Annotated in this window: 222 protein-coding genes, 1 tRNA gene, 2 pseudogenes and 2 riboswitches (1 of these 227 only partly in view); of the genes and pseudogenes, 165 read left to right on the top strand and 60 right to left on the bottom strand. The window is 37.1% G+C overall.

Annotation, left to right across the window (positions count from 1 at the left end; genetic code table 11):
• Positions 1-1,102: 1,102 nt before the first annotated feature.
• The 6 genes from A8L44_RS02970 to sdaAA all read left to right on the top strand — a co-directional run bounded on the left by A8L44_RS02970 (position 1,103) and on the right by sdaAA (position 5,972).
• Complete coding sequence (locus A8L44_RS02970; RefSeq protein ID WP_066101290.1) at positions 1,103-1,336, top strand: DUF3953 domain-containing protein; 234 nt, start codon at positions 1,103-1,105, stop codon at positions 1,334-1,336.
• Positions 1,337-1,604: 268 nt separating this feature from the next.
• Positions 1,605-2,132 carry a YceI family protein gene (locus A8L44_RS02965; protein ID WP_066101287.1) on the top strand — a complete coding sequence of 176 codons (528 nt, stop codon included), beginning with the start codon at positions 1,605-1,607 and terminating at the stop codon, positions 2,130-2,132.
• 135 nt (positions 2,133-2,267) lie between these two features.
• Positions 2,268-3,251 carry a ring-cleaving dioxygenase gene (locus A8L44_RS02960; RefSeq protein ID WP_066102346.1) on the top strand — a complete coding sequence of 328 codons (984 nt, stop codon included), beginning with the start codon at positions 2,268-2,270 and terminating at the stop codon, positions 3,249-3,251.
• Positions 3,252-3,558: 307 nt separating this feature from the next.
• The gene (locus tag A8L44_RS02955) at positions 3,559-4,230 is read left to right on the top strand and encodes a helix-turn-helix transcriptional regulator (RefSeq protein ID WP_066101283.1); all 672 of its coding nucleotides are present in this window, start codon (positions 3,559-3,561) and stop codon (positions 4,228-4,230) included.
• Between the two features lie 143 nt (positions 4,231-4,373).
• Positions 4,374-5,033, top strand: a complete 660-nt coding sequence (gene sdaAB, locus A8L44_RS02950) for an L-serine ammonia-lyase, iron-sulfur-dependent subunit beta (protein WP_066101280.1) — start codon at positions 4,374-4,376, stop codon at positions 5,031-5,033.
• 33 nt (positions 5,034-5,066) lie between these two features.
• Positions 5,067-5,972: an L-serine ammonia-lyase, iron-sulfur-dependent, subunit alpha gene (gene sdaAA / locus A8L44_RS02945; RefSeq protein ID WP_066101277.1), complete on the top strand. Its 906-nt coding sequence runs from the start codon at positions 5,067-5,069 to the stop codon at positions 5,970-5,972.
• Between the two features lie 93 nt (positions 5,973-6,065).
• Here sdaAA and A8L44_RS02940 read toward each other — a convergent pair whose 3' ends face one another.
• Positions 6,066-7,607, bottom strand: coding sequence for a multicopper oxidase family protein (locus A8L44_RS02940; RefSeq protein WP_066101276.1), 1,542 nt, complete (start codon positions 7,605-7,607; stop codon positions 6,066-6,068).
• Between the two features lie 53 nt (positions 7,608-7,660).
• Between A8L44_RS02940 and A8L44_RS02935 the strand changes: the two genes are divergently transcribed.
• The 3 genes from A8L44_RS02935 (at position 7,661) to A8L44_RS02925 (ending at position 10,680) form a co-directional block, all read left to right on the top strand.
• Positions 7,661-7,891, top strand: coding sequence for a hypothetical protein (locus tag A8L44_RS02935; RefSeq protein ID WP_139063792.1), 231 nt, complete (start codon positions 7,661-7,663; stop codon positions 7,889-7,891).
• 41 nt (positions 7,892-7,932) lie between these two features.
• Positions 7,933-8,472: a PadR family transcriptional regulator gene (locus A8L44_RS02930; protein ID WP_066101271.1), complete on the top strand. Its 540-nt coding sequence runs from the start codon at positions 7,933-7,935 to the stop codon at positions 8,470-8,472.
• Positions 8,473-9,030: 558 nt separating this feature from the next.
• Positions 9,031-10,680 (top strand): catalase, encoded by a 1,650-nt coding sequence (locus A8L44_RS02925; RefSeq protein ID WP_066101268.1) that lies wholly within the window; start codon positions 9,031-9,033, stop codon positions 10,678-10,680.
• A gap of 141 nt (positions 10,681-10,821) precedes the next feature.
• On the opposite strand, the gene A8L44_RS02920 is transcribed toward A8L44_RS02925, so the two are convergent.
• Entirely contained in the window at positions 10,822-11,397 is a 576-nt protein-coding gene (locus tag A8L44_RS02920; RefSeq protein ID WP_066101265.1) for a hypothetical protein, read from the bottom strand.
• 554 nt (positions 11,398-11,951) lie between these two features.
• Between A8L44_RS02920 and A8L44_RS02915 the strand changes: the two genes are divergently transcribed.
• Positions 11,952-12,467 carry a CueP family metal-binding protein gene (locus A8L44_RS02915; RefSeq protein ID WP_066101261.1) on the top strand — a complete coding sequence of 172 codons (516 nt, stop codon included), beginning with the start codon at positions 11,952-11,954 and terminating at the stop codon, positions 12,465-12,467.
• A 220-nt stretch (positions 12,468-12,687) separates the two neighbouring features.
• On the opposite strand, the gene A8L44_RS02910 is transcribed toward A8L44_RS02915, so the two are convergent.
• Positions 12,688-13,956 carry a hypothetical protein gene (locus tag A8L44_RS02910; protein ID WP_066101257.1) on the bottom strand — a complete coding sequence of 423 codons (1,269 nt, stop codon included), beginning with the start codon at positions 13,954-13,956 and terminating at the stop codon, positions 12,688-12,690.
• A gap of 240 nt (positions 13,957-14,196) precedes the next feature.
• Between A8L44_RS02910 and A8L44_RS02905 the strand changes: the two genes are divergently transcribed.
• From A8L44_RS02905 to A8L44_RS02885, 5 genes are read left to right on the top strand one after another with little or no spacing between them, the layout of a single operon-like run.
• Entirely contained in the window at positions 14,197-15,375 is a 1,179-nt protein-coding gene (locus tag A8L44_RS02905) for a M20 metallopeptidase family protein (RefSeq protein WP_066101254.1), read from the top strand.
• Positions 15,376-15,386: 11 nt separating this feature from the next.
• Positions 15,387-16,196, top strand: a complete 810-nt coding sequence (locus A8L44_RS02900; RefSeq protein WP_066101251.1) for a VOC family protein — start codon at positions 15,387-15,389, stop codon at positions 16,194-16,196.
• Positions 16,197-16,218: 22 nt separating this feature from the next.
• Positions 16,219-17,193 carry an aliphatic sulfonate ABC transporter substrate-binding protein gene (locus A8L44_RS02895; protein ID WP_066101248.1) on the top strand — a complete coding sequence of 325 codons (975 nt, stop codon included), beginning with the start codon at positions 16,219-16,221 and terminating at the stop codon, positions 17,191-17,193.
• Between the two features lie 15 nt (positions 17,194-17,208).
• Positions 17,209-17,976, top strand: a complete 768-nt coding sequence (locus A8L44_RS02890; protein WP_066101245.1) for an ABC transporter permease subunit — start codon at positions 17,209-17,211, stop codon at positions 17,974-17,976.
• Positions 17,977-17,993: 17 nt separating this feature from the next.
• Positions 17,994-18,764 (top strand): ATP-binding cassette domain-containing protein, encoded by a 771-nt coding sequence (locus tag A8L44_RS02885; RefSeq protein WP_254654681.1) that lies wholly within the window; start codon positions 17,994-17,996, stop codon positions 18,762-18,764.
• A 379-nt stretch (positions 18,765-19,143) separates the two neighbouring features.
• Here the strand turns inward: A8L44_RS02885 and A8L44_RS02880 are convergent, their stop codons facing one another.
• Entirely contained in the window at positions 19,144-19,722 is a 579-nt protein-coding gene (locus tag A8L44_RS02880) for a hypothetical protein (protein ID WP_066101239.1), read from the bottom strand.
• Between the two features lie 212 nt (positions 19,723-19,934).
• On the opposite strand from A8L44_RS02880, the gene A8L44_RS02875 reads away from it, so the two are divergent.
• Complete coding sequence (locus tag A8L44_RS02875) at positions 19,935-20,561, top strand: TetR/AcrR family transcriptional regulator (RefSeq protein ID WP_066101237.1); 627 nt, start codon at positions 19,935-19,937, stop codon at positions 20,559-20,561.
• A 189-nt stretch (positions 20,562-20,750) separates the two neighbouring features.
• Here the strand turns inward: A8L44_RS02875 and A8L44_RS02870 are convergent, their stop codons facing one another.
• Together A8L44_RS02870 and A8L44_RS02865 are read right to left on the bottom strand one after the other, a co-directional pair.
• On the bottom strand, positions 20,751-21,206 hold the full coding sequence (locus tag A8L44_RS02870) for a CoxG family protein (RefSeq protein ID WP_066101234.1): 456 nt from the start codon (positions 21,204-21,206) through the stop codon (positions 20,751-20,753).
• 87 nt (positions 21,207-21,293) lie between these two features.
• The gene (locus A8L44_RS02865; protein ID WP_175354222.1) at positions 21,294-22,922 is read right to left on the bottom strand and encodes an FAD-binding protein; all 1,629 of its coding nucleotides are present in this window, start codon (positions 22,920-22,922) and stop codon (positions 21,294-21,296) included.
• A gap of 793 nt (positions 22,923-23,715) precedes the next feature.
• On the opposite strand from A8L44_RS02865, the gene A8L44_RS02860 reads away from it, so the two are divergent.
• The 4 genes from A8L44_RS02860 to A8L44_RS02845 all read left to right on the top strand — a co-directional run bounded on the left by A8L44_RS02860 (position 23,716) and on the right by A8L44_RS02845 (position 26,478).
• Positions 23,716-24,150, top strand: coding sequence for a nucleoside 2-deoxyribosyltransferase (locus A8L44_RS02860; RefSeq protein ID WP_066101231.1), 435 nt, complete (start codon positions 23,716-23,718; stop codon positions 24,148-24,150).
• A 336-nt stretch (positions 24,151-24,486) separates the two neighbouring features.
• Positions 24,487-24,936: a PTS sugar transporter subunit IIA gene (locus tag A8L44_RS02855; RefSeq protein WP_066101228.1), complete on the top strand. Its 450-nt coding sequence runs from the start codon at positions 24,487-24,489 to the stop codon at positions 24,934-24,936.
• 11 nt (positions 24,937-24,947) lie between these two features.
• Positions 24,948-25,220 (top strand): PTS sugar transporter subunit IIB, encoded by a 273-nt coding sequence (locus tag A8L44_RS02850; protein ID WP_066101225.1) that lies wholly within the window; start codon positions 24,948-24,950, stop codon positions 25,218-25,220.
• Between the two features lies 1 nt (position 25,221).
• Positions 25,222-26,478, top strand: a complete 1,257-nt coding sequence (locus A8L44_RS02845) for a PTS ascorbate transporter subunit IIC (RefSeq protein WP_066101224.1) — start codon at positions 25,222-25,224, stop codon at positions 26,476-26,478.
• Positions 26,479-26,582: 104 nt separating this feature from the next.
• Here the strand turns inward: A8L44_RS02845 and A8L44_RS02840 are convergent, their stop codons facing one another.
• Positions 26,583-27,188, bottom strand: coding sequence for a hypothetical protein (locus A8L44_RS02840; RefSeq protein WP_066101221.1), 606 nt, complete (start codon positions 27,186-27,188; stop codon positions 26,583-26,585).
• Positions 27,189-27,483: 295 nt separating this feature from the next.
• Between A8L44_RS02840 and A8L44_RS19125 the strand changes: the two genes are divergently transcribed.
• Positions 27,484-27,771, top strand: coding sequence for a hypothetical protein (locus A8L44_RS19125; protein ID WP_254654680.1), 288 nt, complete (start codon positions 27,484-27,486; stop codon positions 27,769-27,771).
• A 310-nt stretch (positions 27,772-28,081) separates the two neighbouring features.
• Here A8L44_RS19125 and A8L44_RS02830 read toward each other — a convergent pair.
• Positions 28,082-28,154, bottom strand: a tRNA-Val gene (locus tag A8L44_RS02830).
• A 798-nt stretch (positions 28,155-28,952) separates the two neighbouring features.
• Between A8L44_RS02830 and A8L44_RS19540 the strand changes: the two are divergent.
• The 3 genes and pseudogenes from A8L44_RS19540 to A8L44_RS02815 all read left to right on the top strand — a co-directional run bounded on the left by A8L44_RS19540 (position 28,953) and on the right by A8L44_RS02815 (position 30,194).
• Positions 28,953-29,190, top strand: a pseudogene (locus tag A8L44_RS19540) (lasso peptide biosynthesis PqqD family chaperone).
• A 31-nt stretch (positions 29,191-29,221) separates the two neighbouring features.
• Positions 29,222-29,692 (top strand): lasso peptide biosynthesis B2 protein, encoded by a 471-nt coding sequence (locus A8L44_RS02820; protein ID WP_066101218.1) that lies wholly within the window; start codon positions 29,222-29,224, stop codon positions 29,690-29,692.
• Between the two features lie 163 nt (positions 29,693-29,855).
• Positions 29,856-30,194 (top strand): helix-turn-helix domain-containing protein, encoded by a 339-nt coding sequence (locus tag A8L44_RS02815; RefSeq protein ID WP_066101217.1) that lies wholly within the window; start codon positions 29,856-29,858, stop codon positions 30,192-30,194.
• Positions 30,195-30,563: 369 nt separating this feature from the next.
• Here the strand turns inward: A8L44_RS02815 and A8L44_RS02810 are convergent, their stop codons facing one another.
• On the bottom strand, positions 30,564-31,334 hold the full coding sequence (locus A8L44_RS02810) for a DUF4931 domain-containing protein (protein WP_066101215.1): 771 nt from the start codon (positions 31,332-31,334) through the stop codon (positions 30,564-30,566).
• Positions 31,335-31,524: 190 nt separating this feature from the next.
• Between A8L44_RS02810 and A8L44_RS02805 the strand changes: the two genes are divergently transcribed.
• The gene (locus tag A8L44_RS02805; protein ID WP_066101210.1) at positions 31,525-31,800 is read left to right on the top strand and encodes a DUF2187 family protein; all 276 of its coding nucleotides are present in this window, start codon (positions 31,525-31,527) and stop codon (positions 31,798-31,800) included.
• A gap of 106 nt (positions 31,801-31,906) precedes the next feature.
• Positions 31,907-32,242, top strand: a complete 336-nt coding sequence (locus A8L44_RS02800) for a hypothetical protein (RefSeq protein WP_066101207.1) — start codon at positions 31,907-31,909, stop codon at positions 32,240-32,242.
• A 241-nt stretch (positions 32,243-32,483) separates the two neighbouring features.
• Here the strand turns inward: A8L44_RS02800 and A8L44_RS02795 are convergent, their stop codons facing one another.
• Complete coding sequence (locus A8L44_RS02795; protein WP_066101201.1) at positions 32,484-33,740, bottom strand: MDR family MFS transporter; 1,257 nt, start codon at positions 33,738-33,740, stop codon at positions 32,484-32,486.
• Between the two features lie 170 nt (positions 33,741-33,910).
• On the opposite strand from A8L44_RS02795, the gene A8L44_RS02790 reads away from it, so the two are divergent.
• The 6 genes from A8L44_RS02790 (at position 33,911) to A8L44_RS02755 (ending at position 40,200) form a co-directional block, all read left to right on the top strand.
• Positions 33,911-34,813: an AEC family transporter gene (locus A8L44_RS02790; RefSeq protein WP_066101200.1), complete on the top strand. Its 903-nt coding sequence runs from the start codon at positions 33,911-33,913 to the stop codon at positions 34,811-34,813.
• Positions 34,814-35,330: 517 nt separating this feature from the next.
• On the top strand, positions 35,331-35,849 hold the full coding sequence (locus A8L44_RS02780; protein ID WP_066101192.1) for a sigma-70 family RNA polymerase sigma factor: 519 nt from the start codon (positions 35,331-35,333) through the stop codon (positions 35,847-35,849).
• Positions 35,842-37,116 (top strand): DUF4179 domain-containing protein, encoded by a 1,275-nt coding sequence (locus tag A8L44_RS02775; RefSeq protein ID WP_066101189.1) that lies wholly within the window; start codon positions 35,842-35,844, stop codon positions 37,114-37,116. The genes A8L44_RS02780 and A8L44_RS02775 overlap by 8 nt, the downstream gene beginning before the upstream one ends.
• 98 nt (positions 37,117-37,214) lie before the next feature.
• On the top strand, positions 37,215-37,721 hold the full coding sequence (locus A8L44_RS02770; protein ID WP_066101187.1) for a DUF1643 domain-containing protein: 507 nt from the start codon (positions 37,215-37,217) through the stop codon (positions 37,719-37,721).
• A gap of 476 nt (positions 37,722-38,197) precedes the next feature.
• A complete protein-coding gene (locus A8L44_RS02760) occupies positions 38,198-38,437 on the top strand; it encodes a hypothetical protein (RefSeq protein WP_066101181.1) in 240 nt (79 codons plus the stop codon).
• A gap of 452 nt (positions 38,438-38,889) precedes the next feature.
• Positions 38,890-40,200: a C40 family peptidase gene (locus A8L44_RS02755; RefSeq protein ID WP_225983667.1), complete on the top strand. Its 1,311-nt coding sequence runs from the start codon at positions 38,890-38,892 to the stop codon at positions 40,198-40,200.
• A gap of 249 nt (positions 40,201-40,449) precedes the next feature.
• Here the strand turns inward: A8L44_RS02755 and A8L44_RS02750 are convergent, their stop codons facing one another.
• The 4 genes from A8L44_RS02750 to A8L44_RS02735 form a co-directional block, all read right to left on the bottom strand.
• Positions 40,450-41,673, bottom strand: coding sequence for a NupC/NupG family nucleoside CNT transporter (locus A8L44_RS02750; RefSeq protein WP_066101177.1), 1,224 nt, complete (start codon positions 41,671-41,673; stop codon positions 40,450-40,452).
• Between the two features lie 310 nt (positions 41,674-41,983).
• Complete coding sequence (locus A8L44_RS02745; protein ID WP_254654689.1) at positions 41,984-42,439, bottom strand: DinB family protein; 456 nt, start codon at positions 42,437-42,439, stop codon at positions 41,984-41,986.
• Between the two features lie 168 nt (positions 42,440-42,607).
• Positions 42,608-47,326: an Ig-like domain-containing protein gene (locus A8L44_RS02740; protein ID WP_139063791.1), complete on the bottom strand. Its 4,719-nt coding sequence runs from the start codon at positions 47,324-47,326 to the stop codon at positions 42,608-42,610.
• A gap of 392 nt (positions 47,327-47,718) precedes the next feature.
• Entirely contained in the window at positions 47,719-48,132 is a 414-nt protein-coding gene (locus A8L44_RS02735) for a GNAT family N-acetyltransferase (RefSeq protein WP_066101168.1), read from the bottom strand.
• A gap of 493 nt (positions 48,133-48,625) precedes the next feature.
• Between A8L44_RS02735 and A8L44_RS02730 the strand changes: the two genes are divergently transcribed.
• From A8L44_RS02730 to A8L44_RS02710, 5 genes are all read left to right on the top strand, one after another.
• Positions 48,626-48,973: a lmo0954 family membrane protein gene (locus A8L44_RS02730; RefSeq protein WP_066101165.1), complete on the top strand. Its 348-nt coding sequence runs from the start codon at positions 48,626-48,628 to the stop codon at positions 48,971-48,973.
• Positions 48,974-48,989: 16 nt separating this feature from the next.
• Complete coding sequence (locus A8L44_RS02725; RefSeq protein WP_066101162.1) at positions 48,990-49,637, top strand: PspA/IM30 family protein; 648 nt, start codon at positions 48,990-48,992, stop codon at positions 49,635-49,637.
• 106 nt (positions 49,638-49,743) lie between these two features.
• Positions 49,744-50,481 carry a cell wall-active antibiotics response protein LiaF gene (gene liaF / locus A8L44_RS02720; RefSeq protein WP_066101160.1) on the top strand — a complete coding sequence of 246 codons (738 nt, stop codon included), beginning with the start codon at positions 49,744-49,746 and terminating at the stop codon, positions 50,479-50,481.
• A complete protein-coding gene (locus tag A8L44_RS02715; RefSeq protein WP_066101157.1) occupies positions 50,478-51,515 on the top strand; it encodes a sensor histidine kinase in 1,038 nt (345 codons plus the stop codon). The genes liaF and A8L44_RS02715 overlap by 4 nt, the downstream gene beginning before the upstream one ends.
• Positions 51,512-52,144, top strand: coding sequence for a response regulator transcription factor (locus A8L44_RS02710; RefSeq protein WP_066101156.1), 633 nt, complete (start codon positions 51,512-51,514; stop codon positions 52,142-52,144). Before A8L44_RS02715 ends, A8L44_RS02710 begins: the two co-directional genes overlap by 4 nt.
• A gap of 204 nt (positions 52,145-52,348) precedes the next feature.
• Here the strand turns inward: A8L44_RS02710 and A8L44_RS02705 are convergent, their stop codons facing one another.
• On the bottom strand, positions 52,349-52,651 hold the full coding sequence (locus A8L44_RS02705; protein WP_066101154.1) for a DUF3139 domain-containing protein: 303 nt from the start codon (positions 52,649-52,651) through the stop codon (positions 52,349-52,351).
• A gap of 374 nt (positions 52,652-53,025) precedes the next feature.
• On the opposite strand from A8L44_RS02705, the gene A8L44_RS02700 reads away from it, so the two are divergent.
• Positions 53,026-54,219, top strand: a complete 1,194-nt coding sequence (locus A8L44_RS02700; protein WP_066101151.1) for an MFS transporter — start codon at positions 53,026-53,028, stop codon at positions 54,217-54,219.
• 142 nt (positions 54,220-54,361) lie between these two features.
• Here A8L44_RS02700 and A8L44_RS02695 read toward each other — a convergent pair whose 3' ends face one another.
• Both A8L44_RS02695 and A8L44_RS02690 read right to left on the bottom strand, forming a co-directional pair.
• A complete protein-coding gene (locus A8L44_RS02695; RefSeq protein ID WP_066101148.1) occupies positions 54,362-54,994 on the bottom strand; it encodes a response regulator in 633 nt (210 codons plus the stop codon).
• 12 nt (positions 54,995-55,006) lie between these two features.
• On the bottom strand, positions 55,007-56,125 hold the full coding sequence (locus A8L44_RS02690) for a GAF domain-containing sensor histidine kinase (RefSeq protein ID WP_066101145.1): 1,119 nt from the start codon (positions 56,123-56,125) through the stop codon (positions 55,007-55,009).
• A 154-nt stretch (positions 56,126-56,279) separates the two neighbouring features.
• Here A8L44_RS02690 and A8L44_RS02685 point away from each other — a divergent pair, with 154 nt between their 5' ends.
• The 4 genes from A8L44_RS02685 (at position 56,280) to A8L44_RS02670 (ending at position 59,240) form a co-directional block, all read left to right on the top strand.
• A complete protein-coding gene (locus A8L44_RS02685; protein ID WP_066101142.1) occupies positions 56,280-57,002 on the top strand; it encodes an SDR family NAD(P)-dependent oxidoreductase in 723 nt (240 codons plus the stop codon).
• Entirely contained in the window at positions 57,002-58,036 is a 1,035-nt protein-coding gene (locus tag A8L44_RS02680; RefSeq protein ID WP_066101138.1) for an S-adenosylmethionine:tRNA ribosyltransferase-isomerase, read from the top strand. Before A8L44_RS02685 ends, A8L44_RS02680 begins: the two co-directional genes overlap by 1 nt.
• Positions 58,033-58,386, top strand: coding sequence for a VOC family protein (locus A8L44_RS02675; RefSeq protein WP_066101135.1), 354 nt, complete (start codon positions 58,033-58,035; stop codon positions 58,384-58,386). Before A8L44_RS02680 ends, A8L44_RS02675 begins: the two co-directional genes overlap by 4 nt.
• A 290-nt stretch (positions 58,387-58,676) precedes the next feature.
• The gene (locus A8L44_RS02670; RefSeq protein WP_066101132.1) at positions 58,677-59,240 is read left to right on the top strand and encodes an NAD(P)/FAD-dependent oxidoreductase; all 564 of its coding nucleotides are present in this window, start codon (positions 58,677-58,679) and stop codon (positions 59,238-59,240) included.
• Positions 59,241-59,440: 200 nt separating this feature from the next.
• Here the strand turns inward: A8L44_RS02670 and A8L44_RS02665 are convergent, their stop codons facing one another.
• The gene (locus A8L44_RS02665; RefSeq protein ID WP_066101129.1) at positions 59,441-59,776 is read right to left on the bottom strand and encodes a L,D-transpeptidase; all 336 of its coding nucleotides are present in this window, start codon (positions 59,774-59,776) and stop codon (positions 59,441-59,443) included.
• Positions 59,777-59,967: 191 nt separating this feature from the next.
• The gene (locus A8L44_RS02660; protein WP_066101123.1) at positions 59,968-60,696 is read right to left on the bottom strand and encodes an NAD-dependent protein deacylase; all 729 of its coding nucleotides are present in this window, start codon (positions 60,694-60,696) and stop codon (positions 59,968-59,970) included.
• A gap of 209 nt (positions 60,697-60,905) precedes the next feature.
• Between A8L44_RS02660 and A8L44_RS02655 the strand changes: the two genes are divergently transcribed.
• The 4 genes from A8L44_RS02655 (at position 60,906) to pnuC (ending at position 64,255) form a co-directional block, all read left to right on the top strand.
• Positions 60,906-61,442 (top strand): RNA 2'-phosphotransferase, encoded by a 537-nt coding sequence (locus A8L44_RS02655; RefSeq protein ID WP_066101118.1) that lies wholly within the window; start codon positions 60,906-60,908, stop codon positions 61,440-61,442.
• A gap of 170 nt (positions 61,443-61,612) precedes the next feature.
• Positions 61,613-62,143: a tetratricopeptide repeat protein gene (locus tag A8L44_RS02650; protein ID WP_066101114.1), complete on the top strand. Its 531-nt coding sequence runs from the start codon at positions 61,613-61,615 to the stop codon at positions 62,141-62,143.
• A gap of 317 nt (positions 62,144-62,460) precedes the next feature.
• The gene (locus A8L44_RS02645) at positions 62,461-63,582 is read left to right on the top strand and encodes an AAA family ATPase (RefSeq protein WP_066101111.1); all 1,122 of its coding nucleotides are present in this window, start codon (positions 62,461-62,463) and stop codon (positions 63,580-63,582) included.
• Positions 63,569-64,255, top strand: coding sequence for a nicotinamide riboside transporter PnuC (gene pnuC / locus A8L44_RS02640; RefSeq protein WP_066101108.1), 687 nt, complete (start codon positions 63,569-63,571; stop codon positions 64,253-64,255). Before A8L44_RS02645 ends, pnuC begins: the two co-directional genes overlap by 14 nt.
• A gap of 97 nt (positions 64,256-64,352) precedes the next feature.
• Here pnuC and A8L44_RS18840 read toward each other — a convergent pair whose 3' ends face one another.
• On the bottom strand, positions 64,353-64,529 hold the full coding sequence (locus A8L44_RS18840) for a hypothetical protein (RefSeq protein WP_175354221.1): 177 nt from the start codon (positions 64,527-64,529) through the stop codon (positions 64,353-64,355).
• A gap of 343 nt (positions 64,530-64,872) precedes the next feature.
• Between A8L44_RS18840 and A8L44_RS02635 the strand changes: the two genes are divergently transcribed.
• From A8L44_RS02635 to A8L44_RS02615, 5 genes are all read left to right on the top strand, one after another.
• Positions 64,873-66,234: an aspartate kinase gene (locus A8L44_RS02635; RefSeq protein ID WP_066101103.1), complete on the top strand. Its 1,362-nt coding sequence runs from the start codon at positions 64,873-64,875 to the stop codon at positions 66,232-66,234.
• Positions 66,235-66,352: 118 nt separating this feature from the next.
• Positions 66,353-67,135 (top strand): HAD family hydrolase, encoded by a 783-nt coding sequence (locus A8L44_RS02630; RefSeq protein WP_066101101.1) that lies wholly within the window; start codon positions 66,353-66,355, stop codon positions 67,133-67,135.
• Between the two features lie 322 nt (positions 67,136-67,457).
• Positions 67,458-69,146, top strand: coding sequence for a DUF6044 family protein (locus tag A8L44_RS02625; RefSeq protein WP_302621334.1), 1,689 nt, complete (start codon positions 67,458-67,460; stop codon positions 69,144-69,146).
• A gap of 14 nt (positions 69,147-69,160) precedes the next feature.
• Positions 69,161-70,159, top strand: a complete 999-nt coding sequence (locus A8L44_RS02620; protein ID WP_066101099.1) for a glycosyltransferase family 2 protein — start codon at positions 69,161-69,163, stop codon at positions 70,157-70,159.
• A 45-nt stretch (positions 70,160-70,204) separates the two neighbouring features.
• Positions 70,205-70,801 (top strand): DedA family protein, encoded by a 597-nt coding sequence (locus A8L44_RS02615; RefSeq protein ID WP_066101096.1) that lies wholly within the window; start codon positions 70,205-70,207, stop codon positions 70,799-70,801.
• 99 nt (positions 70,802-70,900) lie between these two features.
• Here A8L44_RS02615 and A8L44_RS02610 read toward each other — a convergent pair whose 3' ends face one another.
• The 5 genes from A8L44_RS02610 to A8L44_RS02595 are packed head-to-tail and all read right to left on the bottom strand — an operon-like array spanning position 70,901 to position 73,895.
• Positions 70,901-71,671, bottom strand: a complete 771-nt coding sequence (locus tag A8L44_RS02610; protein ID WP_066101095.1) for an ABC transporter permease — start codon at positions 71,669-71,671, stop codon at positions 70,901-70,903.
• Complete coding sequence (locus A8L44_RS02605) at positions 71,668-72,570, bottom strand: ABC transporter ATP-binding protein (RefSeq protein WP_066101092.1); 903 nt, start codon at positions 72,568-72,570, stop codon at positions 71,668-71,670. The genes A8L44_RS02610 and A8L44_RS02605 overlap by 4 nt, the downstream gene beginning before the upstream one ends.
• Positions 72,570-72,773 (bottom strand): PLDc N-terminal domain-containing protein, encoded by a 204-nt coding sequence (locus A8L44_RS02600; RefSeq protein ID WP_066101089.1) that lies wholly within the window; start codon positions 72,771-72,773, stop codon positions 72,570-72,572. The genes A8L44_RS02605 and A8L44_RS02600 overlap by 1 nt, the downstream gene beginning before the upstream one ends.
• On the bottom strand, positions 72,766-73,137 hold the full coding sequence (locus A8L44_RS19070; protein ID WP_217491067.1) for a hypothetical protein: 372 nt from the start codon (positions 73,135-73,137) through the stop codon (positions 72,766-72,768). The genes A8L44_RS02600 and A8L44_RS19070 overlap by 8 nt, the downstream gene beginning before the upstream one ends.
• Positions 73,134-73,895: a helix-turn-helix domain-containing protein gene (locus tag A8L44_RS02595; RefSeq protein WP_217491066.1), complete on the bottom strand. Its 762-nt coding sequence runs from the start codon at positions 73,893-73,895 to the stop codon at positions 73,134-73,136. The genes A8L44_RS19070 and A8L44_RS02595 overlap by 4 nt, the downstream gene beginning before the upstream one ends.
• A gap of 600 nt (positions 73,896-74,495) precedes the next feature.
• On the opposite strand from A8L44_RS02595, the gene A8L44_RS02590 reads away from it, so the two are divergent.
• The 11 genes from A8L44_RS02590 (at position 74,496) to A8L44_RS02540 (ending at position 88,686) form a co-directional block, all read left to right on the top strand.
• Positions 74,496-75,434: a S66 peptidase family protein gene (locus A8L44_RS02590; protein WP_066101086.1), complete on the top strand. Its 939-nt coding sequence runs from the start codon at positions 74,496-74,498 to the stop codon at positions 75,432-75,434.
• Positions 75,424-76,506: a dipeptide epimerase gene (locus A8L44_RS02585; RefSeq protein ID WP_066101083.1), complete on the top strand. Its 1,083-nt coding sequence runs from the start codon at positions 75,424-75,426 to the stop codon at positions 76,504-76,506. The genes A8L44_RS02590 and A8L44_RS02585 overlap by 11 nt, the downstream gene beginning before the upstream one ends.
• Positions 76,507-76,521: 15 nt before the next feature.
• Positions 76,522-77,439 carry a C40 family peptidase gene (locus A8L44_RS02580; protein ID WP_368072415.1) on the top strand — a complete coding sequence of 306 codons (918 nt, stop codon included), beginning with the start codon at positions 76,522-76,524 and terminating at the stop codon, positions 77,437-77,439.
• A gap of 460 nt (positions 77,440-77,899) precedes the next feature.
• Positions 77,900-78,508 carry an alpha/beta hydrolase gene (locus A8L44_RS02575; RefSeq protein ID WP_066101080.1) on the top strand — a complete coding sequence of 203 codons (609 nt, stop codon included), beginning with the start codon at positions 77,900-77,902 and terminating at the stop codon, positions 78,506-78,508.
• A 15-nt stretch (positions 78,509-78,523) separates the two neighbouring features.
• Positions 78,524-79,138 (top strand): flavin reductase family protein, encoded by a 615-nt coding sequence (locus A8L44_RS02570; protein WP_066101077.1) that lies wholly within the window; start codon positions 78,524-78,526, stop codon positions 79,136-79,138.
• Positions 79,139-79,421: 283 nt separating this feature from the next.
• A complete protein-coding gene (locus A8L44_RS02565) occupies positions 79,422-82,406 on the top strand; it encodes a YhgE/Pip domain-containing protein (RefSeq protein WP_066101074.1) in 2,985 nt (994 codons plus the stop codon).
• A 108-nt stretch (positions 82,407-82,514) separates the two neighbouring features.
• Entirely contained in the window at positions 82,515-83,066 is a 552-nt protein-coding gene (locus tag A8L44_RS02560; RefSeq protein WP_066102330.1) for a glycerol-3-phosphate responsive antiterminator, read from the top strand.
• A gap of 185 nt (positions 83,067-83,251) precedes the next feature.
• Positions 83,252-84,091 carry an MIP/aquaporin family protein gene (locus tag A8L44_RS02555; RefSeq protein ID WP_066101072.1) on the top strand — a complete coding sequence of 280 codons (840 nt, stop codon included), beginning with the start codon at positions 83,252-83,254 and terminating at the stop codon, positions 84,089-84,091.
• 60 nt (positions 84,092-84,151) lie between these two features.
• Positions 84,152-85,642 carry a glycerol kinase GlpK gene (glpK, locus tag A8L44_RS02550; protein ID WP_066101070.1) on the top strand — a complete coding sequence of 497 codons (1,491 nt, stop codon included), beginning with the start codon at positions 84,152-84,154 and terminating at the stop codon, positions 85,640-85,642.
• Between the two features lie 171 nt (positions 85,643-85,813).
• Positions 85,814-87,484 carry a glycerol-3-phosphate dehydrogenase/oxidase gene (locus tag A8L44_RS02545; protein WP_066101068.1) on the top strand — a complete coding sequence of 557 codons (1,671 nt, stop codon included), beginning with the start codon at positions 85,814-85,816 and terminating at the stop codon, positions 87,482-87,484.
• A 137-nt stretch (positions 87,485-87,621) separates the two neighbouring features.
• Entirely contained in the window at positions 87,622-88,686 is a 1,065-nt protein-coding gene (locus A8L44_RS02540) for a lactonase family protein (protein ID WP_066101065.1), read from the top strand.
• A 41-nt stretch (positions 88,687-88,727) separates the two neighbouring features.
• Here the strand turns inward: A8L44_RS02540 and A8L44_RS02535 are convergent, their stop codons facing one another.
• Positions 88,728-88,949, bottom strand: coding sequence for a hypothetical protein (locus A8L44_RS02535; protein ID WP_175354220.1), 222 nt, complete (start codon positions 88,947-88,949; stop codon positions 88,728-88,730).
• Positions 88,950-89,034: 85 nt separating this feature from the next.
• Positions 89,035-89,583: a TlpA family protein disulfide reductase gene (locus tag A8L44_RS02530; RefSeq protein WP_066101061.1), complete on the bottom strand. Its 549-nt coding sequence runs from the start codon at positions 89,581-89,583 to the stop codon at positions 89,035-89,037.
• 161 nt (positions 89,584-89,744) lie between these two features.
• Here A8L44_RS02530 and gntK point away from each other — a divergent pair, with 161 nt between their 5' ends.
• From gntK to cdr, 3 genes are all read left to right on the top strand, one after another.
• Positions 89,745-91,283 carry a gluconokinase gene (gene gntK, locus A8L44_RS02525; protein WP_066101059.1) on the top strand — a complete coding sequence of 513 codons (1,539 nt, stop codon included), beginning with the start codon at positions 89,745-89,747 and terminating at the stop codon, positions 91,281-91,283.
• 107 nt (positions 91,284-91,390) lie between these two features.
• A riboswitch (Lysine riboswitch) is annotated at positions 91,391-91,591 on the top strand.
• A gap of 132 nt (positions 91,592-91,723) precedes the next feature.
• Positions 91,724-93,163: an amino acid permease gene (locus A8L44_RS02520; RefSeq protein WP_077247948.1), complete on the top strand. Its 1,440-nt coding sequence runs from the start codon at positions 91,724-91,726 to the stop codon at positions 93,161-93,163.
• Between the two features lie 192 nt (positions 93,164-93,355).
• The gene (gene cdr, locus A8L44_RS02515; RefSeq protein WP_066101056.1) at positions 93,356-95,005 is read left to right on the top strand and encodes a CoA-disulfide reductase; all 1,650 of its coding nucleotides are present in this window, start codon (positions 93,356-93,358) and stop codon (positions 95,003-95,005) included.
• A 378-nt stretch (positions 95,006-95,383) separates the two neighbouring features.
• Here cdr and A8L44_RS02510 read toward each other — a convergent pair whose 3' ends face one another.
• Positions 95,384-96,652, bottom strand: coding sequence for an MFS transporter (locus tag A8L44_RS02510; protein WP_066101053.1), 1,269 nt, complete (start codon positions 96,650-96,652; stop codon positions 95,384-95,386).
• A 152-nt stretch (positions 96,653-96,804) separates the two neighbouring features.
• On the opposite strand from A8L44_RS02510, the gene A8L44_RS02505 reads away from it, so the two are divergent.
• From A8L44_RS02505 to A8L44_RS02485, 5 genes are all read left to right on the top strand, one after another.
• A complete protein-coding gene (locus A8L44_RS02505) occupies positions 96,805-98,010 on the top strand; it encodes a helix-turn-helix domain-containing protein (protein ID WP_066101050.1) in 1,206 nt (401 codons plus the stop codon).
• A 522-nt stretch (positions 98,011-98,532) separates the two neighbouring features.
• Positions 98,533-99,807: a right-handed parallel beta-helix repeat-containing protein gene (locus A8L44_RS02500; protein WP_066101047.1), complete on the top strand. Its 1,275-nt coding sequence runs from the start codon at positions 98,533-98,535 to the stop codon at positions 99,805-99,807.
• Positions 99,804-100,301 (top strand): nitrous oxide reductase accessory protein NosL, encoded by a 498-nt coding sequence (locus tag A8L44_RS02495; RefSeq protein ID WP_066101044.1) that lies wholly within the window; start codon positions 99,804-99,806, stop codon positions 100,299-100,301. Before A8L44_RS02500 ends, A8L44_RS02495 begins: the two co-directional genes overlap by 4 nt.
• 69 nt (positions 100,302-100,370) lie before the next feature.
• A complete protein-coding gene (locus A8L44_RS02490) occupies positions 100,371-101,183 on the top strand; it encodes an ABC transporter permease (RefSeq protein ID WP_066101040.1) in 813 nt (270 codons plus the stop codon).
• The gene (locus A8L44_RS02485; RefSeq protein ID WP_066101037.1) at positions 101,180-101,884 is read left to right on the top strand and encodes an ABC transporter ATP-binding protein; all 705 of its coding nucleotides are present in this window, start codon (positions 101,180-101,182) and stop codon (positions 101,882-101,884) included. Before A8L44_RS02490 ends, A8L44_RS02485 begins: the two co-directional genes overlap by 4 nt.
• Positions 101,885-101,994: 110 nt before the next feature.
• On the opposite strand, the gene A8L44_RS02480 is transcribed toward A8L44_RS02485, so the two are convergent.
• Positions 101,995-103,035 carry an AI-2E family transporter gene (locus tag A8L44_RS02480; protein WP_066101033.1) on the bottom strand — a complete coding sequence of 347 codons (1,041 nt, stop codon included), beginning with the start codon at positions 103,033-103,035 and terminating at the stop codon, positions 101,995-101,997.
• Between the two features lie 224 nt (positions 103,036-103,259).
• Here A8L44_RS02480 and A8L44_RS02475 point away from each other — a divergent pair, with 224 nt between their 5' ends.
• The 8 genes from A8L44_RS02475 (at position 103,260) to A8L44_RS02435 (ending at position 112,088) form a co-directional block, all read left to right on the top strand.
• A complete protein-coding gene (locus A8L44_RS02475; protein WP_066101027.1) occupies positions 103,260-104,048 on the top strand; it encodes an SDR family oxidoreductase in 789 nt (262 codons plus the stop codon).
• Positions 104,049-104,439: 391 nt separating this feature from the next.
• The gene (locus A8L44_RS02465; protein ID WP_066101018.1) at positions 104,440-105,381 is read left to right on the top strand and encodes an ATP-dependent DNA ligase; all 942 of its coding nucleotides are present in this window, start codon (positions 104,440-104,442) and stop codon (positions 105,379-105,381) included.
• Complete coding sequence (gene ligD / locus A8L44_RS02460) at positions 105,378-106,586, top strand: non-homologous end-joining DNA ligase (protein WP_066101015.1); 1,209 nt, start codon at positions 105,378-105,380, stop codon at positions 106,584-106,586. The genes A8L44_RS02465 and ligD overlap by 4 nt, the downstream gene beginning before the upstream one ends.
• A gap of 70 nt (positions 106,587-106,656) precedes the next feature.
• Entirely contained in the window at positions 106,657-107,484 is an 828-nt protein-coding gene (gene ku / locus A8L44_RS02455) for a non-homologous end joining protein Ku (RefSeq protein ID WP_066101014.1), read from the top strand.
• Between the two features lie 428 nt (positions 107,485-107,912).
• Positions 107,913-109,292: a murein hydrolase activator EnvC family protein gene (locus A8L44_RS19300; protein ID WP_066101013.1), complete on the top strand. Its 1,380-nt coding sequence runs from the start codon at positions 107,913-107,915 to the stop codon at positions 109,290-109,292.
• Between the two features lie 177 nt (positions 109,293-109,469).
• Positions 109,470-109,925, top strand: coding sequence for a hypothetical protein (locus tag A8L44_RS02445; protein ID WP_066101010.1), 456 nt, complete (start codon positions 109,470-109,472; stop codon positions 109,923-109,925).
• A 288-nt stretch (positions 109,926-110,213) separates the two neighbouring features.
• Entirely contained in the window at positions 110,214-110,549 is a 336-nt protein-coding gene (locus A8L44_RS02440) for a DUF485 domain-containing protein (RefSeq protein WP_066101009.1), read from the top strand.
• On the top strand, positions 110,550-112,088 hold the full coding sequence (locus tag A8L44_RS02435; RefSeq protein ID WP_066101005.1) for a solute symporter family protein: 1,539 nt from the start codon (positions 110,550-110,552) through the stop codon (positions 112,086-112,088). It abuts the gene before it with no gap.
• Positions 112,089-112,266: 178 nt separating this feature from the next.
• Here A8L44_RS02435 and A8L44_RS02430 read toward each other — a convergent pair whose 3' ends face one another.
• The 4 genes and pseudogenes from A8L44_RS02430 to A8L44_RS02415 all read right to left on the bottom strand — a co-directional run bounded on the left by A8L44_RS02430 (position 112,267) and on the right by A8L44_RS02415 (position 115,756).
• Positions 112,267-113,217, bottom strand: coding sequence for an NADP-dependent oxidoreductase (locus A8L44_RS02430; RefSeq protein ID WP_066101002.1), 951 nt, complete (start codon positions 113,215-113,217; stop codon positions 112,267-112,269).
• A gap of 225 nt (positions 113,218-113,442) precedes the next feature.
• Positions 113,443-113,648 (bottom strand): annotated as a pseudogene (locus A8L44_RS02425) (zinc ribbon domain-containing protein).
• A 92-nt stretch (positions 113,649-113,740) separates the two neighbouring features.
• On the bottom strand, positions 113,741-114,961 hold the full coding sequence (locus A8L44_RS02420) for an MFS transporter (protein ID WP_066100997.1): 1,221 nt from the start codon (positions 114,959-114,961) through the stop codon (positions 113,741-113,743).
• A gap of 153 nt (positions 114,962-115,114) precedes the next feature.
• A complete protein-coding gene (locus A8L44_RS02415) occupies positions 115,115-115,756 on the bottom strand; it encodes a Bax inhibitor-1/YccA family protein (RefSeq protein ID WP_066100995.1) in 642 nt (213 codons plus the stop codon).
• Positions 115,757-116,015: 259 nt separating this feature from the next.
• On the opposite strand from A8L44_RS02415, the gene A8L44_RS02410 reads away from it, so the two are divergent.
• On the top strand, positions 116,016-117,281 hold the full coding sequence (locus A8L44_RS02410; protein ID WP_066100993.1) for a metallophosphoesterase family protein: 1,266 nt from the start codon (positions 116,016-116,018) through the stop codon (positions 117,279-117,281).
• 3 nt (positions 117,282-117,284) lie between these two features.
• Positions 117,285-120,815, top strand: coding sequence for a YhaN family protein (locus tag A8L44_RS02405; protein ID WP_066100990.1), 3,531 nt, complete (start codon positions 117,285-117,287; stop codon positions 120,813-120,815).
• Between the two features lie 60 nt (positions 120,816-120,875).
• Here the strand turns inward: A8L44_RS02405 and A8L44_RS02400 are convergent, their stop codons facing one another.
• Complete coding sequence (locus tag A8L44_RS02400) at positions 120,876-121,712, bottom strand: formate/nitrite transporter family protein (protein ID WP_066100989.1); 837 nt, start codon at positions 121,710-121,712, stop codon at positions 120,876-120,878.
• Between the two features lie 602 nt (positions 121,713-122,314).
• Here A8L44_RS02400 and A8L44_RS02395 point away from each other — a divergent pair.
• From A8L44_RS02395 to A8L44_RS02370, 6 genes are all read left to right on the top strand, one after another.
• Positions 122,315-123,898, top strand: a complete 1,584-nt coding sequence (locus tag A8L44_RS02395; protein ID WP_066100986.1) for a peptide chain release factor 3 — start codon at positions 122,315-122,317, stop codon at positions 123,896-123,898.
• A gap of 129 nt (positions 123,899-124,027) precedes the next feature.
• Entirely contained in the window at positions 124,028-125,125 is a 1,098-nt protein-coding gene (locus A8L44_RS02390) for an SDR family oxidoreductase (protein ID WP_066100984.1), read from the top strand.
• A 17-nt stretch (positions 125,126-125,142) separates the two neighbouring features.
• The gene (locus A8L44_RS02385) at positions 125,143-126,687 is read left to right on the top strand and encodes an aldehyde dehydrogenase family protein (protein ID WP_225983668.1); all 1,545 of its coding nucleotides are present in this window, start codon (positions 125,143-125,145) and stop codon (positions 126,685-126,687) included.
• 69 nt (positions 126,688-126,756) lie between these two features.
• Positions 126,757-126,852: riboswitch (yybP-ykoY riboswitch) on the top strand.
• A gap of 81 nt (positions 126,853-126,933) precedes the next feature.
• Positions 126,934-127,710 carry a TerC family protein gene (locus tag A8L44_RS02380; RefSeq protein ID WP_066100981.1) on the top strand — a complete coding sequence of 259 codons (777 nt, stop codon included), beginning with the start codon at positions 126,934-126,936 and terminating at the stop codon, positions 127,708-127,710.
• A gap of 248 nt (positions 127,711-127,958) precedes the next feature.
• Complete coding sequence (sigI, locus tag A8L44_RS02375; RefSeq protein ID WP_225983669.1) at positions 127,959-128,714, top strand: RNA polymerase sigma factor SigI; 756 nt, start codon at positions 127,959-127,961, stop codon at positions 128,712-128,714.
• Complete coding sequence (locus A8L44_RS02370; RefSeq protein WP_066100975.1) at positions 128,711-129,961, top strand: anti-sigma factor domain-containing protein; 1,251 nt, start codon at positions 128,711-128,713, stop codon at positions 129,959-129,961. Before sigI ends, A8L44_RS02370 begins: the two co-directional genes overlap by 4 nt.
• A 70-nt stretch (positions 129,962-130,031) precedes the next feature.
• On the opposite strand, the gene A8L44_RS02365 is transcribed toward A8L44_RS02370, so the two are convergent.
• Positions 130,032-130,226 carry an alpha/beta-type small acid-soluble spore protein gene (locus tag A8L44_RS02365; protein WP_066100972.1) on the bottom strand — a complete coding sequence of 65 codons (195 nt, stop codon included), beginning with the start codon at positions 130,224-130,226 and terminating at the stop codon, positions 130,032-130,034.
• 186 nt (positions 130,227-130,412) lie between these two features.
• On the opposite strand from A8L44_RS02365, the gene A8L44_RS18835 reads away from it, so the two are divergent.
• The gene (locus tag A8L44_RS18835) at positions 130,413-130,568 is read left to right on the top strand and encodes a hypothetical protein (RefSeq protein ID WP_175354219.1); all 156 of its coding nucleotides are present in this window, start codon (positions 130,413-130,415) and stop codon (positions 130,566-130,568) included.
• Between the two features lie 36 nt (positions 130,569-130,604).
• On the opposite strand, the gene A8L44_RS02360 is transcribed toward A8L44_RS18835, so the two are convergent.
• Positions 130,605-132,359, bottom strand: coding sequence for a B12-binding domain-containing radical SAM protein (locus A8L44_RS02360; RefSeq protein WP_066100969.1), 1,755 nt, complete (start codon positions 132,357-132,359; stop codon positions 130,605-130,607).
• Between the two features lie 196 nt (positions 132,360-132,555).
• Positions 132,556-133,626, bottom strand: a complete 1,071-nt coding sequence (locus tag A8L44_RS02355; protein WP_066100963.1) for an acyltransferase family protein — start codon at positions 133,624-133,626, stop codon at positions 132,556-132,558.
• Between the two features lie 319 nt (positions 133,627-133,945).
• Between A8L44_RS02355 and A8L44_RS02350 the strand changes: the two genes are divergently transcribed.
• The 6 genes from A8L44_RS02350 to A8L44_RS02330 all read left to right on the top strand — a co-directional run bounded on the left by A8L44_RS02350 (position 133,946) and on the right by A8L44_RS02330 (position 142,417).
• Complete coding sequence (locus A8L44_RS02350; protein WP_066100961.1) at positions 133,946-134,959, top strand: 2-oxoacid:acceptor oxidoreductase family protein; 1,014 nt, start codon at positions 133,946-133,948, stop codon at positions 134,957-134,959.
• Entirely contained in the window at positions 134,959-137,259 is a 2,301-nt protein-coding gene (locus A8L44_RS02345; protein WP_066100958.1) for a thiamine pyrophosphate-dependent enzyme, read from the top strand. Before A8L44_RS02350 ends, A8L44_RS02345 begins: the two co-directional genes overlap by 1 nt.
• 179 nt (positions 137,260-137,438) lie before the next feature.
• A complete protein-coding gene (locus tag A8L44_RS02340) occupies positions 137,439-139,583 on the top strand; it encodes a PAS domain S-box protein (RefSeq protein WP_225983712.1) in 2,145 nt (714 codons plus the stop codon).
• A gap of 218 nt (positions 139,584-139,801) precedes the next feature.
• Positions 139,802-139,975, top strand: a complete 174-nt coding sequence (locus A8L44_RS18395; protein ID WP_077247946.1) for an aspartyl-phosphate phosphatase Spo0E family protein — start codon at positions 139,802-139,804, stop codon at positions 139,973-139,975.
• 748 nt (positions 139,976-140,723) lie between these two features.
• A complete protein-coding gene (locus tag A8L44_RS02335; RefSeq protein ID WP_066100952.1) occupies positions 140,724-141,161 on the top strand; it encodes a MarR family winged helix-turn-helix transcriptional regulator in 438 nt (145 codons plus the stop codon).
• Between the two features lie 230 nt (positions 141,162-141,391).
• Positions 141,392-142,417, top strand: coding sequence for a YkvI family membrane protein (locus tag A8L44_RS02330; protein ID WP_066100949.1), 1,026 nt, complete (start codon positions 141,392-141,394; stop codon positions 142,415-142,417).
• A 104-nt stretch (positions 142,418-142,521) separates the two neighbouring features.
• Here A8L44_RS02330 and map read toward each other — a convergent pair whose 3' ends face one another.
• Both map and A8L44_RS02320 read right to left on the bottom strand, forming a co-directional pair.
• Positions 142,522-143,265, bottom strand: a complete 744-nt coding sequence (gene map / locus A8L44_RS02325) for a type I methionyl aminopeptidase (RefSeq protein ID WP_066100948.1) — start codon at positions 143,263-143,265, stop codon at positions 142,522-142,524.
• A 166-nt stretch (positions 143,266-143,431) separates the two neighbouring features.
• Positions 143,432-143,611 (bottom strand): YkvS family protein, encoded by a 180-nt coding sequence (locus A8L44_RS02320; RefSeq protein ID WP_066100944.1) that lies wholly within the window; start codon positions 143,609-143,611, stop codon positions 143,432-143,434.
• A gap of 271 nt (positions 143,612-143,882) precedes the next feature.
• Between A8L44_RS02320 and A8L44_RS02315 the strand changes: the two genes are divergently transcribed.
• Positions 143,883-144,077, top strand: coding sequence for a hypothetical protein (locus A8L44_RS02315; RefSeq protein ID WP_066100941.1), 195 nt, complete (start codon positions 143,883-143,885; stop codon positions 144,075-144,077).
• A 64-nt stretch (positions 144,078-144,141) separates the two neighbouring features.
• Here the strand turns inward: A8L44_RS02315 and A8L44_RS02310 are convergent, their stop codons facing one another.
• Complete coding sequence (locus A8L44_RS02310; RefSeq protein ID WP_066100938.1) at positions 144,142-144,645, bottom strand: sigma-70 family RNA polymerase sigma factor; 504 nt, start codon at positions 144,643-144,645, stop codon at positions 144,142-144,144.
• A 216-nt stretch (positions 144,646-144,861) separates the two neighbouring features.
• Here A8L44_RS02310 and A8L44_RS02305 point away from each other — a divergent pair, with 216 nt between their 5' ends.
• From A8L44_RS02305 to A8L44_RS02290, 4 genes are all read left to right on the top strand, one after another.
• A complete protein-coding gene (locus tag A8L44_RS02305; protein ID WP_066100935.1) occupies positions 144,862-145,605 on the top strand; it encodes a glucose 1-dehydrogenase in 744 nt (247 codons plus the stop codon).
• A 475-nt stretch (positions 145,606-146,080) separates the two neighbouring features.
• Positions 146,081-146,347, top strand: coding sequence for a phosphocarrier protein HPr (locus tag A8L44_RS02300; RefSeq protein ID WP_066100932.1), 267 nt, complete (start codon positions 146,081-146,083; stop codon positions 146,345-146,347).
• Positions 146,347-148,068 carry a phosphoenolpyruvate--protein phosphotransferase gene (gene ptsP, locus A8L44_RS02295; protein WP_066100929.1) on the top strand — a complete coding sequence of 574 codons (1,722 nt, stop codon included), beginning with the start codon at positions 146,347-146,349 and terminating at the stop codon, positions 148,066-148,068. The genes A8L44_RS02300 and ptsP overlap by 1 nt, the downstream gene beginning before the upstream one ends.
• Before the next feature lie 162 nt (positions 148,069-148,230).
• Positions 148,231-149,109 (top strand): NAD(P)-dependent oxidoreductase, encoded by an 879-nt coding sequence (locus A8L44_RS02290; protein WP_373925465.1) that lies wholly within the window; start codon positions 148,231-148,233, stop codon positions 149,107-149,109.
• Positions 149,110-149,173: 64 nt separating this feature from the next.
• On the opposite strand, the gene A8L44_RS02285 is transcribed toward A8L44_RS02290, so the two are convergent.
• On the bottom strand, positions 149,174-150,328 hold the full coding sequence (locus tag A8L44_RS02285; protein ID WP_066100921.1) for an aminotransferase A: 1,155 nt from the start codon (positions 150,326-150,328) through the stop codon (positions 149,174-149,176).
• A gap of 167 nt (positions 150,329-150,495) precedes the next feature.
• Between A8L44_RS02285 and corA the strand changes: the two genes are divergently transcribed.
• Complete coding sequence (gene corA / locus A8L44_RS02280) at positions 150,496-151,452, top strand: magnesium/cobalt transporter CorA (protein ID WP_077247945.1); 957 nt, start codon at positions 150,496-150,498, stop codon at positions 151,450-151,452.
• Between the two features lie 76 nt (positions 151,453-151,528).
• Here corA and A8L44_RS18830 read toward each other — a convergent pair whose 3' ends face one another.
• The gene (locus A8L44_RS18830) at positions 151,529-151,699 is read right to left on the bottom strand and encodes a hypothetical protein (RefSeq protein ID WP_175354218.1); all 171 of its coding nucleotides are present in this window, start codon (positions 151,697-151,699) and stop codon (positions 151,529-151,531) included.
• A 228-nt stretch (positions 151,700-151,927) separates the two neighbouring features.
• Here A8L44_RS18830 and A8L44_RS02275 point away from each other — a divergent pair, with 228 nt between their 5' ends.
• On the top strand, positions 151,928-152,833 hold the full coding sequence (locus A8L44_RS02275) for a chemotaxis protein (protein WP_066100918.1): 906 nt from the start codon (positions 151,928-151,930) through the stop codon (positions 152,831-152,833).
• Positions 152,834-152,860: 27 nt separating this feature from the next.
• Here the strand turns inward: A8L44_RS02275 and A8L44_RS02270 are convergent, their stop codons facing one another.
• A complete protein-coding gene (locus A8L44_RS02270; protein ID WP_066100915.1) occupies positions 152,861-153,355 on the bottom strand; it encodes a YkyB family protein in 495 nt (164 codons plus the stop codon).
• A gap of 180 nt (positions 153,356-153,535) precedes the next feature.
• Between A8L44_RS02270 and A8L44_RS02265 the strand changes: the two genes are divergently transcribed.
• The 3 genes from A8L44_RS02265 to A8L44_RS18825 all read left to right on the top strand — a co-directional run bounded on the left by A8L44_RS02265 (position 153,536) and on the right by A8L44_RS18825 (position 154,524).
• Positions 153,536-153,916 (top strand): fluoride efflux transporter FluC, encoded by a 381-nt coding sequence (locus tag A8L44_RS02265; RefSeq protein ID WP_139063789.1) that lies wholly within the window; start codon positions 153,536-153,538, stop codon positions 153,914-153,916.
• Positions 153,913-154,275: a fluoride efflux transporter FluC gene (locus tag A8L44_RS02260; protein ID WP_077247944.1), complete on the top strand. Its 363-nt coding sequence runs from the start codon at positions 153,913-153,915 to the stop codon at positions 154,273-154,275. Before A8L44_RS02265 ends, A8L44_RS02260 begins: the two co-directional genes overlap by 4 nt.
• Before the next feature lie 93 nt (positions 154,276-154,368).
• Positions 154,369-154,524: a hypothetical protein gene (locus A8L44_RS18825; RefSeq protein ID WP_175354217.1), complete on the top strand. Its 156-nt coding sequence runs from the start codon at positions 154,369-154,371 to the stop codon at positions 154,522-154,524.
• A 64-nt stretch (positions 154,525-154,588) separates the two neighbouring features.
• Here A8L44_RS18825 and A8L44_RS02255 read toward each other — a convergent pair whose 3' ends face one another.
• Entirely contained in the window at positions 154,589-155,377 is a 789-nt protein-coding gene (locus A8L44_RS02255) for a metallophosphoesterase (protein WP_368072414.1), read from the bottom strand.
• 326 nt (positions 155,378-155,703) lie between these two features.
• On the opposite strand from A8L44_RS02255, the gene A8L44_RS02250 reads away from it, so the two are divergent.
• The 3 genes from A8L44_RS02250 (at position 155,704) to A8L44_RS02240 (ending at position 157,740) form a co-directional block, all read left to right on the top strand.
• On the top strand, positions 155,704-155,913 hold the full coding sequence (locus A8L44_RS02250) for a hypothetical protein (protein WP_066100906.1): 210 nt from the start codon (positions 155,704-155,706) through the stop codon (positions 155,911-155,913).
• Between the two features lie 195 nt (positions 155,914-156,108).
• Positions 156,109-156,873 carry a 2,4-dienoyl-CoA reductase gene (gene fadH / locus A8L44_RS02245; protein WP_066100902.1) on the top strand — a complete coding sequence of 255 codons (765 nt, stop codon included), beginning with the start codon at positions 156,109-156,111 and terminating at the stop codon, positions 156,871-156,873.
• A 228-nt stretch (positions 156,874-157,101) separates the two neighbouring features.
• Entirely contained in the window at positions 157,102-157,740 is a 639-nt protein-coding gene (locus A8L44_RS02240) for a DUF3993 domain-containing protein (RefSeq protein ID WP_066100899.1), read from the top strand.
• Positions 157,741-157,799: 59 nt separating this feature from the next.
• On the opposite strand, the gene A8L44_RS02235 is transcribed toward A8L44_RS02240, so the two are convergent.
• Complete coding sequence (locus A8L44_RS02235; protein ID WP_066100896.1) at positions 157,800-158,039, bottom strand: glutaredoxin family protein; 240 nt, start codon at positions 158,037-158,039, stop codon at positions 157,800-157,802.
• Positions 158,040-158,453: 414 nt separating this feature from the next.
• On the opposite strand from A8L44_RS02235, the gene A8L44_RS02230 reads away from it, so the two are divergent.
• The 6 genes from A8L44_RS02230 (at position 158,454) to A8L44_RS02205 (ending at position 164,074) form a co-directional block, all read left to right on the top strand.
• Positions 158,454-158,693, top strand: a complete 240-nt coding sequence (locus A8L44_RS02230; protein WP_066100892.1) for a YkuJ family protein — start codon at positions 158,454-158,456, stop codon at positions 158,691-158,693.
• A 208-nt stretch (positions 158,694-158,901) separates the two neighbouring features.
• The gene (gene cbpB, locus A8L44_RS02225; protein ID WP_066100889.1) at positions 158,902-159,348 is read left to right on the top strand and encodes a cyclic-di-AMP-binding protein CbpB; all 447 of its coding nucleotides are present in this window, start codon (positions 158,902-158,904) and stop codon (positions 159,346-159,348) included.
• Between the two features lie 259 nt (positions 159,349-159,607).
• Entirely contained in the window at positions 159,608-161,113 is a 1,506-nt protein-coding gene (locus tag A8L44_RS02220; protein WP_066100885.1) for an MDR family MFS transporter, read from the top strand.
• 107 nt (positions 161,114-161,220) lie between these two features.
• Positions 161,221-162,093: a LysR family transcriptional regulator gene (locus A8L44_RS02215; protein WP_066100883.1), complete on the top strand. Its 873-nt coding sequence runs from the start codon at positions 161,221-161,223 to the stop codon at positions 162,091-162,093.
• A gap of 79 nt (positions 162,094-162,172) precedes the next feature.
• Positions 162,173-162,883, top strand: a complete 711-nt coding sequence (gene dapD, locus A8L44_RS02210) for a 2,3,4,5-tetrahydropyridine-2,6-dicarboxylate N-acetyltransferase (RefSeq protein WP_066100880.1) — start codon at positions 162,173-162,175, stop codon at positions 162,881-162,883.
• A 72-nt stretch (positions 162,884-162,955) separates the two neighbouring features.
• The gene (locus A8L44_RS02205; protein WP_066100876.1) at positions 162,956-164,074 is read left to right on the top strand and encodes an N-acetyldiaminopimelate deacetylase; all 1,119 of its coding nucleotides are present in this window, start codon (positions 162,956-162,958) and stop codon (positions 164,072-164,074) included.
• A 42-nt stretch (positions 164,075-164,116) separates the two neighbouring features.
• On the opposite strand, the gene A8L44_RS02200 is transcribed toward A8L44_RS02205, so the two are convergent.
• Positions 164,117-164,935 (bottom strand): mechanosensitive ion channel family protein, encoded by an 819-nt coding sequence (locus A8L44_RS02200; RefSeq protein WP_066100873.1) that lies wholly within the window; start codon positions 164,933-164,935, stop codon positions 164,117-164,119.
• Between the two features lie 613 nt (positions 164,936-165,548).
• On the opposite strand from A8L44_RS02200, the gene A8L44_RS02195 reads away from it, so the two are divergent.
• A complete protein-coding gene (locus A8L44_RS02195) occupies positions 165,549-166,538 on the top strand; it encodes a cytochrome d ubiquinol oxidase subunit II (RefSeq protein ID WP_066100870.1) in 990 nt (329 codons plus the stop codon).
• 40 nt (positions 166,539-166,578) lie between these two features.
• Here A8L44_RS02195 and rnjA read toward each other — a convergent pair whose 3' ends face one another.
• On the bottom strand, positions 166,579-168,246 hold the full coding sequence (gene rnjA, locus A8L44_RS02190; protein WP_066100868.1) for a ribonuclease J1: 1,668 nt from the start codon (positions 168,244-168,246) through the stop codon (positions 166,579-166,581).
• Between the two features lie 3 nt (positions 168,247-168,249).
• Positions 168,250-168,462: a DNA-dependent RNA polymerase subunit epsilon gene (locus tag A8L44_RS02185; RefSeq protein WP_066100864.1), complete on the bottom strand. Its 213-nt coding sequence runs from the start codon at positions 168,460-168,462 to the stop codon at positions 168,250-168,252.
• 668 nt (positions 168,463-169,130) lie between these two features.
• Between A8L44_RS02185 and A8L44_RS02180 the strand changes: the two genes are divergently transcribed.
• The gene (locus tag A8L44_RS02180; RefSeq protein ID WP_066100860.1) at positions 169,131-169,901 is read left to right on the top strand and encodes a Cof-type HAD-IIB family hydrolase; all 771 of its coding nucleotides are present in this window, start codon (positions 169,131-169,133) and stop codon (positions 169,899-169,901) included.
• Between the two features lie 151 nt (positions 169,902-170,052).
• On the opposite strand, the gene def is transcribed toward A8L44_RS02180, so the two are convergent.
• A complete protein-coding gene (def, locus tag A8L44_RS02175; protein ID WP_066100859.1) occupies positions 170,053-170,607 on the bottom strand; it encodes a peptide deformylase in 555 nt (184 codons plus the stop codon).
• A 300-nt stretch (positions 170,608-170,907) separates the two neighbouring features.
• On the opposite strand from def, the gene A8L44_RS02170 reads away from it, so the two are divergent.
• From A8L44_RS02170 to A8L44_RS02145, 6 genes are all read left to right on the top strand, one after another.
• Positions 170,908-171,573: a YkyA family protein gene (locus tag A8L44_RS02170; RefSeq protein ID WP_066100857.1), complete on the top strand. Its 666-nt coding sequence runs from the start codon at positions 170,908-170,910 to the stop codon at positions 171,571-171,573.
• Positions 171,574-172,106: 533 nt separating this feature from the next.
• On the top strand, positions 172,107-173,222 hold the full coding sequence (pdhA, locus tag A8L44_RS02165; RefSeq protein ID WP_066100854.1) for a pyruvate dehydrogenase (acetyl-transferring) E1 component subunit alpha: 1,116 nt from the start codon (positions 172,107-172,109) through the stop codon (positions 173,220-173,222).
• Between the two features lie 3 nt (positions 173,223-173,225).
• Positions 173,226-174,203 (top strand): alpha-ketoacid dehydrogenase subunit beta, encoded by a 978-nt coding sequence (locus A8L44_RS02160; RefSeq protein ID WP_066100851.1) that lies wholly within the window; start codon positions 173,226-173,228, stop codon positions 174,201-174,203.
• An 85-nt stretch (positions 174,204-174,288) separates the two neighbouring features.
• A complete protein-coding gene (locus tag A8L44_RS02155; RefSeq protein ID WP_066100849.1) occupies positions 174,289-175,614 on the top strand; it encodes a dihydrolipoamide acetyltransferase family protein in 1,326 nt (441 codons plus the stop codon).
• A 3-nt stretch (positions 175,615-175,617) separates the two neighbouring features.
• The gene (gene lpdA / locus A8L44_RS02150; protein WP_066100846.1) at positions 175,618-177,027 is read left to right on the top strand and encodes a dihydrolipoyl dehydrogenase; all 1,410 of its coding nucleotides are present in this window, start codon (positions 175,618-175,620) and stop codon (positions 177,025-177,027) included.
• 100 nt (positions 177,028-177,127) lie between these two features.
• Positions 177,128-177,955 (top strand): polysaccharide deacetylase family protein, encoded by an 828-nt coding sequence (locus A8L44_RS02145; RefSeq protein ID WP_066100842.1) that lies wholly within the window; start codon positions 177,128-177,130, stop codon positions 177,953-177,955.
• 313 nt (positions 177,956-178,268) lie between these two features.
• Here A8L44_RS02145 and A8L44_RS02140 read toward each other — a convergent pair whose 3' ends face one another.
• Complete coding sequence (locus A8L44_RS02140; protein ID WP_066100840.1) at positions 178,269-178,700, bottom strand: DUF1885 family protein; 432 nt, start codon at positions 178,698-178,700, stop codon at positions 178,269-178,271.
• A gap of 372 nt (positions 178,701-179,072) precedes the next feature.
• Here A8L44_RS02140 and A8L44_RS18390 point away from each other — a divergent pair, with 372 nt between their 5' ends.
• From A8L44_RS18390 to A8L44_RS02130, 3 genes are all read left to right on the top strand, one after another.
• Positions 179,073-179,186, top strand: coding sequence for a GapA-binding peptide SR1P (locus A8L44_RS18390; RefSeq protein WP_077247942.1), 114 nt, complete (start codon positions 179,073-179,075; stop codon positions 179,184-179,186).
• A gap of 262 nt (positions 179,187-179,448) precedes the next feature.
• Positions 179,449-180,414, top strand: a complete 966-nt coding sequence (locus A8L44_RS02135) for an NAD(P)H-dependent flavin oxidoreductase (protein WP_066100837.1) — start codon at positions 179,449-179,451, stop codon at positions 180,412-180,414.
• A 12-nt stretch (positions 180,415-180,426) separates the two neighbouring features.
• Positions 180,427-180,702, top strand: coding sequence for a UPF0223 family protein (locus A8L44_RS02130; protein WP_066100834.1), 276 nt, complete (start codon positions 180,427-180,429; stop codon positions 180,700-180,702).
• A gap of 57 nt (positions 180,703-180,759) precedes the next feature.
• Here A8L44_RS02130 and A8L44_RS02125 read toward each other — a convergent pair whose 3' ends face one another.
• Positions 180,760-181,377, bottom strand: coding sequence for a YktB family protein (locus A8L44_RS02125; protein WP_066100830.1), 618 nt, complete (start codon positions 181,375-181,377; stop codon positions 180,760-180,762).
• A 180-nt stretch (positions 181,378-181,557) separates the two neighbouring features.
• On the opposite strand from A8L44_RS02125, the gene A8L44_RS02120 reads away from it, so the two are divergent.
• Entirely contained in the window at positions 181,558-181,755 is a 198-nt protein-coding gene (locus tag A8L44_RS02120; RefSeq protein ID WP_066100827.1) for a hypothetical protein, read from the top strand.
• Between the two features lie 152 nt (positions 181,756-181,907).
• Positions 181,908-182,699, top strand: coding sequence for an inositol monophosphatase family protein (locus tag A8L44_RS02115; protein WP_066100824.1), 792 nt, complete (start codon positions 181,908-181,910; stop codon positions 182,697-182,699).
• Between the two features lie 91 nt (positions 182,700-182,790).
• Here the strand turns inward: A8L44_RS02115 and A8L44_RS18820 are convergent, their stop codons facing one another.
• On the bottom strand, positions 182,791-182,967 hold the full coding sequence (locus tag A8L44_RS18820) for a DUF5325 family protein (protein WP_175354216.1): 177 nt from the start codon (positions 182,965-182,967) through the stop codon (positions 182,791-182,793).
• Positions 182,968-183,086: 119 nt separating this feature from the next.
• Between A8L44_RS18820 and typA the strand changes: the two genes are divergently transcribed.
• Genes typA through A8L44_RS02100 form a run of 3 tightly spaced genes read left to right on the top strand, consistent with a single transcriptional unit; the run spans position 183,087 to position 185,577 of the window.
• The gene (typA, locus tag A8L44_RS02110; protein ID WP_066100821.1) at positions 183,087-184,925 is read left to right on the top strand and encodes a translational GTPase TypA; all 1,839 of its coding nucleotides are present in this window, start codon (positions 183,087-183,089) and stop codon (positions 184,923-184,925) included.
• A gap of 32 nt (positions 184,926-184,957) precedes the next feature.
• Positions 184,958-185,278 carry a YlaH-like family protein gene (locus A8L44_RS02105; protein WP_066100818.1) on the top strand — a complete coding sequence of 107 codons (321 nt, stop codon included), beginning with the start codon at positions 184,958-184,960 and terminating at the stop codon, positions 185,276-185,278.
• A gap of 11 nt (positions 185,279-185,289) precedes the next feature.
• Positions 185,290-185,577 (top strand): hypothetical protein, encoded by a 288-nt coding sequence (locus tag A8L44_RS02100; RefSeq protein ID WP_066100815.1) that lies wholly within the window; start codon positions 185,290-185,292, stop codon positions 185,575-185,577.
• A gap of 98 nt (positions 185,578-185,675) precedes the next feature.
• On the opposite strand, the gene A8L44_RS02095 is transcribed toward A8L44_RS02100, so the two are convergent.
• Complete coding sequence (locus A8L44_RS02095) at positions 185,676-185,876, bottom strand: YlaI family protein (protein WP_066100812.1); 201 nt, start codon at positions 185,874-185,876, stop codon at positions 185,676-185,678.
• Positions 185,877-186,231: 355 nt separating this feature from the next.
• Between A8L44_RS02095 and A8L44_RS02090 the strand changes: the two genes are divergently transcribed.
• Positions 186,232-187,563 carry a PhoH family protein gene (locus tag A8L44_RS02090; protein WP_175354235.1) on the top strand — a complete coding sequence of 444 codons (1,332 nt, stop codon included), beginning with the start codon at positions 186,232-186,234 and terminating at the stop codon, positions 187,561-187,563.
• A 133-nt stretch (positions 187,564-187,696) separates the two neighbouring features.
• Here the strand turns inward: A8L44_RS02090 and A8L44_RS02085 are convergent, their stop codons facing one another.
• Positions 187,697-188,200, bottom strand: coding sequence for a hypothetical protein (locus A8L44_RS02085; RefSeq protein ID WP_066100805.1), 504 nt, complete (start codon positions 188,198-188,200; stop codon positions 187,697-187,699).
• 175 nt (positions 188,201-188,375) lie between these two features.
• Between A8L44_RS02085 and A8L44_RS02080 the strand changes: the two genes are divergently transcribed.
• From A8L44_RS02080 to pyc, 3 genes are all read left to right on the top strand, one after another.
• Positions 188,376-188,672, top strand: coding sequence for a YlaN family protein (locus tag A8L44_RS02080; protein WP_373925453.1), 297 nt, complete (start codon positions 188,376-188,378; stop codon positions 188,670-188,672).
• A gap of 112 nt (positions 188,673-188,784) precedes the next feature.
• Positions 188,785-189,972, top strand: a complete 1,188-nt coding sequence (locus A8L44_RS02075; RefSeq protein ID WP_066100800.1) for an FtsW/RodA/SpoVE family cell cycle protein — start codon at positions 188,785-188,787, stop codon at positions 189,970-189,972.
• 101 nt (positions 189,973-190,073) lie between these two features.
• A complete protein-coding gene (gene pyc / locus A8L44_RS02070; RefSeq protein ID WP_066100794.1) occupies positions 190,074-193,511 on the top strand; it encodes a pyruvate carboxylase in 3,438 nt (1,145 codons plus the stop codon).
• A gap of 115 nt (positions 193,512-193,626) precedes the next feature.
• Here pyc and A8L44_RS02065 read toward each other — a convergent pair whose 3' ends face one another.
• Positions 193,627-194,571 (bottom strand): COX15/CtaA family protein, encoded by a 945-nt coding sequence (locus A8L44_RS02065; protein ID WP_066100791.1) that lies wholly within the window; start codon positions 194,569-194,571, stop codon positions 193,627-193,629.
• 510 nt (positions 194,572-195,081) lie between these two features.
• On the opposite strand from A8L44_RS02065, the gene cyoE reads away from it, so the two are divergent.
• From cyoE to A8L44_RS02025, 8 genes are all read left to right on the top strand, one after another.
• The gene (gene cyoE, locus A8L44_RS02060) at positions 195,082-196,044 is read left to right on the top strand and encodes a heme o synthase (protein ID WP_175354215.1); all 963 of its coding nucleotides are present in this window, start codon (positions 195,082-195,084) and stop codon (positions 196,042-196,044) included.
• 90 nt (positions 196,045-196,134) lie between these two features.
• Complete coding sequence (gene coxB, locus A8L44_RS02055; RefSeq protein ID WP_066100788.1) at positions 196,135-197,202, top strand: cytochrome c oxidase subunit II; 1,068 nt, start codon at positions 196,135-196,137, stop codon at positions 197,200-197,202.
• Between the two features lie 33 nt (positions 197,203-197,235).
• Positions 197,236-199,116 carry a cytochrome c oxidase subunit I gene (gene ctaD / locus A8L44_RS02050; RefSeq protein ID WP_066100787.1) on the top strand — a complete coding sequence of 627 codons (1,881 nt, stop codon included), beginning with the start codon at positions 197,236-197,238 and terminating at the stop codon, positions 199,114-199,116.
• On the top strand, positions 199,116-199,748 hold the full coding sequence (locus A8L44_RS02045; protein ID WP_066100784.1) for a cytochrome (ubi)quinol oxidase subunit III: 633 nt from the start codon (positions 199,116-199,118) through the stop codon (positions 199,746-199,748). The genes ctaD and A8L44_RS02045 overlap by 1 nt, the downstream gene beginning before the upstream one ends.
• A gap of 6 nt (positions 199,749-199,754) precedes the next feature.
• On the top strand, positions 199,755-200,087 hold the full coding sequence (gene ctaF, locus A8L44_RS02040; protein ID WP_066100781.1) for a cytochrome c oxidase subunit IVB: 333 nt from the start codon (positions 199,755-199,757) through the stop codon (positions 200,085-200,087).
• Positions 200,088-200,209: 122 nt separating this feature from the next.
• Complete coding sequence (ctaG, locus tag A8L44_RS02035; RefSeq protein WP_066100778.1) at positions 200,210-201,091, top strand: cytochrome c oxidase assembly factor CtaG; 882 nt, start codon at positions 200,210-200,212, stop codon at positions 201,089-201,091.
• 108 nt (positions 201,092-201,199) lie between these two features.
• Positions 201,200-201,667: a DUF420 domain-containing protein gene (locus A8L44_RS02030; protein ID WP_066100775.1), complete on the top strand. Its 468-nt coding sequence runs from the start codon at positions 201,200-201,202 to the stop codon at positions 201,665-201,667.
• A gap of 160 nt (positions 201,668-201,827) precedes the next feature.
• Positions 201,828-202,325, top strand: a complete 498-nt coding sequence (locus A8L44_RS02025) for a hypothetical protein (RefSeq protein ID WP_066100772.1) — start codon at positions 201,828-201,830, stop codon at positions 202,323-202,325.
• 43 nt (positions 202,326-202,368) lie between these two features.
• Here A8L44_RS02025 and A8L44_RS02020 read toward each other — a convergent pair whose 3' ends face one another.
• Complete coding sequence (locus A8L44_RS02020) at positions 202,369-202,734, bottom strand: YugN family protein (RefSeq protein ID WP_066100769.1); 366 nt, start codon at positions 202,732-202,734, stop codon at positions 202,369-202,371.
• A 273-nt stretch (positions 202,735-203,007) separates the two neighbouring features.
• Here A8L44_RS02020 and A8L44_RS02015 point away from each other — a divergent pair, with 273 nt between their 5' ends.
• The 5 genes from A8L44_RS02015 (at position 203,008) to A8L44_RS01995 (ending at position 206,157) form a co-directional block, all read left to right on the top strand.
• Positions 203,008-204,072 (top strand): CAP domain-containing protein, encoded by a 1,065-nt coding sequence (locus A8L44_RS02015; protein ID WP_139063788.1) that lies wholly within the window; start codon positions 203,008-203,010, stop codon positions 204,070-204,072.
• Between the two features lie 177 nt (positions 204,073-204,249).
• Positions 204,250-204,651, top strand: a complete 402-nt coding sequence (gene ylbD / locus A8L44_RS02010; protein WP_066100766.1) for a spore coat protein YlbD — start codon at positions 204,250-204,252, stop codon at positions 204,649-204,651.
• Positions 204,652-204,669: 18 nt separating this feature from the next.
• Entirely contained in the window at positions 204,670-204,909 is a 240-nt protein-coding gene (locus A8L44_RS02005) for a YlbE-like family protein (RefSeq protein WP_066100764.1), read from the top strand.
• A 189-nt stretch (positions 204,910-205,098) separates the two neighbouring features.
• Positions 205,099-205,536: a YlbF family regulator gene (locus tag A8L44_RS02000; protein WP_066100761.1), complete on the top strand. Its 438-nt coding sequence runs from the start codon at positions 205,099-205,101 to the stop codon at positions 205,534-205,536.
• Positions 205,537-205,884: 348 nt separating this feature from the next.
• The gene (locus A8L44_RS01995) at positions 205,885-206,157 is read left to right on the top strand and encodes a YlbG family protein (protein ID WP_066100758.1); all 273 of its coding nucleotides are present in this window, start codon (positions 205,885-205,887) and stop codon (positions 206,155-206,157) included.
• Between the two features lie 33 nt (positions 206,158-206,190).
• Here A8L44_RS01995 and A8L44_RS01990 read toward each other — a convergent pair whose 3' ends face one another.
• On the bottom strand, positions 206,191-206,580 hold the full coding sequence (locus A8L44_RS01990; RefSeq protein ID WP_066100755.1) for a DUF7147 family protein: 390 nt from the start codon (positions 206,578-206,580) through the stop codon (positions 206,191-206,193).
• A 477-nt stretch (positions 206,581-207,057) separates the two neighbouring features.
• Between A8L44_RS01990 and rsmD the strand changes: the two genes are divergently transcribed.
• Complete coding sequence (rsmD, locus tag A8L44_RS01985; RefSeq protein WP_066100754.1) at positions 207,058-207,609, top strand: 16S rRNA (guanine(966)-N(2))-methyltransferase RsmD; 552 nt, start codon at positions 207,058-207,060, stop codon at positions 207,607-207,609.
• A 26-nt stretch (positions 207,610-207,635) separates the two neighbouring features.
• On the top strand, positions 207,636-208,118 hold the full coding sequence (gene coaD / locus A8L44_RS01980) for a pantetheine-phosphate adenylyltransferase (RefSeq protein WP_066100752.1): 483 nt from the start codon (positions 207,636-207,638) through the stop codon (positions 208,116-208,118).
• 63 nt (positions 208,119-208,181) lie between these two features.
• Here coaD and ylbJ read toward each other — a convergent pair whose 3' ends face one another.
• Positions 208,182-209,411, bottom strand: coding sequence for a sporulation integral membrane protein YlbJ (gene ylbJ / locus A8L44_RS01975; RefSeq protein WP_066100751.1), 1,230 nt, complete (start codon positions 209,409-209,411; stop codon positions 208,182-208,184).
• A gap of 200 nt (positions 209,412-209,611) precedes the next feature.
• Between ylbJ and A8L44_RS01970 the strand changes: the two genes are divergently transcribed.
• Together A8L44_RS01970 and A8L44_RS01965 are read left to right on the top strand one after the other, a co-directional pair.
• Positions 209,612-210,403, top strand: coding sequence for a patatin-like phospholipase family protein (locus A8L44_RS01970; protein WP_066100748.1), 792 nt, complete (start codon positions 209,612-209,614; stop codon positions 210,401-210,403).
• Positions 210,393-211,412, top strand: a complete 1,020-nt coding sequence (locus A8L44_RS01965) for a SepM family pheromone-processing serine protease (RefSeq protein ID WP_066100745.1) — start codon at positions 210,393-210,395, stop codon at positions 211,410-211,412. The genes A8L44_RS01970 and A8L44_RS01965 overlap by 11 nt, the downstream gene beginning before the upstream one ends.
• A 60-nt stretch (positions 211,413-211,472) precedes the next feature.
• Here the strand turns inward: A8L44_RS01965 and A8L44_RS01960 are convergent, their stop codons facing one another.
• A complete protein-coding gene (locus A8L44_RS01960) occupies positions 211,473-212,684 on the bottom strand; it encodes a nucleotidyltransferase (RefSeq protein WP_066100741.1) in 1,212 nt (403 codons plus the stop codon).
• Between the two features lie 242 nt (positions 212,685-212,926).
• Between A8L44_RS01960 and A8L44_RS01955 the strand changes: the two genes are divergently transcribed.
• The 4 genes from A8L44_RS01955 to A8L44_RS19295 all read left to right on the top strand — a co-directional run bounded on the left by A8L44_RS01955 (position 212,927) and on the right by A8L44_RS19295 (position 215,156).
• Positions 212,927-213,460 carry a YceD family protein gene (locus A8L44_RS01955; RefSeq protein ID WP_066100738.1) on the top strand — a complete coding sequence of 178 codons (534 nt, stop codon included), beginning with the start codon at positions 212,927-212,929 and terminating at the stop codon, positions 213,458-213,460.
• 52 nt (positions 213,461-213,512) lie between these two features.
• Positions 213,513-213,686, top strand: coding sequence for a 50S ribosomal protein L32 (rpmF, locus tag A8L44_RS01950; RefSeq protein WP_066100735.1), 174 nt, complete (start codon positions 213,513-213,515; stop codon positions 213,684-213,686).
• 59 nt (positions 213,687-213,745) lie between these two features.
• A complete protein-coding gene (locus A8L44_RS01945) occupies positions 213,746-214,504 on the top strand; it encodes an enoyl-CoA hydratase/isomerase family protein (protein ID WP_066100732.1) in 759 nt (252 codons plus the stop codon).
• 97 nt (positions 214,505-214,601) lie between these two features.
• Positions 214,602-215,156, top strand: coding sequence for an RsfA family transcriptional regulator (locus A8L44_RS19295; RefSeq protein ID WP_066100729.1), 555 nt, complete (start codon positions 214,602-214,604; stop codon positions 215,154-215,156).
• A gap of 94 nt (positions 215,157-215,250) precedes the next feature.
• On the opposite strand, the gene A8L44_RS01935 is transcribed toward A8L44_RS19295, so the two are convergent.
• A complete protein-coding gene (locus tag A8L44_RS01935; RefSeq protein WP_066100726.1) occupies positions 215,251-215,712 on the bottom strand; it encodes an N-acetyltransferase in 462 nt (153 codons plus the stop codon).
• Positions 215,713-216,129: 417 nt separating this feature from the next.
• Between A8L44_RS01935 and A8L44_RS01930 the strand changes: the two genes are divergently transcribed.
• From A8L44_RS01930 to spoVE, 12 genes are all read left to right on the top strand, one after another.
• A complete protein-coding gene (locus A8L44_RS01930; protein WP_066100723.1) occupies positions 216,130-217,029 on the top strand; it encodes a 2-dehydropantoate 2-reductase in 900 nt (299 codons plus the stop codon).
• Complete coding sequence (locus A8L44_RS01925; RefSeq protein ID WP_077247941.1) at positions 217,030-217,419, top strand: DUF3397 domain-containing protein; 390 nt, start codon at positions 217,030-217,032, stop codon at positions 217,417-217,419. It begins immediately after the preceding gene.
• Positions 217,420-217,499: 80 nt separating this feature from the next.
• Positions 217,500-219,125, top strand: coding sequence for a bacillithiol biosynthesis cysteine-adding enzyme BshC (gene bshC, locus A8L44_RS01920; RefSeq protein WP_175354214.1), 1,626 nt, complete (start codon positions 217,500-217,502; stop codon positions 219,123-219,125).
• 275 nt (positions 219,126-219,400) lie between these two features.
• Complete coding sequence (gene mraZ, locus A8L44_RS01915; protein WP_066102303.1) at positions 219,401-219,832, top strand: division/cell wall cluster transcriptional repressor MraZ; 432 nt, start codon at positions 219,401-219,403, stop codon at positions 219,830-219,832.
• Positions 219,833-219,863: 31 nt separating this feature from the next.
• Positions 219,864-220,796: a 16S rRNA (cytosine(1402)-N(4))-methyltransferase RsmH gene (gene rsmH / locus A8L44_RS01910; protein WP_066102300.1), complete on the top strand. Its 933-nt coding sequence runs from the start codon at positions 219,864-219,866 to the stop codon at positions 220,794-220,796.
• A gap of 38 nt (positions 220,797-220,834) precedes the next feature.
• Entirely contained in the window at positions 220,835-221,185 is a 351-nt protein-coding gene (ftsL, locus tag A8L44_RS01905; RefSeq protein ID WP_066100720.1) for a cell division protein FtsL, read from the top strand.
• Positions 221,185-223,389, top strand: a complete 2,205-nt coding sequence (locus A8L44_RS01900) for a penicillin-binding protein (protein WP_066100717.1) — start codon at positions 221,185-221,187, stop codon at positions 223,387-223,389. The genes ftsL and A8L44_RS01900 overlap by 1 nt, the downstream gene beginning before the upstream one ends.
• Positions 223,390-223,513: 124 nt before the next feature.
• Positions 223,514-225,442, top strand: coding sequence for a stage V sporulation protein D (locus A8L44_RS01895; protein ID WP_066100713.1), 1,929 nt, complete (start codon positions 223,514-223,516; stop codon positions 225,440-225,442).
• A 216-nt stretch (positions 225,443-225,658) separates the two neighbouring features.
• Positions 225,659-227,149: a UDP-N-acetylmuramoyl-L-alanyl-D-glutamate--2,6-diaminopimelate ligase gene (locus A8L44_RS01890; protein ID WP_066100709.1), complete on the top strand. Its 1,491-nt coding sequence runs from the start codon at positions 225,659-225,661 to the stop codon at positions 227,147-227,149.
• A gap of 4 nt (positions 227,150-227,153) precedes the next feature.
• Positions 227,154-228,128, top strand: coding sequence for a phospho-N-acetylmuramoyl-pentapeptide-transferase (gene mraY / locus A8L44_RS01885; RefSeq protein WP_066100706.1), 975 nt, complete (start codon positions 227,154-227,156; stop codon positions 228,126-228,128).
• Between the two features lies 1 nt (position 228,129).
• Positions 228,130-229,482 carry a UDP-N-acetylmuramoyl-L-alanine--D-glutamate ligase gene (gene murD, locus A8L44_RS01880; protein WP_066100703.1) on the top strand — a complete coding sequence of 451 codons (1,353 nt, stop codon included), beginning with the start codon at positions 228,130-228,132 and terminating at the stop codon, positions 229,480-229,482.
• Between the two features lie 140 nt (positions 229,483-229,622).
• On the top strand, positions 229,623-230,686 hold the 5' portion of the coding sequence (spoVE, locus tag A8L44_RS01875) for a stage V sporulation protein E (RefSeq protein WP_066102297.1). The gene runs 37 nt beyond the window's last position; only the first 1,064 of its 1,101 coding nucleotides appear in the window; the start codon lies at positions 229,623-229,625; the stop codon falls past the right edge of the window.

The raw sequence follows: 230,686 nt of genomic DNA, 5'->3' as shown, positions 1-230,686 counted from the left end.
CTCAGGGAGAAACGCATTTGTAGAGCAAAAATCCATCTTCATTGGAAGCCTAATCACTAAAGAAATAGAAGAATACAGAATCTTCCGAAAAAAGATTCGATAAAACCTTTGATTATAAAATTTTCTCAATTAAAATCAGACTCTTGTAAACATACATACTAAAACTACATTAGGGCGAATTTTCACTCACCTATATTTGCTAACTGTAAAGCAAGTCATTGTCTCTATGTTTTTTTAGTCATTGATTCGTTTTTAATCATTCCACTTGGGCATTAATTATTGATAATTTGAGATAAATCCAGTATTCGCAAGTAGAATCATACTTCTTTCAAATGGTGAGAGAACGAAACTTTGCTATTTTTATGCTTGTTTCGTAGGATCCAACACCTGTATATCCTTTTGGCGGGATAGTCCATTGCATTCGTAAATAATCAGCAATTTTGTATCCCTCCTGTCAGTACACCTCCACCATACTAACCAGTCAGTCTGTTTTTCACTATAACAAAATATTTCTTCTTGTGTAAGTAATTTGTTTTTTTTGTGACAATATTTTTATAATTGATCTTTTTATGTATTAGGAGTTTTATGCATGGGGGTAAAAATGAAACCTTGCTATATCAAGGATGAATCAGTATATAAATCTATTAAAAATGTATCCCCTTACATTTATAGCAGGGTAAACATGCACTAAATTGGGAAGTGGATTGTATTTTTTTAGTAATTCATATACCGAATTTTATTATTTCAAAATAATATAAGCGGTGGTTAGATTAACTGGTTATTAGTGATGGTTTCATACAGCGGGGTAGTTTATTCTATCTAAATTCAACTATTGATAAATATTCATTGATAGGTAGTTCCCGATTTATTATCCTCTGAATACCTATTTCACTACTGGCCACCAAGAAAATAGTAAATAAAATCATCCTGTGATACATAATTATTTAAGATGTGAAATATTTGAAAATGAAAAGGTTCTGCTTTCTGATTAAATAAAGTTTTACATCTTTAAGAACTGTATAGAATAAAAAAGGATTAACGGCATTAGGAGTCGAAAAGCTATAGTAATAGGTTGTTACTAGGATATAAGGAGTATGGAATCATGCTGAAAATTTTACGCTATGTTTTTTCAACGGTAGTTTTAATATTTGTATTATACGGATTTATTACAAGAAGCTTTGCGTACCAACCATTTATGATTTTTTTCTTAGGGTTAATGATGTTAATCATCGGATTAGAAGAATATCAAAAAGGACGAAAACTTTTTAGTTGGGTGAGTCTAGGTGGATTTTTGTTTGCCATGTATGTAGCAATTGAAGGTTTTATACTGAATTAACAATCTGCAGTAGGATCTTTTTGGCGCTTTCAGATTTATGATCAATATGTGATCACATCTTACATTTCAGATTACATTGTGAGTAATCATATTGTTTAGAGATTTGGCATAAACTGATCCATATCCACATTGGTAAAAAATCCTGAATAAATTGACAAGAAAATGTACTCGTGTTAAATTTATCCTTAATTAAAGAATTTTGAATTCGAGGTATATTGCATTTTACATAAAGTCTCGAATTCGAAATAAAAGTATTGGAGGAATAACAATGGCAAAATGGATAGTTGACCAGTCTCATTCAACAATTGGCTTTGCAGTGAAACATATGATGGTATCAAAGGTAAAAGGAAAATTTGATACGTATACAGCAGATATTGAAGCCGCGGATTTAACAGATTTGACAACAGCTCAAATTGCATTTCAATTTGATCCAGCAAGTATTAACACTTTTTCAGAAGATCGTGATACACACTTGAAATCTGCTGAATTTTTTGATGTGGAAGCATATCCTACAATCGAATTTAAATCTACAAGCATTACAAGATCTGGGGATGACTATAAAGTAACTGGTGATCTGACTATTAAGGATGTAACAAAGTCAGTTACATTCGATGTCGAATTTGGCGGAAAAGGCAAAAATCCTTGGGGAGTTGAAGTATACGGTTTTGAAGGGGACGCGAAGATTAACCGAGAAGATTTTGGTCTTACTTATAATGCAGCACTTGAAACGGGCGGCGTTTTAATTGGTAAAGATATTAAAATAGAAATAGAATTAGAGATTAACCCGGCAGCATAAGTTTAATCGTTCTTCTAAGGGGAAATAAAGAAGGATAATGTCTTCTAAAGAGGGTAATTTATGAGTGATTCCGCTCTTTTTTTATCCAATATCTCGAATTCGAGATAAATAGTTAACGGGGGTATAGATATGATATTGAATGAATTAAAAGGATTGCACCATGTGACTGCGATTACGAGCAGTGCAGAAAAAATTTATGAATTCTTTACAGGGGTTCTTGGTATACGCTTAGTGAAGAAAACCGTCAACCAGGATGATATTAAAACGTATCATTTATTTTTTTCAGATGATGTCGGCTCCCCGGGTACAGATATGACTTTCTTTGATTTCCCTAGTATTCCAAAGGGAATTCACGGGAACAATGAAATTTCGAAAACATCTTTCCGAGTTCCAAGTGACGCAGCTCTAGACTATTGGATTAAACGGTTTGATAAATACGAAGTTAAACATACAGGAATTCAAGAATGGTTCGGCAAAAAAACAGTGTCCTTTACTGATTTTGATGATCAGTCATATCAACTAATTTCTGATCAGAGTAATGAGGGAGTAGCTTCCGGAACGCCTTGGCAAAAGGGGCCTGTCCCATTGGAATATGCTATTACAGGATTGGGTCCAATATTTATTCGTACCTCTAATTTCGATTATTTAAAAAAACTTATGGAAGAGGTTTTGTTGTTTAGAGTGTTAGACAGCCATGAATCTTATCATTTGTTTGAAATGGGCGAAGGAGGCAATGGAGCACAGGTTATTGTAGAACACAATACAACTCTTCCACAGGCACAGCAAGGCTTTGGTACAGTTCACCATGTGGCATTTCGCGTGAATGACCGCTCAGAGCTGAAGGATTGGCAAAAACGTTTGCAGGCATTTAATATACCCAATTCAGGTTATGTAGAACGTTATTATTTTGGTTCACTCTATGCAAGATTGGCACCGCATATTTTATTTGAATTTGCAACGGACGGTCCTGGATTTATGGAGGATGAACCATACGAAACTCTTGGAGAAAAATTATCCTTGCCGCCATTTTTAGAAGAAAAACGAGAACAAATTGAAAGTATAGTTCGATCCATTAATACGGTTCGCAGTACCTTAACGTTTGAAAAAGAATACTTGTAAAGAGTAAGAACAACATAATCGGCAATTCATTATAAGCAACTAAGATGAGATTGAAAACTAAGATACTATTTCAGGGCTAATCGTAAATTTCGATTAGCCCTTTTATCTTTAATAGTGAATCTAGTTTTCTATATAAGGAAGATAGATTATTTGAAAATTGTTACAATATTTTTGTAACTATTACAATTTTATTTAAATTATACCAAATTCATGTTATGATATCTGAGTTAACAAATAAAGCCATTTTTGATTAAATTTTATTTATTTTAGAATGATTTGAAACCGTTTGCGTTTAGGGAGTGAGAGTATGGCGATAGATCCGAATGCACCGATTTTTAATATGGCGATACGCACAGCAGATATGATTGTTAAAATGTTTGGGCCGCGCTGTGAAGTGGCGGTACATGATTTTGCAGATTTAAAAAAATCTCTTGTCTATTTAGCCGGCAATGTTACAGGAAGAGAAATAGGTAGTCCATGTACGGATTTAGTATTAAACGAATTGACTAAACCTGTATCTGACATAGAGGATATTCCAAACTATAAAACCAGATTGATAAATGGAATCACAATGAAATCATCGACCATTTTTCTGCGGGATGTGGAAAATCATGTTATTGGGGCTATTTGCATTAATTATGATATTTCAATGATGATTCAATACGAGGCAGAAATTCAGGATTTCATTTCTTTTACTGAAACAGAAGAGAAGTCTGAAAACTTTTATTCGACCGTACAGGAAGTCATTCAAGATATGGTTGATCAAGTTTTATCCGGTTTTAAGAAACCGCCATCCATGTTGAGTCTAGAAGAGAAAATAGAATGTGTAAGATTATTACAGGAAAAAGGTGCTTTCCTAATTAAAGGTTCAACAGACTATTTAGCATCCGTTTTAGGAGTATCGAAGTTTACAATCTATAATTATTTGCAAAAAATACGCACACAAATAGATTACCAATTAGAATATCAGGTGAAATAAAGGAATCTATTACTTGTCGATTAAGGATTTTTGCACTATTTAGCTAAGCTTCTAATAGAATGAAAGCGATGGGGCTTTGGCTGGAAGTATCTGAAGAAAAGTAAGCTATCTAAAAAGCAGATTGAAAAAAGGAGAAAAACATAATGAAGTATCGATCAGCATTTGATATAATTGGTCCGGTTATGATTGGCCCATCCAGTTCACATACAGCAGGAGCTGCCAAAATAGGAAGAGCAGCCAGAACTATATTTAGCAAACAACCAAAGCGAGCAATCATTTCGTTATACGGTTCTTTTGCAAAAACCTATAAAGGTCATGGAACAGACTTAGCCTTAATTGCTGGTTTACTGGATTTTGATACCTTTGATGAGCGTATTCCAGATGCATATAAATTCGCTGAACAGGCAGGAATGGAAGTTCAATTTCTGGTTGAAGAGGCTGTAGTTGAACATCCTAATACGGTTAAAATAAATTTGTTTGATGATGGAGATAAAAAGTTAGAATTAGTCGGCATTTCCATTGGTGGTGGAACGATTGAGATAACTGAAATAAATTCGTTTAAATTAAAGCTGTCAGGTGGGCAGCCAGCTATATTGGTTATTCACAGGGATCAATTTGGGCTGATATCATCCGTTACAAGTGTATTAGCTAAAAATGAGATTAATATCAGCCATATGGAGGTTTCGCGTAAAGAACGGGGAGACATCGCAATTATGGTAATTGAAATGGATCAAAAGCTCGGAGAAGAAATCATAGAAGAGCTTAGTTCATTGCCAAACGTAAACCATGTAATCCGTATGTAAAATTAAATACTGACAGCAAGAGGAGGAAAGAATATGTTTCGAAATGTGGCCGAGCTTGTAGAGCTGGCACAATCCAATAATGTTAAAATTTCCGAAATTATGATTAGGCAGGAAATGGAAGTGTCCGAGCGATCAAGAGAAGATATTATTGCTCAAATGGATGAGAACCTCGCAGTTATGGAACGGGCGGTAGAGAGAGGTCTTAATGGTGTTAAATCTCATTCGGGATTAACCGGAGGAGATGCGGTGTTATTACAAAACTATATTAATTCAGGTAAATCTCTATCTGGTAAACTTTTATTAGATGCTGTCAGCAAAGCAGTGGCAACCAATGAAGTAAATGCAGCAATGGGAGTTATTTGTGCCACACCAACAGCAGGTTCAGCCGGCGTTGTTCCTGGTACATTATTTGCCGTTAAAGAACAGTTGAATCCGACTAGAATGGAAATGATTGAATTCTTATTTACGACAGCAGCGTTCGGTTTTGTAGTAGCAAATAATGCATCCATCTCTGGTGCAGCTGGGGGTTGCCAGGCAGAAGTTGGATCAGCTAGTGCCATGGCGGCAGCTGCCATAGTGGAGATGGCTGGTGGAACACCGCAGCAATCCGCAGAAGCTTTTGCAATTACTATGAAAAATATGCTTGGGCTTGTATGTGACCCAGTCGCCGGGCTTGTGGAAGTTCCGTGTGTTAAACGAAATGCGATGGGAGCTTCAAATGCAATAACAGCAGCTGACATGGCGTTGGCAGGGGTAACAAGCCGTATCCCATGTGATGAAGTAATCAGTGCGATGTATGAAATCGGAAAGTCCATGCCATCTGCATTACGGGAAACAGCAGAAGGCGGACTTGCAGCCACTCCAACAGGCCGCAGATTGGAAGAAGAAATCTTCGGAAAACCAAAAGCTAAATTAGTAGATTACTTGTTGGCAAAATAATAAGAAGCGTCTGTCCGCATCAAGTTAAGATGCAGGCAGGCGCTTTTTAAATGGTTGTGAGTGTGGTCCTGAAATTAAATGGGAAGGAATCCATTAATCTTCTTTATGTGGATCTATAATCATGTAAGGCCTCATCATGTCATAATCTTCATGTTCCAGAACGTGACAATGCCAAACATACGAGCCGCTATATGGAGAGAAGCGCATGATCAAGCGGGTAATCTCTCCAGGAGGGACAGCAACTGTGTCTTTCCAACCGTATTCATTTGGCTTTGGAGGCTGTGCAGGTCCAGTAAAGATAATGGTTCGATCCTCGTTATAACGATCCAAATCAAATGGCCGGCGATCGAGTATTTGGAATTGGATTAAATGGATATGAATTGGATGAGTAACGTTTGTAAGATTCATTAAGCTCCAAATCTCAGTCGTATCTAATCGTGGTTTTTCTGTCACTGGATCCATCCACATTTTATTATCGAGTAAAAGCAGAGTACGGCTGTATTGGTCGGTTGTACTTACTAATTTGAGGTTGCGAATGGCCGATATATTGTTGTGTTTTAAAGAGGGTACATAGGATAATCTGTTGGGAATATGGCTATTGTCCTGGCTGGAAAGTGGCTGATTTACCCTGAATTGAAGGATATCACCTGTTTGATCAGCTGGGTCTGTATTAGGTCCAAGATTATTTTTTAGCGTGATGGTTTTGCCTTCATATTGGCTAAAATCGACGATGACATCCATTCTTTCTGCAGGTTCAATTAGAATGCTGTCCATCATTACTGTTTTTGGCAATAAACCGCCATCAGATCCAATTTGATAAAAAGATTGTCCGGAATCAAGTTCCATTTGGTAACCGCGTGTATTCGAACCATTCAAAATACGAAAACGATATTTGCGTGGCTCCACTTCTAAAAACGGCCATACCTTCCCATTTACAAGAATAGTATCTCCAAGAAAGAACGGTCTGATGGAAGGGTTTGGTAAACCTTCTGCGGGATTATCCGGCTGGCTTGGATAAAATAAAGAGCCGTCATCGTTGAATGTCCGGTCCTGTATCAATAGGGGAATTTCAAAAGAACCGCTTGGCAGTTTCAGCGATTTTTCCTGTTCATCCCGAATAATATACATTCCGGCAAGACCAGCATATACATTCAGTCTGGTAATGCCCATGGCGTGATCATGATACCAGAGGGTAGCTCCACGCTGATTGTTTGGATATTCATATACTTTTCTTGTGAAAGCTTCGCCAACTTCCTTGAAATTATTTGTAAACCAGGCATCCGGGTATCCATCACTATCGGGACGGGTTTCGCTGCCATGTAAATGTGTAACTGTTCGAACCTCCGGCATATGTTCTAGATGATGGAATGTTTTATCGACAGGGAGAAAATGCTTGTCAGGAAGATTATTCTTCCATTTAACCTTTACAACCTCCCCCTGCTTGGCTTCTATAGTAGGCCCGGGATATTGGTTGTTATAACCCCATAAGCGAGTTGGCGGTAAATCTCGGTGTAGCTTTTGTTGAAACTCCTGCATTCTTACTTCATAATATGTTCCGCCTCGACCATTCTCCTTGGGATTCAGGGTTTTCATAATTTGGAGTGGATCCACGAACTTTTCCAGTTTTGGACTCATGTTGTCGGTCTCCTTTTTCACAATATACATTAGACTATGATGAACAGGATGGTTTGAAGTGGTCATTTGGACTAGTAAAGAGAGATAAATTAGTGAGAATAGCGGAGCGGCGATTGTTTAAAGAAAATGCATTGAAATTTTTAGCAATAAAAAAGGGAACAACAGACTGGCTGAAGTTCCCTGAATCTATTTATTTGAGTACCTTCCACAAATCAGTTCCAGTTGAGAATGATGAAGCAATAAATGAAACCGAAAATGAGAAGACTGCTGAAATGCCTGCTTAATTTTGCTAAAATAAAGATAATTATGCTGAAGGAGCTTAGAAATGGCTATCCAAATCTTTATATTAAGCAAACTAATGGAGGATAATAATTATCCTTATAAATTAAAAAAGCAGCTTTCAGAGCCAATTCCATTGGATCAATTAGGTGGATTAACAGAAAGCAAACTGTACTATCACTTTGAATCGTTGGCTAAACAGGGATTGGTTGAACAAGTTGAAGTTATAAAAGAGGAACATCGTCCAGATAAACAAGTTTTTGCGATTACGGATAAGGGACGTGAAGAGCTTCCTAAGAAAATATACAAACTGTTGGAAAATGCCGAGGATATCAGTGATATGGTAGTAGGTATTGCTAATATCAGGTATGTCGATCGTGATCGGGTTCTAACTATTCTTAACAAGAAATCAGAGCATATCCGTGCTCAATGGATGCATATTAAAGATTTTGAAAAAAAGGTTGAAGTAGACGAGGAAAACAAGAACCTTGTAGAGTTTATAGGGGAGTATGTGACTGCTAGAGTAGATCATACTATTTACTGGTTGGAAGAGTTAATCAAACAGATCAAACAGAGGAAAATATAAATTAACAGGAACTATATTTTTTTGAAAAATTACAAAAGATTTGGAGATTTTAAGGCACCACAAATGTTAGAGTCTACTAACAATTGTGGTGCCTTTTATATGCTGCCTAATAAAGTGTTGGCGATACCTATCTAGAAGGAGAGGTGTTCTATAAAAATGAAATATAGATTGGTCAGCTTCTCACCAATAAACTCCTATATTTTATTTCTACTAGAATTGGACACAAAGATTTTCTCATTTATAAAGGTACATATATTTATGGTTCTTTTATCTACTTCACAGAATTATCATTCACCATACAACATTAGATAACTGCTGTTATTTAAAATTCTGGTAGAAATATAGGATAAATTTCATGTATTTTTTTTGAAAAAAGAGGTTTAAAACTTAGAAATACCATATCATTTGCAATCTTTTTAACCTGTAATTTATAGTAATAATAGAAGTTGTTTATAATTATTATAGATTGAAATTAATTCCAAAGATGGTACTCCTTAATACTGTATATTCATCATACAGGGGTTATAAGGAGAGCTATTAAAAGAGGAGGTTTTCAGTATGGCAGAGAACAAAGATCATAATGGTTCAAAGAAAGAAGAAATGAAACGCGAGACTTTGACAACTCGTCAGGGCCATCCAGTAACGGATAACCAAAATATCCGCACAGTCGGAAATCGTGGACCTGCAACACTTGAGAACTATCACTTTATTGAAAAGATTTCCCACTTTGACCGTGAGGAAGTACCTGAGCGTGTCGTTCATGCTCGTGGTGCAGGAGCATTTGGATATTTCGAAACATATGGAAAAGTTGGCGATGAGCCAGTAGAAAAATATACTCGTGCAAAAGTATTTTCCGGTGCTGGAAAACGTACCCCATTAATGGTTCGTTTCTCTACAGTGGCAGGTGCAAAAGATTCATCTGAAACAGCACGTGATCCACGTGGATTTGCTGTTAAAATGTATACAGAAGACGGTAACTGGGATTTGGTTGGGAACAACCTTAAAATTTTCTTTATCCGTGATGCAATGAAATTCCCTGATATGATTCATGCATTTAAAGTGGATCCAGCTTCAAACGTGGCAGATCCTAGAAGGATGTTTGATTTTGTTTCCCGCACACCTGAAGCAACACATATGATTACATTCCTATTCTCTCCATGGGGTATTCCAGCAACATACCGCCACATGCAGGGATCTGGTGTAAATACGTATAAATGGGTAAATGATAAAGGCGAAGCAGTGTTGGTTAAATATCACTGGGAGCCAAAACAAGGAATTCGTAACTTGACACAAGAAGATGCAGATTCTATCCAGGCTAAAACAACTGCCCATGCAACACAGGATTTATATGAAGCGATTGAACGTGGAGAATACCCTGAATGGGAGTTATATGTACAAATTATGGAGGATGATTATCATCCTGAACTTGATTTTGATCCTCTTGATGATACTAAACTATGGCCAGAGGACAAATTCCCATGGTTGCCAGTTGGTAAAATGGTATTAGATCGTAATCCGGTCGATTATCATGCTGAAATTGAACAAGCTGCCTTCGGTACTGGAGTTCTTGTTGATGGTATGGATTTCTCAGACGATAAAATGCTGCAAGGACGTACATTCTCCTACTCTGATACACAACGTTATCGTGTAGGACCGAACTATCTTAAATTGCCAGTGAATGCACCAAAAGTGCCAGTTCGCACTAATCAGCATCGCGGCCAAATGGATGTTCGCGATCCAAAAGAATCCGGAGATAATCCGCATATTAACTATGAGCCATCTATGGTTGGCGGATTCCAGGAAGCAAGTAAAGAAGAACGTCCGCAACACCGTCCAACATACAATGCTGCAGTCATGAGTGAACCAATTGACCGTCCTAACAACTTTGGTCAAGCAGGTGAAACATATCGCAGCTTTGAGGATTGGGAACGTGATGAGTTAATTAACAACCTATCCAATGCTCTTGCAATTTGTGATAAACGTATTCAAGATGCCATGGTGGAATACTTCACTCAAGCAGATGAAGAATATGGACGCCGTGTAAGAGAAGGCATCGAAATGAAAATGAAAGAATTAGCAGAAATGAAGGAAGAATCTGCAGTACCAGGCCGTGAAGCAGGTAAATCCAGATTCGGTCAAGGTACGGCAGCAGCAATGGAAGCAACAAAAGATGCTGTGAAGAAAAGCCATGAGGCTGATCCATATTAATAGATGGACTAAAAGAAACTGCCAGTCAATTTGACTGGCAGTTTTTTAATGACGATTTGTTATTGAAGCAATAGAAGTAGTTAGAGATAAATGATAGAAAGAGAGGATTCCCTTTATTAAATCGCCTTCCCAATATGATAATTAGGAACTTTGGTTTTCAGAATCTTCATACATGATTTCGTTCATATCTTCAATCAATTGCTTCAAGTCTTCCTGATGTCTTAATGCAGCAAAACGCAAAGAAGATACAAATAGAGGATAAATATAAGTGAGGCTGATAAATTCCAGATAATCATAGAGGTTGCTGGCCTCTTCGGGATCTATAGCCACCCCTATTGAAATCATATAATCATAATCTTCTTCTGCAGCATAAGCGATTTCAAACATTTGGTGACCAGCATTATTATTAGCTTGTTCTGCTACTTTTTCCATTTCCTCCATTAAATAATCAATATTGACGCTTAAATAGAGGGCAGCTTGCGGAAGGAAATTATAATCAGCATAGAGTACTAAACAACCGTCTCCTTCACCTTCTTCCCAGATTGGATACAGGGTAGGTGATAATCCTGGAAAAGGAAAATCGGGTACTTCCTCAAAATGAAAATATGTTTGCTTAGCTCTTTTCCCATAGCTTACTAGATCTTCATAACTGATCTCTTTAGCCAGTTTTCCACTAACAGAATTTCCTTGCCCAGTTTTAATCATCGCTCTTTTCATTAGCCTTCCACTCCTTTGTAATTTGTTCGTTTATCCCTTTTTTCCAGCGTGCTAATCATAGAAAACATTGAACATGTGTTTGGCAACAAATTAAAACTACTGAGGTGTTTATCTCTAGCTCATCTTTAAAAAGCTAAAATCTAACCTAAATAAACGTCATTTCATGGGATAGGAAGGAATGACTTTTTTAGTGATGTAGTATTGTATTTTAAATTGATTGGCAAACTTATGTAAGATCCTCAAGGAGTACAGTCTAGCAGAGCAGGATTGCTAAGATTTGTATTCTCATTTGTTAATATATGTAATATTATGACAGCTGAGAAATCAAACATAAAGAGAATCTACGAAAATCAATCAATATTTTGGAAAATATTTAACTAAAATAGATAGCATTATAAAATTGTAAAAGAATTGTTGGTATACGCTGGCTTGCAAAACCTTGTGAGGGCTCTTTCATTTTTTAAATGACTATAAATGTTAACAATTACAGAAATATAAATCTATTAGTATGTTAAAATATTCCTGTATAGAATTAGTGTACAGGAGTTGAAAAGATGAAAAAAGCTTTATTTATCATGATCAGTTTATGGTCCATTTTTTTGTTGATGGGATGTAATTCGGAAGAGGAAAGTAAAGAAGAAGGACAGGATATAAGGGAAATGGTTCAAGAATATAGTACAGGGAGTTTTGAGAATGTCTCTGCGTCCATTACATCACATAAGTTAATTGTGAAGGATGATAAGGAGAAATCCTATGATCTTTCTGAGGAAGAATTTTTTGTTTCCATTGCACCCTATGTAAAAGAGACTCATCCATGTGAAATCCACAGTTTAACAGGCTGCCAGGGGGAACTGGTTAATAAGGAATTCAATGTATATATTCAAGATGAAGATGGCAAGGTCATTATTGATGAAGCCATGACTTCATTGGAAAATGGGTTTATAGATATCTGGTTACCACGGGAGAAAACCTATCAGGTAAGAATTAACTATGGAGAAAAAATATCTGAAACGACGATTTCTACCTTTAAGGACGACAATACCTGCATTACTACAATGCAATTAATATAGGTGTCAATTCAGAAATACGTTTGAGATTAACTATCCGCTGATTTTTTTATCTATACAAATATAAAAGTAGAGAGTGAACTAAAGGAAATAAATTGGGAATTACAACAAAAATTCAAAAAAAATCTACAAAGATTCCACCCCATAAGCAAAAGTAAAATCCGCCAATTTAAACGATGGGCGGATTTTTTATATCAATGATTTATCTATTTGGTTACTGTGCTTACAAATCATTTAACGAGATAATATCCCCGCTCGAGGCGCGTACTCCATAATGACAATCTAATAGTCCGCATAATATATATTTATTTTGCTGAGAATCAAAGACATAACGAGGTGTCAGCTCAAAATGATCTTTAATTTTTTGATAAGCTTCGTTTTTATTGACCAAAACTTCTTCTGAGCAAGAAAAATGACCAAATTGATCAATAAAAGGCTGATTATCCATGTAATTAATAGCTTGCAAACTCTTCGCATCAAAAATAATCATAAGCTTTCTATGAAAAACACATTTAGTGTCTTCTTGATTTAATCGTAATATTGCGTGGATGTATCCTTGATCACGGTGTAGAGTTTTCAGTGTCCAATTTCCTGTTTCATTTGAGTATACCTGGCGCAAAAATTCAGTGACCCCTACTATACATTTTTCTTCCTCAGCTTTACTAATTGGGAATGAATCCGGGCTCTGCTCATTGGATATTGCTTGCTCGATTGTTACATCCCAACTCAATTTAAGTTCCTGTCTTTCAAATGGTTTGAGGTTGGGTTCATCCCAATATATGGGTTTGTTTATTTCTAAGGGTCTCATATCTTTGTTGAAATCTAATGGGATTACAGATTTCTGTTCATTTGTAACATAAATTTCCTCCACGCCATAAACGGGGATGAGTTGTTCCGATTCAAAGGATGGGAAATTGAGTAACTTTAATTGTTTCCATGCAAGGTGTTCTATTGATTCAAGAGATAGTGTGTATACTTCTTTCTTTATCATTTCATTGGGTGGAAATAGACCATGTTTAGAGTAGAGGGTGAGGTTACCATTATGATCTACAATCACTTTAATATGACCCGAGGGAGAAAAATATATATCTTCAAAGCATGCTTCAAAGTTAAATTCCCCATTTTCTTCTTTATGCAATTTAAAGTGCTTCCCATATGACAAACCAGTTTCTTGTTCAATCCAGTTTACAACGGTGTCTCTATTAACTTCAGTAAATCTAAAGCCGTTTGCATAAGAAATGTCACCTACAAAAATTACTCTCTCATATCTTAGGCTATTAATATCTAATTCAATAACTGCTGTGCCCTCAGGGTTAAGTTCTTCTTCCTCTTGTTCCTCCACATGATTAGGAAACCACTCCATTTCAAGAAAATATACCGTCTCATTTAAGATATTTAACTTGCGAGATAATGAATGTCGTTTCAAATAATAATTATCCAAACCAAATTTAGCTCTGGTAGAATCAATTAATTCGTTTATTTTTATATTCATATTTTGCACCTACCCCTTTATAATCAGAACGCATATTACCTTAATTATACAGAAGAGTGAGCTTTAGGTTATAAATTATTAATTCTTCGATTATTAGTAATAACAATAATTCATACAAAACATAGCTAATTAGTTGGAATTGACTATTGACGTAATGTTTGGATAAATTGTAAGATTATTCTTAATCATTAATTTGATAGCTCGGATTTAAAAAATTTAAGCAGTATTTGAGGTGTTCAAATGACAGAACGATTTTATGACCAATTAAGTAAAGATTTTGAGGAAATGGTTTCCTGGAGGAGATATTTACATCAAAATCCGGAATTGTCATTTCAAGAGTCCAACACTGCTAAATTCATTGCAGATAAGCTGCGAAGCTTTGGGATCAACGTGAAGGAGCAGGTTGGAGGAAATGGAGTGATCGGTGTTATTGAGGGCAATCATCCGGGAAAAACCATTGCTTTCCGAGCTGATTTTGATGCTTTACCAATCCATGATGAAAAGAACGTTGAGTATAAATCAAGTGTTGACGGAGTCATGCACGCTTGCGGTCACGATGGACATACATCGGCTTTACTTGCGGTAGCGAAAGTATTAAACAATCATCGCAATCAATTAAAGGGGAAAGTAGTTTTATTATTTCAACATGCGGAGGAGAAGCCACCAGGCGGTGCAAAATTTATGATAGAAGAGGGTGCTTTGGATGGTGTGGATTTCATCTTTAGTGGGCATCTTGCGACTGATTTGCCTGTGGGGAAGATAGCAACAAGACCGGGTCCTGTCATGGCATCTGTTGACGCATTTAAAATCACCTTGCAGGGGGTAGGAGGGCATGGTGCAAGACCGCATCAAACCATTGATACTGTAGCAATTGGGAGCAGGTTGGTTACAAATCTGCAGGAGATAGTCAGCCGCCGTGTTGATCCAGTTGAACCGGCTGTTGTAACGGTTGGAAGCTTCCATGCTGGAAATGCCTTTAATATTATTGCAGATTCGGCCGTTTTGGAAGGAACTGTTCGCGCTATGAACTCGAATGTTCGTCAACAAATCGAGTTCGAAATTCGTGCCATTCTGGATGGGATGAAGGTTGCTGATAGAATTGAGTATTCATTAGAGTATATCCACGGATATCCAGTCCTGGTCAATCATAAAGAGGAAGCCTTATTAATTGAAAAATTAGTAAAAGAAACGATTTCTTTGGATGCCTTTGTTGAAAAAGACATCGTCCTTGGAGCTGAGGATTTTGCTTATTATCTGGAAGAGAGACCAGGGGCATACTTCCATGTTGGAGCACATAATGAACAGGCAGAAACACAGTTCCCTCACCATCATCCGCGATTTGATTTTGATGAAAAGGCATTGCTGCAGTTAAGCCGTATTTTTCTACAATTAGCTAATCATTATTTAGTAACAGACTAGGGGGAAGATTTATGTTTCAATTTGACCATCTTGTTCACTTTGTTAATAGCCCAGTAGAGGCAATAGAGCAGTTTCGCGATGTTGGCTTACACGCTGTTGAAGGCGGTAAGCATGAGAGTTTAGGTACATATAATTCTCTTAGTTATTTTGATTTAAGTTACATAGAATTGATCGGTGTTTATGACAAAGAGGCAGTAGTATCTTCCTCTGGTATGAAATATAGCTTAAGGGAAACATTGAAGAACGATCAATTCGTAGAAGGATTATCAAGGATCGCGCTGCGTTCCAATGATTTAGAAAGTGTTGCGGAGAGGTTTCGTCAACATGGATTGGATGTATATGGGCCGCACCCGATGAGTCGAAAAAGACCCGATGGAAGTGTGGTCAGCTGGAAGCTATTATACGCAGGGAAACAGGGAGCAAAACTAGATTTACCATTCTTTATTGAATGGGATCAAAAAGACGAAGAACGCAAACAGGATTTAAAAGATCGATCTGTCATCGCAAAGCATGAAAAAGGTGACATTCATTTATCATACGTAGGATTTGCTGTTCAAAAGCATGATGAAACAGCGAAAAAATGGGCTGAATATTTAGATTTGCAGGAAGGAGAAACCTTTATCGATTCTTCATTGAATGCTACTGGAAAAAGGCTGCATGTAATGGGTGGAGATATTGTTTTATTTAGCCCGAATGGAGAAGGCCGTGTATCCGACATTTTAAATAAAAGAGGAGAAAAGCCATTTTTAGTCCAATTTAGCGGTGCCGGACAGGATGAAGAGGTCCAAATTTCAAAAGCAATCTATAGATTTTCAAAATAAATGAAGATAAGGGTGGGGACCTATGAAAAAGCGTACATCAAACTACTTAATCGGAATTCTATTACTGGTTGGTGTATTATTCATCACTGGATGCGGAAAAGAAAGTTCAAGTAACGCTTCAAAAAATGGAGATAAAGAGATTACGATCGGCTATCAAAAAGGGAATACACTACATATTTTAAAAGAATCTGGCTATCTGGAAGATACCTTGAAAGAAAAAGGGTACAAAGTGAAATGGGAAATGTTTACACATGGCGGAACATTGTTAGAAGGATTATATGCCGGTGCCATTGACTATGGACACGCTGCTGACGGATCCGGAATCTTTGCTCAAGCCTCCGGTAAACCACTTGTATATGTAGGGGCAGATGCACCAAATCCTGAAGGTGTTGGATTGATGGTTTTAAAGGAATCAGGGATTACTTCGATTGAACAGTTAAAAGGAAAAAAGATAGGGGTTTTAAAAGGTGGTAATCATCATTATTTAGCGGTACTGGCAATTGAAAAGGCCGGTCTGTCGGTTGATGATGTGGAGTGGGTATATCCGGAGGATGCTGCGCAGGGAAGATCCATTTTTGAAACGAAAAAAGTGGATGCTTTGGCATCCTATGACCCATTCTTTGCTGCTGCTGAAGTTGAATTAGATACGATCACATTTACAGAAAACGTGGATTATCAATATCCCAATCGTACGTTCTACTATGCAACGCCAGACTTTGCGAAAGAGCATTCAGATTTAGTTGATCTTATTTTAGAAACTACGGATAAATCAGACCAATGGGCAAATGAAAATAAAGATGAAGTAGTCAAGATTATGTCCAAGGCATTGGGGATTGACGAAAAGATCGTGAAAAAGCAGTTGGATCGTCGAACATTCGGAGCAACGAAATTAACTCAGGAGATTGTGGATACACAGCAAAAACAAGCTGATAAATATTTTGAAATTGGTTTGATACCGAAAGAACTCGATGTTTCTAAAGATATGCCAATCAACTAAAAAGGAATGAAGACAATGAATCATAAAATAGTTAGGAATATTGAGCCCTGGATTATTCCAGTTATCATCCTGATTGTCTGGGAAGTCGTCGCCAGATTAGAAATTGTTAATGCTTCCCTTTTTCCTGCCCCTATCAGTGTATTAATTAGTGGTTGGGAGTTACTCGCGAGCGGTGAATTGGTCACTCATATTGGGGCAAGCTTAGGGCGCGCTGTTGTTGGGATGGTGATTGGCGGACTAATCGGTTTTGCACTTGGTATATTTAATGGCCTTTCAGATCGCTCCTATCGTTTAACAGATACGAGCATTCAAATGCTACGCAATATACCGCACTTAGCATTATTGCCGCTCGTCATTGTTTGGTTGGGAATTGACGAAGGTGCAAAAATATTTCTGGTTGTATTAGGTGTGTTGTTCCCTGTCTATGTTAATACATTCCACGGCATTCGTAATGTGGATCCAGGACTAGTTGAAATGGGGAAAATGTATAAATTAAAGGGATGGAGATTATTTAAGGAAATTCTTCTGCCTGGTGCACTTCCTTCCATCTTCGTTGGTTTACGATATGCTCTCGGTGTAATGTGGTTAACCTTAATCGTTGCTGAAACAATTCCAACACAAGTAGGAATTGGCTATTTAGCAACGAATGCAAGGGAATTTATGCAAACGGATATCATTATATTAAGTATTGTAATCTATGCGTTACTGGGTAAACTGGCAGATATCATTGCCCAATTAGGTGAGAAAAAAGCGCTGAAGTGGAACGTAAGCTACAACAAATGAAGGAGGAGGTGGTAAGAGTGAGTAAGCTGGCAGCTGTAAAGTGGGAGAGTCAGAAAGAAATAGTTAATGATCAGGCGATTCAGATTGAAATCAATGATGTTAGCAAGCAATTCGGTGACAAAGAGGTATTAAAAAATATACAGCTAACCATTGAAAAAGGAGAGTTTGTAGCCATCATTGGGAAAAGTGGAAGTGGGAAAAGTACGCTTTTAAGACTTGTCGCAGGACTAGAGACTTTAACAAGCGGAGAACTGCTATTTAATGGAGTAGCATCCAATCAATCAACTGCCAATGTGACGATGATGTACCAGGATTCAAGATTGTTGTCATGGAAAAACGTTGTTGATAATGTAGGGCTCGGTCTTGATGGGAATTGGCAAGCAAAAGCAGAGGAAGTGTTGGACGCAGTTGGCTTATTATCGTTCAAGGATCAATGGCCGTCTACATTATCAGGAGGACAAAAACAACGTGTCGCTTTAGCGCGTGCGCTCATTCATGAACCATCTTTGCTCATGCTGGATGAACCATTAAGCGCTCTTGATGCATTTACAAGGATGGAAATGCAAAATTTAATCGAAACCCTCTGGCAACGAACTGGATTTACTGCTTTACTCGTCACTCATGACGTAAGAGAAGCAATTCGTCTGGCAGACCGGATAATCCTTATACAGGATGGTTATGTATCAATGAATGTAAAAGTCGATGCACCTAGACCGCGACAATTTACAGACAATAAGTTAACGTTATTGGAGGATAAGGTCCTGCAGCGAATTATGCAGGGGGAGTAGAAATAAAGCACGTCATTATTTTGGGGAATAAACTTGAAGAGATAAACGGTATAATCAAACAACTAAAATGTAGAACAATAAAGAATTTATAAAAATGAAATTATATTGCTATTTGATGGATCTCCCCAAAAGTTAAAGTTGGATTCTAACTTTTGGGGATCATTTTTTTGGAGAGGTCTTCTTCTACTATCTTGTATCATCATGTAAGATCTGTGAAGTAACTTAAACCAGAAGTTATATGTTACGGTTACTCACGGTAATTCAGTATACAACGTGGAATATCAGAAAAACAGGTTCTTAACTGGTGTGTATATTCGGTATATCTTCAAGCACTGTATACCAATTACTATGCAGTAATCTGTTGCTATGTCCTAAAGAGTTAAAGGGCTTTATCCTGACTCTTTATATCCTCATTAAGTGCATCGTATTTGATGACTCCGTTCTCTGCCATTAGAATATAATTATCTGGATTTGCAGGGTTGAGCAGGAACACAAGGTATTCTGGTCCCAGTTCACCACTAAGTTTAGCTATTGAGTCAGCCAGATAGTTCCAGTCGTCCTTCGACATTTTACCGGTTAAAATCATTTCCATTTCCACAATAAAGTTCGGATCGGTCGGCAGAATCAGGAAGGCTTTTAATTCTGCGTTGTACTCCACCTTGGCAATTCCTTGGTATGCGTCTTGAAGGATTGACAGAGCGACTTGAGGGTCAATGGGCCCCTTTTGTACTGGGGGAGGGGCTTCCTCTTTAGGCTCCACGGCTGGGGGAGCTTCTTCTTTAGGTTCCTCAATTGCAGGTGCCTCTTCTTTAGGCTCTTCTACTGAGGGAGCTTCCTCTTTAGGTTCCACTGCTGCAGGAACTTCTTCTTTAGGCTCTCCCTTCGGCTTAACTACCTCTTCTTCACCACAAGCAACCAACAGACCAACAAGACCAGCAAAAAGAATCAGTTTTTTCAAGCTATATTCCTCCTTCTGAAAATACGTTATTCAGTTAGGGGATGTTTTGCTCATCACTTTCGACTATTTCTGAACTGCTTGTTTCAACATTTAATTAAACATTTCAAGCTAGTTGTTATTACACTTTATGGCATAGTGTTATGGAGTGTATATAACCTACTAACGGCCTTCTTTTAATAAAAGTAGTATAATATTGTTTGGTGGGTGATGAAATGGATAAAAAATTGGAGAGACGCAAGAGGATGGTTAAAGCTGCTAAAGAATTATTTGCAGAGCATGGTTTTGAAAAAACAACCATGCAGAAAATTGCAGATGAATCTGGTGTAGGTGTGGCAACTCTATTTCGTTATTTTCCGAAAAAAGAGCATTTAATTATTGAAGTTATAAAAGAAGTCATAGAACAACAGGTACCAATTTTTGAGAAAATTATAGAATCTAACAAAACGGGTATAGAAAAAATGGATGACGTGCTAACTGCTTATATTATGTATATAAACGAAGAAAATAGCATATCATCAAAACTGTTGGAAGCTTTCGAAGTTTATATTGCATTTATCCAAATTGAAGTTGGATTGCTAGAAGAAATACATAAGGCCTACGGGAAAATTAGCGGCATCATTTTAAAAATTATTAATGAAGGTAAGAAGGATGGAAGCATACAGCTTTCACAAACCAATGAAGTGATTATAAGTACGATCATGAATATGTTCGGAACTGCTGTAAAGAAATATTCATTATATTCCTTAATACCAGAGGATGTTTTTATCTCTGCTCCTAAAAAGGAAAATTTAATTATAGTAAAGGATATAATTCTATCATACTTACAAAAAGGGAAGTAATAAGGGTTCCGTTATTTGAGATGTATGATTTATTAGTTTTTCTTATAAAATACTGCACAATAAATATTGTCATCATGGTTTCAAACTATGAAAGAAGAAAAAAAGACGCGTAATTTACACGTCTTTTTTTCTATCTTTTTATGATAAACAATCCTAAATAGAACTTTATATATGGGTAGATCGCTTCTATTATTTTTTTACTGTATTAATTTCAAGTAATTTATCTACAATTGCATCTGTTAGTTCCTGTGCTGTCTGTGGAACAAATTTGGTTAGTATTTGATTGACCATTGCACCCATCATACCGCCAGCAGTGATATCAAGATGTCCTGACATTTTAGTTGTCTTTTCGTCAATGACTTCGGCACGGAAATAGCCTCCGCCATTAAAGTTATCAGACAAACCTTTTAGATCAAAAATTACTTCGGATGGTTCATTCCATTCTTTAATATCGATTTGGAGCTTAACTGTCTTTTTCATAAACCCTAAGTCACCCTTGAATGCCCAAGTAGATTGGCGTTCACTTAAAATTTCATGGTCGATATATCCTGGAACAAGTGGAGCCCATTTGTTCATGTCATGAACAAATTCCCAAATTGTTTGAATATCTAATGGTACTTCAACTGTATGTGTTCCTTGCGGCATGATCTGCACCTTCCCGTTTCTGTATGGTTGTTTTATATGGTTATTGACGCAAATGAGTCATTATCTAAGAAAGTCTTTGTTTTTTTATTATGAATTGGCTGCGTGCTGTCCAGCTAAGAAGCCAAATACCATAGCAGGCCCGATTGTTCCGCCGGCACTTGGATAAATTGGGCCAAGTGGATTTCCTGAAGCATTTCCGGCAGCGTATAAACCTTTAATTGGTTCACCATTAAAGTTAACAACTTGTCCATTTTCATTGATTTTTGGTCCGCCATTCGTACCGAGTGCACCTAAATAGATAGGTAATGCGTAAAATGGACCTTTTTCAATTTTGCCTAGGTTTTTCTCAGGACTTCCGCCGCCATTTGTTAAGGCTTCAAACTGTATCGTACCGCGGTGGAAATCAGGGTCTTCACCTTGCTCACAATATTCGTTCCATTTTTGAATCTCCATTTCCAAACCGTCTGGATCAACACCAATTTTTTCAGCTAGCTCGCGAATAGTATCAGCTTGATCTACCCATTCAGGTGCAGGATCACCAGGTGCCATAGTAATAATGAGTTCGCTATCTTTTAGCTGTTGGTCAAAAATCATCCAGTTTGGTCCTTTGTTTGGAAACTCTACTTTTACTGGATCATAATTAAAGAAGGCTCTTGGCATATCGTTATAGGTTGTTCCTTCATGGACGAATCGGCGTCCGTATTTATTCACGATGATAGAGTTTGGACCATTACGGCCACCACCTAGCTGCGCCATTACATTATCTTCATATTCAAATGTTGGATCCACCATTGCTGGATACCACCATGCTTCACTCATATTTTCAAGTGCAGCGCCAGCCTTCATAGCCATTAAGAGTGCGTCTCCTTCATTACCAGGAGGGGTAACTGGATGAGTGAACTCAGCTTTTAAGAAGGCTTTGACTAATTGTTTATTCCATTCAAATCCGCCTGATGCTAGAATTACTCCTTTGCGTGCAGCGAAACGTAAAATTTCTCCATCTTTTGTTTCAGCGACAATTCCGACTACTTGTCCATCCTCGTCCATAATTAGCTCTTTACCAGCTGTTTCGATTAAGGTTTCGACGCCGCGATCCAAGCATGCTTTAAATAAAGAAGCGACTAATGAACGACCCATAGTAACAATATTATTTTGCATACGCTCAGCCACTAACTGGAAGTCAATTCCTCCAACGGCTCCGCCTTCTTCTAATGTCAGAGGAGGGAAAATTGGGTTTTGACGGACTAATGAACCCCATTCTCCAATTTCATTTAAATCAAATGGAGCAGGGTCTAATGAACGTGTCCCATGTTTTAATGCCTCATCCATACGTGCATAATATTCTGGATAAGATTTTGGAGAAACAAATTTGACAGGAGTATGATCATCTAAAAACTTAATGATTTCATGTCCTTTATCTACAAAAGTTTCAATCATAGAATCTTCTGCTCGGCCAAGTGCTAAGCGTTTTATGAAATTAATAGCATCTTCACGATTATCTTCATACCCTTTTTCTTTCATATAATGATTAAGTGGAATCCAAGGAACTCCACCTGAAAAAGCAGTTGTTCCACCGATTTGATGGGTCTTTTCTAACACAAGAACCTTGGAACCGCTTTCAGAAGCGGCCACAGCAGCTGTCAAAGCGGCGCCACCAGTCCCTAAAACGATTACATCTACTTCTTTGTCCCAATTAGTAGGTATTTTACTAGACAAAAAATCATCCCCTTTGCCATTTTTGATAGTGACACTATCAATAAATTGATTATCACCGATAATTCTAATTATTTCAAGTTATTTGTCTAATTTGTGAAAAAAATAATTTATCATGTTTCTAGAATGCAAAACTCCAACCTTATCAATAGTGGGATAAGAACAATAGAACCATCGGAATATGTCTTTTGGACTATGTGATAGAGAGAATATTTAAAGGGTAAGTGGTATAAACATGAACTAAGGTTGTTTAAATGGTGAATAGGGGAGTTTTAAATTGAAGGAGAGAGGTAGCTTTTTTATCACATTATTACATATTTTGATATGCTTAATGGTGGTAGGACTCTTAAATTTTACTGTTTCAACCGGATAGAGTGATGTTGGATTGCCAGGAGAAGAATCATTAAAAACTTATATCTCTATAACATTTTGTGCGCAGCTGATGATTCAAGTCCTACTCTATCTAACCTCTCGTTCAGTTAAAAGGAGAGGACATTCAACTTTTATCAATATTTGTTCTTTATTCTTAATTACAATTAGTTTTTTATTTTTTTATTTACTATATTATAGCGAGTTTTATTTACTATTAATAGTAAAAACGGTAATTATTACTCAATTAACAGATCATATCTTCGACCAAGCCAGTGCCGATTAGAAGTTTTTTCAGGACAATCTATGAATAGTAGAGTAATTTTTCCAATATATATATATGAATTAGTAGTTGATCAAAGCTTGTCATTTGATTCATATTCAAATATAATTCCTCTGTTAAAAAATAAGTTTTGCGGAGGACAACATGAATTTAAAAGGCAAGAAGATTTATTTAGCAAGTGGTTGGTTTAATGATAATCAGGCACAGCGACTTTCCAAAGCAGAAGAAGTTCTGCGAAATATGGGCTTTGACGTATTTAGTCCAAGAGAGCATCAATTTAAGGAATATGTGTACAATACACAGCCTTGGAGAGATGTAGTTTTTAAAAATGATGTAGACCATGTAAAAGATGCGGATCTCATTTTCGCGATATATGATGAAACGGATTCTGGGACAATGTTTGAGATTGGGTTAGCTTATTCAATTGGTAAACCTATCTTTGTCTTCCACGAGAAAGAAGAATATTGCAACTTAATGATCACAGAATCATTGCAAGCTTATTTTAAAACGTGGGAAGAAGTGCAGAATTATGATTGGACTACATGCCCATTGATTCGTTTTGAAGGAGAAGTAGAATAAGCATTTTTGCTAAGTAGTAAACTATTAATAATATGAATATCATTAAATTAAAAGCCGGTCTAAGACTGGCTTTTTTTATTTATGAAGCATAAATACCATTCTCTATTTTTATCCTTTCTACTGGTGTAGTTTCTTTCTGTATTTTTCCAGGACATTTAAAAGAAAAAGTTGAAACTTATGTCTGCATTATCGTTAATTTTCAGGTAGTAGATGATTATATGGAGTATTAACATGATGTCCTAAAAATAAATTTCAAAAAGATAGAGGGAATAAATCTACAAGTAGATTTATATGAATGAATTATAAATGAAGGAAAGTTTAGAGAGAGGGTGGGTCTTGTTAGATCAGATTCTGAATACACAGCTAATCCAGTTCAAGGATCAATTGAATACATGGGAAGAAGCTATTCAATTAGCGGCTGCTCCCTTGATAGAAAAAGATTCTATTGAACAGACTTATGTAGATAAAATAATCAGTAATACGAAGGAACTAGGTCCTTATTATGTACTTGGCCCAAACATTGCTTTGCCTCATGCAAGACCGGAATTTGGTGTAAAACAGATGGGATTAAGCTTTCTCGTTATGAAAGAACCTGTATGGTTTTCGGATAAGGACCACCATAAGGTTCAGCTGATTATTGTACTGGCAGCAGTGGATAATCAATCACATCTAGAAGCACTATCTGAATTGGCAGCTGTCTTAGGTGAAGAATTGAATGTGAAACAACTAATCCATTCCAAATCCAAAGATGATTTTTTAGAGCAATTATTTTCATTTATACAATAGGAGGCAGCAAGATGAAAATATTAGTTGTATGTGGGAACGGTTTAGGAAGTAGTTTTATTGCAGAAATGAATGTAAAGAAAGCTTTGCGTGAAATGAATCGGGAGGCAGAAGTAGGGCATACCGATTTAACATCCGCCAAAGCGGAGACAGTAGATTACTATATTGGTTCACCTGAAATCATGGAGCAGTTAGAGGGAGATGGAAGGAAAGTCATTCCGCTCATTAATTTATTCAATGTCGAAGAAATCAAAACTGTTTTAGAAAAACATCTGGAGGATATATAACATGGATTTGATAGTAGACATATTAAGTACTCCGGCGATTTTGGTTGGTTTATTCGCTCTGATTGGTTTATTGCTGCAGAAAAGAGCAGCTACTGAGGTTGTATCTGGAACATTAAAGACAATTATGGGCTTCCTGATTATTGGTGCTGGTGCAACTGTCATTACGGGTTCACTCTATTTCTTTGGAAAAATGTTAGAGAAGGGCTTCGATATAGATGGTGTTATCCCGAACAACGAAGCGATCGTTGCGATGGCTCAAAATGCTTTTGGTACTGAAACAGCTTTAATCATGTTGTTAGGTATGATTATTAATATTCTCTTAGCTCGCTTCACTCCATTTAAATATATATTCTTAACAGGACACCATATTATGTTTATGGCTTGTTTGTTAGCAGTCGTATTATCGACAGGCGGACTAGATGGAGCAGCTTTAATTATAATTGGGTCTATTATTCTAGGATTATTAATGGTTTTAAGTCCAGCCCTGCTACAGCCCTTTGTTAGAAGGATTACAGGTAATGATGACATTGCGATCGGTCACTTTGGTTCATTCGGATATTGGGTTGCTGGATTAGTAGGTAAAGGAGCAGGGAATAGAGCTAAGTCAACAGAAGATATTCGAGTGCCAAGAAGTTTAGGATTCCTTAGAGATACATCCGTAGCAATCTCCTTAACTATGTTAGTTATGTTCTTTATCGTTTCGATTGCTGCTGGTCCAGCTTACATTGAAAATGAGTTGAGCGGCGGTCAAAACTTTATTGTATTTTGCCTTATCCAAGCAATCACGTTCGCTGCAGGTGTTTATATCGTTTTAGCGGGTGTTCGATTATTATTAGCAGAAATCATTCCTGCCTTCAAAGGGGTAGCGGACAAAGTTGTTCCTCATGCTAAACCGGCATTGGATGTACCAGTGGTGTTCCCTTTCGCCCCAAATGCAGTCATTATTGGTTTTATTTTTAGCTTTCTCGGAGGTATTATAAGTATGTTTTTACTTCCGTTATTTGGCTTGAAAGTAATTGTTCCTGGTCTAGTACCACACTTCTTTTGCGGAGCAACAGCTGGTGTATTCGGAAACGCTACCGGCGGCAGAAGAGGAGCTATGTTAGGTGCATTTGTTAACGGTATTCTGATCAGCTTCTTGCCAGCATTATTACTACCGGTCTTAGGAGACTTAGGTTTTGAAGGTACAACATTTGGCGATACCGATTTCGCGATCGTGGGTATTTTCTTAGGATATTTAATGAAACTATTTATGTAGATGCTAGAAAAGCATCGAACAACAGAAGAAGTGATAAATATTTTAGTTTTAAATGAGTTTTAACGCAAAAAAAGCAACTACATCATAATTTGTAGTTGCTTTCTTTAATGTTTTGAATAAAATTTTCTGCGTAGACCCAGGTATTCTGTTGCCGTGATCATCATTTGAGCTTTCTTTGCTTGTTGATGTGCCATTACAATGTTTGAGCATTTCATATAAGCTTGATCTAGTACATTCTTGACCTCTTGCCGTTTATCTTCTGCGATTTCATCTGGGAACCAATCATTTGCGAACCCTGTAATCATATATAATGAAATTACTTTTTCGGGGAATGATGTTGTATCACGATTGTCCAGTTCTTCTATTATCCTTGCTAAATTAGTGTTTGATTTGAGCAGGTTATAATAGCTTGCTGTTGCCTCGTATAAAGCGTCCAGCTCTTGTTTGTGATGTAATGCTTGGAGTGTTGTCACCGCTTCTTCAATCGTATCAAACCAATCATTTATTCCGGAGATTAAAAGGCTGGTTTGCGGGTCTGCTAACCCATATCCATTCATCACTTCGCAATCTGGGTAATGCTTTAACAATTCACTTTTTGTCGTGAAGATATCCCCGTGATAGGTCTCTCCTAAAGTATCATATACTTTATTAGCATAGAGACGAATCAGGTTTCCCTCTTTCATTTCCACTATCACTTCAAGCTTCTCCATCTTGCATTCCTTCTTTCATGTAGGTTTTGGATAGGATAGCAGCTATATTGTAAATTTGTTTTATAAGTAGTATCAAAAAAGAAAGGTTATATATTTACTTTACCTTCTGCTTAATCGTTTTGTATAGAGACAAAATATTACTAATAAACTGATTCTTTGAGAGAATCACCAGTGTATAACAACTAGTTAAGTATCATAGAGAAGTAGTGAAATTTAATGTAAATATGTGTTTAAATAAATGGAAGAAGGGGTTAGGTATATTCTTCTTTTCAAAAAATAGTGAGGGGTAATATCTATGTTCAAAATTACAAAGAATCCGTCTGGAAATACATACCGTGAGCTTATTGAATTGGCCTTTGATATATGTGATGAGTTTCATTTAGTTCTTAGAAAGGATATGGGAGACTTAACTAAGTTTGCCCCCATTCTACGAAAGTTTGATCCATCATTTAAGCTTATGAAAGAGCAATCTGAATGGGCAAGTAACATTTTAAAAGATAATCAAACTGCAAAAGTATACTATTTTTCCACAGATGAACATGCTAAAAACAACAGTTTTGGAACTATCCAATTCTCTATTTAGTTGGGTTTTCCCTAACTTACCTGGAGATTTATCATTTATTAAAGAAGGAGAGGACTGGCTGGCAACTAACTCTCATGAATCAGAGTGCTATATAATGACATCTGATAAAAATGAAATAGCCAAAATCAATGCAATTAAAGGTTTAACTTATGAAATAGAAGAAGATTGATGGCAATGGAAAAATACTCTCTCCTTTAGCAGAGCCTAACAAAGGTACTTGGCTATTTACAAGAGGATGAGACTTCAACTAAAAAACAGAAAAAAGGCTCAAACCCTTGATACATCTAGGTTTAAGCCTTCTTAAAAAGTATGATCCCGACTGGGTTCGAACCAGCGACCCCCACCCTGTCAAGGTGGTGCTCTCCCAGCTGAGCTACGGAATCAGAATACTAATTAATTTACAATAATTAATATAAAGGGTAAGTCAGTTAAAGTCAAGATGAATTTTTGTTGTAGGATCTTTCTTCTATATAAATACACAAAGCGATCCTTTAAATTAGAGAAGGAACATAGCCTTTTTAGTCCTCATGAATCTGTCTGACATTCTTCAGAGTAAAGTCTGTAATAATCATCACCAAGATCTGTCTAATAATTGGCGATTTTGAAAGCAAATTTATCATTCAGTTGATCTTTTTGCGCATACTAAAAATTATAAAATCTTTAGTAAATTTGTTTGACATAATTTACTAAAAATGATATTTTTAGTATACATCAGTTCTTTATAGAGAACTAGTGACTATTGATCTATGAATTATATCTATAAGTTTGAGAGAACTGATTGTAGTTTAGGATTATATCTATAAAAGATAGATAAACTCAATACAATAATAGGATGAAAAGGGCCTGCTTTGCTCCATGTGTTCTAAATAAAGAACGATACATCAGGGGTGAAGGAGAAAAAAGTATGTCAAAAACGAATCTTGAGTTGAGGTTCTTCATGTGAAAATAACTTTTGATGGTGGGCAAGTTAACGGTGGTCACAGAGGAAGTTGATTGTGTAGAGAAGGAAAAAGCCCTTATACAAATTTATCGTATAGGGCTTTTTTTAAAATTGGAGTGATGAAGTTGATTCAGGTATTGAAGCAGATGGTGTACCAGGCGTTTGGATTTGCAATCAAAAGTGAAGTTGCCAGAGTTAATTTAGCTTGAAGGATAGAAATCTTAATATATCAACTTTTATTATGTCCAAAAGGAATGTAGTCAGTGATATGGATGGGGAGAAAGTGATGTTAAGCGTCCATAATGTTAAATATTATAATCTCGGTGAAGTCGGAGGCTTAACCTGGGAACTAATGAATGAACCTAAGTATCGATGAGCTTGTGGATCGATTAACAGAAGAGTATGACGGAAGCCCTGAAGAATGTGAAAGTCAGGTTCGTTCATTTCCTGGATATGTTGAAAAAAGAAGAATTAATTGACTAAACCATTACTTCCTAAGGAGTTATGTTTATGAACCTCATTCAGAAAGCTCGAACCTTGCTGTCCATAGATAGTAAAACCTTCATGATGTATGCAGAAGCTTATTGTTCCTTGGGAGTGGCCCGGATACAAAAGAGTCTGCCCTTTTCTAAAATTGCGCCTAAATTGGGCAGAAAGATGGAAGAGACCTCATTAACTTATGTGCCAGCCCATACTGAAATCCTGGAGTTAGTGTCCAAAAGTTTGGAGACGATGAGTAGATATACGTTTTGGGAAAGTAAATGTCTTGTTATGGCGATTGCAGGAATGAGAATGCTCGAGCGGCGTGGCATTGAAAGTACTCTTTATATGGCAACAGCAAGAGATAAGGAAGGAAAGATGAAGGCTCATGCCTGGCTGCGGAGTGGATTATATTTTGTAACTGGAGCCAATGGGAAGGAAGGATACACAGTGGTGGGAACCTTTGCTAAAAGAATGGGGGATCAGAAGGAGAAAAAATGATGGATAGACAACCTTTGCACGTGACCGGTTTTTCCAAAGAGCTGAACCTAATGTTCGCCTTGAGCAAGGTACTAACATGGCAGAAGAGGATATGGAAAAAGTAATTAACTGTTTGCAGATGGTCTTAATGAAGTAAATAATCTGAGCTAAAGAGGTAGAGAAAATGATAGGAAGAAATATACAGGAAATACGTAAACGTAAAGGAATGACACTGACCCAGCTAGCTGCAAATGCCGGAATATCTAAATCCTATTTAAGCAATATTGAAAGGGGAGTGAATCAAAATCCTTCAATTGAAGTATTGAAAAGGCTAGCGTTTGTTTTAAATGCAGATTTAAAAACTTTATTGCGCGTACAAGAAGGTGTTGAAACCAATCAAAATATGAATCAGGAATTAATCAACCTAATCGAGGAATTAAAGACAACCGTAATTGATAAAGAACAAATGGATGAGTATCGGGCATTAATTGAGTATATTATGTGGAAAAGCAAAGTAAAATAATTGCCCAACCCTACCAAAATATCGAAATAATCCTAGCCAATGATGGATCAGAATTTATGGTTATACGCAGGATGGAATGCATAGTATAGATCAGTTAAAAATCGGTGATAATCAGTGGCCGGTCGCTGTTGATGGCCATAGGCTTGAGACTCGACCTTATTTGCTGTGGAAATTGGATTACATGCATTATAAATACGGGAGTTGGCTCTGGAAGAGTGCTTTTACGTTTGTCGTCATCTAACTCATTCTGTGGGAGGTTTAGGATTGAAAAAGCCAAATTTCCAGGTCGTATTTTGGTTGCTATATCAGTAATGAATGATGGAATTCAAAAAGCCTCCCGGTTATGACGGGAGGGAGCCTTGCGATAGCCTAAGTCTGGGTGAGTAATCTGGATAAATCTTTCCTAATGATATCAAGCCGATCTTCCATAAGTACCTGTGGAATTTTATAGCCGACAAACAAGGGAGATACAACAAAGCGTGGGATGGCCTTGCAAATAATCAAGTCATGAAAATGGTAAAAGAAAAGGTTATAGCTGGTGCATCCCTTATGGAAACCATCCAAAATATAACGGACCAGGATTTGAAGTTTATCAGCAAAATCATCAATCTCATCTAATGTGTTCAATATTAAATTGAATTCAGTAAAACCGATAACTGGATACTTTGATACATTTAACTCAATACCGGATTTCTTGTATACCTCTGTGCCTTCAAAATCAATCATTGCCATATTCTTATGGTAATCTACATGTTTCATTCCAATCACTTGCATATGGGCATGCTGAATGCTGCCGCCTGAAAAGGGACCATGATTCTTAAATAAGATAACGGACTCATACTCACCAGTCTTCTCCACTTCAAGCCATTTAGCAATACTGAAGCGAATTAATTCACGCATATGCTTCTGTTCATATCCCCTTATATCTTCGTGACATTGATTGGTTTCAATAATGACCGTTTGATAGGTATCCAGAAGAGTGGGATATTTATTCATCAACCAAATAATATCTCCCTTTGTCTCAAGAATATCGGTAAGCTCATCTCTTTGGCAAAAGGGGCAGGCTGCTGTTTTATTACGGATAGTTTCAGGCTTTTGACTGCCAATTGTACTTGAAAAATATAATTGTTGCTGATCCATACTTGCACCTACCTTGTTAACTGTTAAAACTCGATATGTTTATTATAAATTAAAGATATGTACGATTGTATATTTTTAGCCATATTATAGAAATAAAAAAAGTGTAAAAATACATAATAAAATGTCGATAGTAACAATGACATATATCTTTAATTGATTGATTATAAAAACATGGACGGTGAGTAGTGAAATGGATTTCGAGTATAGGGATCAATATGTACAGGGAGAAATAGGTGATGTGATTTATTTTAAAAGAGGAAATTTATTTATCTTTGGAGAAATTATAATACTGAGGGAAGCTTCGTGTATTGTGGAAATTTCTAAAGAATATGCAGACGAATTGAAACTCAACACAACGAGAACAGTTGTCAGACATGGTAATTATAAAATTATTGAGACCTCAAAAGTTCGCGCAAGAGTAAGTGAGCAACAAATCGATCCATTCAGTACACAAGTTTATCATTAAATTTACAATTCGTAGGGAGTGATTGTAAAAGTACCAATCGTGCAATGAAATCACCATTGAATATGCCTTTAAAGTTTTTTAAACCAAATTTGGAAGGAGAGAAGAAATGAAAATTAAATTATACGTCTTTTTAACATCTACCAAGGATAAAGAAAATAGTAGAAGCGAAATGATGATGAAAACAGTTGAGTCATCTTTCCGTCCGGTAATAGGAGACATTATTGAAGATCCTGGATTTGATCAGGGATTTCACAACGGATATGAGGTTGTGAAGGTGACGGTTAATTATGAGAAGAATGAATGCTATGTATCTCTTAGTCCGATGGCAATTGAATTAGAGGAAATTAGATTCGATGATTATATAAATAAGCTTACAGCCAATGGATGGGAAATCGTTTCAAAAGAGGATATATCAATGGCTAAATCTCAATCTCAACTATGATCTTTATACATATTATGACATCTTGAATCAAAGGACCGCGATTGGTCCTTTAATCATTTATAATCTAATTTTTATCTCAGGGCCTGTTGGTTTTCTTTTGAAAGGAGTTTGATGGTCTGTAAAATTAAACGTCAGTTCAGGAAGAGAATCCGGTAATGGGGGAGAAACTATTATTCATTTAAGGGGGCAATCACATCATGAAAAGAGAATGTGATTGCCCCCTCTCTGTTATTAGATTAGATTAAGCACCAACCTTCACATGGTCGGTGTCAGGCTGATTGGTTAAATCTTTCTTCTGAAGCAGCCACATGAGTCCTGCTGAAATGAATCCGAGGGATCCAATTACCATCCAGGCAGATGTAATCGAGTATGCTGCAATAAAGCTTCCCATAATCATTGGGCTTGTTGCATATCCGGCGCCAATTATCAGTGGGAGAATACTGCTGACTCTGCCTCTGTGCGAAGCTGGTGTTTGATTAGCTATAAAGGTCGAAGCATTGATTGCAATCATGATTTCTCCAATGGTCATGATGAAAATAGATACATAGAAGAAGGGAAGTATCGTGGTGAAGGCGAGCATACCAAAGGCAAAAGCATAGCACAAGGCTCCGGTGGCTATCACTTTTATAGGCCTTATCTTATTTGTCAGTTTCGTAATAATCGGCGTAAACGAGATAACCAATATACCGTTAAATGCGGCAAGTGTTCCGTAATAGGCTGCGCCAGAATCATTAAACAACTCCTCTAAATGCAGCGGTATGGTAAATGCCCATTGAGCGTATTCAAATTCGATACATAATAGAATAAAAGCGAACATAATTAATATTGGTCTTGCCCTCAGCACTTTAAAAACAGATCCTTCTACATGCTCCTCAAGCTTTCTTTCCGTTTTCTCTGTTACTGAAATATGTTTGGTTTTTGTCTCTTTTATAAAAATGAAAATTAATGTTGTTGCTAAGAGCGTAGCAATTCCATCAATGATGAAAACAAGATCTAAATGATTTTTATATAGTAGACCGGCCATGATTGGACCAACCGCAAAACCTAAATTAAAACCCATATAGGTTAATGAATAAGCACCTTTCCGATTCTCGGGGGTAGTTAAATCCGCCAATAGTGCATCGTAGGCAGGTGAGCACAAAGCAAAGAAGAGTGATGATAGCATGAGCAAATAAGCCATGGTCATCGAAGGCTCTATTAAACCTATGGATATAACGGTTATGCCTCCTAGACCTTGCGAAACTACAATAATAAATTTTTTCCCCAAGGTATCAGCCAGCTTTCCGCCTAAAATCATACTTGGTGCAGAAATGACACTGACTAAAGTAACATATAGCCCTGCTTGCGCACTATCCATGCCGATCTTCTGAGTGAGGATTAAAACAAGTAATGGATGTACAAACCCTCCCAGACTATTAATAATTCGAGCAAAAAATATAATATAAATTTCTTTGGGTAACCCCCGATATGGACTAAATAAATTTTTAAAAAACTGCATAATGCCTCCTGATTCCTTTAATTAAATTCCAATAATTTCTATTTTAATAGATAAATAGGTAAAAGAGAATATTTGTTTAAAAAATTTTAAATATTTTGAAATTTTAAAGGAAGGAATTGGTATAATGGTGTGTGAAAGATGATAGCTTCAACCAGAGAGAAGGTAAGCAGATGGAGTTTTTTAATGTATTGATTCCGGTATTTGTTATATTTGCTTTAGGATATATAGGCGAGAAGAAGATAGGATTTGATCCAAAAACGATCTCAACGATGTCCCTTTATTTAATGACACCATTACTGGTGTTTCAAACGTTTTATACTAATGAACTGACGTTAGATTATCTTTATATTGTTATTTACGCGTTTGGGCTTTGTTTAGCACTTATTATCTTTGTATGTTTTATCGCTTTTATAAATAAATACAACATAAAGGAAACCTGTGGGCTCATTCTTGGTTCGGTTTTTATGAACAATGGTAATTATGGAACACCTGTTGCGTTATTATTGTTTGGCGCTGCCGGATTTGATTATGCCATCATCTTAATGGTCACCCAAAGTATCGTGATGGCGACAATTGGGGTATATGTAGCGGCGCGAGGAAGTGATATAGGCGGAGGGATTAGAGATACACTTGCAATTGTATTACGTATGCCTGTTGCATATGGAGCGATTTTTGGACTGTTATTTCAGTACACGGGTATTACCATCAGCCATTCCTTAATGACTACCATTGATTTAGTTGGAAGCGCGGCTATTCCGACAATCATGCTTGTTTTAGGTATGCAATTAGCCAAAATCAGTCTGAAGAATATTGAATATAAAAAGGTTACGTATGCACTAATCATTAAATTGGCAGTGGCGCCCCTTGTAGCGTGGGGAATTTCAGCCCTTTTGCCAATCGATACCTTGCTTAAACAATTAATGATTATCATGGCCGGAATGCCTGCTGCTGCAAATACGACGATGTATGCCATTCAGTTTAATACAAAGCCGGAATTTGTTTCGGTTTGTACATTTATAAGTACAGTACTTAGCTTAATCACTTTACCAATCATTTTTTATTTTGTTTTATAGTGAGAAGGATTTATTAGAAAGTGAAGTACATAAAATGGGATTAAACGAATCAATTTATATGAAATATTAGTTGTTCCGCAGAAAGGATGGTATTGGGAATGAAAAGAAACAAAGTATGGATTCCAGCGCTTTTAATGGGGGTAAGCTTGGTGGTATGTATAATGGCCCTTATCCAATCGATCAACTCAACTCCTCAAAGATATCCATTATTAGGCTTGATCCCCTGTGTTATAGGTGCAGCTTCTTTTCTATATATTAATAAAACCGCCCAAAAAAAGACTTTGTTTCTATGGTTCACTCAGATATTAAATATAGTATTTATGATATTTCCATTGATAACACTTCTATACTTTATGTCCTCTAATTAGATTCTTAATTATTGACCTCTTGATTTTGAGGTCTTTTATTTATGCTATAAATCTTAAAACTATAAAATTATGGTATTTTTTATAATATATTGAAACTTTTTTCTAGGATAAACAGTCTAATAAGTAGAGAGAAAACAGGGGGGAGCCGCATGCATGAAGATGCTTCTTTAGTACAAAGGGCTATAAAAGGGGATGATACAGCATTTTTAACTTTATTAGATCTTCATAAGGAACAGCTGTATCGAATGGCCATTGTCTATTTAAAAAATGAAGGAGAAGCTCTGGAAGCTATCCAGGAAACGTCTTTTCGAGCATACCGTTCAATTAAAAAGCTGCGAGAGCCATCCTATTTCTCTACATGGCTTGTAAGAATTTTATTAAACGTTTGTTCAAATGAATTGAAGGCCAAAAAAATACACCATCATTTCATTGGACAGGAAATGGTCCATACGGATGATTATGGTCAGCTTGAAATAGAAGAGGCGCTCATGTTCCTGGATGAACCATCACGTGAAATCATCGTATTAAAGTATTTACGGGACCTATCCATAAGTGAGATTGCGGATATATGTGAATGCCCACAAAGTACGGTTAAAACAAGACTTTACAAAGGCCTTCGGAAGCTCAAGGAACTAATGAAGGAATCGGGAGGTACCCGCCATGTATGAAAAAGAGAGACAAGAATTATTGGATTTAAAAAAACAAATGGAATATGTGCCTGTACCAAACGAAAAAGTTTCCGCAGCCATTCAGTCAGGCTTTAGTAAAGCCAAACACAAGAAGAGAAAAAGACTTATAAAATATACAGGATTAGCAGCGGCTGCTATTGTACTCCTGTTTTGCATTAGCCTGGTACGAGTGTCACCGTCCTTTGCAAATGCCCTTTCTTCTATACCGGGCGCAGAAAAAATTATCAATCTAATCCGAAACGATAAAGGCTATATGTCTGCAGTGGAGAATGATTTTTTACAGTCAGTTGGACAGACGCAAGAGAAGGATGGGTATAAGGTAACGATTGAATCCTTAATTGTTGATAGGCATAGGATGGTTGTTTTTTATCATATAGAGGGAGCAGGGGATGATATACAAATAGAATTTCCCGATCTATTGATTGACGGAGACGGTGTCGAGCAATCCATATCCTATTCAGCTCATGAAAATGGGTTCGGCTCCTTAGATTTTAATCTAGTGCATCAGCTTGAAGATAGAGAAGAAATAGAACTAAAAGTCCATCTGAAAAATGACACTAGCTTAATAGGTCCATTTAAGTTCCCTTTGAAAATAGATCATTCCTTGTATAAAGGTCAGCATAAACAGATGGCCATTGATGAAACAGTGACCATAGACAATCAGCGGATTACGTTTGGAAAAGTAGAAATTGATCCACTAAGTGTCAGGGTTGACGTAAAATATGATCCGAATAATACAAAAAAAATATTTCATTTGAATCATGTTAGGCTAATGGATGATAAAGGTGAGATATGGGGATCTACTGGCAGTCATTTTAATGAGGAAGAAAGTGAAATCTATATAGAAAGTAATTATTTTCGGAAACCCGAGAAGCTGTACCTACTATTCGATGGTATTCATGCTCTAGATAAGGATGAGTTAATCATTGAAGTTGATGAAAAAACAGGCAGGCTATTGAAATATCCATCGGATGGATTAGTGAAATCTTCTAAGATAGAAGAAAATAAGGTGTATATTTTCATGAAAATCCCCAAGAGTAAAGATACTGTTTCTGGCGGTGGAATGATAAATGATGGAACAGGTAAAGAAATTTCAACAGGGGAAGCGGAGTACTGGGAAATAGACGGTTTAGACGCTATAAGCTTCTACTATAAACCAGAAGAAATCATTAAGGGTCCTCTTAATATTGAATTAGACACCTACCCACTTACCCACAAAAAGCAAGTCAAGCTCCAAATAAAATAATGGAACAAAATTGTTCTCAATGATTGTTGGCCGGTTTTATCATAAAAGTCACCTGAGGAGCTTATACATAATAATAGGAACGGAAAGGGGGAAATCGATTGAAAAGGAGTGCCATTATAAAAGGAAATTATCGATATTCCCTAAAGAGGGAATGGGATGATTACAATTTAAGAAAAGCTGTCTTTGTTCTTTTACACCCAAGCGAGGCTGATGACAGAGTGGATGACCGGACGACCATGCGTTGTGTTTCGTTTGCTAAGAAATTAGATTGCGGTTCTGTGGAATTGGTGAATGTATTTGCCTATCGGAGCAGGGAATGGAGAGATCTCAGGAATCTGTCCTTGGAGGAGGCTACAGGTCCTGAAAACCGCTTCTATTTAGAAAATGCCTTACACAGCGGTTCTGAAATTATCGTTGGCTGGGGAGAAAACTGTACCATCCATCACAAAGATTATCAGTTATTATCGGACTGGTTTAAGGGATATGATCCTAACTGCCTGGGTACAACAAGAGAGGGGCATCCCCTGCATCCGTTGTTTGTAAGAAGTGATACGACCGTTCAACCCTATCTCTTTCCAAATGTAAGTTCGTTTAAACCGTCATGACAAAGGAGCTGTCGATTCATTTCGACAGCTCCTTTTTAGATAGATAAGTAGTTTATGAAGCAGGTGGCGGAGTTGGTATTTCAGTTTCGTCTGTGCCATCGTCCACAGGAGGATCAGGTTCTTCTACACCATCATCCGGATTTTCACTGTCTTCTTCCTCTTCTGGTTCAGTTGGTACATAGGATCTGGGGCAGGTTCGATAGCCGGTGTCTCAGCTTCCGGTGTTTCAGGTTCAGCTGCAGGCTGATCGCCCGAAGGTTTGTCCGATTCTTCCTCTTTATTGGTTTCTTCTTTATCTTGCTCCTCTGACTTGTTTGTTTCTTCTTAGTCCCCTCTTGTAAACTCTTAATAATATCCTTTAATTCCTCTTCACTGCTATCTTCCATCTGACCACCTACACCTGAGCAATAGGAGTATACGCCCACCATATAGATAATCAGGAACAAATCATAAACATTCCTGCACTGACACATTATTTGAATAAATTAAAACCAGCAGGAAATGAGCTGCGCAATTTTCAGTTGATTTATATAGAGGATGCCATATACGGTTTTCCTGAAAAATTTATTAAGCAATTTAATCTTGTATCCTTGTTAACCGTTCCCCTCTATGTTCCGGAAGAAGGGAAGATGATTGGCGGCATTTTATTTGATAAGGGGCCAGAGAGGAAATTTGAGCAAAGTGCAGGAGAGTTGTTGCTGAGGTTTACACCCTGAAAATTCTGTAACATAGAGTGTTTTGGATCGTAAACTATCATTTTCAAGGCTATTAGAATGGGAATTATAGATTAGAAAAATGGAAATAAGAGAACCATAGAAAATACTAGGATAGAATAGATGTTTTATTAAGTAATAAATAGATGTAGATTCATTAATAACTGGATTTTTATGTTAAATCTAGCTGAATTTTCTTCTTCTGTTAAAAATAATTTACATTTATTTTGCAAAATATATTACTTTTTGTAAGTTTATTAGCTATATCCGTGTTATTTATACCCTATTATTACAAATTAAAACTTCTAACATGTTTTTGAAACATAATTGTAATATTACTATAACTTATTTGTTAAATTAGCATGATATACTTATCCATGTTAGATAAATAGATAAATAGAAATGGTATGAAAGACCCGATAAATTAAAAAAACTAGGAAGCAGGTAATATCTTAATGATGAATAAAAGAATTATTGCGCTAAGTACGGCTTTATTGCTTGGGTTCAGCAGTTACATAGGCATTCCATCAGCAAGTGCTGCAAAAGACCCGGCCAGGCAAGCTGAGGTTGATAAAGCTCAAGCTGCTTTAAATGAGGTACAAGCTGAAATTTCTACTCTGAATACTCGTATTGATCAAATCAACCAGGCTGTTAAAGATAATCAGAACATGATTAATAAAACAGAAGATGATATTGTCAAAACGGAAAAACAAGTAGAGACTTTAGATAATGAAATTACCGAACTGGAAGAAAAAAATGAAAAACGCCAAGAAATTTTAAAGAAGCGTGCTGTTACATACCAACAAACAAATGGTAACGTCAGCTATTTAGAAGTCATTTTTGGATCTACTAGTTTTGGAGATTTTATTGAACGAATCGGAGCCGTTTCAACAATTGTTAAAGCGGACCGTCAATTGATCGATGAAATTCAAGAGGATCAGACTAAACTTGAGGATAAACAAGCAACAGTAGAAGAAAAGCTTACTGGTTTAAAGGATATGAAAACTGAGCTTGTTGGTATGCAGCAGGATATTAAGCAACAACAAGATCAAACAAACTCTTTGAAGAAAGAGCTTAAAGTTAAGGAAGAAGAAAGTCAACGTCAATTAGCAGATGCTAAAGCAAGAAATATCGATATTGTGGTAGAGCCAGTTGTTGTAAAAGAAACTTCCAATGTAAAAGAGAAAGTTGAAAAGATCGCTGATACTCAAAAAGAAGAAACAAACTCTTCAACTAAGAATGAAACAACAAATAAAGTGAATTCCAGCTCTAAAGAAGAAGCTGTAAACACTTCGAAGAACGAACAAACTAGCTCTAAACCAGCTAATTCAAACTCTTCTAATAAGAAGCCAAGTTCTACTAATAGTTCTACCCAAAATAAAAATATTCAAACCGTTATAACTGCAGGCAATAAATATATTGGGAACTCCGTATATGTATTCGGCGGCGGAAGAACTCAAGCTGATATTGCAGCAGGACGCTTTGATTGCTCCGGTTTTGTTAGCTGGGCATTTAAACAAGGTGGATACTCTGTACCAGCGAGCACAGATGCTCTGAAACATGCTGGAAGACAGATTCCAACAAGCCAAATGCAACCTGGAGATATGGTTTTCTTCGATACGTATAAAAAAGATGGCCATGTTGGCATTTATGTTGGCGGTGGAAAATTCATCGGTTCCCAAAGCTCTACTGGTGTAGCAATTGCCAGCCTTAAAAGCGGATACTGGGGTAAAAAATTCAACGGACGTGTAGTACGCGTTCATTAATCGATAAAAAGCTTGATAGGAAAGAGACGTCATGATTAAAGTGACGTCTCTTTTTCCTTTATAATCAATTAATTTGCGATTATGGGCTTAAGAGTAGGAAACAATAGAAATAAATACTCTAGCTTTAATAGCCGATGAAAGGACTAAAATATTCAACAGAAAAAAGAGAGGCGCCAGTAAGCCAATTAATTGCTTACGAGGCAGCCTCATTTTTTGCCTTATAACTTAATTCTTATAGGAGTATGGTTATTATCCAATTATCATACCTGCAATAGCTGCGCTTAAACAAGATGCCAATGCACCTGCAATAATCGCCTTTATGCCTAAACGGGCAATGTCTGGTCTGCGATTTGGTGCTAGTTTGCCAAGTCCACCGAGTAAGATTCCAAGAGAAGAAAGATTAGCAAACCCGCATAATGCAAAGCTGATAATGACAACGGCTTTATCTGACATTGTATCAATCATTGGTGCAAAATTACTGTAGGCAACAAATTCATTAATTACGAGTTTTTGACCAATGAAGTTTCCAGCCTGCAGAGCTTCATTCCACGGAACGCCAATTACAAAAGCTAATGGTGCGAATATGTAGCTTAAAATTAGCTCGATAGATAATTGATCAAAACCAAACCAACCACCAATATATCCCAATATACCATTTAACAATGCGATCAATGCGATAAAAGCAAGCAGCATAGCTCCAACATTCAAAGCTAATTGAAGACCTGTTGAGGCTCCGCTTGCAGCTGCATCGATTACGTTTGTTGACTCATCATCTTTTGTCATCTCAAAGCCTTCCGCATCTTCCTGGCTTTCTTCCGTTTCCGGAATCATGATTTTAGAAAGTAATAGTCCCGCAGGTGCTGACATAATACTGGCAGCAAGTAAATAATCCAATGGAACACCTAGTAAAGAATATCCTACTAATACACTTCCAGAGACAGAGGCTAACCCACATACCATGACAGAAAACAATTCTGATTTCGTCAATTTCTCAATGAACGGTTTTATTACGAGAGGGGCCTCCGTACAACCTACGAATATATTGGCGGTTGCATTAAATGTTTCTGCATTTTTAGTACCCAATAGTTTTGAAAGAGCACCACCAACATATTTGATTACGAATTGCATAATTCCTAAGTAATATAAAACAGAGATTAAAGCAGAGAAGAATATGATGATTCCTAAAACATTAAATAAGAAAACATGTGTAATTCCGGATTCTGGTGTATAAAGCCCACCAACCAGGAAGTTGATTCCTTCATTAGCATAACCAATCGTATTGTTCACAACATCGGTTACTTTTTGAAAGGCTGCCCGTCCAAGTGGCCATTTTAAAACAATGAATGCAAAAGAAATTTGGATAATTAGTGCCACGACAACTGTACGGATGTTAATATTTCGTTTGTTAGTGGAGAGAAGAAAGGCAATGCCTAAAATACAGATAATTCCTAACAAACCCCAAAGATAATTCATTATGTCACCCCATGATTGTATTTTTTACATAAAAAAAGAAAATTGTTACTATTATACAAATTGTTAATATAACAATCTAATGTTTATATTGCAAGCAGAGTATACTGAAATAGTAGTATTTCGGAATCAATAACAGAAAACTATATGGAGTGTCTCTGTTTTATGTCAGGCGGTGTATGGAATTTTTGTGAGGAGAGAAAAAAATATCACCTCCTAAATAAGGTGCCCTGAACTTTAATAGTACATTCAGATACACTTGAAGGGGACGAGAAACCAAGTTCGGAGTTCCCTTCTTAATAGAAGAGGGGGATTAGTCTCTGAATAGTAAATCTGAAGATACAGGCTTTATATCTAATTCTCTTGACCAAACAGATAGTTGTCCAACATGGTGGATTTCATGAGTGATGATGTGGCGGAGGATTTTCCCGTACGTAAAGGAAAATGTATGCCCATTCCTATTCGTTATATTCAGTATTTTATTGTCCATTTGTGAATCCCAGGGGCATAAAAATTCTGTGGTGAGTTGTTTTATTTCAGTAGAAAAGTCTATAACATTGGTCAATTCAGTAATGGTGCTGAGATTGCTGACGATCACTTCTGACCCTTTCATTTGATTAATCCATATTTGTTCACAGTCAATGACATGATATAAATTATGTAATATACTGCCCATTCCACCGACACGTTTTTTAATCAATTCCTCACTAGAAACGTTTTGACACCATTTAAACCAATCTTCTCTAACTTGCCAATTGTATAAGAACATTTGAAGCAAACTATCAGTTCTCCTTCCGAAAACGTTTTTCTGTTATCAGTCTATTATTCAGCACATAACTCCAGAGTGAGAATAATAAAGTCACTCTTGTACAGTAATTATCTATCTCTGAAAGAAGAAGGTGTCCTGGATTTCCTGCCAGGACACCTTTTCTGATTGTTATTTTTTCACCTTGATTGTTTTAGCTTTGCTTGTGTTTCCTGCTTTATCCTTAGCCGTTACAGATAGGGAAGTGCCGGCTTTTTGTTTTTTGATTTTGACCGTGTAGTTCCCTTTGCTGTTGGCTGTCGCAGTACCAAGAGTTTTTGATCCTACTTTCACAGTTACTTTCGCACTTGATTCTGTTTTACCGGTAACCTTTGTAGAACTTGACTTTACCGTATTAACAGAAGGAGCAGAAGGAGCTGTTTTATCTGCGACTTTAACGTTTTTAGCTTTGCTTGTATTGCCAGCCTTATCTGTCGCAGTTACGGATAGGGAAGTACCAGCTTTTTGTTTTTTGATTTTAACGGTGTAGTTTCCTTTGCTGTTGGCAGTAGCTGTGCCAAGAGTTTTGGAACCAGATTTCACCGTCACCTTCGCACCTGCTTCTGTCTTCCCTGCTACGGTTGTTGACTTGTCAGATACCGTATTGACAGAAGGAGCAGAAGGAGCTGTTTTATCTGCCACTTTAACCGTTTTCGCCTTGCTTGCATTGCCAGCCTTATCTGTCGCACTTACGGATAGGGAAGTACCAGCTTTTTGTTTTTTGATTTTAACGGCATAGTTTCCTTTGCTATTGGCAGTAGCTGTACCAAGAGTTTTGGAACCGGCTTTCACCGTAACTTTCGCTCCTGTTTCTGTTTTACCTGTTACAGATGTTGATTTATCTGAAACAGCATTGACAGAAGGGGTAGAAGGAGCGGTCTTGTCTGTTACTGTGATTGCTGTTGCTTCGCTCACTAATCCAGTTTTCGGATCTGTAACAGTGGCGTATAATTTAGTACCAGCTTTTAGTTTAGTTTTTAAATCTACTGAGAACTTACCATTTTTAGCTGTTGTAGAAAGTGTTAGGTTCTTTTTGTCTGTAATGGTTACTTTTGAATCAGTTGGTGCAGTACCTGTGATTTTAGTGCTGGCATCTGATACTTGATTAATAGATGGTTTAACAGGTATAGGAACCTTATTAATCTCAATTCGTTTCGTTACCTGATGTCCAGCGAGGTCCTCGAGGACAAATTCATATTCATTTATACCATCCACTAATTGTAGTTCTAGATCTTGAGATATTGAGTAAGGTGCATATACAGGTAAATCTCCTAAATCATTAAATGTGTTTATTTCTTCATTGCCATTAACGACTAAGCGTAATGCATTATAGTTGTCGCCAACCTTGACTTTAACCTTTTGGCTATCACCTGCTGAGAAAACTTTATAATCAACATCAATGGTTGGTTTTTTCGTATCTATAAATATTTCTCTGTTAAAATCGATTTTGTTACCAGCGACATCAGCTCCGTAGAAACGGATATCTTTCTTACCTTCTTTAGAGAAATCGAGAACATCCCAGAAGTAATATTGTTTAGTTTCTTCATCCCATTCAAGCTCAAGATTTTGACGTTTACCTTCATACTCTACTAAAACATAATCCATGTTGGAATCGTCCGTTACATAGCCTTCGACCTCAATATCTAAATAGTCATAGACTCCAAGTGGTGCTGGTGATTCAGAGACAATGTAAGGGACCTTCTTATCCAATAATGATTTAGCTCCGCGATTACCGGCATAATCATGTGCAATAACATTGATATTATCTCCGTTTTTCACTTCGACAGGAGTATCATCACTATACTTTTGATCTGTTAAATTAACACTGTAAGTATTGTTGGTATTTGGTGCAACATAATTCTTGAGTGTTTTGCCATTGATGGATAACTCAATGTATTTAAGACCAGCACCTGTTTTTGTATCCTCTGCCTTAAATGTGACAGTTTTGGTTGCATCGTCATATTTAAGATCAGATACAGCTGGCTCTGTGTTATCAACCAAGATAGGCATCTTAAATACTTGTGCTTCTTTATTATCATAATCAATTGTTGCTTTAATTTCGTAATAGTATAATCCTTCTTGAACCTGCTTGTTATTTACTTTTCCATCCCATTCCGTAGTATATGGATCAAATGTGACGACAGAGTCTGCTGCATAATTCTTTCTTTGATACTTATCCGTCGTTATTTTACGTATCGTGTTACCATCTGTGTCAGTAATACTGTATTCTACCGTCTTACTATTTCGTAAAAATGATAGAGCTGGTGCTATTGAATCATTATGACTATCTTCATTTGGTGAAAAGGCTATTTTACCTGGATCGACAATTTGATTTTTATCAAATGGACTGATTCCGTAGAATTCCCCGGTATATGGATCGACAAGTCCTGTCATTCCATAGAAGGAGTTCGCATCATTATTCATTGGGTCGATAATGTTTGGTTTATTCCAATCACCTTTAAAACCAACAAATGGCACGGATAAGGTAGGTAGTGAATCTTCTACATTTTTGGCTTTTAAGAAAACAAATCCTTCGATAAAGTATCCGTTTTTCATTGCTTTTTCTAGATCAGCTTTGGCATTTTTTAAATCGATCGTAATGGTAAAATCTTTTGATTTTCCAGCTCCGATGGTAATTTCATTATCGGATATGACTATCGCTTTTTTAATTTCTTGAGGAGTCAAATTATTAAAAGTATGTCCATTTGACTCATAGAGTGCATCGGACAGCACAGTGGTATCTATTGTATAAGTTGCATCTTTCTTACTGAAGTTGGTAGCTGTCAATGCAAAAGAGAACTTATCCTTAGAAATTTCTTTTAATGTGACTTTTCCTTCATTAGTTCCTTTAGCTACAACATAAACGGATGAAGTGACTGCTGAATTTAAATTCATTACTCCTGCGCCCTGACGGCGTGGTGAGTAATATGTTGTACCAAGTGGGTCTTTAATAGTTTCAGATGTATTCATCAATAATGTTTTGGCACGTTCGACTTTATCCTTGCCTGTTAGACTTGGGAAAGTCTTTTCAACGTATTCCAATACAAGGGCGGACCCGCCGGATACATGAGGTGCAGCCATAGATGTACCACTCATAACCCCATACTTATTATCATTTAAAGTTGAATAGATTTTTCCGCCGGGTGCCGTAATTTCTGGTTTGAAATCTAAGTTTGGTGTTACTCCCCAAGAAGTAAAGGTGGACAATTGACCGGCCGTACCATTTTCAAGTTGGATCATGTCTCCTGTGAATTTAACTTTTCCTACTTCCCCAGCAGCTTTGAGTTTCTCTTCAAACATCGTTCCATCACTTATTCTCAATGATACAAGAGGAATGGTAGGATTGTTCAAGGCCATGCTCACAAAATCCCCATGTGCTGGAGTTCCTCTAACAATAACACCGATTGCACCTGCAGTTTCTGCTTGCTTTTGGATTTCTCCATAGTTTGGAGCAGCGCCAGTTCTGACAGCAAAGACAATTTTACCCTTTACATCCTTGTCCTTATATCGATCTGGGTGTCCATCTCCTACATAAACGACATCCTGTTCATTTGTGCCAAAAACATCTAGTGGCAGAGGAGAGGACTGTGTTTTATATCCAGCCGGATAAGTCGTTCCGCCTATTGTTAATTCGAATTTGTCTACAAATACATGCGTGTTTTCTAGAGATGCGACAGAAATTGAATCTTTGGAAACGCTTGGTGAACCGACAAGTCCGATATCAGGATTGATTGCAAGAGGATCTGCATATCCATCAGAGATTTGTGCAGAATTCCCTGCTGAGATTGACATCAGCACACCATTATTTACTGCTCTTTCCACAGCTTTTTGTTCTGGATCTTCCGGACTTTGGAATCCTGCGGTTGATCCAAGACTCATATTAAGCACATCTGCACCAAGCAGGATGGCATCATCAATTGCTTTAATATAAATATCGCCCCAAGTAGAAGGCATAGCAGCATCATTACCAAAAACTTTTAAAGCCAATAACTGAGTTTCAGGAGCAATTCCTTTTATACCACCAGCATCTTTAGAGCCATTGGACCCAACTGTCCCGCCTACGTGCATTCCATGCATGGATGCATCAGGCCCTAAATCTAAAATTTCCTGGTTTTTATCGTAATAGTTATATCCATATGGAACTTTTGTAGTGTGATACTTTCCTGGGAGATTATTCTTAGATACAACTGAGTCTACATCAGACTTTTTTAATTTAGCTTTACTTTCATCGGTCAAAATCATATCTTTATGGCTAGGATCAATTCCAGTATCGATAATACCAACAACTGTACCCGTACCATTGTATCCTCTGACCCATGTTTCTTCGGCCTTAACAATATCCCCACTGGATACCATTTCAGGTTTTACTTCCGGTCGCTTATATTCATTAGCGATATATACAGATGAAACAGTAGAGATACTTTCAATTTTTGAAATGTCTGAAGCCTTTACTTCACCACTGACCCCATTTGCGACTACTGTAAAGGAGTTTTCAACGTCGAATTTTACACGTTTTTTATTAATAGATGATAGGAAATCGGATTGTTGGTCTTTAACGTTTGCTTGTAATTCCGATTGTTTTGATTTGGAGAGTTCTTTAAACATAACACCTTGTTTAGTGGCGTAATCAATTGCAGGGGTACCTTCTAGTTCTACAATAACACGTACCTTTTCATCTGGGTCATATTTACTTACATCCAGTTTCTTTTTTACTGAGTTACTAAAGGGCTTTAGTTTGGTGTTTTCATATGTATTAGCGCTCGCTGTACCTATACCGATTAATAAGTTAGATAAGAGTAATACCAGTGATAGTAAAACAAAAACTGCATTCTTAGTATTTTTGAAATGCAAAGCTCCAACCTCCCCTTCATTTGTCAAAAACGATAAATCTACAAAATCCCTCCCCTTTGTTATCAATAATGGAATATAAGGTAAATAACCTACTATCTACCACACTATTAATTTACCACCATGATTATAAATAGTCTTTTGAATTTTTAGATTTTTCCAAAAATAGTTAAAATGTCTTAGCTTATTATAGGGTATATACACGAAAAAAAGAGAAGAGTGGGTAGATACACACAGGAGGAAGATAGGTAGAAAAGTACGGTTTTTTTAAGTGTACAAGGCCAGTTTAACTGCTGAAAGGCAAATTAGAGAATATATCGACATATATTTAAAAAAACTGAATGGCAACTAAAAAACTCAGAGTTTTATGGGCTCTGAGTAAGTATCCTTTAAAACTATATTATTTTTCGATACATCCCGACAGAATGGGGAGCAGTATATTCAAAACCAAATTTCTGATAAAGCTTGTCGGCTGGAATATCCGCTATTAAACTGATGTATGCTCCAGCGGGCACATGATTATTTAGATAGTCTGTCAGATTTTCCATTATTACTTTACCTAATCCCCTTCCTTGCCTATCGGGGCTGACTGCTACATCGACAACCTGGTAGAAACACCCTCCATCTCCTATAATTCTGCCCATCCCAATTAGCCTTCCGCTTTCTCTAAGAGATACGGCGAAGATTGAATTCTTCAGTGCGATATCAGCGGCCTGTTTTTCTTTCGGACTTAATCCCGCAGCTATTCGCAAATCTATATATTCCTGAGGGCTGGGTGGGTTATGTATAATTTCAATTCCGGTCTCCATAATATCCTCCTTTGTTTGCATACTACTAATAGCTTATTATACTTCTTTGCCAGATAATCAGATACATTTTGACTGGCTTATGCTGGGGTCTTTTAACGGTTCTTACGTGTGTGATCCGGCTTCATTTTTCCAGTACCTCGAGGTCATAGTCATAGCCACTAAGGGGAAGAGAAATCGTCTTCCTATCGCCTCTCTTTATGCTTGTCGGAGGCCTACAGGATGTAGGTCACAAAGATGTTGCCACATGAAGTGCGTTCTTAGCCGTTGTTCCTTGAAAAAGTCACCTCAGCACTAGCTGGATAGGAATTTCTTCTCCTAGTGCAATACTCGATTCTCTAATTATTTTTTGCGCTATTTTTTTGGAAGCAGTACTGCAGAGCTTTTTAATAGTCTTAGTTTAGCTACGCCTCAAGACCTAGGTGGAAATCAAGCTCAGGGTCGTTATAAAGAATATTCTTCCAAGTTAAACTAAAGACATAAGGAGGGAATATCAATGAAAAATCTCGGATTGATCTTGATTGTGCTGGTGGCTGGTCTAATCGTTATCGGTAATATTGGTTCCATTATTACATTGGCCATTACATTAGCTATTTTGTATTTTGCCGTGAAAGGATTCATGAAGTCGGATATAAATTTGTCGAAAGTGGTTTGGGGAGCAATTGCGGTTATTACATTATTGGCTTCAGTTGGTAATATACCTGCGTTAATTGGCTTGGTGGCTATGTATGTTCTTTATTATCTATATAAGGAGCATAAGAAGGAAAAGGACTATGTGAGTCATGATGATCCATTTACAAACTTTGAAAAAGAATGGGAACAATTAAATAAAAATTTTAAATGAGGAGTGTGCAGGAAACATGGCAAATTTATTTACTCGTATGAAAAATTCGGTAGAAGCAGATCTTCATGATTTAATCGATAAGCAGGAGGAGAGGAATCCAATTTCAAAATTGAATCAATATTTGAGACAATCCGAAAGAGAAGTTGAACAGGTTCAACAATTAATACAACGTCAATATCGATTGAAAGAGGAAATAAAGCGTGAATTAGCGGTTGCTAAGGAAATGGCCGATAAACGTAAACATCAGGCTTATATTGCTAAAGAAGCAGGCGATGTGAGTGAATTATACGAATTTGCCATTAAGGAACAGGCGGTTTATGAGGACCGTTCAGCCAAAATTGAACATCTGCTTGTGCAAATTGGTCTTGATTTAAAACAGCTTGAAGAGAAGTTTACTTTAATGAAGCAAAAGCTGAAAGATATGCATATAAAGAGACTTGAGCTGATGGGGCGGGAAAATATTGCAAAGGTTCATCATAAAATGGATAAGTTAATGGAGTCCGGTAAAGACGCTGTAGAGGGTGAAGGGCAACAATCCTTAGAAATTGATGATTATATGATGCAAATAGAAAATCGAGTGAAAGCTAATTATTATGAAGCAACGATTGATACCCGCATTGCAGAAATTGAAAAAGATTTAAAAAGGAAGGAAACAGTGAATTAAAAAAATGGTATTCTAGTATGTAGGACGCAGTATTTTGCTGCGTCTGTTTTAGATTAGTAATCAGCAGGTGTTCATCTATGAAGAATTACGGATAGGGGGTAGGAATATGCAGAGATATAAAGAAGGGCATTGGGCAGAAAAAATATTAATTGCTATTTTAATTGTTGCTTTAATTGAAATTATCTTTTTCCGCTTTCATGAAATTCTTTATACCGTATTGTTTTCGGGAATTTGTATTTATTACGGCTATTCCCGTTATTCTAAACTATTTGGGAAAATGATATTTTGGATTGGTATAATATCAGGTCTTATAGGCTTAATTAATCTATTCATTGTCAGGCTCCTACTCTTTATTATTCTTCTCTATTATATTTCACAACATCTTCAAAAGAGACGTGAACCTATTCAAATCAAACCTAAAGAATCGTTTGAACAGCAGGAAAAACAGAATGGGAATGGTGAAATATCCAAGCCTGTAATTACGAATAGAATTTTTGGAAGTCAGCAAACTCCTGAGTATGTATACGAATGGAATGATCTGAATGTGGTAAGCGTATACGGAGATACTCATATCAATTTGAGCAATACAGTCTTGCCAAAGGAAATATCAGTCATTTCGATTCGCAATGGTATTGGGGACATTGAAATATTTGTACCGTACGATGTGGGTGTGCAAATTTCCCACACTTGTTTATTTGGAACAGTACGTTTATTTGAAGAAAAGGAAAAAGAGCTTAGAAATCAGCAAATTATGTATAGGTCAGAAGGATATAACGAGGCTAGCTATAAAATAAAGGTCGTTACCTCGATCGGTGCTGGCAATTTGGTGGTGAAGTGGATATGAGTATACTAAAACGCCAATTACTGATCTGTATATCAATCTCTCTACTGCTATTTTTAACTATATTCTTATGTTATTATGTAATCTTTTTCTCCTCTGATTGGACTCCTCTATATGAGAAGAAGATCTTTAATGTGCCATTTCTGTTATTTGCGCTAAGTATTTCCCTGTTGTTTGGTGTTTTGTTCGGAATTGCAAGCGGGTTATTCTATAAATCTGAAATTAATCAGTTGAATGATACTTTGCGAAGTGTAAACCTCGGGGAAAATCCTTCGGAAAAAGAGATTAAGACAAGGGAGTTATCTGAATCTGTCGAGAAAGTAAAACAAATCCAAACGGTCCTTCTTGATCAGGCAAAACGTTCTCAGGCACTGGCTACTGAAAATTCAGTGGAACAGGAAAAACGAGTTCAGGCAATGGTTAAAGAGGAGAGAAACAGATTGGCCCGAGAACTCCATGATTCTGTCAGCCAACAGCTTTTTGCTGCTTCTATGCTTATGTCAGCCATCAATGAATCAGGTGGGGATGAAGAGACAAGTGAGAAAAAACAGCTTAGGATGGTTGAAAGTATGATTCAACAGTCCCAATTAGAAATGCGAGCCTTACTTTTACATCTCCGTCCTGTACATTTAAAGGATAAAAGTTTGAAGGAAGGCGTAGATAATCTTTTGAGCGAACTCAAACAAAAAATCCCTTTTACGGTAAAATGGAAGGTAGAAGATCTGGAATTGGAGAAAGGGATTGAGGATCATTTATTTAGAATCCTCCAGGAATCCGTTTCGAATACATTACGGCACGCTAAAGCACAATTATTGGAAGTGTATATTATTCAGCATGAACGTTCTTTAATTATGAGAGTGATTGATGATGGTGTTGGATTTACCGCAGATGAAGCGAAGGCTGGCTCTTACGGGTTACAAAATATGAAAGAGCGGGCGATAGAAATTGGCGGCATTCTAAAGGTGGTTTCGGTACCAAAGCAAGGCACGCGAATCGAAGTAAGAGTACCATTAGTGAATGTAGGTGAGAAAGTATGATAAGAGTATTGTTTGTAGATGACCATGAAATGGTTCGTATAGGTGTTTCTGCTTATTTATCTTCTTTATCCGACATTGAAGTGGTAGGGGAAGCGGAAAATGGACTTAAGGGTGTCGAAATGGCATTGAGCCTAAAGCCTGATGTAATATTGATGGATTTGGTAATGCCTGAAATGGATGGGATTGAGGCAACCAAGCAGATTCTAGCGGAGTGGCCGGAGGCAAAAATAATCATTGTGACGAGTTTTGTTGATGATGAAAAAGTGTACCCGGCTCTTGAAGCAGGTGCAATCAGCTATATGTTAAAAACCTCGAAAGCAAGTGAAATAGCAGATTCGATACGCGAAACCTATAAAGGGCAATCCGTTCTGGTACCGGAAGTGACAGATAAACTCATGTCTAAATTTAGGAACGCAAATAAAAGAGATTTGCACGAAGATTTAACATCACGAGAAATAGAAATTTTATTATTAATGGCGGAAGGAAAGACGAACCAAGAGATAGCAGATCAATTATTTATTGCACTTAAAACGGTTAAAACACATGTGAGCAATATTTTAGGTAAACTTCAAGTTCAGGATCGTACCCAAGCAGTAATTTATGCTTTCCATCATAAATTAACAAAATAGATTACCGATTGAATGAGTATGGTAATCACTTTTGTTAAGATAATTATCATTATAATTTTAATAATAAAGTGAAGCTCAACTCCGACTGTTCTAATTCAAATGGATTTGAGCTCTTTTATTTATGGATATGTTAAACTTAAGTGTTAATTATATCCAATTAATTTAGGAAATCCTATTTATGAAGGATTTTCCCCTTACTACCTTTTATTGAACGTGTTCTACTCCGTTTTCTACATACGATTCTAAAATTACTTCATTTTTATTTTTGTAATAATAGTAGGTTTTATTATCATCTTTTAGTCGAATACTAACCATCCAATTCTTATCTCCTCGTAAATTTGCAATAAATGGTTCACTGGAAATAATGTCATTCTTTGAAATGTTCTCTTCAGTTGTCAGATACTCAATTACACGTTGTTCAACAGTTGACTTTTTATATTGAATATAGCCTAATCCAATTCCGATAAAAGTTAACAAAATTAATACAGTCGCTCCTATTTTTCTCATTTACAACCTCCTAATAAAAATTTATTAATAAATTTAATAGAATAAAGACTACACACTGGACTTTTACAAGCATGAGCTATCATAAGTATCTGTCATTTCAAATAAAAATGATATTATAAAAATTGTTTGATAGTATGCTGGTAGATTCAGATGTGGAACCTTTCAACATTATAGGAAGTTAACTTATAAATACATTTTAAGCAAGTAGTCTTTAATACAGAAAGGTGTAGGATACTATCAAATGGGAATAACAATATATTACTCCCTTGCCTACAAAAGAAGGGATTTTTTGTGTATTTTTTAAATTTCCATAGAAAGATAGTTTCGTATTCGGGTAATATAAATAATGTAAAGGAGCAGAAAGAAGGTATAAAATGATTGATCAAGCACAACAAGGAGTTAAACAAAAAATAAAGAAGGAAAAAATATGGACAAGAGATTTTGTCTTCATTTGTATTACAAACTTCCTGATCTTTTTAGGTTTTCAAATGACCTTGCCGACAATTTCGTTGTACGTTAAACATCTCGGTGGAAGTGACCAGCTAATAGGAGCAGTTGTGGGGATATTTACATTTTCAGCTTTGCTGATTAGGCCCTTTGCCGGCAAGGCATTGGAAACGAAGGGAAGACGAATTGTCTATTTCGGAGGTTTAATTGTTGTTATCCTTACCCTCGGGTCATTTGGTTTTATGGCAAGTATTGCTTTGCTGTTCATGATGCGGATTATTCAAGGATTGGGTTGGGGAGCATTAACTACAGCTACTGGTACGGTTGCTTCAGACTTGGTTCCGGCATCAAGACGGGGTGAAGGAATGGGTTACTTTGGGCTGTCCGGAAATATTGCGATGGCTATTGGGCCATCTCTTGGTCTTGCTTTGGTTGTTATGATACCATTTAATCAGTTTTTCTTAATTTGTGCTATTCTAGGAGTTATTGCTCTTCTGGTAGCAACGCAGATTAAGTTCAAGAAAGCTGAGAAAGTGACTGTGCAGCCAACTGGTAAGAAGATACTGGATCTATATGAAAAAAGCTCGTTAAAACCATCCATACTGGCATTTTTCATCACATTTACTTTTGGGGGAATAGCTACTTTTCTTCCTTTATATACAGCACAAAAGGGAATCGATGGAATCCAGTGGTATTTTGTTATCTATGCATTATCTGTTATGTTGACAAGAACGTTTGCCGGACAATTATATGACCGTAAAGGGCACAAGGCTGTATTTATACCGGGAACATTGTTGGTGTTTATTGCGATGCTATTACTATCCTGGCTGCCTAGCACCAGCATGATGTTATTTGCGGCTTTCCTTTATGGATTTGGATTTGGAAGCGTTCAGCCAGCCTTACAGGCATGGGCAATTGATCAGGCACCCCAAAATCGTAAAGGAATGGCTAATGCTACATTTTACTCGTTCTTTGACTTAGGTATAGGGATAGGAGCTATGATTTTCGGACAGATTGGACATTCATTTGGCTACAGCAGTATTTATATGACAGCGGCTGTGTCCGTATTCATGTCGATGGTTATTTACGTACTTATAACCCGTGAGAAAGCAGTTCGCTAATTGCTTAATTACGTATAAAAAACCAGGTGAGTCATGACTCACCTGGTTTTTTATATAGATTTTCTATTCTCTTTTTTTTACCGGATGAATTGAATGGAAGAGTACATAAATCCCCAATAAAATAACAGCGAATCCAAATCAATTAAAAACCATTTCGTATCGCAAAAAGAGCAGCCTGAGTACGGTCCTGCAGCTCTAGCTTAGACAGGATATTGGATACATGAGTTTTTACCGTTTTTTCGGTTATGTAAAGTGCTGAAGCAATCTCTTTATTGCTTTTACCGTTGGTGATTTCCTTGAGAACTTCCTTTTCTCTTTGAGTCAATGATTCTAACGAATTCTGCTTGGATTTATTCGTTTGCAGAACTGTCATTAATTCTGCGGTAATTTTGGAATGAATATAGATTTCTCCGTTTACTGCCTTTTTAATAGCTAGGATTAGTTCCTCTGGGTCGCTTTCCTTTAATAGATAGCCACTGGCTCCCGCATCCAAGGCAGGAATGGCATGGTTTTGATCTGACATGCTGGTGAGGATTAAAACTTTCACATTCGGTATGGTTTCCACAATGTGTTTTGTTGCATCGATTCCGTCCATTACAGGCATTAGTAAGTCCATTATCATAATCTCGGGAGTCAGTTTTTTGGCCAGTTCAATTGCTTCCTTACCGTTTGTTCCTTCTCCAATTACGCTCATATCAGGATGGCTATTTAATAATAATGCCAGTCCTTTCCTAACGACATGGTGATCATCCACTAAAACAATTTTTATCGTCATTAAAATTCTCCTTTAGTATGGCAATTCAACCGTTAAACTGGTGCCGGAGTTCTTTTTGCTAATTATGCTTAATTTCCCTTGCAGGGCTGTTACGCGTTCTTCTATACTCTTAAGCCCAAGACTCGGCAATCCCTTTACTGATGAAATATCGAATCCTACTCCTCCATCTTCAACCGACATGATAATATGATTTTGTTTGTATTCAAGAGAAAGTAAGACTTCTTTTTGACCGGAATATTTAATGGCATTATTGAAGGCTTCCTGCCCAATCCTCCATAAATTTCCTTCGATTTTTGAAGGGAGAGATCCTGTCCCTTTCACCTGAACAATAACTTGTAAACCGAGTATTTCAGCATATGATTTGAGGGCACAAACGAGTCCGTTCTTTAGTCCATCTGGCCGTAATTGCCAGATCAATGCCTTCATTTCAGCCTGTGCATACTGTGACATCCTCCCAATATCAGCAAAAATCTGTTTGATTGAATCCTCTTTTGATAGATTGATTCCGGCCTTTGATGTCACATTAATAGAGTAAAGTAATTGATTTACAGAATCATGCAGGTCCCGTGCCAAGCGATTTCGTTCCTCTGCAACTTTCAGTTCCTGCTCCCGTTTTGTTAAATGGATTCGTCTCAGGGCATTGCCGATTTGATAGGCAACGGATTCTAAGAGACCCAACTCTTCTGCTTCGAATCTTTCTTTATTCGTTACGGCTACGTTTAATACGCCGAATTTTTCATCCCCAGCTGATAAGGGAACAGTAGCATGGTAAACAAGGCCATACGTATCGCCCCATTGATTCAATCTTGCATTTTCCAACCGCTTGCATTCCATAATGTTCGAAGCTTTATGTAGATTATCTTTTAAAAATTTATTCACACACCAACAGTCACCTGTACACATGGGTTCATAGTCTGAAATTTTTAAAGCGGGCGGCAGTCCCTCAGAAGCGGCTAATTTGTAATTGCCCCGTTCGTCAATAAGGAAGATCCAGCCGGTTTCCAAAGAGGTTATTTTTAAAAGCTTCTTTAATACCTGAGCCAAAACTTCTGTTAAATCAGTGCCTTCGTTTAATGTTTCAGCGATTTCTTTCAATATATGAATCTCTGAGAGAAAAATTTTACGGACCACCTTTAGTCTCCTTAATAGATGTTTTGTTATTATTATACATTTTTTATGGTGGAGTACTACTAAAGATGTAGCTGAAACTCCATCCATCCTCCGAGGGCATGGCTGTTTTTTTGCAATACGCTATAAGTATAAGTTTCTATAGGAGGTATAAATCATGAAAACAGTTGTGATTACAGGAGCATCTAAAGGATTAGGGAAAGCATTAGCCCTTGCTTTTGCAAAACAAGGATACAATCTCGCAATTTGTGCGCGGGGAGAAGAGCGGTTACAGGAAGTGAAAAGAATGACTGAGGAATTGGGTAGTACAGTTCTGGCAGTAAAAGCGGATGTTACAAATCAGCGTGATGTGGAAGCCTTTATTTCCATGACAGAAAGCAGATTTGGTCAAATTGATGTTTTAATTAATAATGCTGCTGTATTGGGGCCTAGCCCGATGCCACTCTTACTGGATTATTCAGAGGTTGATTTCATGAATGTTATAAAGGCAAACAGCCTAAGTCCATTTATGGTCACAAAACGTGTTCTGCATGGAATGCTTCAGCGTAATGAAGGCTCTATTATCAATGTGACATCAGAAGCAGGGCAAAAAGGATATGCGGGATGGGGAGCCTATGGAATTTCGAAGTTTGCACTGGAAGGACTGACCGAAACATGGGCAGATGAGCTCTCGGAAACGAATATACGAATCAATATGATTGACCCCGGCAGTATGGATACGGACATGTATGCATTGGCAGACCCTAATCATAATGAGGAGCTGGCTAAACCGGAGGAGGTACTGGGTGCCTTTGTTTATTTAGCCTCGAATCATTCACGGCATATTAACGGTAAACGGTTTGAAGCACAGAAGTTCGAGCTTGAACAGGAGGGATTATAATGGCATTGCCTCTCAGGAAAAAATTTTTTCTGCCTCAAGAATTAAATGCGTCCGAACCTCCCGAGTTCAGAGGTATGAGAAGGGACCAAGTCAAGCTAATGGTGACAGATAAAGGGATTGGAACAATGGAACACACTCAATTTTCCCATCTAGATCGGTATCTGAAGAAAGGTGATATTCTGGTTTTAAATAATAGCAGGACAATTCCTGCCTCAGCAAGGGCAACAATTACTAGAAAAGGGATCGTTAAAGCCGAAGCTGTAGAAATAAGGTTTGCAAAAAAGATTGAGAATAACGCCTGGGAAGTGCTGGCCCTGCATGAAGATATAGAAGTTGGAGATGTGCTCATTTTTTCTGAAGGACAATTGAAAGGAGAGATAAGTGGCAGGGTAGAAGCTACCCCTTTGTGGAGTGTTTGTTTTTCTCAATCAGAGGATCGTATTTTACATTATTTATATCAGAAAGGAGAACCCATTCGGTATGAATATGCGAAACAGGCACTTGATTTAAACTTCTATCAAACGGTCTATGCTTCAGTCCCTGGCTCCGTTGAAATGCCATCTGCTGGCCGAGCCTTTACCTGGGAAATGCTTTTCAATCTTCAAAGAAAGGGAGTTAAGCTTCAGTTTATTCAGCTTCACACAGGCTTGAGCTATTTACTAGATGACTACTGGCCAGTAAAACCGGAAACCAATCCTGAAATCTATGAAATCCCCAGTGAGACAATGGATATGATTCGGCATGCGAAAAAAGAGGGGAGAAGAGTGATTGCTGTCGGAACCACGGTTGTTCGTGCTTTGGAGACGGCTCTGCTAACTGAAGAGCTCAAGGGTAGCACCAATTTGTATATCGGACCTGATTACCATATGAAAGCAGTAGATGGTATCCTCACTGGTTTCCATGAACCTGAGGCGAGCCATTTGGATATGCTCACTGCTTTTATTGATTCGGATTTCCTTTTTAAAACGTATGAGGAAGCCGTACTAAAGGGGTATTTATGGCATGAGTTTGGAGATGTGAACTTAATTATATGAAAACGTTGAATATTCATCACGTTGGTTTTGAGGTGAAAAGCCAGGAGCTTACAAGGTTCATTTATGAAAAATATCTGGGATTTCGTACTGAACAATACATGGAGTTGGAAGGAGAAAAGATTGTATTCTTAGTGAATGACCGATTAAGGATTGAATTGATTGAAAATGGAAGAATTGATGAAAAAGGTTTATACGAGGCACATATATGTTTTGAAACAGATTGTTTACAAATTTTAAATGAAAAGGATGTATCTATTTTAGAGGGGCCAATAAGGATGGGAAATGGCTGGACAATTGTTTTTATTGAGGGGAATAATGGTGAAAGAATTGAGTTATTAAAGAGGATTTAGGCTTTCTGCAAGCGAACAACTTACGTATAAGTACAGATGTGGATTAAACATAACGCTGATTGGAATATAGGTATGTTCTTTTAAAACATGTTTTCCAGTCAGTTGAGGTATCCAGCAGATTCTTTATTAACCTACCATTGGCTAATAAAGAAATGGTGACTATTATAAAAGAACTTGGTTCACTGAAACGATTGGTCAGGTATCGATGGAAAAATCACTTCAATAGAATTGGTAATTATTCCTGTTATAATAAGAGGGATTTTATAATTGGTTGGGGGAGGTTTGAGGATATGTATGATGTTATAGTTATTGGAGCAGGACCAAGCGGTGCAAGTGCTGCATTATTCACTGCCAAAGCAGGTAAAAAAACGTTGGTGTTGGATAATGATAAAAGTGTCACAAAACGTGCCTGGATTGAAAACCATTATGGTGTAGAAGAAATCACTGGACCTGACTTTATTGCAATCGGTAAAAAACAGGCAGAGAAATTCGGCGCTGAATTCAAGGTTGCAACCGCTGAAAAAATCGAAGTGGCGAATGATGGAGTAATCATCCAAACGGAAGAATCCAACTATATGGCAAGTGAAGTGATCTTGGCTTCTGGTATGTTAGTTGACCTCGCTGAAGCTTCAGGCATCAAAACAAAGGAAGGTACTGAACCGCGTATTAAAAAAGTGATTGATGTCGATGATTCCGGTAAAACCTATCTTGATCATGTCTGGGCAGCCGGCACAGTTGCAGGTGTGAGCATGCATACAATTATTACAGCAGGGGACGGAGCAAGAGTCGCGATAAATGTAATCAGTTCTCTGAATGGGGAACGTTATGTTGACCATGATATTCTAAAATCTTAAATTAAATGAATAATAGTTGAATGATATCGTTACGGCTCATGAGTGGGTCGTTTTTTTGTTTGACTCTGTTTGTAGATAATGTTCGTTTTTGAATTCCCGTTCTTATTCAACTAAGGCGAAGATTAGTTGAATAAGAGAAGCGATGCTTTTATGTCGTATTTGACCAAAATTATGCAGTAAGAGGAGCTAGATTAACAGAGTCATTTATGAATAACAACCCTAGTACCAATTGGTCCTCTAGATGATAATTCTAGAACATCATGATTAAACATCCTAATACAACCATGTGAGACATTCTTACCGATTGAAGCTGGGGTATTTGTTCCATGTATACCGTAATGAGGCTTTGACAAACCCATCCAAAGAACTCCGAATTGTCTTCCAGGATTACGTTGTTTATTGATTATCTTGTATGTCCCAGTAGGTGTTGGTGATAATATTTTCCCAACTGCAATTGGGTAAGCTTTTATCAGCCTATTTCCATCAAAAAGTTTTAATTGATGTTTCGATGTTGATATGTCAATCCATCTCGCCACAAATAACAACTCCATTTTTTAATATATTGTATGAAGTAACATAGGGATTTGTTAATTAATAGACATTATCAGCAATATATACGAACAGAGCCTTTTGTTTAGTTGCAATTTGTACAGCTTTCAGGTACTGAGATGGAAGATAACTGCATATAAAAAAGCCAATCTCCTTCTCAAAGATTGGCCTGAATCTATTAATAATTTTCAATTAACTCGGCATCTATTTCAGCTAAAAGCTCGCCGGCTTTACGGTCATTAATCACGAGGTCTGCATAAAAATCAAAATTAGTAGGCTCTAAATTAATAATAACCAGTTTCGCACCATTTTGCTTGGCAATTAAAGGGAACTGATTAGCAGGTGTCACTGATAACGATGATCCGAGAACAATAAACAGGTCTGCTTTTTCACTTTCAGCCTCAGCCATCATGAATGGTTTTTCAGGCAACATTTCACCAAATAAAATGACGGATGGACGAAGCTTGCCGCCACACTCACATTGATAGGATTCATTTAAATACATTTCACTGCCATATTCCTTACCGCATGTTTGGCAATGTACCTTTTGTAAGGTTCCGTGCAACTCTGCTACCCGACTGCTGCCGGCTTCCTGGTGGAAACCATCTACATTTTGCGTAATAATACTTTGAATAATACCTTCACGTTCCCATTTAGCGAGAATAGAATGGCCTTTATGTGGGCCGTGTTCCTTCACTCCTACCACACGCTGGCGATAAAATTCAAAAAACTCTTTGACATTTTGATTAAGTGCATCTGTACTGGCAATAGTGCCTGGATCTTGCTTCTTCCACAATCCGTTATTAGTTGAGCGGAAATCAGGTAACCCGCTTTCAGTCGAAAAACCTGCACCAGTGAAGATAACGGTGTAGTTAGATTCTTTTAATAAAGTTACTAGTTTGGACAAAATACCTGCCTCCTGTTTTAGGGTCCTCTGTACATAATTATTCATCATTATATCACGAGCCGATTAGCTATTCTAAATCATTGGTTTCGCGAAAATCGATGTATTATATGAGAAAATAGAAGAAACTATTCGAATAATCGAGAATCAGCTTCGAACATGGAGCTTCTATTCTCTTTTCATTTTTATGTTATAAAGGAGGATCCCAAAAAATGAGTTTAATTAAAGCGAGCAGGTTTATGAGTTTGATTCTTCGTCACAAACCAGAATCCATTGGAATTACCCTGGATGAGCATGGATGGGCGAATGTCGAGGAATTGATTAAGGGTATTTCTAAAAAATATCCTTTTGATATGAACATCTTAGAGGAAATTGTGCGAACCGATGATAAGCAGAGATACGCTTTTAATGAGAACAAGACGCTTATTCGAGCTAATCAAGGACATTCCATTTCGGTTGATGTAGAGCCGGAAATCGTAGATCCACCGGAGTTTTCATGGCACGGTACGGGAGAAAAGTATACAGAATCCATTGAACGTATTGGACTAATTCCAAAGAGTCGTTTATATGTTCATCTATCATCTGATGAAGAAACAGCAATCAATGTAGGAAAACGGCATGGGAAACCGGTTGTGTATCGTGTACGAAGTGGTGAAATGATGAAACAAGGATATGTGTTTTATCGTTCGAAAAATCATGTTTGGTTAACAAAAACAGTACCCGTTGAGTTTTTGGAGGTGCAACGGTAAAAATAAAAGAGGGATGTAACATTTAGTAGACGTGTTAGCTAGAACTCTTAATAAAATCTCATCAAAATATTTCTTGCCCCGTCGTTCTGCGTGACTCATAAAATAAATAATTCCTTTAGAAATCTGGATTTAATTGAACTAAATTACAAGAAACAATGAGGTGGGAATAAATGAATAAAAATCCACGTGAACTTCTGGATAATGCTATTGCGCTGCGTGAAGATGGTCGTGAGAAACAGGATTCGGCTATTTTAAATCATGCACTTAATCTTCTGTTAAATCTATCAGAAAATGATCCGGAAAATGCAGAAATAAATTATCAGATTGGGATTGCCTATGATAATTCTGGGTTATGTAACAAAGCAATTCCTTACTATGTTAAAGCAATTGAACAAGGTCTATCCGGTCCTGATCTACAAAGGTGTTTCCTTGGTTTAGGAAGCAGTTACCGGATTTTGGGGCATTATAAAGAAGCTGTTGGCATTCTTCACCGTGGTGTGACTGAATTTCCTGAGCATCGAGCCCTGCAAGTCTTTTATTCTATGGCTTTATATAATACAGGGGAATATAAAAGGGCTATGGAAATTGTCTTAATAAATTTAATGGAAACTACAAATGATGAAATACTTCAGTACTTTAAGCGTGGTATTTCTTACTATGCCCAGCACCTTGATGAAACTTTAGATTTAGACAATCCTTAAATCGTAATTACCTCATCCTATAGGTTGAATAAGCTAACTGTATATAACCTTTTTACTTAGAAGAAACATTCTATATGAAAGCATTGAAAAAAGGAGGATTCACTCAAAATGTGTATCTTACTTTTTTGGTGTTTCTTTTTCTCTGATATAACTGTACGCCTTCAGTAAATCTTACCTCTTTCATAATATTATTTTAGTATAATAAAATAAAGAGCCATCTAATTTACATGTAGTACTATGAGAGAAATAGAGGTTCAGTCGAGAGCGTAGTTTCTTTTCATTTTATATTTAAAGGATAAAAAGAAGGGAGAAGAAAAGTGTTAAACTCCTACCAAAAACCCCTTAAAGGGAAAAAAGTTGGTATTGTATTTGGATCATTCGCTCCGCTTCATCGAGGGCATTTGGATTTAATTATGCAAGCAAAAAAAGAAAACGACGGCGGTTGCATTGTCATTGTATGTGGATATGACGGGGATAAAGGTGAACCACTTATGCCTCATAAAATGCGATATCGTTACGTGAGAGAGTTTTTTTCGGATGATGATTTGGTTGCTGTATATACAATCAATGAAAATGAAATTGGTATTGAAAACTATCCCAATGGTTGGAATGGTTGGCTTAAAGAGTTTGAAACTATTTATCGCAAGGCGGTAGAAACACCTACAGATACCGATAGAATTTGGTATGTCGGGGATAGGAATTATCATGAGGACTTAAACGGAAAGTTTAATGAAACCGCAATCTTGGTTGACCGACTTGCATTAACTCCAATATCAGCAACGATGATAAGGGAAAACCCCATAAAGCATTGGGATAAAATAACGTATCCATTCCGTAGAGTTTTTAGTACAAACATTCTTATATGCGGTACTGCTTCGGAAGGAAAATCAGTATTAACCGCCGACCTGGGCAAATATTTCAATGCGCCATACAGTTATGAGTTCGCAAGAGGCTACATGCAAGAAAGTAATATAGCCGAATGGGAATTAAACGGGACGGACTATATGGCTTTTCTTGAAGGGCAGTATAATCTCAATAAAAAATTAATTAACTCACCCTCCAATCAAGGAATCTTTTTTGCGGACTCCGACTCGATGGTAACAAGAATGTACGCAGAGGGGTATTCCAGAGACAGCCAATGTGACTTAACAGAGGAAGAATTTGAAAAAGTTGCTATAGTGGCCGATGAAATCACAAAAAAATGTCGGTGGGATAAAATTTATTTACTATGTCCTTGTGGCGAGTTTGTGGATGACCACGAGCGATTTATGGCTCATTCTGGAATGGAGGAACGCAATGAGTTATTCAACATACTTTGCAACAATATTAAAAGTTCAGGAAATTGGGACAAGGTAACGGTTCTAAATGGGGGCTATTGGAACAACTTCAAAACTATTGTAAGTGATGTGAAAAGAATCATTGAAAATGGAAGGAATTAAAAATTATCTTAAAAACGAATTTTGGAACGGTTATAATCTCTTTGAAAAAATATTTATGATAAGTATGGTACTGCTTCAAATCATCGTATATTACTTTGTTCCTGATTCTCCTATCGGTATGATTTGCGGAGTATCAGGTGTAATCTGTGTTGTTTTGACAGCGAAAGGCAAACTGTCGTCTTATATCTTCAACTTTATACAGATTGTAACCTATATGTATATCGTATGGGGGTTGGGGCTGTATCTTGAGTTCTTCGAAAATATTTTCTACTTCGTAACTTGTATTCTCGGTGTATTTATTTGGAAGAAGAATATGACCGAGGAAACAATGCAAGTAAAAGCAAAAAGTCTTAAGTCAGTGCAGATGATCATTACAGCTTTGTTAATTGTTATATGTACTATCGCACTGGGTTATATCGGACAAAATTATCTCGGTAATACTCTGCCTTACTATGATGCATTTACTAATGTAATGGCAATAGTAGCTCAAATCCTCATGGTATTACGATATAGAGAACAATGGCTCGTATGGATTGTAATTGACCTTGTTTGCTTGGTTATGTTCATTATGCTTGGACAGTGGTCTATGGTTGCCATGTATGTTTCGTGGACAATCAATGCGATTTACGGTTGGTACAATTGGAGTAAATTAAATAAAGAAGAAGTAAAATAATAGTTCCTAATCAAGAATTTAAAGAAGGGTCAGTCATAGTGACGGCCCTTCTATAGTTATTGGTACAAGTTATAAAGAATCAAACACTGTTTTAAGATTATGGATTTAACTGATTGATGCTATTACTTTTCTTGATTTCGTCACGAATATCCTTTAGATATTCATTTTTTTGTTTCATTAACTTTAAGATAGTAAGTGCTACATAAATAATAAAAACGATAATACCTAAGTATACCAATATAGAAATTAATCCAAATAAGGATGCTGCCATCATAAGTAAACCCTCCAAACTATATTTTATAATTATTTTACCGTATTTTTCCTCATGATCTTTTGTTTTTTTAAAATATACTTTCGACTAGTGTCTAAAAATGACAAGTTTAAAATGTACCATTTATTCATTTCCGTGGTATCAAAAATTAATCGATAACTAGAATATTTACGCCTTCATGAGTCATCCTGCCATTCTAATTCTTTGGTGAATGAGACTTACTTCCGAAGAATAGAAGTCCCGATGGATATTATTTGAAATTTTTCATATTTTCTCTTGAAACTTTAGCGCTGAGAAGTGATAATAGTTAATATTATCTGAAAATTAAACATAGGGGATATGCAGAATGAAAGTAGTTAAATTTGGGGGAACTTCTCTTGCATCCGGTGAGCAGTTGAATAAAGTTTTTGAGATTGTCGTATCAGATCCACAACGTAAAATAGTGGTAGTATCGGCACCAGGTAAACGATTTTCATCCGATACTAAAGTGACAGACTTGCTCATTGCCTGTGGAGAAAGCTGGTTAAATGGGGCTTGTGATCAATATTTATTTGATATGGTTATTGATCGATACCGATTAATAGCAGAGGATTTATCTATTTCAGGCTCTGTTGTCGAAAGAATTAGAGCTGATTTAATGGAAATTCTTAATGGAGACCTGAGCGATAAGGGTCAGTTTATGGATGCCGTTAAAGCCAGTGGAGAAGACAATAATGCCAAATTGGTAGCTGCTTTTTTCCAAGCCAGAGGTGTAGAGGCTGAATACATGAATCCTCATGAGGCAGGACTAATCGTCAGTGATGAGCCGGGGAATGCTCAGGTTTTAGCAGAATCGTATGCCAATCTGTATCATTTAAGAAATAAAAAAGGAATTGTCATATTTCCAGGATTCTTTGGTTATACAACGGATGGAAAGGTGATGACGTTCCCGCGGAGCGGCTCGGATATTACAGGTGCAATTCTGGCTAATGCAGTTAAAGCTGATTTATACGAAAATTATACAGATGTTGATGCCGTATTTTCGGTTAATCCAACGATTATTAATAAACCTAAGGAAATCAGTGTATTGACGTATCGGGAAATGCGTGAACTTTCCTATGCAGGATTTAGTGTTTTACATGATGAAGCGTTAATTCCCGCCTTTAAAGCAGGGATTCCAGTAAATATTAAAAATACGAATAATCCGTTATCACCTGGTACCATGATTGTGAATAAAAAAGAGCTAACCAATGGTCCGGTTGTCGGTATTGCAAGTGACAATGATTTTTGCAGCATTTATGTCAGCAAATATTTAATGAACAGAGAAATAGGTTTTGGACGTAAACTTCTTCAAATCCTTGAAGATTTAAAGTTGTCCTATGAACATGTTCCTTCGGGAATTGATGATTTGACTGTCATTTTAAGACAGAATCAAATGGACTCTGAGCTTGAAGAGATTATTAGGAACCGGATTATAGAGGAATTAGAGGCTGACGAGGTGAAAATTGAACACAATTTATCCTTGATTATGATTGTGGGAGAGGGAATGCGTTCGAATGTTGGTACAGTTGCGAGGGCATCCAAGGCTTTGGCAAATGCCGGCATTAATATCGAAATGATCAATCAAGGGTCTTCTGAAGTCAGTATGATGTTTGGTGTGAAAGAACTTCAGGAAAACCGAGCAGTGGCTGCTCTTTACAATGAATTTTTTACCAGTGTAAGCGTGTAAGGAAAAGTGGTAAATCGAATAATAGAAATGTTTCATAATGCCATTATCCAAAGAACAAAACTTTTCTATATTAATAGGATCAAACCGGAGCGGTTGATGCTGGGACGGAGGAACCGATATGGTAAAGGCAATCATGTTTGACCTCGATGATACATTGTTATGGGATCAAAAAAGTGTTCAGGAAGCTTTCAGGGAAACCTGCGGGCTGTCTATAAACAAATATCAGATTGACCCAGTGCAGCTAGAAGAATCAGTTAGAAAGGAAGCCACTAAACTGTATAGCTCCTATGAAACATTCGCTTTTACACAAATGATTGGGATAAATCCATTTGAGGGATTATGGGGGGATTTTCAGGACAAACATGAGCAATTTCAAAAGATGGCTCAAATTATGCCGCTCTATCGCAAGGATGCGTGGACGAATGGGTTGAAAGCATTGGGAATAGAGGATGCAGAGTTAGGACAGGAATTAGCGGAAAAGTTTCCTGAAGAAAGAAGAAAACATCCCTTTATTTATGAGGATACCTTTGAAGTGCTGGATCAATTAAAGGGTTGTGTTAAACTTCTTTTACTGACAAATGGCTCCCCGCAATTGCAAACAACAAAGCTGGAAATAACACCTGAAATAGCTCCCTATTTCGATCATATTGTCATTTCAGGGGATTTTGGACAAGGTAAGCCGGCTCCCGAACTCTTTGAACATGCTGTAGGATTATTAGAGGTTGAAAAAAAAGAAGTCCTGATGGTTGGAGATAATCTGATGACGGATATTCTCGGTGCCAATCGTGCAGGAATAAAATCTGTTTGGGTAAACCGCCATCATAAAGTAACGGATCAAGTGAAGCCTACCTATGAGATTAAGAAACTGGCGGATTTACTACCATTGCTGAAGGAAATATAATTATGAATATCTTGTGAAAGAAATTTCAAGAAGTGTCGCGGAGACCAATTCATCCTTAAGGGGTTAAGTACCCCAGGTTGAATTGGTTTTTTATTTTTGACTGTTTTCGTAATGATGATTTGCCTTTACATACAACAATAAGCCTATATTTGAAAATTACCTAGTTTACATTAAAAAAGGTTGAGGGTGAAGATTTGTAATATCCATATTGACCCAATAGCTCCTTGACATGGGGTATATAAATAGCTACCATGAGTACATTATAATTTTACAATTATTGGTGGGTTGATTTAAATATATCTTGAAAAGTCGGTGTATAGCAGTGGGGGAATTAAGAAACAAATGGACTGAGGAAACTAAGTTATTGATAGCTGCGATGGTGTTGTTGATCATTTATTTGGCTCCGATGTTTATACTTGGTGAAGATTCTCATATACGGGTGCATGATAACTTAGATTCCAATATCGCTTGGTACAAGGTTCTGAAGGATAATCAAATGCTGTTTGGACCGATAAATGAGACTATTCCACAAATCATTAATGGTTTACCGAGGAATTCAATTGGAACTGAATTCAGCGGAATTGAATGGCTCCATTATTTATTACCATCCATGACGGCATATTCAATCAGTCAGGCGATTACTAGAATCTTTGCGTTTATTGGAATGTATCTCTTACTTAAAAAGCATGTTGTTAGAAAAGAGGAACATGGCTTTATACGTGTATTCGTTGCATTGGCCTTTGCTTTGACTCCTTTTTGGCCATCCGGAATGCTTGCCACATTGGGGCATCCATTAGCCTTGTATGCCTTTTTGAATATTAGAGGCAGAGATAGTAAATGGACGGATTGGCTCATTTTAATTCTTCTGCCTTTTTATTCGAGCTTTGTACTAGGGTTCTTTTTCTTCCTGGTGGCTATGGGATTGCTTTGGCTTTATGATTGGATCAAGAAAAAAGACCCTAATTGGAAATTCTTCGGCAGTATTGCTTTAATGACTTTTATTTACCTGTTGATTGAATATCGCTTGGTTTATTCTTTGATATTTCCTGAAGAGCCCAACAGCCGGGATGAATATTTCAGCTCTGCATTAGGATTTGCGCGATCTGTCCGTCTGATATTTAAAAATTACATAATTGGACATAATCATGTATTAACGCTTCATCAATATATTATTTCGCCTGTGTCATTTATAGCTTTATGGTTTATTTATCGGAATAAGCTTTGGAAAAGTGAGAAACGCTATGTTCAGCTGTTTATCTTGAATTTTATTTTATCTGCATGGTATGCGTTTTGGTTTTATGAGGGATGGGCATCCTTGAAAGAACAAATTTCACTTTTAAATAATTTTAATTTTGCCCGTTTTCATTTCCTGAGACCGTTAGTTTTGTACTTATTGTTTGCCCTGTCCTGCCGTATTCTTTGGAAAAATGGAGGGAGATGGAGGCAGTTTTCAAAAGGAGTCATTGTCGCTCAGCTGATTGTCTTATTTATGTACAATCCGGAAGTGTATTATGGAAGACTGGATTCACCGACTTTTAGGGAGTTTTATGCTGTTGACCAATTTACTGAGGTTAAAGATTATATTGGAAAACATCAGGATACGTACAGAGTGGTAAGTATAGGATTACATCCTGCTATTGCTCAATATAATGGCTTTTATACCTTGGATACGTATAACAATTACTATCCATTGGCGTACAAGCATCAGTTCCGAGAAATTATTGAGAAGGAGCTGGATAAGAACGCTCAGCTTAAAAAATATTTTGATAAATGGGGCGGGCGTTGTTATATTTTTGTGGATGAGCTTGGTAAGAAATATGATTACGAAAAAAATTCATCCAAAACAATAAAAAATTTAGAGTTGAATACGAAGGTACTGAAAGAAATGGGCGGTCAATATATAATCTCAGCTGTACCTATTGTGAATGCAGATGAGAATAACCTTGAATTGATGGATGTTTTTGATCATGAAGATTCAGCTTGGAAGATCTATCTATATCATGTCATGTAAAGGAGTTACTCATAATGAATCTGCCTGTATTAACAATCGTTGTGCCTTGTTACAATGAACAGGAGGTATTGTCTAAAACATCTGAAGAGCTTTCATCCATTCTAAAAGAGTTATTGGACTCCCGTGTAATCTCAGAAAGGAGTGCTATTTTATTTGTGGATGATGGCAGTGTTGATGATACCTGGGATTTAATACAAATGGAGAGTGTACAGAATAGTTTAGTCAAGGGGCTAAAATTAGCTGGCAATGTAGGTCATCAAAATGCATTGCTCGCTGGTCTGGCAACAGCCCAAAAGCATTCTGATTGTGTCATCTCCATCGATGCTGATTTACAGGATGACATACAGGTCATTAAAGAGATGGTTGAAAAATACAATCAGGGATATGATATTGTCTATGGAGTCCGAGATCAGCGAAAGAAGGATACTATATTCAAGCGGACTACAGCGCTTAGCTTTTATCGTATGATGGGCAAATTGGGAATCAAACTAATTCCTAATCATGCAGATTTTAGATTAATGAGCAAGCGTGCATTGGGAGAACTTTTAAAATATAAGGAACGGAATTTATTCTTAAGAGGTATGATTCCAATGATTGGATTTTCCTCCGCTGAAGTCTTTTATGATCGGAAGGAAAGAGAAGCGGGAGAGTCTAAATATCCGTTGAAGAAAATGATTTCTTTTGCGCTTGATGGGATTACCTCCTTTAGTGTTGCGCCGATACGCTGTGTTACCTACATTGGCTTTTTGACGCTGTTTATCAGTGTGGTCGCAGGCAGCTATGCTCTGATTCAAAAAACACTGGGGAATACACAATCTGGTTGGACATCCATCATGATTTCTCTGTGGATTATTGGTGGCCTGCAGTTGATTGGTATTGGAATAGTGGGTGAATACATTGGCAAGATTTTTAAAGAGGTTAAACAAAGGCCGATTTATGCCATTGATGTGGACAACTATACTGAAGATCAAAAAGGCCAGGCGAACCAGGAAAATCAATATAAATCTCGCTAACAGGGTTATATATGTATCTTGGTTTGAAAACAGGAAGGAAACTACATGACGCTTGATGCTATTACAAATTATATACAGCTGTATGGATACTGGGTGATTATCTTAGTTTTATTTTGCGGGATTGTGGGAATTCCTGCACCTGAAGAAACATTTGTTATTTTTATCGGTGCTGTCATTGCTGAACAAAACCTCAATTTTCTTTGGGCCATCTGCGCTGCACTATTGGGTACTAATGTGGGTATGCTTTTTACCTATATGATTGGAAGGAAGCTTGGGACATCCATCATCAAGAAGTATGGAAATCTAGTGAAAATCACACCGAAACGCTGGATGAGTATGCATAAAAGGTTTGATCAATTTGAAAATAAAATGGTTGTTATAGGATATTTTTTACCGGGACTTAGACAGCTAACTCCCTATATGTCAGGAACACGTGAATTACCATATGCAAAATTTTTCTCGCTCGCGTTTTTAGCAAGCTTACTATGGACAACCTTTTATATGACGATTGGATTTTATTTCGGAAATATGATTGGTCTCAAGTATTTAAGCTTCATTGCGGTCATTTTTTTCTTGATTTTCATCGTAGTACTTTCATGGAAAAATTGGTTCTCTCCTGCGAGAAGTAAAGTTAGCTCTTAAAAAATATTTTACATATTGTTCATTATAATGTAGAGAAAACAGAAGCCCCTGTTAGGATGACCTGACAGGGGCTTCTGTTTTAACATGTTTTAACATATCTTATATCTTTTTTGTTTTGAAAATCATAACCGCAACAGCGAGGCATATTCCGACTATGCCGGCAGATATTGCAATCGTCGTGACATACTCTCCCGGTTCTTTGAGCCCTGTCAGGAGACTCATGGTTTCAGTTAGCTTCATCGGTGTGAGAGATTCTAGCTTTGGGAAAAGTCCGATGAGATAAACCGCCAGTACAGTACCACCAGTTCCGAGTAAAACAGTGGTATTACTAGAGGATAGTGTAGAAAACAGCACCATAAATGATAACACCCAAAGCCCGAAAAGCCAGTAACACATTGCTGCAAAGCTAGTGTACATGGCGATGCTATTATCCCAATAAAAAGCATTATAAGCATAAGTGATACCAAAGCAAATCCAATAGCAAGCTGTCCACGATATAAATATCATCATGCTTTTTGCGATAACGAATTTCCAGCGAGAAAGACCCTTTGTCAGAACAGGGATGAGTGTTCCTTTTTGATATTCTGAAGTAAAGGATCCACTGCATAGCAGTATAAAAATAATCAGGGCTATTGGCATGTTTTTATAAAACTGAGTCCAGGAGGTCAAGGCATCTACTGTAACCTCTGTAACGACAAGGCCTGATCCCTCCAGAGAGTCTGCCATCATTTCCATCATCCATGGAGTTATCTTTGCTATAGCTGGATTCATAATCCCGAAAAGTACAAATACTAGCAGTAGAATGAGCAATCGTCCTGTTCGACTCCATTCCATCCACTCTTTTTTGAAAAAAGCTAGAAAAGATTTCATTTACTGACGACCTCCATAAACAGAGATTCCAGCGATAGCTCCTGCTTTTCGAAACGGCGGAAAGGAATATGATGTTCCAATATAAAACGTAATACGGCTTCTGTCTGTACCTGATCAGCTCGCTCCAGCAATAGGTGTTTCTCATTGCTTTTTTTGATGCTTGGAAAAGCAGCAAGTAGTTTTGCCGTATCTTCTGGATACTCCAACTCAATTTCATACCCGATGCTTGCATAGTCTCTTTTTAACTTTTCCATTGATTCCTGCAACACGATTTGGCCTTCGTGAAGGAATGCGACCTCATCACATATACGCTCAACATCGGAAAGAATATGCGTGGAAAAGAGAATAGTTGTATGTTCCTTTGCTGCGGTAAGAATATCTAGAATTTCCCTTCTTCCAACAGGATCGAGAGAGGAGGTCGGTTCATCGCAAATCAACAGTCTAGGTCGGTTGAAAAGCGCTTGTGCAATTCCGAGCCGTTGCTTCATGCCGCGTGAAAAACCTTTGATTCGCCGTTTCTCATTGGAGAGTCCCACAAGCTCCAGAAGCTCCGTTGTACGAGCCTTGATACTCGAAGATGACATCCCTGTGAGCTCACCGCAAAAATGCAAATATTCTTTAGGAGCCATAAAAGAATAAAACTCAGGTACATCAGGTAAATATCCAATAAGCCGATTTGTGGGAGTATCGCCGTAGCGAACCTTTTCTCCGCCAACAGTAATCTCCCCGCTGTTTGCCTCCAGCAAGCCAAGAATAATTTTCATAGTCGTAGTTTTCCCAGCGCCATTCTGACCCACAAAACCAAAAACAGTATGCTCCGGTACAGAAAAAGTGACATCCTCTAATACTTTTTTATCTCCAAACCGCTTTTTTACATGAGATAAAGTTAACATATTCATCATTCATCCTCTTTTCCAAGCAGGAAATACAGAATAGGTCCTATGAATTGCATGCCGATTATCACGATAACTAGCCACATGGTACGACTGCCGCGCTTATAGGTATTATGTGTCAAAATATGATGGATGGTATAACCCAGCAATGTAAATTCTGCAATAACCAAAGGAATAATAAAGGGTAAGAATTCTTTAACTTCATTCATAATATTTCACTCCTTCCGTAAGTTCTCTTTGTATTCTCTTAAATTCTAGATTGTCCTGAAGTGCTGTCAATAATGGATGCTTAAAAGACTCCAGTACACTTTTTGCCACAAGGCGCATATTTCGTGGCGGTGATGCTCCTAGGTCAAGTTTGCTAATCCATTCATCCAGCCTGTCAAAATAAGCATCGCCGTGGAGCAACGCGTGCTCATGGGTAAAAAGCACTCGAACTACCTGAACATATTGATTTAGCATTCCCAGCGCCTTTTCTTTTTCTCCATGTGTGATATAGACAAGTGCTGCCTGATAGAAAAATTGTGCTGCGCTATTGGGATGCAGGTTGTTTAAATCATATAGCCGAATCAATCCCTCTGTTTTTTAATCGTTTTTTCACATACTGCAGGGTCATCCATATGAATGGCTAGGTATTGGACCGCAGTTGTAATCAGCGATATCACATGTAGATACATATTGATTTGTGTATAGCTTTTGGCTTTGTCTAAATCCCCGACGGTCAGATAGGCCTGTGCCAAAATTGAATCACTTTGGTGATAGATGCGAGTTGGATCTGCTATCATCTCCAATGCTTCAATGACTTCTTCAGCTTTACCGAGTTGGAGGTTGAATACAGCTTTCACAGTGATAGCATCATTACAAATATCTATTACTTTACAATTTTCCTCTATATGCTCACAAAGTGTTACAGCTTCGTGCAAAATTCTTTGTTGCTCATCATGGTCCTTTGCAAGAGGAAAATGGTTCAGCCAAAGGATGCAGATCTGGAGTAAAAAGGAATAACAGGAATAATAGCGGCGAACCAGTTCTCGTGATTTATTCATCACTTCATTAAAGGGCAGTCTTGTATAGTCAGAAGCAAGCTCCACATATAGCTTTTGGATTTGTTCCCGACTCAACTGTGCTTCATAGCCCAGCAATTCATCTATACTTACATCTAGAAAAGATGCGAGCTGGGGTAATAGTAAGATGTCCGGCAAGCTCTGTTTATTTTCCCATTTAGATACGGATGCCTTCGTAACACCGATAAAATCCGCTAATTCCTTTTGGGTGAGTTTCTTTTTACGGCGCAGGTTAGCAAGGTTATGTGAAAAATTTAATGAGTACATACAACTACCTCCTATAACTATTGTAACCATAGATGCTGTAAAGCTAAATGGAGCAATACGATATTTTTCAATACAAAATCAACTAACGAGAAACTTTACGTTAAACAGTCAATAATAAATAAGCCTCAGGATCTTGTTATGGTGATCCAATGAATGTCAGTTCACGGCAACTCCAATCATAAATCCAATCTCCAAGTGGCTTACCTATGATATTTTTTTGCCTGTTGATATTAAAAAATCGTTCCTCTAAATCGTTGTTTACTTATGTAAATTAAGGGGGTTATTGTTATTATGAATAAGGGATAGTAAAAGTACTTTTTGTATTCTTTTGAAGAAATGGGTTTTCTAAGATTTCTTATAGCATTAATTGATTGATAATTCAGAAAATAGGTAAGGGCATGTGGATATGTTTTTAGTTATAGAACTGAATAGGACTGATTTATTTTACATACATTTATTTTAGTTGGCTCTTTATTAAGTAGGAATCGCAAAGAAGTTATTAATATTAAAGATTCCTATAAAGAAATGAACCTATAGTTCTCAGCTAATTTATGGATGTTCAATAGAGAATCCTTTATTACATAATCAGGGAGTGAGAAGATGTTAGAACAACTTAAACCAAAACGGATTAAAAAGGGAGATACAGTGGGCGTCATTGCTCCTGCCAGTCCTCCAAAGAAGGAGGCCCTTCAAAAAGCACTGTCTTTTCTGGAACAGGATTTAGGTCTTACCGTAAAAATGGGCAGTCATATCTATAAGGAATATGGCTATCTTGCAGGCGAAGACGCAGAACGGGTGGAAGATCTTGAAGCGATGTTTAAGGACGAAGACGTAAAAGCCATTATCTGTGCTTGTGGGGGATATGGGACGGCGCGAATTGCGGATGCCATTAATTATGAAGTCATTAGGAATAACCCAAAGATTTTCTGGGGATATTCAGATATTACATTTATACATACGGCAATTCGACAAAAGACTGGCTTGGTTACCTTTCACGGTCCTATGCTTGCATCTGATTTAGGAAATGATGATATACATCCTCGCTCTAAGGAATCATTTAAACAGCTTTTTCAATCAGAAGAAGTGAATTATAAAGAGGATATCTCCCCTTTACACCCATTTATTGAGGGAGAAGCGGAGGGTGAATTAGTAGGAGGAAATCTAAGCTTGATCACAACGACCTTGGGGACTCCTTTCGAAATAGATACGAAAGGAAAGCTCCTTTTAATAGAAGATATTTATGAAGAGCCTAGGAATATTGATATCTTCTTAAATCATTTATGGTTGGCTGGAAAGTTAAGTGATATTGCCGGTCTTGTCATCGGTGATTTTGCCAATTGCGATCCCAAAAGCAGACGGACACTCACCCTCGATGAGGTATTGACTCACTATACAAAACTGATTAATAAGCCAGCTATGAGTGGATTTAAAATTGGTCATTGCAACCCACATGTTGGAATACCACTCGGCGTGAAAGCCAAAATCAGCACTGCAGAGAAGACACTTACTATTGAAAGCGGAATTGCAGATGAAAATTAGTAATATCGAAACCTATCGAATACAAGTTCCTTTAATTAAACCATTTAAAACAGCATTAAGGATTGTAAATACAGCTGACTCTGTTTATGTCAAAATTCAATGTGACAATGGTTTGGTTGGATGGGGAGAAGCAACCGCAACTGCTGTTATTACTGGTGATACATTACAATCAATAGAAACAGCTATTCACGACTTTTTTAAACCCAGTTTAATAGGAAAAGATATTTTGTGTTTCGAAGAGATTTTTCATGACCTATCCGCTATTATGACAAGAAATTCAAGCGGAAGAGCGGCAATTGATATGGCTATTTATGATTGTCTGGCCCAAAATAGTAAGCTGCCCCTTTATCAGTATTTAGGTGGCAGAAGCTCTCGGCTTGAAACAGACTTTACGGTAAGTGTGGATATCCCTCACATAATGGGGGAGGAGGCATTGGAATATGTAAAGAGCGGTTTTACAACCTTAAAGGTTAAAGTAGGTCTCGGTAATATAAATGAGGATATTGCGAGAGTGAAAGAAATTAGAAAGTGTGTGGGGAATGAGATTACGATACGTCTGGATGCTAACCAAGGATGGACTGCGAAGGAAGCGATTCAGGCAATCCGCCGTATGGAGGAAATGGGTTTACAAATTGAATTGGTGGAACAACCGGTCAAGGCAGATGATTTGGAAGGGCTCAGACAAGTAACTAATCAGGTAAATACATTTATTATGGCAGATGAAAGTGTATTTACCCCAAGGCAAGCCTTAGAGGTCATTCGTACACGGAGTGCAGACATGATTAATATTAAATTGATGAAAACTGGAGGGATTTTTTACGCCCAGTACATTAACCAATTAGCTGAGGCGGCAGGGATGGAATGCATGATGGGCAGTATGATTGAAACACATTTAGGTTTAACAGCTGCTGCTCACTTTGCTGCAAGTAAACGTAATATTACCCGCTATGATTTTGATGCCCCTCTCATGTTATCCCGCTCCCTGATTGAAGGCGGCATACAATATAAGGGTAGTAAATTTACTTTACCCGAAATAGAAGGCTTAGGTATAAGGAATATTCAGCTCAAGTGAGAGGAGGATCAAAAAGTGGGATTTACTCACAAAATCATGACCGTTAATGTAACTGTAGCGACCGTTTGGACTACAAATCAGTCTTATAGAGAGCTTGATCGTCCAGCGATTAGCCATCCGGTCCGATTGGAGGAATGGCTTCTATTTATGAATGAGGCTGAGCGGCTTGATTTATGCGAATCCAATAGAATCCAGACCCAATTATTATTTGGTGAACAGGTCCTGCTGCTCGAATGTAAACATGGATGGGCCCATATCATTGCCATCGAGCAGTCTTCAAAGAAAGATTCCAGAGGATATCCAGGCTGGGTACCTCTATGCCAGCTGGAGAATTATGAACCTGCATCCAATGACACTTTTGCCTTGATTACAAGTCGGAAGGCTTTGCTTACACTGGAAAAAACACAAGATACCCTAGTGCTAAGCTATCAAACGAAGTTATCATACCTTGGTGAAAAAGATGGACGGATACTTGTAGACACCCCCTTAGGTATTGGAAATTTACACAGAGATGATATAGCTTTATTTAACTGTAAAGAGAGAGGGAAGCCAGGGAGTGATATAGACATTGTCACTTCTGGAGAGCAATTCGTCGGCTTACCCTATTTGTGGGGTGGACTGAGCAGTTATGGGTATGATTGCTCAGGATTTACCTATACAATTTATAAGGCAAATGGCTATAGTATTCCACGTGATGCAAGTGAGCAGGCGCAATATGGTACGCCGATTGCGCTGAATGGGGTACAAAGGGGGGACTTGCTTTTCTTTGCATATGATAATGGAAAAGGAGCCATTCATCATGTCGGGATTTATTATGGACAAGGTAAACTTCTTCATTCACCGCATACGGGTAAATCAATTGAAATTATCCCGATTGAAGGCACTATATATGAAAAAGAGTTATGCATGGCAATGAGATGTTTGGAAAAGTAGAATTCAAAGCATGTATGTATTTAATATTGTCCCTATTTTATCGAAAGACTCCAAACATATAGTTTAACTGCTTAATAAGATAGTTTAAATGATTCGTACCAAAAAAGACAAAACCATGATGGAAAGAAAGGTTAGAAGAAACAATGTGGAACCATATTATCGGTATCAATGATTAGTCCTGATCAGAGCTTTTCCATACTGATCGGGACCTTTTTGTATTGAGTGGTTATCTGAATAATGTTAATGGTCATTCCCTATAATGACCCTTTATGCTAATCGATTATTTTAATAGAGGTAATACTCTTGCTACTCAATTTTGTAATAAATAAAGTTGTATAATATACTAGTTTCAAGATAAATTTAAAGTGATCTTAATAGAATTGAAATCCTGTGAGGTAAGAATCTCAAGAATTCGAGGGATAAATTGGAACGTTTCAAGCGATCAATTGGGGGAATATGCATGAGAGACTATTTTATAAAGGGAACAAATATGAAACTTCCAACACTTTTTATGCTGCATGGTACAGGTGGAACAGAGCATGATTTAGTGCCGATTGCTAAATTAATTTCACCTGAGTCCTCCATTTTAAGTGTCCGAGGCAACGTTTCGGAAAATGGAATGCCAAGGTTCTTTAAAAGATTGGCTGAAGGTGTTTTTGATGTTGAAGATTTAAAGTTTCGTACAAAGGAACTAAACGATTATTTAAACGAAGCCTCAGTCAAGTATGGGTTTGACCGAAACAATGTGTTGGCAATCGGTTATTCAAATGGAGCTAATATAGCTGCCAGTATGCTTTTTCACTACCAACATGTATTAAAAGGAGCTATTTTGCATCATCCTATGGTTCCTTTAAGAGGAATAAAGCTGCCAGAAATGGAACGTCTGCCAATCTTTATAGGTGCCGGCAAAAACGATCCAATTTGTTCACCGGAAGAAACAAAAGAACTGAGTGAAATACTGAAGGCTGCCGGAGCCAAAGTAGAGGTTTATTGGGAACAAAATGGACACCAGCTGACACAATCAGAGGTAGAGGCTGCAGGATTATGGTTTTCTCAGCAATTTAAATAAATTGGAGATGATTAGATGATATCGCTAAATCCAACTGAAATGAGTGAGCGAGAGAATTATACCTTTTTAACAGGGGCAGTCGTTCCTAGACCGATTGCCATTATCTCAACCATTTCTAACGAAGGAATTATGAATATTGCACCTTTTAGTTATTTTACGATCGTTAGTTCAAATCCCCCGCTGATTGCTGTATCAATCCAGCGACGGAATGGCGAAAGAAAGGATACAGCAAGAAATGCAATCGATTCGGGAGAATTTGTCCTCCATATTACAGATGAAGAAAACGTGGAGGGAGCGAATTGGACAGCAGCTGAATTGCCTCCGGACCAAAGTGAACTAGAAGGATCTCCCTTTCAAACAGTAGATAGTGTTCATGTACGAGTCCCAGGGCTTAGCCCTGCGAAGATTCGGATGGAATGTACCGTACATAAAGTAATACCGCTTGGAGGCCATACCGCAGAAGATGCAGGTTGTGATCTACTAATCGGTAATATTGTTTTTTATCATATAGATGAAGCCATCTACAAGGATGGTACAATCAGTACAGAATTACTCAAGCCTGTTTCCCGGCTTGCTGGCCAAAATTTTATGAAGATTGGTGAACAATTTATTCTGGAAAGACCAAAATAATAGAGTACAAAACTTCCCACTTCAAGTAGGGAGGTTTTTTTATGGGTTCTTTTGGTAATAGAAAAGGTCTAAAAGACTATAAAAGATAAGTTTTTCTTTAATTAAGTCATAAGATTTTCTTATTAAAAATTAAAAAAAGGTACAAAATATCTAATTAATTTACAAATTTGTTAAATTACTAGAAGGACTTTCACTAAATATTCAGAATATATAATCAGTATACGAGTGGTTGCGCTTTCATAACCACCTTAATATAGATAAATCAGACAAGTGGGGGTAATGAATGAACGCTTTAGGTAATGGGAATCGGATGTCAGAACTCGGTCGCAGGAGAGGTTTTTGGATCTCATTAATTGCTGTATTATTGGTACCGTTAGTTTATGGATTGATTATGCTAACGCCAAGTTGGGGACCATATGATAATCTTTCAAACTTGCCGGTCGCAGTTGTGAATAATGATTCAGGTACTGTAACAGACGGTAAGGAAGTTAATGTTGGTAGAGATTTGGTAGCGAAACTGAAAGACGGGAATGACCTGGGATGGAGATTTGTCAGTAAGGAACAAGCAAATCGCGGACTTAATGATAATGAATATTATATGGTAATTGAGATTCCTGAAGACTTTTCCCAAAAGGTAGCAACCGTAATGGATGAAAATCCGGAAAAACCGGAACTAAAGTATACGCAGAATGAAGGGTTGCATTTTATAGCTGCAACAGCAACGAAAACAGCTATAGGAACAATTAAAGAGCAGCTTGCTGATACAATCACCGCTACCTATACCAGTACAGTTTTTGCCCAGCTTGGTGATGTAGCAGAAGGATTTAAATCCGGTGCGGATGGTTCAACAAAGCTCCATGAAGGCTCTGTTAAACTGAAGGATGGTACTGGAACTCTTCTGGATTCTTTAACGACAAAATCAGGAGATATTCAAAAACTGGCAGACGGTTCAAAGGAACTTGAACAGGGACTCGGTCAATTGAATGGAACAATGGCTGGAAAATCAGCTGATATCGCAAGATTGGCAAATGGAGCAGCTCAGGTCAGTGATGGGTCGAGCCTTATGCATTCAACAGTAAGTGGTAAGACCGGCGATATCAATACACTTGCAAGTGGGTCGAAGCAGGTTGAGGATGGGTTAGGCCAGTTGAATGGCACAATGGCAGGAAGTTCAGCTAGTATTGCCATGCTGGCTGATGGGGCAGCTGATCTCAGAAACGGCTCAGGTTTAATTTATTCAACCGTTGGCGGTAAGGCCGCTGAAATTCAACAACTAGCAGATGGATCAAAGTCAATTGAAGACGGTTTAGGGACCTTGTCAGGAACATTTAGTGCGAAGGAGAAGGATATTGAGGCTCTTGCAAAAGGATCCAAAGAACTTAAAGATGGATCAGATTATCTTTATTCCCAGCTTGATGGCAATAAAGGTAAGATTGAGGAGTTGGCTAATGGTGGAGCAGCTATTTATGATGGGACTGAAAAGTTGAAAAAAGGTACTTCTGATATGTTGCTTGGTTTACAATCAGCTCAAACAGGAGTCAAACAATTAAATGGTAGTATGCCTGAACTGGAAAATGGAAGCGCTAAAATTTCTGGAGGTTTAAATCAATTAGCAGCGAAAACACCTGACTTAGCAGATGGAGCTGCCAGAGTTGCGGCAGGTATAGAAAAATTAGCTGAGAAAATTCCTGGGATAGAACTTAACCCAGATTATCAAGAGTTATTAAAAGGTGCAAAAGCTGTAGCTGAAGGAACTGCTCTGGTAAATGGAGGTATAAAGGGAGAAAATGGTCTCAATGCAGGTGCAGCTTTATTGGCTTCAGGTATTTCTGAAAAGCTTAAACCAGGTATAGAACAATTAAATGGTGCATTTGAAAATCAAATAATACCGGGTCAAAAGGATATTGTTCAAGGAGCATCAGAATTAACAGTGGGTGCTGAACAAATAAAATCTGGTACGGATTCAGTAAAAACAAATTGGGGAGTAATCACTAATGGTGTTGGTGAAATTAATGGCGGTCTTACCACAGTAGCTGCCGGAAATCAATCAGTTAACGAAGGTTGGAAAACTGCAGTAGACGGATCCAAACGTCTTTATGACGGATCCAAACAAGTAGCAGCAGGCACAGGGTCAGTTAATACTGCATGGGGTACGTTAACAACATCTTTAGACACGCTAAATAAAGGTGCTGCGCAAGTGGCAGACGGTAATGCTACGGTAAACGATGGCTGGAAAACCGCAGTAGCAGGTTCTAAACAGCTTTATGATGGTTCCAAACAAGTGGCTGCAGGTACAGCGACTGTGAATAGTGCATGGGGGACGTTATCAACATCATTGAATACGTTGAAGAATGGTGCTGCTGAAGTGGCTGGTGGTAATGCCACAGTGAATGCAGGCTGGAAAACAGCTGTTGATGGATCTAAGCAGCTATTTGACGGTTCTAAGCAAGTAGCTGATGGTAATGCAACGGTTAATACTGGCTGGGGTACAATGAAGGATGGAGTTACTGAAATTGATAAAGGTGTCGGTCAAATTAAAGACGGTACGCTTGAATTATCCAGCGGTTTAGGTGACGGAGCTGAAAAAACGGCAGGTATAAATGCTACCGATGAAACGATTAGTATGTTCTCCTCTCCGGTTGAGCTGATAGATTCGAAAATTAATAGTTATCCATATTATCGTTACGCAAATGCACCATATGTATTATCGTTAGCATTATTTGTCGGTGTTTTATTAATGATGTTAGTCGTTGGGGTTAGAAAACCAATGGATGAAGCTAGTTCAGGCTTCGCATGGTATTCAAAAAGATTTGGTTTGCTTGCTTTATTGGTAGCTGGTCAGGCCATCCTTCTTTCTGGCTTTACCATATTCTTTGTTAATTCAGGATTTGCGAATAGCCTGTTGCTTATCTTGTTTGCTGTATTGGCGAGTATCTCATTTATGTCCATTGTGTTCTTCCTGACTATGCTTGCCGGCAACATTGGTTTGTTTATAGGCGTGGCACTTCTGATTATGCAGCTATCTACTACCGGATCTGCATTGCCAATTGATATGCTGCCTGAATATTTACGTACTCTAAGCAATTTCTTGCCGATGACTTATTCGATTGCAGGCTTCCGAGCATTAGTATCATTGGATGACATCGGTATGATGTTTGCGAATGCAACGATACTAGTTGTGTTCCTGCTCCTGTTTGCTGGACTGTCCGTTGGATTATCCTTTTTCAAAAAAAATGAATCAGCAGGAGATGCAGAAATAGTAAGGTAAATATAATTATATAAATCCCTTTTAGTAGAAGAATGCATAGATTAATTGTATTCTATATTGAAAGGGATTTTTACTTATGAATAAGGGGTCCGAATGGGAGAGATTAGATTGAATCAGAAAATATTACCGGCAGCTTCAACTATGAAGGACTTTGAAAAGTTTTTACAATCAGGATTTAAAACAGGTGTTATTTTAGAGACTCATCTTGGGCAAATCAAACATATTACTCAAATGGCCAAAATGGCAGATAAACAACTGTTTTTTCACGTGGATTTAATCAATGGATTAAAAAATGATGAATATGGTACTCAATATTTATGTCAGGAGTTTAAACCATTTGGTGTCATATCCACAAAATCAGCGGTTATCCAAGAAGCAAAAAAACATCAGGCAATAGCTGTGCAGCGAATCTTTATGATTGATAGCCATGCGCTCGAACGCAGCTATAAGATGGTCAAAAAATCACAGCCTGATTATATTGAAGTACTACCGGGCGCACTTCCTAATATGATTAAAGAAGTTGCAGGGGAAATTCAGCTGCCGATCTTTGCGGGTGGTTTAATCCGAACAGTTGAGGAAGCGAAAGAAGCACTTGAAGCTGGTGCTGTCTCGATAACCTCGTCTAAACGAGAACTTTGGCAGTATTTTGCAGGGGAATGAGTCGAATTCCCTATTTATTTCTTTTTATTTGACAGCGTTTACAAAAAGTTTTACACTGTGTTTAAGTTAATAAGTATGTGGAAAGACATGGAGACACAGGTGGCAGTATTCCTTAATAAGTAGGAATACTTTAGTGCTTGTTTCTTCATTTTTTTTTGAAATTATATGATAGGGAGATGGAAGGAATGACACCATTTTGGGGTGAATTAGTAGGCACGATGATCTTGATTGTTTTTGGAGCAGGAGTGTGTGCTGGAGCCAACTTAACTAAATCTTATGCAAAGGATGCTGGGTGGATTGTTATCACTATAGCTTGGGGGCTTGGTGTTACATTAGGCGTATTTGCAGTCGGCGGCATTAGCGGTGCTCATTTAAATCCTGCTGTTACATTTGGTCTTGCGTTTAGCGGAGATTTTGCTTGGGCAGATGTACCTGGATATATTTTGGCGCAAATGATTGGAGCAATGATTGGGGCAACTCTTATTTATTTACAATACTTACCACATTGGAAGGCGACTGAAGATCCAGGGACAAAATTAGGGGTTTTCGCAACTGGTCCGGCTATTCCTCATACATTTTCAAATTTACTTAGTGAAATTATAGGAACATTTATTTTATTGCTTGGTCTGCAATTTATTGGAGCAAATGATTTTACGGAAGGCCTAAATCCATTCGCAGTCGGTCTTTTAATCGTAGGAATCGGTATGGCTCTTGGGGGAACAACTGGTTACGCCATCAATCCGGCACGTGACTTAGGTCCGCGTATTGCACATGCGATTCTTCCGATAGCGGGGAAAGGCCCATCTAATTGGGGATATGCTTGGATTCCGGTTGTAGGTCCTATTCTCGGCGGCTCCTTGGGGGCTTTGTTCCATAAAGCGGTCTTCAATAATACGTTGACAGGCGCTTTCTGGGCAGTATTAGCTGGCACTGTAGTTATCTTGGTAATCGCTTATTTTATGACTAATAAAGATTCAGAACAAGCACTACGACAAGCTAATGATCCAGCAAAAGCAAGGTTATAAGTTACTAACTTTAGAGAAATCGATTATAATATAAAAATTAGTAGATGGGAGATGAAAAAATTGGAGAAATATATTTTATCAATTGATCAGGGGACTACTAGTTCCAGAGCTATTTTATTCAATAAAAAAGGGGAAATTGTACATAGTGCTCAAAAGGAATTTACACAGTACTTTCCAAAGCCGGGCTGGGTGGAGCATAATGCAAATGAAATTTGGGGTTCAGTGCTTGCTGTTATTGCGGGCTGTCTTTCAGAATCAGGTATTGAGGCAACAGATATAGAAGGAATCGGAATTACAAATCAGCGTGAAACAGCGGTGGTTTGGAATAAAGAAACAGGTCAACCTATTTATAATGCGATAGTTTGGCAATCCCGCCAGACAAGAGATATATGCGAGGAATTGAAAAATGCTGGCCACAATGATCTTTTTCATTCCAAAACTGGTTTATTAATAGATGCCTATTTTTCTGGGACAAAAGTTAAGTGGATCCTCGATAATGTAGAAGGTGCGCGTGATTTAGCCAATGAAGGAAAATTGTTATTCGGGACAATTGATACATGGCTAATCTGGAAGCTATCCGGCGGTAAAGCTCACGTAACTGATTATTCCAATGCTTCAAGAACAATGATGTACAATATTTATGACCTGCAATGGGATGATGAATTGCTGGAGATATTAGATGTTCCGAAATCCATGCTTCCAGAAGTGCGTCCGTCGTCTGAAGTATATGCACGAACCATTGATTATCACTTCTTTGGTAAGAGTATACCAATTGCCGGTATTGCTGGTGACCAACAGGCAGCATTGTTTGGTCAGGCATGCTTTGAAAAAGGAATGGCAAAAAACACATATGGAACAGGCTGCTTTATGCTCATGAATACAGGTGAAAAACCGGTTAAATCGGAAAAAGGATTATTGACAACTTTAGCTTGGGGATTAAATGGTAAAGTTGAATATGCATTGGAAGGTAGTATCTTTGTAGCGGGTTCTGCTGTTCAATGGCTCCGAGATGGATTAAGGATGCTTAAGGATGCTGCTGATAGCGAGACATATTGCCGGGCAGTTGACTCTACAGATGGAGTATATGTCGTTCCAGCCTTCGTAGGTCTTGGTACTCCATATTGGGATAGTGATGCAAGAGGAGCGGTCTTCGGTCTGACAAGAGGGACTACAAAGGATCACTTTATCAGAGCAACAGTTGAATCTTTAGCTTACCAAACAAAAGCTGTTATTGATGCAATGGAAGAGGAATCCGGAATTGAATTGAAAACATTGCGTGCCGATGGCGGGGCCGTTAAGAATTCATTCTTAATGGAATTCCAGAGTGATATCTTAAACGTGCCGGTTGAAATACCAAAAATTAATGAAACGACTGCCCTTGGAGCTGCTTATTTAGCTGGGCTGGCTGTTGGATTCTGGGAAAGCCAGGATGAAATTGCTGCGCAATGGATCATTGATAAATCATATGAACCGACTATGGAACAAGAGAAACGTAATGAATTGGTTGATGGTTGGGAAAGAGCGGTTGCAAGTACCAGAACCTTTAAATGATAATTCAATTTTGTATGAGTTTTTCTCAAAAAATGATATAATGAAAATAAGTTAATATAAGGTTAGAGATTTTAAGAGACCGCGAGTACATTCCTTTAAATAAGGGTAATGTATTTTGTGGTCTCTTTTTATTATCTCAATAGCACTTATCAACAGAGGAGGAACAAGAGGATGGGTTTAAATAGTTTAAATAGACATGAATATAAAAATAAATTACAAAACACACATTTCGATGTGCTTGTCATTGGTGGAGGAATTACCGGAGCAGGGATTGCTTTAGATGCAGCTACAAGAGGGATGAAGGTGGGCCTAGTTGAAATGCAGGATTTTGCAGCCGGTACATCAAGCCGTTCAACCAAGCTGGTTCACGGTGGATTGCGCTATCTAAAGCAATTGCAAGTAGGAGTAGTTGCAGAGGTTGGGAAAGAAAGGGCTATTGTTTACGAAAATGGTCCTCATGTTACAACACCTGAATGGATGTTATTACCCTTCCATGAAGGCGGTACATTTGGTAAATTTACTACTTCCATTGGCTTACAGATGTATGATTTTCTTGCTGGAGTGAAAAAGGAAGAACGCCGCACTATGCTTACAGTAGATGAAACAATTGAAAAAGCTCCATTGGTTAGAAAAGATGGCTTAAAGGGTGGGGGCTACTATGTTGAATACAGAACCGATGATGCCCGCCTGACGATGGAAGTCATGAAAGAAGCGTTTGAACAAGGAGCAAGCTTACTGAATTATGCCAAGGTCGAGGATTTAATCTATGAAAATGGAAAAATAGTAGGTGTAAATGTTAAGGATATATTGGATGAGGATTCCTTCCAAATTAAAGCTAGGAAGATTATAAATGCAACGGGTCCATGGGTAGACTTTATACGTGAAAAAGACAATTCTAAAAAAGGTAAAGTGCTTCAGCTTACTAAAGGTGCACACATAGTGATTGACCAATCCCGTTTCCCTTTGAAACAAGCGGTTTATTTTGATACCCCTGATGGAAGAATGGTATTCGCGATTCCGCGTGAAGGGAAAGCCTATGTTGGGACAACAGATACATTCTATGGTCAAGATCCAATCAATCCAAAAATGACTGATCAAGACAGAGATTATATATTGGATGCTATTAACTATATGTTCCCTTCAGTAAACGTTACTAAAGAGGATGTGGAATCCAGTTGGGCTGGAGTGCGCCCATTAATCAGCCAGGAGGGGAAAGGTGCTTCTGAGATATCCAGGAAAGATGAAACATGGGTATCTGATTCTGGGTTAATTACGATTGCAGGCGGAAAATTGACAGGATATCGTAAAATGGCTGAAACCGTTTTGGATTTAGTAGCTAAACAATTCAGAGATGAAGGATATAAACATTTCGGTAGCTGCTATACTGAAAAAATGCCGATATCCGGCGGCCGTGTTGGAGGCTCAACGAAATTTAGTTCATATATAAGCAAAACTAAAGAAAAAGCAATCGGAACCGGGTTATCAGATACAGAAGCAAGAGAGATTATTTCAACATATGGATCCAATGCTCCGCTTCTGTTTGAAATAGCCCGAAAAAACAAAGAAAAAGCGAGCGAAATAGGGCTGCCATTACCAGTATTGGCTAAATTGGGCTATGCAATTGAATATGAATTGGCTTATACACCGCTTGATTTCTTTAATCGTAGAACTGGCATGGTCCTATTTGATATTAAGCATGTTCATGAATACAAAGATCAAGTGATTTCGTATATGAAAAAAGTACTGCATTGGACTGAACAGCAAACAGAAATGTATACTAAAGAGCTTGAAACTGAATTGCATGATGCTGCGTATCCACAATCCGAGCTGGTTACGAATTAATATAAATACGGATAAATGACCCCACTTCCTTGAAATATAGGTTGTGGGGTTTTTTTAAGATTCAATATCTTTAAAAAGGGGAATAGAAATGAAACAGAAACTATTAGTTTATTTAACACGGGATGGGGGCAGTCAAGATGAATGAAATTCAAGGAAATAAGAAAAATGAATGGATGATTTATACCGGATCTTATGCAGAAAAAACAAGTACGGGTATTCATCTATTCAAATTGAACGTGAAAGAAAAAAAACTTGACTTAGTTGAGAAATATACGGGTATTGAAAATCCTTCCTTTCTTGTTATAAATAAAGCTCAGACCCATTTATACGCGGTAAGTGAAGTTGAGTATGGGATGGTTGTCTCTTATGCAATCAATCGGCAATCCGAACAGATTAGAGAGTTAAATCGCAAATCTACGAATGGGATGGCACCTTGCTATGTCAGTCTTAGTGAAAATGAATCTTGTTTATACATTAGTAATTATGGTGGCACGGTAACTAGGATAGAACTACAAGAGGACGGAACACTTGGAGAACATACGACAACAAATGAACATGTTGGATCAGGGGTTTGGGCAGACAGACAGGATGCACCGCATGCTCACTCAATCGTACCGGTACCGAATTCCTCCGTTGTAGTTGCAGCAGATTTAGGTACTGATAAAATTTATGTATACGATGATAAGGATTTTGCCAATTTGGCTAAAATGTCTACTATTCCTGGATCGGGTCCAAGACATTTTGCCTTTCACCCTACATTGCCAATCATGTATGTCATCCAGGAATTAAGCAATACAATCGCAGTATTTGAATTAAATGACCAACATATACCGGATTCTCTTCTAGGGGTGGTTACTACATTGCCGGATGATTACAAAGAGGAAAATACAGCAGCCGATTTGCATATTTCAGAGGATGGCCAATTCTTATATGCCTCAAATAGAGGGCATGACAGTATTGCAACGTACAAAGTGGCAGAATCAGGTATACCGGAAATTATCGCATTTACACATACGGAAGGAAAGGGACCGAGAAATTTCGAGTTAATAGACGAAGAAAAAGTACTCATTGCAGCAAATGAGCAAAGTGATTCATTAGTTTTATTTGAAATTAATAAAGAAGGTATTCCAACCTTTACAGGGAATACGATTTCTCTTTCGAAACCCGTTTGTGTTCAAGCGATTGCAAGAAATCAAGAATGATACAAAAAAGCTGGTTTGGATTTTTCCAAACCAGCTGTTATTTAATTAGATTGTTCTTTTAAAGATTGTGTATAAGCCGTAAAGATACCTAAAACAATAATAGCCATTCCACCGTTTAATAGGGAGTATTGCAAGTCCCAATGGCCAGTATATAAATTTTTAATAGACAACACGCTGATCAACATAAGCATCAATGTAATTAAAATATTGTATGCTTTCATTCGTGAAACAACACCCCTTGATTCGTAATTGATCTTTTTCATAGATTTTATTTTACTATGGTTTAGGTATAAAATTAAGTATAATTTTGTCTTTTTTTGTTATATTTTTCCGGAGATGTTTTGGACGCTAATCTATTGAGTCCATCAGATTTTTTATCGTTTCTTTTTGCAAGGGTCCGATCATTCGCTTTTGAATGATGCCGTTAGAGTCAATGAAATAACTGGTTGGGATCGTTATAATTTTATATAATTTAGCAATAGTACCCGTTTGGTCCAGTAATACAGGATACTTGATATTATACATATCTTGGAAGGTTTGAACGGCTTGCTTGTTTTTTTCTGAATAGGTCATATTCACGCTTAATACAGTGATCTTCCCCATTTTATGTTCACTATAAAATTCATTGAGATCTGGTATCTCTAATTTGCAGGGAGGGCACCAGCTTGCCCAAAAGTTTAATAAAACTTTTTGACCGCGATAATCAGATAATTTTATGGTTTTTCCGTCCGGAGTTTTTAATTCGAAATCAGGTGCAGATTGACCTTCCTTAATTCCTGGTTGAGTCAAAACAGGTATAGATTCCTCTGTAATAGGCTCTTTTTGTGTCTGCGTGTAAATAAATAAAAATATAAATAAAAAGAATGGAGCAAGAATGGCAATTGTTTTATTCTTCAATATGGATGAGGCCTCCTGATGTCCGTTTTTATTTAATAGAAAGTATTTGCCAGTCGTGAAAAAAATAATCAATAGGCGTCAAATTGTGTTAAGTTGTTTATAAAAATATGAATAAAGGTAAGAATCTAGTATTGAGCTTTTAGGGAAGTGAGGGAAGATAGATGTTTTATATAGGAGTTGATATAGGAACCACGAGTACAAAGGCTGTATTATTTTCGGGAGACGCATCTGTGCTCAGCAGCTATCATGTAGAGTACCCATTATATAGCCCGACTCCACTTACAGCAGAGCAGAAGCCTGATGAGATCTTTCATGCTGTACTTAATGCAATAAGAGGAGTAATGGTCCAAAGCCAAATAAATCCTGATGAACTGTCGTTAGTATCCTTTAGCTCGGCTATGCACAGCGTAATTGCGGTTGAGGAAAATGGAAATCCATTAACTCAATGCATTACATGGGCTGACAGCCGTTCAAAGAAGTGGTCCGACTATATTAAAAATGAGAGGAATGGACAAGAAATTTATCGGAGAACTGGAACGCCAATCCATCCAATGTCTCCTCTTACAAAAATCACCTGGTTGATGAATGATTATCCCGAATTAGCGGGTAGGACATATAAATTCATTTCCATTAAAGAATATGTTTTTTATAAATTATTTGGGCAATATGTGATTGATTATTCGGTTGCTTCAGCAACAGGAATGTTTCATCTTAAAAATTTAGAATGGGATTCTGAGGCATTGGCAATCGCGGGTATTACAGAGACCCATTTGTCTAAACCAGTACCAACTACATATTATTTATCTGGCATGGACTCCGCCTATGCTGCGGATATGGGGCTGTTGCCGGATACTCCATTTGTAATAGGAGCCAGTGATGGCGTTCTCTCCAATCTGGGTGTCAATGCGATTGATCCAGGGATTGTAGCAGTCACGATTGGAACGAGCGGAGCCATTCGTACGGTAACAGATAGGCCGATTACGGATGAAAAGGGCCGAATTTTTTGTTATGCATTGACGGATAAGCATTGGGTGATTGGCGGACCAGTTAATAATGGAGGTATGACTTTTAGATGGCTAAGAGATGAGCTGGCTTCAGCGGAAGTAGAAACAGCTAAACGCCTCGGAATTGACTCATATGAAGTACTCACCAAGATAGCATCAAAAGTAGCGCCGGGGGCAGATGGACTACTATTCCACCCATATTTAGCTGGAGAGAGAGCGCCCATTTGGAACCCTGATGCCAGAGGATCGTTCTTTGGCTTGGGACTTCATCATAAAAAGGAACATATGGTCAGAGCGGTGCTTGAAGGAGTCATTTTTAATCTCTATACAGTCTTATTAGCTTTGCAGGAATTGATAGGTGTGCCAAGTAAAATCAGGGCAACGGGGGGATTTGCGCGCTCAGAGTTATGGAGGCAAATGCTTGCGGATATTTTTAATCAGGAAGTAGATGTGCCAGAAAGCTTTGAAAGCTCTTGTTTAGGAGCAGTTGTACTCGGCAGATATGCACTCGGTGAAATTGAAGACCTATCCGTTGTATCAAATTATGTGGGAACTACACATGTCCATACGCCGGTTAAAGCAAATGTAGAAAGATACGAGGAATTACTGCCAATTTACATCAATATATACAGAAAATTGGAGACTGAATATAGCAGTATAGCAGCTTTCCAAAACAAATGGATTAATCATAAATAAGTTGATTTGAAAATAACATTGTCGAATAATATTGACAGCATTCGCGTTTTCACTGTATCCTTTATACAGGAATAATTTAATTTAATACAAATCCTCATCGGACTAAAAGATGAGGTAGAGGTCGCAGATTTTATTAGTAAACTAAAAAGAGAGCCGGAAAGCTTGCTGACTTTAGTTGAAAGGAAAATCTGCCGAAGCGTTCTTTTTTTCCGAAGAGAGCAGCTGGGACTGTATCCGAATAGGTGCAGGACTGTCATGGAATATATACATCGCGATATGTATATATTCCATGGAGAACTATCCATTTATTGTCTGGTGTGGCTAATCATAAAATGTTGCACACCTTAACAATAAGGTGTGTTTTTTATTTAGCTTATTTACACAGAAATGGATAATTCAAAAATAGAGAGTAACATGACAGCTTTGGAAGGGGAATTATCGTGCACAATAAGAAGGAACTGGGTTTTTGGATTTTAACGGCATTTGTAGTCGGCAATATGGTTGGGTCTGGTATTTTTATGTTGCCGCGTACGCTGGCAGAAGTAGCTAGTCCTGCCGGAGTAATTATGGCATGGGGATTAACAGGATTGGGAGTACTAACTATTGCGCTGGTTTTTGGGAATCTGGCTGTTCGTAAGCCACATTTAACAGGTGGCCCTCAGATTTATGCTAAGGAATTGTTCAAGGAAAATTCTTTAGCCTCAAGATTATCCGGGTTTATGTCTACATGGGGATACTGGATTGGTAATTTTGCAGGTAATATTGCCATCATCACTACGTTTGCAGGGTATTTATCTACCTTCTTCCCAAGTTTGACTAGTACGGCTGAATTGTTCAGTATAGGGAATTTTAGTCTAAAAGTTGGCAATGCTTTAACATTCCTTGTCTGCACAATCATGCTCTGGGGCGTTCATTTCTTTATTATGCGAGGCATAGAGAATGCTGGTAAATTAAACTTTGTGGCGACTGCGGCAAAAGTACTTGGATTTGGATTATTCATTGTAATTGGGCTATTTGCCTTTGAACAATCTAATATTGTACCGTTTGCGGAAACTCGTATAATTGATGGTGAGAGTCGGGGATTACTCAGCCAGGTAAATTTTGCTGCCGTCTCAACCTTATGGGCTTTTGTAGGGGTTGAATCTGCTGTTGTATTCGCATCAAGGGCGAAGAGAAAGGCAGATGTAAAGAGAGCGACCATTTTAGGGCTATTGATTGCCCTGGCTATCTATATGGGAATCAGTACACTTGTTATGGGATTATTAACACAGGATGCACTTATCCATTCAGAAAAACCATTAATCGATGCAATTGAAACGGTGCTGGGACCTGTTGGTGGGAAAGCATTGGCGGTCATTGGATTGATCAGTTTATTTGGTTCAACAATTGGCTGGATCTTGTTAAGCGCTGAAATCCCGTATCAGGCAGCAAAACAAGGTTTATTTATCCCTAAGTTTTTACAGGTCAATAAGCGTGGGATTCCTAATTTCTCTATGATTGTTTCAAATGGTTTAGGTCAATTATTTATTTTCTCAACTATTTCAAATTCAATTGCTCATGCATTTGACTTTATTATTTATATCGCGACACTTTCTTATTTAGTGCCATATTTAATTTCCTCCTCATTCCAACTGAAATTAGTTTGGACTGGCGAGACATATAAATCTGATGAAATGCGTTCACGAATTATTGATGGTACCATAGCCATATTGGCGACGGCATATTCCATTTGGGTGATCATCAAAGGAACGGCTGATTTAAAAACATTTATTTTCGGTGTTATCCTTCTGGCAAGCGGAATCCTATTCTATCGTTTACTGCCTAAAAATATGGAGGAAGTTAAACAACACGAGAACTATTATTTGAAAAAATCTTTTTAACTGTAATAAGAAGCAAACCCATTGTTAAAAGTGGGTTTGCTTTTTTTGGTATTATTTAAAAGTAAAACGGTGTTATGAAAACTGTTATCGGGAGCAATGATAGAGTGTAATCATGTGAGTTTGATAAATTGACATACCCAATAGGGTATATTACGATTAGACTAATCGATGAACTAATGGAGGTCTATTAAAATGAAGATTTTAATTGTTGGCGGTGTGGCAGGCGGAGCATCTGCTGCGGCAAGACTGCGCCGTCTAAGCGAAAAAGATGAAATCATCATGTTTGAAAAAGGTGAATATATTTCATTTGCGAATTGTGGTCTTCCATATTATATAGGAGAAGTTATCCAAAACCGTAATAAACTTCTTGTTCAAACAGTTGAAGGAATGGGGCAACGCTATAATTTAGATATACGTAATTGGACAGAAATTATCAAAATCAATCGGGAGCAGAAGACTGTCATAGCCAGAAAAGCAATGACAGGCGAGGAATATGAGGAATCCTACGATGTGCTAATCCTATCTCCGGGTTCAAAACCGGTTAGGCCAGCCATTCCGGGAATCGATGAGGCTAAATCTGTTTATACGCTTCGGAATGTTCCTGATACGGACCGTATCAAAGAAAAGGTAGATCAGGATAAACCTGAGAAGGCTGTTATCATTGGCGGCGGGTTTATTGGGATTGAAATGGCTGAAAATTTACGGGAGCGCGGCATAGATGTAACAGTTATTGAGATGGGAAATCAGGTGATGGCGCCAATTGATTTGGAGATGGCTCAAATGGTCCACACACATTTGCGGGACAATGGAGTTCATTTAATACTTGAGGATGGTGTATCATCTTTTGAAAAGAATGGTCGTATCATTCGCTTGAAAAGCGGCAAAGAAGTAGAAACGGATATGATACTTTTAGCGATTGGTGTTCAACCTGAAAGTACCATTGCGAAAGATGCCGGCCTCGAGCTTGGGGTTCGGAATGCGATAAAAGTCAATGAGCATCTGCAAACATCAGACCCATCTATTTATGCGGTCGGTGATGTCATTGAAGTAAAGGATTATATTAACGGAACGGATACTTATGTGCCGCTCGCTTGGCCTGCCAATCGTCAAGGGCGTTTAGTAGCGGATCATATTCACGGGAAAGAAAGTGTTTATAACGGTACATTGGGCACTTCCATAGCCAAGGTGTTTGAATTGACCGTTGCTTCAACAGGAAGCAATGAAAAGATGCTGAAGCGTTTAGGTATACCATATGAGGTTGTTCATGTTGCACCAAGCAGCCATGCTGGCTATTATCCAGGTGCTTCCCAATTGCATTTGAAACTGATCTTCGATAAGGAAACGGGGAAAATATACGGAGCGCAGGCAGTTGGAAAGGATGGGGTAGATAAACGTATTGATGTTATCGCGACAGCTATCAAAGGTGGCTTAACTGTATTGGATCTTCCGGATATCGAGATTGCCTATGCTCCTCCATATTCCTCAGCTAAAGATCCTGTAAATATGGCTGGTTACGCAGCAACCAATATTATTGAGGGAATGGTCAGCACAGTGCAATGGCATGAAATTGATGAGATTGTGGAAAACGGAGGTTATTTAATTGATGTCCGCTCACCTGCTGAGGTTGCTAAAGGAGCAATTGCCGGCTCGGTCAATATTCCTGTTGATGAACTGAGAGAGCGATTATCAGAGATACCGACTGATAAAGATTTATATCTTACATGCCAGGTAGGTATGAGGGGTTACTTAGCTACCAGAATACTTGAAGGAAACGGCATTAAAGTTAAGAACCTTGATGGCGGATATAATTTGTATTCTAAGGCATTTCCTAAAGAAAAATAATAGTAAATGAGAGTTGGAGCTCCCTTTATGCGATAGTTTAGATTATCGCATAAAGGGGCTTTTTTGAATTGCTGAGACGGTTTGTGTCATGCTTGATTTAGAGCTTGGCTGGATTCAAGGGGCGATCGGCCGGATTCAAGCTCAGATTGGCTGGATTCGAAGAGGAATCGGCTGTATTAAAGCAGTGAATCAGCCGGAATCTAGCCCGATTCGGCTCGAATCGAAGTCGATACAGACAGTAACCAGCTAGAAATTCAATCAGAATCAATTCATTATAGAGGAATCTGCAAGATACGCCTATAATCGAGTAAAAACAATTAGGGGAGTATAAAAATGCCCGGCTGGATATAACCCAAGCCGGGCGATACTTCTTTATCATTAACTTGCCAATTCAGATTCCTTTGGTTCTTTTACTTTTGACATGGCAAGAAAGCTAATTAAGAGCAGTGAAAATCCAGTGATGAGAGGTATATAAAAAGCTGGTATGTAGTCAAGCAAGACACCGAAAAGAATCATCCCAAGCGGTGAGATTGCAGATGCAATCGTTTCAACTAATCCGAAAATACGACCAAGATAGTGGCTCGGGGTTGTACGCTGTATTAATACATGAATAGGAATATTTACAACCATGACGATGGAACCTATCATTCCAAGGACGATGATGTAGTAACTGACATTGGCAATCACAGAAGTCATTTGGAGCATAGGAGGCAAGCCAATCATAATGACAAGTATTGCTAAACCAATTAAGCCCAATCTAATTTTCTTTAATTTATCTTTCATTTCAGGACGTTGTGAAATGATCAATGATGTGATAAGTGCTCCAACAGATACCATCGAAGCAGCAATTCCGTATGATTGAGAAGAAAAATTCAGTGATGTGTTCAGGATGTAGGGGATTGCAACATTTATACCCGCAAAGAAGAAGTTAATCCAAAGTGATACTTTGAGCAGGGAGAATAAAAAATCGTTTTCTTTTAAATAGGAGAAGCCTTCAGCCAAACTCTTCATGAATTGCGTCTTTTCCTGTTGTGCCGCTTTCTCAGTGTACAGGTTGAAAATAATAAATAATTCAATTATACCGGCAAGTATAAAGGTGATTCCAGTTAGCAGAATGATTTCCTCAATTGCTAAGAACCCGTATAAAATACCAGCTATGATTGGACCGAGTATACCGGCAAGCGATGATGCGGATTGATTTAAAGAGCCAGCCTTTTGTATAGATTTATCCCCAGCCATTGAGGGAATGGTTGAAGATGCAGTCACAGAAAAGAAAGTAGAAAAAATCCCTAGCAGTACTTCTGATGTATATAACAATGCAAGTGAGAGCCCCGAAAAGTGAGAATAGGCAATCATAAAAAACATGAGTATTCCGCTAAGAATTTCCGTCAATATAATGATTGTTTTGCGGTTAAAGCGATCTGCAAGGGTTCCGGCAATTGGTCCAAAAATAATTCTGGGAACAGAGGCAAACACAAGAGCAAGTGCAAAACTTGTACCCGAACCGGTAATTTTTAAAATGTATAATCCGATGGCGAATGAATAGATGCTTGCACCAAATAATGAAATAAATTTTCCAATAAAAAACAATAAAATATTCCTTGCGCTTAATCTCTCTTGTTCTGCTTCGGTATAACGTACACTCATGGGCTTTTCTCCTTTAGTTTAAAAGTTTAATGTCATTAAACTTATTATATAAATACTAATTTTTGGAAGTCAACAAAAAGTTTAAAATAATTAAACTTTAATTTGTGGATCAGAATTATTTACCGTATACTTTCCATAAGGAGGGGATAACCATGCTGGGCAATAAAATTAAAACGTTACGGAAAGCTTTAGGGATGACCCAATCCGAGTTGGCTGGAAATCGATTGACAAAAGGAATGCTGAGCCAAATTGAAAACAGTAAAGCAACCCCATCGATGAGCACACTTGAATATCTTGCTCAACAGCTTGGTTGTGAACCTAGTGATCTTCTGAATGAGAAAGAGGATTATCTACCTTTATTAAATGAGATAAAGAATGATAAAAAACAAGAGAATTATTCAGCTATTTACGATAAATTATCCCATGTGGTTTCTGAAAATATGCCTCAGGGAGTAATGGAGGCGAAGTTATACAGCCTTTATGCGGAAGCAGGCCTTTATTTAGATAAACCAAACATGAAGAAATATATCGAATTGGCAGCCTCCTATTTTAAGATGAATTCTTTATTCTTAGACAGTGCTGAAACATTATGGATTTATCATCAGTATCGTTTGTCTCATGGAAATTGGGATGAATCTTTATCCATTTTGAATGAAATTAGAAAATTCTACTCTGGTAATGGACTTGAAGAAAATACGGTATTTCAATTAAAGCTTTTATTGGATGAAGGAATCGTCTTATTAGCGTTGGAAGAATATAAAGAATCCCATACAAGAATGCAGGAAGCCATCGCATTGTCCAAAGAGACGAATGTCTATTATCGTATGGATGATATATACAGGATTGCTTCCAATTATCCGCTTGTGATGAAGGATGATAAGGAGTTTCTTAGATTAATCAGTAAATCTCGTCAATATGCGATTTTTTCGGAAAATAAGATTGCATTGATGATGTTTCCACTTTTATATGCGGTTTATCATAATGAAATAACAAAAGACTACAAAAAAGCTATTCACTACCTAGAAGAATTTGCGATAAATCCGGAAAAGATAGACGAACTTTATTATCTGGAATATGGGAAAGCACTATATGGTCTGGGAGAAATTGATCGAGCTTTGGAAAATCTGCTTAAATGTCATCTATCCGGTGCGTTGGTGCATCCAATCGATGTAGGAATGGTACAGTCTGCAGGAATCTATATTGCTCTTTGTTTAAATCAACAGGGCCACAAGGATGAAGCCCTGGAGCAAATTAACAAAACATGTGATTTAATAAAGAATATGCCGAAATCTATTTATTATAAAAGGGCTGTTGAGGTTAAAGAAACATTGCTAAATGATAATGGAACTGTACATTGAAATTATGTGTGGCTGTTCATTCAGTTCCTTTATCCATTTGTTTCAAAGATTTAGGTTAACGTTTGTAAACGCTTCACCTAAATATACAATGTCGTTAGGACACAGTGGTGATAATAATGTTGACAGATGGTAGTGGGCTTTTATTTTATGTTCCAATCCATTCATATCTGGCATTCAAATGTCTATTAAGATTTTCGGTTAGTTTACTTACCCTATTCGGTCATTGCTTCGCAAGAACTCTTCCTATCCCTCTAATATCTCCCTGGTTACTTCCCCTGCACAAGAATAATCTTCTGCAATAATAGTTGCCTGTAAATTTAACCTATTAAACTTCTATGCTGAAACATATAAAATTCTCCATAAAATAGCTCCTAATACAATATGATGATGGGCTTGATACCTTTATGCTGGAAAATATAATTATTTTTCAAGTAAAATAATTATATAAATTATAATGAATATGATCATACCATCAACTGCTTAAAGTGGAGCAAACGATTGATAGAAAAAGGTGGGTTAATGATGAAAAGGTTACGCATCTTTTTAGTGTTTGTAGCGTTATGGATTATATATGAACCGAGTAGTTTCGCAGAATCAACTCTGCAGCAGCAAATTGACCAAACGCCCATTGGAGGAACATTGATTGTTAAAAGCGGTACCTATGAAGATCCGGTTTCCATTAATAAGCCAATGACCATTAAAGGAACAGAAAATACAGTGCTGAGTTATACAGGAGAGGGATCCTTTATAAACATTTCTGGTGAGGGTGTACAAATATCAAATATTGAAATAGAGGCAACACGCCTACCAATTGAGGAATCTGCAATTGTGCTGGCTGGAAATTATCATAAACTTAACAATCTCACAATCAAGTCAGCTGGGACTGGTATTAAACTGGATAAGGCGAATCATGTAAGTGTGCTAGAAAGTTCATTTACAGGGACATCTGAAGGCCATGCTATTAATCTGTGGGAGTCAAATTACAACACGTTCGGTAAAAATTCAATACGGAATGTTCAGGATGGATTTTATGTAGAATACAGCCACCATAATACATTTAAAAATAATAAAATTTGGGATGCCCATTATGGGGTGCATTTAATGTATTCCAATTCCTGTTTGATTGAAGAAAATGAATCATTCAATAACTTTACCGGCGCCATGATTATGGGTGCTGAAGATGCAATGGTACGTAAGAATACATTCACCGAAAATAATGAAAATGTGAATTCTCAGGGTTTGTTACTATATGACTCTAGGAATGTTACGGTTGAAACAAATGAGATTCACAATAACCGGATTGGCATATTTATTGAAAAGGCCAATGTGAATACCGTTAAGGATAACAGGCTGCAATCAAATTTTGTAGGTATTCAGTTTAAAGAATCAGAGAATAATCGAATCTATCAAAATGATTTTCTGGGTAATGTAAATGACGCTCAGGCTATTGAAAGTGAAGGGAATCAATTGGATGGGAACTACTGGGACGCATCAGCGAAAATAGATTCAGACGGAGATGGTATAAGTAATTTAATCTACCGAGCCGATCCTTATTTTCTGGCTTTGACAGAGGAAGTTCCTGAGTATCAACTCTTTTTTCAGGCACCGGGCATGACAATTCTGCAAAAAATGCTGAAAAGTACCGATGAAGAGCTATTAACGGACTCAGGTCCCTTAATGGACCCTATCCAATCAAACAATCAAAACAATCAAGCTGATCTGCCAGTATGGATAGTCAGCGGATTATTGTATATAGGCAGTTTATTTCTATTCATAAAAGGGAGGAAACAACGATGAAACAATCATTATGGAAAATTGCGTTAATCGGAATTGCAGTTATGCTTATGTCTGCTTGCGGTAATGAATCGACTGAGCCAGTGGAAATTAATTCGAAGACTGACACATGCGCAAACTGTAATATGTCGGTTGCGGATAATCAGCATGCAACAGAAATTATCTTAACTGATGGTAAAACATTTGTTTTTGATGATATCGGTTGCATGTTTAATTGGACAGATGAAAACGAGAATAAGGAAATTGAGAAGACCTTTGTACGTGATTATCATTCTAAAGAATGGATAGAAGTTGAAAAATCCTATTTCGTATATGGAGAAGAAATCAAGACGCCAATGTCATACAATGTAATTTCTTTTGAAGACCAATCAAGTGCTGAAGAATTTGCTGAAGAATCAGGGGGAAGTTTATTATCCTATGAAGATTTACAAAAACATGATTGGAAACAGCATAAAGAGATGAATCATAAGGAAACGGACAGTCATAGCCATAGTTAACAGGTGAAAAAAACAAGGCAGCCGGCATGGTTGCCTTTTATTTAGATGTCGTCACGGGAGGTAAGAAGAATGTGGAACATATGGAGCTCTGAATGGAGAATGACATCACGGGGCCGTTCGTATTATTCAATCGCCATTCTATGGATTGTTGTCATTTCTCTTTTATTGGCATTGGAGCGGACAAATGGAGCAATCTCAGGATATACAAATATTACGGGAACAGTCGTTAATATTATGTTATATATATTGCCATTATTTATGTTGATTTTTGGCTCTTTTTCAATAGCTAATGAAATGGAAAATGGCCAATGGAGATTATTATGTACGTATCCATTAGATATCGTCTCCTACTTCTTTGGTAAACTTGGAGGCCAGTTTACTGCCCAGGCAGTGTGTTTTTCACTGGCGTATTGGTTGAGTATGGTAATTGGGTTGCTGACTGGGATTGATATTTCGTTAACTTGGATGCTTGTGCTTTTTCTATTTAGTATGCTGTTAATCTTGTTTTTCCTGACACTTGGCCTTTTTATAGGATCATTTGTAAGCACGAAATGGCAGGCACTTACTCTATCTGTTGCAGTCTGGTTTCTTCTTATTATGATATGGCCGACTGCGTTAATTGCTATTTTAGGTGCTTTACCTTATTCAATGATAGGAGTGCTTATGAAAATTGCGATGATCATAAATCCAGCAGAATTCTTACGCTTTTTCTTGGTGATTAGATTGGACGGCGGTTCTATCTTCGGCCAAGCCTATGATGGATTGGTTCCGCTATTTAATGAAGGAATTGTATGGGGTGTACTATTCTTATATGCGTTTGTATTTATTGCTGCGTTAGGCTTTATTGCAATTTGGTATTTAAAAAGGAGAAGAGCACAATGACAGGGTTAGAAGTGACTGATATCTCAAAACACTATAAAACCAATACAGCGTTGCAGCCATTTTCGTTGGCAGTGAAGGAAGGGCAATGTGTTTCTTTATGCGGAGGGAATGGTGCTGGAAAAAGTACTATCCTGAATATTTTGGCCAGTATCTCTTCCCCCTCAGCCGGAACCGTTCTGTTGGATGGGGTCAATATGACTGCACAAAATAAAGAATATGTATCATTGATCGGTTATATGCCTGATGAATTTTATGCTCAGGGCGACATGAATGTGGGAGAGTTTATGTCTTTTTATGCAGCTATCCGAGAGATTTCCAATGAACGAGTGAGAGAGGTGATTGATCGTTTGGGATTAACCGACAAGCGGAAAGAGCTCGTAAAAAATCTTTCTAAAGGAATGAGACAAAGGTTGTTATTCGGCCAATCGATTTTAGCTGAACCAAGACTTTTAATTATGGACGAGCCGACCAATGGGCTCGATCCTTACTGGATTAATGAATTTATAGAAATGATTAAAAAGCTTAAAGAAGCAGGCACGATTACGATTTTCTCTACTCATATGATGGATGTTGCCGCAGAACTTGCCGACCGGGTGTTATTCATTGAAAAGGGGCAGCTGGCTCAATCACTTGAAAATGATTTTTCTGATATTGATGGTTTTACGAAAGAGCTATCAACCTTGTACAGACAACGAATATAAAAGGGTGGACTGCAGCCGTGCTCTGTAAGATGTACGGTTGAATTATATTTAAGAATAACAATAGGCATGAGTTCGAAAGATTCCGAAACTCATGCCTATTTTACGATCCATTATATATTCTTAGGTTCAGTCACTTCAGCATCTGGAACATCAAGCATATTTAATAAGAAGATAAAAATAGGAATACCTAAAATCAAGCCCCATATTCCAAGGAAATGTTCACCGAACACCAATACCAGGAATGTGAAAAACGTAGGTAAATGAGTTTTGGCCGACATGAATTTAGGATTTAGTACATAACTTTCCAAAGCATGTATGGCTGCTATTAGGATAACTATATATAAAACATGCACTCCTCCGCCAATATTATAGGCAATTGTACAAAGAGGAATTAAGGAAATAATAACACCCGCAACAGGAATAAGTCCCAATAGGAAAATCATAAATGCGAGCCCTAATAGCTGTGGAAATCCTAAGAAATATAGAATAATAGTCGATAATATAGCATTAACAAATGCAATTAAAAATTGAACTTCAATAACTTTACCAAATGAATTTACAAAGATATTACCTAAATACTCTAATTCAGTGAATAAAACGCCCAGTTTGCTTTTCTTGAATGAACCGGTAAATCGTTTGATTTTTTCCTTTTCCAAAAGAAAGAATAAACTTAGCAGCAGAGCTAAAAATAACTGCAGGCTTAATTTACCGATATTCGCAGCATAACTGTACAGTGCCACTGCATTTTCCTCAATTTCAGAAGGTGATACAAATTTCTGCATTGCACTGATCACAACATCGATTGCTGTGTTATCAGGCGGGTGTTTATAAAAATCAATAATTACTTTTACAAGGTCGGTTATTTGCATTGTAATGATAGGTATGTATTTATATACGATCATAACCAAAGAGGAAATTATGACTGTGTAGAGCAGGAAAATTATTATTTGTGGTTTAACTCGTATTGGGCTGAATTTTGATAGGGACGATGAAATGATTCTCTCCAAACCGCCCATTAAGAAAATAAAAATAAAAGTGAATAGAACTAAATTCATCATACCTCTAAGGGCATAGAAAATCCCTATCAAAAATAAGATGGTGAGAAAACGGACGAACCCTCTGCTTTTTATAAATTGGTTGAGTGAAAACATAAACCTGTTGTTTCTCCTTTCGGCAGCACCGTATGCTTGATATGTTAATTATATCTGTTAGTAGTACGGTTTATAAGAGGGTTTGGAAATAATTTTTTAAAAATTGGTGGAATATAGGAAATGTTCTATGAATATATGTATAAACTGTTCAGGCATACGTTTCAATATTGTACTTATTGGATAAATAAGTAGATAAATAGAAATGTGCATGGGAGATGAAACGTATGGCGTTATCTGAAAAATCAAAGGGTAAAGTTGCAATCGTAACTGGTGGAGGTTCTGGGATTGGCGCAGCCACAGCTAAGAAGTTTGCGGACAATGGCATTCGTGTCTGTATTATGGACATAGATCTTGATAATGCAGAGAAAGTAAAGGAAGAAATCACAAATGCAGGAGGAGAAGCCTGTGTTTATCAGGTTGATATCCGTGATGAAGCCCAAATTCGTGAAGGAATTTCACAGGTCATGAATAAGTGGGAAAGGCTTGATATTCTTTTCAGTAACGCTGGTATAAACGGGACCTTATCTTCTATTGAAGAATTTGAAATTTCGGATTGGAATGAAGTAATTGAAACGAACCTTAGAAGCACATTCTTGTTTGTTAAATACTGCATTCCTTATATGAAAGAGCAAGGTGGCAGCATGATAATCACAAGCTCAATCAATGGAAATAGACGGTTCGCTGGTTTTGGTATGGCAGCCTATAGTACTTCAAAAGCCGGACAAATTGGATTTATGAAGATGGCAGCCTTAGAGTTGGCCAGATATAAAATTCGGGTTAATGCTATTTGTCCTGGTGCAATTGAAACAAATATCGATAACAGCACAACTAAGTCTGAAAGTTTAAAGGAAATCGAAATACCAATCGAATATCCTGAGGGAATGCAGCCATTGGCAGATGGTCCGGGGTCAGCTGAACAGGTAGCGAATTTGGTATACTTCCTTGCATCTGACGAATCAAGTCATGTTTCCGGTACCGAAATATATGTCGATGGAACTGAATCATTACTGTAAGTGAGTTTATTGTAGATTAATTTACATCCAGTAAATAAGATACGGTTATTTGATAAAAGATTCTGTAATTATAGTAATCATCATTTAATAGATAGCACCCAAAAGGTAGCCAAGGCAATGGCTATCTTTTTTGTATCTTTAGCAAGGATTTCTTTTAAACACCGTAATGGATCATATGTTTTGTCTCTTCAGATGCCTCCAAAATTTTTGAAGCCAAGTTACTTAGTTCGTTGGAGGTTTTATAATCCTCTAATGATACTACTGCCTCATAAAATAATGACAACGATTCCGGCGGAATTCATTCACTCGCTGACATATTCTTTGTTTTTATTCCCATACTATAAATATGAAATGTCGAATGCTGTTGCACTATTAGATGGAAGGTGAAAATATGGACCCTATAAAACCCTTTGAGCCGATTTCCGCTGAAGTTATACCAATAGGGGAGGAATGGATCTTCCAGGTTAAATGGGATGGTGTGCGGATGTTAGTTTACAAAATAGATGATGAAGTAGAGCTGGTTAATCGTAATTTAAATAATAGAACAAAGCAATATCCGGAGTTTACGGATTTAGGCAGCTATTGTTCTGCATCCTCTGTAATTTTGGATGGCGAAATTATCGCTATGCAAGATGGAAAGCCATCTTTTCATGAGGTAATGAAGCGGGACCGGATGAACCGATCAGAATTGATTCATCTTTCCATAAAGGAACGACCTGTCATCTATATGATTTTTGATATTCTTTACCTGGATGGAAAATGGGTTATTGATGACGAACTTGCAGAACGTCAAAGATTATTGTCATCTATAATTACGCCAACAGAGAATGTACAGGTTGTAGAAAGCTTTTCGAATGGAGAGGCATTATACGAGGCCATCAAGGAGCAGGGATTAGAGGGTATCGTTGCAAAGGATTTGCGTAAACCCTATAGCTTGAATGGGAAAGACGGTCGGTGGCAGAAGGTGAAATTTTATAAAGACCTCATTGCTATAGTTGGGGGATATGTGACAAAGGGGAGTGAACTGCAATCCTTAGTACTGGGATTGTATGACTCCTCGGGAGGACTCAAGTATATTGGTCGTGCAGGAAAAGGACGCTATAAGCTGGATGAGTGGAAGGTGATTAAAGAATTTATGGAAAAAGCCTTACAAACTGAAAATCCTTTCACCTCAAAAGTGGGAAATACAAAGCAGTATCACTGGATACAACCCATTTATACAGTGAAGGTCTCTTATCTGGAATGGACAGAATCTATGACATTAAGGCAGCCTTTATTAGAATCATTTGTCGACCGTAATCCAAAGGAATGTTTATTGGAGCTTGAGATATGAGATATACAGGTCTATGTTTTTTAACTAAATATGATAGTGAAAATAAAGTCTGTACAGTGGCAGTTCTTCATGAAGAAAAAATCATTGAGGTTGCTGAAGTAAAAGAAGCATTTACTGATGAAGAGCGCGAGGCAATTTTAGGTATTTTACATCAAACTGGGAAAGCACAGCAAAACCAAATTTATAAGGTCCCTCCTGGTATTTGCATTCAAGTGGCATACAAGGCAGTAACAAATTATAAATTAAATTCTCCGGTCTATATAAGCCTGGCGGTGACTGAGAATTGGACAGCCTGTACATGGACGAAATTAGTACTGTCCCAATATGAACAGGTAGCCATTACGAATCCAGGGAAAATCATCTGGACAGAGCAATCAGTGACCAAAGAAATGTATTTGGAATACCTTCTTACTGTCGCAGACTTTATGCTGCCCTTTTTAAAGGACAGGCACTTAACAGTTAAAAGATATCCAGAAGGTGTCGATTCTCAGGGATTCTATCAAAAAGCAACACCTGACTATGCACCTGATTTTGTAAAAACGGATATGAACCATGATATTTACTATACCGTATGTAATAATATCGAAACTCTTTTATGGCTCGGGAATCAGGCAGCCATTGAATTTCATATTCCCTTTAATGATATTAAAAAACAAAATCCGGCAGAAATCGTGTTTGATCTTGATCCACCTGAACTAGGCGATTTACGCTTGGCTGTAAAAGCTGCACTGGAAATGAAACAAATACTCGATCAATTTCAGTTAACGGCTTTCGTGAAGTTATCAGGCAGAAAGGGGATTCAAATTCATCTTCCATTGAAGGGAGCTACAATCAGTTATGCGGAAACACGTATATTTACCGAATTCATTGCTCTCTATCTAATTAATCGTTTTCCGGACAATTTTACAATAGAACGGATGAAAAAAAATAGAGCAAATCGTCTCTATATAGACTATATTCAACATGACAAAGACAAGACGATTATCTGTCCGTATTCACCGAGGGAAACAGCCTTCCCCTCTGTTGCAGCGCCATTGTTTTGGGATGAAGTAAAGAGCGGGTTGCAGACAGAGCATTACTCAATGAAAACTGTTAAGGATAGATTAGTAAAGGGAATGAATCCGTTTGAAAATTACTTTACAGTTGATCAATCGAACCAAATGAAAAAAATCATAGACTTCATTAAAAAAGAACATAAACCATAACATCACCTTGAATAATCATTTTAAAATTAATTAGTTTGGATATAATATACAAAAAAAGGAAGGTGTATTTATGCATACAATTTGGAAGGGAACCATTAGTTTTGGTCTTGTCAGTATACCAATAAAGCTTCATGCGGCAACGGAGAATAAAGATATATCCCTGCGCACCTTACATAATAAATGCCATGCGCCTATCAAATATTCGAAAGTATGTTCAGTTTGCGGAGAAGAGGTGAGCCAAGAGGATATTGTTAAAGCCTATGAGTACGTGAAAGGAAAATATGTTGTGCTCGATGATGAAGAACTGGAAAAATTGAAGAAAGAGCAAGAGGACAAGGCAGTTGAAATTATCGATTTTGTCAAAATAGATGAAATCGATCCTATTTATTTTGATAAGAGTTATTATATGTCACCAAATGAGGGCGGTACAAAAGCTTATTCCCTGTTGAGGAAGGCGTTGGAGGAATCAGGAAAAGTTGGGCTGGCGAAAATTACGATCCGTGCAAAGGAGTCGCTCGCTGTGGTCAGAATCTTAGAAAATACTTTACTAATGGAGACCATTCATTTTCCTGATGAGGTAAGAAAAGCTGCAGATGTACCCAATATCCCCGCTGTTGAAGAAATTGTACAGAAGGAATTGGATACAGCTATTTTATTAATCGATCAGTTGACTACCACATTTGATCCATCTAAATATCATGATGAATACCGGACAGCTTTACTTGAATTGATTGAGCAGAAAAAACAATCCGATACGGTCACACCTACAGCTGGAAAGAAAACAGCATCAAATGTTGTTGATCTTATGGCAGCACTCCAGGCATCTATTGACCAAACAAAACCAGCAACAAAGCCAGCCAGAAAAAGAGCCCCACGCAGGAAAAAAGAGACTTCCTGATTTATTTTGAATAGATAAGCCTGTTTTAGAAGCCGTTTCTGTAAAGAAACAGGCTTTTTATTATTATCCAATAATTCAGAAAATATAAACTTTTGTTTTCCTTTTGAAAGACCAGGCTTATTTCTATGGGTGAAAAGATTCATTTTTAATAGCGAATTGTAGTTTTATTAGCAAAAAGTATGTCGAAATTACTAGAAAAATGGACTTTATTAAATATATTACAAGATCGAAATTCCGCGAAATATAAATGTAATGTTTGAATGGTAGAAAAAAATTGTCAGATTGATATAATAAGGCAGTACCAATCATTGGTTTGATTGGCAATTATATATATATGAATTTTTAATAGTCGCTTATTTTAATAGTCACTTATATAGAGAGAAGCAAGATACAAACTAACATGTGAGACATTGAAAGGGGATCATTGCTTGAAGAAGTCATTTATTGCGTTTAACATTGCTTTAGCAGTTGGTGCAGGGTCATTATTATCAGGAGGATATGCTACGGCTGCATCCTTATCAGAATTAGAGAAAAAAGAGAATCAAATTAGAGGCGAAAAAGAGAAAGTAAATCAAGATATTAATCAAACAAACGAATCTATCGGTCATGTAGTAGATCAGCAAACTGATTTAACAGCACAACTTAAAAAGCTGGAATCAGAGATTACTGAAACAAATTCAAAAATAGATAAAATAAATACAAAAATTGGCGACACAAAAAAGGATATTGAACAATTAAGAAAAGATATCGTAGTACTTGAAGAGAAGATTGAAGCAAGAACAGAATTATTAAAAGAACGTGCTAGATCCTACCAGGTTACAGGCGGTAAAATGAATTATCTGGAAGTTGTAGTAGGAGCAAGCAGTTTTGGCGACTTTGTTGAACGGGTGAATGCCGTATCTACAATAATGGAAGCTGATAATGATCTAATCGCTGAACAAGAAAAAGATAAAAAGGATTTAGAGAAGAAAAAGCAAGAAGTAGAAACTAAGCTTCAAAGCTTGGAATCTATGAAAAAAGAATTAACAAATTTGAAGGCAAAACAAGAGAATCAGAAGCAAGAAAAAAATAAACTTATGAAAAAGCTTAAACTTGAAGAGAAACACTTGGAAGAGCATAAATTAAGCATGGAAGAAGAATCTTCTATTTTAGCTGGCCAAGAAACAGCTTTAAGCAAAGCAATTGCGCAGGAAAAAGAACGTCAGGCTGAGGTTGCAAGGCAAAAAGTGGCAGAGGCGGCTGCAGAGAAAAAACGTCAGGCTGAACTTGCAGCACAAAGAGCAGAGGAAGCTAAAAAGAGACAATCCTCCTCCAGTGCATCTGTAGAAAGTTCATCTGTTAAAAAATCTAGTGCACCAAAAAAAGCCAGTGAACCAACATACAGTGCACCTGCTCCAAGCAGCTCATCTGGTATATTCATGAAACCATCCGCAGGGTATTATACTTCTGGATATGGCCCAAGATGGGGAAAATCACATGGCGGAGTTGATATTGCAACATCTGGTACTGTTCCAATCGTGGCAGCTGCAAGCGGTGTTGTATCTAGAGCTTACAAATCTTCCAGTTATGGTAATGTAGTATTTATCACTCACTATATTAATGGACAACAATACACAACTGTGTATGCGCATATGAGAGACAATAGTATGAGAGTAAGTACTGGACAAACTGTCAGCAAGGGTCAACAAATCGGTTTGATGGGGAATACTGGACGTTCAACGGGTCAGCATTTACACTTTGAGCTTCATAAAGGACCTTGGACACAAAGTAAAGCCAATGCTATAAATCCTACGGATTATATAAATTGATTTTAAAGGAGGCCATTTTAGGTCTCTTTTTTTGTGCTCTTAAATAAAAAACGAATATCCATTTTGTGGTATTATAAAAATAATGATATTTTACTAAAGATTGAGGTAGGCTATTTCAACAAGACTATCAATGAAACTTGAATAATGAGTAATAATCCCGAAAAAGGGGGAATGTAGTTGAAAAAACAATATCTGCTTTTGATTACAGTCTTATTTGTTTTACTTACTTCATTTTTACCAGCAAAAGCAATGGCAACTAAATGGTTATATCCGTTTGTGGTTTGGGGCGGGTATGTCTATGAGGTAAGTGAAGAATCTGTGACCGAAATTGGGGATGAAATTGGACAAGTAACAAAGTATTCGGATATGGAACCGCAATCGGGTAATTTTTCTAATGCTTATCCGAAAGGTACTAAATACTTTACTATTAAAGAGGTTAGTACAGAGGAAGCGTTAGCCGTACAAGAATCCGATGGTCAATATGTGAAAGCAGATAGAAGAGAAGAATATGAATTTAAACAAGACTTAAATGAACCACAAGACATCCTTAAAGGGATTATTTTTTCATTGGTGGGGATTTTAGCTGGTATTCTCATTTATAAAATTCTAAAGAATCATCTGGATAAAAGGTAAATACTTCTTTCAACCACTGAGATAGCAAAAAGCTATCTCTTTTTTATATGCTATTAGCAACATCCTTACTTAAATAACTCTTTTTTGTAGTGTTTAGTTGACTGGAATTGCTGTATGTAAATCCTTTTTCAATAAACGGTCTCCCATATTCAAACCTCATTTTAACTTGTATAAAAATAAGCCTAAATATTGATTTACCAAAGGCTCTGAATGAAGTATACTAATAGTGTTTAGAATATTTAGAATATTTTGTAAGCGTTTCAATTAAATATTAGAAAGGGGATTAAGATGGAAGAAAAAATGTTATCCAAGGAGGAACAAAAGGGGAAAAGGGATTATTCGGCTATTGTAAAAAGTCCAGAGTTTCAACAACTTTTAAATGAAAAGAAAAAATTTATAATACCCTTAACCTTGTTTTTCCTAATCTTTTATTTTGCACTTCCCATAATGACATCCTATTCATCGGTGCTGAATAATTCTTTCTATGGACATATCACTTGGGCGTGGGTATTTGCATTTGCACAGTTTATTATGACGTGGACGTTATGTATGATCTATTCTAAAAGAGCAACCAGATTTGACCGCTTAAGTGATAAGGTGTTGAAAATAGGGGGTAAACAGTAGATGAATTATACGGCTTTTTTTATGTTTCTCGCTATTGTATTTGTTACTTTGCTCATTACTTATTGGGCTTCTAAAAGAACAAACAATGCGAGTGAGTTTTACACAGCAGGAGGTGGTCTGACCGGTTGGCAAAATGGCTTAGCAATAGCGGGTGATTATATGTCTGCAGCTTCGTTTTTGGGAATAGCCGGTGCAGTCGCTTTAACAGGTTTTGATGGCTTCTTTTATAGTATAGGTTTTTTGGTCGCTTACTTGGTTGTACTTTATTTGGTGGCTGAGCCACTTAGAAATCTGGGAAAATATACATTGGCAGACATGCTGGCAGCAAGGTTTGATGCAAAAAAAATACGTGGTGTAGCTGCTTTTAATACGATGTCTATTTCTATATTTTATATGATTGCTCAGTTGGTAGGGGCAGGAGCACTGATTAAATTATTGCTGGGCTTAGAATATGCCACCTCCGTTTTAATTGTTGGAGCTCTCATGACCATATACGTTATTTTTGGTGGCATGCATGCTACTAGCTGGGTTCAAATTGTCAAAGCTGTATTACTGATGGCAGGGACCTTTATCATTTCATTCATCGTTTTTGCCAAATTTAATTTTAATATTGCAAGTATGTTTGAACAGATGAGTACAGCTACTCCATTAAAGGAGGCGTTCCTGAATCCGGGGGTAAAATACACTGATGGCCTAGATACATTATCGCTAACAATGGGACTTGTTCTTGGAACCGCTGGTTTGCCACATATCCTTGTACGATTCTTTACGGTAAAGGATGCTAAAACAGCGCGAAGCTCAGTTGTATATGCTACCTGGATCATTGGGATTTTTTATGTCATGACCATTTTCCTTGGATTTGGAGCAGCAGCTTTTGTGGGTAATGCTGATATAGTAAACGCGAATGCAGCAGGGAATATGGCAGCACCATTACTAGCCAAGGCTATTGGTGGGGATATATTGTTTGCTTTTATCTCGGCAGTTGCATTTGCGACAATATTGGCCGTTGTTGCTGGTCTTGTATTAACTGGGGCATCTGCGTTTGCCCATGATTTTTATAATGAGATATTGAGAAAAGGAAAGGCAACTGAAAAAGAGCAGGTTAAGATGGCAAGATATGCATCTGTTGGTGTTTCCGTCTTATCGATTCTTTTGGCTTTAGTAGCACAAAATTTAAATGTCGCCTTTCTTGTATCATTAGCCTTTGCCGTGGCTGCCAGTGCAAATTTACCTGTAATTATTTATACAATCTACTGGAAGAAATTTAACACTACTGGTGCTATCAGTGCAATGGTAGTAGGTTTAATCACTTCAGTTGGACTTGTTTTAGTCAGCCCTAACGTGTTTAATCCGGAAGCTGGAGCGGCGATACTGGTTGGTGACCCTTTATTTCCTTTGTCAACACCTGGTCTGGTATCCATTCCGCTAGGGTTTCTGGCTGGATTTATAGGGACATTATTATCTCGTAAGAAGGAAGATGAAGCGAAGTTCGATGAAATTTTGGTTAAATCTAATACGGGTTTAGATACTATAAAATAGTGGTATGACCTCTTTTAGGTCAAGCATAAATTAGGGAAGGGGCTGTTCGTAGGTTATTTAATGACTTACAGCGGCCTCTTTTTACATGCAATTGAGCCAATGAAAAAGACAGGCAAAGGTACGTACACGTGACTCCTCTGCCTGCTTTATTTATCATTTCCCAAGAAATAACTAAATATTAATCAACTACTAAGATTATTTTTCCTCTCGCATGAGAGGATTCACTTAATTCGTGTGCATTTTTAACACCTTTTTCATTTAAAGGGAAGGTTTCACCAACTACTGGTTTCAATCTTCCCTCATCAAGAAGCTTAGCCAATTCTTTTAGCTGGTTACCATTTGGATTTAACCATACAAATTCTTCTGTAATGCCGTAGCGATTGGCTAATTCTTCGTTTGGCGGATCTACAATGGATACCAATCTGCCGCCTCGACGTAGGATTTTCATGCTGGCAGTTTGAACGGATGTCCCAATTGTATCTAAAACAGCATCGTATTCTGTCAATTTATCTTCTATATTTTCGGTATGGTAGTCAATGCATAGATCGGCTCCTAATTCCCTTAAAAATCCATGGTTTTTTTTGCTGGCTGTGGTGGCTACATAGGCTCCTTTAAGTTTAGCTAATTGGATTGCGTACGAACCAACACCTCCTGCACCACCATGAATAAGAATTTTCTGTCCTTCCATAATTTCCAATGCATCAAATAAACACTGATATGCCGTCATTCCAGCCAATGGGACGGATGCAGCCTCCTTAAAAGATAAATTATCAGGGATTTTCGCAATTAGTAATTCATCAACAGCTGTGTATTCAGCATAGGCTCCATAACGAGTTGTATCGGGACGTGCAAATACCCTGTCTCCATTTGTAAAATCAACGACGTGTTTACCAACCTCTTTAACAATTCCTGCAACGTCCAAGCCTAATATAATAGGGAATTCGAATGCATATTGATCAGCAAGATGGCCTTCTCTTAATTTCCAATCAATTGGATTGACGGATGCAGCTTTTACTTCGATTAAGACCTGATTATCTAATAGAGGCGGCTTTTCAACTACTTTTTCTTTTAAAGCATTCTGTCCGCCATACTCTTCTATTACTATTGCTTTCATCTTGGTATTTTGCATATAATTCCTCCTTGACTGGTAATTAAGGCTTTGGAAATCCTTATTATGTTCATTCCCTGTACAAAAGAAGGTAACCGTTTTTAACGTGTAATGAATAAAAAACAGGAAATTTATCCTAAGAGGATTAATTGAGTTTTTATCTTATAAATGGAGGATTGAGTTATCTAATTTTGAGGAAGGTATGGATTACTGCCATAAGTAAGACGGAGGAGAAGGGAGGGATGATCATCCTCTAAAGAAAATGTCTAAAACATTGCTGCTAGCAGAGGACTTTTTATTATAAAACTCCGAATAGCCACAATGATTGCATTAAACTACGAGAAATTGATTATTTTGAATATCAAACATTTTTGACAGACCGGTTCCTGTCATAGAAACTTCTTTTTGGCTGGCATCAAGGCTTCCACATTTAAACATCCTGATTGTGACAAAGCAAATCACTCCTTTATGAAGATAATTTCCGATATAATTATAACATTAAAAAACATGTCCCAGTTGCCTATATAGGCGTGGGACATGTTTTTTAGGTAGCTGCTTTTTCATCACTCTTTATAAATTTGAGAACAATAAAGAATAAAATCAATGAAATAGCACCAAAGCTATAAAAAAGATAAGATTGATTATGCTTCATAAAATAAGACATGAGTGGAGGACCTGCTGCTACACCAAAAAATCGTGCCGAGCTGTAAAAAGATGTGATTGTTCCTCTTTGTTTTTTATCGATGTTTTCAGTAATAATTGCATCCAGTGACGGTAAAATCGTCCCAAGGCCGGCACCAAAAATCGATAATACTCCGATTAATATATAGATATTATCGAAATAAGTTGTAAAGGTGATGGCAATCGCGCTAACAATGATAGAAGCCAGAATTAGGATTTTCATTAATTTAATATTATCTTTTATTTTTTTTCCGGTGATAAATGAAGCAACACACAAGAAAAATAGGGGAACAGCAAGCACAAGTCCCTTTTTAATTTGATGAATATCATACTTGGATTCAAGTATGGAAGATAAATAAAACTGGATGGCAAACAATATTAACATGACGAATGCCCCTGTCAGGAATACACTGTATAACCATGACCCATCCTTCTTAAATATTTTTTTGGTATCCTTTAAAAATTCTTTTAGTGTAGGAGGTTCTTCTGTTTTCTTTGGCAACTTTATACAAAAAAGAATCATAAAAAATGTGACTAAACTTAAAAAAGAGATAGCAAAGAAAGGAAGAAACCATAGAGAAATGGCTAATGCAGCTCCAAGTACGGGACTTAAAACTTTTCCAAAGGTATTGGATGTTTCCACAATTCCCAGAACAGAGCTTGCTTTATCATCGTCTTTAAAAAGATCGCCAACTAAGGGTAATATGATTGGAAAAGCACCAGATGATCCTATTCCTTGAATGATCCGTCCTATTATAATGACCATAAATGGATTTTCCATTTTCCAAGAGGCAAAGCCTGATACTAGCCCGCCGATAAAAGCTAAAACTAAACTAGGCAGTAAGATCATTTTCCTCCCAAAACGGTCGGATAAATATCCTGCAATCGGTATTAAAAGGATGGAGGCGATTGAATAGCTTGTAATAATCAAACTGGATTGGAAAGAGGAGATTCCAACTCTCTTTTCTAAAATAGGTAGAACAGGGATAAGCATTGAATTACCTAATGTCATTATTAGTGGCACTGCTGCTATACTGGCCAAACACCAAAAACTAATTTTATCGGTATCCGTTTGTGAACTCATTTAATTCCCTCATCTCTCTAAGCAGTTCTATGCAATTACTTTGCCACACAGGATGAGAAATTATGTACATTAAGTGTTCTTAAATGCTTATCATAAATGGATTGGAATATATATACAAAAGAACTGTGAAGGTTATTCACAGTTCTTTTTTGCCTAATCATCCGAAGATAAAATACCAATAAATCTAAGGATAAAAAGGAACAGGTTAACAAAATCAAGATATAAATTGAGTGCAGCCAATGGGATTTCATCTTCAGGTACTCCGTACTGTTTCATACGGTTCACATCATATAATACGTATCCGCTGAATACGAGTATACCTATAAATGAATAGACAAGCATGGCAGTAGAAGATAAAGGTGAAAAAATATTGAAAATCCCAATAACCAGGATGGCGAGCAATGCGGCTAACAGAAATCCGCTTAAAAATGTTAAATCCCGCTTTGTTGTCGCGGCGTAGAGAGAGAGTCCGCCAAATACAACTACTGTAGCAGCCAAGCTCATGATAATGGGCTGCGGTCCTATTGTTACTAAATAGTTTGCGATTACAGGATATAAGGTGATGCCTGATATAAAAGTAAACGCATATAAGAAACTATATGAGAGAATTTTCCTTCTTCTCACAAAAAACGCCGCAATAAGCATACCGAATTCTATAATCATCAGTGGCAAGAACAAGGATGGAGGAACAAAATTACCTACAATAAAGCCAATTAAAGAAATAGCTAATGATAAAGCGAAAGTTCTGATAACGGCTGGAATGTGATATTTATTGGTTTCCGTATATGAATTCATTTATTTACCTCTCCTTTTATTTATCATATATGTATCTACGATTAACTATATCAAAGGCGTCAAGGAATATCCTGATTTTTACATAGAAATAGTAGAGACAAATACAAATGGATTTTATATAATAAAAATAAGAACATTTGTTCTTTTTGGTAGGTGTTGTATATAGCTGTGAATATTTGGGAGTGTTAGGTTCAGGGCTCTAGTGTATACCATTTTATGCTATTCTATGATTATGAGGATGAGGAAAGGGGGAGACTTTGTGAACTTTACATTTATCCATGCTGCTGATATCCATTTAGATAGTCCATTAAAAGGTTTATCAAGATATGAAGGAGCACCAGTCGAAAAGTTGCGCAGTGCTACCAGAGATGCATTTAAAAATATGATTGATTTTGCTATTAAAGAAAAAGTGCATTTCATCATTATTGCAGGTGATTTATATGATGGGGATTGGAAGGATTACAATACAGGTCTCTTTTTTGCAAACGAAATGGCAAGGCTAAAAATGCATCAAATCCCTGTTTATATGATTAAAGGGAATCATGATGCAGCAAGTATCATTACTAAAGAAATAAAACTTCCTGATAATGTTTATATTTTTGATGATAAAAAATGCAAAAGTATGTTTATAGATGAACTTGGAGTGGCCCTACATGGTCAAGGATTTTCAACACGTGCTGTAACAGATAATCTTGCTAAAAGCTATCCGCAAAAGGAAGATGGATATTTCAATATTGGGATTTTGCATACATCGGCAGTAGGCCGGGAAGGACATGAGAATTATGCCCCCTGTTCCATAGAGGACATGAAGGGGAAAGAATATGACTATTGGGCTCTTGGGCATATTCATAAACGGGAGTTTTTATGTGAGAAAAACCCAGTCATTCTCTTTCCAGGCAATATTCAAAGCCGGCACAGCAAAGAGACAGGTCCAAAAGGATGTTCCTTGATTAAAGTTAGCGATGGTCAGATACAGGAATTAAATCATATATCACTGGATGTATTACGCTGGGAGATCATTGAGATAGATGCGACCCCCCTTGGTGATTACGATCAATTTCTCCAGAAAATCGAAGAGCAGCTGGAAAATTACCTAGATACTGCAGATGGTAGAATGCTCGCAGCCAGAGTAGTCGTCAGTGGCAATACTTCTTTATATCAGGAGCTTATGAAAAATAAAGAAAAAGTATTAAATGACATTAGATCTGCAGCTTTTGCCGTTGGACATGGGCAAATATGGATAGAGAAAATAAAGAATAAAACGGCTCCACCGTTAGAGTCCAATCATTTCTCTGATGAAAATAACCCAGTGACCTCCATTTTTAACTGGCTTGAGAAAAGTGATATGGATGAATTGCTCGAAGATGTAAGAAAAGAGTTTTCTGCGATTACTAACGTATTACCGACCGATTTAAAAAGAGGAGAGAATATGGTTATTCCTGATTCAGTTGCCATGCTGGAAGAAAAACTGGAGGAAGTTAAACAACTGGTGAGCCTTGAGTTACAAATGGAAGGAGGTAAATAAGGCATGCGTTTTGAAGAGTTAAATCTGACTGCGTTTGGTCATTTTACTGATTACCCGGTTAACTTTCAGCCAAATCAATCTTTACACGTAGTGTATGGAAATAATGAAGCTGGAAAGAGTACTATGCTGCGTTCTATTACTCAACTCTTGTATGGCATTCCGCATAATTCTAAGGATTCATTTTTACATCCCAATTCCAATTTACGTATAAAGGCCCGCCTATCCAATTCATCGGGTAATACTCTGTCCTTCATACGAAGGAAAGGAAAGTCAAAGACCATTCTTAATGAGGCGGGAGAAGCATTACCAGATAATGTTTTATTACCGTATATAAATGTGCTGTCAGAGGAAACATTCCGAAATATGTTTGCACTCAATCATGAAACTTTGCGAGAAGGCGGAGAAGCTTTGCTTGAGTCAAATGGAAGCGTCGGAGAGAGCTTATTTGCTGCAGCTTCAGGGATAAATACAGTAAAGAAAATTATGCAGGAATTTGATTCGGCAAGTAAAGAATTATATAAATCAGGTGGTTCAAAACCAAAAATAAACGAATTATTAAAGAAAGAAAAAGAGTTAACTCGCCGACTTAATGATTCGCAAATGCTCGCCAGACAATGGATGCAGCTGGAGGATGATTATCTTCATGGTAAGAAACAGCTGGATGAATTAAGAGAGCATTACCTCCAGGTAGACGCAACTCTAAAAAAATTATCGAAGTTAAACCAAGCTGCTCCTATTCTTATTGAAAGAGACAGATTAATAGAGCAACAAAAGAGCTTCACTGAAATTCCGGATTTACCCAACGATTTTAATTTACAAAGAGAAAATGTATTAAATGAATTAAAACATGCTGATGAAAATGCCAAAATATCCAATACAGAAATAATGGCGCTTGAAGAGAAGTTAGCCAAACTGGATATCGATGAAAAACTTTTAACATGTGAGTCTAGGATTCAATCTCTTTTCAGCCAAGTTGGTGCATACGAGAAAGAGAATAAAGACTTACATGTAAATGAGGCAAAGGCTGAGCAGGCACTCAATCGGATGAACGATATTCTCCTTAAGCTGGGCTATAGTAGGGTAGATAGTGTCAATATTGAGGATTTTAGAATTGCCATTTCTCGCAAAGAAAAAATCCGTATGCTTTATAAGCAATATGGGATTTTACATGAAACGATAAAAGAAATAAATAAACGACATGAAAGTCTAAAGGAAACTGTTGCTTTAAAGCGTGCGGAATGGGAAGGTTTTGGAGAAGTAAAGAATATTGCCAAGCTTAAACTTGTGCTTGACCATGCCCAGATAGAAGGAAATATTGAAAAAACCATAGATGTTTTATCAGAGGAAATGAAGGATCTTAAAGACAAATCAATGGAAGAGCTAAACTATTTACCACTATGGGATGGTTCGGTAGAGGAGTTTGATTCCTTTTACATTTCCATTTTAGAAGAAACTATTAATCAGTACATCGGGCAACTTGAAAGATTTAATGAAGATAAAACAAATTTAGAGCGCAGTATTAAGGTTGAAAAAACGATTATTTTGGAAGCGGAGAAATCGATTGCTGAATTAGAAGCCTTGTCTGTTATTCCTACAGAAGATGATTTAGAGAGAACCCGTCAGATTCGCGACCATGGTTGGAGCTTAATTAAGAATAAACTTAAAGGTGAAGACATTGATCGTGAAGCAATTAAGGAATACTGCAGTCAGCAAGAGGTAGAAGAAAAATTTGAGCATGATTTAAAAACAACGGATGAACTTTCAGATACTATGTGGAAAGAATCTGCAAAGGTGGGCATGAAGAATAAGTCGTTGCAGGATATAAAGAGATCTGAAACCAAAATTGCAGCTGCAGAGACACAGCTGCAGTTCCTTAAAGATGAGATGAATCTGTTTTTTCAACAGTGGAATGAGCTATGGCAGCCGTTCGGTATTGAGCCATTATCGCCAACTGAAATGAAAGAATGGGTAAGAAAATACACGGTTATTAAGCAGAATCAAGGCGAATATAAAAAGAAACAGAAACTTTGGGATGAGCTGACAGAAAAACGATTGGCTATCAAAAGCCGTTTATACCTTGCCCTGTCAGAAGTAATCGATGATCTAGATACTCAAGTGTCAGAATGGACACTCACAGACTTAATAAGAGAAGCAAATAGAGTAGTCCATTTAGCAACAGAGCGTTTCAATGAGAAGAATTCATTGGAAAAAGAGTGGAAGAGCAAGGCTGCTGATCTTAAACAAATCGAGCAGGAGCTGGCGAGCAAGCAAAGTGAATTAGTCAATTGGAGAGAAGCATGGGAGGATGCTACTAAACCCTTGCAAGTTGAAAGTCAGGCTCCGATTGATTACACAATGGAAAGGCTTGATAAGTACAATGAATTGACTACTACGTATGATGAATGGGCAGATATCAATAGCAAAGCAAAAGCTGGCATGTTATTTGTACAGGATTATGTAGATCATATCAGAATTGTAGCTAACACGTTACAGTTACCTGAACCAATAAATATCCAATCCTTTATCTATGATTTAACGAATCAGTTGCAGGAGCAGAAAAAGTGTAAGCAAAATCAACTCGAATGGCAAGGACAATTGGATAAACGGAAAAAAGAATATCGGTTAGCGAAGGATAAGAAAGAGATGGCGCTTAATCGTCTTGATGAATTGTTACAGACAGCAAGTGTAAAGACCATCGAGGAAATGCAAATTATTGAAGATAAATATCGACAAAAGCAAAAGCTGTCTGCAGAACTGATCAATCTGGAGAAGGTGTTACTTGAGATTGGCAATGGCTTATCGATTCAAGAAATGAAGGATGAAATAGACAAGCTTGATTTAGATTTTATGGAAAGTGAAATGGCAGAATTAAAGGCAGAGCTTGCAGATTTGGAAGAGAAAAGAACGGAACAGAACCAAATCTTTGGTGTATGCAGAAAAGAATATGAAGAAAAGATTAAGGGAAATTCATATGCAGCTGTTCAGGCCGCAGAAGAAAGAGAAAGTATCCTGGCTGAGCTCGCAGAATTGACCGATCAATATGTCCAAAAAAAATTAGCTACATTTGTATTACAGAAGGGAATAGAATATTTCCGTTCCGAAAATCAAAATCCGATTTTAACAAAAGCATCAAAACTGTTTGCAAAATTAACACTGAACTCCTTTGAAGGATTGACTGTTGATTATAATGAAAAGGATGAAGAAGTACTACTGGGTTTAAGAAATAACGAGAAAATTGGAATAGACGCGATGAGTGATGGAACAAAAGATCAATTGTATTTATCCTTAAGAGTTGCAAGCATAGAAAAATATTGTGAGGAAAATGAACCTATTCCATTTATTGTCGATGATATTCTTGTTCACTTTGATAATGAACGTTCAAAAATTACGTTATCTATCTTAAAAGAATTATCGAAAAAAACTCAAGTTATCTTTTTCACTCATCATTATCATTTATTGGATTTGTTGGAGGAAACATTGTCGCATGAGGAGTATCAATTGATTCACATTCATAAAGAGGCCGTCATGAGCTGAAATTAAAAGAAGACCAATTCAAACTTTATGAATTGGTCTTCTTTTTCTTGGTTCACTTTATTATTTTGTATTTTCTTTCTCAGTGATTTCAGAGATTTTATTCATGTTGTCCTGTAATTGAAGCTTTGTGCTTGATTTACTTAAGAACTGATATAACATTCCTACAAATATTGCTCCACCGACAATATTACCCAAAGTAACAGGAATCAAATTGTAGATGGCATTTCCGATTGTAATGGTATCAGGATGTGGTGATACTAATGCAATTGAGAATAATGATAAGTTTGCAATGCTATGTTCAAAGCCTGATGAGAAGAATAAAAATACAACTGCAATCATCATTGCCATTTTAGCTCCGTCACCTTTTACTTGGCTAGGCAAGTAACAAGCTAAACAAACAAGCCAGTTACAAAGGATTCCTTTAAAGAATAAAGCTGAAACAGATCCATGCATTTTATAAGAAACAATTTCGTGCATTAAATGCTCGTTTGGAATGTGGCTGAATATGCCTGTAAGGTAAAATAAAATGGCAAAGAAGATTGCCCCAACAGCATTGCCAAGATAACAAGCGCCCCAGTTTCGGCCTAAATCTCTGAGAGTTACCTCATTACGCATATAAGCGACAGTGAAATAAGCGGTATTACCGGTAAATAGCTCTGCCCCACCGTAAATAATGAGTATTAATGCGATACCAAAGAAAAGTGCCGGGAATAGGTATGCAAAAGGTGAGTCGGCTACCCTGAAATATTCTCCTGTTCTAAAGCAGGTAATGATTACAAACCCTACAAATATTCCTGCCATCATCGCTCTTAAGAAATAATGAAGAGGAAAATGGTCTAACAGCCTTTTCTTTTTCTTTGCAAGGGCAACTAAATACTGTAATCCTTGTTCTTCCATGATGTTAAATTCCTCCTATGCTGAAAAAACGTCTACTAAATAAACTACTATGACTTCTATAATTAATCAATAAGCTTGTGAAATTATTCACTTTTCTGATAGCCTCTTTTATTCAAATAAGGTAAACTTGCGTAAATCTTGTGATTATCTTCCACCGAATACGGGTAAGGTAAGTATAAGGATGGTGATTATCTTGAAAAGTAAAATCTTAAAAAGAGTTATTGCAGCAGCTGCACCTTTCGTGATCAGCTATATTACAAAAAAATTAACCAATAAGAAAAAAGTAGCTTAAAGGACGGGCAATAATGCTCGTTTTTTTTATGTTATCTTACCTTGCCCCAAAGAATTGCGAAATACTTAAACGGACACTAATTGACTGTAATTCACTACATATGAGAAAATATGACTGTTTGATTAAAACTTATGATTCGCCTATTCACATATTATTTTTTTACATGGTATATTTGATAAGATGGATTTTGATTTTAATAAGAATTGTTAAAGTGGTTATTTTCTTTTTATAACATCAAAGTATCATTGGAGATGTAGATCCAAGATGAATAGATTTATGAAGTTTTACTATATATAAAAGGATGGCTTACATGACAAATTTAAAAGAACAGATAGAATCAAGAAGAACCTTTGCAATTATTTCTCACCCTGACGCAGGTAAAACGACGTTAACAGAAAAGTTGCTCTTATTTGGTGGCGCAATCCGTGACGCTGGAACTGTAAAAGGACGTAAAACCGGTAAATATGCGACAAGCGACTGGATGGAAATTGAGAAGCAGCGTGGAATTTCCGTAACCTCTAGTGTTATGCAGTTTGACTATAATGGGACCCGTGTTAATATCCTCGACACACCTGGACACCAAGATTTCAGTGAAGATACGTACCGTACATTAATGGCTGTTGATAGCGCAGTTATGATTATTGATGCTGCCAAAGGGATTGAAGCACAAACATTGAAATTATTTAAGGTTTGTCGCATGAGAGGAATTCCTATTTTCACATTTATTAATAAAATGGATCGCCAAGGTAAATTGCCGCTTGAGCTATTGGCTGAGTTGGAGGAAGTGCTTGGAATAGAATCCTATCCAATGAACTGGCCAATCGGGATGGGTAAAGACTTCTTCGGTATTTATGACCGTTATTATAACCGAATTGAAATGTTTAAGGCTGAAGATGAAGAGAGATACTTAAAATTGAATGAAGAAGGCGAAGTAGAAGATGAAAATCACTCTATTGTTGAGTCTCCTTTATATGAGCAAACATTGGAAGAAGTGTTATTGTTAAATGAAGCAGGAAATGAATTTTCGCGTGAAAAAGTCAGAAATGGTGAATTAATTCCTGTATTCTTTGGAAGTGCCCTTACTAATTTTGGCGTTCAGACATTTTTGGATACGTATTTAGAGTTTGCGCCAAAGCCTCAGCCAAGACCATCATCCGTGGGGCCGGTTGAACCCGTTCAGGATACTTTTTCAGGATTTATATTTAAAATCCAAGCAAATATGAATCCGATGCACCGTGACCGAATTGCCTTTTTGCGCATTTGCTCAGGTAAGTTTGAACGTGGGATGACTGTTCAATTAAGCCGAACAGGCAAGCCTATGAAACTTAATAATTCAACACAATTTCTTGCAGAGGAAAGAAACAATATTGCTGAAGCAGTAGCAGGAGATATTATCGGATTATATGATACAGGAACCTATCAGATTGGTGATACGCTAACTTCAGGAAAAGAAGCATTTTCTTTCGAACGTCTGCCACAATTTACACCTGAAATGTTTGTACGTGTCAGCGCTAAAAATGTATTAAAACAAAAGCATTTTCACAAGGGAATTAATCAGCTTGTACAGGAAGGTGCCATTCAATTATTTAAAACAGTTGGGATTGAATCCTATATTCTTGGAGCAGTCGGACAGTTACAGTTTGAGGTATTTGAGCACCGTATGAAAAATGAGTATAATACAGAAGTTATCATGGAAAGAATGGGTGACAAGATTGCCCGTTGGACAACGAATGAAAAAATCGATGAAAAGCTTTCAAGTTCAAGAAGTCTTTTGGTACGCGATCGCTATGATCAATATGCTTTCTTATTCGAAAATGACTTTGCACTGCGTTGGTTCCAGGAAAAAAATCCTTCTATAGAACTATATAATCCAATGGATCAGCACGAACGTTAACTAAATTTAAGCAGGATTTAGCCTATATAGGGTTAAATCCTGCTTTTTTCTGTTATATAACAATTAACCGTTGACATATTTTTCTAAATATTCTTACAATAGTGGAAAGAAGATTAGGAGAGTGAAACAATGAAACATGTCTATTTTTTTACCGGGTTTCCAGGTTTTATTTCAAATCAACTAATAAGAGAGCTAAAAAAACAGGATCAGTTATTTAATAAAGTGATTGCTATTGTACTGCCGTCTGTGTGGCATAAGGCTGTCAGTGAAAGATTAAAAATTATAAACGAGTTCAATTTAGATGAAAATCAGTTTATCCTTATTGAAGGAGACATCACCAAACCCGGTTTAAACATCAGTAAAAAAGAAAGCGGTTTCAAAAAGGGAGAAATTACCCATTTTTTTCACTTAGCTGCGATTTATGATTTAGCTGTTCCAAAAAATATAGCCTATTTGGTGAATGTCGATGGAACACACAATGTAAATGATTATGTATTGACCCTTCCTAACCTATTGAGGTATACCTATTTTAGTACAGCTTATGTAGCTGGAAGACGTGAAGGAAAGCTGTATGAGCATGAATTAATTAAACCAGATAAATTTAAAAATTCTTATGAAGAAACCAAATATGAAGCAGAAGTCCTTGTTCGAAAGATTATGGATCATGTTCCTGTTACAGTCATTCGGCCGGGTATCGTAAAAGGAAATACCCTAACTGGAGAAACCATTAAATTTGACGGCCCATATTTTATATTAAATTTCCTCGACAGAATCAGATACCTTCCAATTATCCCTAATATAACTAAGTCAACCTGTGTGATCAATTTGGTTCCTGTTGACTATATAGTAAAAGCAACAGCTTATTTAACTTTAAGCCCTAAAGGTGCTGGAAAAACATATCATTTAACGGATCCTAATCCATATACGGTTACAGATATTTATAAGTTGTTTTTGAAAGGGTATAATGGAAAACGACCAATTGGGTATTTGCCGTTCGGGCTGACGAAAATGGCTTTATCAATCAAGCCAATAAGAAAGTTTCTGGGTGTGGAAGTTGAATCACTTGATTATTTCACCTGGAAAGGAGAATTTGATTGTGTACAGGCACAGGCTGATTTAGCTGAAGGGGGCATTTTATGTCCTGATTTTAAGGAAGGTGTAGTGCCAATGGTTGAATATTATAGAGCCAATAAGAACAATCGGGCGTTTCATATAGAGATTACATAATTAGAGGAGGAACAAAGTTGGAAGCCTTAAAAGAAATGGTAAATGTATATGCTCCTGCAACGGGAGAACTGATTATGCAGTATGAGGAGATGCCGGCTAGTCAAGCTGGTGAAATAATGAATAAATCCAAAGGGGCTTTTCTTTCGTGGTCACAATTAGATATAGACGAACGTTTACGCTATCTAAAGCAGTTGCGGCATACGATTGTGAATAGACTTGATGAAATTGCTGAGCTCATTTCAAAGGATACAGGGAAAGTCAAAACAGATGCATTAGTGGCTGATATCATGCCTGCCCTCGATGCTATTAGTCATATTGAAAAACATGCGAAAAAAACATTTAAGGCACAAAAGGTTCGTACACCTTTTTTGTTAATGGGTCATAAATCGAGTATTCATTATATGCCAAGAGGCTCTGTGCTTGTTATCTCACCATGGAATTATCCATTCCTTTTGGCTATGGTTCCTGTTGTATCCGCGCTTGCAGGCGGTAATACGGTTATTTTGAAACCATCAGAAGTTACTCCGGCAGTGGGTAAGTTAATTGAAACATTGTTTAAAGAAGCTGGATTTCCTGATCATGTTTTTCAAGTAGCCCATGGCGGTAAGGAACTTGGTGCCAGTCTTACGAAGCAAAAGCCTGATTATATCTTTTTTACAGGGTCTGTAGGTACGGGACGTATTATTCAGGAAATAGCAGCACGAGATCTTATCCCAACCACTCTTGAGCTCGGTGGAAAGGATCCAATGATTGTGTTTAGTGATGCTGATTATAAGCGTGCAGCAAAGGGGGCTGTTTGGGGAGCATTTACAAATAGCGGTCAAGTTTGTATGAGTGTAGAGAGATTGATTATCCAAAGAGAGGCGCTTGAGCCATTCTTACAGGAGTTACTTCCAATTGTTAATCAATTAAAGCAAGGAAATGGAAAAGAATCAGATATCGGTTCTATGACCTCAATACAGCAAATATCTATTGTAAGAGAGCATATTGAAGATGCCCTATTAAAAGGCGCCACTCTCCTGACTGGTGATCCGCCTTCTGAATGGAATGAAAATTCCATGTTTATTAAGCCGATTGTTTTAACAAATGTTTCAGAGGATATGCTTGTGATGCAGGAGGAAACATTTGGTCCGGTTCTGCCTATACTGACTGTTGAAACAGAAGAAGAAGCTATACGAGCCGCTAATCATTCCAAATACGGATTAAATGCAAGTGTTTGGACAACAAATAAGGAAAAAGGACGGCTGACAGCTAAGAAGCTTTTGTCAGGTGCTGTGTTAATTAATGATGTTTTAATAACAGTTGCCAATAATAATCTTCCATTTGGCGGAGTTAAAGAAAGCGGAATAGGCAGGTATCATGGGGATCAGGGTCTTCGTATATTTTGTCATGAAAAAGCAGTAATGGAAGATATGGGCCTCAAAAAATCGGAGATTCAGTGGTATCCTTATGAAGGGAAATATGAACATTTCCATGCACTGTTAACAGCCTACTTTGGCAAAAGGAAATCGATGATGAAGGTAATCAAGGAATATCTGAAATTAATAAAACTATCAAAATAAATACTATCTATGAGTTAATACTTGCGCTTGTATCCAGAAGCCAATATAATAGGTATACAAACTTCATACAAACCTTTCAAAGGGGAGTAGCGTTAGGGAAACCTAAAACAAAGTCGTCAGTACGTGGTTTTTACCATCGGCTTTGTTGGCATTTTTACAATGTCTAGCAAGACCTTTGTCAAAAAAGAATTACTTTTTTGACATGGGTCTTTTTTGTTGGTTTGGAAAATAAAAGGAGGTTTACTTATGGATTGGGCAATAATTTTAGAGTACGCCTGGGTATTATTGGTGTTAATTGGACTTGAAGGAATTCTTGCAGCCGATAACGCAGTCGTAATGGCTGTAATGGTTAAACATCTTCCGAAGGAACAACAGAAAAAAGCTTTGTTTTATGGACTAATTGGTGCGTTCGTCTTTAGGATCGGTTCCCTGTTCCTGATTTCATTACTTGTAGATTTATGGCAAATACAAGCAATTGGAGCTGTATATTTGCTCTACATTATGATTAATTATTTAGTGAAACACTATTTCTTGAAATCTGAAGATGAAGCGGTCAAGGAAAAAAAGAAATCCGGTTTCTGGATGACTGTTCTAAAGGTCGAGGTAGCAGACTTGGCATTTGCAGTAGATTCCATGCTTGCAGCTGTTGCTTTAGCTGTAACTCTACCGGCGGTAGGGTCGTTTAATATCGGCGGTATCAATGGTGGGCAATTTATTGTTATGTTCCTTGGAGGATTTATTGGATTAGTTATTATGAGGTTTGCTGCAACACAATTTGTTGTACTATTGAACAAGCGACCATCTCTGGAAACAGCTGCTTTTCTAATTGTCGGCTGGGTGGGGGTTAAGCTGGCTGTCATGACATTGGCACATCCAGGTGTTGGAATTCTTGACCATCATTTCCCAGAGTCTACAACTTGGAAAATCATATTCTGGGGTGTCTTAGTATCGATTGTGGTTATTGGATACCTCGTATCAGGTAAAGATTTGAAAGCTAAAAATCAAATTGACCAGGAAATGTAAAATTACAAAGATATAAATTAATAGATTAAGTGAAGACCCGGGATGCATGATTATGTGCGTTCCGGTTTTTTTATTTTTGCAACCACTTGGATAAAATTTGGTTATAACCCCTATATACGGAAATTTGTGTACGTATGATATAGCATAATAAATAAACCGACCAAGCATTATTTATAACAAATGAAGAGTGAAAACATCCCACAAAGACCATACATTGCAACATATGGTATAATTTGTGCAGGGATGAGGTGAACATAATGCTTGGTATGCTTTTTCCGATTCTGAGAAAAAAGCAGGATTTAACAGAAACCGTACTCTTAATACAAGAAGGGGATCTGGAATTAAGAAATAATTTGCTTAAAAAATACAAACCCTTTATTAAAAAATCTGTTTCATCTGTATGCCGGCGTTATATCCGAGAAACAGATGATGAATTTAGTATTGGTCTAATTGCTTTTAACGATGCAATAGATAAGTTTTCACCTGATAAAGGAAATGGCTTATTGCCATTTGCAGATACGGTAATCCGAAGAAGAGTTATAGATTATATAAGGTCACAATCAAAAAAAATGAATGAACTGTCTTTTGAAATCCAACATGTTTCAGAAGATGAATACATACAAAGTCCATTAGATATAGAAAAATCAATTGAAAACCATCAGAGACAATTAAACTCCGAAAATTTAAAGGATGAGATTATTCGATATACTGAATTATTAAAAATCTTTCATATAACCTTTGACCAATTAGTCAAACATACACCAAAGCATGTGGATGCAAGGAATAATGCCATAAAAATCGCTAAAACAATAGCAGATGAGCCTTTGATGCTTCAATATGTCATAGACAAGAAAAAACTGCCTATCAAAATGATGGAAGAAAAAGTTGAGGTTTCAAGAAAGACAATTGAACGCAACCGCATTTATATAATAGCTATGGTTTTGATTTTAACGGGAGATTATTTGTTCTTAAAGGATTACTTGAAGGGGGTTCTTTCAAATTGAAGTGTGGAATCATTATGCAAATATCATCAACGGAAATTACTGTATTGACCCCTGAAGGCGATTTCATTAAATTGAATAAAGAACGCAAAGACTATCAAATCGGTGAAGAAGTCAGGATTGATGTTACAAACTCAAAACCAATATTCAGCAAGAAGAATGGATGGAAATTAAAAATACTGGTTCCAGCATTAGCAGCAGCTGTTTTTTTAATAGTTTGTTTCTTTCCTGCGTTTTTAACTAATTCAAAGGTATCAGCTTATGTCAGTATGGATGTTAAATCAAGTATCGAACTTGGTATAACAGACGAACTAAAAGTGGTTGAAGTAAAGGGAATTAACGAAGAAGGGAAAGAAATTATAGCAAGACTTAAGGAATGGAAGGGCAGAGATATGGACGATGTTATCAGTGAAATGGTTACTTTAAATCGCAGTGCCGGGCATCTTAAAACCAATTCCAATATCTTGTTCTCCACCGTAATGATTGAAAAGGATAATCGAAATTTTGAATATTCCTTACAGAAAAAATTAACTGATACTCAGGATATCCCGCAAATTGATAATTCCGTGAACATTGAAATGAAAAAGGCCTCTGTTAAAGATAGACAGGAAGCAACAGATATAGGGATTTCTACGGGTACATACCTAGAGCAAACCAATAAGAAAACCAAGAATCAGCCTTCAACTGGAGTAAAGAAAAATGATAAAATTAAAGTAACAGAAGAAAAAAGCAATCATAAAAGCTCAAGTGTGGAAAAAGTTGAAATAAAACAGCAAACCAGTAACAGTAGTGACCGAACCCAAATTCCGAATAAGTCTGCAGTCATTCAGGAAAATAAGCAAGGATCTGTTGAAGTGCCTAAAAAGGCGGGCACCGTTACAAAAGATGCTAAAGCTATACATACTACAGAAGAGAAGGCTGTAAAACAACAACATAAGGATAACAATTCAAAGCAGAGGCCACCCTCTAAAGACCAGCCTATAAACAAAGAGGTAAGAAAGGATACCATCCAGAAAGAAAGGAAAACCAATCAAAATAAAAGAGATACTGACCGAAACAAACAACAAGTAGATAAGCGAAATAAACCAAATAAGCAACCTTATAAAAGTCGGAAACAAGATCAGGTGGACAAGCGAGATGTCCGGAAACAAGATCAGGTGGACAAGCGTGATGTCCGGAAACCGCAGCATCAAAGAGGGAAGCAAGATGAACGTAATCAGAATCAGAAAAGAAAAGGAATGTATCAATAAATTCAGTCATTTACATAACTAATCAGAAAATGTCCGGTAAAATACCGGACATTTTCTTTGCCATATAAGGTTATTTAGTTTTTCCACTCATTTGCGCTTGTGCATGTTTAACGAGCTGTTTGGTTATTTCTCCTCCTACTGATCCGTTCGCTCGTGAGACCGTATCTGACCCTAACGTAACGCCGAATTCAGCGGCTATTTCATATTTATATTGATCAAGCATTTGCTGTACACCTGGTACCAATAATTTATTACTGCTGGACATTTCATTCACCTCACTACATATACTGTGGATTTTTGATTCCTCCACACCATTAATATGGATGAAAAACATGATCTAATGCAGTTTAAAGTATGGAGGAATAGGCATGGTTTCCCTTTTGATAAAGTATGAAATATTGCATGAAATAGATTCCTGAACAAATACTAACCGCATAAAGGAGTGTGTAAAATGAAACGTAAGGCAGAAATGAATGCGGTTAATAAACTGAGTAAAACCCCTAAAAAAAATCTACAGGAAACTGAGTTTTCTGCGGAATTTACACATGGTGAGAACCCAATGAAGGGCGCTAACCGTAATTCTAAGCGTGGTAAACAGGGAGAATAAAAAAATAGAGACTCGACGTTAGTCGAGCTCTATTTCTTATGAAAATACTGCTGAAGGTACATAAAACAGCTTGGACCCACCATGCTTTGGGTGGAAGTATGCAATCAACAAGGTCGGAGCCGTTATTATTTCGCCAGTTTCTAAATAATGATTCATATCAATAGATAGTTCATCTATCAGAACATGCTTGTACAGTTCTTTTTCGTTTAAATTCAGTGCCTTAAATTTCTCACCAACCAGATGAGGATTAGCCAAAACGGCCTGATAGATTGGAGATTTCTCATTTTTTGTCATGGAATATTCCCACCATGGTTTACGTGGTTTAAAGGTAAGTTGTGATAAATAATCCACTTTTAGTAAGGCAATCAGTGTTTTAAGGCTATCGGGATTCGTTACACCGATAAATTCGACGAGGCGCTTAAATAGATCCTCAGGCTGATGTCCAATGCGTGACCATTTTTTTTCTTCCCAATAACTTCCGAATTCTTGGAAGAAATCAAAAGGGGAGCTATAAACAGTGCCTACTATATACTCCATTCCAAGATCCATTCGGTGATCATTCCAATACTTTTCCAGTACATCCTCAACCTGCTTAATTTTAATAATATCGGAAAACGGCATTACATTATTGCTGACAATTTCGTATGGGGCTTGATCCATATATTGATAATCCCATTGTTTAGCCTGAGTTCTCAAGCCTGTGCCGCGAAGCATTTTTAAGAAGCCCAATTGAAGTTCCTCTGGCCGCATTTCAAACACATCATCAAATGTTTTTCGGAAGGAGCTATAATTTTCTTCGGGAAGTCCTGCAATAAGATCAAGATGCTGATCCACTTTCCCGCCATCCTTAATCATGGTGACTGTACGCTTTAATTTATCGAAGTTCTGTTTTCTTTTGACTAGTTCATTAGTATAATCATTGGTTGATTGGACTCCTATCTCGAAGCGAAATAGGCCGGGAGGAGCTTCTTTGTTTAAGTATTCAATTACTTCAGGCTTCATAATATCTGCTGTAATCTCAAATTGAAAAACGCAACCTGGTTCATGCTCTTTAATTAAAAATTCAAATATGTCGAGAGCATAGCTACGACTGATATTAAAAGTACGGTCCATAAATTTAATTGTTTTTGCTCCATTTTTCATCAAGAAACGGATATCTTCTTTAATATCTTCTCTATTAAAGAAACGTACGCCGGTTTCGATGGATGAGAGACAGAATTGACAGTTAAAAGGACAACCGCGGCTTGTTTCAATATACGTGATTCTCTTCGACAAGTTAGGGATATCTTCTTCAAATCTAAATGGTGATGGAATAGACTTTAAATCTACCTTTGGAGCGGCAGGTGTCAGGATAGGTTTTTCACCTTCAAGATACGCAATTCCCTGAACAGTGTGAAAGTCTTTATTGCCATCTATTTCAGCTATAAGATTTTTAAATGTGGCTTCTCCTTCACCTATTACGATGAAATCAGCGCCTGGGATATCTTTGAGCCAGAAAAATGGATCGTATGTTACCTCTGGACCTCCAAGAACAATATAGATGTCCGGATTGATTTTTTTGAGTATGGTAATAACTTTTTTAATTTCTTCCATATTCCATATATAACAGCTAAAGCCGATTACATCTGGCTTTTGGTTATACAAATCTGTAACGATGTTCATAACCGGATCTTTAATGGTGTATTCAATAATTTCTACATTGTACTCGGGTGCTGCATACGCTTTTAAATAACGAAGGGCTAAATTGGTATGAATATATTTGGCATTTAAAGTAGTTCCAATAATTCTCATGTATTTGTCATACTTCCTTTCACCGTTTGCTAACAATTCATATTATCATATTTGAGTATGGGTTTACAGTATTGGCGACATTTTACATAGGTTCTAAGATGGTACGGTTTAATTTTCAGTAGTTAAAAATGAGAGATGACCAAGGGAATAATGAAGTGTATGTATAGCGGTACAAAAAAGTCCTTCGGAATATTCATTATTCCGAAGGACTGCGATTCATGGATTTAGATAAATCATATTTTTGTTTATAAAAATGTAATAAGCCTTTTAATTTATAGAACATCATTTTAGTATGACGGGTGTTAAACTCAATCATTGGCTGTGTAATTGACTTGACTAATGTACTCGACAGGATGATTGTAATAATCAATGAAATTGCTGCTAATAGTATATAGTGTTCTGCAGTAGTGAAATATTCATTTAAACTTGTAAATCTAAAGGTCCGGACAAAAAAGCCATGCAATAAATATACATAAAGGGTTTGAGTGCCCCATCTAGTAAAGAAATAGCTACCTCTAGGTACAAGGGCCATAAAGCTGACGATCATAAGAGAATTAACGATGAAAAATCCAAGGCGCTTAAACATAGAAAGGAACGATACTGTCTCAATTTCCGAATAAGGCTTTGAACCGAGCAGCCACTGGGAGTCTATTTCCGGGAAAAATGAAAACCATATAAAAATTACACCAAAGGATGCCAAAGCGTAAAATTTACTTTTCACTGTTGTTATTTTTTGAAAATGTTCCTTCTGACTGTGATAACCAATCAGGAAAAATGGAAAGAAGACAAATGTTCGGGATAAACTCAGATAAGTAGAGATTGTATCAATATATCCCACAAGTAAAGCAAGCGGTATTGCTAATCCAATCCCTACTAAAGGTTTGAATTTTGTAAAGACGAAAAGCATTAAATTCCAAAAGAATAGACTTAACAGAAACCATAAGGACCAATTGGGTTCCAATGCTTCGAACTTAAGTGTTGATTTATCAAATAGGTAATAATAATAAATCGTATAGATAACCTGAAAAAGTAAATAGGGAAGAATCAGTTTAGTACTTAGCTTTTTTATATAGCCTTTTTTGTTAAAGCCTTTTGCAAAAAAGCCTGATAACAGTATAAAAGCAGGCATATGGAAGGTATAGATTGTAGTGTATAAAGCATAAATCGTTTCATTTTGATCAATATATGTTCGTAAAATATGACCAAAGACAACAAAAAACATTAATATGACTTTTGCGTTGTCAAAATAACTTTCCCTCTGTCTCATAGCTGCCTCCTATTATTTCTGGAAAAATTCTTTCTATTATTCCCCTTTATAATGGTAATCAAACAATTGAGAGATGAATTGGTAAAACCATCCATTTGAACCATTATTAACAATGTGATAATCGTGTATTTCCGTACTATAATCTATGTATCTGTACTATAAGAATATAGATATCTGTTATATATAGTTTAAATGCAGAATAGCTATTGGTTTCAATATATAAATAATTCCAATTAAAAAACTGTATTCATCAGTATTTAAATAATATTTAAAGATAAACTAAACAAACTTTTTCGTTATGAAATAGGGAGGGAAAATAATGACAATTCTTCCGAAAAAGAATGAGCAAGGTTTTTATGAAATTCGCCTAGAGTCAATCGGAGGACTAGGGGCAAATCTAGCCGGAAAAATGCTGGCTGAATCAGGTGTTCTGGGGCATGGTTTAAATGGATCCAATTTTTCCTCCTATGGTTCGGAAAAAAAGGGATCTCCTGTAAAGAGCTTTGTTCGTTTCTGCGATGCCGAAACTGAAATACGTGATCATAGTCCAATTGAAGAGCCTCATGTTATTGGTGTTTTTCATGAAGCACTTTATAAAATGGTTGATGTGGTGAGTGGTTTACGTCCGGATGGTATCGTTCTTGTTAATTCAACTCGTCAGTTCGATGAAATAAAAAATGACTTAAATCTTCAGTATGGAACGCTTGCAATCGTCGATGCACTTGGTATTGCAGTAGAAGAAAAAACAAAAGTGAACACAGCTATGCTTGGAGCTTTGTTCCGTATATGTGATTTCCTCAATCCCGAGTCCATGAAAGACGTAATTAGAAAAACATTCGAAAAGAAATATCCACATTTAGTTGAGCCAAATATCCGTACGTTTGAACGTGGCTATCATGAAGTGACGTTTAAACATTTTGAGGTACCTCAAGATGCAGAGGGCAAAAGTTTTAAAAGAGCATTACCTTTATTGGGATACGAAACCCAAGTTATTGGCGGCACGATCATTGCTCAGGGTAACAGTATACTTAAAGACTTGTCCGGTTCCAGACAGGGTTTTTTACCTGAATGGGATGCTGAAAAATGTATACATTGTGCTGCCTGTGATACAGCTTGTCCGGATTTTTGTTTTGTCTGGGAAGAGGGAGAAGATAAGCGTGGACGCAAGCAAATGTTTTTAACAGGGATTGATTATCAATACTGTAAAGGCTGCTTGAAATGTATTGAAGCGTGTCCGACTAGCGCCCTTCGGGAAATGCGGGAAATCTTAGGTTTTGCTGAGGAAAATACAGTGAAACAACGTAATCCTTATGTAGCAGGAGGGATGAAATAATGGCGATATCAGAAGTAGAACTAACTGAATTGGTAAAGGATACAATGGCTGAACAAGTGACTACCTTTGAATCAGGTAATGAAATGGCCGCAATGGCTGCAGCACAAATCAATTATCACTTAATGGGGTATTTTCCAATTACCCCATCAACTGAAATAGCTCAGTATTTAGATATTATGAAATCCAGAGGAGAACATGATATTCAATTAATTGCGGCTGATGGAGAACATGGTTCGGCAGGTATTTGTTATGGTGCTGCCGTGACAGGAGCCAGGGTTTTTAATGCCACAAGCGCAAATGGACTTATGTATATGCTAGAGCAGCTACCTGTTCAATCAGGTACAAGATTTCCAATGGTTATGAATCTTGTTACTAGATCAATCAGTGGTCCGCTCGACATTCGGGGCGACCATTCTGATTTATATTTTGCCTTAAATACAGGTTGGATCATTTTGACAGCCAGAACACCTCAAGCTGTTTACGATATGAATATAATGGCGTTGAAAATCTCGGAGCATTCCGATGTACGTTTACCTGTTATAGTCGCTTATGATGGATTCTTTACATCCCATCAAAAGAGAAAAGTAAACTACTTTAAAGATAGAGAGATTGTGCAAAAATTTATTGGTGAAATGCCAACTCATTTTCCGCACGTAGATATTCACAACCCGGTAACGATTGGTGCACATATGAATGGGGATGATTTGATCAATAATCACTATCAGCAGTCTGAAGCGATGTATAAAGCCGGAGAGGTTTTTACTCAGGTAGCTTGTGAATATGCTGAACTGTCAGGTCGCCAATATGGAGTATTGGATCTATATAAGATGGAGGACGCGGAAGTTGCCTTATTCCTGTTAAATTCAGCTGCCGAGACAGCTAAAGATACGGTCGATGATTTAAGAAAACAAGGAATTAAAGCTGGCGTGATCAGTCCTAACATAATTCGTCCGTTCCCGGCAGAAGAAATCAGAAAGGCTCTGAAGAATGTTAAAGTACTGTTGGTTGGCGAGAGAGCAGATTCCTATGGTGCCAATGGTCCCAACCTTACACATGAAGTGAAATCTGCCTTACAGGAAGATCAGGATAATCATACTGCTGTGTTAAGCCGTGTGTTTGGTTTAGGAGGAAAGGATTTTTATCCGGAGGATGCAAGGGCATTTTTTGATATGGCATTGCAAACATTAAATAATGGCCAAATTGAAAAAGTATTTGATTATTACGGTGTCAATCCGGGATTGCCTGAAGCCCAACCACAGCCACTTTTAAAGCCGAATAACGAAGATTTATATAAGACAGGGCTTATTCAGGTAACTCCTGATGAGGAGAGTGGAAAATTAAAGGTACGTATACCTCCTTTACGCTCATTAATGAGCAAACCAAAACGTTTGGCTTCCGGTCATGGAGCATGTCCAGGATGCGGAATTTTTCCAGCATTGGAGCTGTTCTTTAAAGGAATCGAGGGGGATGTTGTTGTTCTGTTCCAAACAGGCTGTGCCTATGTGGTAACAACGGCATATCCATATAGCTCTCACAAACAAACGATGATTCACAACTTATTCCAAAACGGGCCGGCAACTTTATCAGGTACACTTGAAGCATTTTTGGAGAAAAAACGCCGTGGTGAAATCTCTATCAGTGATGATGCGACCTTCGTTATGATCACCGGTGATGGTGGCATGGATATAGGGATGGGTTCAGCTATTGGAACTGCACTGCGCAATCACAAACTCATTATGCTTGAGTATGATAATGAGGGATATATGAATACAGGCTCGCAAATGTCCTACTCTACTCCGCTTGGTCATATGACAAGTACAACAGGTGTAGGAAGAGCACAAAAAGGAAAAGCTTTTCATCATAAGGATACAGCTCAAATCATGGCTGCCACTGGAATACCATATGTATTTACAGGATCGGAAGCTTTCCCGCAGGATTTAATTAAGAAAGCGGTGAAGGCACAATGGTATGCGCAGAATGTAGGTACCGTTTATGGCAAAATATTAATCACCTGTCCTTTGAATTGGAAGGCAGAGGAACGTTATGGTGCTAAGATTATGGAAGCGGCAGTAAACTCATGTTTCTTCCCTCTATACGAAGTTGAGAATGGTGAAACTACCATTACTTATAATCCGGAAACGAGGAAAAAACGTATTCAACTATCTGAATGGTTAACATATATGGGGAAAACAAAGCATCTGCTGCAGGAAGAAAATGCAGGTATGCTTGAGGAATTTGAACAAGAAGTGGATAGAAGATGGAACCGATTGCTGGCTAAGCATGAAAATCCATCCCTTTAATAGTATTTTAAAAGCCTGAAGAGATTCTATAAGATATCTCTTCAGGTTTTTTTATATTTTAATCTATACCATAAGGAGGTATTTAGTCTGATTCTGATTGTTTAAAAAGGTTTTTCCATAATTTTGTAGAATAAGTATCTTATTATGTCACAGGTATTAGGAGGATCCCCTTGGCTGATATGGATTTGAATGATAAGGAAGTAAAGATTATAGAAAAAAATACGGCCTTGAAAACTGATTACGAGACATGGGAGCATTTTTTAAACTCATTTACAAAAGCAATTATTGTTACTGATTTGGAAATGGAAATCATATCTCAGAATGAACAGGCAATCAAGTTATACCATCAGTTAGGGCGAGAGGGTAAACCAGGAAATCTTCGGGACTTTTATATCTCTGTTTCAAAAGAGGTGGTTGATGATCAACTCAGAAACGTGAAACAGCATGGTTTTTCAAATTATATATATTCAGTAAGGAATTCTGATGACACCTGCTCAGTTGAGCTTGAACTTAATGGACTTTTGGATTCATATTCAAAAAAAATTATCTATGTGTTAATCCCATTAAAAACAGAGAGTACAAGGGATCATGTAAAAAAGGATAATTTATATGTAGATATTATTAATGATTTAAAGTGCTATATTGTTATCCATACTAAAGAAGGAATCATCGTGGATGGTAATAAAGCCTTTTGTGGGTTGGTCAAAATTGAGAGATCGAAAATTCTAGGCAAAAGTATTTATCAATTTATTACTGCCGCCGATAAAGATAAATTTGATACTGTTATCAAGCATCTATCATCCGGAAATTCCCGTTTTAATTTATTTCAGCTTTGTCTTGATTCAAAAGAGATTACATATCAATATACTACACAATTTAATTTTTACAGTGGTTTGTACTATACAATTATTTACGATTGTTTTGAAGAATCAGAGCAAAATCACTATTTAATAGAAGGAATTCAAAATGTCTTTTGTCAATCCGTGGATGGAATAATCATGCTGGACTCTAAAGGAATCATCGTACAGGCTAATGAGCAAGCCTGCATATTGTTTGAGAAAACGCAGGTGGAATTAATTAATACGAATATAGAGAAAATTACGGGCGAAAAGATAAATACGCTTTTTATCTTGGAAGAACAAGAGAGTTATGAGCTTATTTTCAGTTCATCGAGTGGGAAAAAGAAGATTATAGAATTAACAAAAAGTCAGATTAGCAGTAGTCCTTATACTCTTTTAATTTGTAAAGATATTAGTGAAAAGTGGGTGATGGAGCAGGAACTTCTTATCTCGGAAAATAAATTCAAGAAAATTTTTGACGGTACCTTTGATGGAATTATGATTTGGGGAGCAGACGGGGAAATATATGATATTAATGAACCTGGTGCTGCAATTATAGGGGCTTCTATTGATCATATCCAAAACAAAAACTTCCATGAAATATTCGAACTGACTGAACATCAGATGAAACATTTACAAAGGCATATTTCCTTGATCAATAAAAATAAGCATCATCATTTTGTGTGTGAGCTTACTTGCAGGGATGGGCAAAATAAACAGCTGGATTTTTCCTCCAGACTGGATGTTATACCGGGTAAGAATCTAACCATTTTTAGAGATGTAACAGATAAGATTCGAATGGAGGAACAATTAAAAAAATCAGATACGTTGAATGTTGTGGGTGAGCTGGCAGCTGGTATTGCTCATGAAATCAGGAATCCTATGACAGCTTTGAAAGGTTTTATTCAATTACTGGAAGGCAGCTTGAATGGCGAATTTTCAACCTATTTCCAGGTTATTTCTTCAGAATTACAAAGAATCGAGACAATCATTACAGATTTTTTAATTCTTGCAAAACCACAGGCAGTTTCCTATCAAATTAAACAGGTAAATAACACAATCGAAAATACGTTGGATCTGCTAAGTGCGCAGGCATCTATGCATAATATTCAATTCCACACACATTTTTCTAAAATACCACCCATCCATTGTGAGAGTAACCAACTTAAACAAGTTTTTATAAATTTAATCAAAAACGCTATAGAGGCTATGCCTACAGGAGGGTTTATTGATATCACAACAGAATTATTTTTTGATAGCCATGTATTAATATCGATACAGGATTATGGAACCGGAATCCCTGAGACTGTTCTTGATAAATTGGGAGAACCATTCTATACAACAAAAGAAAAAGGGACGGGTCTAGGTTTGATGGTTACCTACAAAATCATTGAAGAGCACGCCGGTTGGATTGAAGTTGCCAGTGAAGAAGAGAAAGGAACCCTGTTTCAAATCTATCTGCCTATTAATCATGAGTTCACTTGAGAGAAAAAATTAGAATAGGATGGTAAAATGGAAACTCTTCTGATTTATAAGGGTTTCTTATTTTTGTTTGCTGGAAGTGTTAGACAGATTCTTTAATAAGGAGATGAAATAATTATTATTTTTTGTCTTTTTTTGCGATTGTATTTACATTGTTTTAAAATTCTGACATAATACCACTTAATGTTATTTTTTTAGTGAATAAGAAGGAGGAGCTTTTCTTGCAGAATCAAAAAGATTGGCTGGAAACTGCCATAAGAAATAAAAGAGAACAAATGATTAGCCATGCCAAGAACAATGGCCTTCTGGATGAAGGTACATTAAATCTGAGTCGGCAGCTTGACCAGTTAATTCTTGAACATATTAGGATGAAATACTCAATAACTAATTATTAAATAAACAAGGAATGCGTAAAGGTGAAAACTAGGATTTTATGACATAAAACGTATTTACCATTTACTATTTACATATGGTTTGTGGATAAAAGCAAAGTAACAATTTAATACTAGGATAGGTATAATCAGTTCTGAAAAAGATATCTCTACCTGGTCGGCAAGTACATTTTAGCCCAGGTCGATTTATATACTCCTTTAGTATACGCGATTTTAGGCCATATTTATGAATGCATGAATAACCCCTTTTCTAAATGATCACAGTGGAAGGAATAGGTATACCATACACTTCCGTCACCTATCCTCAGGCGAGACCTTCTCCATATTCTATAAATCCTATTTTTTCAGGTTAAGTGCGCAGTACTTTTTCTGGGAACTGAAAAGCTCATACTTAAAAAATCCATCAATACAGCACGATTTGGATGACTGAATCTCATCCTACGAATAGATGAAATGATTGTTTGCATCCAGAGGATATTCCTTATATGATGTCTATTTATATAGAGCAATACCTATTAGAAGACATTAGAAGATTCATTTTGTACAGGTTATACATCATCAATAAAGGATTAGTGCTCAAAATATTAGGATGTTCTGCAAAAGAATTGTAAAGTGAAAAATAAATAAAGGTTAAATACTAGGTTATTACTACTATCAGGATGATTATAAAGTTTTACTTTTTAATAGGAAAGAAGTATAATTACGCGGATGATAATAGTGAATTTTATCCGTTAATTGTGGGTGATTAAATATGGAAGAACAAAATCAATCTTTAAAAGTATTTATAGTTCTGTCGAGGGCTTTTCGAGCTATCAGTGACTATACCAACAAATATATCCAAGCCTCAGGTGTAAATCCAACCGAATTTGCTGTCCTTGAGCTACTCTACCATAAAGGTGATCAACCATTGCAGCATATAGGGGATAAAATCCTGCTTGCCAGTGGAAGTATCACGTATGTAGTAGATAAGCTGGAAAAAAAGCAATTATTAAAAAGGATTGCATGTCCCAATGATCGAAGAGTAACATATGCGCAAATTACGGAAAAGGGAAAGAAGTTCCTGGAAGGGATATTCCCGGAGCATCAGGAACGAATTGAGCATTTAATGGATGGGTTAACAGTCGAAGAGAAGGAAACGGTGATTGAGCTTCTGAAAAGAATTGGTAAATCCGTACCGTTAACTAAATAATCCATTAATACCTATATATTAATGAATAAAATGAAATAGAAGAATAAGATGGACTGGCTGTCGTTAACCGGCAGTTATTTTTTTTGTCTAAAAGCTGAGGAGGAAATAAGATGTCACTCGTTCATTAATGAAACAAGGTGGTAAGAAGCAACCGGTATTCACCAGAATAATAATTTGTCATAAAGACAATCAGCCCGCATACAGTGAGTAGTAAGCGGGGAGGGACAAGGGTGAATCGTCAATATGTAAATATTTTTCAAGTTGCAGCTGTTTATGTTGGAACGGTTATTGGAGCGGGTTTTGCAACTGGAAAGGAAATATATGAATTTTTTACCCAATATGGACTTTATGGCCTATTAGGGATTCTTCTTTCGGGATTTATTTTTATTCGGATTGGCAGAAAAATAATGATTGTAGCATTACATAGAAATATTAAAAATTATATGGAATTTAATGATTGGTTATTTGGTAAACGTATATCCTTTTTTGTTAATATCATCTCTATGGGCATGTTGTTTGGGGTTACAGGTGTTATGATGTCAGGAGTTGGCGGTCTATTTGAAGAGCAATTGGGATTTTCTAAAATAGGGGGCATGCTTTTTACTACATTTCTATCAATTGTTGTCATGAGCTGGGGGACTAAAGGTTTATTATCTATTAACACCTTTGTGGTACCTGCAATGATTATGTTTAATTTAATCCTGATGTTTGCTTCATTATTCCATATGAATCCTGTTCAAAATCTGCTAACCATTCCTGATGAAGTAAGCTGGAAGATGGTCTTATCGCCCTTCTCCTATACGGCATTTAACCTTGCTTTGACACAGGCTGTTTTGGTTCCATTGGCTGCCGAAATAAAGGATGAAGATATTATTCGAAAAGGTGCAAATTTAGGAGGATTTATTTTATCCGTTGTTTTGGTAAGCTGCCATATTTCCTTATCCTCCATACCAGGAATTGAACAGATTAACATTCCTACTGCCTATGTAATGAAACAAATAGCACCTTTTTTATATGGGCTCTATTTATTCATTATTTTTGGAGAAATTTTTTCAACCTTAATTGGAAATGCCTTTGGACTCGAAAGGCAACTAAAAAAAGCAACGGAACTGCCTTCCTGGTCGCTATATGTTGGGATTTTTGCCATAAGTTTAATAATTGGCCAAATTGAATATGGTCCTTTGATCTCTATATTGTATCCGATTTTTGGATATATTAGTTTAATCTTTTTGCTGTTAATAACTGTCAAAAAGTAAGTGTCAGCTACGATTTATGCTGTTTCTAGAAAGATTTATAAAAATGACAAAAAGAAAGAGAAGGGATAGTCCCCTCTCTTTATAAGGTCAATGCCGTAGGCACATTATAATGTTAATATAATCGGCTCATTCTTTGTCACTATGATAGTATGTTCACATTGTGCAACCAAGCTTTTGTCACTCGTGATAAATGTCCATCCATCACCGGCTTCTGTAACCATGGTTGCTTTTGTAGAAATAAACGGTTCAACGGCCAATACTGTACCTTCATGAAGAAGCTCTGAATCCCATGGGTCAAAATAGTTTAAAATATGATCTGGTTTTTCATGCAGACTTCTACCTATTCCATGGCCGGTTAAATTTTTGATGACAGTGAATCCATTTTGTTTTGCTGTATTGAAGACAGCTTTACCAATTTGGTTTTTCTTGGAGCCTGCTTTAGCTTTGCTGATTCCCTGATAAAAAGCATCAACTGCGCATTGGCATAATTTTTCTTTTTCACTAGTTGTAGTGCCAACCGGGAACGAAATTCCTGTATCCCCATAATATCCATTTAATACTGCAGAGACGTCGATATTTACCATATCGCCTTCGTTAATTATACGTTTTCCTGGTATTCCATGAGCAACTTCTTCGTTTACACTGATACATGTAAACCCGGGAAAATCATACTCATTTTTAGGTGCAGAAACAGCTCCGGTTTCCTCAAATATTTTCTTTGCGATTAAATCAAGCTCCAGTGTTGTAATACCGGGAACGGTAGCTAATTTCATTGCTTCCCTGACACGTGAAACAACTGCACCTACTGCTTTTAATCCTTCTAAATCTTTTTCGTTTTTTACAATCATGATACTAAACCTGCTTTCTGTAATGCTCTTCATTAGTATAAAAAGTTTAGTGGAAAGGTTCCAGATGGAATCGATTCTCACTATTATATCTAAGTTTTTTACAAATTTAAAGTAAGGGAAATTAATGGGACAAGAAGAGAACGAGGCAAGTAGCCCCGTTCTCGAATTATTCATATATGATTTTATAATTTTTATGGTTAACGACTGTCTTTTCTTCTAATTCAAGATCATGAAAGTTCTCCATTAAAGTTAAATCAACAATCACTGAGTTTTCATTTACTTTTTCTACAATCCCACGCAATCCATCGCGGAATTCAATTATATTGCCTACATCAGCCTTTTTCATCATGTTCACACCTTTTCAGTTTATTAAAGTTATCAACAGATCTTGATTAGTAAACTAATATCCTTGCAATTTCGGGATTCGTAAGTCCGCTTATAAAGAAATTATCCCTACTATTTAGCTTATGCAGAATAATATTGTAATTATAGTATAAATTGTGATTAATTGGAATGTTAAAAGAATAAATAGTCTTTATATTTTCGCTCCTATGGAATACTTGTTTAATGTAGGGGTTTGAGAGTATCATGTTTTGTATATATAGGAGGTTTTACGAATGAATAAAGAAGAGATCCAATCCATATTTGATCAATTAAAAAATGGAGAAATAGATAAACTTGAAGTTGCAAAGCAGGATTTCATGGCGTTTCGATCTGTGCTTGTAGAAAGGGAAGATTTTAAACATTTTCGGGGAACTGCTCATATAGGCGGGGGTGTGACCTATCATTATTTAGAGGAGCCTAGAAGCTGAATAGAAATCAACAAACCCAATTATAAAGTAATTGGGTTTGTTAACATTTTAATCAGTATTGTCCTTATTTGATAAACACATCTGGATGTATTTCAAGGTAATGCTTTAGTTTTTTTAGCGCCATCCGTTTCCAAGATTTCACCGTTGCATACGTTGTATGGTATTCGTATGCGATATCTGTGATGGTTTTACCAAATTGAATGTATTCAGCCAACCAAATATATTGGTTGTTTGTTAAGGAAGTTAGAAAAGGTTTAGGGAAGTACCATTCAAGGAAGGAAACATCTTCTTCAACCTTTAATAAATCCCAATACTCAGGTGATTTTTTTAATTCTCTCCCATTTATTTTAGTGGACTTGCAAAGCTGTATAAGCATTTTACCTTGTATGGACTTATAGGCATAGGAAAGGAACTGTCCTTTTTCAGGGTTGAAATTTTGGCTGGCCTCCCAAAGTGCAATTAATCCTATTTGGTAAAATTCATCCTTTTCACAAATAATATTAAGCTTTCTCATAATATGATGTATTAATGGATTATATTGGTTAACTAATGATTCGAAGTCTTCCATACTCGTAATCCTGCCCTATGAGGAGCGACCTCTATATTCCCGGGTACCTTTAAAGTACGCTTAAAGATTCTTTCTGTAAAAAAAGCAAATTTGAAAATTTGTTGAGTTTTTAGCGAAAAATGAGGATAAATTCTATTAAAATAATCATTATTTTAAAAAATATGGATTCCTATAACAAAATCTAACCATTTAATTTAAAAGAGAGGATTGGATACAATGAATTTTCAGGATCAAGTTGTGTTAGTAACAGGTGCTGCAAATGGGATTGGTAAAGAAATCGCAATACAATATGCAAATAAAGGCGCGAAAGTTGTTTTAACCGATATAGATGTGGAAGCTGGAAAGAAAATTGAAGCTGAACTATTGGCAATGGGAAAAGTTGCTTTATTTGCTGAGGCCGATCTCAGCAAAGAGGATGATTGCCTTCATATAATGGAAATAATTAGAGGTGAATGGGGTAGGTTAAATATTATAGTAAATAATGCAGGCATAAGTGAATTTACTCCATTATTTGAAATGACAACAGAGAATTGGAATCGCATTATCAATACCAATTTACGAAGTGTATTTATTTTGGCAAGAGAAGGAGCTAAGCTGATGACTGGAACGGGTGGTTCTATCATTAATATAGCATCAACCCGAGCCATACAATCTGAACCGAATTCTGAAGCTTATGCTGCATCCAAAGGTGGAATCCTAGCTCTAACGCACGCTCTTGGCGCATCATTAGCCAAAAAAGGTATTCGAGTTAACAGTATTAGCCCTGGCTGGATTCAAACGACTGATTACACTGGTTTACGTGAGATAGATCACGCCCAGCATTTTTCGGGTAGGGTAGGTAAGCCAATAGATATAGCAAAAGCATGTTTATTCCTAAGTGATCCAGAGAACGATTTTATTAATGGAGAGAATCTGGTTATTGATGGTGGAATGACAAGGAAAATGATTTATGAAGATTGAAAATATGAATAAAAAACAGAATAGAAAGGTTCTTCAAATTTGTCATTAGAAATACCTTTGTTGTAAAATCGATAGGAAATACAATATATAGATATTTCTCCAAGCTATGTGAAATTTAGTTGTAGAATTGCTTATCTGTGTGCAAACACTTTACTGAATAAATTCATTGTATATAGGATTCTGGTATATATTAGAAATGAATCTTATATTTATTGAAAGACTATGTTTCAATCAATCTTACAGGTGAGATATATTTATGGTTCTTAATTTATAAAAGCAGTTGAACAATTTTAATTTTTCAGGTACATTTCTCTTATAGGGTTTTACTCTATATTGTGAGAAAAGCTACATAATTTCGACTGTTCATCCTTTTATACATAGGACCGGTTGAAACTGGGTAAAATCATAAGATGTAAGCAGCTAGAATTCGTATAGCTAAAACAAAATAATTATTAATAAAGGAGCTCGATTACTTATGGTACAAAAAACTTTTCATGTAACTGCAGAAACAGGAATTCATGCTCGTCCAGCAACATTGCTTGTACAAGCAGCAGGTAAATTCAACTCTGATATCAACCTCGAATATAAAGAAAAGAAAGTTAATCTTAAATCAATTATGGGCGTTATGTCTTTAGGAATCGGCAGTGGTTCAGATATTACAATTATCGCTGAAGGAAATGACGAACAAGATGCATTAAATGCCATTGAGGAAACATTAACAAAAGAAGGATTGGCTAAGTAATGACAACGATGTTAAACGGGATAGCGGCATCTAATGGAATTGTCATAGCAAAAGCTTATCGTTTAATGGAGCCTGACTTAACTGTAACAAAAAGCACGATTAATGAAGTGGATACCGAATTAACTCGTCTTCAAGAGGCGGTTAATAAGGCTCAGACCGAATTGGAAACAATTCGTGAAAAAGTCAAAACAGAACAAGGTGAAGATAAAGCAGCCATTTTTGATGCTCACATACTTGTTTTGAATGACCCTGAATTGCTTGGTGCTGTACAGGAGAAAGTTAAGTCTGAAAAAATCAACTCTGAATTTGCTATGCGCGAAATTGCTGATATGTTCATCACTATGTTTGAACAAATGGATAATGAATATATGAAAGAAAGAGCAGCTGATATTCGTGATGTAACAAAACGGGTTATCAGTCATCTTCTTGGGGTACAAATACCAAATCCAAGTATGATTGCTGAAGAAGTGATTGTTGTGTCCGAGGATTTAACTCCTTCAGATACAGCTCAATTAAACAGAGAATTTGTTAAAGGCTTTACAACTGATATTGGAGGGCGTACTTCTCACTCCGCAATTATGGCACGCTCGCTTGAAATTCCAGCAGTTGTTGGGACTAAACAGGCAACTGAAACTATTCAAAACGGCGATATGATTATACTTGATGGGCTTAAAGGTGAAGTACATATTAATCCGACACCTGAATTGATTGAAGAATACAAAAAAGCTGCTGATGCTTATGCACAGCAGAAACTTGAATGGGCTAAGCTTGTTAACGAAAAAACGGTAACAGCAGATGGCCATCACATAGAATTAGCAGCGAACATCGGCACTCCTAAAGATCTTGAAGGTGTTAAAGCAAATGGTGCTGAGGCTGTAGGCTTATATAGAACAGAGTTCTTGTATATGGGAAGAGATAATCTTCCTGGAGAAGAAGAACAGTTTGAATCCTATAAAGCTGTACTTGAAGGTATGGAAGGTAAGCCGGTTGTGGTACGCACATTGGATATTGGTGGAGATAAGGAGCTTCCTTATCTAGATCTACCGAAAGAAATGAATCCATTCCTTGGATTCCGTGCTATTCGATTATGCCTTGAGGAACTACCGATTTTCAGAACGCAGCTTAGAGCACTTTTACGGGCAAGTGTGTATGGGAATTTAAGAATTATGTTCCCGATGATTGCCACTTTAGATGAATTCAGATCCGCCAAAAAGGTTCTTGAAGAAGAAAAGGCGAAATTAATTGAAGAAGGTATTGAAGTATCAGATTCTATTCAATTGGGAATCATGGTGGAAATCCCTTCAACTGCGGTAATCGCAGATCAATTTGCTAAGGAAGTAGATTTCTTCAGCATTGGTACGAATGACTTGATTCAATATACAATGGCTGCAGATAGAATGAACGAACGTGTATCTTACTTGTACCAACCATATAATCCAGCTATTTTACGTTTAGTAAAAATGGTGATTGAAGCTGCACATAAAGAAGGCAAATGGGCTGGAATGTGTGGAGAAATGGCTGGGGATGAACTGGCGATTCCGTTGCTTGTTGGATTAGGGTTGGATGAGTTTTCAATGAGCGCAACATCTGTTCTGCGTGCACGTTCCCAAATTAAAACACTTACTAGAACCGAAATGCAAGACTTGGCTGAAAAAGCTATACAAATGCAAACATCAGCAGAGATTGTTGAAATGGTTAAAAAAGCTACAGCTCAAAAATAGTTTCAATAAAAATAGATATACAGGTTTATTTATTTGAACGGAGGGGTACATTAAAGGTGGACACAAAACAGCAACATGCTTTTAGTGACCCCCCTTTCTTAATCAACTGGTTTTCCAGTTGATTTTTTTTGCTATTATAGAGGTATAGGAGGGAGCGTTATGATGAATTTACATATTGGTTTTATCGGTATTGGTGTAATGGGTAAAAGTATGGCATTGAATATAATGAAGGCGGGATACCCTGTCAGTGTTTATTCCAGAACAAAGTCCAAATGTGAGCCTTTGCTTTCGGAAGGTGCAGATTGGAAGGAGTCCCCTCGTGCAATCGCTGAGGAAGCCGATGTTATTATTACGATGGTTGGCTATCCTTCTGACGTTGAAGAGATATATCTAGGGGCGGAAGGCTTATTAAAATATGCCAAGCCGGGTACTTATTTAATTGATATGACCACTTCAGCTCCGTCTTTAGCACAAAAGTTATATGCTGCTGGTAAGGAATTAGGATTGCATGTCCTTGATGCACCTGTCTCCGGAGGAGATATTGGTGCACAAAATGCTAATCTTGCCATTATGGTTGGTGGTGATCAATCTGATTTTGAGAGCATGATGCCTGTATTTAAAGCAATGGGGACAAATATTATCCATCAGGGCGATGCTGGCTCGGGCCAACATACTAAACTATGCAATCAGATAGCCATTGCTACGAATATGATTGGTGTATGTGAAGCGATTGTTTATGCCGAAAAATCTGGCCTGGATCCTGAAACAGTTTTGAAAAGCATTTCAACTGGTGCTGCTGGAAGTTTTTCCTTAACCAATTTAGCGCCTAGGATATTAAAAGGTGATTTTGAACCGGGATTTTATATCAAACATTTCTTAAAAGACCTAAAAATTGCATTAGAAGAATCCGAACGGTTAGGTCTTGACTTTCCAGGGCTAACTTTAGCCAAAGCTATGTATGAAAAATTGGCGGATATGGGAGAAGAGAACCGTGGAACACAAGCCTTGTATAAATATTATACTGAGGCATCCAATCAGTAACTTAGTCTCATTAAAAAAAGAAGCATTTCGAAAAGGTATCATGCCTTTAACGAAATGCCTCTTGTTATTTTATCTGCTGAATTAGGAAATGTTCAAGTCTGTTTAATCCTTCTTTAAGCTGCTCCATGGAAACAGCATATGATAATCGGAAATATCCTTCTCCATATTTTGAAAAAGCAGATCCAGGTATAACAGCTACTTTTTCAAATTGAACCAGCTTGAGGGCAAAATCGAGTGAATTTTTAAAGGCATCTGGTATTTTAATGAAAAAGTAAAATGCGCCATCCGGTAATACAGTCTGGAGATTCATCGCCGCAAGTCTATTAAAAACATAATCACGACGGTTTTTATATTCCTCTCTCATAGCAGCTGGATCATGTTCACCGTTCCTCATAGCCTCGAGTGCAGCCATCTGTGAGACAGAGGAGGCACAGGATACGTTATATTGATGAACCTTTATCATATGTTTAATGATTGCTTTTGGTGCCATCAGAAAGCCGATTCTCCAACCGGTCATGGAATGTGACTTTGATAGACCATTTATAGTAATGGTTTGCTCTCTTATAATGGAACCAATCGATGTATGAGTTCTGTCCAAAGTTAATTCACTATAGATTTCATCAGCCAGGATAAAAATATTTTTTCCTCTAACAAGGTCAGCAATTTCCTCCAGTTCCTCTCTCGTTAATGATACCCCTGTTGGGTTGGACGGATAGGGAAGAACAATACATTTTGTTTTTTCGGTTAGACTTTCTGTGATTAATTGTGGAGTCAATTTAAAGGAGGTGCTTCTTGTATCAACATGGACTGCTTTTCCCCCTGCTAAGTGAATTAATGGTTCATAACCGGGATAAACAGGGCCAGGCAGAATGACTTCATCTCCAGGTGTTAAAATAGTCCTGAAGGCAATATCAATCGCCTGACTTGCTCCTACAGTAATCAAAATTTCATCATCCGGATTATATTTAAGTGAATAATGGCTATACATAAATTTTGATACTTCTTGCCGGAGATCGAGTAAACCGGCATTGTGGGTGTAGGTGGTACAATCTTTTTGAATGGCGTTTATTGCTTTATCTTTTATATGTAAGGGTGTTGGGAAGTCAGGTAATCCTATTGTAAAGGACAGGACATCATCAATATCAGATACCATATTATAAAACTGCCGAATACCGGATATTTCTATCTCTTTTACATGAGGATTAATTAAGTGTTCCATTCCAGGTCATACCTCCTAATTACAGTTCTTATCTTTATTATTATAAGGTTGCTTTAGGAAAGTGTACACTATCCTACTCTAAATGGTTGTATGCAAGATTGGGTGAATGATGCATACTTGGTTTGGAATACTATGGGTAATTCGTTTTGCTTAGGTGGGGGAAGATAGTGTACCGAATACTTGTTAAGGATCAAACTGATGGTATAAAGGAAATGACTTTGGAGGACTTACAGAAGCGTGATTATAGCCTGGTATGGGTTGATATCCTCGCACCGCAAGAATATGAGGCTAATATACTCCGTACGTATTTTAATTTTCACCCTCTCACTATAGAGGACTGTCTTGATCGAATCAACCAAAGACCTAAAGTGGATTTTTATCAATCCTATATGTTTTTTATCATTCATTCCTTAAATGAAAACTTCGAAAGAAATGAGATTGATATTTACGTAAATGAAAAAGCAATCGTAACCGTTCATGAAGATCATATAGAGGAAATAGATAAAGTATGGGGAGTTACAGATCAATTGGATACTTCTATCCATGTCCTGCATAAAATTATTGATGCAGTAGTAGATGCTTATCTTCCAAAGGCCTATCAAATAGAGGAGCAATTAAATGTCTTGGAAGATCACCTGCAGCATTCTCTTAATAATGATCCAATGAGTCAGTTATACGAAATTCGAACGATGATTTCGCGACTAAGAAGAATTATCTTGCCCATGAATGATTTGATGTACAGGATTATTCATTCTGAGAGAATCAGTGCTCTTTCTGAACATCATCATTACCTTAATGATGTGTATGATCATTTATTGAAATTAAAAGAATTGGTTGATGGCTACAAAGAGTTCTCGACAGATCTGAGAGATAGTTATATGGCGGTCAGTTCAAATAAAATGAATGAAACAATGATGACCTTGACGATTATTACGACTATTTTCATGCCATTAACATTTATTGCAGGTTTATATGGTATGAATTTTTCTGAAATGCCTGGTTTAAGTTTTCGCAATGGTTTTTGGTATGTTCTTCTTTTTATGATCATCATCACAGTTATAATGATGATTCTCTTTATGCTGAAAGGTTGGTTATTCCGAAGGCTGTACAGAAATGAAAAATAAATAGCGGCTTAGCTCTATTGTATTTAGAACTAAAGCCGCTTAGGTCATGTTTACAGGACTGGGTCCTTTATTTATATTAATATCCGTAATCCCAATCGATTTCTTCTGGATGCCACATAGTAAGCTGAGGAGTTGCGTAAGATTCATCAGTTTGGTTATGTGTGTATTTTTCAACTTCGCTAAATTGAATATTCTCTAAACAAGTAATAACATGGTTATCTTCATATAAAATGGCAGTACCTTTCATAAGTCAACCCCTTCTTTCCAGCATATTGATTTAAGTTATGCTTTTATCTGTATAATAGTCCTCATTTGTTAAAGCGTCTATATCATTGAGCAAAGTTTCACAAAATAAACACGATTATCGATTTAAATTTAAATATTTATAAAAAAACATTAATTTAAGCCGATACTAGAAAGAAGGCTTTATCTTACTGCAATTAATCGTAAGAGATATGGAAAGGCGCTGTTAAAAATGAATGAACAAAAAGGAATCCTGCTAGAGAGCGGAACAAATGAGTTGGAAATCGTGGAATTTGGTATTGGCGAGCATAAATTTGGAATTAATGTTATCAAAGTTAAAGAAATTATTAACCCAGTACGGATTACCGGTGTTCCACAAACACATCATCATGTTGAAGGAATCATTGAACTTCGTGGAGAGATACTCCCTGTAGTAGATATTGCCAGTGCACTGAATCTCCCAGCATCCCAAGCTCCTGAAAAAGATAAATTTATAGTGACTGAGTTTAATAAAATGAAGGTCATTTTTCATGTACATACCGTTACCCAAATCCATAGGATTTCATGGAACCAAATAGAAAAACCATCTGATATGTACCAGGGATTGGATAGTCAGATTACTGGTGTCATTAAAATGAATAATGAAATGCTTTTACTGCTTGATTATGAAAAAATTATTTTGGAAATCAATCCGGAATCAGGAATAACCATTAATCAGATTCAAAAATTAGGAGTTAGAGAACGATCTAATAAGCATTTATTAATTGCTGAGGATTCACCGCTGTTGCGGAAGCTGTTGATGCAGACATTAAAAGAAGCCGGTTATGAACAACTCGATTTCTTTGAAAATGGCAAGGAAGCGCTAACCTTTATAGAGGGAAAGGCACTAGCAGGAACCTTACTGAATGATGTACATTTGGTAATTACAGATATAGAAATGCCACAAATGGATGGTCACCATCTAACCAAACGAATTAAAGAAAATCCTACCTTGTCGGATTTGCCTGTTATCATTTTTTCATCATTAATTACGGACGATTTAAGGCATAAGGGAGAGTTGGTAGGAGCAGATGCACAAATTAGTAAACCTGAAATAGTTGAACTGGTCAAACAGTTAGACAAACTTTTACAAAAGTAAAGCTGCTGAACCCTTTGTTCAGCAGCTTTACTTTTTCCAATTTTGATATGGATAGGATTCACCAAGACGCGTAAAAGTCGGTTTTTGGTATTTCTTTTTATAGTCTTTAGCGCGATCATTATCTGAATTTTCCTTGCATCCTGTATAAGACATCAATAGTTTTTTTGCTTTAGATAAAGAAAGACGTGAAGAGGGGTTTCTTACCTCTTTTGATAAATGACCAAGATGTGTTAATGTTTGAAAGTCGTCCTTTGAGGGCGGAATATGGAATGTATACTTTCCGCATTGTATCAGTACATCTGATTGTTGGAAGCTTAAATGAGGATGGTCTGAATATTGAAGGCCTATTTTCTTTGCCTTTCCTTCTTCAAGCATTTTAATAATCGTTTTTTTCTTTAGATTGTATAGAAATTTAGGGTCTGATGCAGTTTTTGCATGTCTATTCACAGAATAAATCGCTTCTCCCAGGTCATCGGCAGTAAAACAGGCGGGATTAGGAAGATTCCCATTATTTTGATTCATAAATGTTCCTTTCTTCTAAGAATATTTCATGATAATAAGTAAAAGCATATAACTGATTATAACGTGTTCTGCTATGGGATAAAAGGAAAAACGTTTCATATCTTATTTGAACGAATTAATTTTCAAAACAGACTATTGAGAAATTGAAGGTAAAAGAATTATGAAAGTGAGTGTGATACCTTGAAAAAGCTGCTACTTACTGGTTGCGGAGGGGCAATGGGTGCGTTAGCTCGATGCGGGATAAGTTTATTGATCCCGTCATCTGGCAGTCCTATTCCGTTTAACACCTTATTCATAAATGGTTTTGGAAGCTTTGTTTTAGCCTATCTCACCTATTCGCTATTTAAAAATGAGGGAAATGAAAGATTAAAATTATTTTTTGGAACTGGTTTATGTGGAGGATTTACAACGATGAGTAGCTTTGCATTGGAAATAACCAATCTCGCAGCAACTTATCCCCTATATAGTCTTATTTATTTTTTTCTGAGTATGATTGCAGGTCTCTTAATGGCATGGTTAGGGTTTATTATGTCTAGTTGGATAAAGAGGGAAGCGCGTTGATTATATTAATTGTATTAGGTGGTTTTCTCGGAGCATGTTTAAGATATGTAATGACTGGCTGGTTAAAAAAATATAATCATTCATTTCCTCTAGCTACTCTTGTTATTAATTTAATTGGTTCGTGTTTAATTGGTATATCGGCCGGGATAGGAATAGAGCGGGGAAGCGGTATGCATATGTTTACTGTGATAGGAAGCTTGGGGGCTTTTACTACATTCTCAACTTTTGCAATTGAAGCCTTGGATTTAATGCTGAGCCGGGAACACCGCAAGTTATTGCTTTATGTAAGTTTTTCTTTGGCAGGAACGTCAGTTTGTTGTATGTTGTGCTATCATCTTATGAAAAATATAGGACATTAACCGCTCGTCTCTATGAAAATTCGACAATGTATTATAAAATAATCGAAAGAAATGTAATTTATTTCAAAAAATGAACTATTAGGTGCCCTGACTATGACAACTTTAAAGAGTAACATTAAAAGCTATACAGGTAATAAACAGGTAGATTTTCTGTTAGATATACAATGTGAAAAAGCACAGGGTTTTTATTTTTCAAGACCAATTCCTGCTATTGAAGCTGAAGAGAAGTATCTGAAAAAGAAGAAATAACACATGGCATAAAACAGCCAGAAAATAGGCAAACGGGCAGAATGTAGGGTCTGCTCGTTTGCCTTTATCGTTTTTTTAAGCCTTCTTGGCCTTTCTGCAAATCAATGACCGTGATTTCAGGACGTGAAAATAACCGGTATGGAATTCGGGTTGTACCTAAACCACGATTTACATACAAGGATAAAGGGCCAACTTTATAGGATCCTTCCCTGTATTTTTCTGCAAAAGGGGGAGTCACAATCGCACCCAAAAGAGGAAACTGAATTTGTCCTCCATGACTATGTCCGCTTAATTGTAAATGAACTGGGTAACTGGCGGCATAATCAGCATAATCAGGAGCGTGAGATAGAAGAATGGTAAATAAATCACTGGATTGTACCGGTATACTTACATCCAGGTTGGGCTTGCCGAGCATTGCATCATCTACCCCGCTTATTACGATTTGACGGCCATTCTGCAGGGTTATAAAGTTTGATTCATTTACTAACAGGGTAAATCCATTACTAACCATAGTCTCTTTGTAAATTTCCGTACCATAACCGCCATGGTCATGATTGCCAAAAACGCAATATTTACCAAGAGGTGCCTCCAGCTGACTTAATAATTGATTGAGCTTAGGAGTTATTCTATATTCATTCGGATTATCCATCAGGTCACCTGTAAAACAAATAATATCGGGATTAAGTGAATGAATGGTTTCAACCGTTTTTTCTAAATCTGTCAAATTATATTGGAAACCCAAATGAGTATCACTGAATTGGACAATTCTAATATTTTGAAAGGAGTCTGGAATAAGTGGGTGGGAATAGGAAAAACGTGTTATATCAACCCAGGAGGGTTCAATATCTTTCATATAAAATCGCCCTCCTATAAGAGAGCAAAGAATAGTAGCTATATAGGCAAATGATTTTTTTAAAAAGAATCTTCTGGTTATTTTCTTCATTATAAAGTTCCTATCTCATAATAGTCAGTCTAATCCTATCATTCATTAAGAAAATTGTTAAGATGTATGAGTATTACTTTTTGATTACAAAATTTATGTGCTATTTGGTCTATAGATTAACTACCTAAAATAAGGTAAAATTAAAATACAATAGGTATTTAGATTTATAGAAATAATGATTTATATATTTAGTTAACTGAATGGGATGTTTCATTCTGAGGACGAGGGTGTTACAGATGAATAAAGCCAAATCATATGAAATGATCTATCTTCCTGCAAAAATAGGAATGATAAAAGTATATATGTATGGATTCCATAAAAAAGGAGATCCCGGCAGAGTATTTGTTATGCTTAATGATTTAAAAGTAAATGGCAAAGGTACGAATAAAAAGGAAACATTGATTAGTACTCTTTCTAAACTTAATGAACTAATCAATCAATCATAAGTAAAACATATAAAATTTTTAAGGGCGGCCATTAGGCGGCCCTTTTATCATTTAATTTGATTGGCTAAAATTTAAAAATCCCGTTATATCTATATTTTTCATCTATTTTGCTAATTCAGCATTTCTGGATATTATTGACAGAATTTTGTGATATAATAAAAGTGAATAATCATTCATTTTATTTGGAGGGCTCATATGAAGGGAAAAGTAGTGATTGTAACTGGTGGTTCTAGTGGAATGGGAAAGGCTATGGCTCAACGTTTTGCAAATGAGGGGGCTAAAGTAGTCATTACCGGAAGGAATAAAGAAAAACTGGATAACACCATTAAAGAATTTGCAGAAAATCAGGAGAATATACTGGCTGTTCAGATGGATGTTCGAAATGTGGAGGATGTTAAAAGAACCATTGAAGAGACGGTTAACAGATTTGGTACAATCGATTATTTGATTAATAACGCAGCAGGTAATTTTATTTGTCCGGCAGAGGATCTATCACCGAATGGCTGGAAATCTGTCATTGATATTGTTTTGAATGGTACTTTTTACTGCAGCAGCCTCATCGGCAAGTATTGGATAGAAAATGGCATTAAAGGATCAATCATCAATATGGTCGCTACCTATGCGTGGGATGCAGGTCCATATGTCATTCACTCTGCCTCAGCAAAGGCTGGTGTGCTGACAATGACTAGAACTTTGGCTGTGGAATGGGGTAAAAAATATGGAATCCGCGTAAATGCGATAGCTCCCGGGCCGATTGAAAGAACTGGGGGAGCAGATAAGTTATTTCAATCGGAAGAAGCAGCTCAAAGAACGCTTGAAAGTGTTCCGCTTGGAAGATTAGGAACACCGGAGGAAATTGCAGATTTAGCCCTGTATTTACTGTCTGATCGGGCATACTATATTAATGGTGATTGTATTACAATGGATGGCGGTGCTCATCTCAATCAATTTCCGTTTTAGGCATAGGATGGATGAATGGTTTTAATAAGAATTGAAATCTTTAAAGAGCAGTTCAATATGCTGATTTAATTGAACTGTTTTTTGTGCGTTCATTTGACTAGCTGTTTAAGATGATATTTTAGTTTTCACTATCCTTGTATTATTTTTCAGTAAAAAGTGTTTATTCTGGTAAAAAGGGGAATAAGCTAATAAAGGCCTTGAGATATGTACTTAAAAAGGAGGATCATAATGAAAAAGGTTTTAACTTCGTTGTTTATTACCATGCTTGTATTAGCGGTTTCTCCTCTTGTCAAAGTAGATGCTAAAAGTACACTGGATAAACAAGATGCATTTAATCTTTTAGATAGCGCATTTCAATTGCAGGTATCTCTTTCAGAAAAACCAAGATCAATGGACAATATTCGAGATTTATTAAAAAATTCCTTCTCAGAGGAATACACTGAGGATTTTATAAACATGAATGTACAAAAAAGTGTGGATGGTAGTGGCTATCAAACCTATGGTACGGATATAGCCCTTTATTATATTCCTTTTTTTACATATAGTGAACATACTAAACTAGGATATAGTTCTGCTAATGATCAATGGTATGTGTATGAATGGTTTCCAGGCAATACAGATGGACCAGTCAGCTATGAAGGGCATTACGAGGCAATCGGGCTGATGTATGACCATAATAAATGGGTAATTAATGATTACCAAATTGCTTTCGATCCGAAAACACTTGATGACAGTCAAGAAATAGCCCAAAATTCGAGTGTGGATAAGGAGCCATCCAATCCGACTTTCATAAACAGATTGACAGATTATATTAGCTACGGGTTCATTAATCATAGGTCTCATTGGTTTGGGATGATTGCTTTCTAGATACTGATGGCATGAATGGAAAAGCTAATCCTGCTTGAATGAGGATTAGCTTTTTTGTATTAATCTCTAATATTTAACAATTCCATAATTCGTTCCTGGTTAAATCCAATGATTACTTGATCACCAATGACAAACGTTGGGGTAGAATATGAATCATATTTGGTCATAAGTATTTTTTTTGCTTTTGCATCCTTCTGAATATCTTTTAAGGTATAGGGAATATTGTGCTCATCAAAATAATTTTTGGCGTAAGCACATGGCGGACAGCCTGGTTGCGTAAAAAAAAGAACTGGTTCCACTTTTTTCTATCCTTTCTTTTGTTTAATTTGTATCTACCAGTATACATGAAACTTTTTTGTTTACTATAGTACAAATTTTAAGTAGGATATCAGGCAGGGCTATCTTTTATCAAATTAAAGAACTAGAAAGAGAAAAAGAATTGCCAACACCAGAGAGATCTTGTCAATTTATTTTGATTGAGTCTGCTTTAAAGTGAAAAATATGGCGCTGGAATTTTTCTTGGAACGTTTTTATGATAAAATGATGAAGTCTCTAAAAAAAGAGATGAAATAAAAGGTGTAACCATCAAATACGTTATAATGAATTTGGGTATACAAATAATGCCTATTCCTCTATTCTGTTACTAATGGCCAGTCCATAAGCGACAATATATTTTATTTGTTGGTAAGTCATGAAAGGAGCATATATTAGATATGTCACGATTACAAGGAATTTTATCACGTTTGAAAAACTTACAGGAGCAAGGGAAAGTATCAGATACAGCACAACGTGTGTTTGAAGTTGAAGGTCAAGTTAAATGTCAAGTATCTTATTTCGATAAAACTGAAACATTCGAATTAGAGATTTTTCAGGATAAAGGAAAAACTATGAAGTATCAATTTGATAATATTGATATGATTGCCATTGAAATTTTTGAGTTAATTTATAGCTAATTTGGAAATTTGAGATGATTTGGTTATGTTCCATTATCATGATGAAGGTATTTGTTCCTAATCATGTAGGTTATGCTTCTGAAAATCTCTAACTTAAATTTTTAAAGTGGGGAAGGGAAGATAATTACTGACAAATCGAACAGTTAAGTCTTCCGAATAAAACCAAAAGTGGATAACCAGGAACTAACTATATAAGGGGTTCTTAACCATGTTAGATATGCAAAAATTAGATGGATTCGAACTGACTGTAAAGGATTTAATGATTTCGTCTGAACGTGTTGCTCATGTACAGCAGGAAAATAATCTCGAACATGCATTATTGGTTCTTACTAGAAGCGGATATACTGCTATACCAGTTCTGGGACATGATTATAAGCTGCATGGATTAATTAGTACACCAAAGATAATGGATGCAATATTGGGCTTGGAGCGAATTGAATTTGAAAAACTGGAAGAGATGAAGGTTGCAGAAGTGATGGATCCCAATCTTCCATGTCTTAAAGAAAGTGATTCAATTGAAAAAGCAATGGAACTTCTCATTGATCATCCATTTGTATGTGTGGTAGGTACTGAGGGAGCTTTCGAAGGTATATTGACCAGAAGGCAGGTTATGAAGCATACAAATCGTTTAATAAAAATCATTAAATATAATTAATATCAGTATCTCAATCGATAATGATGAGTGGATTAAAAAATAAACATTTTTTAAAACGCCTGGATAAAGATCCAGGCGTTTTTTACATGGTTTATAAAGTTGTATAACTTAAATTTAAAAGTGACTTTAAACAATGTTATCAATAAAACACTCTAAGACATGCTAATAACTCAACAAAACTTTTAATAGATATAATATTCCAAATTAACTTTATCCAGGATAGGAACTTCGTTAAAATGATAGGGAGGGGCGTGGAAAAATGAATTCAATCGATTCAAGCATAGAAAAAAAGTCTTTCAAAAGGGCAAAGAAGAAGACAAAACGCCCTTTAGTATTAATTTCAATCCTATTGGCTTTATTCATGGGTGCCATCGAGGGTACTATCGTTTCAACTGCAATGCCTGAGATCGTTGGTGATCTGGGAGGCTTCTCCCTGTATAGTTGGGTCTTCTCAGCCTATTTGCTAATGAATACGGTAACGGTATTGATCTATGGGAAGCTATCTGATTTATTTGGCAGAAAACCAGTATTGTTATTTGGGATTACAGTGTTTCTGCTTGGTTCCCTCGGCTCTGGATATGCATGGTCCATGCAAAGCTTAATTTTTTTTCGTTTAATACAGGGTTTTGGAGCTGGAGCCATTACGCCCGTTGCAATGACAATTGTAGGGGATATATATACGAAAGAAGAACGAGCAAAAGTTCAGGGTTATTTATCAAGTGTTTGGGGAATATCGGCTATTTTGGGACCTGCTATTGGCGGATTATTAATCGAGTACATATCATGGAGCTGGATCTTTTGGATTAATATTCCGTTAGGATTTCTCTCTTTAGGAGGTTTGCTATTTTTCTTCCATGAGCAAAAGACGGTTAAAAAACAAAAGGTAGATTATATGGGTTCAGCAATGCTTGCTGTTTCTTTGTCGCTTTTAATGTTTTTATTTGTGCAAGGAGGGATTTCATTTTCCTGGCTTTCTTTAAAAAGTTCGTTGTTAATTATACTCCTGCTAATTTTGGTGTTTTGCTTTGTGAAGCATGAAAACAGAACTGTAGAGCCCGTTATGCCTTTTTCTATCTGGAAGAATCAATCAATATTGTTTGCTAATTTAACCTCTCTTACAACCGGTATTGTTTTAATTGGAGTATCAAGCTATTTACCAACATTTGTACAGGGAGTAATGGAGGAATCCCCAATGATAGCAGGATTTACTCTTACTGCCATGTCTATAGGGTGGCCGATAGCATCCTTTATATCAGGCAATATGATTTTGAAGATAGGGTATCGTACTACTTGTATAACAGGTGGAATCTTTATCATACTGGGTGCACTGGCTTTTACATTTTTGCCCTCCCATGGATATGTGTTTTTGGCCGCTTCTGGATCCTTCTTGCTTGGTGTGGGAATGGGGCTTACAAGCACTGCTTTTATCGTGTCCATCCAATCTACTGTGGATTGGGAACAAAGAGGTGCTGCAACAGCTGCAAACATGTTCATGAGAAATCTGGGAAACACAATCGGTGCCGCATTATTGGGAGGTATATTGAATAATCGTTTAAACGCTTATTATTCACAAAATGAAAATATAGATTTAAATTCGGTAAACGAATTGCTTAACACTGAGATTCGATCTTCTTTAGAGCCGGAAAGATTGGAACAGATCCAAAGTGGATTAACACATTCATTGGGTATTGTGTATTTCATTGTCTTACTACTGGCTATACTGAGCTTGTTCTTGATATTGAAAATGCCAAAAGAGAAATCGTAACAGCCTCATTAAATCTGCTATATTGTAATATTTGCAGTTCAGCAGAATATAAAGGTAAAATAAAATGAATGTCTGATTAAGAAGAGATTGGTTTGTGAGGAGAACAAATGGTTATAACTGATTTTGAATTATTGGATACTCTTGCTGTTGAACTGAATTTACGTAAGACTGCCGAAAGAATGTTTGTCTCTCAGCCGGCACTTTCACAACGTCTTCAATCAATAGAAAGAGAATGGGGAACACCGCTTTTTATTAGATCAGCAAAAGGAATGACGTTGACGGAGGCGGGAGAAATTGTCGTTCAATATGCCAGGGAATCCCTGAAATTAAAAGAAAAAACACGAGAAAAAGTAGATGCTCTCAATCATAATGTACAAGGTACATTAAAAATTGCGAGTGCTTCTATAGTCGGCCAATATTGGCTCCCGATGATTTTAAAGAAATATGTTAACAAATATCCCAATGTTAAGATCTCACTTGTGACAGGCTGGAGCAGTGAAATGATCGAAAATATCTATAATGGAGAGTCTCATATTGGTATATTGAGAGGGGTTCCTGACTGGCATGGTTATAAAAAGCTATTGTTCAGTGATCACTTATACCTTGTGGATACCGAGCTTAACCAATTATCAGATGCGTTAACTACAGAACGCCCATTTATCTTGTTTAAAAGTGATTCGAACTATTATCGAGAGATTCAAAATTGGTGGATCCGCCATTATGGAATTCCACCGACACGTACCATTCTTGTGGATCAAATTGAAACCTGTAAACAAATGGTGATGAATGGAATTGGGTATGCCATATTGCCCGGTATTTCTTTAAGAGAAGGTGAAGCCTCGTATTTTAAACATCCCTTGTATGATTTGGAGGGGCAGTCTGTTGAAAGAAAGACATGGCTTGTAAGCTACGATGCTTCCTTAGAATTAAGACAGGTTAAGGCTTTTGTAAGTTTGATTGAGGAAATGTTAATTGAATAGAAATGAAATCTCTATTCTTGTTTTTCCTACTCTTGTTTGATAAAGTAATAGAAAATTATTTAGGGGAGAGAAATATACTATGAAAATGATGGATGCAAATGAAATTATATCCTTTATCGGAAACAGTGTGAAAAAAACGCCGGTTAAAGTATACATAAAGGGAGAAATCAGTGAGCTGGTATTTAATCCTGAGGTTAAAACATTTATTACCGGTAACACAGGGGTGATTTTTGGAGAATGGTCTGATATTCAACCAACATTAGAGGAAAACAAGGCGAAAATAGAAGATTATGTTATTGAAAATGATTGTCGAAATTCCGCAATTCCAATGCTGGATTTAAAAGGGATTAATGCACGTATTGAGCCGGGGGCGATTATCCGTGATCAGGTTCATATTGGAAATAATGCGGTGATTATGATGGGAGCGTCCATTAATATTGGTGCAAGCATCGGGGATAAGACTATGATTGATATGAATGCCGTGCTTGGCGGACGTGCAACTGTCGGTGAAAATTGCCATATTGGAGCAGGAGCAGTGTTGGCTGGCGTAATAGAGCCTCCATCTGCCAATCCTGTTGTAATCGAAGATAATGTACTTGTTGGTGCTAATGCGGTTATTTTAGAAGGCGTCAGAGTAGGAGAGGGAGCTGTAGTAGCGGCTGGAGCAATTGTAGTAGAAGATGTTCCTGCTCATACAGTAGTTGCTGGAGTTCCGGCTAAAGTAATTAAAACAATTGATGAAAAGACTAAATCCAAAATTGAAATTAAGGATGAGCTTCGTCAGCTATAATAAAAATGGAAGGGGCGTGGAGATGATGATTTCCGCGCCTGTTTTTAAATTGGAGATGAGGTGAGCTGCAATTTGGAAAAGTTAATTTCTATAAGAAGAGATTTGCATAGGATCCCTGAACCTGGTTATAAGGAATTTAAGACGCAACAATATTTGATAGATTACATAAGAAATCTTCCTCAGGATCGTATAGAATGGGAAAAATGGAGAACAGGAATTTTTGTTCGAGTAAAAGGGCTATCTCCTGAGAAAACCATAGGCTACCGTGCTGACATTGATGGTTTGCCGATTCGAGAAGAAACGGAGCTTCCCTTTAAATCCGAGCATGCAGATTATATGCATGCATGCGGCCATGATTTTCATATGACCATCGCCCTTGGTGTATTAACAGATTTAGTGGAAAATCCAATCAATGACCATGTATTATTTATGTTCCAGCCCGCAGAAGAGGGCCCTGGAGGAGCAGAGGAGATGATTGCTGCTGAGCAGTTTTCTAAGTGGAGACCTGATTTGATTTTTGGATTGCATATAGCTCCGGAATATCCGGTAGGAACAATCGCTACCAAAACAGGTTTACTCTTTGCTAATACCTCGGAGATCTTTATAGATTTTAAAGGGGTTGGTGGACATGCTGCTTATCCGCATCTGACGAATGATATGGTGATTGCATCCTGTCAATTTGTTACTCAGCTTCAGACTATTGTAGCAAGAAATATTAATCCACTTGATTCGGCTGTTGTTACAATTGGGAAAATAACAGGAGGGACTGTCCAAAATAGTATTGCTGAAAATGCGCGGATAGAAGGGACGATTCGGACGCTATCTGAGGATTCTATGCTATTGATCCGGAATCGAATACTGGAAATGGCAAAAGGAATGGAAGTGGCTCTTGATTGTAAGATTAATGTTGATTTTGGTTCTTCCTACTATCAAGTATATAACGAATCTAATCTAACAGAAGAGTTTATGAAATTTCTGTATCAGCGGCAGGATACGACATTCGTCAATTGCAAGGAAGCAATGACGGGTGAGGACTTTGGATACATGATTAAGGAGATTCCAGGCTTTATGTTCTGGCTTGGTGTTCAGTCATCGTATGGATTGCACCATGCTAAATTAAATCCTGATGAAAAGGCACTACCCTTTGCTGTATCGGTTATAACAGATTATATTCGAATGAAATCAATATAAAAAGAGAACCCGGCTAAAGAGATAGCAGCCGGGTTCTCTATATTATTCTGTTCCTTCAGCAGCGTATTGAAGCCTTATTTGATCGATGGCTATTTTAATCCTAGAGCGCAGCTGACGTTCAACATGGTATTGCTGTCCATTTGTTGTTCGGGCTACAATTTGAATTGTATAATCAGCTGTACCCATATCCTGGATGCCAAGAATCTCGGGTCCCATTAGGATATCTTCATCTTTTTCGGCCATTGTATGGCATATTTCTTTAATTGATTTTGTGATTTCCTCCAAATTATCTTCTGCTTTAAGTTTAATTTCCACCATAGCTCTCATAGCTCCACGTGAATGATTGCTTAGTATGGCAATTTGTCGATTGGGAATATAGTGGAGGCTTCCGTCATAACCTCTTATTTGGATTGTTTTAAGTCCGACTACTTCTACAACGCCTTTAATAACTCCTATTGTCACTTCATCCCCAACATCAATCTGTTTTTCGAGCAGGATAAAGAAGCCGGTTACTACATCACTCACTAATCCCTGGGCCCCAAAGCCGACCGCTAAACCAACGATTCCGGCACCGGCTAGAATCGCACTAACGTTGATTCCTAACATTTCCAGGATGGTGACTATTAAGATAAATATAAAGACGTACCCAAAAGCGTTTTTCGTTAAGGATTCCAATGTTTTCGTACGGTTCTCAGAAAGATTCTCTTTGGCCTGCATGCGCGAGAAAATCTTTTCAATGATTTTAAAAGTAAACGTGCGTATTACTTTATAGATTAAATAAAATAAAAAGATTTTTAGAACCCAAATTCCAATATCGAAAAGCCAGGTTTCCCACTTGAGATCTGAAAATTTAAAACCCATTATGAACGAATTCTCCATTAAACCAATCCTTTCCTAACAACTTCTTTATTGATATAAACGGAAGTATTCAATTATGATAGATACAATTTTTTTGGTATACTATAACCTTCATCTTGAAGGAAAATGTATGCAGCCTTTTACTATCATAATAGAATAATATAGATATACCATAAAGGAAGTTGAATGATTTGCCAAGTGAAAGGTAAAATGTTTGAAAAGACATAATCATTATTCAACATAAACTGATACAATGATAAAGTTATAGATAATAAAGCTTGCTTTTATCAATTTCTACACATTTTAAATATTGACCCTTGAGTTATGTTACTGGTGTGTTCATAGCCACTTTTACTATTTTCCCAAAAAGTTTGGTTGAAAATACTGTAAACATTTAACCGGATTATGTATTATTTGCATATGTGATATTTATTTTGGATATATATTGGAATTTTAGGCGAAAAGAGGGTTCGTTGATTGGAAATCAATCGGTGATTAATAGTTCCGTGGGACATTCAAGAAACATGTGAAGAATGAAGAGCGGTTCTCTCTTTCCGGTAAATAGTATGGATAGGTAATAATCACTTTATAAAACTAAAAAGGAGGCGTCGTAACCTTGAATTTTGAACTGCTGACAATAACGGTATTATGGTCCTTCCTTTATGTATATGTCATAATTGCTTCCATTGAGTTTGGGGTTGGTTTTTTTACATATTATGGTCGTTTTAAAGGTAAGCAGGTGGGAATTCCTAAATCGACAGGTCATTATGATCCACGACTCTGGCATATTACGATTATTTTCTTTATATTTTTTGTGGCAGGATTAATTGGATTTTTTCCGGATACATTTAATTATTTTGGCAGAGCATTGGTTCTACCAGGGCTGGTCGTTTTATTACTGGTAGTCATCAGATTTATGGCACATTTTTTGTATAAAAAAGGGAACAAAACAAGCTGGTCATTTTTGTTCGTTTATGTTTCGACTGGGATCCTTATTCCTGCCTCTTTATCCATTGGGCTTACGATATCTGAGGGAGGTTTTATAAAAAAAGAAGGAGAACGAGTGTTTCTCCTGGTAAAAAAATTGTTCCTCAGTCCTTATTCCTGGAGTGTCGTGTTTCTGACAATTGTAAGTGTATTGTTTATAAGCGCCGTATTCTTGCTCTATTATAAGGAAAAGTCTAATGATAAGGAGGCAAGTATGACTGTGCGAGGCTATGCTCTTTTTTGGAGTGTTCCTACGATCATTGCAGTTGCTTTAGCGACTATTTCATTAAGGGGACATAATTTGCGTCATTTTCAAAATGCTCTGGAGATTTGGTGGTTATTTGCGCTTTCTTTAATTAGCTTTATGGCTGCCCTATACTTAATCATTCGAAATAAAAGACATGGTTTAGCATTTATATTTGTATTACTTCAGTTTTTGTTTGCTTTCTACGGATATGGTATTTCACATTTGCCTTTTATACTTGATCCGTTCATTACATTGGACTCGTTTAATGGGAGCCACTTATGGTTAACATTAGGATGCTTATTGGTAATCGGATTATTGCTTCTGACTCCATTTACTCTATTGATCAATAAAATGTTATTCCGAACAAAATGAAAAACGCGAGTACCTGTTAAGGTACTCGCGTTTGTGCTTTTTATACTTCCATGATAATAGGCAGAATCATCGGACGTCTTTTGGTTCTTTCGTATAAGAAAGGTCCGAGTGTGTCTGTAACTTGATTTTTAATTTCAGACCATTGTGTAGTCTTACGTGCCATGATTTTATTTAAATGCTGAGTGATTAGGTTTTGAGCATCGTTAATCAGATCTCCTGATTCACGCATATAGACGAACCCGCGAGAAATGATATCCGGCCCAGCAGCAATTTTGAACTCTTTCATATTGATGCTGACAACAACTATCACAAGACCTTCTTCTGAAAGAATACGACGGTCGCGAAGGACGATATTTCCAATGTCCCCGATTCCGCTTCCATCAATATAGACATTGCCGGAAGGTACCTTGCCAGCAACGGTAGCACTATCCTGAGTAAGTGCCAGCACTTCACCGTTGTCCATGATAAAGCAATTTTCCTCCAAGACACCGCAATCCACAGCTGTTTGTACATGTGTTCGCTGCATGCGGTATTCTCCATGGATTGGCATAAAGAACTTAGGCTTCATCAATCTGAGCATTAATTTTTGTTCTTCCTGTCCACCATGGCCAGATGTATGAATATTACTTAAAGGACCATGAATGACATCGGCTCCAGCACGGAATAACATATTAATGGTGCGTGATACACTAACCGTATTACCTGGTATTGGTGATGATGAGAATACAACTGTATCACCAGGATTAATCTGGATTTGTCTGTGAGTACCGTTTGCAATTCTAGATAAGGCAGCCATCGGTTCACCCTGTGAACCAGTACAAAGAATCGTTACTTCGTTTGCCGGTAATCTATTTAATTGCTGAGTATCAATAAATGTTTCTTTTGGTGCGGTAATATAACCAAGTTGAAGTCCAATTTCGATGGCATTTTCCATACTGCGACCAAAAACGGCTACTTTCCTGTTGTTTTGTACAGCTGCTTCTGTAACTTGCTGCAGGCGATGAATATTCGAAGCAAAGGTTGCGAAAATAATGCGTCCTTCTACTTTTCGGAATATATCATGTATACTTTCGCCAACTTTACGCTCAGACATAGTGAAATTAGGGATTTCACTATTTGTACTGTCTGAGAGAAGGCATAGAACACCTTCTTTACCGATTTCAGCCATTTTAGTTAAATTGGCAGGTTCTCCAACCGGAGTAAAATCGAACTTGAAATCACCGGTATGTACAATATTGCCCTGTGGTGTTTTAACCACAATGCCGTATGCATCCGGGATACTGTGAGTGGTACGATAGAAAGTAACAGATGTTTTCCGGAACTTGATCACATCGTCCTCTTTAATTTCATGGATAATGGCTTGTCTTAGTAAACCGTGTTCTTCTAATTTCTTCTTTACTAATCCAAGTGCCAATTTGCCTCCATAAAGTGGAATATTCACTTGCTTTAGTAAATAAGGTATCCCGCCAATATGATCCTCATGACCATGAGTAATAAACAAACCTTTAATCTTGTCCGCGTTTTTTACGATATAGGAATAATCCGGTATGACATAATCAATGCCAAGTAATTCATCTTCCGGAAACTTTATTCCGGCGTCAATTAGAATAATTTCATCCTGGAATTGAACGCCATATGTGTTTTTGCCGATTTCGCCTAGCCCTCCGAGGGCGAAAACAGCTGTTTGGTCGTTCTTGACAAATTTCATATATTATTTGGTCTCCGTAATATGGAAATCTGGATTCTGTTTTTCAAATTCCAAATATTCATCTTTAAGAACTTGAACAAATTCAATATTGTATGGAAGGCTTTTTAACTTTTGGCGGACATCTCTTTCCGATTCCCCTTCAACGTAAATAGATTTAGTATTTTCGCGAACGGGTGTCTCAGCTGCGTTCTCCTGAAAAAAAACTTTAAAAATCATGTAAATCTCTCCTAACTTACTCTTGTAAAATTTATAAATAAAGAGGTGGCAAGGAGCAACAACCAGGCCACCTTATCTATTGATATTCATCTTAGACTGTCGGTCTAAACAGTTCATCATCTCTATTATAAGAAAATTTCCTAACATTTGCATGTTTAAACAATTTTCTTTAAGGACTGTTATCTACTTTACCGTATAGAATAAGCCCTCCGCAAGGATATTTGAAGGGCTTTTCAAAAAATTATGCAATTGATTTCCTGCCCATCAGGTCTTTCCATTGTTTGAGAAGCTTTTTTCTGAGCTTTTTTAACATGGCTGACCATCTCCTTTATCTATTATTTTAATGGTAATTAAGCGTTTGGTAAATATGCTTGAGGGATATAAGTACCTAAACGTAAAAATAAATTTATCGTCCCACTCATAAATAGTATATGCTTGGATTCAAAAGCTTATATTGTAATTTATTTACAATCGCGTCTGATTCATAATCTAAGTATAACTAATATCTTTAACCGTTACTATTTTTCCTGAAGAGTCAAGATAACTAATCATAGCTGTTTTCCTGTTGTATGAGATTCCTCATGCAGAGGTTTACTATTTATTATGATAGTATGATTGTAGACAATAATACGTTATATATAGTATTGCGCATCTGGGAGGAAATGTTTATGGGTAAAATTGTATTTTTTGACATTGATGGGACACTTCTAAATTCTGAAAAGAAATTACCGGAATCCACTAAGGAAGCAATCCATTTACTTAGAAAAAATGGGACATACGTTGCAATAGCGACAGGTAGGGCACCTTTTATGTTCAGCCATCTTATTCATGAACTGGAAATCGACTCTTTTGTCAGCTTTAATGGTCAATATGTTGTTTTTGAGCATGAGATGATTTATAAAAACCCTCTATCTCAATCACAATTAGAAAAATTAACGAGAGAAGCAAAGGCGAATGGTCACTCCATGATCTATATGAATGAGAAAACAATGAAAGCCAACGTTACACATGATCCCTTTATAGAAGAGAGTATGGGATCTCTTCATTTTCCACATCCCGAGGAAAAGGGAGACTTTTATAAAAATCATGAAATTTACCAAGCTCTTTTATTTTGTGAGGAACATCATACGTCTCTTTATGAAGGAAACTATTCGGATCTGCAATTCATACGCTGGCATCCATATGCAATGGATGTAGTACCAAATGGAGGGTCAAAAGCTAAAGGAATTGAGTATGTGATTGAGCGCAAGGGATTCTCTATGGATGAAATTTATGCATTTGGTGATGGATTAAATGATCTTGAAATGATTAAGGCAGCAGGTACGGGTGTGGTCATGGGAAATGGTGTACCGCTGTTAAAGAAAGAAGCGGACTTTATTACAAAAAGCGTAGATTCAGATGGGATTTATTACGGATTAAAGGAATTAAAGCTTATATAAATTTGTTAGTAATCAGCAACTGACTAGTCATAAAATAGGGCAGAGCGGTTTAGCCACATAGTTTCTATAAATAAGTGAACAAAAAAAGACTGTAGACCAACCTAAATAGGGAAAATGTCTACAGTCACAGCCGGTGATTAATCACCGGTTTTTATTTTTCAATGGCTACCGCATTGTCTAAATGGGCAAATGGATCTTTAGGATTTATATGATCATAGAACATGACTCCATTTAAATGATCAATTTCATGCTGAATAATAATGGCCATCATGCCGCTTAATCTTAAAGTAATCTCTTCCCCCTCAAGCGTATAAGCTTGTACTTTTACTTTATTGTAACGGGGAACATAGCCTGGTATGGCACGATCTACTGATAAACAGCCTTCTCCGGTACTTAAATAAGCCTTCTGAACAGAATGGCTAATAATTTTTGGATTAAAGAGAGAATAGCTATGGAGCTTATTTTTATCGTCTGTAGCGTGAATGGCAATCATTCGTTTTGAAATATTAATTTGAGGAGCTGCCAGCCCAACCCCAGGACGTAGACCGTATTTTTCTGCTTTTACTGGATCCTGGCTGTTTTGTACATATTCCATTAAGCTTTTGAGAATTTCTTGGTCTTCTTTGGAAGGCGGAATTTGTACTTCCCCCGCTCTTTTTCGTAGAGTGGGATGCCCTTCTCTGATAATATCTTGCATTGTAATCATTATTTCACCTCATAAAACTGTCCATTTATACTCTATAGTCTATCAAACCTTGCATAAAAAGTTAATTATGACTTCTGTAATCTTAACAAACATATAAGGGGTCTGTACGCCTTACTTATCTTTACGTAGTAGCGTATTTTAAGTTTAGGAATTAATCAATAGCAATCATACTACAATATATTACCTTATATTTAGATTACTAAGTAATTTCGGGGGTATTACTCCTATTATATATGTTATTTGTTGTCAAAATATTTCCATTTCGTTATAGTAAAGTAGGGATAGATAGGAGTGCTAATCATGGAAAAATACAAAAAAATTATTACACTTACAGGTATGTTAGTAGTAATCCTTGCATTAACAGGATGTCTAAACAATAGCAGTCCAGAAGAGAAAATTTATGATACTCTGGAGGAAGTGGCTGCATTGGAGGAAGACTTCCAAAAACAACAAGAGCCGCTTCAAAAGCTGGAGGAAGAAGATAATGAACTGTATGGAAAGATTATACAATTGGGTATGAAGGAAATAGAAGAAATACAATCATTATCAAATGATGCTATTAAAGGAATAGAAGAAAGACAAGCGTTAATGAAGAAGGAAAAAGAAGCTATCGATAAAGCTAAGGAACAATTTAAGGATTTAAATGGTCATATAAACGATCTTGAAGACTCATCCTTAAAAGCAGAAGCGAATGAATTAAAGGATACAATGACGAAAAGATATGATGAGTATGATGAACTGTATAAACATTATACAAAGAGTCTTACACAGGAGAATGAGTTATACACACTCTTTAAAAAAGAGGATGTGACCAAAGAAGATTTACAAGAACAAATTGAGAAAATCAATGAAACGTATAATTCACTGATGAACTCAAACAAAAAATTTAATGACTTAACGAATGAATATAATGAACAAAAGATTGCTTTCTATAAAAGGGCAAAACTAGATGTTGATACAGAATAAGAAAAAGCCATCAGGAGTGATGGCTTTTTTTATAGAAATTCCAGGTTGTCGATAATCAATTCGATAAGTTTTGGTATGTTTTGTTAAGTAGTAAAACCTAATTGATTTTTGACCAGTATCGAGTATGATTATTTTTATTATAATTTAAAAATGGTTATTAGGTTTTATACATTTAGTATTGCATGTTTAATAAGGTTAGTTATTTTGCCCATATTACTTTAGTTTAGGGGATTATAAATACAGAAAGTTCATCTTTGTAAGCGCTTTTTCCACATTCTGTATTAGTATAAAAAAATATTAATGTATAACAGTTTGTCGTTAAAGAAAGTTTGTGAAAATGTTTACATACTCGAATCATATAAGTTGACGGCAATTATTTAAATCGTGTAAACTTTAACCATTGATACAGTTGTACTACTTTTTATCAAGAGGAAACTAATACAGTTATCTAATGGTTTAGGTGTGGAAAACTGGCATTATGATAATTTAAAGATGGATATTTAACCATTTATAGAAAGGAAGATGTGAATCCTATGGCTTCTAAACAACAGAAAGTCCTTATTGAGGCAGAGAAGCAGTTGGAAAGCGTTAGCGACCAGTTCAAGACGTTGCAAATTTTAAATGAAGAGGGAGAAGTCGTAAATAAATCAGCTATGCTTGATTTAAGCGATGAACAGCTTCAAGAATTAATGAGAAGAATGGTTTACACTCGTATTCTTGATCAACGCTCTATCTCTTTGAATAGACAAGGTCGTCTTGGTTTCTATGCTCCAACTGCTGGACAAGAAGCTTCACAATTGGCATCTCAATTTGCTTTGGAAAAAGAAGATTTCATTTTACCTGGTTACCGAGATGTACCACAAATGATTTGGCATGGTCTTTCATTGACTCAAGCCTTCTTGTTCTCTCGTGGCCATTTTGCTGGAAATCAAATTCCTGCAGACGTTAATGTGATTTCTCCGCAAATCATCATTGGTGCACAATATATCCAATGTGCAGGTGTAGCTCTTGGTATGAAGAAAAATGGAGCGAAATCTGTTGCAATCACATATACAGGTGACGGCGGTGCTTCCCAAGGTGATTTCTACGAGGGAATCAACTTTGCTGGTGCATTTAAAGCTCCTGCAATCTTTATCGTTCAAAATAACCGTTTTGCGATTTCTACACCGGTTGAAAAACAATCAGCTGCTAAAACAATCGCTCAAAAAGCAATGGCTGCCGGTATCCCAGGTATTCAGGTAGACGGTATGGATCCATTAGCTGTTTACACTGCAGTTAAAGAGGCACGCGAAAGAGCAATTAATGGAGAAGGTCCTACTTTAATTGAAACTTTAACTTATCGTTATGGTCCACATACAATGGCTGGTGATGATCCAACACGTTACCGTACAGCTGACCTTGATAACGAGTGGGAGAAAAAAGATCCACTTGTTCGTTTCCGTAAATTCCTAGAAGGAAAAGGACTATGGAGCGAAGAGAAAGAAAATGAAGTAATTGAACAAGCAAAAGAAGATATCAAAGTTGCTATTAAAGAAGCGGATAATACTCCAAAACAAAAAGTAACTGATTTAATTATGAATATGTATGAAGAGCTTCCATACAACCTAGAAGAACAATATGAAATTTACAAAGAAAAGGAGTCGAAATAAGCCATGGCCCAAATGACGATGATTCAAGCCATCACTGATGCATTACGTACTGAAATGCGTAATGATCCTAAAGTTCTCGTTTTTGGTGAGGACGTAGGAGTAAACGGTGGTGTCTTCCGTGCTACTGAAGGATTACAAAAGGAGTTTGGAGAAGACCGCATCTTTGATACCCCTTTAGCTGAATCTGGTATTGGTGGATTGGCAATTGGACTTGGATTGCAAGGATTCCGTCCTGTTCCTGAAATCCAATTCTTCGGCTTCGTATTCGAAGTTATGGACTCTATTGCTGGTCAAATGGCTCGTATGAGATATCGCTCCGGTGGTACTTATACTTCACCAATTACAATCCGTTCACCATTTGGTGGTGGTGTACATACACCTGAGATGCATGCAGACAGCCTTGAAGGTTTAATGGCTCAAACACCAGGTGTAAAAGTGGTTATTCCATCTACACCTTATGATGCAAAAGGTTTGTTAATCTCTGCTATCCGTGATAACGATCCGGTAATCTTCTTAGAACACATGAAATTATACCGTTCTTTCCGTCAAGAAGTACCTGAAGGGGAATATACAATTCCATTAGGTAAAGCTGATGTGAAACGTGAAGGTACTGATCTTTCTATTATTACTTATGGCGCAATGGTTCAGGAATCACTTAAAGCTGCAGAGCAACTTGAAAAAGAAGGTGTATCTGCAGAAGTAATCGATTTAAGAACAATTAGCCCGCTTGATATTGATACAATTATTGCATCTGTTGAGAAAACTGGACGCGCAATTGTTGTACAAGAAGCACAAAAACAAGCAGGTATTGCTGCTCAAGTTGTTGCTGAAATCAACGACCGTGCCATTCTAAGCCTGGAAGCACCAGTATTGCGTGTAACTGCTCCTGATACAGTATTTGCATTCTCTCAAGCTGAGCCTATATGGTTGCCAAATCATAAAGATGTACTTGAAACTGCAAAAAAAGTTTTAGAATTTTAACATAACAGGAGATGCTTTCGTGGCATTTCCTGACTAACACAACCATAACTTTAAAAACTGAAAAGAAAGAGGAGGAAGAAAAGCCATGGCTTTTAAATTTAAACTCCCGGATATCGGCGAAGGTATACATGAAGGTGAAATAGTAAAATGGTTTATTAAACCAGGTGATAAAGTACAGGAAGATGACGTACTGTGTGAAGTGCAAAATGACAAATCTGTTGTTGAAATTCCATCTCCAGTAGAAGGTACTGTTCAAGAAGTATTAGTTGAAGAAGGTACTGTAGCAGTAGTTGGTGATGTACTTGTAACTTTTGATGCACCAGGTTATGAAGATGTACAATTTAAAGGTGATGAGCACGGTGAAGAAAAAACTGAAGCTCAAGTTCAATCTACTTTAGAAAGCGGACAAGACCTTAAGAAAGAAGCAGCAGCTCCAGCAAACTCTGATACTCCAACTGGTGCAGGTTCACAGCCACAAGCAGAAGAAACTGCAAGTGACCGTGTAATCGCAATGCCATCTGTTAGAAAATTTGCTAGAGAAAACGGTGTGGATATTCACAAGGTTAAAGGCACAGGCAAAAATGGCCGTGTATTAAAAGAAGATATCCAAGCATTTATGAATGGTGGACAAGAAAGTGCGCCTGTACAAGAAGCTCCTGCTGCCAAAGAAGATTCTAAACCAGCTGCAGCGGCTATTCCTGCAGGAGAATATCCTGAAACTCGTGAAAAAATGAGTGGAATTCGTAAAGCTATTTCTAAAGCGATGGTTAACTCTAAACATACAGCTCCACACGTTACATTGATGGACGAAGTAGATGTGACTAAATTGGTTGCTCACAGAAAGAAATTCAAAGAAGTTGCAGCTGAAAAAGGAATTAAGCTAACATTCCTTCCTTACGTTGTTAAAGCTTTAACAAGTGCATTAAGAGAGTACCCAGCATTAAATACATCTCTTGATGATGCTACACAAGAAATTATCCATAAACACTATTACAATATCGGTATTGCAGCTGATACTGAAAAAGGACTTCTTGTACCTGTAGTTAAAGATGCAGATCGTAAATCTATGTTTGCTATCTCTAATGAAATCAACACACTTGCCGGAAAAGCTCGTGATGGTAAATTAGCTCCTAATGAAATGAAGGGTGCTTCTTGCACAATTTCAAATATCGGTTCTGCCGGTGGACAATGGTTCACACCAGTTATTAACCACCCAGAAGTTGCGATTCTTGGAATCGGACGTATTGCAGAAAAACCAATCGTTCGTGATGGTGAAATTGTAGCTGCTCCTGTATTATCATTATCTTTAAGCTTTGACCACCGTATGATTGATGGAGCTACTGGTCAAAATGCATTAAATCACATTAAACGTTTATTAAATGACCCAGAATTATTATTGATGGAGGGATAAGACATGGTAGTTGGAGATTTTCCAATTGAAACAGATACTATAGTAATCGGTTCTGGTCCAGGAGGTTACGTGGCTGCAATCCGTGCTGCGCAACTTGGACAAAAAGTAACAATCGTTGAAAAAGGAGACCTTGGTGGCGTATGTTTGAACGTTGGATGTATTCCATCCAAAGCCTTAATTACTGCAGGTCACCGTTATCATGATGCCAAACATTCTGAAGATCTTGGTATCACTGCTGAAAACGTAAAAGTGGACTTCTCTAAAGTTCAAGCCTGGAAAGGTACTGTAGTAGAAAAATTAACAAGTGGTGTTGGCGGATTACTTAAAGGTAACAAAGTAGACATCGTTAAAGGTGAAGCTTACTTTGTAGACGCTAATAACATCCGTGTTATGACTGAAAATAGCGCTCAAACATATACATTTAAAAACGCTATTATCGCAACAGGTTCTAGACCGATTGAATTACCGACATTTAAATATTCTGATCGTGTCATTCATTCCACTGGTGCTTTAAACCTTGATCATATCCCTGCAAGCATGGCTATTATCGGCGGTGGAGTAATTGGAGTTGAGCTTGGTTCTGTATATGCTAACTTTGGTACTAAAGTAACCATTCTAGAAGGTATGGACGAAATCTTGGCTGCTTTCGAAAAACCAATGTCTTCTATCGTTAAACGTAACTTGAAGAAGAAAGATGTAGATATCTTCACTAAAGTTAAAGCTAAAGGCGTGGAAGAAACTGAAAATGGTGTAATTGTTACTTACGAAGAAAAAGGCGAAGAGAAAAAAGTTGAAGCTGAATATCTATTGGTAACAGTTGGAAGAAAACCTAATACTGATGAAATTGGTTTAGAACAAGTCGGTATTGAACTAGATGAAAGAGGCTTCATTAAAACAGATAAGCAATGCCGTACATCTGTAAGTAATATTTTTGCGATTGGTGATATCATCTCTGGCCCTCAATTAGCTCATAAGGCTTCTTATGAAGGTAAAATCGCTGCTGAAGTTATTTCAGGACATGCAGCTGAGATTGATTATCTAGGTATTCCTGCAGTTGTATTCTCCGAACCGGAACTTGCAACAGTTGGTTATACTGAACAACAAGCAAAAGAAGAAGGTTTAGATATCGTTGCTGCTAAATTCCCATTTGCAGCAAACGGACGTGCTTTAGCATTAAATTCTGCAGAAGGATTTATGAAGTTAATTACACGTAAAGAAGACGGATTAGTAATCGGTTCTCAAATTGCTGGACCTGGTGCTTCTGATATGATTGCAGAGCTAGGCCTTGCAATTGAAGCAGGAATGACTGCTGAAGACATCGCTATGACTATTCATGCTCACCCTACATTGGGAGAAATCACAATGGAAGCAGCAGAAGTTGCGATGGGAAGCCCAATCCACATTATTAAATAATTAATTATTTTTTACACCCCTATCCTTTTTGGACAGGGGTGTTTTATTTTGTCGGTAAAGTGGTAAAATATAGGATAAGGTTGTCGAAAGGTGGAATTTCATGAGATATGCTATAGCTTTGCTTACATCTATGGTTCTGTTGCTATCTGGTTGCGGAGAAGAAGAGAAGGCGAAAGAAGATACACCTAATAAAAGTGTAGAACAGACACAATCAAATCAGGGAACAAAGCCTAATAAAGCTGAAATTAACAAAGAGGTACCTAAAGAAACAGCAGCGAAGCCGATAGAGGAGATTTCACAAAACTATCAGGTCAATCTAACAAATTGGAAAATTGAGCCTATAGAAGATGGTGAAAAGAAAGTAGCTCTATTAACCATCGATGATGCACCGGATCGATATAGTTTAGCAATGGCAAAAAAATTAAAAGAAATGAATGCCTCTGCTATATTTTTCGTTAACGGACATTTTTTGGAATCGGATGCGCAAAAAAAGATATTGAAACAAATCTATGATATGGGATTTGAAATCGGTAACCATACATATAGCCATGCCGTCCTGCCAGAATTGGATGAAGAGGCGCAAAAAGAAGAAATTATTAAAGTGAATGATATGGTGGAAACTATAACCGGTGAAAGGCCCAGATTTTTTAGAGCTCCATATGGGCAAAACACAGAGTTCTCAAAACAAATAGCCAAAGAAGAAAAAATGCAGTTAATGAATTGGACAATAGGATACGATTGGGAAAAACAGTACCAAGATAAGGACGCTTTAGTGAAAGTTATGCTTACTAGCAAAGAATTGTATCCGGGAGCAAACCTGCTTATGCATGACCGTAAATGGACTAATGATGCAATGCCAGAATTAGTTGAAGGATTACGTGCAAAGGGTTATAGGGTGATAAATCCTCGTGAAATAAAATCTTTTTAATGGAAGAGTTCTGGCAGCCTCAGTAATTAGGCTGCCTTTTTCAATACTATTTTTAAGTAACTAGTTGAAGAGTGGATGGGTGGGTAATATGTTTGTACAGAAATCCTTTGGTATGGTTAGCGCCTGCTTAAGGGGAAACCTCCGGATTGAGTTAATATGTGTTGGCAAAACTAGATCTGTCCTTGCTCGGTAGATGATTCATGATTTGACGACTTTCTAGATAGCTATTCAACCAGTAGCTTGATCATCACTATTAGGTACATATAGGTTATAAGCCCTCTAAATAAACCAATTTAAAGTATAAAGTATGGCTCTACTTTTTTAGATTAAAATGGATGATTCTCCCGTTAAATAAATGAAGTTCCCCTTTTAATTTCTTTGATAAAAATTTAGCAAACTCATTAGCCTTCGATTTATCACCAATTGTAGAGTGTTGAGATAGACTGATTTGGATATAAGGGACTCTTTGTTTATTTTCATCAGGGGTTTGTATATATTCATAATCCACTCCAATGGCTATCATGTGATAGTCCTTTTCCTCTGAGTATAAATAAAACCAATTATGTTTCCCTTCGTCTGTTACTTTCAAAACATAAGGAAATGCAGTTTTACTATAATCCCATGCTAATTGTTCGGAAGTATGCGAGATTGATTGTCTATACTGATTGATCAATTGTTTAATGTCCTCAATAGTTATGTCATCTTTTATGGATCCCTTCATTTTTATAAACGTTGATAAAGTCATAGGAACCTCCCTGAATTAATTTATTTTAATTAGTTTATCATTACCTGAAAATGGATAACAAGGGTGATAATGAAAACGCTTTTCTTGGTTAAGTGTATTTAATTTCATTAATGAAGGAATTCATGGATAAAATCATTAGAATAATAGCCAATTTAACTGTTTAAATATTGATATTACACTTACTGATACATTTGCAGGATAAGAGTGTCTAATTGTCATATTAATAATATATTATACACAATTTAACGAAAAATATTTTAATGTGTTATACAATTTGGGCTTGAAATATTCAATGAGTTATACTATTATTGATTTATGGAATTAAAACGCTTTCTTGGAAGGTGTTTACATTTAGAAAAGGAGATGAAATGAATGGGTACAATCGTATGTACAGGATGCAACAATACAATCGATCATTTTGAAGACGAAAAAGTAACAGTATTGTATGCAACATGCACTGATTGCCACAGTTGTGAACAAGAATAGTCACTAGACCAAAACCGGTTCATTTCAAAAACTATAATCATTTAATCTTGAAAACTATAAAAAGTTAACATTAGCGATGACAACCTTCAATTTTCCAGGGGTTGTCTTTTTTATTTACTCGCAAGAACACGGTGTATTCTTTACTTATTCTTTATATGATAAATTAATGATACACAAATGATTGGTTTCACTTTTCAATTAAGAAGCGAATCATATATTGCCATTGTGTAAAAGCAATCCTAACGACAAAGGAGGGTGTTTTATGTGGAAAACGCGTGTAACAGAGTTGCTTGGCATAGAGCTGCCAATAATTCAAGGGGGGCTGGCTTATCTAGCCTATGCTGAATTGGCTGCCGCCGTTTCAAACGCTGGTGGACTTGGTCAAATTACAGCTATGTCATTGAGCAGTCCTGAGGATTTAGCTAGTGAAATTGATAAGGTACGTTCTATGACTTCTTCCCCATTCGGAGTTAATTTTGCTATTGGTAACCACGGTAAACCTTATGAAGAATTTGTACAAGTGGTACTCTCCAAAGGAGTAGAAGTTGTTTCTGTTACAGGGGGAAACCCGAAAGAATTTTTAGAGATGTTTAAGGGTACTGGAGTAAAAACACTCGTATTGACTGCAGGGGTAAGGCATGCTATGAAAGCTGAAGAACTTGGAGCAGACGCAGTTATGGTGGTTGGCTATGAAGGTGGAGGCCATATAGGAAGAGATGAGTTGAGTACAATGGTCCTGGTGCCTCAGACAGTTGATCATGTCTCCATTCCTGTTATTGCTGCTGGAGGTATTGGAGATGGAAGAGGTTTAATGGCAGCGCTGGCCCTGGGTGCTGAAGGTATAGAAATGGGTACACGATTCATTACTACGAAAGAATGTATACATGCTCATGCCGCTTATAAGCAAGCAATCATAGATAGCTCTGAAAAGGATACGGTAGTGATTAAAAAGAGCTTAGGTGCTCCAGGACGTGCCATTCATAATCCGCTTACGGATATTATCCTTGGAATGGAGGATAATAATTGTACATATGAGGATTTAAAAGATTATATTAGTGGTGTAAGAAACAAAGCATTTATATATAATGGAGATTCAGAAGCTGGTTTTGGTTGGGCTGGTCAAGTTGTTGGTATAATTAAGGATGAGCCAACAGTAGAGCAATTGTTCAGTAGAATGCTAGCGGAAGCAGCAGCTATAAGAGAACGCTGGAAAGCAATTACAACATAAGAGGTGGTACATATGGATTATCAATATCCGATTGATTATGAATGGTCTACTGATGAGATCGTAAAGGTTATATCTTTTTTTCAAGGAATCGAGAAAGCTTATGAGAACGGGATAGAAAGGGAACAGTTAATGAACCTTTACAATGAGTTTAAGCGAATTGTTCCTTCTAAATCTGAGGAAAAGAAATTGTGCAATGAGTTTGAAGAAGTGAGTGGCTACTCTGCCTATCAAGCAATTAAGCGAGCAAAAAACAGTGCTAATGAAGGATTTATAAAATTAAGCCGATAAAAGACATTAACCCCCTTGGCATAGTGCTAATGGGGGTTAATGTCTTTTTCGAGTTTATTAGACATTGTACAGGGGTATTAAATGTACAAATACATTATGAATAATTTCAACTAATTGATCACCGGAAAGCTGAACAGCTTCCTCGCGTGGAATTTGATAGCCGCATAATAATTCAGCTTTTTTGACTGTTTGTAAACGATTAAACATATCGTTTAAGCCATCGGTTGATAATGTACTGTGAGGAATAACTTCCGGCTTCATGTGATCAATAGACCACACGTAATCAGATGGGATAAGATTTTTTATCGATTCAGTTTGGCTAGCCAATCGTTGTCCCTTTTGCGCTTTGTCTTTGGCTTCATAAATAATTGCATACCAAATAAATAAATGGGTTTCCCACAGACCGATTTGAAAATGTGGCTGCATTTTGTAACCGCGTGGATTGGATGAAAAAGATACCCATGTATCATTCGGCGGGTTAATCGTACGACGAGCATGCTTTGCAATATGGGGATACATTGGATCTTGTGTTAAAACAGATAATTCCTCTGTGAAAATCTGACTTAATGTTTCAAATTTGGGACGTATTAAGGTTTTGATTGCATCCATTCGTTGGTCGAGACCATCTATTGTAAATACATTAAAGTCTTCATTTGTGAAACCTTTTATAACCATATATATTACCTCCTATTCTCTCTTATTTTAGCATAAGAATAGAGAGGCTAAATAATATTATGCATATGTAACTAGGCGCTTGTCTATTTTGGTTGCAATAATCCAGAAAGAACATACTATAGTACAAAGTACAATTAAATTTCTGAATTTTCTTAAAATAAATGCAAGGAGAGGATTTTTATGAAACAGGTAGTTAATCACAAACTGAAAGCTCAAGAAGTCGAGAAACATAGAAAAGTAGTTCTCCGGATGGAACTGGATTATGAATTGGCTACCTTATATGAAGCTATTCAGCAGGATGATGAAAAACAAAAAAATTGTTCAAAACAAAAACTTGAAAGAATAAGAAAAGAACTTCTGCGCTTAAAAGCACTTTAATAGTGGATATTATTATATGATTTTTTGATTGATTAAGACGAACTGCATGTTCTCGTTCATGATGTTCGTCTTTTCTTGTTATTTAATGTCATTCGAATTAAACTGGAATTAATATACATACTATAGAAAAGATTTTAATTGAGGTGGGAAAAATGGCGGAATGGTCCAACATTCACGAGATGGCGGTTCAATGGATTAAAGAAGCAGGGGTAAAGATTATTAACTCATTTGAATCAATTTTAGATATTAACACAAAATCAAATGTAAATGATTTAGTCACTAATATGGATATGGAAATAGAGCAATTCTTTAAAGAAAAAATATCTGAACAATTTCCTACTCATCATATTCTCGGTGAAGAAGGTTCTGGCCATGATTTGCAGTCACTGGATGGAGTAGTTTGGATTATCGATCCTATAGACGGAACAATGAATTTTGTGCACCAGCAAAGAAATTTTGCGATATCAATAGGTATAATAGAAAATGGTATTGGAAAGATTGGGCTAATATATGATGTTGTCCATGATGAACTGTATCACTGTATAAAGGGAAAAGGAGCTTTTCTCAATGATAGCGAGATTCCTAAGATAAAGGAAGTTCCACTTCCCGAATCTATTATAGGTTTAAATCCAATTTGGCTGACGGACAATAAAAAAATTGATAAGAATCTGACGGGCAGACTTGTCAAAGATATAAGAGGGACCAGGTCCTATGGATCTGCTGCCCTTGAAATTGCCTATGTTGCTACTGGGAGAATGAACGCTTATATATCGATGAGATTGGCGCCATGGGATTTTGCGGGGGGAGCCGTGATTATTGAAGAATTGGGTGGAAAAGTGACTGATCTGCAAGGTAACCCGATTCATTATCTAAAGAAGAGCTCATTCCTAGTGTCATCGCCAGCTTTACATGGAGTGATTCTTGAGCAGTATTTATCATCCTGATGGCTATAAAAGAGAAAAAGCATCAGTACTGATGCTTTTTTATTGCTTAAAATATGATATTGCGGTAAAATTATTTAGTTAAAAGAATAGTCTAAAGTTTTTCTCTCCAACGCTTTTTTAGTGTAAAGCCGCTTCCCATAATGCCGATAAAAGCTAACAAGCATAGGACAATGGCCACTACACTTCCTTCAGCGATGGATATAGCAATTCCGCATAAGCTTGTCACAGCGAGAACTGCTAGCAGCATAAATATAAAGTTAATATTCATATGTAATCACCCCAATCTTCATATTCATTGTACACAATACGATAGCAGCTTTCTAGTTTCAGTATGTTATAATGACAAGGTTGGTTTCGATAAGCATAAAATCTGGGAGTTGAAATAGTTTGCAATACAGAAATGACGTCAAAAATATAGCGATTATCGCTCACGTTGACCATGGTAAAACAACTTTGGTCGACCAATTGTTAAAACAAGCAGGTACATTCCGTTCTAATGAACAAGTTGCTGAAAGAGCAATGGATTCCAATGATCTTGAAAGAGAGCGCGGAATTACAATTTTAGCGAAAAATACTGCCGTTAACTATAAAGATACACGTATTAACATATTGGATACACCGGGACACGCAGACTTCGGCGGAGAAGTAGAACGTATCATGAAAATGGTAGACGGTGTTCTCTTAATCGTTGATGCGTATGAGGGTTGTATGCCGCAAACCCGTTTTGTACTAAAAAAAGCATTAGAACAAAAACTTACGCCAATCGTTGTTGTTAACAAAATTGACCGTGACTTTGCTCGCCCTGAGGAAGTAATTGATGAAGTTATTGATTTGTTTATTGAATTGGGTGCTACTGAAGAACAATTGGAATTCCCAGTTGTTTATGCATCAGCAATTAACGGTACCGCTTCTTTAAGCCCTGATGTGGCTGATCAAGAAGAAAATATGGAGTGTTTATTTGAATCAATCGTAGAAAATATTCCATCACCTGTTGACAATCGTGAAGAACCGCTGCAATTCCAGGTTGCTTTGCTGGATTATAGTGATTATTTAGGAAGAATAGGAATTGGCCGTGTTTTCCGTGGCACAATGAAAGTTGGACAACAAGTATCCTTAATGAAACTTGATGGAACTGCGAAAAATTTCCGTGTAACTAAAATATTCGGCTTCCAAGGATTGAAACGTGTGGAAGTAGAAGAAGCCTTACCGGGTGATTTGATTGCTGTCAGCGGTATGGAAGACATTAACGTTGGGGAAACAGTTTGCCCAGTAGATGTTCAGGAGCCGCTTCCAGTTCTGCGTATAGACGAGCCTACATTACAAATGACATTTGTAGTAAACAACAGTCCATTCGCCGGCAGAGAAGGTAAATGGGTAACATCACGTAAAATCGAGGAGCGTTTAATGAGCCAGCTCCAAACAGATGTAAGTTTACGTGTGGATCCTACTGATTCTCCGGATGCCTGGATTGTTTCCGGACGCGGAGAGTTACACTTATCCATTCTTATCGAAAATATGCGCCGTGAAGGATATGAACTTCAAGTGTCTAAGCCTGAAGTAATCATCCGTGTTATTGATGGTGTTAAATGTGAACCTGTGGAACGCGTACAAGTTGATATTCCTGAGGAATACACAGGTGCAATCATGGAATCATTAGGGGAAAGAAAAGGCGAAATGCTGGATATGGTCAATAACGGAAGCGGACAAGTACGTCTAGTGTTTAACGTTCCTTCCCGTGGATTGATCGGGTATACAACTGAATTCCTAACATTAACTCGTGGTTATGGTATTTTGAACCATACATTCGATTCTTATCAACCTATGCAGGCAGGTCAGGTTGGAGGAAGAAGACAAGGTGTTCTTGTATCCATTGAGACAGGTAAAGCTACTCAATACGGTATCATTCAAATTGAAGACCGCGGCGTTATCTTTGTAGAGCCAGGTACTGAAATTTATGAAGGTATGATTGTTGGGGAACATAATCGTGAAAATGACTTAACTGTCAATATTGTTCGTGCTAAACAACAAACAAACGTTCGTTCCGCTACAAAAGATAATACAGTTACTATGAAAAAACCTAGAATCATGTCACTTGAAGAAGCATTGGAATATTTAAATGATGATGAATACTGCGAAGTAACACCAGAATCAATTCGTTTACGTAAAAAGATTTTGGATAAAAACGAACGTGAAAAAGCAGCTAAGAAAAAGAAATTCGCTGAATAACTTTTACCTTTGGGGAGAGGGAGCGTTTTAAAGTGGATATTACAAATAACCTGCCGTTCTTTGCAGACTTGTATCGAATAGGAGATCCACAATATTCACAAATAGGGGTGTGGGCTCTATATTTGACGATTGTAGTACTTTGCGGAATAGTGTATAAACTGGGGTTTGCTAGAAAATTAAGTCTTGGAAAAAGCATAGTAGTCTATGCCATTATGGCCTTTGGATGCAGCTTTTTGACCTTTTTGGCACTATTCTTGCCTGTAGCAGAAGTACTGGTAGTGGCTGCTGCTTTTCTGGGAATTTATAAATATAGACTCCGTAAGGAAATGAAAAACGAGGTAAATGCGGAATAAGGAGTGAGCGAATGAACTCTGTTCAGGATGCGATCTATAATTGGTTAACGATAAAAGTTGTCATTGATTATCGACCTGAAGATACCGCAGCAAATGAAACAGTCCTCTGGTTCGAAAATACCTTGCAGGAGAAGTTTGGTATATCAGACTATCACTATAAAAAAAGTGGCGGTTGGTATATCGTCACCTATAAAAATGAAGAGTCTGTAAATGAATTCAGGTTTCCGGAGGATATGATTGAGGTTATGCTCAATCAAATACTCCAGAATCCGGATCATTACCGTAATTATCCATCATAAAAAAACAGAGAAGATGAGTATCTCATTCTTCTCTGTTTTTTTGTTTTTATTTGAAGATTACAGGTAAAACAGCCCGATTTCTTTCAGGTATATGTAGTTTACCACGTGTCCTCTTCTTTAGCCGCCCGATATAATCTGAAATTTCCAGTGCTTTTTCGTGCAATTGTTCGTTCTTCGATACGTTTATTGCATTCCTGACACATATATGTATGAATTGGACGATTTCTAAGTCGTTTAGCCATTAACGTTTCATCATCAATTGATTCGATTTTATCACAGATTACACATTTAACTCGCATTACAGGACACCCCAATCTATTGCATGTAAAGTCATTATACCATATAAGGATTTTCCATACATGGTTATGGAATGGTCTGGTTATTTGAAACGGATAAGATGAATGATTAAAATTTTTATCAAACTTTAAGAATAAAACAATTTAAAGGAAATGGGTTATTTTCTTCTATTTTTGTATGTAAATACATATATTTGAGCATCAGATTTGTCCAGCTATTAAAAACAAAATTCCATCCGGCTTATTTTGATTAAACGTGAAAAATGCAACTCTTGCTTATTAAATGTTGTATTTCAATAAGTCATCAGCGTGTTGTAAAGCTCTGGATAGGTAATGAAATTATGACACAGGAGGATATATTTTGAGCAAAATTTATGTTCTAGATACGAATGTATTATTGCAGGATCCAATGTCTATTTTTTCATTCCAGGATAACGAGGTCATCATCCCGGCAGTAGTATTGGAGGAACTGGATTCAAAAAAACGAAACTTGGACGAAGTAGGGAAAAACGCCCGCTATGTTTCAAGACTTATTGATCAGCTGCGTACAAAAGGTAAGCTTCATCATAAAATCCCATTGTCGAATGGTGGGGTGTTAAAAATAGAGATGAATCATCGCTCACCCCACAATGTCGCAGAATACTTTGCAGAAAAAACAAATGATAATCGTATATTGGCAATTGCCAAAAATTTATCGCTGGAAGAACAGGCAAAAGAAAATGGGCGGAGCGTAATATTAGTAAGTAAAGATATTCTAATGCGGGTAAAAGCGGATGTACTGGGACTTTTAGCAGAGGATTTTTTGAGTGATCGAGTTATCCATGAGGATCAGATGTACGCCGGCTTTATCGAGATATTTGTTTCGCGAGCTGATATAAATGAATTCTATTCCAAGGGAGAGATAGCAGCTCCTGCTGATGTAGCAGAGGGGATTCATTTAAATCAATTTGTCATTATGAAATGCACAGAAATAACTTCGCTTTCTGCTTTAGGAATTATTAGCGGACATGAAAAAAGAATAAAAAAGCTTCGATATAATCAGGAGCATGTTTGGGGTATAAAGCCGCGAAATGTGCAGCAGCATATGGCAATCGAATTATTATTAAGAAGTGATATCCAGTTAGTCACATTAACTGGAAAAGCAGGTACAGGGAAAACACTTTTAGCACTCGCATCAGGTTTGCTTCAAACAGAGGATTTGGGGGAGTATAATAAATTACTGGTAGCAAGGCCAATTGTACCAATGGGGAAAGATTTGGGTTTCCTGCCTGGTGAAAAAGAAGAAAAACTGCGTCCATGGATGCAGCCAATCTATGATAATCTTGAATTTTTATTTAACACAAAAAAGCCAGGTGAATTGGACTCTATTTTAGCTGGTATAAATTCTATTGAGGTGGAGGCCTTAACATATATAAGAGGACGCAGCTTACCGGATAGCTTTATTATCATGGATGAAGCTCAGAACCTTACCAAACATGAAGTGAAAACCATACTGACACGTGTAGGTGAGCGCAGTAAGATTATTTTACTGGGGGATCCTGCTCAAATTGATCATCCTTATTTGGATGAATGGAACAATGGGCTGACATATGTTTTGGAAAAGTTTAAGAATGAAGCCATTGCAGGCCATGTGAATTTAGTGAAGGGGGAACGTTCCGGATTAGCTCAATTAGCGGCAGATTTATTATGAGTGAATCTTCTATCTAATTATCCTAACAGGAATGGGTCAGTGTACTTCCTGCTCCAAATCATTTAGAGTGTTTGTGTATTAGTAGCTTGTAGTTATCAGGGGCCATATAGCGTCTATACGGCTCCTGAACTCTTTATTGAATTGTAAAACCTGTTACGTTTTTAATGGGTGCTTGCCTGTTGGAGCCATCGCCGTGGTAAATATGAATGGGTCCACCCTCATCCGCTTTGATTGGTCGCCCTTTAATAGAAAAGCCAGCAACCAGTTGAAGCGCTTCCTCAAAAGAGAATGTGAAATTAGCATTTTCTGTATGTACAATAACAGCTGCAGAAGTACTTTCAGGTTCAGTGTTCAAGAAAAAAGGCTTTAATACAATCCCGAAACTGTTTTCAGTAAGCTGCTGTTTCTTTGTTTTTATTACAGGTTTACTTGGCGGTGGGGATGCCCCTTCAATGATCTCTTTATCCCATTGTGTTGATACCTGTTTTAAATAGGTCTCCTGTTCAGGATTTTCTTTCTGATTGTTTTCTGGATGCCAAGCATCAAGATCGAATTTCCTGTCATCAAATATCCAAGTGCCAGGGTCGAGATATATCGGGAATTTTACATTCCCTTTTATTTGTAGAATATCTTTCATAATTGACTCTCCTTTCCAATTTTAATCTTATAGCTGCTGAATGAGTATGTACAGTAATTCGCTGCACGAAGGTTATCTTTTTTTAGAAAAAACTAAACTCCTTGACATTACCTTTTCTTGCAATTTTACGATTTTAAGGGTAGAATTTTATAATAGATTGGTTCATTGGGCCATAATGGGGGGTTGCACATTGACATCTGATATCCTTGTCAATCATCAAGAAAAGGCCTACGCATTGTTAAAGGCTGACGCTGATAAAATATTTAAACTAATAAAGGTGCAAATGGACAATTTGACTATGCCTCAGTGTCCGTTATATGAAGAAGTTTTAGATACCCAAATGTTTGGTCTCTCCAGAGAAATTGACTTTGCCGTTCGATTAGGATTAATAGAAGAGAAAGACGGTAAAGAGCTATTGGGATTCCTTGAACAAGAACTTTCTGCTCTTCATGATGCTTCCTTAAGAAAATAAGTAGCAGTCGAAACTCAAACGATGCCGATGTTGTTTGAGTTTTTTTGTTTTTCTTTATATAATTTTTAAACAAGCATATTTTTTAAAATGAAATTTATTCAAGGAGACCTATATGATAAAACGTATTTTAAAATCGTATGATTTTACCCTCATCGCTGTCATTATCGCTATAAGTATTTTTGGTCTTGTAATGGTCTATAGCGCCAGTATGGTAACGGCTGTGTCAAGATTTGGACTTCCGAGCGATTTTTTCTACATAAAACAATTTAGGCATTTAATCATCGGGTTTATCCTGTTTTTCATTGTAGCTGCTATACCTTATCCGGTTTTTAAAAATAAAAAGTTTTTGGTGATCATCGTACTAGGCTCGATTATCTCTCTCGTTGCTTTAAATTTTATTGGCCACACCGCCGGAAATGCGGAGAGCTGGTTTAAGCTTGGAGCGCTAGGGAGTTTGCAGCCATCAGAGTTTATTAAGTTAGGTATGATTATATACTTATCCGCAGTCTATTCGAATAAACAAAAATATATCAATGTCTTTAATAAGGGTGTAGTACCACCACTATTATTCTTGTTAGTTATCTGTTTATTGATCGTTTTGCAGCCGGATATCGGGACGGCATTCATTCTTTTTATGAGTTCTTGTACTATTATCTTATGCTCTGGTATGAATTTTAAGAGTTTAGGTAAACTGCTATCGATTTTGTTCGGAGCTATCCTTGTTGCGACACCAATCATTTTTCTTTTTAAAGACAAGATCTTTACTCCAAAAAGGCTTGAACGTTTCGTAGGATTTTTAGACCCGTTTTCCAGTGAGAAGTATGAAGGATATCAGTTGGTCAATTCTTATGTGGCAATTGGCAATGGTGGCATTACCGGTGTGGGATTTGGACAAAGCACGCAGAAATATGGTTATCTGCCTGAACCGCACACTGACTTTATAATGTCTGTGATTTCTGAAGAGTTAGGACTTATTGGGGTAGGATTTGTTATTATATGCTTGGCTACGATTGTATTAAAAGGGATTCATACCGCGATAAAATCGAATGATCCATTTGGGAGTATGCTGGCAGTAGGTATTTCCAGTATGATTGGAATTCAAGCTATGGTTAACTTAGGTGGAGTAGCTGGACTAATACCGATTACTGGGGTTACTTTACCATTTATCAGCTATGGTGGTTCTTCCTTAATTATTCTTTTGATATCTGTCGGATTACTGGTCAATGTCTCTATGATGACGAGATATGATGCAGCCTACAAAAAAGAACCAGTTGAAAAAGGGGAGACACTCCAGGGATAAGCTGGCTTAAAATAATGAGTAAGAATAATCTTCTTACTCATTATTTTTACTAAAAAATTACTATATTGTCATAATTTTCAGGAAGCTGTGAGGTGCTCAGGATGAGAAAAATTAAAAAAGTATTGGCTGCCAACCGTGGAGAAATTGCTATCCGTATTTTTCGAGCTTGCAATGAATTGGATATTAAAACTGTTGCTATTTATTCAAAAGAGGATTACAAATCCTATCATCGATATAAAGCAGACGAAGCCTATTTAGTTGGTGCCGGTAAAAAGCCGATTGATGCCTATCTTGATATTGAAGGAATTATTGAGATTGCTAAGATGAGTGATGTAGATGCTATACATCCTGGATATGGTTTGCTCTCTGAAAATATCGAATTTGCAAAACGATGTGAAGAAGAGGGACTTATTTTTATTGGTCCTAAAACAAATCATCTCGATATGTTTGGAGATAAAGTAAAGGCAAAAGAGCAAGCGAAAATGGCAGGTATTCCTATTATTCCAGGAAGTGAAGGACCAGTTTCTGGTTTGGAAGAAGTTACGAAGTTTGGAGAAATCAATGGTTACCCGATTATTATAAAAGCTTCTCTCGGCGGCGGCGGAAGGGGTATGCGCATTGTTCGTAACCCAGAGGAAGTAGAAGAAGCCTATAACCGGGCAAAATCAGAGGCAAAAGCTGCTTTTGGCAATGATGAAGTTTACGTAGAAAAATTTATTGAGAATCCCAAGCATATTGAAGTTCAAATACTGGGTGATCAAAGCGGAAATATTGTCCATTTGTATGAAAGGGACTGCTCTGTGCAACGCCGTCACCAAAAAGTAGTCGAGGTAGCTCCATGTGTGTCACTTACCGATTCCTTACGAGAAAGGATATGTGACGCTGCAGTTCAATTAATGAAGAATGTAGAATATGTAAATGCGGGTACGGTAGAATTCCTTGTTTCTGGAGATGAATTTTTCTTTATCGAGGTAAACCCTCGTGTCCAGGTTGAGCATACAATCACTGAGATGATTACGGGCATTGATATTGTTCAATCTCAAATCAAGATTGCTGAGGGACACAGTTTACACGGTACTTCATTAAACATACCTAAACAAGACAATATACATATCAATGGGTATGCCATTCAGGCAAGGGTGACGACGGAAGATCCCTTAAATAATTTTATGCCGGATACAGGCCGAATTGCAGCTTATCGTTCTAGCGGCGGTTTTGGTGTTCGTCTGGATGCTGGAAATGCTTTTCATGGATCGGTTATTACACCATATTATGATTCCTTGCTTGTTAAAGTATCCACTCATGCTACCAGATTCGATCAGGCAGCTATAAAAATGCTGCGTAATTTAAGAGAATTCCGTGTCAGAGGAATTAAAACAAATATTCCTTTCCTTGAAAATGTGGTAAAGCATAAAAAATTTATTGCAGGAGAATACGATACATCATTCATCGATACAACACCTGAGCTTTTTGTTTTCTCTAACCGACAAGATCGTGGAACCAAAATGCTGAATTATATCGCTAATGTGACTGTCAATGGTTTTCCGGGCATAGGTGTTAAGGAGAAACCGGTTTTCGAAAAACCAAAAGTTCCCCAAACTCACGATTACTTAGCATCTCAGACAGGTACCAAGCAATTATTAGATAAACTGGGACCAGAGGGGCTGGCTCAATGGGTTAAAGAACAAAAAAATGTGTTAATCACAGATACTACATTCAGGGATGCACACCAATCACTTTTAGCTACCAGAGTGAGAACGAAGGATTTACAAGAGATTGCTGCACCAACCTCAAAGCTTATGCCGAATCTGTTTTCACTTGAAATGTGGGGGGGGGCAACATTTGATGTAGCCTACCGGTTCTTAAAGGAAGATCCATGGGAAAGATTATTATTACTTAGACAGGAAATCCCTAATGTATTATTCCAGATGCTCCTGCGCTCATCTAATGCAGTTGGCTATAAGAATTATCCTGATAATGTTATCCGGGAATTTGTTGAAAAATCTGCCTATGCGGGAATAGACGTATTCCGAATTTTTGATAGCCTTAACTGGGTTAAGGGAATGGAGAAGACAATTGATTATGTTCGCCAATCAGGAAAAATTGCCGAGGCAGCGATTTGCTATACAGGTGATATACTCGACCTAAGCAGGCAAAAATATGATGTGCAATACTATAGAAATCTTGCTAAAGAGCTAGAGGCACAGGGAGCACATCTATTAGCTATTAAAGATATGGCAGGCTTATTGAAGCCGGAAGCAGCCTACCGCCTGATTTCAGAGTTAAAAGATGCAGTTGACATACCGATCCAGCTTCATACACATGATACGAGCGGGAATGGTATCTATCAGTACGCACGAGCGATTGATGCCGGTGTGGATATCGTTGATACGGCACTTGGATCAATGGCTGGACTTACCTCACAGCCAAGCTTAAATTCTCTTTATTATGCATTGGAGGGTCATGAGAGGCAGCCGCAATTCGATATTAAGCCAGTCGAAAAGTTATCAGAGTATTGGGAAGGGGTCAGAAGTTACTATGCTGATTTTGAAAGTGGAATGAAGTCCCCCCATACAGAAATCTATGTACATGAAATGCCAGGCGGTCAATACTCCAACCTTCAGCAGCAAGCGAAAGCAGTTGGTTTAGGTGAACGCTGGGATGAAGTAAAAGAAATGTATCATCGAGTAAGTATGATGTTTGGTGATATTATCAAAGTAACACCATCGTCCAAGGTAGTAGGCGATATGGCTTTGTTTATGGTACAAAATGATTTGACAGAAAGTAGTGTGTTGGAGAAAGGCCATTTGATCGATTTCCCTGATTCAGTTATTGAATTGTTCAGCGGATATTTAGGACAGCCATATGGCGGTTTCCCTGAAGAACTTCAAAAGGTAATTCTAAAAAATAGATCTCCTATTACAGTTCGCCCAGGTGAGTTGCTTGAGGACGTGGATTTTGTGAAGATAAAGGAAGAGTTGTTTGAGAAAATCAAACGTCCAGTTACGATGTTTGATGCACTCGCTTATGCACTATATCCAAAAGTCTTCCTTGATTATGTGAACTCGAATAGTGAGTATGGCAATATAACAGAGTTAGATACACCAACGTTCCACTATGGACTTTCCATTGGAGAGGAAATAGAAGTGGAAATCGAAAAGGGAAAAACCTTAATTATTAAACTAATTTCAATTAGTGAGCCACGTATAGATGGCACAAGAATGGTTTATTTTGAACTCAATGGACAGGCTCGAGAAGTGGTAGTTAAGGACGAAAGTGTTAAAACTCTTATTCAGTCGAAACCAAAGCAGGACGTTTCCAATCCAAACCATATTGGTGCAACAATGCCTGGAACCGTGATGAAGGTATTAGTGTCTCATGGACAAAAAGTCAAAAAAGGAGACCATTTAATCATAACGGAGGCAATGAAAATGGAAACAACAGTTCAGGCACCATTTGACGGAGTCATCAAAGAGATTTATGTTAATGATGGAGAAGCCATACAGACGGGCGATTTGTTGATTGTGCTTGATAAATAAAACTAAAACACAATAAAAAGGAGCGTGGGTTTTTAACTCACGTTCCTTTTTATGTATTGGATTATTTCCCTAGTTTGTATAATGTGATGCAAAAGGATGATTTTATACATTCTAATCAGCTTGTTTTCCTAACAGACGGATTCGAGGCTTCTGCAGCTTTGCTTTTCCGTGATCTCGTTACAAGAAGGATAAAATAGGAAAAAACTCCAAATAAACAAGAAATCAATATGGCGTGTAAGAGGGCTACATACAAGTTTAAACGGGTATAAATGATAAAAGCACCTGCTATAACCTGTAAACTGACAAGAATAAGGGAGAGCGTCCATCCCCAGTATAAAACTTTTATATGGCGATAATTGCGCCAAGTATAGACGAAAATATATAAAATCCAGATAAAGATGAGGCCTGCAGCAGCGCGATGCCCCATTTGAATAAACTGATACATATTATGAGGGACTATAGTACCATCATTAAAACAAAGGGGCCACTCAGGACAGACGAGACTTGCTTCTGCGTGACGTACCAGCGCACCGGTATAGATAACAATATAGGAATAAATAAATAGAGCGATAATGTGAATGGACATTTTCCTCGGGATTATCAGCTTTTCCGCATCGAACTTTTTATCAACTTCAAAAATCAGTAGAGTTAAAAGTAGAACGGCGGCAAAAGAGATGAGTGATATCCCAAAATGCAAAGCCAGCACGAAATCAGAATGACTCCAAACGACGGCGGCAGCTCCCAGCAATGCTTGAATGATTAGAAATGCAATAGATAGGAGAGCAAGAAATTTGGTTTCTCTAATATGTCCAATGGCTTTCCATGACCAAATCGCTAATCCAACTACCATGAAGGATCCAAGGCCGGTAAAAAGACGGTGTGCGAATTCAATTAGTAGTGCGGGCGTGATATCCGTGGGAATCAATTCTCCGTTGCAAAGCGGCCAGGAGCGTCCACATCCTAAACCAGAATCTGTTTTTGTGACGAGCGCACCGCCGATTAAGATTACAAGCATGACAAAGGATGTCATAACGGCAAACCATTTCAAAGATTTTTGCATGTAAATCTAACACCTGCTTTGTTTTTATAAAATAGTAAGCTTAAACATTTGTTTCCTAATAACTGGAACCGTATAATGAGGTAAATATTACAAAGTTTGATAATCATTACTAACATATCATAAATAATTTTTACAATAATTACAAAGAAAAGTTTCTAAATAGTCAAAGAAATTATTTATTTAGTGATAATTGAAAATTCATGTAATTGTTTATAGTTGAAACTTAAAGAAGAGTTTGTTAGAAATAGAGAGGGGATTTAATTGGTTAAATAAGGTTTTCATACTTTCAATGTTACAAAAATATATTTACAGGATAAAATTACCACTATATAATGATTAGGTCACACTTATGACAAAAAATGGACAAATTATTTTCACAATAGAAGTGTAATCTGTGTTTAAATATATATTAGGCAAATTTTTCTATATAAATATCACTGTTATAATTTGTGAATATATCGCTTGAAACTAAAAGTTTGGAAATCTACTATTCAGATAGGAGGTAACAGCATGAAACCTAAACCGGCATCGCAGACCTCGTATGAAAACCAGAAGGGACTAGACGTGGAGAAGGATATGAACAGTACAGCATTTAAGGACTTTTTGGTATTAGTAAAGGTAGGCATCGTCAATTCAAATTTAATCACTGTTTTTGCAGGTATTTGGCTCGGTCTTTATTTTACTGACCAGAGTTTCCTAGGGAATCTTGATCTCGTTCTATATGGTGTTATAGGGTCAGCACTGATCATAGCTGGCGCTGGCAGCTTAAACAATTACATAGACCGGGATATCGACGTGTTTATGTCTCGTACAAAGAAGCGTCCGACAGTTACTGGGAAGGTGAACCCTATAAAAGTGTTGTATATGGGCCTGGCACTGGTGGTAACTGGATTATTGATTCTATTAATGGCTACTCCAATGGCAGCTTTTATGGGGTTACTTGGGGTATTGGCCTATGTATTGCTGTATACAATGTGGTCAAAAAGACGGTTTGTCTCAAATACTGTTATCGGCAGTTTTTCTGGTGCTATACCGCCACTAATTGGGTGGGCCGCCGTTGACCCAGGATTACATCCGATTGCCTGGGGATTATTTCTATTAATGTTTGTGTGGCAGCCTCCACATTTCTACGCATTGGCTATGAAGCGGACGGAGGAATACAGAGCGGCTGGAATTCCTATGCTGCCTGTAGTAAAAGGATTTAAAGAAACTAAGATTCATATGCTTATATGGGTAGCTTTATTGTTTCCAATTCCATTTATACTGAAACCAATCGGGGTTTCTTTTGTAGTTTTGGCAACAATTTTAAATATAGGTTGGCTTATATTAACTTTAAAGGGATTCTCATTAAAAAAGGAGTTTTCCAAAGAAGAAGATTTAAAGTGGGCCAATAAGATGTTCATTTATTCATTAAACTATATGACTATTTCTTTTGTGGCAATGGTCATTGTTTCTTTAATTAATCGTTTTTAACATTGGGGGTTCTTTCTTAAAGAAATTCAATATATAAGATGTTCCTTTGGAAAGAAGAAATTTTTTACGAAAGAGGGGTAATTATTTGCTATGAAAAAATGGCGCATTGCATCCTTAATTGCTGTTTTGATGCTAATACTTTCGGGTTGTGGAAAGCCGTATCTATCAGCATTGGATCCAGCAGGTGAGGTAGCGAAGAAACAGTATGATTTAATGATACTCAGTACTGCCATTATGGTATTGGTAATCATTGTTGTTGTTATTCTTTTTGTACTTGCAATTTTAAAATTTCGTCGTAAAAAGGGAGATAATACAATCCCTAAGCAAATTGAGGGTAACCACAAATTAGAAATACTTTGGACGGTTATCCCGATTGTTTTATTAATCATCCTTGCAGTTCCAACGATTTATTATACATTTGATTTTGCAGATGTATCTGCCAAGGATGAAAAGGATAAGGATGGGAATCCTACAGCCTTAACTGTAAATGTAAGGGCTAATTATTACTGGTGGGAGTTTGAATATCCTGGCGAAGGTATCATGACAGGGCAAGAACTTGTTGTTCCAACTGATGAAAAGGTTTACTTTAATTTAACAGCGTCAGATGTAAAGCATTCCTTTTGGATTCCTTCAGCTGGGGGTAAGCTTGATACGAACACAGAGGGAGAAAATAGCTTCTGGCTTGAGTTTGATGATGGAAAAAGTGAAGAAGCCGGCAGGATTTTTTATGGAAAATGTGCTGAATTATGTGGGGCTTCCCATGCATTAATGGATTTCAAAGTGAAAGCTTTGCCAAGGGATGAATTTGACCAATGGGTAGCCAGCATGAAAGAAACAAAGCACACGGAAGTAAAACTTACTGATGCAACAGCAAGTGAAGGCCAGGAAATTTTCAATAAAAGCTGTATCGGATGTCATGCGATCGATTCCAATGATCAGCGACCGGAGCAGGCTCGATTAGCACCTAATCTATCAAATTTTGCTGATCGTGAAGTAGTAGCGGGTTATTTGGAAAATAATGAAGAAAATGTGAAGAAGTGGCTTAAGGATCCGGAGTCAGTTAAAGAAGGAAACAAAATGACTGACACTTACGGAGAGCTTTCTGATTCACAAATCGATGCGCTTACTAAGTACCTGGAAACCTTATCGCAAAAATAAGAGTTTGCTAGTTTTCAAAGGGGAGGTTAAAACGTGAGTACTATTGCTCAAAAAAAGGGGTTTCTTAGTGTCATTTGGGATTATTTAACGACTGTTGACCATAAGAAAATTGCCAAGCTCTATATCTTTGCAGGTGGATTTTTCTTCTTGCTGGGTGGGCTTGAGGCAATGTTTATAAGAATTCAGCTTGTAAAGCCAGAAAATGATTTTATCAGTGGTGGAATGTTTAACCAAATTATTACCATGCATGGAACAACCATGATTTTCCTTGCCGCCATGCCTTTATTGCTTGGATTTATGAATGCGATTATGCCGCTGCAAATCGGGGCTAGAGACGTAGCATTTCCATTTTTAAATTCATTAGGTTTTTGGTTGTTTTTCTTTGGAGGAGTCTTTTTAAACTTATCCTGGTTTATGGGCGGAGCGCCTGATGCCGGATGGACATCTTATGCAACTCTATCATTGGCTTCTGAAGGTCACGGTATAGATTTTTACATACTTGGACTTCAGATATCAGGTATGGGCTCGTTAATAGGGGGAATTAACTTCCTGGCCACAATTATTAATATGAGAGCACCTGGAATGACGTTTATGCGTATGCCGCTTTTCACGTGGACAACATTTGTGGCATCTGCCTTAATTCTATTTGCTTTCCCGCCGCTTACAGTTGGTTTGACACTAATGATGTTTGACCGTATGTTTGGTTCCAGTTTCTTTGTAACGGCTTTGGGTGGAAATACAATTATTTGGGAACATTTATTCTGGATCTTTGGACATCCGGAAGTATATATTTTGGTTCTTCCGGCATTCGGAATATTCTCTGAAATTATTCCAACATTCTCGAGAAAGAGATTATTTGGATACTCATCTATGGTCTTTGCAACCATTTTAATCGGTTTCCTAGGATTCATGGTATGGGCTCACCATATGTTTACGGTTGGTCTTGGGCCAGTCGCAAATGCGATATTCGCAGTAGCAACAATGGCGATAGCTGTTCCGACTGGTATAAAGATCTTCAACTGGATTTTCACGATGTGGGGTGGTCAGATTACGTTTACGACCCCTATGTTATACGCCGTTGCATTTATTCCATCTTTTGTAATGGGTGGAGTAACGGGAATTATGAATGCTGCAGCTCCGGCTGACTATCAGTATCATGATAGCTATTTCGTTGTTGCCCATTTCCACTATGTTATCGTCGGTGGAGTAGTTCTGGCCTTGTTGGCAGGTACACATTTTTACTGGCCAAAAATATTCGGTACAGTATTGAATGAATTCATGGGTAAAATCACATTCTGGTTATTCCTAATCGGATTCCATTTAACATTCTTTGTTCAACATTTCCTTGGATTAATGGGAATGCCTAGACGTGTTTTCACTTATTTGGACGGACAGGGATGGGATAATGGCAACTTAATATCTACTGTCGGTGCATTCATGATGGCTGTAGCAGTCATTATATTATTGGTTAATATCGTAGTTACTTCAGTTAAAAATGTTAAAGTCGGTAATGACCCATGGCAAGATGGACGTACACTTGAGTGGGCAATTTCTTCACCGGCTCCTGAATACAACTTTGAAAGATTACCATTAGTAAGAGGATATGATGCATGGTGGCTTGAAAAAATGGAAGGTAGAAATGCGATGACACCGGCTGAACCTCTTGGTGATATCCATATGCCTAACAATTCAATTCTTCCTGTTATTATTTCTTTTGGATTGTTTGTTGCTGCATTTGGAGCACTTTATAATGCAACGGATAAAGAATGGACAGTCCCGGTAATGGTGATTGGTTTGTTGATTACCTTTATAGCTATGCTCATCCGTTCCGTTAAAGATGATCATGGGTATCATATCCATAAAGAAGATTTGGTATCTTCTAATGCTAAAAGTGATAAGGGGGTTGAGGTGTAATGAATGCAGGGCAAAAATTCACACCAGAAACATGGCCATCTCACCCTGAGAAACATACAGATGACGGAAAGCATAAATTTTTAGGTTTTTGGCTTTTCCTCGCTGCAGAGACAGTGCTTTTTGCTTCATTATTTGCAACATACTTAGCTCTGAAAGATAGTGTACCGCCTAATAAGGAAATGACTCTAGCCAAAGATTTATTTGATATGCCGCTGGCGTTTATTGCTACTATGCTGCTGTTAACCAGCTCATTAACAAGTGTTTATGCGATGTATCATATGAGAAACTACGATTTTAAACAAATGCAGTTTTGGCTGTTAATCACTGTTTTATTAGGGGCTGCTTTCCTGGGCTTAGAAATCTATGAATTTAATCATTATGTGCATGAATATCATCACACATTTACAGGTTCTGCATTTGGATCCGCCTTCTACACATTAGTCGGCTTCCATGGTGCCCATGTAACCTTTGGACTATTGTGGATTATTACGTTAATGCTCCGTAATTCGAAACGTGGCTTAAATCTGTATAATGCTCCGAAATTTTATGTTGCGAGCCTATACTGGCATTTTATCGACGTTGTATGGGTATTCATTTTTACAGTCGTTTACTTAATGGGAATGGTGGGGTGATGATAAATGGAAAATCAACCTAAAACACATCTTAGTAAAGAAGCTCTTAAATATAGACGTAAGAAAAATGCGGAAGATATGAAGATGCAGGTTATTACATTTATTATGATGATCTTTCTAACCTTAATTGCGTTCTTTGCAGTAGGTTATGATGGATTTTCCAAGTGGTTCGTTTTACCATTCATCTTGTTGCTTGCGGTAATCCAAGTCATTTTTCAGCTCTATTATTTCATGCATATGAATAAAGAAGGTCATGGAACGATGGCAGGATTTATGTATACCGGGTTACTGATCGGTGTGACTACTATCCTTGCATTTGTATTAATTGTGTGGATTTAAGATGGAATCGGCTTAACTTGTTAAGCCGATTTTTTTTAGAAACTAAAACTATATGATTTCTGGGTTATTTGATATTTTCTTGTGAATTTCTGGGCAGGAAAACTAATTATGAGGTGAGATAAATGGAATTAGATATATTTGGATTTAGGGCCCTATGGAGTCCTTACCTGTTCCTCGTGACACTATTGATCATAGCCTTCTATTTTTATATCACCTATTTTAAAGCAGGTGACCAATTTAAAAAGAAAGAAGCTGTATACTTCTCGATAGCTATGATTCTTTTATACATGATAAAGGGGTCGCCAATAGATTTATTGGGACATCTTTCTTTTACGGTTCATATGGTTCAAATGGCTTTTTTATTTTTAGTTATTCCACCATTTTTTCTATTGGGATTGCCGGATTGGTTACTAAAAAAGTTCGTATTTAAAAAATGGTTTTTAATGATTACACAACCATTAATAACATTGATTTTCTTTAATGGACTGTTTTCTTTTTACCATGTTCCGTCAATTTTTGATATCGTCAAAGTCAATATGTTGCTTCATGGGCTTTTCACAGTGGTATTGTTTATTTCCTCGCTGTTCATGTGGTGGCATCTAGTTAATAAAATCGAAGAAAGCCAGCGATTATCAGGATTAAAGAAAATTGGCTATATCTTTGCCAATGGTATATTAATTACACCGGCCTGTGCGCTTATCATCTTTTCTAAAGATCCCATGTATGCAACCTATGCAGATCCAGCTGTATGGATGGAGGCGATGAAATTGTGTGTTCCTGCCGGTACCTTATCCACTTTGGACTTAAGCAGTCCTCAAATGTTTATAAATATGCCGGCTGTTGAAGATCAGCAAACAGGCGGTGTAATTATGAAAATAATTCAAGAAATAGTATATGGAATTATCCTGGCTACAACTTTCTTCACTTGGTTTAAAGAAGATACCAAACATGCGGATGCAGAAACAAAACGTTTTATGGAGGCAAATCCGCATTTAGGGAACTAATTAATAATAGTGAAACTTTAGTGAATACTGTAAAATAATTTGAGTTTTCAAATTTAGTATTTTACAATTATAGAGTTAACAGAATAAGTAAAGTGAGGTTCCACCATTATGAGCAGTTCATTACCAGTCCTGCCTACGATCAGCACGGCTTGTATCGTAATCAGCGCAATCCTTGTAGGCTTTGGAGTATGGCAAGTAAAAAAAGGGAATATAAAGGTCCACGAAAAATTAATGTTTTGGGCAGCTGTTTTTGCAGTTGTGTTCTTCATTATTTATGCAAGCAGAACGTTATTTATAGGGAACACGGCATTTGGAGGACCTGAATCAATAAAAATTTACTATACAATCTTTTTAATCTCACATATTACATTGGCTACAATAGGAGCCGTAATGGGGATTATCAGTCTGTATTATGGTTTTAAAGGGAAGATTGAGAAACATCGAAAAATCGCTCCGCCTACAAGCGTCATTTGGATGGTGAACGCGGTTGCTGGTGTCACTGTATATTTATTGCTTTATGTAATATACGAAGGTGGTAAAACAACAAGTGTATTTAAAGCGATTATTGGTTCATAAAAAATAAAAGTTGCATAGGTAAAACGGGTCGTCTCATAGAATTAGAGATGACCTTTTTTCGTTTCTTTCTTTTACATGGCGGCTTAGGAATGGATTTTGTCAGGACTGGCTGATGTTTATCATAGGCTTTATTTAGAGGCAATTAATCGGAGGTGCGGTAATGAAACAAATTAGGACTAATCGCATTCTTATCTTTCCTTGTTCCATCTCATTGGCTAAGTCCCTTATTTTGTACCCGTATGATTTCAAAATGGTATCGCCGGTAATTGTTCCTGAATCTTTCCCATCTGATCGCGTAAAATGTATACTCCCTCTTTTAATAGAATTATATGAATTGGAAGGTGGGGATGTAGGTTGGTGGATCTGTTTTATTATTGATTTGCAAAGCCAAAAATTCATTGGAGAATTGGAGTTGGAGGGAGAAGGTGAAAAATTAACCTTTTCCTTAAGCTTTACAGATGCTCAGATAGAAAAAGAGTTTGTTTCTGAAGTTATGGAGGGTTTTTTCTATTATATTCATAAAATAGGGATTGCCCAAATGATCCAAACAGAAATAGCAGATAAACGTTTTTATTATAAGGAAACCTTAAAAAAGTATGGATTTAAAGCAGTGGGAGTGGAGGGGGATTATTGTTTAATGAGAAAAAAAATAAAATAAGCCTGCGGAGATCATACAATCTGCAGGCTTATTTAATAATCCTTTATTCCACTTCTACAAATATATCCAGTTCAGCTTTAACTGCCGCAAGAACTGTCTCGCATTGTTTTTGAAGAGATGTAGGAAAATGCTCTGTTTCACCATATTCAACACCATGTGGATAATAGTGTTTACCTAGGACTGGTGTCATGAGTTGGATAGTTGCCCGATGTGCACCTACGTCACCTTCAACCGCATAGCCAAAGACACGTAAATAAAAAGTGCCATCCCTTAATTCATATTTCTTATCGTAGGATACGCGTTCGTAATCCCATTGTTCGGCTCTGACTAAACCGTTTTCACTCATAACCTCATCTAGCCTGTTAAGGTTAACTTGGTATTTTTCAAGTCCTGTATTTTCAAATCTCATCTTATTTCCTCCTATCCCCTTTTAGAAAATGCTTTGTTCGGTATGAAACAAGTTTTGGAAATTCTCAATTTTAATTTTAGTATTATTTTACCTTATCTGCAATAAATTGTTCTTTTATAGAGGCAGAAAGGTAAATTCGTTCATTTTGCTATCCAATATGTTTATATTATACTTATTTTTCATTGTTTACATTTAAGTGATAGGTTTGTTTGAATTCTAATGGTATAATAAAAAAATATAAAGTAAGAATGACAGGAGGGACCACCTCTGAAATTGGTCTTTAGGGTTTTCTTTAGTTTAATTTTAATCACCATCTTCGGCATCTATGTAACGGTTAAAGATGATGTCAAAGAAAATACAGCTATCATTGATCAAAATTCCGTTAATGAAAATACAATGGAAACTTCGGATAAGATTAAAGAATTAACAGATAACGAATCCAGACCTGAACAGGGTGTATCTAAATGGATTGGTAAAACCAGTAATCAGTTACTGGATGAATATGGGGAGCCAGACCGTATTGATCCTTCAGCTTATGGATATAACTGGTGGATCTATAATGATACATTAAGTAAGTATATACAATTTGGCGTAAACGAAAAAGATAAAAAAATTGTAACCCTATACAGTTCAGCAGAAGATATTAATTTATATCCATTCTTTATTGATCAAACAGTGGAGTCCTTGTATAAGGAATTGAATATGAATAGTTATATAGAACTGAATTGGAAAGGCACTGAATATCGTTTCGAGTTGTCGGAAGAAGATCTTCATTATCGCCCTCTAATAAAGTTTGGCGATATGTATGCTCAGGTTTATTTGGATAAAATTCTCGGTCAGGTATCAGGTGTGAGGTTTATGGATGCAAAGACATTGATTATGCATAAGCCATATGAGCTGACATACCGTGGAGAATTGGATGAACCTGAAGAGTTAACGGATGAAGAATGGAAGCTGGTTGAAGAAGGAAGTCAGCAGCAAATTCTTGATTTGACAAATATCATACGAACACGTTTTGACTTAGGTACCCTTGAATTTGATGAAAAAATTTCAGCTGTGGCATTTAAACATAGCGAAGACATGATGGTGAATGAGTATTTCGATCATGTATCACCCGATGATAAAGATGTTGGTGATCGTTTGAAGGAAGGCGGTGTTTCTTACTACTCAGCTGGCGAAAACATAGCTGCTCAGTATACAGATGCAATTGCGGCTGTTGAAGGATGGTTAAATAGTAAAGGGCACAGAGATATAATGTTAAATGAAGATTTTACGCGCCTTGGTGTGGGAGTATATAAAAGATACTATACTCAAAACTTTGTTGCGTTATCTGATTAAATGATACAAAAAAGAGCACTGAAGGAAAGTATTTCTCCTCAGTGCTCTTTTTTGTGTGTAAATATTATTTGTATAAAGGAAGTCTATGTGCGGAATTCTTTGGAAATATGCATCACTTTTCTATATTTCGAAACATATACTACCCTAGGCGTATGTCATGTGGTGAGGTGAAATTAAATGGATGATTCCAAATTGCATCCTTCTGTCCAGGATTTTAAGCTTTTTCTTAAGAGTAATCCGAAAATCGTAAAAGATGTAAGAATGGGTAAGAAAACATGGCAGGAAATTTATGAAGATTGGTCTTTGCTGGGTGATCAGGATGAAGTGTGGAATGAATATAAAGAGGAAAAAAAGGAAAAGGATGAGACTGAAAAAACAGATAAGGGCGAGTTTATTTCGCAGCTTTTAAATCAACTTAAAAAAATGGACCCTGATCAAATTCAAAAACAAATTGGGAATTTTAGTCAGGTTTTAGGAGTGGTTCAGGGAGTCATGTCTCAATTTCAATCTTCCGGACAATCAGAAAGTGCACCACCTTCCGTCCAGAATAATCATCCTTTCAAATTTCGGCAAGATTAGCTAGGTAGGAGTGAGAGCTTGAGACAAGATATCTATGAATTAATTGAGGCAGATGAAGATTTACTGAGTTTTTTGAGGCAACAACCAATCTGGTACAGACGTTTGTGCAGAAATCCACAGGATTTTTCGAAATTTGATACTGAAGCTAAGTACTTTTTTAAAAAAACGATTCCGGATCGTGTTCATCAGCTTTCAAACAGCGTTCAAATGGCTTCTATGATGGTTTCGATGTTTCAGTCAATGAATACTGGTGAATAACGGTTCCTAAAAAAATGAGGACGTTCTGTAAGAGTAGATGAAGTAAGGGGTGTTTGGCAGCGAATTACTTCTTCTACTTACCAAAGTAATAGGGGACAAGCCATATATCTTTTATAGGTGGATAATATTTCTAAGTTATAGCATCCTTGGATATTACATGGTATGATAAAGTTGGAGGTGAGTATTTTCATGCTTGCTACTATTGAAACGGTTGAAATCATTGACCATGCTGAACAATTGGCTAAAGATATAATGAACTCAGATATAGCTAAGCAATACTTTTTAAGTTTAACTCAGATGTATAAGGATAAAACGGCCCAGAAAAAAATTCAAGCGTTTAATTCTTTAAAGGACGCTTACGAAGAAGTACAGCGTTTCGGAAGATACCATCCGGATTATCGTACTGTCTCTAAAGCAATTCGTGAGGCTAAAAGAGAAATGGACCTTCATCCATCTGTTATTGAATATAAACAGGCTGAAACAAACTTACAGCAATTACTTGATGAAATTAGTATGCTGATTGGTCATTCAGTATCCCCTCATATAAAAGTCCCGACAGGAAATCCGTTTTTTGAATCATCCTGTAGCGGAGGCTGTGGCAGCGGAGGAAGCTGTGGATGTTCCTGATAGGAACGAGAAAAAAAGGCAATCCCAGAACAAATGGGGTTGCCTTTTGGTATATGGCCGAAATTAGATTTTGTAGCAACTAATACAAACGTTGAGGTTGTATGATAAACCTATCCGATTCTCCATAGGAAAGTGGGATCGATATCTTTTCTATTATGCAGTTTCATTTAAAGTACTCTTATCATACTTGATATAAACTCTGATAGTGCAGACCTATCCAAGGAGATAATCGAGTTAGTTGCAATCTCTAGATTTATTCACTAATTCTGCATAGCATTTCTAAATATTGATACATCTTTTAGTAATATGGTACACTAAATATAAATTGCATCCTAAAGGGGTATGTATATGTTTGTAGAAAGGCAAAGCCTGATTGTTTGGCTGCATAGTCTAAAACAAGTGAAAACTCTGCGTAAAACAGGCAATCTGCATTATGTTTCCCGCAAATTAAAATATGCCGTATTATATGTAAATATGGACGAAATAGAAGCAGTTTCAGAAAAATTATCTTCCTATGCTTTTGTCAAAAAAGTTGAATTTTCTCAAAAACCTTTTATTAAAACTGAATTTGAGAGTAAAAAGCATGAAAAAGAAAAGGAAGAATATAGAATAGGCATTTAAAGAAAACCGGATCCTAATGGGTCCGGTTTTTCTTTATTGCCATGGGGGTAAAAAACGGTTCATGCGCAGGATACCTATTAAATACTGATAATAAAGGTCAGGGTCAGCAAAAGTAGATGAATGCCTAACTTCCAACGATATAATTTCTTTACCTTGCTCCTTGGCTGCTTGGTCAAAAAGTTCATAACGCTTGCTTGGCTTATTAACTAAAACAGGTATTCCTTCTCTGCAAATATAAAGTGGGATGAAGTCGCCATAGCTTGATTTTTTCATAACCAATACAAACGACATGACTTTGCCGCTAGGTCCCTCTGACTGTAAGCATAAAAAATAATTGATTCGATATTGATTAGCCTTTGCTAATTCCAATAGCTCATAAAGGTCAGAATATCCGGGGCCTAGTTCTATAAAACGTTGATTCATTCTTGTTTTTCCTCCTGTAAATCGGATATTGATAAGTGTATCATAATCCGGTCTAGTTCATCAGGAATATAAATGTATCCCAATAAAGTGTTCGAATCAACTGTTCTATTAATCAAATTAGTTATTTTTGAAACTGTCCACCTTGTTCACTGTGGAAAAAATGGGTGTCGGTTGATCTGTAGTTAATTCACCTAAAAGAAAAGCCCTGGCACACATAGGCGCCAGGGCTTCCTTCTACGCGCTTTTACAAACGCAGAAGGCAAAGGGAGAGGAGAAACCGGAGGAAGAACTTATGGGGAAACGTAAGTCTTCTCCGCGGTTGGCAACAACACCTCTGAAGATGTTGTTGTTAGTAGTATGACCAAATCAACCTGAACTATTCACTGATCGCAGAAATTTGATTTCTATTTGTGAAATCAAGATTTTGTGGTAGGATATTTTAGAAAGTTGAATACATATGAAATTTGGTGACAGATTATGCGAGTCATTTCAGGTACTTGTAAAGGAAGGCCATTAAAGGCTGTTCCAGGCATGACAACCCGGCCAACAACGGACAAAGTAAAAGAATCTTTATTTAATATTGTAGGACCATATTTTGAAGGTGGAGCGGTTCTGGATTTATTTTCAGGAAGCGGATCCCTTGGGCTTGAAGCCTTGAGCAGAGGAATGGAAAAAGGAGTTTTTGTTGATAAGGACTCAAAAGCTATTCAAATTATTAAAACGAATATCAGTTCATGTAAATTCGAAAGTCAATCCGAGGTACATAGGAGTGATGCTTTAAGATCATTAAAAGCTCTTGGAAAGAGAAAAGCTCAATTTGACCTCATTTTTATGGATCCTCCCTATAAAATAGCTAATATGATACCTGTTCTTATTGAAGAAATCGAAAGTGCTGAATTATTGGCAGAAGACGGTATGATAATATGCGAACATGGAGAAGAATTAACGTTGCCTGAAAAGATTGGTAATTTTACTAAGTTCCGTGTTGAAAAGTATGGCATTACGGCTGTGTCCTTTTTTGAGCGTTAAATATTTATAGAAATGGGGGGAGAATAGTGAAAAAAATAGCTGTATGTCCTGGAAGTTTTGATCCTATAACATATGGACATCTTGATATTATTCAAAGAGGAGCAAACATATTTGACGAAATATATGTCGGTGTCCTTCATAATTCTGCTAAAAAATCTCTATTTACTGTGGAGGAGAGAGTGCAAATCATTGAAGAAGCAACTGCCCATATACCAAATGTGAAAGTGGATAGCTTTCAGGGGTTGCTCGTGGATTATGCTAAGGCAAGAAATGCAAATGCAGTCATCCGAGGGTTGAGAGCCGTTTCTGACTTCGAGTATGAGATGCAAATCACCTCTATGAATCGCTTATTAAACGATCAAATTGAAACATTCTTTATCATGACAAATAATCAATATTCTTTTTTGAGCTCATCGATCGTAAAAGAAGTAGCGAAGTACGGTGGAGATGTTTCAGAGCTTGTTCCTGAATGTGTACAAAAACGGCTGAGAATAAAGATGTCTGAATAAAATGTACTCATTTATATTGCTGTTAAAAAGAAGCCAATCCTACTTAAATTAGGGATTGGCTTTTTATATGGATTTCCTATACTGTATGTATAATAAAAGGGTGTAGCCAGCCAAAGAAAGAATAGTAATCAATGCACCGTAATTAAGGAAGAAACTGAAGATAGTGCTGGATAATCCCTGCGTTTCCATTGAAAAAACAAATTCGGTGATTGATGTATTTTCAGAAGTAGATAATCGCAGATATACAGGTTTCCACAAAATCAATGTAAGTATCGCAGCAAAAAATGTATGGATGAGGCGTGCAAGAAAGAATGGTTTAAAGCGTATATCTGTTTCGGCTAAGATGCTGGCAACTTGAGCTTGTATACTGAATCCTCCAAATGCGAGTAAAGCACTGACTATGATTGCTTGTGTCAATAGTGTTGCACCGCCAGCTTGGCTTGTTAATTGCGATCCCAACGTGATTTCAAATAACCCCGAAATAAAAGGGATGCTTAAAGTAGATGGCAGATGAAGCGTGTGGAACAGGCTGCTGAAAATGGATGCAAAGAAGCTGGTAATATGTAAGTGAAACAATAGCTTGTTGATCACGGAAAAAATAATGATAAATCCTCCAATCATCAAAAGGGTTTGTATGGAGGAATTAACTGCGTCTCCTAATATTTTTCCAAATGGCCGCTGGTCATTTAGACGGGTACGGTGCATACTTTTTAAAGCTGTCATGATTGGGAAAATACTTGTATCTTTTTTACTGCGGTTAAGATTTTTTTTCTCTTCATTTCTCCCGTAAAACCTCATTACTAAACCGACGAAAATATTCGCTGCATAATGAGTTAATCCTAAAAGTATTCCAAGTTTAGCATTATTAAAAAAACCGATAGATACAGCACCGAAAATAAATAATGGATTCGATGAGCTGGTAAACGACACTAACCGTTCAGCTTCTATTCTGGATAGCTGACCTTCATCTCTCAGCCTAGCTGTTAGTTTTGCTCCAGAAGGATTACCGGATGCAAGTCCCATTGCCCATACAAATCCTCCTACTCCTGGTACCTTAAACAATGGACGCATTAGTGGCTCTAAAAAGACACCCAGTAGTTTTACGACACCAAATGCAATCAACATTTCTGCAATAATTAAAAAAGGCAATAAGGAAGGAAAGACAATTTCAAGCCATATATTCAACCCTCGAACAGAGGCTTCGAAGGCTTCCTGTGGCATCAAGATCAATGCAGCTGCCATAATAACTGCAATTAACGCAAAAAGCATTGATTTTAAGATTGATTTATCCAATTTATATCCCTTCCCTTATTAAATTTAAGCGTGGTAAATAATCTGGTGCTAAAATATATTTAGTAAAATCAAAAGAAGTTTTGTATATAGCTGGGTTGTCCCCAATAACAAAATATACTCAAAGTAAAATAATTTAGAACTAAGACTCCTATTAAGGGAACATGCCTTAAATCAGTACGGATAAAGGAGAGTCAAAAGAAATGGAACCTAAAATTGGATTAGCGCTTGGCTCTGGTGGTGCAAGGGGATTTGCACATATTGGTTTATTAAAAGTGCTAAATAGTGAAGGTATAAATATCGACTGCATAGCCGGGAGCAGTATGGGAGCTTTAATAGGCAGTTTTTATGCAAGTGGATCAGATTTAGAACTGCTGCAAAAAGTTTCGTTGCAATTTAAAAGAAAATACTTTATGGATCTGACTGTACCCAGATTAGGTTTTGTAGCCGGGAAAAAGATTGAGGAATACATTCGATTATTTACAAAAAATCAAAATATAGAGGATCTTTCAATTCCATTGGCTATAGTGGCAACGGATATAGAAAAAGGAGAGAGAGTTATTTTTACGGAAGGTCCTGTTTATGAAGCGGTAAGAGCAAGTATTTCTATACCAGGCATTTTTGTGCCCAAAAGGATTAATGGGAAATTACTTGTAGATGGAGGATTAATGGATCGGGTCCCTGTATCGGTTGTGAAAGAAATGGGAGCGGATATTGTGATTGCAAGCGATGTCTCTGCAACAAGAGGAGATACGGATATTGAATCTATATACGATGTTATTTTTAAAAGTTTAGATATACTGCAAATGGAAATTGTCAAAATGAAAGGGATTAACGCTGACGTAATGATTCAGCCTGCTGTAGAATCATTTAGTTCATTGGCATTTACAAACATTCTTGAAATTATTATGATTGGGGAGCAAGAAGCAAGAAAAAAACTGCCGGAGATTAAAGAGGCCATACAGCATTGGAAGGAGAAAAAAGATGAAGCATAAGCGTAAACTTAATATAGGCAAAATTGGGGTTGCAGTTCTATTGCTGGCATTTCTGGCTGCATTTTATAAATTGCCTTATTATGTTTCCACCCCTGGGTCGGCGGAGACATTGGAGCAATTTGTAGAGGTTGAAAATGGAAGTGAAGCAGATGGCTCTTTTATGCTGACAACGATCCGAATGGGCAGAGCGAATATTTATACATATGCATGGGCTAAAATAGCAGATTATCATAGGATTTATGAACTGGAACAAATTAGAAGTCAGGATGAAACCGATGAAGAATATACGGTTAGACAATTGAAATTGATGGATGATTCCCAAACATCCGCTATCCTGAACGGGTATAAAAAAGCAGGCTATGAAGCCAAAGTAAAAGTAGAAGGCATATATGTGCTGCAGATTGCCAAGGGTAAACCTGCAGACGGAGTATTGAAACCTGGAGATCGAATTATTAAAGTCGATGGAAGTGAAATTGAGTCAAGTGAATTTTTCATAGACTATATCTCCTCGAAAAAAGCTGGGGACCAAGTGAAATTAGAAATAAAGCGTGATAATAAAAATATTGTTAAGACACTTCAATTGGAGATGCTAGAGGAAACTGGACGAGTTGGCGTTGGCATTACCTTGGTTGAGGATCGAAGTGTTGAAACAGACCGAGATATCGAGATAAACGCAGATAGCATTGGGGGGCCTTCTGCTGGGTTAATGTTTACATTGGAGATCTTTAATCAATTAACGGAAGAGGATTACACGAAAGGGAAGAAAATAGCAGGAACAGGTACCATTTCTGATGATGGAACAGTCGGTCCTATCGGTGGTGTTGATCAGAAAATTGTAGCAGCTGATCGTGCAGATGCGGAAGTGTTTTTTGCACCCAATCAACAAGGTGCTGAGGAATCGGATTATAAAATTGCTGTAAAAACAGCAGAAGAGATTGGAACAGATATGATTATTGTTCCTGTGGACACAGTTGATGATGCACTGGATTATTTAAAAAGCATGAAATAAGAGCTGCTTGATTTAAAGCATAAGCCATTGATTCGTACGGTGAATCAATGGCTTCGTTTTTTAATCAGTTAATACAATGGGTGACATATATTCACGTTTTTGAGCTTTCATAGAAATAGCTGAGGGAAAAGCGGCAGCATGAACAATGGCAGCCCTCTTATCAATATTTATTAAAGGATTTTTACAGGCTGCTAGGCGTGATACGATCTGATTTCCCTTTTCTTTTTTTATGCTTTTTAAATATTGCTGCCCGGCAGCTGTAAATCCCAATACGCGAATATATGGCGGAGTCAGGTCTTTTGGCATTTCATCTCTTGTGAAATTTAACAGCGTATAGGTTAGTATTCTTTGTAACCGAGTCCAGGTATAACGCTTCGTTTTAATTAATGACATAAAATCCATGAAATTACTGGCGCGTTCAGCGGCTTCAATTAATCGATTCTCTAAGCCCTCTTTCATTTCGTAAATTTGGGCAAGAGATTCTGCGGGCGTCGTGATTAATTTAACTTTTAAAAATGGCCAATACAACTCCCAATTATGCAAAGTGCGCTGCTCTGTTAGATATGCTTTTAGATGGGCAAATGTTGTATCCGGAACAAAGGAAGAGATCGCATCCAGTTTACCGCTTTCCATTAATTCTTTCCGTATACCAGTTGCACTTGCTATTGTACCTGGCATGAGAGTTGGATCGTGATATCCGGAACCTGTTCGTTTAATGGTTACTGGCTCGATGGATAATTTATGTTTTAAAATCGCGGATACATAGTGATATCCAAGGATATTATTAGGCTGGTCTAAAGAAAGCATAGAAGGATGACGCGCTTGTAGTTCCGAAAAGGCCAGAGAGGCAGCCTTGGGGTAGCTGTATCCCTCCTTGCTATAGTGCTGTATCCATTGATCGATTTCCTTAGAATTTTCCTGAATAATTGAGTATGTATGTATAAAAGGTTCTATTTCTCCTTGCTCGCTGCCAAAACAAACAGACTGACAGCCAACTTCCTCTAATAATAGGATAGATGCTTCGGAGAAATATTCAGCCTTTTGAACAGCATGAACAAATGGAAGTTCGATGATTAGATCAATACCAGCCTTTAAGGCCATGGAAGTCCTTGTCCATTTATCCACCAGGGCTGGTTCCCCCCGCTGAAGGAAATTTCCGCTCATCACGCCTATGGTCACATCAGCATTTGTAATAGCTTTGGCTTGTTGTAAATGATATAAATGTCCATTATGAAAAGGATTATATTCTACTACAAGTCCCAGGGCATTCATATTGTACACCTCCTGATAAATGGTTGTTTTTTTTATAGTATATGATGGAGGAATCAGGAAGCAAGCATTCCCTAAACTTGCACTTGATTAATTCTGTTTTCAAAATGAAACATTTCGGGTAAAATAAATAGATAAGCGCTTAAAATTTGCATAAGGGTATCACATATGGCTGTAAAGAAAAAACATTGACAAATGAATTTACCAAAGCTATAATTACCTTTGTTGCCTTGAGGTGATATAATATGAAATGGACAATTCCACAACTGCAAAAATTTCGCGACAATGGTTTTAATGTAGATGAGACAGCAGATCTTTCTGAACTGAAAAAGGCAGATCCGCAAATTCGTGATATTTCACCAATTCGTGTATTTGGGAAAGCTGACTTGAGTTCCAATCGAGTTACTTTTCATTTGAAAATATCTGGTACATTGACATTACCATGTTCAAGAACCTTAGTTGATGTCCCATTCCCAATCGATGTTCAAACAACAGAGACATACCTTTTTAATCAATATGAAGGTATGGAGACTGAGGATGGAGAATATCATGTGGCTGAGGGTGATGTAGTGGATCTTACGCCGGTAATCAAAGAAATAATTCTCACGGAGATTCCATTGCAGGTATTCTGTGATACGGATCATCCTGTAGGTGCTGCTCCGCTAGCTGGAGATGACTGGGAATTAATCTTAGAGGACCAACAAGTTAAAAAAGTTGACCCAAGACTGGCAAAGTTGGCCCATTTTTTTGACAACAATGATGATAACAGTGAAAAATGAAAGACTACATAAGTCTTCCATAGAACCATCGTTTTTTAAGGAGGTGTAAAACATGGCTGTACCTTTCAGAAGAACTTCGAAAACTAGAAAGAGATTGCGTCGTACGCATTTCAAACTTCAAGTCCCTGGTATGGTTGAATGCCCAAACTGCGGTGAAATGAAATTATCTCACCGTATCTGTAAAGCATGTGGAACATACAAAGGAAAAGAAGTTGTAAATAAATAATCAACTCGAGAGAACACAGGGAAACCTGTGTTCTTTTTTGTTTTTAAGGGGGATTCACGGTGAAAGAAGTGATTGTGGAGAAAAAAGAAGGATATTTGCTTGTTACGCTAAACCGGCCGCATGTTAGGAACGCCATAAATTTTGAGGTTATGGATTTATTGGAAGAGTCCATCGAACAAGTGAAAACGGATGGAAATTGTAAGGCTATGGTGATCACAGGAACTGGTAATGTTTTTTGTTCGGGTGGTGATTTAAAAGTCTTTCATCTTCTTGATAATCAAAAAGATGCTTACCAAATGTTATCGCGTATGGGAGAAATTTTATATAAAATAGCTACTTTGCCGAAGCCTGTTTTTGCTTTTTTAAATGGACCGGCTGTCGGCGGTGGATTGGAACTGGCTACAGCATGTGATTTTCGATATGTAAAAAAAGGATCTTTTATGGGCTTTATTCAAATTCAGCAGGGAATTACCACCGGTTGGGGCGGTGGAGCTCTTTTACTTGAGAGGGTGGCAGAATCCAAGGGACTGGAATGGCTGATGTCGGGGAGAAAATTTACTGAAGAAGAGGCAAGCTTGTATGGATTTGCAAATGGCGTTGTGTCAAATATAGATGAGAAAACCATAGTAGGGATTATTGAGCCTATTATTAAAAATGATATTAATGCGTTGATGGCGTATAAAAGTATGACTATCCGCAAAAAGAAAGCATCTGATTTGTATAAACGGATGCAAGAAGAGATTAAACGATGTTCAGAGTTATGGGTATTACCATTCCATATGGAGACTGTGGAACGATTTCAGAAAAAGTCTCAATAAGAAGCGATTATCATGTTAATAGAATCTTGTTTATTCTATCTTTCCTACTAGACGCATATGATTGAATATTATGAATGCTTATTGGGGGGAAGAGTGGATGACAGGTTCAAGGCAGGATGGATGGTCGCAGGATGAGGATGTCTATTTGGCGGAGGTGGTATTACGCCATATCCGTGAGGGAAGCACACAATTAAAAGCATTTGAAGAGGTTGGTAAAGGGTTGTCGAGAACTCCGGCTGCATGTGGCTTTAGATGGAATTCTTATGTCCGTAAGCAATATTCGGAAGGGATAGAGCTGGCTAAAAAAGTACGTAAAGATCTTAAAAAATCGCTAGGGACTGCGGAATTGGAGGTGGAGCAGCCGCAGCGTGAGGAACAAAAAATCTCGGTCGGAATAGTCGGGGATGCTGAGCTCAATCTTTCTCTAGATACGGTTATTGCCTATTTAACCAACTTAAAGAGTAGGTTGGAAGAACGATCATTCCGCTCGCCTGAAGAATTACTGCTGGAATACTCAGAGTTAAAAAAGCACGCAGATTATTTAGTTCAAGAGAGAGATACAGTAGAAATACGATTTAAGCAGATGGAGAAGGATTACCGTGGATTGCTTGATTTACTGAATCGGGCACGTCAATTATCGGAGGAAAAATGATGATTGCTACAGGAGCATGCCTTTTTAAAAGGTGTGCTTCTATTAATGTTTGATGAAAAGAAAAAGCTTTCTCGCTGGAAAGCTTAAAGTCAATCTATTTATCATTATTAGGCTGCCAAATCAGTGGGTTCTCTCCTAAATCTCTTTCCATATCATACTCTACAGGTTCGAAGCCTTGTTTTTCCCAAAAATTACGTGAATGGACTCTTGGGTTTGTTTTGATTGGTAGGCCAAGATCTTTGGAGAATTGGACGAGCATGGAGCCGTATCCCTTTTTTTGATAATCCGGTAAAACTTCAAGCTTCCATATTTCGTAGTAATCCTGTGGAGGGTCAAAATATTTATCAAACCTGGCATCGATTTTATAAAGACTCATCCTGGCAACTAATTTATCCCCAAAATAGATGCCGTAAAAAGGTGATTCGCTATTATCTTCAATAAGATTTGCCTGCAGATCTTCAAGCATGGATAATTCTTGCAAACCATATTCCTTAAATTTCTTGAATTCTTCAAGCGTGCGGTAGTTAACGCGTAATTTTTCAACCTTTACACTCACTTCATAGCCCCCTTAAATGTATGTGAAAAGTTTATACTTATATTTCCATTATAGCTAAATATATAGAAAAATCATAATTTTTAGTCGTCAGGACGGCTACTGAAACACTTGTTGAATGAGGATCGGCCGAATAAGTGTGAATAAGTGTGAAATTCAGCCGAATAAGTAGGTAATCTGGCCAATCGACAAAGAAATAGAGCGGAGTTCATGATTAATCCAGCCACAAGAAGGAAGTGGTTGATAAGCGATGGGTAATCCAGCCGTATAAGTTATGCTATTCCTCCAAACTACAAGGAAATAGAGCGGAAGCCATCGATAATTCAGCTAAATGACGATTGACTCAAAACAGGATGAGTTATCTTTTCATCATACATAGCAAATGTTACAATTATTGCAAAAGATCACTTGGAGGAGAACATGAGGATTGGGATAATAGGAGGAGGGGCAATTGGATTATTGGCAGCTTCCAAGCTGAGTGATAACCATCAAATTACGCTATTCACGCACACATCATTACAAGCGGACGAAATCAATAAAAAAGGAATCACCCTGATTGACATGCAGGGTGAGCATAATTATAAAAATATTAATGCGGTATGTATTAATGATTCGGAAGAATTAATTCAAAGACAAGAAATCATCATTCTAACCGTAAAGCAGACCGCTCTCATAAATCTATGGTCTCTACTAGAAGAGAATGCATCTGCAGTTGTCTTTTTGCAAAATGGTATGAGTCATTTCGCTCATTTACCTGCATTGCTGGTTTCCACAATCTATACTGGGATTGTTGAGCATGGTGCCATTCGGGAAAATAATCATACGGTTCACCATACAGGAATTGGAATGATAAAAATGGGCTTATATAGAGGAAGGAAGCTGCCGGGTATGGAATATTTGGATACGGATGGTTTTCCGGTGCAATTGCTCCCTGATATCAAATCAATTCATACTGAAAAATTGATTATTAATTCTGTTATAAACCCGTTGACCAGTATACTAGGGGTTCGCAACGGAGAATTAATAAAAAATACATATTACATTAAGCTGGTGGAATCCATCTGTCAGGAGGTTTGTCATTCGTTATTAATTCCGGAGGCTGAGCATCAGATTTATTTGGAGAGAATTATTACAATATGTGGTCGAACAGCCAAGAATACCTCTTCTATGTTAAGGGATCTTCAGTTGGATAAAAAGACTGAAATAGAGGCAATCCTTGGATATTGTATTCGCGAAGCAGATAAGAATGATATCCCAGCACCTCAATGTAAAATGCTGTTTAATATGGTGCGTGGTATGGAAGAAAGTGAGGAGATGTGAGTGGACAGCTTATTAGCAGGCCTTATCGCTATTTGCGTAATCATGCCAATTATTGTTTATTTGACCGTATATACAATTTCCCGACAGATGCTTAAAAATAACAAAAAGGCAGTCAGGCTTTCTGCCGACGCTACGACGGTTTTTTTGATTATGGCAGTTCATTATGCAATCATCGCTCTTTTTGAACATTCATACTTATGGATTATTTTAATTGTCTTGATTATAATCGCTTCCGCTGTGTTGTTTATGCATTACAAAGTAAGGGAAGAGGTTGACTTGAAAAGAGTTTTCACTGGTTTTTGGAGAGCTTCATTCCTGTTATTCTCTGCCGCCTATTTTTTATTGGCCGCAATTGGGATTCTTGAGAGAATAGTAAAAGTATTTACATAGGCGAGTAGCAATACCTTTTAAAGCTTTCAAAGGGAATGATATACTGTTATATGAATTTGTTCAAAAGGAGACAACCATTGATGATGGAATACATAAAAATGAATCTTCCAGCTATGAATAGTTTTGCATCTGACTATATCAAGGGAAGTATAAATAAATCTTTTGCAGAGTATGATTGGAAGAATGAGAAGCATATTCAAGATCGGGCGGATTGGCTTGATGGTCGAACTTATCCACGAGATGAAATGGCAACCTATATTGAATCCTTCATGAGTAAATATGGAATATCAGAGCAAGTAAAGGAAAATATCGATGCCTTGCGTGAGGATGCTTTAGTAATCGTTGGAGGCCAGCAAGCAGGGTTATTGACTGGACCGCTGTATTCTATTCATAAAGTTATCTCGATTATAAAATTGGCAAAGGAACAAAGTGAAAGATTAAATAAAAGGGTAGTCCCAATCTTCTGGATTGCTGGTGAGGATCATGATTACCAAGAGATTAATCATGTTTACGCTGAAGAGGGGCATGAAACTAAAAAAATCGTGTACCCGGAAAAACCTTTATCGAAAAAAATGATATCTGATATTAATATGAATCCGGATATAGCGAAAGATTGGCTGCAGGATGTATTTTCCTTATGGGGAGAGACAGAGCGTACGAACGAATTGCTGGATTGGGCGGAAAAAGCAATTGATCAATCCGAAACCATCACCGATTTTTTCGCTATTCTTATAAATGATCTCTTTAAAATGCATGGTCTCTTAATGGTGGATTCAGGCGACCCAGGCTTTAGGAAGCTGGCTGGGCCTGTCTATCAGCAAATTGCTTATGAAGCAGGAATTAGCAAAGCCGTAATTGAACAGCAAAATCTTTTGAAAAAAAACGGATATAATCCGATTATTGATCTTGATGAACAATGTACGAACTTATTTTACTACGAGCCTTCAACTCTTAACCGGCTGCTGTTGGAACGTGAAGAAGGTTCAAGTGACTTAATTGGGAAGGGAAGCGGAATTAAATTATCCCAAATAGAGCTGGATCGTTTACTATCTAAACATCCAGAGTATTTCAGTACAAATGTTGTATCTCGTCCACTTTTACAGGAAAAACTGTTTCCTGTCTTAGGATTTATAGCTGGACCCGGCGAGATTGCCTATTGGAGTGAAATTAAACCTGCGTTTGCCATGACTGGAGAAAAGATGCCACCGATATGGCCTCGACTTTCCTTTACGTTATTGGAAGGAAATATTGAAAGATTATTAGAGGAACTTAATCTTCCCTTGGAAAAAGTTTTGAGAAAAGGTTGTTCAGAGGATAGGGAGTTCTATCTGGAAGAATTGCGTAAACAGGCTCCGGATACATATAGCAGTATAATTAAAAATCTGGAATCTGCTCATCTTACGTGGCAACAAAAAGCGGTTGAATTCGATAAAGGATTGGAACCTCTTTTCGAAAAAAATCGCCACTTGATTAAAGAACAGCTCCTTTTTATGCAGAAAAAGGTGGAGAGCCATTTAGAGAGAAAAAATGAAGAAACGATTGCAAAATACAATCGTGTCGAAAATAGTCTCCATCCGGCAGGCGGCCTGCAGGAAAGAATTCTCAATCCGTTTTACTTTTTCAATCAATATGGGACATTATGGGTCGATTGCCTCTTGGCGGAATCGCTCGAATTTGATGGGTCGCATTATGTCGTAACCATATAAAGATGCTGTAAGAACTTAAGTGGAGATTTGCTTCGTTTGACAATAAATAAAGAGTGAATTATGGAAGCTTTTGTCCAAATAGAACATAAAAAAACAGATAATAATATCTAGAAAAAACTGTCTTAGAAAGGCAGTTTTTTTTGTTTTTCTAGGCTTGGCTGAAATCAATGAATCATAGTCTGAAATTTTATTCAAATATTAAAGTTTTTTTATATAAATTGTGGAGAAAAGTGGGGCGATGTGGTACTCTAAGGTGGAGAAGTGGGGTGAAGGACATGTTCATGGGTGAATACCATCATTCAATTGATTCAAAAGGACGCATAATCATACCTTCTAAATTTCGGGAAAGTTTAGGCGATATGTTTGTAATTACACGCGGCCTTGATCAATGCCTGTTTGGATATCCACTGGATGAATGGTCTCAACTTGAAGAAAAACTAAAAGGCCTTCCACTTACGAAGAAGGATGCAAGAGCATTTACCCGTTTCTTTTTTTCAGGTGCGACTGAATGTGAACTGGATAAACAGGGACGTGTGAACATCCCGGGACCACTTTTAAACTATGGAAAATTGGAAAAAGAATGCGTAGTTTTAGGAGTATCTAACCGGATAGAAATATGGAGTAAATCAATATGGGAAGAATATTTCTCGGAATCAGAAGAATCTTTCTCAGAGATTGCTGAAAATATGATTGGTTTTGATATTTAATGCGCATACTTCCTTTCAGGAAGGTGAAGAAATGTTTAATCATACGACTGTACTATTAAAAGAAGCTGTGGATGGACTGAATATAAAACCTGACGGTATCTATGTTGATTGTACCCTTGGGGGCGCAGGACACAGTGAATTAATTGCGAAGTCTTTATCCGGACAAGGAAGATTAATATCGTTTGACCAGGATGAGACTGCATTAAAGCATGCAGAGAAGAAGCTAGAGCCTTATATGGACAAGGTAACATTAATTAATAGTAATTTTGTTTATTTTGATGAAAAACTCACTGAATTAGGTATTACAAAGATAGACGGTATTCTATACGATCTGGGTGTTTCATCTCCTCAATTTGATACCCCGGAAAGAGGATTCAGCTATAACCATGACGCATTACTTGATATGCGAATGGATCTATCATCTCCTTTAACAGCTTATGATGTAGTGAATAGCTGGACATACGAAGAGTTGGTCCGGATTTTCTTTAGGTACGGTGAGGAAAAGTTTTCGAAACAAATTGCCCGCAAAATCGAACAAGCCAGAGAGATTGGGCCAATTCGTACAACCTTTGATTTGGTAGATATTATTAAGGAAGCTATCCCTGCTCCAGCAAGGCGAAAAGGCGGACATCCCGCTAAGCGAATCTTTCAAGCCATACGAATAGCCGTGAATGATGAACTGAGAGTTTTTGAAGTATCTTTAGAAAAAGTGCTTCCTATGCTCAATAAAGGCGGCAGAATTTCAGTGATTACATTCCATTCGTTGGAAGATCGGATTTGCAAAAGCTTCTTTAAAGAACATTCGGAATTACCGCCAATGCCACATGGATTGCCGATTATTCCAAAAGAATTCGAGCCGGATTTAAAGTTGATAACCAGAAAACCGATTTTACCGAGTGAAGAAGAAGTGGAAGCGAATAAAAGAGCGCGTTCAGCTAAATTAAGAATAGCAGAAAAGAAATGAATAGATTATGAAAAATTATTTAATGGGAGGGGATAAACTTGAGTAGTTTAGCAAGAAAACTTCAGCAAGAACAGCAACGTCATGTAGGAACAACAACAAAGAAGGTTAAAGTAAAAGGCGGCATTACGATTGGTGAGAAGATTCTATATTTAACGTTCTCATTGTTTATCGCTTTCTTTGCTGTAAAAATCATTTCCGCACAAGCGAATATATACTCAACGAATAATGAAATTATTGCTCTTGAAAGCAAGATAGAGAATCAGGAAAAGCTTAATAAAGATTATGCAGATCAAGTGGCGGAGTTAAGTACATATGACCGAATCTGGCAAAAAGCAAAAGAATTGGGATTAACACTAAAAGATAAAAATGTTAAGGTAGTGCAAGATTAATGAGTAATCGAAAAAGCCGCAATAGGGGAGCAGCACTCTTATTTGTAATATTTGGGCTGCTTTTTTGTGTAGTATTTTTTCGCTTTTTGTATATTCAGTATACTGGTGTTGCCGGTGGACAGGAGCTTGCTGCTAAAGCGCAGGATAAGTATGAAGTCACCCGTACCTTGTCGGCACAAAGAGGAACGATTGTTGACAAAAATGGTGAGGTGCTGGCAAGGGATACGTCAACCTATAAGCTAATTGCCCTCCTTAATTCATCTGTAACTGAAAATCCGAAAAAGCCAAAACATGTTGTAGATAAGGAAGAAACAGCAAGAGTATTGGCTGAGCACATTGATATGGATGAAAGCGAAATATTAAGTCGTTTGAACAAAAAGGGACTTTATCAAACTGAATTTGGTGCTGCTGGACGTGATTTAACCCATCAACAAAAAAATGATATCGAAGGATTAAATTTACCAGGTATTACGTTTGTAAAGGATACGAAGAGATTTTATCCGAATGGAATCTTCTCCTCACATGTAATAGGGTTTGTTGAGAATAATGAAGAAACAGGGAAAACAACTGGAGCGTTAGGGCTAGAAAAAGAATTGGATAAGTATTTACAGGAAGAGGATGGATCTATCAAGTTTGAGGGTGACCTATGGCGAAATATTCTTCCTAATAAAGAGACGGTAGTGAACGAACCTTCGAATGGAGCTTCTGTTCAGCTGACGCTCGATAAAAAAATTCAAATCTTTTTAGAAGACGCAATGTCGGAAGTCAATAAGAAATATAACCCAACTAAAATGATTGGTGTCGTAGCAGATCCAAAGACAGGGAAAATATTGGCTATGTCACAGCGCCCTACTTTTGATTTAAACACAAGGGATGGACTTGCAGATACCTGGCAGAATCTAGCGGTTGAAGAATCTTTTGAGCCAGGTTCTACCATGAAGATTTTTACGTTGGCTGCTGCTGTTGAAGAAGGAGTATTTAATCCTAATGAAAAATATAAATCAGGCATGTTTAAGATTAAAGGTTCTAGACCGATAAGAGACCATAATGGTGGAGCAGGGTGGGGGACGATTAGCTATCTAGAAGGGGTTCAACGTTCTTCAAATGTTGCTTTTGCTAAATTGGCTGATGAAAAAATCGGAACTGAAAAACTTTTAACATACTTTGAAAGCTTTGGTTTTGGTAAAAAAACAGGTATTGATCTCCCGAGTGAAACGACCGGTAAATTTGTTTATAAATATAAATCTGAACAAATCACGACTGCCTTTGGGCAGGGTTCAACTGTTACACCGATCCAAATGATTCAGGCAGCAACTGCCGTCGCAAATGACGGAAAAATGATGCAGCCCTATGTAGTTGAAAAAATTGTGGACTCCAACACGAAAAAAGTATTGAAGGAAACGAAACCTACTGTAGCAGGCAAACCGATTTCCAAGGAAACGGCAGCTGAGGTGCGTGATATATTGGAAACGGTCGTAACCTCTAAACATGGAACCGGTAAGCCATATAAATTGGATGGCTATGATGTTATAGGTAAAACGGGAACGGCTCAGATTCGCAGTCAAACTGGCGCGGGTTACGCTACTGGTCATGAAAATTATTTATTTTCTTTCTTAGGAATGGCACCGAAGGATAATCCTGAGGTTGTAGTATATGTGGCTATTCAACAGCCGAAAATCAGCGCTAGTGAGTCTGGTTCAGCCCCAGTTTCCCAAGTATTTAACTCAGTAATGGAAAATACATTAAAGTACCTAAATATTAAATCAGATAATACAAAGAAAAAATCCACTAGTGAAGTTCCTGAATTAAAAGAAACGAATGTTGAGACTGCTAAGGCGAAGGTTGAAGAGCTTGGCCTGACACCTATTGTTATAGGGAAAGGGATGAGTGTTTCTAAACAATCGCCGAGTGCAGGATCTCAGATTATTCAAGGAGAGAAGGTTCTTCTTCTGACCGATGGCGACTTAACAGTACCTAATTTTTCAGGATGGTCAATTAGGGATGTTATGAAGGCGGCTTCCTTAATGGAGGTGGAGTTAAATACTTCAGGCTCCGGGTATGCTGTTACTCAAAAACCAAAAGCAGGAACAAAATTGAAGGATGATACTTTCCTAGTTGTTCAATTTGAGAATCCTAAAACCATATATGAAAAATCAAAAGAGAATAGTTCAAAAACCAAGGAAGAGGATGTAGAATCCGATTAGATTTATTTCAGAGCCTGATAGCTTTTAAAGCTATCAGGCTCTTTTTTTCTTTTCATAATGTGCATACATAAACCAAAGGGTACAAGCATACAGTGAAAAAGAGTCGTGCATTGGAGGGATGGGCATGAGAGCATCAAATATTACTGTCAGAAAACGATTAATCGCAGCATTGTTGATCGGATTGTTCGTATTTCTGGTAATCATCATCAGACTAGGATATGTTCAGTTTTATTTAGGAGATTTCTTGACGGGCTTAGCTAAAGATTCGTGGAGCAGAAATGTTCCGTTTGAGCCAAAACGGGGAGAGATCAAGGACCGTAATGGAGTGGTTTATGCTACTAATAAATCCGCCCCTACTGTTTATATTGTCCCTCGCCAGGTGGTGAATCCAGCGGATACAGCTAAACAAATAGCCTCAGTACTGAATATGAGGACGGATAAAGCTTTTAAACTCATAACCTCAAATACGTCTATCGTAAAGATACCTGAAGGCCGAAAAATCAGCCACAATAAAGCAAAAGAAATTAGAAACTTAGATTTAAAAGGAGTCTATATTGCTGAGGACTCAATTCGTTATTATCCTAAAGGATCTACACTGGCACATGTTCTTGGATTTGCGGGTATCGATAATCAAGGATTGATGGGCCTTGAATTGGCCTATGATGATGAGCTGAAGGGACAAAAAGGGTATGTTAAGTTTTATGCTGATGCAAAAGGAAAACGGATGGAGAATATGGCTGATGACTATAAAGCTCCAGCAAATGGGTATGATTTAAAGCTAACAGTTGACAGCAGAATTCAAACGATTATTGATAGAGAACTGGAAATTGCCGAAGAAACATATAACCCCGATGGTATTGTTGCTATTGCCGTTAATCCTAATACAGGAGAAATACTGGCAATGTCGAGCAGGCCTACATTTGATCCGTCGAATTTTAGAAATGTGGCACCTGAGGTTTATAATCGGAACTTACCTGTATGGAGTACCTATGAGCCAGGTTCTACATTTAAGATTATTACGTTGGCCGCAGCGCTTGAAGAAGGAAAAGTGGATTTGAAAAATGATCATTTTTATGATCCAGGCTATACAAAGGTAGGCGGAGCTAGTTTAAGATGCTGGAAACGGGGGGGACATGGATCTGAAACATTCCTTGAGGTAGTACAGAACTCCTGTAACCCTGGGTTCGTTGAGCTTGGTCAAAGACTCGGAAAAGAAAAATTATTTAATTATATTCATGACTTTGGATTTGGAGAAAAAACGGGTATTGATTTACAGGGAGAGGGGAAAGGGATTTTATTTAATATAAATCGAGTTGGCCCGGTTGAACAGGCAACAACTGCTTTTGGCCAAGGAGTCTCAGTTACACCAATCCAACAGGTGATGGCTGTGTCGGCGGCGATTAACGGTGGAACACTTTATACCCCCTATATCGCAAAAGAAATTGTAAATCCTGTCACAGGTGATACCATCATTAAGAAAACTCCAAAGGCGAAAAGGAATGTTATCTCAAAGGAAACTTCAAAGGAAATTCGTGAAGCTCTTGAAACAGTAGTGGCACAAGGTTCAGGGAAAGGTGCATTTGTTGATGGTTATCGAGTTGGCGGGAAAACCGGTACAGCTCAGAAGGCTCAAAACGGCAGATACCTAGAAAATAATTTCATTGTCTCATTTATCGGGTTTGCACCAGCTGATGATCCGCAATTGGTTGTCTATTTAGCGATTGATAATCCAAAAGGAACGGTTCAATTTGGAGGGGTCGTAGCAGCTCCTATTGTTGGAAGGATCATGAAGGATAGTTTGCCAGCACTTGGTATTGAGCAGCGTAAAAATCAAGTAGAGAAAGAAAAAAACTATTTAGATCCGAGAATGGAAGAAGTTCCTGATTTGATTGGAATGACACTAAAGGATTTGGGTGAGCAATATTCTACCTTCAAAGTAGAAAAGTCTGGGAGCGGAAATCGGATTGTGCAGCAATCACCGCAAGCAGGTGTCAAATTGAAAGAGGGTTCTTCCATCCGAATATATCTGGAAGAGGATGATACAGAGGAATAATAGGTTATAAAAGTGGTGCTGCTTTCAGGATATTTCTGCATAGAATAACAAATTGGCAGCTGATAAAAGTTCTTTTCAGCTGCCTCTTCGTAATCTGAAAAAAGTGTAAACGGTTATTCTTTTACCTGACTAGAAGATTATATACTTTATTATTTCTAAACGGCTTAAATTACGATACAATAGTGAAGATTGCTTTAAAAAGAAAGGAACAGTTTTATGAAACTCGATGAATTAATCTCTAGAATACCGTTTAAACAGAAACAGGGAGATGGCAACCCTCTTATTTCATCCATTGAGAATGACCACCGCAAGGTAAAGGAAGGCAGCTTGTTTATCTGTATTAAGGGATATACTGTCGACGGCCATGATCTTGCAGAAGAGGCGGTTAGAAATGGAGCAGTCGCTATTGTTGCAGAGAAGCCTCTATCACTCTCTGTACCTGTCGTAATTGTTAAAAGCACACAAAAGTTAATGGCTTTACTGGCTGATTTCTTTTATGGCCACCCTACACAAAAGCTTAATCTAATCGGAATTACCGGAACAAATGGAAAAACAACAATTAGTCATCTGGTAGAAAGAATATTTCAGGATGCAAACTATACAACAGGTTTAATCGGAACCATGTATACTAAGATTGGATCTGAAAAGTTCGAAACAAAAAATACAACACCTGATAGCCTAACCTTACAAAAAACATTTGCAGATATGGTGAACAATCGTGTACATACTGCAGTTATGGAAGTATCTTCGCATGCACTCGATATGGGGCGTGTATTTGGCTGTGATTACGATATTGCTGTTTTTTCAAACTTAACACAGGACCATCTTGATTATCATGGAACAATGGATAATTACCGTTATGCAAAAAGCTTATTATTCTCACGTTTAGGAAATACTTATCAGGATAATAAGCCGAAGTATGCCATTTTAAACGCTGATGATTCAGCATCCATCATGTTTGAAAAATCAACTTCTGCTAGTGTGGTAACATATGGAATTATTCAAAAAGCAGATGTTAGGGCAACTGATATTATTATTACTTCAGAAGGAACAAAATTTACTTTGACAACGCCAGACCATAGCTGTCCAATAACAATCCCGATGATTGGAAAATTCAACGTATACAATTGTCTGGCTGCCATTGCTGTTGGACTTGTTTCAGGTCTTCATATCAATCAGATCTTATCGTCTTTACAGAATATTAAAGGAGTGACGGGGCGTTTTGAGCCGGTCTTCGGAGGACAGGAATTTACAGTTATAGTAGATTATGCACATACACCTGATAGCTTGGAAAATGTTCTGAAGACAATCAATGAGTTTGCTTCTAAAAAAGTATATACGATCGTTGGCTGCGGTGGTGATCGTGATCGTACAAAACGTCCAATTATGGCTCGGGTAGCATGTGAATATAGTTCAAATGCCATATTCACATCTGATAATCCGAGGAGTGAAGATGCTTTATCCATTCTTTCTGATATGGAAAATGGTGTCGCCGGCTATGATTACAAAGTTATTGCTGATCGTAAGGAAGCAATTTATGATGCCGTGTTCAGTGCTGAACCTGGTGATGTAGTCCTGATTGCCGGAAAAGGTCATGAAAATTATCAAATCATTGGTAAGGAAGTTCTTCATTTTGACGATAAAGAAGTCGCATTAGAAGCAATTGAACAGAAATTAAATTTGAACCGAAGAGACGAAAGGGAGTAGAACCATGCTGGAGCAAGTTTTATTTTTTACTATACTCGTATCATTCTTAATTACGGTTCTTCTCTCCCCTATTTTTATACCGTTCCTAAGACGTTTGAAATTTGGTCAGAGTATTAGAGAAGAAGGACCGAAATCCCATCAGAAAAAAACAGGTACACCTACGATGGGAGGGGTTGTATTCTTACTGTCAATCCTTGTTACAACCCTTGTAATGACTGGTAAATTTAGAGATCCGGGTACTGAAACCTATTTACTGCTATTTGTAACCATCGGTTTTGGTTTACTTGGTTTCCTGGATGATTTTATTAAAATCGTCATGAAGAGAAATCTTGGATTAACATCTAGACAAAAATTGCTTGGGCAAATAGTTATATCTTGTATCTTTTATTTCATTATGAGACAGAGCAATATGTCTACTGAAATTAGTATTCCATTGACTGATTACAGCATTGATTTTGGATGGTTTTACATCTTTATTATTATTTTCTGGTTAGTCGGTTTTTCGAATGCTGTCAATTTAACTGATGGTCTTGATGGGTTGGTATCTGGGGCTTCTGCTATCGCGTTTGGAGCATTTGCTGTATTAGCCTGGGATTTAAAAGAATATGATATTGCTTTATTCTGTGTAGCTGTTGTCGGGGCTGTGTTGGGATTCCTAGTTTTTAACGCTCATCCTGCGAAGGTGTTTATGGGTGATACGGGATCACTTGCCTTAGGTGGAGCTATTGCGACAGTGGCGATATTGCTAAAATTAGAATTACTTCTTGTTATTATTGGCGGTGTTTTTGTTATTGAGACTTTATCCGTTATTATTCAGGTAGCTTCTTTTAAAACGACAGGTAAGCGTGTATTTAAAATGAGTCCATTACACCATCATTATGAATTAAGCGGATGGTCAGAGTGGCGTGTAGTTGTAACGTTTTGGACGGTTGGCTTACTTTTCGCTATTTTAGGAATCTACTTAGAGGTGTGGTTATAATATGAAGCAAATAAATGATTATTTAAGAAAAAAAGTGCTTGTCCTCGGGCTGGCAAAGAGCGGGGTAAGTGCGGCTTCACTTTTGCATAAACTTGGTGCTTTTGTAACTGTAAATGATTTTAAGCCTTTGAATGAAAACCCAGAAGCTCAAGGTTTACTGGAAGAAGGTATTAAGGTCGTTTGCGGAAGCCACCCGATTGAATTATTGGATGAAGGATTTGAATTAATCGTAAAGAACCCTGGAATCCCGTATACGAATCCGATGATACAGGAAGCACTGAAAAAGAATATCGAAATAATTACGGAAGTAGAGCTTGCTTATCGAATATCAGAAGCTCCTTTTATTGGAATTACGGGTACAAACGGAAAAACAACAACTACAACATTAATCTACGAGATGCTTGAACGCGGAGGAAAAAAGCCGCTTATTGCTGGGAATATAGGAACTGTAGCAAGCGGCGTGGCTCAGGAAGCAACGGCGGAGAATGTTATAGTAATTGAATTGTCCTCGTTTCAGTTGATGGGAATTCAAACGTTCAGACCTTATATTTCAGTCTATTTAAATCTATTTGATGCCCATTTGGATTATCATGGGACGAAAGAAGAATATGCATTCGCTAAAGCGCAAATAACCAAAAACCAAAAAGAAACTGACTTCATCGTGTATAATGCCAACCAGGAGCCTACTAAAAAGGCTGCAGAGGGCTCAGGCGCTATTTCAGTTCCATTTAGTACTGAAGCAGTGGATGAAACGGGTGCTTACACGAAAGACGGATTTATTTGGTTCAAGAATGAAAAGATTATCGCTATAGATGAGGTAGTATTGCCTGGTAAGCATAATCTGGAAAATATTTTATCCGCTGTAGCTGCCGTTAAATTATATGGTGTAGCTAATGAAGCGATTCAAGATGTACTAAAAACATTCAGCGGTGTTAAGCATCGTACTCAATTTGTTGCAGAAATAAATGGACGAAAATTTTATAACGATTCCAAAGCAACAAATATTTTGGCTGCGTCAGCCGCTATATCCTCGTTTAAAAGTCCATTAATCCTGTTAGCCGGAGGCTTGGATCGAGGAAATGAATTTGATGAATTAATTCCGCTTCTCACTCATGTTAAGGCAATGATTGTTTTTGGAGAAACAGCTGAAAAATTAACGAAAACTGCACAGAAAGCAGGGATATCTATAATCAAACATGTCGATAATGTAGCTATAGCTGCCGATGAAGCATATAAACTTTCAGAAAGTGGCGATACTATTTTACTTTCACCGGCATGTGCGAGTTGGGATCAATATAAAACTTTTGAAGCCCGGGGAGACATGTTTATGGATGCCGTGCATAAGTTAAAATAGGGAGCTTGTTCAAGAGTCAGTATTTCTCATGAAAGGCGCTGCCCAAATGCAATAGAGACGATTTTGAAGTCGTCTCTTTTTGTTAGCATTTATCAGGCCCAGAAATACTTCCCTAATTTAAAACAAAGAGGTGCATGGAAGTGCCTGCAAAAAAAACCACTCCTGACTTTATTTTAATCATCGCAATGTTTTCCTTGCTTTCAATAGGGCTAATCATGGTCTACAGCGCCAGTGCAATATGGGCTACCTATAAATTTGATGACACCTTTTTCTTTGCAAAGAGACAATTATTATTTGCAGGTGTAGGAATTGTAGCTATGCTGGTTATTATGAATATTGATTATTGGAATTGGAGAAGATGGGCAAAACCTTTAATCATCATTTGTTTTATTTTATTGTTGGTAGTGCTCATCCCGGGAATAGGTACATTAAGAAATGGTTCGAGGAGTTGGATTGGAGTGGGGGCTTTTTCCATTCAGCCTTCTGAATTTATGAAGCTCGCAATGATCGTCTTCCTCGCTAAATTCTTATCTGAAAGACAAAAGTACATAACTTCTTTTAAAAAAGGTTTAGCACCCTCGTTAGGTCTTGTCTTTTTAGCATTTGGGTTAATTATGATGCAGCCTGATCTTGGAACAGGAACGGTAATGGTAGGAACATGTATAGCGATGATTTTTATTGCAGGTGCCAGGATAAGTCACTTCGTCGGTCTTGGAATGCTTGGGGTGGCAGGCTTTGTTGCACTTGTTATATCTGCACCTTACCGGATGAAGAGAATCACATCATTTCTTGACCCTTGGCAGGACCCTCTCGGGAGCGGATTTCAAATCATTCAGTCACTCTATGCTATTGGACCTGGCGGGTTGTTTGGGCTCGGACTGGGCCAAAGCAGACAAAAGTTCTTCTATTTGCCTGAACCGCAAACAGATTTCATCTTTGCGATTCTCTCCGAAGAACTGGGTTTTATAGGTGGTTCACTTGTAATACTTTTATTCTCTCTCCTGTTATGGAGAGGTATCAGAATCGCCCTTGGAGCACCTGATTTATTTGGAGCCTTTTTAGCAGTTGGAATCATCATTATGATTGCCATACAGGTGATGATTAATATTGGTGTTGTGACAGGACTTATGCCGGTTACTGGGATTACATTGCCGTTTTTAAGCTATGGAGGTTCTTCATTGACCTTGATGTTAATGGCGGTTGG

This window comes from Bacillus sp. FJAT-27986 (assembly GCF_001685035.1).
In the GTDB taxonomy this organism is placed as follows: Bacteria; Bacillota; Bacilli; order Bacillales; family Pradoshiaceae; genus Pradoshia.
This window is presented reverse-complemented; position numbering and strand designations above follow the sequence as displayed.

Excerpts from the sequence above, each read along its gene's own strand:
- A8L44_RS02970 (WP_066101290.1), top strand. The coding sequence starts at position 1,103 with ATGCTGAAAATTTTACGCTATGTTTTTTCAACGGTAGTTTTAATATTT.
- A8L44_RS02965 (WP_066101287.1), top strand. The coding sequence starts at position 1,605 with ATGGCAAAATGGATAGTTGACCAGTCTCATTCAACAATTGGCTTTGCA.
- A8L44_RS02955 (WP_066101283.1), top strand. The coding sequence starts at position 3,559 with ATGGCGATAGATCCGAATGCACCGATTTTTAATATGGCGATACGCACA.
- sdaAB (WP_066101280.1), top strand. The coding sequence starts at position 4,374 with ATGAAGTATCGATCAGCATTTGATATAATTGGTCCGGTTATGATTGGC.
- sdaAA (WP_066101277.1), top strand. The coding sequence starts at position 5,067 with ATGTTTCGAAATGTGGCCGAGCTTGTAGAGCTGGCACAATCCAATAAT.
- A8L44_RS02940 (WP_066101276.1), bottom strand. The coding sequence starts at position 7,607 with ATGAGTCCAAAACTGGAAAAGTTCGTGGATCCACTCCAAATTATGAAA.
- A8L44_RS02930 (WP_066101271.1), top strand. The coding sequence starts at position 7,933 with ATGGCTATCCAAATCTTTATATTAAGCAAACTAATGGAGGATAATAAT.
- A8L44_RS02925 (WP_066101268.1), top strand. The coding sequence starts at position 9,031 with ATGGCAGAGAACAAAGATCATAATGGTTCAAAGAAAGAAGAAATGAAA.
- A8L44_RS02920 (WP_066101265.1), bottom strand. The coding sequence starts at position 11,397 with ATGAAAAGAGCGATGATTAAAACTGGGCAAGGAAATTCTGTTAGTGGA.
- A8L44_RS02915 (WP_066101261.1), top strand. The coding sequence starts at position 11,952 with ATGAAAAAAGCTTTATTTATCATGATCAGTTTATGGTCCATTTTTTTG.
- A8L44_RS02910 (WP_066101257.1), bottom strand. The coding sequence starts at position 13,956 with ATGAATATAAAAATAAACGAATTAATTGATTCTACCAGAGCTAAATTT.
- A8L44_RS02905 (WP_066101254.1), top strand. The coding sequence starts at position 14,197 with ATGACAGAACGATTTTATGACCAATTAAGTAAAGATTTTGAGGAAATG.
- A8L44_RS02900 (WP_066101251.1), top strand. The coding sequence starts at position 15,387 with ATGTTTCAATTTGACCATCTTGTTCACTTTGTTAATAGCCCAGTAGAG.
- A8L44_RS02895 (WP_066101248.1), top strand. The coding sequence starts at position 16,219 with ATGAAAAAGCGTACATCAAACTACTTAATCGGAATTCTATTACTGGTT.
- A8L44_RS02890 (WP_066101245.1), top strand. The coding sequence starts at position 17,209 with ATGAATCATAAAATAGTTAGGAATATTGAGCCCTGGATTATTCCAGTT.
- A8L44_RS02875 (WP_066101237.1), top strand. The coding sequence starts at position 19,935 with ATGGATAAAAAATTGGAGAGACGCAAGAGGATGGTTAAAGCTGCTAAA.
- A8L44_RS02870 (WP_066101234.1), bottom strand. The coding sequence starts at position 21,206 with ATGCCGCAAGGAACACATACAGTTGAAGTACCATTAGATATTCAAACA.
- A8L44_RS02860 (WP_066101231.1), top strand. The coding sequence starts at position 23,716 with ATGAATTTAAAAGGCAAGAAGATTTATTTAGCAAGTGGTTGGTTTAAT.
- A8L44_RS02850 (WP_066101225.1), top strand. The coding sequence starts at position 24,948 with ATGAAAATATTAGTTGTATGTGGGAACGGTTTAGGAAGTAGTTTTATT.
- A8L44_RS02845 (WP_066101224.1), top strand. The coding sequence starts at position 25,222 with ATGGATTTGATAGTAGACATATTAAGTACTCCGGCGATTTTGGTTGGT.
- A8L44_RS02840 (WP_066101221.1), bottom strand. The coding sequence starts at position 27,188 with ATGGAGAAGCTTGAAGTGATAGTGGAAATGAAAGAGGGAAACCTGATT.
- A8L44_RS19125 (WP_254654680.1), top strand. The coding sequence starts at position 27,484 with ATGTTCAAAATTACAAAGAATCCGTCTGGAAATACATACCGTGAGCTT.
- A8L44_RS02820 (WP_066101218.1), top strand. The coding sequence starts at position 29,222 with ATGAACCTCATTCAGAAAGCTCGAACCTTGCTGTCCATAGATAGTAAA.
- A8L44_RS02815 (WP_066101217.1), top strand. The coding sequence starts at position 29,856 with ATGATAGGAAGAAATATACAGGAAATACGTAAACGTAAAGGAATGACA.
- A8L44_RS02810 (WP_066101215.1), bottom strand. The coding sequence starts at position 31,334 with ATGGATCAGCAACAATTATATTTTTCAAGTACAATTGGCAGTCAAAAG.
- A8L44_RS02805 (WP_066101210.1), top strand. The coding sequence starts at position 31,525 with ATGGATTTCGAGTATAGGGATCAATATGTACAGGGAGAAATAGGTGAT.
- A8L44_RS02800 (WP_066101207.1), top strand. The coding sequence starts at position 31,907 with ATGAAAATTAAATTATACGTCTTTTTAACATCTACCAAGGATAAAGAA.
- A8L44_RS02795 (WP_066101201.1), bottom strand. The coding sequence starts at position 33,740 with ATGCAGTTTTTTAAAAATTTATTTAGTCCATATCGGGGGTTACCCAAA.
- A8L44_RS02790 (WP_066101200.1), top strand. The coding sequence starts at position 33,911 with ATGGAGTTTTTTAATGTATTGATTCCGGTATTTGTTATATTTGCTTTA.
- A8L44_RS02780 (WP_066101192.1), top strand. The coding sequence starts at position 35,331 with ATGCATGAAGATGCTTCTTTAGTACAAAGGGCTATAAAAGGGGATGAT.
- A8L44_RS02775 (WP_066101189.1), top strand. The coding sequence starts at position 35,842 with ATGTATGAAAAAGAGAGACAAGAATTATTGGATTTAAAAAAACAAATG.
- A8L44_RS02755 (WP_225983667.1), top strand. The coding sequence starts at position 38,890 with ATGATGAATAAAAGAATTATTGCGCTAAGTACGGCTTTATTGCTTGGG.
- A8L44_RS02750 (WP_066101177.1), bottom strand. The coding sequence starts at position 41,673 with ATGAATTATCTTTGGGGTTTGTTAGGAATTATCTGTATTTTAGGCATT.
- A8L44_RS02745 (WP_254654689.1), bottom strand. The coding sequence starts at position 42,439 with ATGTTCTTATACAATTGGCAAGTTAGAGAAGATTGGTTTAAATGGTGT.
- A8L44_RS02735 (WP_066101168.1), bottom strand. The coding sequence starts at position 48,132 with ATGGAGACCGGAATTGAAATTATACATAACCCACCCAGCCCTCAGGAA.
- A8L44_RS02730 (WP_066101165.1), top strand. The coding sequence starts at position 48,626 with ATGAAAAATCTCGGATTGATCTTGATTGTGCTGGTGGCTGGTCTAATC.
- A8L44_RS02725 (WP_066101162.1), top strand. The coding sequence starts at position 48,990 with ATGGCAAATTTATTTACTCGTATGAAAAATTCGGTAGAAGCAGATCTT.
- liaF (WP_066101160.1), top strand. The coding sequence starts at position 49,744 with ATGCAGAGATATAAAGAAGGGCATTGGGCAGAAAAAATATTAATTGCT.
- A8L44_RS02715 (WP_066101157.1), top strand. The coding sequence starts at position 50,478 with ATGAGTATACTAAAACGCCAATTACTGATCTGTATATCAATCTCTCTA.
- A8L44_RS02710 (WP_066101156.1), top strand. The coding sequence starts at position 51,512 with ATGATAAGAGTATTGTTTGTAGATGACCATGAAATGGTTCGTATAGGT.
- A8L44_RS02705 (WP_066101154.1), bottom strand. The coding sequence starts at position 52,651 with ATGAGAAAAATAGGAGCGACTGTATTAATTTTGTTAACTTTTATCGGA.
- A8L44_RS02700 (WP_066101151.1), top strand. The coding sequence starts at position 53,026 with ATGATTGATCAAGCACAACAAGGAGTTAAACAAAAAATAAAGAAGGAA.
- A8L44_RS02695 (WP_066101148.1), bottom strand. The coding sequence starts at position 54,994 with ATGACGATAAAAATTGTTTTAGTGGATGATCACCATGTCGTTAGGAAA.
- A8L44_RS02685 (WP_066101142.1), top strand. The coding sequence starts at position 56,280 with ATGAAAACAGTTGTGATTACAGGAGCATCTAAAGGATTAGGGAAAGCA.
- A8L44_RS02680 (WP_066101138.1), top strand. The coding sequence starts at position 57,002 with ATGGCATTGCCTCTCAGGAAAAAATTTTTTCTGCCTCAAGAATTAAAT.
- A8L44_RS02675 (WP_066101135.1), top strand. The coding sequence starts at position 58,033 with ATGAAAACGTTGAATATTCATCACGTTGGTTTTGAGGTGAAAAGCCAG.
- A8L44_RS02670 (WP_066101132.1), top strand. The coding sequence starts at position 58,677 with ATGTATGATGTTATAGTTATTGGAGCAGGACCAAGCGGTGCAAGTGCT.
- A8L44_RS02655 (WP_066101118.1), top strand. The coding sequence starts at position 60,906 with ATGAGTTTAATTAAAGCGAGCAGGTTTATGAGTTTGATTCTTCGTCAC.
- A8L44_RS02650 (WP_066101114.1), top strand. The coding sequence starts at position 61,613 with ATGAATAAAAATCCACGTGAACTTCTGGATAATGCTATTGCGCTGCGT.
- pnuC (WP_066101108.1), top strand. The coding sequence starts at position 63,569 with ATGGAAGGAATTAAAAATTATCTTAAAAACGAATTTTGGAACGGTTAT.
- A8L44_RS18840 (WP_175354221.1), bottom strand. The coding sequence starts at position 64,529 with ATGATGGCAGCATCCTTATTTGGATTAATTTCTATATTGGTATACTTA.
- A8L44_RS02635 (WP_066101103.1), top strand. The coding sequence starts at position 64,873 with ATGAAAGTAGTTAAATTTGGGGGAACTTCTCTTGCATCCGGTGAGCAG.
- A8L44_RS02630 (WP_066101101.1), top strand. The coding sequence starts at position 66,353 with ATGGTAAAGGCAATCATGTTTGACCTCGATGATACATTGTTATGGGAT.
- A8L44_RS02620 (WP_066101099.1), top strand. The coding sequence starts at position 69,161 with ATGAATCTGCCTGTATTAACAATCGTTGTGCCTTGTTACAATGAACAG.
- A8L44_RS02615 (WP_066101096.1), top strand. The coding sequence starts at position 70,205 with ATGACGCTTGATGCTATTACAAATTATATACAGCTGTATGGATACTGG.
- A8L44_RS02610 (WP_066101095.1), bottom strand. The coding sequence starts at position 71,671 with ATGAAATCTTTTCTAGCTTTTTTCAAAAAAGAGTGGATGGAATGGAGT.
- A8L44_RS02605 (WP_066101092.1), bottom strand. The coding sequence starts at position 72,570 with ATGAATATGTTAACTTTATCTCATGTAAAAAAGCGGTTTGGAGATAAA.
- A8L44_RS02600 (WP_066101089.1), bottom strand. The coding sequence starts at position 72,773 with ATGAATGAAGTTAAAGAATTCTTACCCTTTATTATTCCTTTGGTTATT.
- A8L44_RS02595 (WP_217491066.1), bottom strand. The coding sequence starts at position 73,895 with ATGTACTCATTAAATTTTTCACATAACCTTGCTAACCTGCGCCGTAAA.
- A8L44_RS02590 (WP_066101086.1), top strand. The coding sequence starts at position 74,496 with ATGTTAGAACAACTTAAACCAAAACGGATTAAAAAGGGAGATACAGTG.
- A8L44_RS02585 (WP_066101083.1), top strand. The coding sequence starts at position 75,424 with ATGAAAATTAGTAATATCGAAACCTATCGAATACAAGTTCCTTTAATT.
- A8L44_RS02575 (WP_066101080.1), top strand. The coding sequence starts at position 77,900 with ATGAGAGACTATTTTATAAAGGGAACAAATATGAAACTTCCAACACTT.
- A8L44_RS02570 (WP_066101077.1), top strand. The coding sequence starts at position 78,524 with ATGATATCGCTAAATCCAACTGAAATGAGTGAGCGAGAGAATTATACC.
- A8L44_RS02565 (WP_066101074.1), top strand. The coding sequence starts at position 79,422 with ATGAACGCTTTAGGTAATGGGAATCGGATGTCAGAACTCGGTCGCAGG.
- A8L44_RS02555 (WP_066101072.1), top strand. The coding sequence starts at position 83,252 with ATGACACCATTTTGGGGTGAATTAGTAGGCACGATGATCTTGATTGTT.
- A8L44_RS02545 (WP_066101068.1), top strand. The coding sequence starts at position 85,814 with ATGGGTTTAAATAGTTTAAATAGACATGAATATAAAAATAAATTACAA.
- A8L44_RS02540 (WP_066101065.1), top strand. The coding sequence starts at position 87,622 with ATGAATGAAATTCAAGGAAATAAGAAAAATGAATGGATGATTTATACC.
- A8L44_RS02535 (WP_175354220.1), bottom strand. The coding sequence starts at position 88,949 with ATGAAAAAGATCAATTACGAATCAAGGGGTGTTGTTTCACGAATGAAA.
- gntK (WP_066101059.1), top strand. The coding sequence starts at position 89,745 with ATGTTTTATATAGGAGTTGATATAGGAACCACGAGTACAAAGGCTGTA.
- cdr (WP_066101056.1), top strand. The coding sequence starts at position 93,356 with ATGAAGATTTTAATTGTTGGCGGTGTGGCAGGCGGAGCATCTGCTGCG.
- A8L44_RS02510 (WP_066101053.1), bottom strand. The coding sequence starts at position 96,652 with ATGAGTGTACGTTATACCGAAGCAGAACAAGAGAGATTAAGCGCAAGG.
- A8L44_RS02505 (WP_066101050.1), top strand. The coding sequence starts at position 96,805 with ATGCTGGGCAATAAAATTAAAACGTTACGGAAAGCTTTAGGGATGACC.
- A8L44_RS02500 (WP_066101047.1), top strand. The coding sequence starts at position 98,533 with ATGAAAAGGTTACGCATCTTTTTAGTGTTTGTAGCGTTATGGATTATA.
- A8L44_RS02495 (WP_066101044.1), top strand. The coding sequence starts at position 99,804 with ATGAAACAATCATTATGGAAAATTGCGTTAATCGGAATTGCAGTTATG.
- A8L44_RS02490 (WP_066101040.1), top strand. The coding sequence starts at position 100,371 with ATGTGGAACATATGGAGCTCTGAATGGAGAATGACATCACGGGGCCGT.
- A8L44_RS02485 (WP_066101037.1), top strand. The coding sequence starts at position 101,180 with ATGACAGGGTTAGAAGTGACTGATATCTCAAAACACTATAAAACCAAT.
- A8L44_RS02480 (WP_066101033.1), bottom strand. The coding sequence starts at position 103,035 with ATGTTTTCACTCAACCAATTTATAAAAAGCAGAGGGTTCGTCCGTTTT.
- A8L44_RS02475 (WP_066101027.1), top strand. The coding sequence starts at position 103,260 with ATGGCGTTATCTGAAAAATCAAAGGGTAAAGTTGCAATCGTAACTGGT.
- A8L44_RS02465 (WP_066101018.1), top strand. The coding sequence starts at position 104,440 with ATGGACCCTATAAAACCCTTTGAGCCGATTTCCGCTGAAGTTATACCA.
- ligD (WP_066101015.1), top strand. The coding sequence starts at position 105,378 with ATGAGATATACAGGTCTATGTTTTTTAACTAAATATGATAGTGAAAAT.
- ku (WP_066101014.1), top strand. The coding sequence starts at position 106,657 with ATGCATACAATTTGGAAGGGAACCATTAGTTTTGGTCTTGTCAGTATA.
- A8L44_RS02440 (WP_066101009.1), top strand. The coding sequence starts at position 110,214 with ATGGAAGAAAAAATGTTATCCAAGGAGGAACAAAAGGGGAAAAGGGAT.
- A8L44_RS02435 (WP_066101005.1), top strand. The coding sequence starts at position 110,550 with ATGAATTATACGGCTTTTTTTATGTTTCTCGCTATTGTATTTGTTACT.
- A8L44_RS02430 (WP_066101002.1), bottom strand. The coding sequence starts at position 113,217 with ATGCAAAATACCAAGATGAAAGCAATAGTAATAGAAGAGTATGGCGGA.
- A8L44_RS02420 (WP_066100997.1), bottom strand. The coding sequence starts at position 114,961 with ATGAGTTCACAAACGGATACCGATAAAATTAGTTTTTGGTGTTTGGCC.
- A8L44_RS02415 (WP_066100995.1), bottom strand. The coding sequence starts at position 115,756 with ATGAATTCATATACGGAAACCAATAAATATCACATTCCAGCCGTTATC.
- A8L44_RS02405 (WP_066100990.1), top strand. The coding sequence starts at position 117,285 with ATGCGTTTTGAAGAGTTAAATCTGACTGCGTTTGGTCATTTTACTGAT.
- A8L44_RS02400 (WP_066100989.1), bottom strand. The coding sequence starts at position 121,712 with ATGGAAGAACAAGGATTACAGTATTTAGTTGCCCTTGCAAAGAAAAAG.
- A8L44_RS02395 (WP_066100986.1), top strand. The coding sequence starts at position 122,315 with ATGACAAATTTAAAAGAACAGATAGAATCAAGAAGAACCTTTGCAATT.
- A8L44_RS02390 (WP_066100984.1), top strand. The coding sequence starts at position 124,028 with ATGAAACATGTCTATTTTTTTACCGGGTTTCCAGGTTTTATTTCAAAT.
- A8L44_RS02380 (WP_066100981.1), top strand. The coding sequence starts at position 126,934 with ATGGATTGGGCAATAATTTTAGAGTACGCCTGGGTATTATTGGTGTTA.
- A8L44_RS02365 (WP_066100972.1), bottom strand. The coding sequence starts at position 130,226 with ATGTCCAGCAGTAATAAATTATTGGTACCAGGTGTACAGCAAATGCTT.
- A8L44_RS18835 (WP_175354219.1), top strand. The coding sequence starts at position 130,413 with ATGAAACGTAAGGCAGAAATGAATGCGGTTAATAAACTGAGTAAAACC.
- A8L44_RS02360 (WP_066100969.1), bottom strand. The coding sequence starts at position 132,359 with ATGAGAATTATTGGAACTACTTTAAATGCCAAATATATTCATACCAAT.
- A8L44_RS02355 (WP_066100963.1), bottom strand. The coding sequence starts at position 133,626 with ATGAGACAGAGGGAAAGTTATTTTGACAACGCAAAAGTCATATTAATG.
- A8L44_RS02350 (WP_066100961.1), top strand. The coding sequence starts at position 133,946 with ATGACAATTCTTCCGAAAAAGAATGAGCAAGGTTTTTATGAAATTCGC.
- A8L44_RS02345 (WP_066100958.1), top strand. The coding sequence starts at position 134,959 with ATGGCGATATCAGAAGTAGAACTAACTGAATTGGTAAAGGATACAATG.
- A8L44_RS02340 (WP_225983712.1), top strand. The coding sequence starts at position 137,439 with ATGGATTTGAATGATAAGGAAGTAAAGATTATAGAAAAAAATACGGCC.
- A8L44_RS02335 (WP_066100952.1), top strand. The coding sequence starts at position 140,724 with ATGGAAGAACAAAATCAATCTTTAAAAGTATTTATAGTTCTGTCGAGG.
- map (WP_066100948.1), bottom strand. The coding sequence starts at position 143,265 with ATGATTGTAAAAAACGAAAAAGATTTAGAAGGATTAAAAGCAGTAGGT.
- A8L44_RS02320 (WP_066100944.1), bottom strand. The coding sequence starts at position 143,611 with ATGAAAAAGGCTGATGTAGGCAATATAATTGAATTCCGCGATGGATTG.
- A8L44_RS02315 (WP_066100941.1), top strand. The coding sequence starts at position 143,883 with ATGAATAAAGAAGAGATCCAATCCATATTTGATCAATTAAAAAATGGA.
- A8L44_RS02310 (WP_066100938.1), bottom strand. The coding sequence starts at position 144,645 with ATGGAAGACTTCGAATCATTAGTTAACCAATATAATCCATTAATACAT.
- A8L44_RS02305 (WP_066100935.1), top strand. The coding sequence starts at position 144,862 with ATGAATTTTCAGGATCAAGTTGTGTTAGTAACAGGTGCTGCAAATGGG.
- A8L44_RS02300 (WP_066100932.1), top strand. The coding sequence starts at position 146,081 with ATGGTACAAAAAACTTTTCATGTAACTGCAGAAACAGGAATTCATGCT.
- ptsP (WP_066100929.1), top strand. The coding sequence starts at position 146,347 with ATGACAACGATGTTAAACGGGATAGCGGCATCTAATGGAATTGTCATA.
- A8L44_RS02290 (WP_373925465.1), top strand. The coding sequence starts at position 148,231 with ATGAATTTACATATTGGTTTTATCGGTATTGGTGTAATGGGTAAAAGT.
- A8L44_RS02285 (WP_066100921.1), bottom strand. The coding sequence starts at position 150,328 with ATGGAACACTTAATTAATCCTCATGTAAAAGAGATAGAAATATCCGGT.
- A8L44_RS18830 (WP_175354218.1), bottom strand. The coding sequence starts at position 151,699 with ATGAAAGGTACTGCCATTTTATATGAAGATAACCATGTTATTACTTGT.
- A8L44_RS02275 (WP_066100918.1), top strand. The coding sequence starts at position 151,928 with ATGAATGAACAAAAAGGAATCCTGCTAGAGAGCGGAACAAATGAGTTG.
- A8L44_RS02270 (WP_066100915.1), bottom strand. The coding sequence starts at position 153,355 with ATGAATCAAAATAATGGGAATCTTCCTAATCCCGCCTGTTTTACTGCC.
- A8L44_RS18825 (WP_175354217.1), top strand. The coding sequence starts at position 154,369 with ATGACAACTTTAAAGAGTAACATTAAAAGCTATACAGGTAATAAACAG.
- A8L44_RS02255 (WP_368072414.1), bottom strand. The coding sequence starts at position 155,377 with ATGAAAGATATTGAACCCTCCTGGGTTGATATAACACGTTTTTCCTAT.
- A8L44_RS02250 (WP_066100906.1), top strand. The coding sequence starts at position 155,704 with ATGAATAAAGCCAAATCATATGAAATGATCTATCTTCCTGCAAAAATA.
- fadH (WP_066100902.1), top strand. The coding sequence starts at position 156,109 with ATGAAGGGAAAAGTAGTGATTGTAACTGGTGGTTCTAGTGGAATGGGA.
- A8L44_RS02240 (WP_066100899.1), top strand. The coding sequence starts at position 157,102 with ATGAAAAAGGTTTTAACTTCGTTGTTTATTACCATGCTTGTATTAGCG.
- A8L44_RS02230 (WP_066100892.1), top strand. The coding sequence starts at position 158,454 with ATGTCACGATTACAAGGAATTTTATCACGTTTGAAAAACTTACAGGAG.
- cbpB (WP_066100889.1), top strand. The coding sequence starts at position 158,902 with ATGTTAGATATGCAAAAATTAGATGGATTCGAACTGACTGTAAAGGAT.
- A8L44_RS02220 (WP_066100885.1), top strand. The coding sequence starts at position 159,608 with ATGAATTCAATCGATTCAAGCATAGAAAAAAAGTCTTTCAAAAGGGCA.
- A8L44_RS02215 (WP_066100883.1), top strand. The coding sequence starts at position 161,221 with ATGGTTATAACTGATTTTGAATTATTGGATACTCTTGCTGTTGAACTG.
- dapD (WP_066100880.1), top strand. The coding sequence starts at position 162,173 with ATGAAAATGATGGATGCAAATGAAATTATATCCTTTATCGGAAACAGT.
- A8L44_RS02200 (WP_066100873.1), bottom strand. The coding sequence starts at position 164,935 with ATGGGTTTTAAATTTTCAGATCTCAAGTGGGAAACCTGGCTTTTCGAT.
- rnjA (WP_066100868.1), bottom strand. The coding sequence starts at position 168,246 with ATGAAATTTGTCAAGAACGACCAAACAGCTGTTTTCGCCCTCGGAGGG.
- A8L44_RS02185 (WP_066100864.1), bottom strand. The coding sequence starts at position 168,462 with ATGATTTTTAAAGTTTTTTTTCAGGAGAACGCAGCTGAGACACCCGTT.
- A8L44_RS02180 (WP_066100860.1), top strand. The coding sequence starts at position 169,131 with ATGGGTAAAATTGTATTTTTTGACATTGATGGGACACTTCTAAATTCT.
- def (WP_066100859.1), bottom strand. The coding sequence starts at position 170,607 with ATGATTACAATGCAAGATATTATCAGAGAAGGGCATCCCACTCTACGA.
- A8L44_RS02170 (WP_066100857.1), top strand. The coding sequence starts at position 170,908 with ATGGAAAAATACAAAAAAATTATTACACTTACAGGTATGTTAGTAGTA.
- pdhA (WP_066100854.1), top strand. The coding sequence starts at position 172,107 with ATGGCTTCTAAACAACAGAAAGTCCTTATTGAGGCAGAGAAGCAGTTG.
- A8L44_RS02160 (WP_066100851.1), top strand. The coding sequence starts at position 173,226 with ATGGCCCAAATGACGATGATTCAAGCCATCACTGATGCATTACGTACT.
- A8L44_RS02155 (WP_066100849.1), top strand. The coding sequence starts at position 174,289 with ATGGCTTTTAAATTTAAACTCCCGGATATCGGCGAAGGTATACATGAA.
- lpdA (WP_066100846.1), top strand. The coding sequence starts at position 175,618 with ATGGTAGTTGGAGATTTTCCAATTGAAACAGATACTATAGTAATCGGT.
- A8L44_RS02145 (WP_066100842.1), top strand. The coding sequence starts at position 177,128 with ATGAGATATGCTATAGCTTTGCTTACATCTATGGTTCTGTTGCTATCT.
- A8L44_RS02140 (WP_066100840.1), bottom strand. The coding sequence starts at position 178,700 with ATGACTTTATCAACGTTTATAAAAATGAAGGGATCCATAAAAGATGAC.
- A8L44_RS18390 (WP_077247942.1), top strand. The coding sequence starts at position 179,073 with ATGGGTACAATCGTATGTACAGGATGCAACAATACAATCGATCATTTT.
- A8L44_RS02135 (WP_066100837.1), top strand. The coding sequence starts at position 179,449 with ATGTGGAAAACGCGTGTAACAGAGTTGCTTGGCATAGAGCTGCCAATA.
- A8L44_RS02130 (WP_066100834.1), top strand. The coding sequence starts at position 180,427 with ATGGATTATCAATATCCGATTGATTATGAATGGTCTACTGATGAGATC.
- A8L44_RS02125 (WP_066100830.1), bottom strand. The coding sequence starts at position 181,377 with ATGGTTATAAAAGGTTTCACAAATGAAGACTTTAATGTATTTACAATA.
- A8L44_RS02120 (WP_066100827.1), top strand. The coding sequence starts at position 181,558 with ATGAAACAGGTAGTTAATCACAAACTGAAAGCTCAAGAAGTCGAGAAA.
- A8L44_RS02115 (WP_066100824.1), top strand. The coding sequence starts at position 181,908 with ATGGCGGAATGGTCCAACATTCACGAGATGGCGGTTCAATGGATTAAA.
- A8L44_RS18820 (WP_175354216.1), bottom strand. The coding sequence starts at position 182,967 with ATGAATATTAACTTTATATTTATGCTGCTAGCAGTTCTCGCTGTGACA.
- A8L44_RS02100 (WP_066100815.1), top strand. The coding sequence starts at position 185,290 with ATGAACTCTGTTCAGGATGCGATCTATAATTGGTTAACGATAAAAGTT.
- A8L44_RS02095 (WP_066100812.1), bottom strand. The coding sequence starts at position 185,876 with ATGCGAGTTAAATGTGTAATCTGTGATAAAATCGAATCAATTGATGAT.
- A8L44_RS02085 (WP_066100805.1), bottom strand. The coding sequence starts at position 188,200 with ATGAAAGATATTCTACAAATAAAAGGGAATGTAAAATTCCCGATATAT.
- A8L44_RS02080 (WP_373925453.1), top strand. The coding sequence starts at position 188,376 with ATGGGGGGTTGCACATTGACATCTGATATCCTTGTCAATCATCAAGAA.
- A8L44_RS02075 (WP_066100800.1), top strand. The coding sequence starts at position 188,785 with ATGATAAAACGTATTTTAAAATCGTATGATTTTACCCTCATCGCTGTC.
- pyc (WP_066100794.1), top strand. The coding sequence starts at position 190,074 with ATGAGAAAAATTAAAAAAGTATTGGCTGCCAACCGTGGAGAAATTGCT.
- A8L44_RS02065 (WP_066100791.1), bottom strand. The coding sequence starts at position 194,571 with ATGCAAAAATCTTTGAAATGGTTTGCCGTTATGACATCCTTTGTCATG.
- cyoE (WP_175354215.1), top strand. The coding sequence starts at position 195,082 with ATGAAACCTAAACCGGCATCGCAGACCTCGTATGAAAACCAGAAGGGA.
- coxB (WP_066100788.1), top strand. The coding sequence starts at position 196,135 with ATGAAAAAATGGCGCATTGCATCCTTAATTGCTGTTTTGATGCTAATA.
- A8L44_RS02045 (WP_066100784.1), top strand. The coding sequence starts at position 199,116 with ATGAATGCAGGGCAAAAATTCACACCAGAAACATGGCCATCTCACCCT.
- ctaF (WP_066100781.1), top strand. The coding sequence starts at position 199,755 with ATGGAAAATCAACCTAAAACACATCTTAGTAAAGAAGCTCTTAAATAT.
- ctaG (WP_066100778.1), top strand. The coding sequence starts at position 200,210 with ATGGAATTAGATATATTTGGATTTAGGGCCCTATGGAGTCCTTACCTG.
- A8L44_RS02030 (WP_066100775.1), top strand. The coding sequence starts at position 201,200 with ATGAGCAGTTCATTACCAGTCCTGCCTACGATCAGCACGGCTTGTATC.
- A8L44_RS02025 (WP_066100772.1), top strand. The coding sequence starts at position 201,828 with ATGAAACAAATTAGGACTAATCGCATTCTTATCTTTCCTTGTTCCATC.
- A8L44_RS02020 (WP_066100769.1), bottom strand. The coding sequence starts at position 202,734 with ATGAGATTTGAAAATACAGGACTTGAAAAATACCAAGTTAACCTTAAC.
- ylbD (WP_066100766.1), top strand. The coding sequence starts at position 204,250 with ATGGATGATTCCAAATTGCATCCTTCTGTCCAGGATTTTAAGCTTTTT.
- A8L44_RS02000 (WP_066100761.1), top strand. The coding sequence starts at position 205,099 with ATGCTTGCTACTATTGAAACGGTTGAAATCATTGACCATGCTGAACAA.
- A8L44_RS01995 (WP_066100758.1), top strand. The coding sequence starts at position 205,885 with ATGTTTGTAGAAAGGCAAAGCCTGATTGTTTGGCTGCATAGTCTAAAA.
- A8L44_RS01990 (WP_066100755.1), bottom strand. The coding sequence starts at position 206,580 with ATGAATCAACGTTTTATAGAACTAGGCCCCGGATATTCTGACCTTTAT.
- rsmD (WP_066100754.1), top strand. The coding sequence starts at position 207,058 with ATGCGAGTCATTTCAGGTACTTGTAAAGGAAGGCCATTAAAGGCTGTT.
- A8L44_RS01970 (WP_066100748.1), top strand. The coding sequence starts at position 209,612 with ATGGAACCTAAAATTGGATTAGCGCTTGGCTCTGGTGGTGCAAGGGGA.
- A8L44_RS01965 (WP_066100745.1), top strand. The coding sequence starts at position 210,393 with ATGAAGCATAAGCGTAAACTTAATATAGGCAAAATTGGGGTTGCAGTT.
- A8L44_RS01960 (WP_066100741.1), bottom strand. The coding sequence starts at position 212,684 with ATGAATGCCCTGGGACTTGTAGTAGAATATAATCCTTTTCATAATGGA.
- A8L44_RS01955 (WP_066100738.1), top strand. The coding sequence starts at position 212,927 with ATGAAATGGACAATTCCACAACTGCAAAAATTTCGCGACAATGGTTTT.
- rpmF (WP_066100735.1), top strand. The coding sequence starts at position 213,513 with ATGGCTGTACCTTTCAGAAGAACTTCGAAAACTAGAAAGAGATTGCGT.
- A8L44_RS19295 (WP_066100729.1), top strand. The coding sequence starts at position 214,602 with ATGACAGGTTCAAGGCAGGATGGATGGTCGCAGGATGAGGATGTCTAT.
- A8L44_RS01930 (WP_066100723.1), top strand. The coding sequence starts at position 216,130 with ATGAGGATTGGGATAATAGGAGGAGGGGCAATTGGATTATTGGCAGCT.
- bshC (WP_175354214.1), top strand. The coding sequence starts at position 217,500 with ATGATGGAATACATAAAAATGAATCTTCCAGCTATGAATAGTTTTGCA.
- mraZ (WP_066102303.1), top strand. The coding sequence starts at position 219,401 with ATGTTCATGGGTGAATACCATCATTCAATTGATTCAAAAGGACGCATA.
- rsmH (WP_066102300.1), top strand. The coding sequence starts at position 219,864 with ATGTTTAATCATACGACTGTACTATTAAAAGAAGCTGTGGATGGACTG.
- A8L44_RS01900 (WP_066100717.1), top strand. The coding sequence starts at position 221,185 with ATGAGTAATCGAAAAAGCCGCAATAGGGGAGCAGCACTCTTATTTGTA.
- A8L44_RS01895 (WP_066100713.1), top strand. The coding sequence starts at position 223,514 with ATGAGAGCATCAAATATTACTGTCAGAAAACGATTAATCGCAGCATTG.
- A8L44_RS01890 (WP_066100709.1), top strand. The coding sequence starts at position 225,659 with ATGAAACTCGATGAATTAATCTCTAGAATACCGTTTAAACAGAAACAG.
- mraY (WP_066100706.1), top strand. The coding sequence starts at position 227,154 with ATGCTGGAGCAAGTTTTATTTTTTACTATACTCGTATCATTCTTAATT.
- murD (WP_066100703.1), top strand. The coding sequence starts at position 228,130 with ATGAAGCAAATAAATGATTATTTAAGAAAAAAAGTGCTTGTCCTCGGG.